Annotated in this window: 226 protein-coding genes, 2 tRNA genes and 1 pseudogene (2 of these 229 only partly in view); 100 read left to right on the forward strand and 129 right to left on the reverse strand. The window is 68.5% G+C overall.

Translation table 11 applies throughout. From position 1 onward, the window contains the following. The 20 genes from flhB to fliE form a co-directional block, all read right to left on the reverse strand. A protein-coding gene (gene flhB, locus AC1RLW_RS18490) for a flagellar biosynthesis protein FlhB (protein WP_159274399.1) crosses the window boundary here: on the reverse strand, positions 1-46 show its beginning. The gene continues 1,097 nt to the left of window position 1, outside the view; 46 of the gene's 1,143 nt are visible here — the first part of the coding sequence; its start codon is at positions 44-46; the stop codon falls past the left edge of the window. Positions 47-180: 134 nt separating this feature from the next. Continuing rightward, positions 181-825: a protein phosphatase CheZ gene (gene cheZ, locus AC1RLW_RS18495; protein WP_493194404.1), complete on the reverse strand. Its 645-nt coding sequence runs from the start codon at positions 823-825 to the stop codon at positions 181-183. After that, on the reverse strand, positions 822-1,214 hold the full coding sequence (gene cheY, locus AC1RLW_RS18500; protein WP_056582361.1) for a chemotaxis response regulator CheY: 393 nt from the start codon (positions 1,212-1,214) through the stop codon (positions 822-824). The genes cheZ and cheY overlap by 4 nt, the downstream gene beginning before the upstream one ends. Positions 1,215-1,251: 37 nt before the next feature. Continuing rightward, positions 1,252-2,343, reverse strand: a complete 1,092-nt coding sequence (locus AC1RLW_RS18505; RefSeq protein WP_354343279.1) for a protein-glutamate methylesterase/protein-glutamine glutaminase — start codon at positions 2,341-2,343, stop codon at positions 1,252-1,254. Positions 2,344-2,345: 2 nt separating this feature from the next. Further along, positions 2,346-2,939 carry a chemoreceptor glutamine deamidase CheD gene (gene cheD, locus AC1RLW_RS18510; protein WP_095946640.1) on the reverse strand — a complete coding sequence of 198 codons (594 nt, stop codon included), beginning with the start codon at positions 2,937-2,939 and terminating at the stop codon, positions 2,346-2,348. Continuing rightward, positions 2,936-3,796, reverse strand: a complete 861-nt coding sequence (locus AC1RLW_RS18515) for a CheR family methyltransferase (protein WP_492728869.1) — start codon at positions 3,794-3,796, stop codon at positions 2,936-2,938. The genes cheD and AC1RLW_RS18515 overlap by 4 nt, the downstream gene beginning before the upstream one ends. Before the next feature lie 58 nt (positions 3,797-3,854). Further along, positions 3,855-5,141 (reverse strand): EAL and HDOD domain-containing protein, encoded by a 1,287-nt coding sequence (locus AC1RLW_RS18520; protein WP_493194407.1) that lies wholly within the window; start codon positions 5,139-5,141, stop codon positions 3,855-3,857. A gap of 22 nt (positions 5,142-5,163) precedes the next feature. Next, positions 5,164-7,185, reverse strand: a complete 2,022-nt coding sequence (cheA, locus tag AC1RLW_RS18525) for a chemotaxis protein CheA (protein WP_493194409.1) — start codon at positions 7,183-7,185, stop codon at positions 5,164-5,166. A 51-nt stretch (positions 7,186-7,236) separates the two neighbouring features. Then, positions 7,237-8,145, reverse strand: coding sequence for a flagellar motor protein MotB (motB, locus tag AC1RLW_RS18530; protein ID WP_493194411.1), 909 nt, complete (start codon positions 8,143-8,145; stop codon positions 7,237-7,239). A gap of 13 nt (positions 8,146-8,158) precedes the next feature. Beyond that, entirely contained in the window at positions 8,159-9,019 is an 861-nt protein-coding gene (gene motA / locus AC1RLW_RS18535) for a flagellar motor stator protein MotA (RefSeq protein ID WP_070061563.1), read from the reverse strand. A gap of 62 nt (positions 9,020-9,081) precedes the next feature. Then, positions 9,082-9,672 carry a flagellar transcriptional regulator FlhC gene (gene flhC / locus AC1RLW_RS18540; protein WP_070061562.1) on the reverse strand — a complete coding sequence of 197 codons (591 nt, stop codon included), beginning with the start codon at positions 9,670-9,672 and terminating at the stop codon, positions 9,082-9,084. Next, positions 9,669-10,031, reverse strand: a complete 363-nt coding sequence (flhD, locus tag AC1RLW_RS18545; protein ID WP_370869944.1) for a flagellar transcriptional regulator FlhD — start codon at positions 10,029-10,031, stop codon at positions 9,669-9,671. Before flhD ends, flhC begins: the two co-directional genes overlap by 4 nt. Before the next feature lie 350 nt (positions 10,032-10,381). Beyond that, positions 10,382-10,666, reverse strand: coding sequence for an EscU/YscU/HrcU family type III secretion system export apparatus switch protein (locus AC1RLW_RS18550; RefSeq protein ID WP_493194413.1), 285 nt, complete (start codon positions 10,664-10,666; stop codon positions 10,382-10,384). Continuing rightward, on the reverse strand, positions 10,663-11,889 hold the full coding sequence (gene fliK, locus AC1RLW_RS18555) for a flagellar hook-length control protein FliK (RefSeq protein WP_493194681.1): 1,227 nt from the start codon (positions 11,887-11,889) through the stop codon (positions 10,663-10,665). The genes AC1RLW_RS18550 and fliK overlap by 4 nt, the downstream gene beginning before the upstream one ends. Before the next feature lie 31 nt (positions 11,890-11,920). After that, positions 11,921-12,286 carry a flagellar protein FliT gene (locus AC1RLW_RS18560; RefSeq protein WP_223301366.1) on the reverse strand — a complete coding sequence of 122 codons (366 nt, stop codon included), beginning with the start codon at positions 12,284-12,286 and terminating at the stop codon, positions 11,921-11,923. Beyond that, positions 12,286-12,705 (reverse strand): flagellar export chaperone FliS, encoded by a 420-nt coding sequence (fliS, locus tag AC1RLW_RS18565; protein WP_070061560.1) that lies wholly within the window; start codon positions 12,703-12,705, stop codon positions 12,286-12,288. Before fliS ends, AC1RLW_RS18560 begins: the two co-directional genes overlap by 1 nt. 14 nt (positions 12,706-12,719) lie before the next feature. Beyond that, positions 12,720-14,168: a flagellar filament capping protein FliD gene (fliD, locus tag AC1RLW_RS18570; protein ID WP_493194414.1), complete on the reverse strand. Its 1,449-nt coding sequence runs from the start codon at positions 14,166-14,168 to the stop codon at positions 12,720-12,722. Positions 14,169-14,222: 54 nt separating this feature from the next. Further along, positions 14,223-14,588 carry a flagellar protein FlaG gene (locus tag AC1RLW_RS18575; protein ID WP_139700351.1) on the reverse strand — a complete coding sequence of 122 codons (366 nt, stop codon included), beginning with the start codon at positions 14,586-14,588 and terminating at the stop codon, positions 14,223-14,225. A gap of 163 nt (positions 14,589-14,751) precedes the next feature. After that, positions 14,752-16,398, reverse strand: coding sequence for a FliC/FljB family flagellin (locus AC1RLW_RS18580; protein ID WP_493194415.1), 1,647 nt, complete (start codon positions 16,396-16,398; stop codon positions 14,752-14,754). Positions 16,399-16,564: 166 nt separating this feature from the next. Next, positions 16,565-16,882 (reverse strand): flagellar hook-basal body complex protein FliE, encoded by a 318-nt coding sequence (gene fliE / locus AC1RLW_RS18585; RefSeq protein ID WP_095946630.1) that lies wholly within the window; start codon positions 16,880-16,882, stop codon positions 16,565-16,567. A 280-nt stretch (positions 16,883-17,162) separates the two neighbouring features. Here fliE and fliF point away from each other — a divergent pair, with 280 nt between their 5' ends. The 14 genes from fliF (at position 17,163) to AC1RLW_RS18655 (ending at position 29,215) form a co-directional block, all read left to right on the forward strand. Beyond that, positions 17,163-18,860 carry a flagellar basal-body MS-ring/collar protein FliF gene (fliF, locus tag AC1RLW_RS18590; RefSeq protein WP_493194416.1) on the forward strand — a complete coding sequence of 566 codons (1,698 nt, stop codon included), beginning with the start codon at positions 17,163-17,165 and terminating at the stop codon, positions 18,858-18,860. Beyond that, a complete protein-coding gene (gene fliG, locus AC1RLW_RS18595) occupies positions 18,853-19,854 on the forward strand; it encodes a flagellar motor switch protein FliG (protein WP_062469343.1) in 1,002 nt (333 codons plus the stop codon). Before fliF ends, fliG begins: the two co-directional genes overlap by 8 nt. Beyond that, positions 19,841-20,614: a flagellar assembly protein FliH gene (fliH, locus tag AC1RLW_RS18600; RefSeq protein ID WP_493194419.1), complete on the forward strand. Its 774-nt coding sequence runs from the start codon at positions 19,841-19,843 to the stop codon at positions 20,612-20,614. The genes fliG and fliH overlap by 14 nt, the downstream gene beginning before the upstream one ends. A gap of 4 nt (positions 20,615-20,618) precedes the next feature. After that, on the forward strand, positions 20,619-22,046 hold the full coding sequence (fliI, locus tag AC1RLW_RS18605) for a flagellar protein export ATPase FliI (RefSeq protein WP_493194420.1): 1,428 nt from the start codon (positions 20,619-20,621) through the stop codon (positions 22,044-22,046). Continuing rightward, positions 22,043-22,501 carry a flagellar export protein FliJ gene (fliJ, locus tag AC1RLW_RS18610; RefSeq protein WP_062469337.1) on the forward strand — a complete coding sequence of 153 codons (459 nt, stop codon included), beginning with the start codon at positions 22,043-22,045 and terminating at the stop codon, positions 22,499-22,501. Before fliI ends, fliJ begins: the two co-directional genes overlap by 4 nt. A 19-nt stretch (positions 22,502-22,520) precedes the next feature. Next, positions 22,521-23,858 (forward strand): flagellar hook-length control protein FliK, encoded by a 1,338-nt coding sequence (locus AC1RLW_RS18615; protein WP_493194423.1) that lies wholly within the window; start codon positions 22,521-22,523, stop codon positions 23,856-23,858. A 117-nt stretch (positions 23,859-23,975) separates the two neighbouring features. Beyond that, positions 23,976-24,491 (forward strand): flagellar basal body-associated protein FliL, encoded by a 516-nt coding sequence (fliL, locus tag AC1RLW_RS18620; RefSeq protein ID WP_493194424.1) that lies wholly within the window; start codon positions 23,976-23,978, stop codon positions 24,489-24,491. A 30-nt stretch (positions 24,492-24,521) separates the two neighbouring features. Then, on the forward strand, positions 24,522-25,523 hold the full coding sequence (gene fliM / locus AC1RLW_RS18625; protein WP_493194425.1) for a flagellar motor switch protein FliM: 1,002 nt from the start codon (positions 24,522-24,524) through the stop codon (positions 25,521-25,523). Next, positions 25,516-25,944, forward strand: a complete 429-nt coding sequence (gene fliN, locus AC1RLW_RS18630) for a flagellar motor switch protein FliN (RefSeq protein WP_062469325.1) — start codon at positions 25,516-25,518, stop codon at positions 25,942-25,944. Before fliM ends, fliN begins: the two co-directional genes overlap by 8 nt. Next, entirely contained in the window at positions 25,941-26,411 is a 471-nt protein-coding gene (gene fliO, locus AC1RLW_RS18635; RefSeq protein WP_493194426.1) for a flagellar biosynthetic protein FliO, read from the forward strand. Before fliN ends, fliO begins: the two co-directional genes overlap by 4 nt. After that, positions 26,408-27,166: a flagellar type III secretion system pore protein FliP gene (gene fliP / locus AC1RLW_RS18640; protein ID WP_062469318.1), complete on the forward strand. Its 759-nt coding sequence runs from the start codon at positions 26,408-26,410 to the stop codon at positions 27,164-27,166. Before fliO ends, fliP begins: the two co-directional genes overlap by 4 nt. Continuing rightward, positions 27,163-27,432 carry a flagellar biosynthesis protein FliQ gene (fliQ, locus tag AC1RLW_RS18645; RefSeq protein WP_099792007.1) on the forward strand — a complete coding sequence of 90 codons (270 nt, stop codon included), beginning with the start codon at positions 27,163-27,165 and terminating at the stop codon, positions 27,430-27,432. The genes fliP and fliQ overlap by 4 nt, the downstream gene beginning before the upstream one ends. Next, positions 27,429-28,226, forward strand: coding sequence for a flagellar biosynthetic protein FliR (gene fliR / locus AC1RLW_RS18650; protein WP_493194428.1), 798 nt, complete (start codon positions 27,429-27,431; stop codon positions 28,224-28,226). The genes fliQ and fliR overlap by 4 nt, the downstream gene beginning before the upstream one ends. A gap of 110 nt (positions 28,227-28,336) precedes the next feature. After that, positions 28,337-29,215, forward strand: a complete 879-nt coding sequence (locus AC1RLW_RS18655) for a hypothetical protein (protein ID WP_493194430.1) — start codon at positions 28,337-28,339, stop codon at positions 29,213-29,215. A gap of 33 nt (positions 29,216-29,248) precedes the next feature. Here AC1RLW_RS18655 and AC1RLW_RS18660 read toward each other — a convergent pair whose 3' ends face one another. Both AC1RLW_RS18660 and AC1RLW_RS18665 read right to left on the reverse strand, forming a co-directional pair. Beyond that, complete coding sequence (locus tag AC1RLW_RS18660) at positions 29,249-30,043, reverse strand: LytR/AlgR family response regulator transcription factor (RefSeq protein WP_493194431.1); 795 nt, start codon at positions 30,041-30,043, stop codon at positions 29,249-29,251. Continuing rightward, a complete protein-coding gene (locus tag AC1RLW_RS18665; RefSeq protein WP_493194433.1) occupies positions 30,040-31,095 on the reverse strand; it encodes a sensor histidine kinase in 1,056 nt (351 codons plus the stop codon). The genes AC1RLW_RS18660 and AC1RLW_RS18665 overlap by 4 nt, the downstream gene beginning before the upstream one ends. A gap of 238 nt (positions 31,096-31,333) precedes the next feature. Between AC1RLW_RS18665 and AC1RLW_RS18670 the strand changes: the two genes are divergently transcribed. Then, entirely contained in the window at positions 31,334-32,521 is a 1,188-nt protein-coding gene (locus AC1RLW_RS18670) for an alpha/beta fold hydrolase (protein WP_493194435.1), read from the forward strand. A gap of 135 nt (positions 32,522-32,656) precedes the next feature. Here AC1RLW_RS18670 and AC1RLW_RS18675 read toward each other — a convergent pair whose 3' ends face one another. After that, the gene (locus tag AC1RLW_RS18675) at positions 32,657-33,034 is read right to left on the reverse strand and encodes a tautomerase family protein (RefSeq protein ID WP_062469294.1); all 378 of its coding nucleotides are present in this window, start codon (positions 33,032-33,034) and stop codon (positions 32,657-32,659) included. A gap of 83 nt (positions 33,035-33,117) precedes the next feature. On the opposite strand from AC1RLW_RS18675, the gene AC1RLW_RS18680 reads away from it, so the two are divergent. Beyond that, positions 33,118-33,975: a LysR family transcriptional regulator gene (locus tag AC1RLW_RS18680; RefSeq protein WP_062469291.1), complete on the forward strand. Its 858-nt coding sequence runs from the start codon at positions 33,118-33,120 to the stop codon at positions 33,973-33,975. A 10-nt stretch (positions 33,976-33,985) separates the two neighbouring features. On the opposite strand, the gene AC1RLW_RS18685 is transcribed toward AC1RLW_RS18680, so the two are convergent. Next, positions 33,986-34,588, reverse strand: coding sequence for an SMI1/KNR4 family protein (locus AC1RLW_RS18685; RefSeq protein ID WP_493194437.1), 603 nt, complete (start codon positions 34,586-34,588; stop codon positions 33,986-33,988). A 65-nt stretch (positions 34,589-34,653) separates the two neighbouring features. Next, positions 34,654-35,208 carry a GNAT family N-acetyltransferase gene (locus tag AC1RLW_RS18690; protein ID WP_493194439.1) on the reverse strand — a complete coding sequence of 185 codons (555 nt, stop codon included), beginning with the start codon at positions 35,206-35,208 and terminating at the stop codon, positions 34,654-34,656. A gap of 85 nt (positions 35,209-35,293) precedes the next feature. On the opposite strand from AC1RLW_RS18690, the gene kdsA reads away from it, so the two are divergent. After that, complete coding sequence (gene kdsA, locus AC1RLW_RS18695; protein ID WP_493194441.1) at positions 35,294-36,145, forward strand: 3-deoxy-8-phosphooctulonate synthase; 852 nt, start codon at positions 35,294-35,296, stop codon at positions 36,143-36,145. Between the two features lie 23 nt (positions 36,146-36,168). Here the strand turns inward: kdsA and AC1RLW_RS18700 are convergent, their stop codons facing one another. From AC1RLW_RS18700 to flgB, 19 genes are all read right to left on the reverse strand, one after another. Then, the gene (locus AC1RLW_RS18700; protein ID WP_492685873.1) at positions 36,169-37,227 is read right to left on the reverse strand and encodes a hypothetical protein; all 1,059 of its coding nucleotides are present in this window, start codon (positions 37,225-37,227) and stop codon (positions 36,169-36,171) included. Positions 37,228-37,411: 184 nt separating this feature from the next. Then, on the reverse strand, positions 37,412-38,035 hold the full coding sequence (locus tag AC1RLW_RS18705; RefSeq protein WP_493194442.1) for a pentapeptide repeat-containing protein: 624 nt from the start codon (positions 38,033-38,035) through the stop codon (positions 37,412-37,414). A 145-nt stretch (positions 38,036-38,180) separates the two neighbouring features. Then, positions 38,181-39,392, reverse strand: coding sequence for a flagellar hook-associated protein FlgL (gene flgL / locus AC1RLW_RS18710; protein WP_493194443.1), 1,212 nt, complete (start codon positions 39,390-39,392; stop codon positions 38,181-38,183). Between the two features lie 34 nt (positions 39,393-39,426). Then, on the reverse strand, positions 39,427-41,391 hold the full coding sequence (flgK, locus tag AC1RLW_RS18715; protein ID WP_307637172.1) for a flagellar hook-associated protein FlgK: 1,965 nt from the start codon (positions 41,389-41,391) through the stop codon (positions 39,427-39,429). Positions 41,392-41,504: 113 nt separating this feature from the next. Continuing rightward, positions 41,505-43,223 (reverse strand): methyl-accepting chemotaxis protein, encoded by a 1,719-nt coding sequence (locus AC1RLW_RS18720; protein ID WP_095946608.1) that lies wholly within the window; start codon positions 43,221-43,223, stop codon positions 41,505-41,507. Between the two features lie 10 nt (positions 43,224-43,233). Beyond that, complete coding sequence (locus AC1RLW_RS18725) at positions 43,234-43,758, reverse strand: chemotaxis protein CheW (protein WP_070061536.1); 525 nt, start codon at positions 43,756-43,758, stop codon at positions 43,234-43,236. 16 nt (positions 43,759-43,774) lie between these two features. Beyond that, complete coding sequence (locus tag AC1RLW_RS18730) at positions 43,775-45,397, reverse strand: methyl-accepting chemotaxis protein (RefSeq protein WP_493194446.1); 1,623 nt, start codon at positions 45,395-45,397, stop codon at positions 43,775-43,777. Between the two features lie 16 nt (positions 45,398-45,413). Further along, entirely contained in the window at positions 45,414-46,994 is a 1,581-nt protein-coding gene (locus tag AC1RLW_RS18735) for a methyl-accepting chemotaxis protein (protein WP_070061534.1), read from the reverse strand. A gap of 190 nt (positions 46,995-47,184) precedes the next feature. Beyond that, a complete protein-coding gene (locus AC1RLW_RS18740; RefSeq protein WP_493194449.1) occupies positions 47,185-47,466 on the reverse strand; it encodes a hypothetical protein in 282 nt (93 codons plus the stop codon). Positions 47,467-47,473: 7 nt separating this feature from the next. Further along, the gene (locus tag AC1RLW_RS18745; RefSeq protein WP_493194450.1) at positions 47,474-49,039 is read right to left on the reverse strand and encodes a methyl-accepting chemotaxis protein; all 1,566 of its coding nucleotides are present in this window, start codon (positions 49,037-49,039) and stop codon (positions 47,474-47,476) included. Between the two features lie 70 nt (positions 49,040-49,109). Then, a complete protein-coding gene (flgJ, locus tag AC1RLW_RS18750) occupies positions 49,110-50,102 on the reverse strand; it encodes a flagellar assembly peptidoglycan hydrolase FlgJ (protein ID WP_493194451.1) in 993 nt (330 codons plus the stop codon). Positions 50,103-50,112: 10 nt separating this feature from the next. Continuing rightward, a complete protein-coding gene (locus AC1RLW_RS18755; RefSeq protein WP_493194453.1) occupies positions 50,113-51,234 on the reverse strand; it encodes a flagellar basal body P-ring protein FlgI in 1,122 nt (373 codons plus the stop codon). Further along, on the reverse strand, positions 51,234-51,929 hold the full coding sequence (locus AC1RLW_RS18760) for a flagellar basal body L-ring protein FlgH (protein WP_493194455.1): 696 nt from the start codon (positions 51,927-51,929) through the stop codon (positions 51,234-51,236). The genes AC1RLW_RS18755 and AC1RLW_RS18760 overlap by 1 nt, the downstream gene beginning before the upstream one ends. Beyond that, positions 51,929-52,711, reverse strand: coding sequence for a flagellar basal-body rod protein FlgG (flgG, locus tag AC1RLW_RS18765; protein WP_062469245.1), 783 nt, complete (start codon positions 52,709-52,711; stop codon positions 51,929-51,931). Before flgG ends, AC1RLW_RS18760 begins: the two co-directional genes overlap by 1 nt. Positions 52,712-52,734: 23 nt before the next feature. Further along, positions 52,735-53,481 carry a flagellar basal body rod protein FlgF gene (locus AC1RLW_RS18770; RefSeq protein ID WP_070061529.1) on the reverse strand — a complete coding sequence of 249 codons (747 nt, stop codon included), beginning with the start codon at positions 53,479-53,481 and terminating at the stop codon, positions 52,735-52,737. 13 nt (positions 53,482-53,494) lie between these two features. Then, complete coding sequence (gene flgE, locus AC1RLW_RS18775; protein WP_070061528.1) at positions 53,495-54,709, reverse strand: flagellar hook protein FlgE; 1,215 nt, start codon at positions 54,707-54,709, stop codon at positions 53,495-53,497. An 82-nt stretch (positions 54,710-54,791) separates the two neighbouring features. Further along, positions 54,792-55,478 carry a flagellar hook assembly protein FlgD gene (locus AC1RLW_RS18780; RefSeq protein ID WP_070061527.1) on the reverse strand — a complete coding sequence of 229 codons (687 nt, stop codon included), beginning with the start codon at positions 55,476-55,478 and terminating at the stop codon, positions 54,792-54,794. Positions 55,479-55,522: 44 nt separating this feature from the next. Next, positions 55,523-55,918, reverse strand: a complete 396-nt coding sequence (flgC, locus tag AC1RLW_RS18785) for a flagellar basal body rod protein FlgC (RefSeq protein ID WP_062469232.1) — start codon at positions 55,916-55,918, stop codon at positions 55,523-55,525. Continuing rightward, entirely contained in the window at positions 55,915-56,322 is a 408-nt protein-coding gene (flgB, locus tag AC1RLW_RS18790; RefSeq protein WP_095946598.1) for a flagellar basal body rod protein FlgB, read from the reverse strand. Before flgB ends, flgC begins: the two co-directional genes overlap by 4 nt. 221 nt (positions 56,323-56,543) lie before the next feature. Between flgB and flgA the strand changes: the two genes are divergently transcribed. The 5 genes from flgA to AC1RLW_RS18815 all read left to right on the forward strand — a co-directional run bounded on the left by flgA (position 56,544) and on the right by AC1RLW_RS18815 (position 59,479). Next, positions 56,544-57,242 carry a flagellar basal body P-ring formation chaperone FlgA gene (flgA, locus tag AC1RLW_RS18795; protein ID WP_493194458.1) on the forward strand — a complete coding sequence of 233 codons (699 nt, stop codon included), beginning with the start codon at positions 56,544-56,546 and terminating at the stop codon, positions 57,240-57,242. Between the two features lie 96 nt (positions 57,243-57,338). Continuing rightward, complete coding sequence (flgM, locus tag AC1RLW_RS18800; RefSeq protein WP_492734225.1) at positions 57,339-57,635, forward strand: flagellar biosynthesis anti-sigma factor FlgM; 297 nt, start codon at positions 57,339-57,341, stop codon at positions 57,633-57,635. Then, the gene (locus tag AC1RLW_RS18805; protein WP_493194460.1) at positions 57,632-58,087 is read left to right on the forward strand and encodes a flagella synthesis protein FlgN; all 456 of its coding nucleotides are present in this window, start codon (positions 57,632-57,634) and stop codon (positions 58,085-58,087) included. Before flgM ends, AC1RLW_RS18805 begins: the two co-directional genes overlap by 4 nt. Before the next feature lie 9 nt (positions 58,088-58,096). Continuing rightward, the gene (locus tag AC1RLW_RS18810; protein WP_493194461.1) at positions 58,097-58,531 is read left to right on the forward strand and encodes a YadA-like family protein; all 435 of its coding nucleotides are present in this window, start codon (positions 58,097-58,099) and stop codon (positions 58,529-58,531) included. Positions 58,532-58,654: 123 nt separating this feature from the next. Continuing rightward, positions 58,655-59,479, forward strand: a complete 825-nt coding sequence (locus AC1RLW_RS18815; protein WP_493194462.1) for a response regulator transcription factor — start codon at positions 58,655-58,657, stop codon at positions 59,477-59,479. 392 nt (positions 59,480-59,871) lie between these two features. Here the strand turns inward: AC1RLW_RS18815 and AC1RLW_RS18820 are convergent, their stop codons facing one another. After that, positions 59,872-61,596 carry an AAA family ATPase gene (locus AC1RLW_RS18820; RefSeq protein ID WP_493194463.1) on the reverse strand — a complete coding sequence of 575 codons (1,725 nt, stop codon included), beginning with the start codon at positions 61,594-61,596 and terminating at the stop codon, positions 59,872-59,874. 509 nt (positions 61,597-62,105) lie between these two features. Here AC1RLW_RS18820 and AC1RLW_RS18825 point away from each other — a divergent pair. Continuing rightward, on the forward strand, positions 62,106-65,123 hold the full coding sequence (locus AC1RLW_RS18825) for a transglycosylase domain-containing protein (protein ID WP_493194464.1): 3,018 nt from the start codon (positions 62,106-62,108) through the stop codon (positions 65,121-65,123). A 61-nt stretch (positions 65,124-65,184) separates the two neighbouring features. On the opposite strand, the gene AC1RLW_RS18830 is transcribed toward AC1RLW_RS18825, so the two are convergent. The 5 genes from AC1RLW_RS18830 to AC1RLW_RS18850 form a co-directional block, all read right to left on the reverse strand. Beyond that, positions 65,185-65,274: transfer RNA gene (locus AC1RLW_RS18830), tRNA-Ser, on the reverse strand. A gap of 57 nt (positions 65,275-65,331) precedes the next feature. Next, complete coding sequence (gene serS, locus AC1RLW_RS18835) at positions 65,332-66,663, reverse strand: serine--tRNA ligase (RefSeq protein ID WP_062469134.1); 1,332 nt, start codon at positions 66,661-66,663, stop codon at positions 65,332-65,334. A gap of 63 nt (positions 66,664-66,726) precedes the next feature. Then, entirely contained in the window at positions 66,727-67,683 is a 957-nt protein-coding gene (locus tag AC1RLW_RS18840; protein ID WP_095743997.1) for a threonine/serine dehydratase, read from the reverse strand. A gap of 5 nt (positions 67,684-67,688) precedes the next feature. After that, positions 67,689-68,657 carry a 4-hydroxy-3-methylbut-2-enyl diphosphate reductase gene (gene ispH / locus AC1RLW_RS18845; protein WP_095743996.1) on the reverse strand — a complete coding sequence of 323 codons (969 nt, stop codon included), beginning with the start codon at positions 68,655-68,657 and terminating at the stop codon, positions 67,689-67,691. Then, positions 68,654-69,097 carry an FKBP-type peptidyl-prolyl cis-trans isomerase gene (locus AC1RLW_RS18850; protein WP_159278109.1) on the reverse strand — a complete coding sequence of 148 codons (444 nt, stop codon included), beginning with the start codon at positions 69,095-69,097 and terminating at the stop codon, positions 68,654-68,656. Before AC1RLW_RS18850 ends, ispH begins: the two co-directional genes overlap by 4 nt. A gap of 107 nt (positions 69,098-69,204) precedes the next feature. Here AC1RLW_RS18850 and radC point away from each other — a divergent pair, with 107 nt between their 5' ends. Continuing rightward, a complete protein-coding gene (gene radC, locus AC1RLW_RS18855) occupies positions 69,205-69,882 on the forward strand; it encodes a RadC family protein (protein WP_062469128.1) in 678 nt (225 codons plus the stop codon). Next, positions 69,882-70,547 carry a Smr/MutS family protein gene (locus AC1RLW_RS18860; RefSeq protein ID WP_070061513.1) on the forward strand — a complete coding sequence of 222 codons (666 nt, stop codon included), beginning with the start codon at positions 69,882-69,884 and terminating at the stop codon, positions 70,545-70,547. The genes radC and AC1RLW_RS18860 overlap by 1 nt, the downstream gene beginning before the upstream one ends. Positions 70,548-70,575: 28 nt before the next feature. Here AC1RLW_RS18860 and AC1RLW_RS18865 read toward each other — a convergent pair whose 3' ends face one another. The 4 genes from AC1RLW_RS18865 to fabV form a co-directional block, all read right to left on the reverse strand. Then, positions 70,576-72,624, reverse strand: a complete 2,049-nt coding sequence (locus tag AC1RLW_RS18865; protein ID WP_493194683.1) for a bifunctional 2',3'-cyclic-nucleotide 2'-phosphodiesterase/3'-nucleotidase — start codon at positions 72,622-72,624, stop codon at positions 70,576-70,578. A 142-nt stretch (positions 72,625-72,766) separates the two neighbouring features. Then, entirely contained in the window at positions 72,767-73,990 is a 1,224-nt protein-coding gene (locus tag AC1RLW_RS18870) for an NAD(P)/FAD-dependent oxidoreductase (protein ID WP_493194468.1), read from the reverse strand. 31 nt (positions 73,991-74,021) lie between these two features. After that, positions 74,022-74,441 (reverse strand): group II truncated hemoglobin, encoded by a 420-nt coding sequence (locus AC1RLW_RS18875; RefSeq protein WP_159274896.1) that lies wholly within the window; start codon positions 74,439-74,441, stop codon positions 74,022-74,024. 27 nt (positions 74,442-74,468) lie between these two features. After that, the gene (fabV, locus tag AC1RLW_RS18880; RefSeq protein ID WP_493194469.1) at positions 74,469-75,665 is read right to left on the reverse strand and encodes an enoyl-ACP reductase FabV; all 1,197 of its coding nucleotides are present in this window, start codon (positions 75,663-75,665) and stop codon (positions 74,469-74,471) included. A 191-nt stretch (positions 75,666-75,856) separates the two neighbouring features. Here fabV and AC1RLW_RS18885 point away from each other — a divergent pair, with 191 nt between their 5' ends. The 5 genes from AC1RLW_RS18885 to AC1RLW_RS18905 all read left to right on the forward strand — a co-directional run bounded on the left by AC1RLW_RS18885 (position 75,857) and on the right by AC1RLW_RS18905 (position 79,963). Further along, entirely contained in the window at positions 75,857-76,684 is an 828-nt protein-coding gene (locus tag AC1RLW_RS18885) for an ABC transporter substrate-binding protein (RefSeq protein ID WP_159274898.1), read from the forward strand. A gap of 121 nt (positions 76,685-76,805) precedes the next feature. Beyond that, entirely contained in the window at positions 76,806-77,501 is a 696-nt protein-coding gene (locus tag AC1RLW_RS18890; RefSeq protein ID WP_056578440.1) for an amino acid ABC transporter permease, read from the forward strand. Positions 77,502-77,514: 13 nt separating this feature from the next. Next, positions 77,515-78,225, forward strand: coding sequence for an amino acid ABC transporter permease (locus tag AC1RLW_RS18895; protein ID WP_070061508.1), 711 nt, complete (start codon positions 77,515-77,517; stop codon positions 78,223-78,225). Continuing rightward, entirely contained in the window at positions 78,222-78,965 is a 744-nt protein-coding gene (locus AC1RLW_RS18900) for an amino acid ABC transporter ATP-binding protein (protein WP_493194472.1), read from the forward strand. The genes AC1RLW_RS18895 and AC1RLW_RS18900 overlap by 4 nt, the downstream gene beginning before the upstream one ends. Then, on the forward strand, positions 78,962-79,963 hold the full coding sequence (locus tag AC1RLW_RS18905) for an isopenicillin N synthase family dioxygenase (protein WP_493194474.1): 1,002 nt from the start codon (positions 78,962-78,964) through the stop codon (positions 79,961-79,963). Before AC1RLW_RS18900 ends, AC1RLW_RS18905 begins: the two co-directional genes overlap by 4 nt. Before the next feature lie 28 nt (positions 79,964-79,991). Here AC1RLW_RS18905 and AC1RLW_RS18910 read toward each other — a convergent pair whose 3' ends face one another. Together AC1RLW_RS18910 and AC1RLW_RS18915 are read right to left on the reverse strand one after the other, a co-directional pair. Next, positions 79,992-80,660, reverse strand: coding sequence for an HAD family hydrolase (locus AC1RLW_RS18910; protein ID WP_095743979.1), 669 nt, complete (start codon positions 80,658-80,660; stop codon positions 79,992-79,994). Positions 80,661-80,739: 79 nt separating this feature from the next. After that, positions 80,740-82,080: an MFS transporter gene (locus tag AC1RLW_RS18915; protein WP_095743978.1), complete on the reverse strand. Its 1,341-nt coding sequence runs from the start codon at positions 82,078-82,080 to the stop codon at positions 80,740-80,742. A gap of 190 nt (positions 82,081-82,270) precedes the next feature. Here AC1RLW_RS18915 and cyoA point away from each other — a divergent pair, with 190 nt between their 5' ends. The 8 genes from cyoA (at position 82,271) to trhA (ending at position 89,893) form a co-directional block, all read left to right on the forward strand. Then, positions 82,271-83,296 carry a ubiquinol oxidase subunit II gene (gene cyoA / locus AC1RLW_RS18920; protein WP_062469097.1) on the forward strand — a complete coding sequence of 342 codons (1,026 nt, stop codon included), beginning with the start codon at positions 82,271-82,273 and terminating at the stop codon, positions 83,294-83,296. A 1-nt stretch (position 83,297) separates the two neighbouring features. Beyond that, positions 83,298-85,304 (forward strand): cytochrome o ubiquinol oxidase subunit I, encoded by a 2,007-nt coding sequence (gene cyoB / locus AC1RLW_RS18925; protein ID WP_369631731.1) that lies wholly within the window; start codon positions 83,298-83,300, stop codon positions 85,302-85,304. Further along, complete coding sequence (cyoC, locus tag AC1RLW_RS18930) at positions 85,297-85,938, forward strand: cytochrome o ubiquinol oxidase subunit III (RefSeq protein ID WP_369644430.1); 642 nt, start codon at positions 85,297-85,299, stop codon at positions 85,936-85,938. The genes cyoB and cyoC overlap by 8 nt, the downstream gene beginning before the upstream one ends. Next, a complete protein-coding gene (gene cyoD, locus AC1RLW_RS18935; RefSeq protein WP_062469089.1) occupies positions 85,935-86,357 on the forward strand; it encodes a cytochrome o ubiquinol oxidase subunit IV in 423 nt (140 codons plus the stop codon). Before cyoC ends, cyoD begins: the two co-directional genes overlap by 4 nt. Next, on the forward strand, positions 86,357-87,181 hold the full coding sequence (locus tag AC1RLW_RS18940) for an SURF1 family protein (protein WP_493194477.1): 825 nt from the start codon (positions 86,357-86,359) through the stop codon (positions 87,179-87,181). The genes cyoD and AC1RLW_RS18940 overlap by 1 nt, the downstream gene beginning before the upstream one ends. Beyond that, positions 87,165-88,562, forward strand: coding sequence for an ATP-binding protein (locus AC1RLW_RS18945; protein ID WP_307637147.1), 1,398 nt, complete (start codon positions 87,165-87,167; stop codon positions 88,560-88,562). Before AC1RLW_RS18940 ends, AC1RLW_RS18945 begins: the two co-directional genes overlap by 17 nt. Further along, positions 88,559-89,122: a response regulator transcription factor gene (locus AC1RLW_RS18950; protein WP_354343088.1), complete on the forward strand. Its 564-nt coding sequence runs from the start codon at positions 88,559-88,561 to the stop codon at positions 89,120-89,122. The genes AC1RLW_RS18945 and AC1RLW_RS18950 overlap by 4 nt, the downstream gene beginning before the upstream one ends. Positions 89,123-89,185: 63 nt before the next feature. After that, the gene (gene trhA, locus AC1RLW_RS18955; protein WP_082817912.1) at positions 89,186-89,893 is read left to right on the forward strand and encodes a PAQR family membrane homeostasis protein TrhA; all 708 of its coding nucleotides are present in this window, start codon (positions 89,186-89,188) and stop codon (positions 89,891-89,893) included. A gap of 10 nt (positions 89,894-89,903) precedes the next feature. Here the strand turns inward: trhA and AC1RLW_RS18960 are convergent, their stop codons facing one another. From AC1RLW_RS18960 to AC1RLW_RS18975, 4 genes are read right to left on the reverse strand one after another with little or no spacing between them, the layout of a single operon-like run. Beyond that, the gene (locus AC1RLW_RS18960; protein WP_062469081.1) at positions 89,904-90,128 is read right to left on the reverse strand and encodes a SlyX family protein; all 225 of its coding nucleotides are present in this window, start codon (positions 90,126-90,128) and stop codon (positions 89,904-89,906) included. A gap of 51 nt (positions 90,129-90,179) precedes the next feature. Beyond that, complete coding sequence (locus AC1RLW_RS18965; protein ID WP_493194480.1) at positions 90,180-91,073, reverse strand: SDR family NAD(P)-dependent oxidoreductase; 894 nt, start codon at positions 91,071-91,073, stop codon at positions 90,180-90,182. 50 nt (positions 91,074-91,123) lie between these two features. Next, positions 91,124-91,624 (reverse strand): DUF1097 domain-containing protein, encoded by a 501-nt coding sequence (locus AC1RLW_RS18970; RefSeq protein WP_493194482.1) that lies wholly within the window; start codon positions 91,622-91,624, stop codon positions 91,124-91,126. 33 nt (positions 91,625-91,657) lie between these two features. Further along, the gene (locus AC1RLW_RS18975) at positions 91,658-92,416 is read right to left on the reverse strand and encodes an SDR family oxidoreductase (protein ID WP_493194484.1); all 759 of its coding nucleotides are present in this window, start codon (positions 92,414-92,416) and stop codon (positions 91,658-91,660) included. A 125-nt stretch (positions 92,417-92,541) separates the two neighbouring features. Between AC1RLW_RS18975 and AC1RLW_RS18980 the strand changes: the two genes are divergently transcribed. After that, positions 92,542-93,441 (forward strand): LysR family transcriptional regulator, encoded by a 900-nt coding sequence (locus AC1RLW_RS18980; protein WP_493194485.1) that lies wholly within the window; start codon positions 92,542-92,544, stop codon positions 93,439-93,441. Positions 93,442-93,448: 7 nt separating this feature from the next. On the opposite strand, the gene AC1RLW_RS18985 is transcribed toward AC1RLW_RS18980, so the two are convergent. Continuing rightward, entirely contained in the window at positions 93,449-95,407 is a 1,959-nt protein-coding gene (locus AC1RLW_RS18985) for a bifunctional metallophosphatase/5'-nucleotidase (protein ID WP_493194486.1), read from the reverse strand. 99 nt (positions 95,408-95,506) lie between these two features. Further along, a complete protein-coding gene (locus AC1RLW_RS18990) occupies positions 95,507-97,030 on the reverse strand; it encodes an MFS transporter (RefSeq protein WP_493194488.1) in 1,524 nt (507 codons plus the stop codon). Positions 97,031-97,155: 125 nt separating this feature from the next. Here AC1RLW_RS18990 and AC1RLW_RS18995 point away from each other — a divergent pair, with 125 nt between their 5' ends. Continuing rightward, entirely contained in the window at positions 97,156-98,076 is a 921-nt protein-coding gene (locus AC1RLW_RS18995; protein ID WP_493194490.1) for a LysR family transcriptional regulator, read from the forward strand. Positions 98,077-98,097: 21 nt separating this feature from the next. Here the strand turns inward: AC1RLW_RS18995 and AC1RLW_RS19000 are convergent, their stop codons facing one another. The 3 genes from AC1RLW_RS19000 to selD form a co-directional block, all read right to left on the reverse strand. After that, entirely contained in the window at positions 98,098-99,582 is a 1,485-nt protein-coding gene (locus AC1RLW_RS19000) for an AAA family ATPase (RefSeq protein ID WP_095949317.1), read from the reverse strand. 106 nt (positions 99,583-99,688) lie between these two features. Beyond that, positions 99,689-102,205 carry an ABC transporter permease gene (locus AC1RLW_RS19005; RefSeq protein WP_139700252.1) on the reverse strand — a complete coding sequence of 839 codons (2,517 nt, stop codon included), beginning with the start codon at positions 102,203-102,205 and terminating at the stop codon, positions 99,689-99,691. A 160-nt stretch (positions 102,206-102,365) separates the two neighbouring features. Further along, positions 102,366-103,445 carry a selenide, water dikinase SelD gene (gene selD, locus AC1RLW_RS19010; protein ID WP_062469051.1) on the reverse strand — a complete coding sequence of 360 codons (1,080 nt, stop codon included), beginning with the start codon at positions 103,443-103,445 and terminating at the stop codon, positions 102,366-102,368. A 111-nt stretch (positions 103,446-103,556) separates the two neighbouring features. On the opposite strand from selD, the gene AC1RLW_RS19015 reads away from it, so the two are divergent. Genes AC1RLW_RS19015 through mnmH form a run of 5 tightly spaced genes read left to right on the forward strand, consistent with a single transcriptional unit; the run spans position 103,557 to position 107,982 of the window. Then, positions 103,557-104,420, forward strand: a complete 864-nt coding sequence (locus AC1RLW_RS19015; protein WP_062469048.1) for a putative selenate ABC transporter substrate-binding protein — start codon at positions 103,557-103,559, stop codon at positions 104,418-104,420. Between the two features lie 13 nt (positions 104,421-104,433). Then, on the forward strand, positions 104,434-105,252 hold the full coding sequence (locus AC1RLW_RS19020) for a phosphonate ABC transporter ATP-binding protein (RefSeq protein ID WP_493194493.1): 819 nt from the start codon (positions 104,434-104,436) through the stop codon (positions 105,250-105,252). After that, positions 105,249-106,085 carry a PhnE/PtxC family ABC transporter permease gene (locus AC1RLW_RS19025; protein WP_493194495.1) on the forward strand — a complete coding sequence of 279 codons (837 nt, stop codon included), beginning with the start codon at positions 105,249-105,251 and terminating at the stop codon, positions 106,083-106,085. The genes AC1RLW_RS19020 and AC1RLW_RS19025 overlap by 4 nt, the downstream gene beginning before the upstream one ends. After that, positions 106,082-106,879: a phosphonate ABC transporter, permease protein PhnE gene (gene phnE / locus AC1RLW_RS19030; RefSeq protein ID WP_493194497.1), complete on the forward strand. Its 798-nt coding sequence runs from the start codon at positions 106,082-106,084 to the stop codon at positions 106,877-106,879. Before AC1RLW_RS19025 ends, phnE begins: the two co-directional genes overlap by 4 nt. Before the next feature lie 35 nt (positions 106,880-106,914). Next, entirely contained in the window at positions 106,915-107,982 is a 1,068-nt protein-coding gene (mnmH, locus tag AC1RLW_RS19035) for a tRNA 2-selenouridine(34) synthase MnmH (RefSeq protein ID WP_493194499.1), read from the forward strand. Here the strand turns inward: mnmH and fdhD are convergent. The 8 genes from fdhD to modB form a co-directional block, all read right to left on the reverse strand. Beyond that, on the reverse strand, positions 107,919-108,824 hold the full coding sequence (gene fdhD, locus AC1RLW_RS19040) for a formate dehydrogenase accessory sulfurtransferase FdhD (RefSeq protein WP_493194500.1): 906 nt from the start codon (positions 108,822-108,824) through the stop codon (positions 107,919-107,921). The two genes, mnmH and fdhD, sit on opposite strands and share 64 nt — an antisense overlap. A 19-nt stretch (positions 108,825-108,843) precedes the next feature. Further along, positions 108,844-109,134 carry a hypothetical protein gene (locus AC1RLW_RS19045; RefSeq protein WP_307696225.1) on the reverse strand — a complete coding sequence of 97 codons (291 nt, stop codon included), beginning with the start codon at positions 109,132-109,134 and terminating at the stop codon, positions 108,844-108,846. Continuing rightward, a complete protein-coding gene (locus AC1RLW_RS19050) occupies positions 109,131-111,473 on the reverse strand; it encodes an FdhF/YdeP family oxidoreductase (protein ID WP_493194502.1) in 2,343 nt (780 codons plus the stop codon). Before AC1RLW_RS19050 ends, AC1RLW_RS19045 begins: the two co-directional genes overlap by 4 nt. Positions 111,474-111,551: 78 nt before the next feature. Then, entirely contained in the window at positions 111,552-111,866 is a 315-nt protein-coding gene (locus tag AC1RLW_RS19055) for a type II toxin-antitoxin system RelE/ParE family toxin (RefSeq protein ID WP_493194504.1), read from the reverse strand. Continuing rightward, positions 111,863-112,144 carry a YlcI/YnfO family protein gene (locus AC1RLW_RS19060; protein WP_493194505.1) on the reverse strand — a complete coding sequence of 94 codons (282 nt, stop codon included), beginning with the start codon at positions 112,142-112,144 and terminating at the stop codon, positions 111,863-111,865. Before AC1RLW_RS19060 ends, AC1RLW_RS19055 begins: the two co-directional genes overlap by 4 nt. A gap of 34 nt (positions 112,145-112,178) precedes the next feature. Further along, complete coding sequence (locus tag AC1RLW_RS19065) at positions 112,179-112,967, reverse strand: ABC transporter ATP-binding protein (RefSeq protein WP_492734194.1); 789 nt, start codon at positions 112,965-112,967, stop codon at positions 112,179-112,181. Then, positions 112,964-113,713: a molybdate ABC transporter substrate-binding protein gene (gene modA, locus AC1RLW_RS19070; RefSeq protein ID WP_493194507.1), complete on the reverse strand. Its 750-nt coding sequence runs from the start codon at positions 113,711-113,713 to the stop codon at positions 112,964-112,966. Before modA ends, AC1RLW_RS19065 begins: the two co-directional genes overlap by 4 nt. A gap of 28 nt (positions 113,714-113,741) precedes the next feature. Beyond that, the gene (gene modB, locus AC1RLW_RS19075) at positions 113,742-114,431 is read right to left on the reverse strand and encodes a molybdate ABC transporter permease subunit (protein ID WP_062479002.1); all 690 of its coding nucleotides are present in this window, start codon (positions 114,429-114,431) and stop codon (positions 113,742-113,744) included. Between the two features lie 115 nt (positions 114,432-114,546). Here modB and AC1RLW_RS19080 point away from each other — a divergent pair, with 115 nt between their 5' ends. After that, positions 114,547-114,786: a hypothetical protein gene (locus tag AC1RLW_RS19080; protein ID WP_062478998.1), complete on the forward strand. Its 240-nt coding sequence runs from the start codon at positions 114,547-114,549 to the stop codon at positions 114,784-114,786. Next, positions 114,783-115,463, forward strand: coding sequence for a nitroreductase family protein (locus AC1RLW_RS19085; RefSeq protein WP_493194508.1), 681 nt, complete (start codon positions 114,783-114,785; stop codon positions 115,461-115,463). The genes AC1RLW_RS19080 and AC1RLW_RS19085 overlap by 4 nt, the downstream gene beginning before the upstream one ends. Here AC1RLW_RS19085 and tsaA read toward each other — a convergent pair. The 4 genes from tsaA to apbC form a co-directional block, all read right to left on the reverse strand. Continuing rightward, complete coding sequence (gene tsaA / locus AC1RLW_RS19090) at positions 115,424-115,921, reverse strand: tRNA (N6-threonylcarbamoyladenosine(37)-N6)-methyltransferase TrmO (RefSeq protein ID WP_493194509.1); 498 nt, start codon at positions 115,919-115,921, stop codon at positions 115,424-115,426. The genes AC1RLW_RS19085 and tsaA overlap by 40 nt on opposite strands. Next, a complete protein-coding gene (locus AC1RLW_RS19095; RefSeq protein WP_062478989.1) occupies positions 115,918-116,265 on the reverse strand; it encodes a winged helix-turn-helix domain-containing protein in 348 nt (115 codons plus the stop codon). The genes tsaA and AC1RLW_RS19095 overlap by 4 nt, the downstream gene beginning before the upstream one ends. 53 nt (positions 116,266-116,318) lie before the next feature. After that, complete coding sequence (locus AC1RLW_RS19100) at positions 116,319-117,269, reverse strand: LysR family transcriptional regulator (protein ID WP_493194510.1); 951 nt, start codon at positions 117,267-117,269, stop codon at positions 116,319-116,321. A 77-nt stretch (positions 117,270-117,346) separates the two neighbouring features. Continuing rightward, on the reverse strand, positions 117,347-118,438 hold the full coding sequence (gene apbC / locus AC1RLW_RS19105) for an iron-sulfur cluster carrier protein ApbC (RefSeq protein WP_062478984.1): 1,092 nt from the start codon (positions 118,436-118,438) through the stop codon (positions 117,347-117,349). 107 nt (positions 118,439-118,545) lie between these two features. On the opposite strand from apbC, the gene AC1RLW_RS19110 reads away from it, so the two are divergent. After that, positions 118,546-119,751, forward strand: coding sequence for a patatin-like phospholipase family protein (locus AC1RLW_RS19110; protein ID WP_139700227.1), 1,206 nt, complete (start codon positions 118,546-118,548; stop codon positions 119,749-119,751). Positions 119,752-119,782: 31 nt separating this feature from the next. Here the strand turns inward: AC1RLW_RS19110 and AC1RLW_RS19115 are convergent, their stop codons facing one another. From AC1RLW_RS19115 to AC1RLW_RS19125, 3 genes and pseudogenes are all read right to left on the reverse strand, one after another. Further along, positions 119,783-120,988: a M20 family metallo-hydrolase gene (locus AC1RLW_RS19115; protein WP_493194685.1), complete on the reverse strand. Its 1,206-nt coding sequence runs from the start codon at positions 120,986-120,988 to the stop codon at positions 119,783-119,785. 66 nt (positions 120,989-121,054) lie between these two features. Then, positions 121,055-122,227: pseudogene (locus tag AC1RLW_RS19120) on the reverse strand (diaminopropionate ammonia-lyase); the annotation flags it as partial. A gap of 28 nt (positions 122,228-122,255) precedes the next feature. After that, positions 122,256-123,437: a M20 aminoacylase family protein gene (locus AC1RLW_RS19125; protein ID WP_493194513.1), complete on the reverse strand. Its 1,182-nt coding sequence runs from the start codon at positions 123,435-123,437 to the stop codon at positions 122,256-122,258. 88 nt (positions 123,438-123,525) lie between these two features. On the opposite strand from AC1RLW_RS19125, the gene AC1RLW_RS19130 reads away from it, so the two are divergent. Further along, a complete protein-coding gene (locus AC1RLW_RS19130; protein WP_493194515.1) occupies positions 123,526-123,999 on the forward strand; it encodes an Lrp/AsnC family transcriptional regulator in 474 nt (157 codons plus the stop codon). A 24-nt stretch (positions 124,000-124,023) separates the two neighbouring features. On the opposite strand, the gene AC1RLW_RS19135 is transcribed toward AC1RLW_RS19130, so the two are convergent. From AC1RLW_RS19135 to AC1RLW_RS19155, 5 genes are all read right to left on the reverse strand, one after another. Continuing rightward, positions 124,024-124,383: a hypothetical protein gene (locus AC1RLW_RS19135; protein WP_493194517.1), complete on the reverse strand. Its 360-nt coding sequence runs from the start codon at positions 124,381-124,383 to the stop codon at positions 124,024-124,026. A gap of 44 nt (positions 124,384-124,427) precedes the next feature. Further along, positions 124,428-124,883: a hypothetical protein gene (locus tag AC1RLW_RS19140; RefSeq protein ID WP_493194519.1), complete on the reverse strand. Its 456-nt coding sequence runs from the start codon at positions 124,881-124,883 to the stop codon at positions 124,428-124,430. A gap of 85 nt (positions 124,884-124,968) precedes the next feature. Then, entirely contained in the window at positions 124,969-125,670 is a 702-nt protein-coding gene (locus AC1RLW_RS19145; protein ID WP_493194521.1) for a YceH family protein, read from the reverse strand. Between the two features lie 41 nt (positions 125,671-125,711). Further along, positions 125,712-126,437 (reverse strand): phosphodiester glycosidase family protein, encoded by a 726-nt coding sequence (locus AC1RLW_RS19150; protein ID WP_390346085.1) that lies wholly within the window; start codon positions 126,435-126,437, stop codon positions 125,712-125,714. A gap of 23 nt (positions 126,438-126,460) precedes the next feature. Then, positions 126,461-127,492 (reverse strand): isocitrate/isopropylmalate dehydrogenase family protein, encoded by a 1,032-nt coding sequence (locus tag AC1RLW_RS19155; protein ID WP_062478955.1) that lies wholly within the window; start codon positions 127,490-127,492, stop codon positions 126,461-126,463. Positions 127,493-127,718: 226 nt separating this feature from the next. Between AC1RLW_RS19155 and metG the strand changes: the two genes are divergently transcribed. Beyond that, positions 127,719-129,815, forward strand: a complete 2,097-nt coding sequence (gene metG / locus AC1RLW_RS19160) for a methionine--tRNA ligase (RefSeq protein WP_159274933.1) — start codon at positions 127,719-127,721, stop codon at positions 129,813-129,815. Between the two features lie 20 nt (positions 129,816-129,835). On the opposite strand, the gene AC1RLW_RS19165 is transcribed toward metG, so the two are convergent. Further along, positions 129,836-130,507, reverse strand: a complete 672-nt coding sequence (locus tag AC1RLW_RS19165) for a GntR family transcriptional regulator (RefSeq protein WP_493194523.1) — start codon at positions 130,505-130,507, stop codon at positions 129,836-129,838. 58 nt (positions 130,508-130,565) lie between these two features. Between AC1RLW_RS19165 and AC1RLW_RS19170 the strand changes: the two genes are divergently transcribed. The 4 genes from AC1RLW_RS19170 to AC1RLW_RS19185 are packed head-to-tail and all read left to right on the forward strand — an operon-like array spanning position 130,566 to position 133,744. After that, positions 130,566-131,321 (forward strand): enoyl-CoA hydratase/isomerase family protein, encoded by a 756-nt coding sequence (locus AC1RLW_RS19170; protein WP_159274934.1) that lies wholly within the window; start codon positions 130,566-130,568, stop codon positions 131,319-131,321. Positions 131,322-131,362: 41 nt separating this feature from the next. Next, positions 131,363-132,337, forward strand: coding sequence for a Bug family tripartite tricarboxylate transporter substrate binding protein (locus AC1RLW_RS19175; RefSeq protein WP_493194524.1), 975 nt, complete (start codon positions 131,363-131,365; stop codon positions 132,335-132,337). Beyond that, a complete protein-coding gene (locus AC1RLW_RS19180; RefSeq protein ID WP_493194526.1) occupies positions 132,334-133,533 on the forward strand; it encodes a CaiB/BaiF CoA transferase family protein in 1,200 nt (399 codons plus the stop codon). The genes AC1RLW_RS19175 and AC1RLW_RS19180 overlap by 4 nt, the downstream gene beginning before the upstream one ends. Beyond that, a complete protein-coding gene (locus tag AC1RLW_RS19185) occupies positions 133,520-133,744 on the forward strand; it encodes a hypothetical protein (RefSeq protein WP_095949340.1) in 225 nt (74 codons plus the stop codon). Before AC1RLW_RS19180 ends, AC1RLW_RS19185 begins: the two co-directional genes overlap by 14 nt. A gap of 7 nt (positions 133,745-133,751) precedes the next feature. Here AC1RLW_RS19185 and AC1RLW_RS19190 read toward each other — a convergent pair whose 3' ends face one another. Beyond that, positions 133,752-135,464: a hydrogenase maturation protein gene (locus AC1RLW_RS19190; protein ID WP_493194528.1), complete on the reverse strand. Its 1,713-nt coding sequence runs from the start codon at positions 135,462-135,464 to the stop codon at positions 133,752-133,754. 134 nt (positions 135,465-135,598) lie between these two features. On the opposite strand from AC1RLW_RS19190, the gene AC1RLW_RS19195 reads away from it, so the two are divergent. Continuing rightward, positions 135,599-137,272 (forward strand): SulP family inorganic anion transporter, encoded by a 1,674-nt coding sequence (locus AC1RLW_RS19195; protein ID WP_493194530.1) that lies wholly within the window; start codon positions 135,599-135,601, stop codon positions 137,270-137,272. Positions 137,273-137,282: 10 nt separating this feature from the next. Here AC1RLW_RS19195 and AC1RLW_RS19200 read toward each other — a convergent pair whose 3' ends face one another. Further along, the gene (locus AC1RLW_RS19200) at positions 137,283-138,041 is read right to left on the reverse strand and encodes a helix-turn-helix transcriptional regulator (protein ID WP_175497081.1); all 759 of its coding nucleotides are present in this window, start codon (positions 138,039-138,041) and stop codon (positions 137,283-137,285) included. 141 nt (positions 138,042-138,182) lie between these two features. On the opposite strand from AC1RLW_RS19200, the gene AC1RLW_RS19205 reads away from it, so the two are divergent. Beyond that, positions 138,183-139,619 (forward strand): amidase, encoded by a 1,437-nt coding sequence (locus AC1RLW_RS19205; protein ID WP_493194532.1) that lies wholly within the window; start codon positions 138,183-138,185, stop codon positions 139,617-139,619. A gap of 9 nt (positions 139,620-139,628) precedes the next feature. Here AC1RLW_RS19205 and AC1RLW_RS19210 read toward each other — a convergent pair whose 3' ends face one another. Continuing rightward, positions 139,629-140,132, reverse strand: coding sequence for an outer membrane protein assembly factor BamE (locus tag AC1RLW_RS19210; RefSeq protein WP_493194533.1), 504 nt, complete (start codon positions 140,130-140,132; stop codon positions 139,629-139,631). Between the two features lie 39 nt (positions 140,133-140,171). Between AC1RLW_RS19210 and AC1RLW_RS19215 the strand changes: the two genes are divergently transcribed. From AC1RLW_RS19215 to AC1RLW_RS19245, 7 genes are all read left to right on the forward strand, one after another. After that, positions 140,172-140,378, forward strand: coding sequence for a DUF3460 family protein (locus tag AC1RLW_RS19215; RefSeq protein ID WP_062477114.1), 207 nt, complete (start codon positions 140,172-140,174; stop codon positions 140,376-140,378). Between the two features lie 68 nt (positions 140,379-140,446). Further along, a complete protein-coding gene (locus AC1RLW_RS19220; protein ID WP_056578351.1) occupies positions 140,447-141,283 on the forward strand; it encodes a segregation and condensation protein A in 837 nt (278 codons plus the stop codon). A gap of 20 nt (positions 141,284-141,303) precedes the next feature. Next, positions 141,304-142,887: an L-aspartate oxidase gene (gene nadB, locus AC1RLW_RS19225; RefSeq protein ID WP_493194535.1), complete on the forward strand. Its 1,584-nt coding sequence runs from the start codon at positions 141,304-141,306 to the stop codon at positions 142,885-142,887. A 72-nt stretch (positions 142,888-142,959) separates the two neighbouring features. Next, complete coding sequence (panB, locus tag AC1RLW_RS19230; RefSeq protein WP_139700187.1) at positions 142,960-143,865, forward strand: 3-methyl-2-oxobutanoate hydroxymethyltransferase; 906 nt, start codon at positions 142,960-142,962, stop codon at positions 143,863-143,865. A gap of 19 nt (positions 143,866-143,884) precedes the next feature. Beyond that, entirely contained in the window at positions 143,885-144,727 is an 843-nt protein-coding gene (panC, locus tag AC1RLW_RS19235; RefSeq protein WP_159274942.1) for a pantoate--beta-alanine ligase, read from the forward strand. Next, the gene (gene queE, locus AC1RLW_RS19240; protein WP_493194536.1) at positions 144,724-145,362 is read left to right on the forward strand and encodes a 7-carboxy-7-deazaguanine synthase; all 639 of its coding nucleotides are present in this window, start codon (positions 144,724-144,726) and stop codon (positions 145,360-145,362) included. The genes panC and queE overlap by 4 nt, the downstream gene beginning before the upstream one ends. Positions 145,363-145,403: 41 nt before the next feature. Next, positions 145,404-145,766, forward strand: coding sequence for a 6-carboxytetrahydropterin synthase (locus AC1RLW_RS19245; RefSeq protein ID WP_493194687.1), 363 nt, complete (start codon positions 145,404-145,406; stop codon positions 145,764-145,766). A gap of 7 nt (positions 145,767-145,773) precedes the next feature. On the opposite strand, the gene nadA is transcribed toward AC1RLW_RS19245, so the two are convergent. The 6 genes from nadA to AC1RLW_RS19275 form a co-directional block, all read right to left on the reverse strand. Next, complete coding sequence (nadA, locus tag AC1RLW_RS19250) at positions 145,774-146,889, reverse strand: quinolinate synthase NadA (RefSeq protein WP_493194538.1); 1,116 nt, start codon at positions 146,887-146,889, stop codon at positions 145,774-145,776. Positions 146,890-146,895: 6 nt separating this feature from the next. Beyond that, a complete protein-coding gene (gene nadC / locus AC1RLW_RS19255; protein ID WP_493194540.1) occupies positions 146,896-147,774 on the reverse strand; it encodes a carboxylating nicotinate-nucleotide diphosphorylase in 879 nt (292 codons plus the stop codon). 23 nt (positions 147,775-147,797) lie between these two features. After that, positions 147,798-148,838, reverse strand: coding sequence for an NAD(P)H-dependent glycerol-3-phosphate dehydrogenase (locus AC1RLW_RS19260; RefSeq protein WP_493194542.1), 1,041 nt, complete (start codon positions 148,836-148,838; stop codon positions 147,798-147,800). A 28-nt stretch (positions 148,839-148,866) separates the two neighbouring features. After that, positions 148,867-149,331 (reverse strand): protein-export chaperone SecB, encoded by a 465-nt coding sequence (gene secB, locus AC1RLW_RS19265; RefSeq protein WP_056578332.1) that lies wholly within the window; start codon positions 149,329-149,331, stop codon positions 148,867-148,869. A 128-nt stretch (positions 149,332-149,459) separates the two neighbouring features. Beyond that, entirely contained in the window at positions 149,460-149,720 is a 261-nt protein-coding gene (grxC, locus tag AC1RLW_RS19270) for a glutaredoxin 3 (RefSeq protein ID WP_062477087.1), read from the reverse strand. Between the two features lie 20 nt (positions 149,721-149,740). Further along, positions 149,741-150,124, reverse strand: a complete 384-nt coding sequence (locus tag AC1RLW_RS19275; protein WP_370681259.1) for a rhodanese-like domain-containing protein — start codon at positions 150,122-150,124, stop codon at positions 149,741-149,743. 105 nt (positions 150,125-150,229) lie between these two features. On the opposite strand from AC1RLW_RS19275, the gene gpmA reads away from it, so the two are divergent. The 3 genes from gpmA to AC1RLW_RS19290 all read left to right on the forward strand — a co-directional run bounded on the left by gpmA (position 150,230) and on the right by AC1RLW_RS19290 (position 153,386). Continuing rightward, positions 150,230-150,973 (forward strand): 2,3-diphosphoglycerate-dependent phosphoglycerate mutase, encoded by a 744-nt coding sequence (gpmA, locus tag AC1RLW_RS19280; RefSeq protein WP_013543140.1) that lies wholly within the window; start codon positions 150,230-150,232, stop codon positions 150,971-150,973. Positions 150,974-151,096: 123 nt separating this feature from the next. After that, positions 151,097-152,539, forward strand: coding sequence for a S41 family peptidase (locus tag AC1RLW_RS19285; protein WP_062477129.1), 1,443 nt, complete (start codon positions 151,097-151,099; stop codon positions 152,537-152,539). Between the two features lie 82 nt (positions 152,540-152,621). Continuing rightward, the gene (locus AC1RLW_RS19290) at positions 152,622-153,386 is read left to right on the forward strand and encodes a HesA/MoeB/ThiF family protein (RefSeq protein WP_493194544.1); all 765 of its coding nucleotides are present in this window, start codon (positions 152,622-152,624) and stop codon (positions 153,384-153,386) included. 28 nt (positions 153,387-153,414) lie between these two features. Here AC1RLW_RS19290 and AC1RLW_RS19295 read toward each other — a convergent pair whose 3' ends face one another. After that, a complete protein-coding gene (locus AC1RLW_RS19295; RefSeq protein ID WP_493194545.1) occupies positions 153,415-155,436 on the reverse strand; it encodes an AsmA family protein in 2,022 nt (673 codons plus the stop codon). A gap of 257 nt (positions 155,437-155,693) precedes the next feature. Between AC1RLW_RS19295 and AC1RLW_RS19300 the strand changes: the two genes are divergently transcribed. Beyond that, positions 155,694-156,098, forward strand: a complete 405-nt coding sequence (locus AC1RLW_RS19300) for a response regulator (RefSeq protein ID WP_062477080.1) — start codon at positions 155,694-155,696, stop codon at positions 156,096-156,098. 7 nt (positions 156,099-156,105) lie between these two features. Here AC1RLW_RS19300 and AC1RLW_RS19305 read toward each other — a convergent pair whose 3' ends face one another. Then, the gene (locus AC1RLW_RS19305) at positions 156,106-156,738 is read right to left on the reverse strand and encodes a response regulator (protein ID WP_007837167.1); all 633 of its coding nucleotides are present in this window, start codon (positions 156,736-156,738) and stop codon (positions 156,106-156,108) included. A gap of 130 nt (positions 156,739-156,868) precedes the next feature. On the opposite strand from AC1RLW_RS19305, the gene AC1RLW_RS19310 reads away from it, so the two are divergent. The 5 genes from AC1RLW_RS19310 to AC1RLW_RS19330 all read left to right on the forward strand — a co-directional run bounded on the left by AC1RLW_RS19310 (position 156,869) and on the right by AC1RLW_RS19330 (position 159,969). After that, the gene (locus AC1RLW_RS19310; protein ID WP_493194547.1) at positions 156,869-158,239 is read left to right on the forward strand and encodes a CHASE3 domain-containing protein; all 1,371 of its coding nucleotides are present in this window, start codon (positions 156,869-156,871) and stop codon (positions 158,237-158,239) included. Between the two features lie 204 nt (positions 158,240-158,443). After that, positions 158,444-158,608 (forward strand): DUF1328 domain-containing protein, encoded by a 165-nt coding sequence (locus tag AC1RLW_RS19315; RefSeq protein WP_493194549.1) that lies wholly within the window; start codon positions 158,444-158,446, stop codon positions 158,606-158,608. A 54-nt stretch (positions 158,609-158,662) separates the two neighbouring features. Continuing rightward, on the forward strand, positions 158,663-159,037 hold the full coding sequence (locus AC1RLW_RS19320; protein ID WP_062477074.1) for a hypothetical protein: 375 nt from the start codon (positions 158,663-158,665) through the stop codon (positions 159,035-159,037). A 49-nt stretch (positions 159,038-159,086) separates the two neighbouring features. Then, on the forward strand, positions 159,087-159,470 hold the full coding sequence (locus AC1RLW_RS19325) for a hypothetical protein (RefSeq protein ID WP_062477071.1): 384 nt from the start codon (positions 159,087-159,089) through the stop codon (positions 159,468-159,470). Beyond that, positions 159,457-159,969, forward strand: coding sequence for a hypothetical protein (locus tag AC1RLW_RS19330; RefSeq protein WP_493194551.1), 513 nt, complete (start codon positions 159,457-159,459; stop codon positions 159,967-159,969). The genes AC1RLW_RS19325 and AC1RLW_RS19330 overlap by 14 nt, the downstream gene beginning before the upstream one ends. Positions 159,970-160,049: 80 nt before the next feature. Here AC1RLW_RS19330 and AC1RLW_RS19335 read toward each other — a convergent pair whose 3' ends face one another. The 16 genes from AC1RLW_RS19335 to AC1RLW_RS19410 form a co-directional block, all read right to left on the reverse strand. After that, a complete protein-coding gene (locus AC1RLW_RS19335) occupies positions 160,050-160,544 on the reverse strand; it encodes a BON domain-containing protein (RefSeq protein ID WP_062477068.1) in 495 nt (164 codons plus the stop codon). Between the two features lie 135 nt (positions 160,545-160,679). Then, positions 160,680-161,504, reverse strand: a complete 825-nt coding sequence (locus AC1RLW_RS19340) for a DUF429 domain-containing protein (RefSeq protein ID WP_493194553.1) — start codon at positions 161,502-161,504, stop codon at positions 160,680-160,682. A gap of 13 nt (positions 161,505-161,517) precedes the next feature. Then, positions 161,518-162,399, reverse strand: coding sequence for a DMT family transporter (locus AC1RLW_RS19345; protein WP_070063589.1), 882 nt, complete (start codon positions 162,397-162,399; stop codon positions 161,518-161,520). 16 nt (positions 162,400-162,415) lie between these two features. After that, positions 162,416-162,838, reverse strand: coding sequence for a BLUF domain-containing protein (locus tag AC1RLW_RS19350; protein ID WP_062477059.1), 423 nt, complete (start codon positions 162,836-162,838; stop codon positions 162,416-162,418). A 3-nt stretch (positions 162,839-162,841) separates the two neighbouring features. Continuing rightward, complete coding sequence (folE, locus tag AC1RLW_RS19355) at positions 162,842-163,573, reverse strand: GTP cyclohydrolase I (protein ID WP_099792275.1); 732 nt, start codon at positions 163,571-163,573, stop codon at positions 162,842-162,844. A gap of 73 nt (positions 163,574-163,646) precedes the next feature. Then, positions 163,647-164,420 carry an endonuclease/exonuclease/phosphatase family protein gene (locus AC1RLW_RS19360; protein WP_070063590.1) on the reverse strand — a complete coding sequence of 258 codons (774 nt, stop codon included), beginning with the start codon at positions 164,418-164,420 and terminating at the stop codon, positions 163,647-163,649. Continuing rightward, positions 164,417-164,893 carry a dihydroneopterin triphosphate diphosphatase gene (gene nudB, locus AC1RLW_RS19365; RefSeq protein WP_493194556.1) on the reverse strand — a complete coding sequence of 159 codons (477 nt, stop codon included), beginning with the start codon at positions 164,891-164,893 and terminating at the stop codon, positions 164,417-164,419. The genes AC1RLW_RS19360 and nudB overlap by 4 nt, the downstream gene beginning before the upstream one ends. 7 nt (positions 164,894-164,900) lie before the next feature. After that, complete coding sequence (aspS, locus tag AC1RLW_RS19370) at positions 164,901-166,706, reverse strand: aspartate--tRNA ligase (RefSeq protein WP_492694067.1); 1,806 nt, start codon at positions 166,704-166,706, stop codon at positions 164,901-164,903. A gap of 37 nt (positions 166,707-166,743) precedes the next feature. Then, complete coding sequence (locus AC1RLW_RS19375) at positions 166,744-167,376, reverse strand: DUF502 domain-containing protein (RefSeq protein ID WP_062477045.1); 633 nt, start codon at positions 167,374-167,376, stop codon at positions 166,744-166,746. Positions 167,377-167,390: 14 nt separating this feature from the next. Beyond that, complete coding sequence (locus AC1RLW_RS19380; RefSeq protein WP_062477042.1) at positions 167,391-167,732, reverse strand: FmdB family zinc ribbon protein; 342 nt, start codon at positions 167,730-167,732, stop codon at positions 167,391-167,393. Between the two features lie 105 nt (positions 167,733-167,837). Next, positions 167,838-169,286, reverse strand: a complete 1,449-nt coding sequence (locus AC1RLW_RS19385; protein ID WP_493194558.1) for a high affinity choline transporter 1 — start codon at positions 169,284-169,286, stop codon at positions 167,838-167,840. A gap of 19 nt (positions 169,287-169,305) precedes the next feature. Next, positions 169,306-170,871 (reverse strand): ubiquinone biosynthesis regulatory protein kinase UbiB, encoded by a 1,566-nt coding sequence (ubiB, locus tag AC1RLW_RS19390; protein WP_062477035.1) that lies wholly within the window; start codon positions 170,869-170,871, stop codon positions 169,306-169,308. Continuing rightward, positions 170,868-171,425 carry a ubiquinone biosynthesis accessory factor UbiJ gene (locus tag AC1RLW_RS19395; protein ID WP_062477123.1) on the reverse strand — a complete coding sequence of 186 codons (558 nt, stop codon included), beginning with the start codon at positions 171,423-171,425 and terminating at the stop codon, positions 170,868-170,870. The genes ubiB and AC1RLW_RS19395 overlap by 4 nt, the downstream gene beginning before the upstream one ends. 57 nt (positions 171,426-171,482) lie before the next feature. Next, positions 171,483-172,487, reverse strand: a complete 1,005-nt coding sequence (locus AC1RLW_RS19400; protein WP_062477032.1) for a Tim44 domain-containing protein — start codon at positions 172,485-172,487, stop codon at positions 171,483-171,485. Between the two features lie 41 nt (positions 172,488-172,528). Beyond that, on the reverse strand, positions 172,529-173,260 hold the full coding sequence (gene ubiE, locus AC1RLW_RS19405) for a bifunctional demethylmenaquinone methyltransferase/2-methoxy-6-polyprenyl-1,4-benzoquinol methylase UbiE (RefSeq protein ID WP_493194560.1): 732 nt from the start codon (positions 173,258-173,260) through the stop codon (positions 172,529-172,531). Positions 173,261-173,432: 172 nt separating this feature from the next. Then, entirely contained in the window at positions 173,433-173,846 is a 414-nt protein-coding gene (locus AC1RLW_RS19410; RefSeq protein WP_062477026.1) for a gamma-butyrobetaine hydroxylase family protein, read from the reverse strand. Positions 173,847-173,952: 106 nt separating this feature from the next. On the opposite strand from AC1RLW_RS19410, the gene AC1RLW_RS19415 reads away from it, so the two are divergent. Next, positions 173,953-174,744 carry a hypothetical protein gene (locus tag AC1RLW_RS19415; RefSeq protein WP_493194562.1) on the forward strand — a complete coding sequence of 264 codons (792 nt, stop codon included), beginning with the start codon at positions 173,953-173,955 and terminating at the stop codon, positions 174,742-174,744. A gap of 15 nt (positions 174,745-174,759) precedes the next feature. On the opposite strand, the gene AC1RLW_RS19420 is transcribed toward AC1RLW_RS19415, so the two are convergent. The 3 genes from AC1RLW_RS19420 to serA all read right to left on the reverse strand — a co-directional run bounded on the left by AC1RLW_RS19420 (position 174,760) and on the right by serA (position 180,445). Next, complete coding sequence (locus AC1RLW_RS19420) at positions 174,760-175,197, reverse strand: HIT family protein (protein WP_159278169.1); 438 nt, start codon at positions 175,195-175,197, stop codon at positions 174,760-174,762. Continuing rightward, positions 175,194-179,072: a DUF3683 domain-containing protein gene (locus AC1RLW_RS19425; protein ID WP_493194564.1), complete on the reverse strand. Its 3,879-nt coding sequence runs from the start codon at positions 179,070-179,072 to the stop codon at positions 175,194-175,196. The genes AC1RLW_RS19420 and AC1RLW_RS19425 overlap by 4 nt, the downstream gene beginning before the upstream one ends. A 140-nt stretch (positions 179,073-179,212) precedes the next feature. Then, positions 179,213-180,445: a phosphoglycerate dehydrogenase gene (gene serA, locus AC1RLW_RS19430; protein ID WP_070063599.1), complete on the reverse strand. Its 1,233-nt coding sequence runs from the start codon at positions 180,443-180,445 to the stop codon at positions 179,213-179,215. 227 nt (positions 180,446-180,672) lie between these two features. Here serA and ugpB point away from each other — a divergent pair, with 227 nt between their 5' ends. The 6 genes from ugpB to AC1RLW_RS19460 all read left to right on the forward strand — a co-directional run bounded on the left by ugpB (position 180,673) and on the right by AC1RLW_RS19460 (position 188,171). After that, positions 180,673-181,983 carry a sn-glycerol-3-phosphate ABC transporter substrate-binding protein UgpB gene (ugpB, locus tag AC1RLW_RS19435; protein ID WP_070063600.1) on the forward strand — a complete coding sequence of 437 codons (1,311 nt, stop codon included), beginning with the start codon at positions 180,673-180,675 and terminating at the stop codon, positions 181,981-181,983. Between the two features lie 98 nt (positions 181,984-182,081). Beyond that, positions 182,082-182,963, forward strand: a complete 882-nt coding sequence (ugpA, locus tag AC1RLW_RS19440) for a sn-glycerol-3-phosphate ABC transporter permease UgpA (protein ID WP_062474481.1) — start codon at positions 182,082-182,084, stop codon at positions 182,961-182,963. 39 nt (positions 182,964-183,002) lie between these two features. Then, positions 183,003-183,854, forward strand: a complete 852-nt coding sequence (gene ugpE / locus AC1RLW_RS19445; protein ID WP_062474482.1) for a sn-glycerol-3-phosphate ABC transporter permease UgpE — start codon at positions 183,003-183,005, stop codon at positions 183,852-183,854. Positions 183,855-183,857: 3 nt separating this feature from the next. Next, complete coding sequence (gene ugpC / locus AC1RLW_RS19450; protein ID WP_062474484.1) at positions 183,858-184,865, forward strand: sn-glycerol-3-phosphate ABC transporter ATP-binding protein UgpC; 1,008 nt, start codon at positions 183,858-183,860, stop codon at positions 184,863-184,865. A gap of 3 nt (positions 184,866-184,868) precedes the next feature. Next, positions 184,869-185,615 carry a glycerophosphodiester phosphodiesterase gene (ugpQ, locus tag AC1RLW_RS19455; RefSeq protein WP_493194566.1) on the forward strand — a complete coding sequence of 249 codons (747 nt, stop codon included), beginning with the start codon at positions 184,869-184,871 and terminating at the stop codon, positions 185,613-185,615. Between the two features lie 51 nt (positions 185,616-185,666). After that, positions 185,667-188,171 (forward strand): DUF3772 domain-containing protein, encoded by a 2,505-nt coding sequence (locus AC1RLW_RS19460; protein WP_493194567.1) that lies wholly within the window; start codon positions 185,667-185,669, stop codon positions 188,169-188,171. A 13-nt stretch (positions 188,172-188,184) separates the two neighbouring features. Here AC1RLW_RS19460 and AC1RLW_RS19465 read toward each other — a convergent pair whose 3' ends face one another. Continuing rightward, complete coding sequence (locus tag AC1RLW_RS19465) at positions 188,185-188,655, reverse strand: Lrp/AsnC family transcriptional regulator (protein WP_056578260.1); 471 nt, start codon at positions 188,653-188,655, stop codon at positions 188,185-188,187. 225 nt (positions 188,656-188,880) lie between these two features. Between AC1RLW_RS19465 and AC1RLW_RS19470 the strand changes: the two genes are divergently transcribed. The 4 genes from AC1RLW_RS19470 (at position 188,881) to AC1RLW_RS19485 (ending at position 192,147) form a co-directional block, all read left to right on the forward strand. Continuing rightward, positions 188,881-189,858, forward strand: a complete 978-nt coding sequence (locus AC1RLW_RS19470; protein WP_172438392.1) for an ABC transporter substrate-binding protein — start codon at positions 188,881-188,883, stop codon at positions 189,856-189,858. 80 nt (positions 189,859-189,938) lie between these two features. Beyond that, entirely contained in the window at positions 189,939-190,835 is an 897-nt protein-coding gene (locus tag AC1RLW_RS19475; RefSeq protein ID WP_062474491.1) for an ABC transporter permease, read from the forward strand. Further along, positions 190,835-191,629 (forward strand): ABC transporter ATP-binding protein, encoded by a 795-nt coding sequence (locus AC1RLW_RS19480; RefSeq protein WP_062474493.1) that lies wholly within the window; start codon positions 190,835-190,837, stop codon positions 191,627-191,629. Before AC1RLW_RS19475 ends, AC1RLW_RS19480 begins: the two co-directional genes overlap by 1 nt. Beyond that, the gene (locus AC1RLW_RS19485) at positions 191,629-192,147 is read left to right on the forward strand and encodes a GNAT family N-acetyltransferase (RefSeq protein WP_493194570.1); all 519 of its coding nucleotides are present in this window, start codon (positions 191,629-191,631) and stop codon (positions 192,145-192,147) included. The genes AC1RLW_RS19480 and AC1RLW_RS19485 overlap by 1 nt, the downstream gene beginning before the upstream one ends. 7 nt (positions 192,148-192,154) lie before the next feature. Here the strand turns inward: AC1RLW_RS19485 and AC1RLW_RS19490 are convergent, their stop codons facing one another. Then, positions 192,155-192,433 carry a hypothetical protein gene (locus AC1RLW_RS19490; protein WP_159274962.1) on the reverse strand — a complete coding sequence of 93 codons (279 nt, stop codon included), beginning with the start codon at positions 192,431-192,433 and terminating at the stop codon, positions 192,155-192,157. 111 nt (positions 192,434-192,544) lie between these two features. On the opposite strand from AC1RLW_RS19490, the gene hemA reads away from it, so the two are divergent. The 5 genes from hemA to paeA all read left to right on the forward strand — a co-directional run bounded on the left by hemA (position 192,545) and on the right by paeA (position 197,645). Next, positions 192,545-193,819, forward strand: coding sequence for a glutamyl-tRNA reductase (gene hemA / locus AC1RLW_RS19495; RefSeq protein ID WP_062474496.1), 1,275 nt, complete (start codon positions 192,545-192,547; stop codon positions 193,817-193,819). Between the two features lie 106 nt (positions 193,820-193,925). Continuing rightward, the gene (gene prfA, locus AC1RLW_RS19500) at positions 193,926-195,014 is read left to right on the forward strand and encodes a peptide chain release factor 1 (protein ID WP_369644492.1); all 1,089 of its coding nucleotides are present in this window, start codon (positions 193,926-193,928) and stop codon (positions 195,012-195,014) included. Next, complete coding sequence (gene prmC, locus AC1RLW_RS19505; RefSeq protein WP_493194573.1) at positions 195,014-195,871, forward strand: peptide chain release factor N(5)-glutamine methyltransferase; 858 nt, start codon at positions 195,014-195,016, stop codon at positions 195,869-195,871. Before prfA ends, prmC begins: the two co-directional genes overlap by 1 nt. A 32-nt stretch (positions 195,872-195,903) precedes the next feature. Continuing rightward, positions 195,904-196,233 (forward strand): Grx4 family monothiol glutaredoxin, encoded by a 330-nt coding sequence (grxD, locus tag AC1RLW_RS19510; RefSeq protein ID WP_062474501.1) that lies wholly within the window; start codon positions 195,904-195,906, stop codon positions 196,231-196,233. Positions 196,234-196,325: 92 nt separating this feature from the next. Next, entirely contained in the window at positions 196,326-197,645 is a 1,320-nt protein-coding gene (paeA, locus tag AC1RLW_RS19515; RefSeq protein ID WP_153285784.1) for a polyamine export protein PaeA, read from the forward strand. A 16-nt stretch (positions 197,646-197,661) separates the two neighbouring features. On the opposite strand, the gene AC1RLW_RS19520 is transcribed toward paeA, so the two are convergent. Together AC1RLW_RS19520 and AC1RLW_RS19525 are read right to left on the reverse strand one after the other, a co-directional pair. Further along, positions 197,662-198,318, reverse strand: a complete 657-nt coding sequence (locus tag AC1RLW_RS19520) for a lytic transglycosylase domain-containing protein (protein ID WP_062474504.1) — start codon at positions 198,316-198,318, stop codon at positions 197,662-197,664. After that, complete coding sequence (locus AC1RLW_RS19525; RefSeq protein WP_493194575.1) at positions 198,315-200,060, reverse strand: proline--tRNA ligase; 1,746 nt, start codon at positions 200,058-200,060, stop codon at positions 198,315-198,317. The genes AC1RLW_RS19520 and AC1RLW_RS19525 overlap by 4 nt, the downstream gene beginning before the upstream one ends. Positions 200,061-200,195: 135 nt before the next feature. Here AC1RLW_RS19525 and AC1RLW_RS19530 point away from each other — a divergent pair, with 135 nt between their 5' ends. After that, a complete protein-coding gene (locus AC1RLW_RS19530) occupies positions 200,196-200,864 on the forward strand; it encodes an RNA pyrophosphohydrolase (protein WP_062474507.1) in 669 nt (222 codons plus the stop codon). Next, positions 200,812-201,405, forward strand: coding sequence for a CNP1-like family protein (locus AC1RLW_RS19535; RefSeq protein ID WP_487847837.1), 594 nt, complete (start codon positions 200,812-200,814; stop codon positions 201,403-201,405). Before AC1RLW_RS19530 ends, AC1RLW_RS19535 begins: the two co-directional genes overlap by 53 nt. Positions 201,406-201,442: 37 nt before the next feature. Here AC1RLW_RS19535 and proB read toward each other — a convergent pair whose 3' ends face one another. The 4 genes from proB to rplU form a co-directional block, all read right to left on the reverse strand. Next, positions 201,443-202,582 carry a glutamate 5-kinase gene (proB, locus tag AC1RLW_RS19540; protein ID WP_095743913.1) on the reverse strand — a complete coding sequence of 380 codons (1,140 nt, stop codon included), beginning with the start codon at positions 202,580-202,582 and terminating at the stop codon, positions 201,443-201,445. 80 nt (positions 202,583-202,662) lie between these two features. Further along, positions 202,663-203,739 carry an Obg family GTPase CgtA gene (cgtA, locus tag AC1RLW_RS19545; protein WP_062474512.1) on the reverse strand — a complete coding sequence of 359 codons (1,077 nt, stop codon included), beginning with the start codon at positions 203,737-203,739 and terminating at the stop codon, positions 202,663-202,665. Between the two features lie 72 nt (positions 203,740-203,811). Continuing rightward, on the reverse strand, positions 203,812-204,072 hold the full coding sequence (rpmA, locus tag AC1RLW_RS19550; protein WP_013543198.1) for a 50S ribosomal protein L27: 261 nt from the start codon (positions 204,070-204,072) through the stop codon (positions 203,812-203,814). Positions 204,073-204,084: 12 nt separating this feature from the next. Further along, complete coding sequence (gene rplU, locus AC1RLW_RS19555) at positions 204,085-204,396, reverse strand: 50S ribosomal protein L21 (protein ID WP_062474515.1); 312 nt, start codon at positions 204,394-204,396, stop codon at positions 204,085-204,087. A gap of 182 nt (positions 204,397-204,578) precedes the next feature. On the opposite strand from rplU, the gene AC1RLW_RS19560 reads away from it, so the two are divergent. The 10 genes from AC1RLW_RS19560 to AC1RLW_RS19605 all read left to right on the forward strand — a co-directional run bounded on the left by AC1RLW_RS19560 (position 204,579) and on the right by AC1RLW_RS19605 (position 214,013). Then, positions 204,579-205,571: a polyprenyl synthetase family protein gene (locus AC1RLW_RS19560; RefSeq protein WP_070063612.1), complete on the forward strand. Its 993-nt coding sequence runs from the start codon at positions 204,579-204,581 to the stop codon at positions 205,569-205,571. A gap of 52 nt (positions 205,572-205,623) precedes the next feature. Then, positions 205,624-205,700, forward strand: a tRNA-Pro gene (locus tag AC1RLW_RS19565). A 115-nt stretch (positions 205,701-205,815) separates the two neighbouring features. Beyond that, the gene (gene pilB, locus AC1RLW_RS19570; RefSeq protein ID WP_493194578.1) at positions 205,816-207,549 is read left to right on the forward strand and encodes a type IV-A pilus assembly ATPase PilB; all 1,734 of its coding nucleotides are present in this window, start codon (positions 205,816-205,818) and stop codon (positions 207,547-207,549) included. Positions 207,550-207,575: 26 nt separating this feature from the next. Next, a complete protein-coding gene (locus tag AC1RLW_RS19575; RefSeq protein WP_493194580.1) occupies positions 207,576-208,805 on the forward strand; it encodes a type II secretion system F family protein in 1,230 nt (409 codons plus the stop codon). Beyond that, on the forward strand, positions 208,805-209,770 hold the full coding sequence (locus tag AC1RLW_RS19580; RefSeq protein ID WP_493194582.1) for a prepilin peptidase: 966 nt from the start codon (positions 208,805-208,807) through the stop codon (positions 209,768-209,770). Before AC1RLW_RS19575 ends, AC1RLW_RS19580 begins: the two co-directional genes overlap by 1 nt. Before the next feature lie 13 nt (positions 209,771-209,783). After that, positions 209,784-210,395, forward strand: coding sequence for a dephospho-CoA kinase (coaE, locus tag AC1RLW_RS19585; protein ID WP_493194583.1), 612 nt, complete (start codon positions 209,784-209,786; stop codon positions 210,393-210,395). Positions 210,396-210,471: 76 nt separating this feature from the next. Continuing rightward, a complete protein-coding gene (locus AC1RLW_RS19590; protein ID WP_095743910.1) occupies positions 210,472-211,965 on the forward strand; it encodes an MBOAT family O-acyltransferase in 1,494 nt (497 codons plus the stop codon). Positions 211,966-211,971: 6 nt separating this feature from the next. Then, the gene (locus AC1RLW_RS19595) at positions 211,972-213,003 is read left to right on the forward strand and encodes an alginate O-acetyltransferase AlgX-related protein (protein ID WP_062474527.1); all 1,032 of its coding nucleotides are present in this window, start codon (positions 211,972-211,974) and stop codon (positions 213,001-213,003) included. Between the two features lie 36 nt (positions 213,004-213,039). Beyond that, entirely contained in the window at positions 213,040-213,795 is a 756-nt protein-coding gene (zapD, locus tag AC1RLW_RS19600) for a cell division protein ZapD (RefSeq protein ID WP_070063618.1), read from the forward strand. 8 nt (positions 213,796-213,803) lie between these two features. Further along, positions 213,804-214,013, forward strand: a complete 210-nt coding sequence (locus AC1RLW_RS19605; RefSeq protein ID WP_062474531.1) for a DNA gyrase inhibitor YacG — start codon at positions 213,804-213,806, stop codon at positions 214,011-214,013. 39 nt (positions 214,014-214,052) lie between these two features. On the opposite strand, the gene AC1RLW_RS19610 is transcribed toward AC1RLW_RS19605, so the two are convergent. The 5 genes in view from AC1RLW_RS19610 to secA are tightly spaced (at most 37 nt apart) and all read right to left on the reverse strand, a layout consistent with a single transcriptional unit that may run on beyond the window. Continuing rightward, complete coding sequence (locus AC1RLW_RS19610; RefSeq protein ID WP_139700128.1) at positions 214,053-216,017, reverse strand: acyltransferase family protein; 1,965 nt, start codon at positions 216,015-216,017, stop codon at positions 214,053-214,055. Between the two features lie 37 nt (positions 216,018-216,054). Continuing rightward, positions 216,055-216,504, reverse strand: a complete 450-nt coding sequence (locus AC1RLW_RS19615) for an NUDIX domain-containing protein (RefSeq protein WP_493194587.1) — start codon at positions 216,502-216,504, stop codon at positions 216,055-216,057. Continuing rightward, entirely contained in the window at positions 216,501-217,376 is an 876-nt protein-coding gene (locus AC1RLW_RS19620; RefSeq protein ID WP_062474537.1) for an ATP-binding protein, read from the reverse strand. The genes AC1RLW_RS19615 and AC1RLW_RS19620 overlap by 4 nt, the downstream gene beginning before the upstream one ends. Beyond that, complete coding sequence (argJ, locus tag AC1RLW_RS19625; RefSeq protein ID WP_447741594.1) at positions 217,373-218,602, reverse strand: bifunctional glutamate N-acetyltransferase/amino-acid acetyltransferase ArgJ; 1,230 nt, start codon at positions 218,600-218,602, stop codon at positions 217,373-217,375. Before argJ ends, AC1RLW_RS19620 begins: the two co-directional genes overlap by 4 nt. Positions 218,603-218,637: 35 nt before the next feature. Then, positions 218,638-219,462, reverse strand: partial view of a preprotein translocase subunit SecA gene (gene secA, locus AC1RLW_RS19630; protein ID WP_493194589.1) — the end only. Its footprint extends 1,962 nt past the window's final position; the window shows 825 of its 2,787 coding nt (coding positions 1,963-2,787); its start codon lies beyond the right edge, outside the window; it ends in the stop codon at positions 218,638-218,640.

A 219,462-nucleotide genomic window follows, 5' to 3' on the forward strand; every position in this document is an offset into this window, starting at 1 on the left:
GCTCGGAGGCGGGTTCCGTTTTCTCGAGATCGCTTTCCTCAGCCATTCATGCTCCGAACCAGCACTGGCGAAGTACGCCTTGCCCAGAACCAAATTATTGGATCCGGTGGTGCGGAACAATCTGCCGATCAGGGCCGGTATCGCCCTGCAATTCGGCCAATCAAGCAGGCTGCAAGCGGCTCAGAAACCGAGGCTTTCGAGCAGGTCGTCGACCTGCGCCTGGTCGGTCACGGCGTCGGGGTTGCCGGGCTTCACCTGCGGCCCGTTCTGCAGGCTCTGCACGGCCTCGTGGCGCTTCTCGGGCGGCGAGTTGTCGATCAGCACCTGCAGCAGCTGCGTCTCGACGTCGTTGACGACTTCCATCATCTTCTTGATGACCTGGCCCGTGAGGTCCTGGAAGTCCTGCGCCATCAGGATCTCCATGAGCTGCGTGTTGATGGCGCTCGCGCGCTGGGGCACGTTGTTCAGGTAGCCGCGCGTGTCCAGCACGAGCTCGCGCGCCTGGTCGAGTTCGATCGGGTTCTCGAACCACTGGTCCCAGCGCTGCGTCAGGGCCTTGGCGTCGGTGGCCAGGGCTTCCTGCAGCGGCTGCGCCACGTCGATGGCGTTGAGTGCGCGGTGCGCCGCGCGCTCGGTGGTGGCCGCCACGTAGTTGAGGCGGTCGCGCGCATCGGGAATGGCCTGCGCGGCCTTGGCCACCTGCTTGTCCAGGCCCAGCTCGCGCAGGCCTTCGCGCAGCTGGCGCGTGAGGTGGCCGATGCGGCCCAGCAGTTCTTCGGTGGTGTTGTTGGTGGCGTCTGCCGCGCCGGCGGTGTCCTGGCTCATGCCTTGGCCAGCTTCTCGAAGATTTTGGTGATCTTCTCTTCCAACGTCGCCGCGGTGAAAGGCTTCACCACGTAGCCGTTGGCGCCGGCCTGTGCGGCCGCGACGATGTTTTCCTTCTTGGCCTCGGCCGTGACCATCAGCACCGGCAGCGTCTTCAGCTCGGGGTCGGCGCGGATGGTCTGCAGCATGGTCAGGCCGTCCATGTTGGGCATGTTCCAGTCGGACACCACGAAGCCGAAGCTGCCGCCGCGCAGCTTCTCCAGGCCGGCCACGCCGTCCTCGGCCTCGTCGACGTTGAGGAACTCCAGCTCCTTCAACAGGTTGCGCACGATGCGCCGCATGGTCGGGAAGTCATCCACCACCAGGATCTTGATGCTCTTGTCGATCACGATTTTTTCCAGCTCCACAGGTCGTTGTTCAAACTCGTCATACCCGGTTCGCACGTTCACCGAACGTGCGAAGGTGCGCCATCACGCGGCGACTGATCTCGTTCAGCGGCGACACCTCGTCCACCGCGCCCAGCGCCACCGCCTCGCGCGGCATGCCGAAGACCACGCAGCTGGCCTCGTCCTGCGCCAGTGTGTGCGCGCCCGCGCGCCGCATGCGCAGCAGGCCCTCGGCGCCGTCCTTGCCCATGCCGGTGAGGATGATCCCGATGGCGTTCTTGCCCGCGTGCTTGGCGGCCGAATCGAACAGCACGTCGATCGACGGCCGGTGGCGGTTCACGGGCGGCTCCTGGTCCAGGTGCGCCACGTAGTTGGCGCCGCTGCGCGCCAGCGACAGGTGAAAGCCGCCCGGCGCGATGTAGGCATGGCCCGGCAGCACGCGCTCGCCCTGCTCCGCCTCCTTCACGCGGATGCGGCACAGGCCGTCCAGGCGCTGTGCGAAGGAGCGCGTGAAGCCGGCCGGCATGTGCTGCGCGATGAGCACGGCGGGCGCATCGGGCGGCAGCGGCTGCAGCACCTCGCGGATGGCCTCGGTGCCGCCGGTGGAGGCGCCGATGATGAGCAGCTTCTCGGTGCTCAGCAGCGGGCTGCGCAGCAGCGCCTCGGGCGCGGCTTCGTGGGCGGGGCGCGCCGCGGTGGCCGCGGGCCGCGCGGGCAGCAGCCGCGCGCTGGCGGCCGTGCGGATCTTGCCGGCGATGAGTTCGGTGTAGTTGAGCAGGCCGTCGCGCACGCCCAGGCGCGGCTTGGTCACGAAGTCGATGGCGCCCAGCTCCAGCGCGCGCAGTGCGATCTCCGAGCCGCGCTCGGTGAGCGAAGACACCATGACCACCGGCATCGGCCGCAGGCGCATGAGCTTCTCGAGAAACTCCAGGCCGTCCATGCGCGGCATTTCCACGTCGAGCGTGAGCACGTCGGGGTTGGTGACCTTGATGAGGTCGCGCGCCACCAGCGGGTCGGCCGCGGTGCCGACCACGGTCATGTCGCTCTGGCTGTTGATGATCTCGGTCATCACGCTGCGGATCAGCGCCGAATCGTCGACGCAGAGCACCTTGATCTTTTTCTTGCTTGGCAGGTTCACCGGCTTCCTTTGGTTCTGTCGATCTCGTGCGGCGCGGCGGGCACCGACAGCCGGCGCAGCAGCTCGCCTTCGTCGCGGCGCACCCGCAGCACCTCGGTCTGCGCGCGCAGGCGGCGCACCACGGCCTTGCCGCTCTCGGGCAGGAAGCACACGCGGCGCGCGTGCGGCCCGCGCAGGTCCTGCGCCGCCACTTCGATGCGTTCCGCCTCCAGGTAGCGCAGCACGAAGTCGGCATTGCGGTCGCCGATGTTGAGCGTGGTCATGCCGGCCAGCACCGCGCCGCCGCCGAACACCTTGGCCTGCAGCCGTTCGCGCCGCGCGCCCGCGCGCACCAGCTCGCGCACCAGCACGTCCATGGCGTAGGCGCCGTAGCGCATCGATCCGCCCCCGGGCTCGCCGTCGTCGGGCAGCATGAAGTGGTTCATGCCGGCCACGCCCGCCTGCGCGTCGTGCAGGCAGGCGGCCACGCAGGAGCCGAGCACGGTGCTCAGCACGGTGTGGTCGGTGGTCACGTAGTACTCGGAGGGCAACAGCTTGACGGCCATGCGCCCGACATCGCGGTCGAAGTAATGGTGGCTCGCCAGACTCATGCGAGGCCCGGCGTGCGCGACAGCTCGTACACCGTCTGCCCCAGCGGGCGGAAGGCCGGGTTGACGAGCGAGGCGTTCTCGGAGTGCCCGGCGAACAGCAGGCCGCCCGGCTTGAGCAGCGGCGCGAAGCGGTCGAGCACCTTCTTCTGCGTCGGCTTGTCGAAATAGATCATCACGTTGCGGCAGAAGATCGCATCCACCGGCTCCTTCACCGACCAGGCACTGTCCAGCAGGTTGACGCGCGAGAACTTCACCAGCGTGGCGACCTCGGGGCGCACGCGCACCTTGCCGGCGTTGGTGCCGGTGCCCTTGTTGAAGAAGCGCCGCAGCCGCTCGGGCGACAGGCGCCGCACCTGCTCGGTGGTGAAGACACCGGTGGCGGCCTTGGCCAGCACCGCCGTGTCGATGTCGCTGGCGATGACGCGGGCCGAGCCCGCGCGCTCGCCCAGCGCTTCCATCAGCGTGATGGCGATCGAGTACGGCTCCTCGCCCGTCGAGGCGGCAGCGCACCAGACGGTGACCGGGCCCGGCCGCTTGCGCACATGGTCGGCCAGCGTGGGAAAGTGGTGCGCCTCGCGAAAGAACGAGGTCAGGTTGGTGGTGAGCGCGTTGATGAACAGCTGCCACTCGTCGCCGTCGTGACGCGCCTCGAGCTGGTCCAGGTACGACGCGAACGCGGGCAGCTGCAGCTCACGCAGGCGCCGCGACAGCCGGCTGTACACCATCTGCCGCTTCTGCTCGCCCAGGGCGATGCCGGCGCGGCGATGGATGAGGGTCCGGATTCTGGAGAAGTCGTGGTCGGTAAAGTGGAACTCGGTCGTCACAGCCAGCCTGGAAGCGTGACTTTCAATGGTCACGGAAACCGCCGTTTCCAATCGGCCGATCAGACGCGCAAAAGCCTTGCATTTCCGGGGGTCAGGCAGGCGGTGCGGTCACGGCCGGGCCGGCGTCGAGCGCCCACACCAGCGCCGACATCTGCGCGGCATTGACCTGCGCGGCGCTCAAGAAGAGCGCCTCCGACAGGCGCGCGGCGCGGCCGTCGTCGGTCTCGCAGCTTTCGGCCAGCGCCACGAAGGGGCCGTAGACGCCGCTGCGCGAAAGAATCGCCTGCTGCACCGCCTCGGTGAGCTGCACCTTGCGCAGCACGCCTTCCATCGGCACGCCCAGCAGCTGGTCGAGCAGCGAGAACATGCCCGCGACGAACAGGTTGTCGGCCTCGCCGGGCGGCAGCATGCCCTGCCCCATCAGCTCGACGAAACGCCCGCGCAGGATGGCCTTCTTCATCATGAAGGGCGAGCTGACCTTGTTGCTGGTGGCCAGCAGCAGCGACAGCCAGCGGTACAGCGGCGAGTAGCCCAGCATCGCGACCGCATGGCGCAGCGAGTGGATCTCCACCGCCAGCCCGACCGAGGGCGAGTTGATGTAGCGCAGCAGCCGGTAGGTGAGCGCTGCGTCGTGCTTGAGCGCGCCCTCGATGGCGCGCACGTCCTCGTTGCGCAGGATCATCTGCATCAGGTGCACGATGAGCTGCGACTCGGGCTGCAGCGCGTCGGCGCTGTCGCGCGCCGGCGGCAGGCGCACGGCGCCGTCGACGAACACTTGCACGCCGCGCGCGGCGCAGGCCTCGAACTCGGCCCAGCTCGCCACGCGCGCGGCGATGGGCGTCGGGCCGGTGGGCGACACGTCCGCCAGGTGGGAAGGCAGCACCTCGCGGTGCGTGACGATGGCGCGCAGCTCGTCGTCGTCCGGCAGCGCGACGCCGCCGCACAACATGAAGCCGAAGCCCTGCTCGCGCAGGAACAGCAGGATGGAGCGCATGTCGGCATCCATCAGCTCGTCGGCCTTCATGCACAGCACGACGTTGCGCGGCGGCAGCGACTGCAGCTCGCTCTGGAACAGCGCATCGACCGTGACGTCGACGAACACCATCTGCCCGCCCAGCAGCCAGCCGTGGCCGCCGGGGTTCAGGTGCAGGCCCAGCGTGTCCATGAGCGCCTTGACGCCGGCGGCGGCACCCGCGTCGGTGCCCTGCCCGGCCGCGCGCCAGGCCATGCGGTAGCCGACCACGCGGCGCTTGCCGTCGAGCAGCATGGCGTAGGCCACGTGGCCGTCGGCGCCTACTGCGGGCGTGATGGCGGGCGTTGCGTCGGCTTGCGCGCCGTTGCCGTCGACGCCGGGGCGCCGGAAGAAATCGAACCTCATGCGGCCGTCCCTCGCGTCGGGATCAGGAAGCCAACGCGTCGGTGCGGCGCGCCGCGCCCGCCAGGGCCGCCGCGCTGGCGGCCTGCGCGCGCTGGATGCGCGGCATCGCGCCCACGTCGACGATGAAGGCCACGCTGCCGTCACCCACGATGGTGGCGGCCGAGATGCCCGGCACCTTGCGGTAGTTGGTCTCCAGGTTCTTCACCACCACCTGGTGCTGGCCGAGCAGCTCGTCGACCAGCAGCGCGAAGCGGCTGTCGTCGGCCTGCACGATCACCAGGATGCCCTGCGTGGGCTGCGTCTGCGCGCCGGCCACGTCGAACACGCGGTGCAGCTCGATGAGCGGCAGGTACTCGCCGCGCACGCGGATCACGTGGCCGTCGGCGGTGATGGAATGCAGATGCTCGGGCAGCGGCTGCAGCGACTCGATCACGTAGCTCAGCGGCAATATGTAGGCCTCGCTGCCCACGCGCACCGACATGCCGTTGAGGATGGCGAGCGTGAGCGGCAGCACGATGCGCGTGGACGTGCCCTGGCCGCCGCGCGAATGAATCTCCACATGGCCGCCCATCTCCTGGATGTTGCGCTTGACCACGTCCATGCCCACGCCGCGCCCCGAGATGTCGGTGACCTGCTCGGCCGTGGAGAAGCCGGGCGCGAAGATCAGCTGCCACACCTCTTCGTCGGGCATGGCGTCGTTCACCGGCAGGCCCTGCTGGCGCGCCTTGTCGAGGATGCGCTCGCGGTTCAGGCCCGCGCCGTCGTCGCTCACCTCGATCACGATGTTGCCGCCGTGGTGCTGCGCCGACAGCAGCAGCTGGCCGGTGGCGTCCTTGCCCTTGGCCAGGCGCACCTCGGGGGCCTCGATGCCGTGGTCCAGGCTGTTGCGCACGAGGTGCGTGAGCGGATCGACGATGCGTTCGATGAGCCCCTTGTCGAGCTCGGTCTCCTTGCCGTAGGTGTCCAAGCGCACCTGCTTGCCCAGCTTGGCGCTCACGTCGCGGATCACGCGCGGGAAGCGGCTGAACACGTAGTCCATCGGCATCATGCGGATCGACATCACCGATTCCTGCAGGTCGCGCGCGTTGCGCTCCAGGTGGCCCAGGCCGCTCAGGAAGCGCTCGTAGGCCACGGGGTCGAGCACGGTCGCGGCCTGCGTGAGCATCGACTGCGTGATGACGAGTTCGCCCACGAGGTTGATGAGCTGGTCGACCTTCTCGACGTCGACGCGGATGGAGCTGGACTCCTTGGCGCTGGCCGGCGCAGACGCGGCGGCGGCCGATGCAGGGGGCGGTGCGGCGGGTGGCGGCACGACGGGTTCTGCCACTGCGACCACGGGTGGGGCGACGTCGGCCACCTCGCGCGTGATGTCGATCTGCGACTCGTCGATGACGAAGCAGCACACGGCGACGATGTCGTCGGGGTCGCAGGTGGTGGCCAGCCGCACGGTCAGCTGGTCGTTGCTGCGCGTGCGCGTCAGCACGGTGCCCAGGTTGGCCAGCTCGCCGGCGAGCAGCTCGCATTCGCTGTCGGACAGGCGCGCGAAGCGCACGACCAGCACGCCGTCGCTGCTGCTGCAGCCTTCATCGGCCGGCGCAGCGGCTTGCACGACAGGCGCCGGTGCGGGCGCGGGTGCCGGCACCGGTGCGGCGGCGGCGTTGTTCTCCATCGCCAGCTGCTGCAGCACGCCGCAGATGTGGGCGACCCTCTCGGCGTCCGGCTCCTTGCCGGCCTGGTAGGCGGTGAGTTGTTCTTGCAAGGCGTCCTTCGTTTCCAGAAAGGCATCGATCATCGGAGCGCTCAGGTGCAGCTGCCCGTGGCGGGCCCTGTCCAGCAGCGTCTCGAGCACGTGCGTGGTGTGGGTCAAGGCGGTGAAACCGAACGTGGCCGCGCCGCCCTTGATGGAGTGCGCCGCGCGGAAGATGGCGTTGAGCTGCTCGCCGTCGGGCGCCTCGACGTCGAGGTCGAGCAAGAGCTGCTCCATCTCCGCCAGCAGCTCGATGGCTTCGACGAAGAAAGCCTGGGTGAATTGACTGAGGTCCATCTGTGGGTGCTCCGGGGCCCGCATTCACGCGAAGCCGCTTCCTTGTTCTTGTTATCCCGCCGTGTGTCCTGCCGCGGTGCGCGCCTGCGCGGCCGGTGGCGGCAGGCCGATGCGCGTGGCGCCGGCGTCGTTGCTGTTCTCGCGCTCGATGCGCTCCTGCGTGCGGTGGTTCAGCAGGATGATGCTGATGCGGCGGTTGATGGGGTTGCGCGGGTCGGCGCGGTCCAGGTGCATGCTGTCGGCGAGGCCGATCACGCGCAGCACCTTGTCCTCGGTCATGCCGCCCGTGACCAGCTCGCGGCGCGAGGCGTTGGCGCGGTCGGCCGAGAGCTCCCAGTTGCCGTACGCGCGGTCGTTGGTGTAGACGATGGCGTCGGTGTGGCCCGACAGCGTGAGCTTGTTGGGCAGGCCGTTGAGCACCGGCGCCAGCTCGCGAAGAATGGCGCGCATGTGCGGCACCACGCGGGCGCTGGCCAGCTCGAACATCGGGCGGTTCTCGCTGTCCACGATCTGCAGGCGCAGGCCTTCGGTGGTGATGTCGATGAGGATCTGCGAGCGGAACTGCTGGAACACCGGGCTCTTCTCGATCAGCTCGTCGAGCTTCTTCTTCATCTCGGCCAGGCGGCTGGCGTCGGCCGCGTCTTCGCTGTCGGCCTCGGTGTGGCGCACCTCGCCCTCGGCGTGCATCACGTCGGCACCGCCGCCGGGGATCATGCTGGTGCTCATGCTGCTCTTGTCGCCGCCGGCCAGCGCCACGCGCAACGGCATGCGAAAGTGCTCGGCAATGCCTTCGCGCTGCTTGGGGCTGGAGATCGACAGCAGCCACATCACGAGGAAGAAGGCCATCATGGCCGTCATGAAGTCGGCGTAGGCGATCTTCCAGCCGCCGCCCGCATGGCCGCCGCCGTGCCCGCCGCCGTGGGCGCGCTTGATGATGATGCGGGGCTTCGTGTCACTCATGGCCGTGGCAGGGTCAGCGTGCCTTGACTTCGCGCACGTGGTCGTCCAGCTCGGTGAACGAGGGGCGCTCGGTCGAGAACAGCACCTTGCGGCCGAACTCCACGGCCAGCTGCGGCGCGTAGCCGTTCAGGCTGGCCAGCAGCGTGACCTTGGCGCACTGGTAGATCTTCATGCCTTCCTCGACCTTCTGCTCGATCAGCGAGGCCAGCGGCGACACGAAGCCGTAGGCCAGCAGCACGCCCAGGAAGGTGCCGACCATGGCGTGCGCGATGAGCGCGCCCATCTCCGACGGCGGCAGGTGGGCCGAGCCCAGCGCATGCACCACGCCCATCACGGCCGCGACGATGCCCAGCGCGGGCAGCGCGTCGCCCACGCGCGAGAGGCTGTGGCCGGGCACGGCCGCTTCGTGGCGGATGGTGTCGATCTCGTGGTCCATGAGGGCCTCGATCTCGTGCGCGTCGGTGTTGCCGCTGATGACCAGGCGCAGGTAGTCGCACAGGAACACGGTGATGCCCTCGTGCGCCAGGATGGTCGGGTAGCGGCCGAAGATCTCGCTTTGCTCCGGCGCTTCCACATCGGACTCGAGCTTCATCATGCCCTCCTTGCGGGCCTTGGCGAGCAGCTCGTACAGCAGCGCCAGCAGGTCCATGTAGAGCTGGCGGTTGTGCTTCGAGGAACGCAGCAGCAGCGGCAACTCCCGGATGGTCGCCTTGATGGTCTTGCCGTTGTTGCCCGCGATGAACGCGCCGAGCGCGGAGCCGCCGATCATGAGCAACTCCACGGGCTGGAACAGCACGCCGAAATGCCCGCCCATGAGGCCGTAGCCGCCGAAGACGGCGCCGATCACCACCAGATATCCCACCAGAACCAGCACGCGCTTCCCCTATGCCCTGAGGCGTCCAAAACAAAAAACCCGCGCCGGGCGCCGGGGCACTTTCACGAGACGGCGCCGCCGATGTCGAGCACCGGGCCGCCGGCAATGAGGCCGCCGCGGCGCACCGGTTCGAGCTTGGGCTTGCGCGCCTTGCCCGCGCGCGAAGGCGGGCGGCACAGCACGCACACATAGCCGTGCTTGTGGTCATGGGCATGCGCCACGAAGTGGCCGCCGCAGCGGCTGCACGGGCTCAGCTGCAGCATGTCGCTGTCGAAGAAACGCACCATGGTCTCGGCGCGCGTGAAGTCGAGCACGACCTCGCTGCCCTGCGATTCGACCTGCTCGGCGTACAGGCGGTAGGCCTTGATGAGCGCGGGCAGCTCGCCCTCGCCGGCCTCGTCGCGCATGAAGCGGTAGATGTTGTAGAACATCGACGAGTGGATGTTGGCCAGCCAGGTCATGTACCAGTCGGTGGAGAACGGCAGCAGGCCCTTGGGCGGCGAGACGCCCTTGAGTTCCTTGTACAGGCGGATCAGGCGCTCGCGGCTGAGCGCGACCACGGCCTCCAGGAACTGCAGGCGCGCACCCAGGCCGATGAGCTCGACCGCGAGCTGCACCTGCCGGACCTCGCCCAGGATGCTCTTGGCGGTCATGCGCTGGCCGAACCTGCTTTGCGCATCTGCGGCTGGGCCTGGGCCTGGCGCGCGCTCATCAGAATCGACATGTGGGCCTGCTGCAGCGCGGGCTCCTTGCCCTCGCCGACCACCGCGAACATGGGCCGGTCGTCCAGGCGGAAGCTGCACAGCAGGAAGTTGGACGCGGCCAGCTTCACGATCTGGCTGAGCGACATGTTCATGAGCAGATCGGCCAGCTCGCGCCCCACGCCGAGGCGGAACATGGCTTCCGCCCGGTCCCGCTTCACGAGCTTCTGCGCGAGCAGCATGTAGGCCAGATTGATCTCGCCGATTTCCTTCGAAATCACGCCGCCTGCGTTGACATTGCAATTTTCCACGTCTACTTCCATTTCCGATTCCATGTCGACTCCGCACGTCCATCCAACATGTATACATTATATACACACTTATTTACACTTCGAAGACAAAGTAGACCAAAAAGTAAAAGGGTTTTGACGCGGTTTCCGATGGAAGGCTTCAGGACTCCCTCTGGGGAAGCGGTTTCATTCTTGGCAACGGCGCGCGGTCGCGGAGCGCAAGCAATTGTTACGAGCGTGCGTATTCCGGCAATTGGCAATCCCTTCGCCAATTGAATTTATAAAGACTATCGAACGCAGCCGAGCGTTAATCGGTGGCTTTATTCAGGGTCTTTCAATAGGTCAATGACTTTCCATAGAACAACCGCCAATCAAGGCGCCGCCGCCTCGGCGCCGCCTTCCAGCCGGTGAATCCAGGCCATCACTTCCGCGACCGCCTGGTACAGCTGCGGCGGGATCTGGCGGTCGAGGTCGACCTGCATCAACAGCTTCACGAGATCGGCCGACGCATGCACATAGAGCCCGTGCGCGCGCGCCTCGCGCAGGATCGATTCGGCCACCACGCCATAGCCCTTGGCGACGACGACGGGGGCCTTGCGCGTGTCCGCATGCGAGAGCACGACGGCGCTGTGGCGGTTGCGAAGCTCATCGGTCATGCCGCCGCCTTCTCCGTGACCTGCAACTGCTGCAGCTGAAGCCCAACCGCCTCGAAGCGTTGCACGAGCCGGCCGGCGTCGCCGCGCAAACGGGCCACGGTGGCGTGCTCGCGCGCCTGCAGTTGCGCCTGCACGGTCGGGCCGTTGAGGCTCAGGCGCAGGTCGACTTCGCCCAGGCGTGGCAGCACGAGCGACACGGTGGTCGACCAGCGGCGCGCGGCTTCTTCCTCGGCGGGTTCGCCTTCGCGCGCGCTTGGGTTGGCGGGGTCTTCCTCGATGGTCCACGCCATCGGCACCTCGGGCCAGGCGTGGCCGCTCCAGCGGAAGGCGGCGCTGGCCAGCAGGTCGAGCTGCTGGTGCACGACGGTGACCGCTTGCGGATGGATCACTTCGGCACTGCGCGGGGTGGGCGGGCTCGCGACGTCGGCTGCAGCGCGTGCGTGCTCTGCGATGCGGGGCGCGGGCATTTCCGGCGCGGCATCGGAGAGGCCGTAGGCCGCCTGCACGCGCGCCGCATCCGGTGCGGGCGCGGCGGCGGTCTCGCTGCGCGCAACCGCACGCGCTGCTTGCGCGATGTCGGCTTCTGGCGCGTCGACCTGCGGGGCCTGAGCCTGCGCATTCGGCGCGGGCGGCGTTGCAGCATCGACCGCAGTCAGCACCGTCGCCGCAGCCACCACGCCCTGCCCTGCTGCCGTCGTTGGTGTCGCCGCCACCATCATCGGACTCGCCCAGCGCGCCTGCGGCTCCCGCGCCATCTGCGCGAGCGTGCGCGTGCCGGCCGCGAATTCGGCCAGGTGCGATTCATAGAAGAGCCCGCTGTCCGCCACCGTCTGCGCCAGCGTGCCCGCGAGTGCCACGGTGTTCGTGCCCTGGCGCGCGACGGGCAGCAGCAACGGCGCCTCGCCCCGCACCGGCCCTGGCGCGGCCTGCAGGTCGGCCAGCACCGCGCCGATCACGCGCGCGGCCAGCGACAGGCGGGTGTCGATCGAAGGTGGCGCGCCGCCGGCGGGCGGCGCAGCCACCTCGCCACCGGACGCACCCGAGGGCACCAGCCGGTCCAGCGCCGCGCGCGACGGCAGGCGCACGTCGTTCGCCGTCTTCGGCACGGCCACCGCCGCACCGGGCGCGCCCACTGTGGTCTCGGGCCGCAGGCCGAGCAGGTCGAGCGGCGGCGTCAGGCGCGCGGCCCTCAGTGCATCGATCAGTCCGGTGAGTCCCAGCATGGCCACGGTGGTGTCGTCCTGTCGGTTCGCGTCAGTGCGCGAGGCCGTAGGCCTTGCCCAGGTTCTTCTGGTGGTTGAGCGAATCCATGCGGCGGATCAGGTCGTCGAGCTGCGGCTTGATGAGCCCCGACAGCTCGGCCTGCTCGGTGCAGATGCGCTCGAGCAGGCGCAGCACCAGGTCGCGCTGCGCGGGCTCCAGCGACGCCAGCGGCTGGATCGCCTTCAGGCGCTCGACCGACGCCGAGCACCGGGCCTCCAGCTCGGGCAGCTGCCCCCATTCCTTGGCACGGGCCAGCGCCAGCATCGTCGAGATGCACGCGGCCAGCTGCTCGTAGCAATGGACGATCTCGCTGCGCACGGCCATCTGTTCCTGCCCCCAGGTCACGCTCTGCATCATCAGTTGGAAGGCCTGTCGTCGATCTCGCGCCAGGCGGACGCCAGGTGATCGAGCAGGCGGTCGGCCTCGTCCAGCGCCTGCACGTCGTTGCGCAGGTTGGCCAGCAGCAGGCGCTGCACCACGTAGTCGTACAGCGACGAGAGGTTGCCGACGATGTCGCCGCCGGCCTCGCCGGCCGCCTCGGCATCGAGGCTGGCCTTCAGGCCGTTGTCGACGATGTTGATCGCCTTCGAAATCGCCTGCCCCTTGGCGCCGATGTCGCCGGCCGTCATGTGCAGGCGCGCCGCGCCGATGGCGGTCTTGGCGCCGTCGAACAGCATGTGGATCAGTTGCAGCGGCGACGCGCTCATGGCGCGCGTCTCCACGCCGACGCGCGCGTAGACGCCGGCACCGGTGCGGGAGTGGTGAGAGCTGTACATGTCGCTTCCTGTCCTCAGCCCTTGTTGGAGTTCATCGCGTCGAACTGCTGCGCGAGGTATTTCAGCGTGCCGTTCATCTTGTTCATCGCCACGTCCAGCTGCACGAACTGCTTGCGATAGCGCTCCACCGTCGCGTCGGCGCGCTCCTTCATCGCGGTGTACTGGGTGTCGAGCTGCTTGAGCGAGCTCGTCACGCCGTCGGTGGCGACCTTGAGCGCGCCCTTGGTGCCGGTGAGGTCGTCGACCAGCGCCGTCAGCTGCTTGCCGTAGCCGGCGGTGCTGCCGGTGCCGCTGGAGAACAGCTTCGCCACGCCCTCCAGGTTGGTGTCGATGGCCTTGTCGAGCTTGTCGTTGTCGATCGCCAGCGTGCCGTCCTTCTGGAACGAGATGCCGATGGACGTGAGCACCTTCAGGTCGTTCGGGCCGCCCACCTGCGGTGCGACCAGCGCCTGGCGGATGCGCGTCTGCAGGTTGCGCAAGGTCGAGTCGCCCACCAGCGGCGCGGCGGCCTTGGCGTCGGTGTCGAAGGCCGTGAGCGACTTCGCGGTGCTCTGCAGCGCGTTGTAGGCCTTCACGAAATCGGTGATGGCCGTCTTCACCGACGTCGTGTTGGCCTTCATCACCAGGCTGAGCTTGCCGGTCTGCACCAGCGTGAGCGTGGTGCCCTGGATGGCGTCGGTCACCGAGTTGCTCGTGCTGGTGACAGCGATGTTGTTGACGGTCAGCTTGGCGTTTTGCGCCGCGGCGGTCTGCTTCAGGTTCTGCGTGCCGGCGGGGTCGTTGCCCAGCAGGTTCTGCAGCGCGGCGTCGCCGTCCACCGAGATGCGCATGGCCGAGGCCTCGCCGGTCTGCGTGGAGGTGAGCACCAGCCGGTTGGGCGTGCCGCTGCCGTCGTTCACGATGGTGGCCGACACGCCCGCGTTGGCCGCGTTGATCGCATCGCGGATGCCGCCCAGCGTGTTGTTGGTCGCATCGATGGTGATCGGCTTGGCGATGCGCGTGGCGTCCTTGTCGAAGGTGGCGCCGGTGTACTGGCCGGTGGCCGGGTCCAGCGTGCCGCCGGACACCTTGCCGAAGTCGATGGTGATCTTGCCGCTGCCGATCGCGGCGGTGGTGCTGGCCTGGCCCTTCGCGATGACCGACTGCGCCTGCGCCAGCTGCGAGATGTCGATGGCATAGGTGCCGACCGACCGCGGGTCGGTGCCGCTCGCCGCCAGGATGCCGCTCACGCTGGGGGTGCCGGTGATGGCCTGGAACAACGCCGGGTCGCCCAGCTTCTTGGCAGCCGCCTGGATGCCGGTGAGCGCGCTTTGCAGGGTGCCGTAGGCCGAGAGCTTGCTGTTGTAGCTGGTCTGCTTGGCCTTCAGGGCCACCAGCGGCTGGTTCTCCGCGGTCTGCAGCTGGGTGAGCAATGCGCCCAGGTCAAGGTTGGCGCCAACGCCGATGCTGCTGATCGATGCCATGTCGGGGGTGTCCTGAAATGCGAATGAAATGAAGAGGTCTGGAGCGGATCGTGATCAGGCTTGCTGGCTCACCAGAAGCCCGGCCTGCCGGTCCATGACCTTGGCGATGCGAACGACCTCTTCGGTCGGAATCTGGCGAATGACTTCGCCGTTGCTGCGGTCGACCACCTTGACGATGAGCTTGTCGGTGTCGCGGTCGACCTCGAACTGCAGGCTGATCGAGCGGCTCTCGAGCGAGGCGTTGACGGACTTCACCGCCATCTCGATCTGCACGGGCGTCGCCTCCTCGACCTCAGCCTCGGCCTTGCGCAGTGCGGTGGCCTCGGCGGCGGCCGCAGCGGCGCCGCCGGTGCGGCCGGCGAGCAGTTGCTGCAGCCAGGGGCTTTCCACGGCGGAGGCGGCGGGTACGGGCTGGGACATGGTCTGCGTTCTTCTTCTGGAGTTCGTTGTCCTGTGCGGCCTCGCCACGAGCGTGGCCGCACAGGACAACGCAGGCGGCTTCGGGTCGCCCCGAAGGCCTGCGAGCAAAAAACCAAGGCACCGGGCGCCACCCTCATGAGGGGCGCCCGGCGGTCTCAGCGAATCAACGCAGCAGCGACAGCACGCCTTGCGTGGTCTGGTTCGCCTGTGCCAGCACCGAGGTACCGGCTTGCTGCAGGATCTGCGCGCGCGTCATGTTCGACACTTCCACGGCGTAGTCCGAGTCTTCGATGCGCGAACGCGACGACGACAGGTTGGTGATGGTGGTGCCGAGGTTGGCGATCACCGAGTCGAAACGGTTCTGCACCGCACCCAGCGAGGAGCGCAGCTTGTCGACCTTCGACAGGGCGGCATCCAGGGCCTTGAGCGGGTCGACCGTCGAGGTCTTGCCGCTGCGGGCGTTCAGCGTGAAGGCGCCAGCCTTGGCCGAATCGGCGTAGACCGCATTGCCAGCGCCGTCGGTCACTGCGCCGTTGCTGTGCACGCTGTAGGTCGACACGGTGGTGAGCGAGTTGCCGAGCGAGCCGTCGGCGCCCACGTAGGCACCGGTCACCGTGCCGTTGGCAGCGATCGTGACACCTGCCACGCCGCCGAGGGTCGCCGCCGTCACGGCGATGCCAGCACCTGCGGCCAGCTTGTCGTTCAGCGCGGCGGCCGAGATTTCGTCGCCGGTCACGTCGAAGTTGGCTGCAGCGGCAGTGGCCGTGTAGGTCGTGCCGCCCACCTTGATGGTGCCGCCCGTGCCGGTGCCCGACGCCATGCTGGTCGTCAGGCTGGTCAGCGTGGCTGCCGTGCCCGTACCGCCCGCATTGTTCTGCGTCAGGTTGCCGGCCGTGTCCACCCACAGCGCGGAGCCGTCGGTTGCCGTGATGGTGCCTGCGCTGTCGATCTTGACGTCCAGCGAGTTGCCGCCGATGGTGACCGTGGCGGTCTTGCTCGCGCCCGCTGCGGGCTGGAGCGAAGCGATCGTGGCGGCGTTCGTGCGGCCCGTTTCACCGAAGGTGAACTTCGACTTGGCGGCGTCGTAGGTGTAGGTGGAACCTGCGGTGACGACCGAGTCGCCCGCCTTGGCGCCCGCCAGCAGCTGGCTGCGCGTGGCCAGCGTGTTGGTGGCCGTGACGTCGTACTTCTGCGTGCCGTTGACCGGTGCACCGTTGGCGACAGCGCCAGCCAGCGTCAGGTCGTCCTTGGTGGCGGCCTTGTTCAGCGTGCCCGTGCCGTTCACGTTGAAGCTTTCCAGACCCAGGGTCTTGGCGCTGATTTCCTGCAGGTCGATGTCGATGGTTTCGCCATCGTTCGCGCCGACTTGCACCGTCAGCTTGCCGGCGTTGGCCGACAGGACCTTCACGCCGTTGAACTGGGTCTGCTCCGACACGCGGTTGATTTCGTCCAGGCGCTGGCCGATTTCCGACTGGATCGAGTCCAGGTCGGTGGCCGAGTTGGTGCCGGTGGCGGCCTGCACCGACAGGTCGCGGATGCGCTGCAGGTTGTTGTTGACTTCGGTCAGCGCGCCTTCGGTGGTCTGCGCGATCGAGATGCCGTCGTTGGCGTTGCGCGCGGCTTGCGTCAGGCCCTTGATGTTGGCGGTGAAGCGGTTGGCGATGGCCTGGCCGGCGGCGTCGTCCTTGGCGCTGTTGATGCGCATGCCGGAAGACAGGCGCTCGATGGCCGTGTTCAGGGCCGATTGCGACTTGTTGAGGTTGTTCTGCGTGAGAAGAGAAAGGCTGTTCGTATTGATGACTTGCGCCATGTTCGACTCCTGATTGACAAAAGGTTGTGGACTCCGGCCATCGGCCGTAACGCTGGACCCGCTTCCACGGTGAGACTCAAGCCATCGTTGAAGGGGATATCGGCGGGTGTCCGCAAACCTTTAGGGCCGCAACGAAAAAAGTTCTACGTTGCCGCCCTCTGCCTCGTCATGCCTGCATGCTCATGATTTCCTGGTAGGCCGTCACCAGCCGGTTGCGCACCTGCAGCCCGGTCTGGAACGCCACGTTGGCCTTCTGCAGGTCGACCATCACGTCGTTGAGCGCCACGCCGGGCTTGCCCAGCTCGAAGGATTCGGCCTGCGCATAGGCCTGCTGCTGCGCGCCGCTGATGTTGGCGAGCGAGCGCTGCAGCTCGGCCGCGAAGCCGCCTGCGCCGGCCGGCGCAGAGGTCGCGGGCCCCATGCCGCTGGCCAGCGCGGTGGCGCGCATCTGCTGCAGGACGGATTCGATGGCATTGATGGACATGGGGAAAAGTTCACTTCCAGCTGACTTGACACGGAGCGCGCGAGCGCTCCAACCGGCAGGCAGCGTATCAAGGGAAGACCCCCATTCAAACGCGCAACTGAGGGCAAAACCCCCGGCTGTTCGACCGATCGAATTCCCCATCGCCTGCTGACAATCGTTCGCGAAACCACAGGCCGCGCACGACGTCGCCGGCCACCGGCATGACATCCCAACACCGAATTCCCTCTCTCACTCCGGCGCCGGCCCTGCAGGGCGCAACGGCCCCGGCGAAGGCGCGCCGATGAGCACGGCCGCGCCCACGGGCGGCCTGGCGGCGGGCGCCAACGGCCTGCCCCCGATGCTGGAGCGCATGCGCGCGCAGCCCCGGCTGCCGCTGATCCTTGGCGCCGCGGCGCTGGCGACGGTGGCGACCGCTTTCTTCCTGTGGAGCCGCGGCCCCGACTACAAGGTGCTCTACACCAACGTGTCGGACCGCGACGGCGGCGCGATCATCGCGTCGCTGCAGCAGATGAACGTGCCCTACAAGTTCGCCGAGGGCGGCGGCGCGATCCTGATCGCGGGCGACAAGGTGGCGGAAACGCGCCTGAAGCTCGCGGCCCAGGGCCTGCCCAAGGCCGGCGGCGTGGGCTTCGAACTGATGGACAACCAGAAGTTCGGCACCAGCCAGTTCGCCGAGCAGGTCAACTACCAGCGCGGGCTCGAAGGCGAGCTGGCGCGTTCCATCGAATCGATCGGCAGCATCGAGGCCGCGCGCGTGCATCTGGCGCTGCCCAAGCCGTCGCTGTTCGTGCGCGACCAGAAGAAGCCCTCGGCCTCGGTGGTGCTCACGCTGATGCGCGGGCGCAGCATCGACGAAGGCCAGGTGAGCGCCATCGTGCACATGGTGTCTAGCAGCGTGCCCGACCTGGACGCCAAGAGCGTCACGGTGGTCGACCAGCGCGGCAACCTGCTGTCGTCGGCGCGCGGCACCAGCCAGGGGCTGGACGTGAGCCAGCTCAAGTACGCGCAGGAGATCGAACAGGGCTACGTGCGCCGCATCGAGGCCATTCTTCAGCCGCTGGTGGGCGCGAGCAATGTGCGCGCGCAGGTCGCGGCCGAGATCGACTTCTCGGTGGTGGAGCACACCGACGAGAAGTACCGGCCCAACCAGGACCCGGCGCAGGCCGCGATCCGCAGCCAGCAGTCCAGCGAATCGGCGCAGCACAACGGCGCGCCGCCCGGCGGCGTGCCGGGCGCGCTGTCGAACCAGCCGCCGGTGAACCCGACGGCGCCGATCACCGCGCCCAAGCCGCCGAATGCTCCGGGCGCACAGAACACGCCCGCCGCACCCGCCGCTGCACCGGCCGGCCCGAGCAACACGCGCAAGGACGTCACGACCAACTACGAGCTCGACCGCACCATCCGCCACGTGCAGCAGGCCGCCGGCGGCGTGAAGCGCCTGTCGGTCGCCGTGGTGGTGAACCACCGCGACACGGTCGATGCGGCCGGCAAGACCAGCGCCCGCGCACTCGCACCGGCCGAGCTGGAGCAGATCCGCAACCTCGCCAAGGAGGCGATGGGCTTCAGCCAGGAGCGCGGCGACTCGCTCAACGTGGTCAACAGCGCCTTCGCCCGCGACGGCGACAGCGACGCCGGCCCCGCGCCCGACGTGCCGTTCTGGCGCGACCGCGACAACCTCGCGTTCGGCAAGACGCTGGTCCCCTACCTGCTCATCGGCCTGCTCGCGCTGTTCGCCTGGTTCGCCGTGGGGCGCCCGCTGATGCGCCGGCACCTGGCTGCGCTGCCACCCGCGCCACCCGTGGCCGATGCGAGCGCCGTGCCCCCCACCGGCACGGCCCCGGCCGAGCCCGAAGAAACATTGCAGCAGCGCGAGTCCGCACGCCAGAAGGCCGACATGGACTACGCCCAGCAGACCGCCGACAAGGACCCCAAGCTCGTGGCCGCCCTGATCCAGCACTGGATGCACACCGATGACTAGCAGCGAAGCAGGCACCCGCAAGAGCGCCATCCTGCTCATGGCGCTGGGCGAAGACCGCGCCGCCGCCGCGCTGCACCTGCTGCCCACCTCCGAGGTGCAGGCGCTGGGCCTGGCCATGTCCAAGCTGAGCGCGGTGTCGCGCGACGAGCTGGCCTCAGTGCTGGCCGAGTTCCGCCAGGAGACCGAGCAGCTGTCGGCGCTGCACCTGGGCTCCACCAGCTACATCCGCGCGGTGCTCAAGAAGGCGCTGGGCGACGACCGCGCGAGCAACTTGCTGGAAGACATCCTGCAGCCCGACGAGCCGCACGGCGGCATCGAGCGCCTGAATGAACTCGAGGCCGGCGAGGTGGCCGAGCTCATCCGCGACGAGCACCCGCAGATCCTCGCAACGCTCCTGGTGCACCTGGACCGCATGAAGGCCTCGGAGGTGCTCGAGAAGCTGCCCGCGCGCCTGCGCCACGACGTGATCATGCGCGTGGCCACCTTCGGCGGCGTGCAGCCGTCGGCGCTGAACGAGCTGACCGAGGTGCTGACCGAGATGCTCGCCGGCCAGGGCCTGCGCCGCAGCCGCCTGGGCGGCGTGCGCACCGCGGCCGAGATCGTCAACCTGATGAGCACCACGGTGGAAGAGGAAGCCATCGCCCATGTGCGCGAGCAGGACGAGGCGCTGGCCCAGCGCATCGTCGACGAGATGTTCGTGTTCGAGAACCTGCTGGGCCTGGAAGACCGCAGCATCCAGCGCCTGCTCAAGGACATCGAGAGCGACTCGCTCATCATCGCGCTCAAGGGCGCGCCGCTGGAACTGCGCGACAAGTTCCTCAGCAACATGTCGCAGCGCGCCGCAGAAACGCTGCGCGAGGACATGGAGCTGCGCGGTCCCGTGCGCGTGTCGCAGGTCGAGACCGAACAGAAGGCCATCCTGCAGGTCGCCCGCCGTCTGGCGGACGCCGGCGAGATCGTGATCGCAGCGCCTGGCACCGATGACTTCGTCTGACCCCGGCGCCTTCGGCGCCTCCAACAGTTCGCGCGAGCGCCTCGCCGCCATCCACGCCGCCGCCCGCCAGGCCGGCGCCGGCACGCCCGCGCTGTCGGCGTGGGAGCGCTGGGAGATGGGCACGCTCGATGGCAAGGCGCCGTCGGGCGCGGCCCTCTCGCGTCAAACCGCGCAGCGCCCTTCCCCGCCTCCTGCGCCTCCCGCACCGAAGGTCGACCTCGCCGAGCTGGCCCGCATCCGCAAGGAAGCGCGCGCCGCAGGCGAAGCCGAGGGCCGCGCCGCCGGGCTGGCCGAAGGCCGCCAGGTCGGCCACACCGAAGGCCTGGCCACCGGCCTCGCCGCCGCCAGCGTGCACGCCGAGCGCCTGCGCGCGCTGGCCCGCTCGCTGCCCGAAGCCTTGCGCGGCGCCGAGGCCGAACTGGCCGAAGCCGTGCTCGCGCTCGCGCTCGACGTGGCGCGCCAGGTGGTGCACCGCACCTACCAGGCCGAGCCCGAATGGGTGCTGCCGCTGGTGCGCGACCTGCTGCACGCCGAACCCGCGCTGCGCGGCGAACCGCGCCTGCTGCTGCACCCCGACGACATCGCGCTGGTGAAGAACAGCCTGGGCAACGAGATCGAGGCGGCCGGCTGGCAGCTGCGCGCCGACGACAGCCTGGCGCGCGGCGGCTGCCGCGTGCAGTCGGCCACCGGCGAGCTGGACGCCAGCCTGGCCACGCGCTGGGAGCGCGTGGGTGCGGCGCTGCGTGGCGACGCTTCCTGAGCCGATGCAGACCGCGCCCACCAACCCTCATCTGAACAGCGTGCGCGCCGCGCTGGAACAGGCGCGCGCCGACGTCGCCCGCAGCACGACCACCACCGCCTCGGGCCGCCTCACGCGCGCCGTCGGCCTCGTGCTCGAAGCCGTCGGCCTGCAGCTGCCCGTGGGCAGCGACTGCCTCATCGAGCTGCCGCCCGGCCATCCGCAGCGCCATGCCGAGGCCGAAGTGGTGGGCTTCGCGGGCGACCGCCTCTTCCTCATGTCACAGACCGAAGTCGCAGGCCTGTTGCCCGGCGCGCGCGTGTTCGCGCGGCCCGGCCTGCGCGAGCCCGGTGCGACCGGCGACGCGCACACCAAGCGCCTGCCCGTGGGCGAAGGCATGCTGGGCCGCGTGGTCGATGCGGCCGGCCGGCCGCTCGACGGCCTGGGCCCGCTCGACGTGGCGCGCCAGGTGCCGCTTGCCGCGCCGCCCATCAACCCGCTGTCGCGCGCGGCCATCGACTCGGTGCTCGACGTGGGCGTGCGCGCCATCAACGCGATGCTCACCGTCGGCCGCGGCCAGCGCATGGGCCTGTTTGCCGGCTCGGGCGTGGGCAAGAGCGTGCTGCTGGGCATGATGGCGCGCTACACCAGCGCCGAGGTGATCGTGGTCGGCCTCATCGGCGAGCGCGGTCGCGAGGTGAAGGACTTCATCGAGAACACGCTGGGCGAGGAAGGCCTGGCACGCGCCGTGGTGGTGGCCGCGCCGGCCGACAACTCGCCGCTGCTGCGCCTGCAGGGCGCGGCCTACGCCACCTGCCTGGCCGAGTACTTTCGCGATCAGGGCAAGGACGTGCTGCTCATCATGGACTCGCTCACGCGCTATGCGATGGCGCAGCGCGAGATCGCGCTGGCCGTGGGCGAGCCGCCCGCCACCAAGGGCTACCCGCCCTCGGTGTTCGCGCGGCTGCCGGCGCTGGTCGAACGCGCCGGCAACGGGGCGCGCGACGCGCAGGGGCGCGGCGGCTCGATCACGGCCTTCTACACCGTGCTCTCGGAGGGCGACGACCAGCAGGACCCGATCGCCGATTCGGCGCGCGCGATCCTGGACGGCCACGTCGTGCTCTCGCGCACGCTGGCCGAGGCCGGGCACTACCCGGCCATCGACATCGAGGCCTCGATCAGCCGCGCGATGACGTCCTTGATTGCACCCGCGCAGTTCGACACCGTGCGCCGCTTCAAGCAGATGCTGTCGCGCTACCAGCGCAACCGCGACCTGATCAGCGTCGGCGCCTACGCGCCGGGGCACGACTTGCAGCTGGACCAGGCGATCGCGATGTACCCGCGCATCGAGGCCTTCTTGCAGCAGTCGATGCACGAGCGCACCGGCTACGAGGAGGCCATCGCCCACATGGACAGCCTGTTCACGAACACACCTTCCCCAGGACGCCCATGAGCAGCAGCAAGCTCCCCCTCGGCATGCTCATCGACCTGGCGCAGAGCCAGACCGACGACGCCGCGCGCCGCCTGGGCGCCTTGCAGAGCGCGCACCTGAGCGCGCAGCAGAAGCTCGAGCTGCTGCTGCAGTACCGCCAGGACTACCACGCGCAGCTCGACACGCTGATGCGCGGCGGCCTGCCGTCGTCGCAGTGGCGCAACTACCGCAACTTTCTCGGCACGCTCGACCACGCGATCGCGCAGCAGCGCGCCATCGCCGAACGGGCCGGCCACCAGCTCGACCGAGGCCGCACCGACTGGCAGCGCGAGAAGCGCCGCCTCAGCTCCTTCGACACACTGGCCGATCGCGTGCGCGCACAGGAGCTGATGGCGCAGGCCAAGCGCGAACAGCGCGACAGCGACGAACGCGCCGCCCGCCAGTTCTTCGACCGCGCCTCGCACCCTACCCACTGAATCTCCTCCAGGAACCGACATGCCTCCCATGATCCCGCCGTCCGTCACGCCTGCCGCCACTTCGCCGGTCGCGCAGGGCGGCGCACGTGGCCGCAGCAACGCCGACGAGGCGCAGGGCCGCGCGTTCGGTGCCGCGCTCGAACGTTCGCGCGCGAGCCAGGCTGAGAAGGCGTCGGATGCCGACACCGTGGTCGCTGATGCCAAGCCGCTGCGCAAGGCGGAACTCGCTGAAGAGATACGGGATGCACAGCCTGCGGAGCCGGATTTCGCTTTTCTTGCAGCAGCCGTCACGCCGCAACAGGCACTGGTGCTTGCGGGAGGTGCGGCCACGCAGGGCAGCGGTGCGCCAGAAGCTTCACTGGCGCCGGTCACGCCTGACGCGCAAGCCGGCCTGCCTGCAGGCACGGTCCGCGTGAGCAGCGAAGCCGCCGCCACACCCGCGCCCGCCATCGCCACCGAAGACGCTTCCGCGCCCACCGCCACTGCCGCCGCACAAAGCGCAACGCCCGAAGCCGACAACGCCGCACCGCCCTCGCTGTACGAGATCGTGCGCACCGCCGTGGCCGCGCAGCCGATGGCTGTCGATGGCAAGAAGCCGGCGGCCGCACCTGCGGGCCCGCCCGTCGGCACCGCCGCACCAGGTCGCGCGGGCGCACCGCGTACCGTGAGCGCCACCACCACCGAACAGCTCGCAGCCGCTGCGCAGGCCCAGCCTGCCGGCGAGGCGAAACCCGCGACGGCGGAAGTCGCCCCCGTCGCCGCAGTGTCGACCGGCTCCACGGGCGACGACGCAGCGGCGCCATCCATCGCGCCGTTCGCGCTGCAACAGCCCACCGCCACGGCCACCGACCGCACAACCGAAAGCCCCGTCGCACGCCCCGCCGTGCACACGCTCGCCCCCGAAGTCGGCAGCGAGAAATGGGCGCCCGCACTCGGCCAGCAGCTCGCGCGCATGAGCCTCGGCGGCACGCACACGGCCGAGCTGAACCTCAACCCCGCCGGCCTCGGCCCGCTGAAGGTCACGCTGTCGGTCGGCGAGCACCAGGCGCAGGCCGCGTTCGTGTCGGCGCACGAGAGCGTGCGCAAGGCCGTCGAGGCTGCGCTGCCGCAGCTGCGCACCAGCCTGTCGGAGCAGGGCATCACGCTGGGCCAGACCTCGGTGGGCGCGGACACGCGCGCGCCGTTCGGGCAGGACGCGGCGTTCGCGCAGCAGCAACAGCAGCAGCAACACCAGCGACAGGGCACATGGCGACCACAGGGCACTTCCGCTGCCGCCGACATCGCCCGCACGGCCACGGCAGCACCCCGCCCCGTTGCCACCCCACGCATGGGCCCGGGCGTCGACACCTTCGCCTGAAACTGCCCCGTCCGCCTCCCGCAATGAACGGATGTGAAGCGCCTTTGTGCGCTTGTTCGGCCGTTCGCCGGCGGGCGACTTCGCAAAGAATAGATCGGACCCGTCCACCGTTTCACCATGGCTACCTCTTCTCCCGCCGCCACCGCGGCTGCGTCGGTCGCGACCGACCCGCCGGCCTCGCGCCGCACCTCGAAACTGCTGATCGGGCTCGTGGCCGCTCTCGGCCTGGCCGCGGCCGGTGCGGCGGCGTACGTCTTCGTGCTGCCCCGCTTCACCGAACACGCTGCCGCCGAGGCGGCCAAGGCGCCGGTGCCCGAGAAACCCATCTTCCTGCTGCTGGAGCCGCTGACCGTCAACCTGCAGTCCGAAGGCCGCTCGCGCTTTTTGCAGATCGGCATGGCGCTGAAGGTGCGGGACGAGCAGGCCAAGGCACAGATCGTGGAGTTCATGCCCGAGCTGCGCAGCCGCCTGCTGGTGCTGCTGTCGAACCGCCCGCCCGAATCGCTGGTCACCTCGGAAGACAAGGCCCGGCTGGCCACGGAGATCCACAGCGCGCTGAACGCGCCTCTGGCCGAGGGCCTGCCCGAGCTGGGCATCGCGAGCGTGTCCTTCAACTCCTTCGTCGTGCAGTGACGACGATGCCCGTTTGCGGACCCGCGATCCATGGCGTATGAACAGGTGCTCTCCCAGGACGAGGTCGATGCGCTGCTGCAGGGCGTCACCGGCGGCGACCTCGACCAGGCCGCCGCGCCCGCGCCGCCGCCCGACGGCCTGCCGGCCTACGACCTCGGTGCGCCCGACCGCGTGGTGCGCAACCGCATGCACACGCTGGAGGTCATCAACGACCGCTTTGCGCGCGGCCTGCGCAGCGCGCTGCTGAACTTCATGCGTCGCAGCCCCGACATCTCGGTGGGGCCGGTGCAGATCCAGCAGTTCGGCGAGTTCGTGCGGCACCTGCCGGTGCCCGCGAACATCAACATGGTCCACATGAAGCCGCTGCGCGGCACCGCCCTCTTCGTGTTCGACCCGAAGCTGGTGTTCCTCGTGGTGGACAACCTGTTCGGCAGCGACGGGCGCTACCACGTGCGCGTGGAAGGGCGCGACTTCACGCGCACCGAGCAGCGCATCATCAAGCGCCTGCTCGACCTGTCGCTGCAGTGCTACGGCGACGCGTGGCAGCCGGTGTATCCGCTGGCCTTCGACTACGTGCGCGCCGAAATGCACGGCAAGCTCGCCAACATCGTGGCGCCCAACGAGGTGGTGATCAACACCACGCTGCAGATCGAGTTCGGCCCCATCGGCGGCTTCCTGCATGTGTGCCTGCCCTACTCGATGATCGAGCCGATCCGCGACCTGCTCTCGAACCCGATCCAGGACGAGGTCGAGGTCGACAAGCGCTGGGTCACGCAGATGTCGCGCCAGATGCAGGCCGCCGACGTCGAGCTCACCGCCGACTTCGTGACCATGCCCTCGACGCTGGGCGAGGTGATGAAGCTGCGCGTGGGCGACGTGATTCCCATCGAGCTGCCGGCGGCGGTGGTCGCCAAGGTCGGCGGCGTGCCCGTGATGGCCTGCGGCTACGGCACCTCCAACGAGCGCTACGCCCTGCGCGTGCAACACATGATCTCCCACCAAGACAGCGATTCGAAGAACGACCATGACTGACAACACCTCTGCCGCCAGCGACGCGGACGACTGGGCCAGCGCACTGGCCGAGCAGACCGCGGCGAGCGCGCCCGCGCCCGACCCGGCCGTGGCTCCCGCAACGGCGCAGGTCTTCCAGCAGATCCAGGATGCACCGGCTGCCTCGTCCGCGACGCCCGTGGACATCGCGCGCGTGCTCGACGTGCCCGTGCAGCTCACCGCCGAGATCGGCCGCACGCGCATCACCATCAAGAACCTGCTGCAGCTGTCGCAGGGCTCGGTGGTGGAGCTCGACGGCCTGGCCGGCCAGCCGCTGGACGTGCTGATCAACGGCTACCTCATTGCGCAGGGCGAGGTCGTGGTGGTGAACGAGAAGTACGGCATCCGCCTGACCGACATCGTCACGCCCTCCGAGCGCATGCAGAAGCTCGCGCGCGCATGAACCTGGCGCGGGTGTCTTCGCTGCTTGCGCTAGGACTGCATGCGGCGCATGCAGTCCACGCCGCCCTGCCCACCGTGCCCACGCCGGTGCGCGAAGCCGCGCCGCCCGTTGCGGTCGGCGGCGCGGGCCTGCTGCAGGCGGGCTTCGGCATGGCGGCGGTCGTCGGCCTGATCTTCCTGTGCGCGTGGCTGGCGCGCCGCTTCGGCCTGCAGCGGCTGGGCGGCGGCCAGGTGGTGAAGGTGGTGTCCACCGCCATGGTCGGCCCGCGCGAGCGCGTGGTCGTGGTGGACGTGGCCGGCCAGTGGCTGGTGCTGGGCGTCACCAGCAGCCAGGTCCGCACGCTGCACACGTTGCCGGCGCAGGCCACGCCTTCCGTTGCAACGCCCTCGCCTGCACAGAACCCGGTGGGCCTGTTCGCCCAGAAGCTGCGCGATTCCCTCGCGGGCAAGGTGCGCACCGCCCCATGACGCGCCCCGCCCTGCACCGCGGCCTGCGCACCGCCCTGCTGCTGCTCGCCGCCACGCTGCCCGCCGCCGCATGGACCCAAGGCCTGCCCGGCCTCACGAGCACGCCGGGCCCCGGCGGCAGCCAGACCTGGTCGCTGAGCGTGCAGACGCTGGTGCTGCTGACCTCGCTCACCTTCCTGCCCGCGCTGCTGCTGTCGATGACCAGCTTCACGCGCATCCTCATCGTGCTGGGCCTGCTGCGCACCGCCATCGGCACGCAGACCTCGCCGCCCAACCAGATCCTGGTGGGGCTGTCGCTGTTCCTCACCTTCTTCGTGATGTCGCCGGTGTTCGACAAGGCCTACACCGAGGCCTACGTGCCCTTCTCGGAAAGCAAGCTCAGCGCCGAGAAGGCCTTGGAGCGCGGCATCGCGCCCTTCAAGACCTTCATGCTCAAGCAGACGCGCGAGACTGACCTGGCGCTGTTCGCGCGGCTCGCCAAGGCACCCGAGATGCAGGGGCCCGAAGACGTGCCGCTGCGCATCCTGCTGCCGGCCTTCGTCATCAGCGAGCTGAAGACGGCGTTCCAGATCGGCTTCACCATCTTCATTCCCTTTCTCATCATCGACCTCGTGGTGGCGAGCGTGCTGATGTCGATGGGCATGATGATGGTGCCGCCCGCGTCCATCGCGCTGCCCTTCAAGCTCATGCTGTTCGTGCTCGCCGACGGCTGGCAGCTGCTGATCGGTGCGCTCTCGCAGAGCTTCTACTTATGACGCCCGAAGCCGTCATGACCATGGGCCACCGGGCCATGGAAATCTCGCTGCTGCTGGGCGCACCGCTCCTGCTGGTGGCGCTGGTGATCGGCCTGGTGGTCAGCATCTTCCAGGCGGCCACGCAGATCAACGAGGCCACTCTGTCCTTCATTCCCAAGCTGCTCGCGGTGTTCGCGACGCTGGTCATCGCCGGGCCGTGGATGCTCGACCGCATGCTCGACTACATGCGCGCCCTGTTCGCCAGCATCCCGCAGATGCTGGCGTGACGCCCTCGGTTTTCTCCGTCACCTCGGGCCAACTCGAGGCCTGGCTGGTGGCCTTCCTCTGGCCCTTCGTTCGCATGCTGGCCATGGTCTCCACCGCGCCGGTGTTCGGCGAGCCCTGGGCCACGCGGCAGGTGAAGGTGGGCATCGCCGCCGTGCTGACGCTGGTGATCTCGCCCACGATCGGGCCGCTGCCGGCGGTGCCCGTGGTATCGGCAGGCGGCTTCTGGATTCTTGTGCAGCAGGTGCTGATCGGCGCCGCCATGGGCTTCTCGATGCGGCTGGTGTTCACGGCCGTGCTGGCCGCGGGCGAATACATCGGCCTGCAGATGGGCCTGTCGTTCGCGTCTTTCTTCGACCCCATGAGCCACGGCAGCACGATGGTGGTGTCGCGGTTGCTGAACATGCTGGCGATGCTGATCTTCATGGCGCTGGACGGCCACCTTCTCATGCTGGAGGCGCTGGCCGCGAGCTTTCACACGCTGCCCATCGCCGATGCACCGCTCGCGGCCGGCGGCTGGATGTTCCTGGTGCTCGCGGGCGGCGACATCTTCGCGAGCGGCCTGCTGCTGGCGCTGCCCCTGATCACCGCGCTGCTCACGCTCAACCTCGCCATGGGCATCCTGAACCGCGCCTCGCCGCAGTTCAGCATCTTCGCGGTGGGCTTTCCGCTGACGCTGCTGGCGGGGCTGGTGATGCTGCAGCTGCTGATGCCGCACCTGGCGGCGTTCCTGGAGCCGCGGTTTGCGGAATCGCTCTCGAACATGCTGCGGTTCACGCAGGGGCTGCGGCGCTGAGGGGTGAAGGGCTGCTTGCGGCCAGTCGGCTGGTTTGAAGGACAGCAGGGTCACGGGATGACGCGCCACTCCCACTAAGATGATTCCGGCCGCAATACGGAAGGTCGCGCATGTCACACCCCATTTATCTGTCCAGCTCCTCCCTGCCCCGGATGCCGGAAGGCAGCCGCAACGAATGGCGCAGCTTCTTCGGCCATGGCGTCGAATTGGAGGCCAACGCGTTCTTCCCACTGTTCTGGCGGGCACTCTGCAGCACCAGCGACATCCGGCATGCGCGCTTCATCGACGAATACGACATCGACGACGAAGCCTCGGCCGTCGACCGCGAGGAATGCATCGAGGATTTCGGCGCCGACGCGACCTACCCCTACCTCGTCATTGACAAGGCCGCGGCGGTTGCGCGGCTGGCGACGCGGCGTGAAGCGATCCTCGGCGCCGTCGGAGAACGCTACCGCCCGATCTACGCGTCCTTCGAAGCACTGATTGCGCAGCACTTCGGGGACTACCTCCTGCTGCGCACCTCTGGCTTGCCAGATGCGGCCGACGCCGAGCCATGGCTGCGCGCCGATCTTGAGGACATCGACGGTCTCCACGACAGCAAGGCGCTCGAAAGCCTGATGTCGGATCTTGCGAGGCACGATGTAGACCCGGTCTGGACCTTGAGCGGCCTCGCGTCATCCAGCGATGGCACCTGGCCCACGCCGGCGTTGCGCGAACACTTCCCCGACCCGCGACAACGGAAGGCCCGCAGACCGCCGACCCCACAGCAGATCGACGAACACGATCGCGCGTTCGCGGAACCCAAGGCGCACGCGGCCAAGAGCTGGCTCGACCCCGCCCTGGAATGGCTGGGCGCCTTCGTGGCGGCGGGTGCGGCCTTGGGCGCCTATTACTTCACCCAATCCACCTGGCTGGCCGTGCTGGCATTCTTGTGCGTCGCCGTGGCCTTGGGCTTCGGCATTGCGAGGCTGCGCGCCCCGAGACGATGACCCCGGCCCTGGCCATCAACAAGCCTGCTCCCGCTACATCGCGCGGAACAGGTGCCCGAACGCCCGGCTGACCTTGAGCGATCGCGCCAAGCCCCGCACCGACAGGCTGTAGCGCCCGTTCTCGTCACGGGTGGCGCTCTCGATGCAGTGGGTGTTGACGAGCACGCCGCGATGCACCTGCGTGAAGTCGGCGGCGTCGATCCGCGACACCAGATCGCGCAGGCTCATGCGCACCAGCGCTTCGCCCTGGGCCGTGACGACATTGACGTACTTCTCGGCGGCTTCCAGGCAGATCACCTCCGAGACCGGAATCATCCGCACGGTGTTGCCGACGCCGGCGCGGATGACCTTGATCTTTTCAGGCACGTCGGCCGGATCGGTGATCGACTGAACGCGCTCCATCAGGGCCGCCATGCCACCGGCCGCCGGTGTCCGCGCGCGCTCGTGCAACCTTTGCTTCAGGCGTTGCACGCAGACCTGCAGGCGTTCGAGCGTCGCCGGCTTGAGCATGTAGTCCATCGCCGCATGCTCGAACGCCGAGATCGCGAAGTTGTCGTACGCGGTGATGAAGACGAAGAGCGGTTCGGCCTGGTCGTCGGGCCACTCGTCAGCGACGGCCTCGGCGACTTCCAGGCCTGTCTTGCCCGGCATCTTGATGTCCAGGAACATCACATCGGGCGCCAGGGTCTGGGCCAGCTCGATCGCCTTCAAGCCGTCGTCGGCGACGCCCACGATCTCCAGCTCGGGCCAGGCTTCGTGCAACAAGCGCTGCAGCGTTCTCGACAGCACCGGTTCATCTTCGGCAATCACACCGCGCCACGCGTTCACGATGGAATCCTCACGACCGCGCGCACGCCGCACGGCGATCGGGCTTGCAGAGACAGGGACGCACGCAAGCCATAGCGGGTCTGGAGGCGGTCACGCACATTTTTCAGCCCGGCCCCGCAGACCTCGTCGCCACCCGAAGCGGGCAGGTGCGGCGACAGGCCCAGACCGGAATCGTCCACAGCGACCTCGATGCCGCCCTCGATCGAACGTGCCAGCACTTCGACGCCCCCTGCGCCCAACTTCGGCTCCAGGCCGTGCCTGATGGCGTTCTCGACCAGCGGCTGCAACAGCATCGGCGGGATGGCGATCCGCTCCAGCTCGGCGGGCAGGTCGAGCCGGTAGGCCAGCCTGGGCCCCATGCGCAAGGACATGATGTCGAGGTACGCCCTCAGCTGGGCGAACTCCGACTGCAGCGTCGTCACTTCGTCGCGTGACGCTGCATGCGTGCTGCGCAGGTAGACGATCAGCTGGTCGATCATGCGCTCGGCCTGTCGCGGGTCTTCGTCGACGAGCGATCGCAGAGTCGCCAGCGTGTTGAACAGCATGTGGGGCTCGAGTTGCGCACGCAGCAGCCGCAATTCCGATTCGGTGGCCAGGCGCTGGGCGTCGGATCGGGCGACCGCCTCCTTGGCAAGCTGGTCACGCGTCGCGGCGACGTAGAGGACGAACATGGCCAGCACCAGGCCGAAGGCGAACGCCACCATGTAGTCGCTGTCATGACCCACGACGCGGCCGATCGGTTCGCCCAATATCAGGAGCGCGACCAGGTGCCCCCCGAAGTACCCCGTCGGGATGGCGATCGCGCCGGTCAGAAGCCAACGGGTCAGCGCCTGCATTCGCCGCAGTCGTCCAAAGCGGCCCAGCACCGCGACGCACGCGATGAACACCATGCCGACACATTCGACGAAGACGAACAGACGCGCCGGCGTTTCGAGTGCAGGAGCGGCCCAGAAGAGCAGCCCGGCCGCGATCGCGCACAGCAGGAACGAACTGGCTGTCAGCCGCGCTGCGCCCAGCCAGCGGGCGGGAATCGGTGAATCAACGCGGATCACGGGGGGCCGTCGGCAGCATGCATCGCGCCACTGTAGAGGTTGGCACGCCATGCCGCCACCGATCGGGGGCCCGTGGGGGCGAGTTTGTCCTCGAGCCGTCGTTTGAGGGGAACGAACGGCGACCGCTCGATACCGCCTCACGACCGTTGATGCCCTCCACCGGGCGTTTGGGCGCCAAACCGGATGCGCGCCTGGCTGCGGCCGCCGACAGTGCGGGCCTCACCACCCGGGAGTCCCCATGCAACGATCTTCTTTTTCTCTTTCGAACACGCTGCTTTGCGCCACGGCCGCCATCTGCGCGGCCATCGTCACCACGAACGCACAGGCCTTCGACGGCATCGTGGAAAAGCAGGTGTTCAACCTGCCCACCTACACGACCGTGAACGGCCAGGTCATCAAGGGCGTGCGCATCGGCTATGAGACCTATGGCCGTCTGAATGCGGCGCGAGACAACGTGATCCTGATCAATCACTTCATCACCGGCACCTCGCACGCCGCCGGTCGGTATGCGGCGAGCGACGCCGCGCCGGGTTACTGGGACACGATCATCGGCGCCGGCCTGCCGATCGACACCGATCGGTTCTTCGTCATCGCGACCGACGCGCTGGCCAACCCCAATCGCGCATCGGCCACCGTCGTCAGCACCGGCCCGGCCAGCATCGACGCCGCCACCGGCAAACCGTATGGTCCGCGCTTCCCAGTGCTGGCGGCGCGGGACACGGTGGAGGTGCAGAAAGCCCTGCTCGATGCGTTGGGCATTCGAACCCTCTACGCCGTGGCGGGCGCGTCGGCCGGCGCCTGGATGTCGGTGGAATGGGCCTCGGCCTACCCGGAGCGCGTGCAGCGCCTGGTGTCCATCGTGGGGCCCGGCGTCGACAGCCCGGCCTACGCCATCGCCAAGATGAGCTCGTGGGGCGCGGCCGTGCGGCTGGACCCGAACTGGGCCCACGGCGACTACCACGGCAAGGCCGAGCCGATGGCCGGCATGACGCAGGCCATGCGGCTGGTCACCCTCGACGCGCTCAGCTTCGCCTGGGCCGACAAGGCCTTCGGCCAGAAGTGGGCCGACCCGGGCAAGAACCCCGGCGAAGCGGCTGCGAACCAGTTTGCGGTCGATGCCACCCTCGAGAAGATCGGCGAAGCGCGTGCCAAGGGCATGGACGCCAACAGCTGGCTGTACACGCTGAAGGCCTTGCAGTTGCCCAGCGCCAAACCAGAACGCATCAAGGCCAGGTCGCTGTTCGTGGGCATCAGCTCGGACCAGATCTTTCCGCCGCTCCTGTCCAAACGCGCCGTGGAGATCCTCAAGGCGCAAGGCACGCCGGCAGAGTATGTCGAGATGAACAGTCCCAACGGCCACGCCGATGCACTGGGTGCCACCATCGGCCTGGCCGGGCCGGCGATTGCATCGCTCCTGGCGAAGTAGGCGCGCGGTCTGTGGCGTTGTCAGCAAGCGTCCGGTCGGAAAGAGGAAGCCGGCCTCTTTCAAATTCCGTCCACCAGTTTTCTGGAATCGCGCGATGGATGCAGGCTTTCTTTTGGAGGCTGAAGGAGCCATTCCTCAGGCAAATTGCGCCAGCCCGTGCCCGACGGACCAGTTCTCCCTGGGTGCATCGGCAAGGGTCACGAACACATCCTCCGGCCGTATCCCCGGACTCTCGGCCAGTAGCTGCGCGATGCGCTGGAACAGCGCCTTCTTCTGCTGCGCGGTGCGCGTGTTGAAAACGGTGATCTGGATGTACAGGAGATCGTCGCTGCGCGCGACGCCGAAGGCGCCTCCATATCGGAAGTTGGCGGCCTCGTGCTCGGTGATCGTCATGAACTGGTCGTCTTGCGGCACGTTCAACGTGTCGCGCAGGGCGCGATAGAGGCTGTCGAAGATCGCCTGCCGGTAGGCCTCTGGCTTTCCCGCGCGCATCGAGATGTGAATGGTGGGCATCGCTGCTCCGGGTCATGGTGGAACAGCAGATGTTATGTATTCAGATTTGCTATTGATACTTATCTCAATAACAATCTTTTGTCATGACTGATCGCCCGCTGGATCTCGATGCCGTTCAGGCCTTCGTTCGCATCACCGAGCTGGGCAGCTTCACGCGCGCCGCGGAAGTCATGCAGACCACGCAGGCAGGGATCAGCCTGAAACTGAAACGCCTGGAAGACAGGTTGGGCTGCCGGCTTCTGGAGCGCACACCGCGGCACGTGGAGCTGTCAGCGCGCGGTGCCGCCTTCCTGGGACATGCCCGGGAACTCCTGGCGGTCCACGATCGCACGCTGGCGGCCTTTGCGAGCGCCCGCCAGCGGCTGACCATCGGCATCAGCGACCACGTGGCAGGCCCGGAGTTGCCCGCGCTGATCGCCCGCATGAACGCGCAAGACGCGCAGCTGCTGATCGATATCCGGATCGGTTCGTCAGGCGATCTGCTCCAGAGCTACGACCGACGCGAACTCGACACGGTCATCGTCCGGCTGCATGCCGGACGCACGGACGGGAAGCTTCTGACGCAGGAGCGCTTCGGCTGGTTCGCTGCCGCAGGCTGGCAACACCGCGTGGGCGAACCCCTGCCGCTGGCCACGATGGCGCAGCCCTGCGGCGTGCGCGCGCTGGCGGAGCAGCTTTTGGACACGGCCGGCATCCCGTGGACCGAGGTGTTTGTGGGGGGCGGCGTCGCGGCCGTGGCGGCGGCGGTGGTGGCCGGACTGGGCGTCGCGGCCTTGGCGCCGCGCATGCTGCCCCTGGGCTGCGTCGACGTGGGCCCCAAGCTGGGTCTGCCCGACCTGCCGCGCCTGCCGGTCCTGCTGCACTCCCGGGTCCGGGAGGCTCGGGCGCGGGAGGCCGTGGACGCCCTGTCTGCGGCGTTCAGGAGCGTGGCGAGAAACTGATCCGACCGCGTCAGGGCGCGCGTTCGTCCACCACGAAGCCCCAGAAATCGTCGTCGCAGTGGATGCAATGGTCCAGGAAGGACTGCATGCCGCTGGCGTGGAACCACACCAGGCCCTGCGCCTCGTCGCACAGCGCATCGGCCTGCGCGTCCAGGCTGAGCGATGGGAGGTGGGCCAGTTCCATGTCGGCCAGGAACTCCTGCGTGTCCAGCTTGCCTGCAAAGAGGTCGTGGTCGAGGCTGGCGATGCGGCCCTTGTGCCGGCCGTGCAGCACCTCCACGAACGGGTTGCCCGCGGGGTCGCTGCCGATGTCCAGGAACCAGGCGGCCAGCAGGCTCTCGGCCTGCAGCGTCTCCAGGTCGCAGTGGGGGTCCGAGGCGCCGAAGCTGTTGAGCACCCGGAAGTTGGCATGCGACGCGCTGCTCGCCGTGCCGTCTGGCTGCACATAGGCAGCGATGTCGCCGGCCTGTTCCATCTCGTACAGCGAGAAGCCGTTCTGGGTTCGCAGGAAGGTGGCGTAGGCGTTGGAGAAACCGAGGCGGCGCTGCAGCGCGTCGACCGCCTGAGCGGAGGCCGGTGCACGGCCGAAGGGATTGGGGAAAAGTACTTTCATGGCGTTCGCTGCAGCCTACCGCGGATCACGGCGCGCCGGCCCCGCGTCGCTTTCGTGCACCGCCCCTATCGGCCAGGCAGGTTCAGGCCGTAGATCAGCATTTCCTCAAAGACGCCCCGGTGGTTCACGTGCTTCACCAGGCGTCCCTCCGGGAGGAACCCGGCTTTCTGCATGACGCGCTCGGAGCCGGTGTTGCGCGGCAGGCAGCTGCACACGATGCGGCTGATGCCGAGCTCGCCGTGCGCGTAGCGGATCACGGCGCCGACCGCTTCGGAGCAGATGCCGCTCGACCAATGCGCGAAGGCGACCCAGTAGCCCAGTTCGGCGCGGCGATGCAGTTCGGACATGTGGGCCAGCTGCACCGCGCCCAGCAGCTCGCCCGTGTCGGCGCTGGTCACGGCATAGATGACGTCGGTTCCCGCGCGGAAGGCGGGAGCGTGCGAGGCGATCCATTCGCTGGCCACGCCATCCGGATACGGATGAGGCACGTGCGCGGTCGGCTCGGCGACGCGCACATCGCCTGCGATGCGCTGCACGTCATCGGCGTCGTCAGGATCGGACGGGCGCAGGACGAGACGGGGGGTTCGGAGCTGAGGTTGCATGGCGGGGTTCAGGTTCAACGTCGCTGCGTGGTCAGGGGCCCATTCTGGGCCAGGAGCCGAACCGCGAGAATGCGGGGCAACAGACACTTCAGAGGAGCTCGCCTTGACCACCGTCGCCATCACCCCCGCCATCCACGTCAGCAACAGCAACGGCTTTGTCCTGTTCGGCGGCGTGAACGTCCTCGAGTCGAAAGACATGGCCCTGCGTGCCGCGGAAGAATACGTCCGGGTGACGCAGAAGCTCGGCATTCCCTATGTCTTCAAGGCGAGCTTCGACAAGGCCAATCGCTCGTCCATTCATTCCTACCGGGGCCCCGGCCTGGAAGAGGGCCTGAAGATCTTCGAGGCCGTCAAGGCGGCGTTCGGCGTGCCCGTTCTCACCGACGTGCACGAGCCCTGGCAGGCGAAACCCGTCGCCGAAGTGGTGGACGTCCTGCAGCTGCCCGCGTTTCTCGCCCGCCAGACCGACCTGGTCGTCGCGCTCGCCCAAACCGGCAAGGTCATCAACGTCAAGAAGCCCCAGTTCCTGAGCCCGACACAGGTACTCAACATCGTCGAGAAGCTCAAGGAAGCGGGGAATTCTTCCGTCATCCTGTGCGACCGCGGCACCTGCTTCGGCTACGACAACCTGGTGGTGGACATGCTCGGCTTCGGCACCATGAAGAAGGTCACCGGGGACCTGCCGGTCATCTTCGACGTGACGCATTCACTCCAGCAACGCGAGGCCAACGCCATCGCCTCCGGCGGACGGCGCGAGCAGGTGGCCGAGCTGGCGCGCGCGGGCCTGGCGGTGGGCCTGGCGGGCCTCTTTCTCGAAGCGCATCCCGACCCGGCACAGGCCAAGTGCGACGGTCCCAGCGCCCTGCCGCTGGACCAGCTGGAGCCCTTCCTCACGCAGCTGAAGGCACTGGACGACCTGGTGAAGTCGTTCGCGCCCTTGCACATCCGCGCCTGAACAGGACGCGCCCGCACGGGCCTCTAGCGGCTGTCGAGGCGGGCCTTCATGTAGCAGGCCCGCAGGAGCGCCTGTTCGCGATGGGGATCGTGCAGGCCATTGCCCATCGGCCGGGTCCGGCTCGCCGCCTCCTGCAGCGCCCCGGCGTGGTACTCGGCCAGCGACTGGGGCGGAACGGCCAGTGCGCCTGCGGCGTATTCGACCCTGGCTTTTTCCGTCATCCAGCCCTGCACCCGCTCGCGAGACCCGGTGTGCGTGCGGCGGTAGTAGCGGTCGGCCTCCACCTCCGATTGATAGAAGGTGTCAATGGCGGTCCGCAGGGCGTCCGAGCAGCGCGACATCAGCATGTCCACGGAGGGTTCGCTGCGCGAGGATGCTCTCGCTGCGGGGACGCTGCCCGCCTGGACCGTCGGACGCTCCGGCGCCGCGGCCTCGTTCGGCATGGCCGCCGAGTCGCAGTTCCTGGCGCCCGAATGCCTGCATTCGGAGACGAGCCGCACGTATTCCTGCTGATAGACCTTGCGCGTGGCCGCGCGATCTTCGGGCGTCAGGTTGCCGCAGCTGCGATCGAGGTACTCGATCATCGTGTAGTTGTGGACCCGGTCCGCGCCGGGGCCCGAGGCCTGCGTGGCGCGTTGCTGCAGCGCCTTGCATTCTTCCGAGGAGGCGCGCGTTCGCTGCGAGGGCGCCGGATTCGCGGCCTTCGCTTCTTTCTCGGAGAAGCAGTACCCCCTGTAGCCTCGTCCTTCCACGTACCGCCAGCGGCCCGTGCCCCGGTGCTTGGTCGAGCAGGCCCACCAGTGCACGGTGCCGTGCAGGAGGTTGCCCTCCTTCTTGCCGGGGCCCAGCGTGCTGAGTCCGCCGTTGGGGCACTGGAAGGCCTCGGAGCTGTCGAAGAAGTGCTTGGTCTGCCGCGGGTTCTCGACACAGAAGCCCACGTCGACGCTGTAGTTGCACTGGTTGAAAAGCGTGCTGTCCTTGCCGATGACGCAATGGCTGTCGGTGCCGTCGTTCGCGGCCAGGGCGGGCAAGGCCGTGCCCAGCAGGAAGACGCTCAAGGCCAGGGTGCGAACGATCGGCATGCTTTTCTCCTCCAGGATGGCGCCTGAATCTAGCCCGACGATTCGCAAACGAAATACCGCTTTTGTGGGAGGCCACGGGAACCGGTGGCCCGCCTCGCAAAACGCAAGCGAAGAAGCAATCCCACGCCAACGGCAGGCAGCTTGCTTCCTGCCTCGTGTTCATCGCACCCGCGCTGTCTCGCTTCTATTCCTCCGGCCTGACGTCCATTCCCAGCGCCTCGGCAATGGTCAACGCTTGCACGGCGGTGATGACTGCGCCCTGGAGCTGCACGTGCTGCGGTTCGAGTGCGCTCAGGTCGCTGCCACGCAGGTCGCACCGCGAGAAGTTGGCGCTGTGCAGCCAGGCCCCCGACAGATCGACATCGCGAAGCACGCCGCCGTCGCACCGTGCGCCCGTGAGGTCGACCTCTCGCATCCGTGTGCCATGGAACGACGCCTTGCGCAGGTCCGCCCCCGGGAGGCCGGCAAACGACCAGTCGCCGCCGACCACTTTCATCACCTCGAACATGCAGCCGTCGAACATGCTGCCGATGAACTTGCAATCGATGAAGCTGGCGTCGAAGAACTTGCAGGCGACAAACGTGCAATTGACGAAGGCCGCCTCCGTGTGGACCGACGCATTGAAGCGCGCGCTCCGGAACGTGCAGTCGGTGAACACCGAGCCGGTGTTCCTGGCCTCCGTGAGGTCGAGATCGCTGAACAGGACGGCGGTGTAGGTTTGCCGGTCGATGTCTTTCCCGTACCAGCGCTCTCCAGCCAGCGTGGTCTGGGTCGCAGGTGCCGGTGCCCCATATGCACGTTCGGCCATGGATCGATTCTCCGAGGAAGGTGGGGGTGGTGCGCGGCTGCCAGGCGGACGACCGACGGCAGCCAGTCGACGCATTCTGCCCGCGTCCATCGCGACGATTGGCTGTCCCCCTCCAGTGGCCGGCACGCAGCCGCCGGCCACCCCCTCAAAGGTAGTTGAAAAGCGAAATGCTGTTCAACTTGGCAAACGTCATCTGCGTCGCCTGCAGCGACGACTGCCGCTGATAGAACTCGGAAATCGCCGTGTACGGATCGAGGTCCTCGATCGACGACAGGTAGCTTTCTTCCTGCAGCTTGTTCATCGCGCCGGCGCTGTCGAGCGCCTGCAGCTCGACCTGGCGCGAGCCCACCGACGACAGCACGGTGAGCACGTTGTCGTGCGCGTTCGTGACCTTCACGTTGGCGGTGCTCAAGGCGTTGCGCAACTGCGCCTGGGCCGCCGCGCCGCCGCCGTTCAGCGGTGCGCGCAACGCCGTCACCAGTTCGCCCAGGGCCGCGAAGATGTCGGTGCCGGCGTTCTGCGCGGTCGACACGTCGAAGCTGTCGCCGTTGGCCGGCGTGCCGCTGATGGCGATCTGCACGCCGCCGAACGAGATCGGGGTGCCGGCGGTGAACGGGCCGCTCGCGGCCACCACGGGCGGCGTGTCCTTGGTCATCACCGTGTAGTCGGTGCCGGTGAAGCGGATCGTGAAGTCCTTGCCGTAGTTCGGTGCGGTGGCGTCGGTGATGCTCACGGCGCCGAACACGCCCGAGCCGGTGTTGGCAGGTGAGCCCGAGGTCACGTAGCCCGCACCGCCCTGCACCGACTGGAAGATGCTGCGGCCGTCGTCCGAGGTCGACATCTGGCGCGCCACGTCGATCTGCATCAGCCGCTCGCCCTGGTCGCCCACGTACTGCACGCCGCCGCCGGCAGCCATCACGAAGGGCGGACTGCCGCTCTTGAAGCCGGCGAACAGGTACTGGCCGCTGCCGTTGTCGCTGTTGGCCACGCCCACGAGCTGCTCCAGGCTGCTCTGGATGGCCGTGGCAAGCGAGCCGCGATCGGCGTCCGACAGGCCGCCGCCGCCGGCCTGCACGACCAGCGTCTTCACGTGCTGCAGGATCGACGTCACCGAGTCGAGCGCGTTCTCTTCGGTCGACAGCGCCAGCGCCGCGCGTTGGCGGCTGGTGGCGAACTGGGCGCCCTCCGCCAGCGTCTGGCTCACGCCGAGCGCGCGCGCCGCGCCCACCGGGTCGTCGCCGGCCGTCAGGAACTTGGAGTTGGTCGCCAGCTGCTGCTGGACCTTGAACAGCTTCTGCTGCTGCAGGCCCATCGACTGCAGGCTCTGTTCGTAGAAGGATTGGGTGCTGATGCGCATCGCGGGTCCTGGAATCTGTGCGGGGGGTGAACGATCAGCTGCGGATGCCGAGGATGGCGTCGAACATCGCCGAGGCGGTCTGGATCACCTTGGCGTTGGCCTGGTACATCTGCTGGAACATCAGCAGGTTGCCGGTTTCTTCGTCCTGCACCACGCCGGAAATCGCGCGCTGGCTGGCCTTGATCTGGCCGGTCACGCTGTCCTGCGTGACAGCGGCCACCTTGATCGACATGGCGCGGTTGCCGACGTCGCTCACCAGCTGCGAGTAGGCACCGTTGAAGGTCGCGGTGCCGTTCGACATCGTGGTCTTGCGCTGCAGCGCGCCCAGCAGCAGCGCGTTGCCGCCGTCGGAGACGCCGCCGGTGTTCTTGCCGATGGTGAAGGTGTCGCCCTGCGCGGGCGCGCCCGTCATGGCCACGGTGATGCCGTCGAAGCTCATCTTCGCGCCGGCCGTGTACGGCACGGGCGTGCCGGCCGGGTAGCTGGTGGCGGTGCCGTCGGCGCGCGTGACGGTCACGGCCGAGCCGGCCGGAAAGCCCGACAGCGTGCCGGTGCCCGCGTTGAAGCTCAGCGTGACGTTGCCGGCCAGCGGCGAGCCCGGGTAGGCGGCATCGACGGTGGCCGCGCCCAGTGCGCCGCTGCCCTTGTTGCCCGCGGTGTTGCCGGTGATCACGGGCGAGGCGGCGGCCACCTTGGCCGGGTCGCGCACCAGCACCTCGAGGTCGCGCGCGCCGGTGCGCGTGGGCTGCACCAGGAACGAATCGCCGGCCTGCGCCGTGCCGCTCGCGGCCGTGAGGCTCACGCCGTCGAAGCTGATCGGGAAGGTGGTGAAGCTGCCCATCGGCGTCTTGTCCGACAGACGCGTGACCGTGTAGGTGAGCGTGCCCGCCACGTCGGTGACGCTCACGTTGTAGTCGCTGGTGGTGAGCTTGGACGCATCGGTCAGCGTGGCGCCGAGCTCGAGGTTGCCGCTGTTGCCGGCATTGGCGATCGTGCCCGGCACGGCCTGCGAGAAGAAGTTCTGGCCCAGTGCGCCGTTCAGGTCCACGCCCAGCTTGTGCTGCGCATTCACCGCGTCGGCCACCGACATGGCCAGCCGGCCGATGGCGTTCTGCGTGGGGATCAGCGTGTCCTTGCGAAAGGCCATGAGGCCGCCGAGCACGCCGCCGGTGAAGGCGCTGTCGTCGAGCTCGACGGTGTTGCCGGCAAAGCCCGACAGCGCCACCACCTGGCGCGTGGGGTCGGCCGACGACGTCACCGCCGCCATCTTGGAGGCGTGGTCGCCCACCACCAGCGACTGGCCGGTGGCGATGAACACGTTGTACTTGCCGTCGTCCTGCTGCAGCACGCGCACGTCGACCACCTGGCTCAGCTCGCTCACGAGCTGGTCGCGCTGGTCGAGCAGGTCGTTGGGCGCCTGGCCGCCGGCCACCGCGCTCATCTGGCTGATCTGCTGGTTCAGGCTGGCGATCTTGGCCGCGTAGGTGTTGATCTGGCTCACGCTGCCCACGATCTGCTCGTTGACCGAGGTGTTCAGGTCCGACAGGTACTGGTCGGTCGCGCGGAACTTGCTGGCCAGCGACTGCGCCGCGCTGATCATCTGCTGGCGCGCGGCCGGGTCGGCCGGCGTGTTGGCCACGCCCTGCACGCTGGTGAAGAAGCTCTGCATCAGCGGCGCGATGCCCGAGGTCTTGTCGGCCAGCAGCTGGTCGATGCGGTTGACCTGAACGCCGTTGGTGGCCAGCGCGGCCGACTGCGACTGCGCGGTGGCCAGCTGCGCCGTGAGGTAGCGGTCGTAGCTGCGCGACACGGTCGTCACGTTGGCGCCCGAGCCGATGAAGCCCGAGCCGCTGGCAATGCCGCCGGCGGAGGCGATCTGCGCGATCTGGCGGCTGTAGCCGGCCGTGTACACGTTGGCGGTGTTGTGGGCCGTGGTCATCAGCGCGGTGCGGGCGACCGCGAGGCCGCTCAGACCTGTGTAGAACATGCTTCCGGACATAAGGCTTTACCTGTCAAAGGGGTGTGGGGGAGCGGCATCGCGCGCGATGCCTCTCGCTGGTTATCGGCAGCGCGCGCCCGAAGTTGAGGGCGCGCGGTGTCATGCCGTCTTTCTCAGAACTCCGACCAGTCGCCCTTGGCGTCGCCGGCCATGGCCAGTTGCGGTGTGCCGGTCGGTTCGCGGCGCGTGGGCAGCGCCTTGGCACGCGGCTTGGGCGTCGGCTTCGGCGGCTTGGGAATCGGCGTGATGCGCGTGAAGCTGGCGCGGGTCGTCGCGACCGCGTTCGCGTCGAGCTTGAAGACGCTCACGGCCTGCACGAGGGCGCCGGCCTGTTCCTGCAGCGACTGCGCGGCGGCTGAAGCCTCTTCGACCAGCGCTGCGTTCTGCTGCGTGACCTGGTCCATCTGCGTGATCGCCTGGTTGATCTGCTCGATGCCGGAGGTCTGTTCCTGGCTCGCGGCCGTGATCTCGCCCATGATGTCCGTCACGCGCTTGACGCTGCCCACGATCTCTTCCATCGTGCGGCCGGCTTCGGCGACCTGCTTGCTGCCTTCTTCGACCTTTTCTACCGAGTCACCGATCAGGGTCTTGATTTCCTTGGCGGCGGCTGCGGAGCGTTGGGCGAGGCTGCGGACTTCAGAAGCCACGACTGCGAATCCGCGACCTTGCTCACCTGCACGAGCCGCTTCAACCGCCGCATTCAACGCCAGGATGTTGGTCTGGAACGCGATGCCATCGATCACGCCGATGATGTCGACGATCTTCTTGGACGATGCATTGATCGAACCCATCGTGTCCACGACCTGCGACACGACCGCGCCGCCCTTGACGGCAACTTCCGAAGCGGAGACCGCCAGCTGGTTTGCCTGCCGCGCGTTGTCCGCGTTCTGCTTCACCGTCGAAGTCAGCTCTTCCATCGAAGCGGCCGTCTGCTCCAGCGAACTGGCCTGCTCTTCCGTGCGCGACGACAGGTCCTGGTTGCCCGAAGCGATCTGCCCCGAGGCCGTGGCGATGGTCTCCGTGCCCGTGCGCACTTCACCCACCACCTTGGCGAGATTCGCGTTCATGTCCTTCAGCGCCTGCATCAGCTGCCCCGTCTCGTCGCGGCTGTCCACGCGGATGTTCGCGCTCAGGTCGCCCGCGGCCACCGTCTCGGCCACGCCCACGGCCTTGGCCAGCGGACGCACGATGCTGCGCGAGATGAAGAAGGCGAACAGGCCGCCCAGCAGCACCGTGAGCGCCGTCAGCAGCAGGCGCAGGTTGAAGCTCTTCGCATTCGCCGCGTCGATGGCGTGGCTCATGTCGTCGATGGCGCGGCGTTCGATGGCCAGCAGCTCGAGCACGCGGTTCTCATAGGCCTTGGCGGCCGGCTGGAACGACAGCTGGTAGGCGCGCACGGTCTCGACCGTGTTGCCGCTGGCCTTGGCGCGGGTCACCTCGTCCTTGGCGGCCTGGTACTTGGCGCGCAGCTCGACGATGGACTTGTAGGTCGCCTTCTCTTCGTCGGTGACCAGCAGCGCCTCGACCTTGGCCATGGTCTCGCTGCCCTTCTTCACGCTCTCGGAGATCACGTCGGCGAACAGCATCGGCAGTGCCTCGTCGGTGGTGCGCGCGATCATCGAGGTGCGCGCGATGGCCGAGTAGGTCAGCACGTACCAGTCGGAAATGAGCCGCTCCTTGGCCAGCGGGCTCTGCATCATGATGCGCGTGGCTTCGGCGTTCTTGTGCGCCGACATCAGCCCCACCGCGCTGGAAATGAGCGTCAGCCCCAGCACGATGGCGAAGGCAAGGGTCAGGCGGGTGCCGATGCGAAGGTTCGAAAAGAATGTCATGGGGTGGTCCTCAAACGGTGGCGGCGGCTTCGATGAGGCCCATTTCTTCGCTGGACATCAGCCGGTCGATGTCCACCAGGATCAGCATGCGTTCGTCCAGCGTGCCCAGGCCGATCAGGTAGTCGGTGTCGAGCACCGAGCCCATCTCGGGCGCCGGCTTGATCTGCTCGGCCGTGAGCGTGATCACGTCGGACACGCTGTCCACCACCATGCCCACCACGCGGCCCGAGATGTTCAGCACGATCACCACCGTGAACTGGTCGTAGGTGGGCGCGCCCAGCTCGAACTTGATGCGCATGTCGATGATCGGCACGATGATGCCGCGCAGATTGACCACACCCTTGATGTAGTCCGGCGCGTTCGCGATGCGCGTCACGGCGTCGTAGCCGCGCAGCTCCTGCACCTTCTGGATGTCGATGCCGTATTCCTCGTCGCCGAGCTTGAAGGTCACGACCTCCAGGCGGTTGGCCACGGTGGACGCGGACGGCGCCGCGCCATTCGATCGCGGTGATGTGTCTCTGGTGTTGTTCAACATGTGTTCTTCTCCTCGTTCAATACGCATCCCGGGCGCCGGCACCCTCGCCCGCCCCGGTCCTGAATACCCCTGCGGCCCGGACCAGGCCCTCGGCCTGTTCCTGCAGCGACTGCGCCGTGGCCGAGGCTTCCTCGACCAGTGCGGCGTTCTGCTGCGTCACCTGGTCCATCTGCGCGATGGCCTGGTTGATCTGCTCGATGCCCGAGGTCTGCTCCTGGCTCGCCGTCGTGATCTCGCCCATGATGTCGGTCACGCGCTTCACGCTGCCGACGATCTCCTGCATGGTGCGGCCGGCCTCGGCCACCTGCTTGCTGCCTGCCTCGACCTTCTCCACCGAGTCGCCGATGAGGGTCTTGATTTCTTTCGCGGCAGCCGCCGAGCGCTGCGCCAGGCTGCGCACCTCCGACGCGACCACGGCAAAGCCTTTGCCCTGCTCGCCCGCGCGGGCCGCTTCCACGGCCGCGTTCAGCGCGAGGATGTTGGTCTGGAACGCGATGCCGTCGATCACGCCGATGATGTCGACGATCTTTTTCGACGAGGCGTTGATCGAGCCCATCGTGTCCACGACCTGCGACACCACGGCGCCGCCCTTCACCGCCACTTCGGAGGCGGAGACGGCCAGCTGGTTCGCCTGCAGGGCGTTGTCCGCGTTCTGCTTCACGGTCGAGGTCAGCTCTTCCATCGACGCCGCCGTCTGCTCCAGCGAGCTGGCCTGCTGCTCGGTGCGTGACGACAAGTCTTCGTTGCCCGAAGCGATCTGGCTCGACGCCGACATCACGCCCGCGACGTTCGCGCCCACGTCGGCGACGATCGCGAAGAGGTTGGCGCTCATCTGGTTCAGCGCGCGCAGCAGCCCCGCGATCTCGTCGCCGGGCCGCACCGTGAAGCGCACGAGGTCGCCACCGGCGATGGTGCGCGCGACCTCGATGGCTTCGTCGAGCGGACGGAACACCGTGCGCCCGAGGAACGCACCGAGGCCCAGCCACGCCAGCGCGGCGCCGAGGCTGCCCGCAGCCACGGCGTTGGGCAACCAGCTGTGCGCGCCCGACGCAGCGGCCAGGCGGGACGCTTCCATCCAGCCCAGCGCGCCCAGGCCCGCGGACAGCGCAGCCGCTACGACGGTCACGCCGAACACGCGGCGCCGCACCGGGATGCGTCGCAGCCGCGCCAGCGGACGCGTCCAGCCGCTGCGCACCACCTCGCCCTGCAGCAGCTCGAGGCCCTTGGCCTCGCCCTCGCGCATGCGGCGGTAGAGCGCATCGGCGGCGGCCACGTCCTCGCGCGCAGGGCGGCTGCGCACGGACATGTAGCCCTCCACGCGGCCCTGGTGGCGGATCGGCGTGACGTTGGCGAGCACCCAGTAGAAGTCGCCGCTCTTGCGCCGGTTCTTGATCAGGCCGGTCCAGGGCAGGCCCTGGTCGAGCGTGCGCCACAGGTCGGCGAAGGCCTCGGGCGGCACGTCGGGGTGGCGCACGATGTTGTGCGCCTTGCCCAGGAGTTCGCCGGCCGTGAAGCCGCTGGCCGCGACGAAGGCCGGGTTGACGTAGGTGATGCGGCCCTTGAGGTCGGTGCGGGACACCAGGGCCTCTTCCTTCGAGAGTTCGTATTCGATGTCGGTGACGGGCAGATTGACACGCATGGCCGGTGCGTCGCCTTCAGGCCAGGGCCAGCGCGTTGCCGTGGCTGCTGCTGCCGCCGAGGCGGAACACGCCGACGACCTGCGACAGGCTACCCGCCTGCTCCTGCAGCGACTGCGCGGCGGCCGACGCTTCTTCGACCAGCGCCGCGTTCTGCTGCGTGACCTGGTCCATCTGCGTGATCGCCTGGTTGATCTGCTCGATGCCGGAGGTCTGCTCCTGGCTCGCGGCGGTGATCTCGCCCATGATGTCCGTCACGCGCTTCACGCTGCCCACGATCTCTTCCATCGTGCGGCCGGCTTCTGCGACTTGCTTGCTGCCTTCCTCGACCTTCTCCACCGAGTCGCCGATCAGGGTCTTGATTTCCTTGGCGGCGGCTGCGGAGCGTTGGGCGAGGCTGCGAACTTCGGAAGCCACGACGGCAAAGCCACGACCTTGCTCACCGGCGCGTGCGGCTTCAACCGCCGCGTTCAGCGCCAGGATGTTGGTCTGGAATGCGATGCCGTCGATCACGCCAATGATGTCGACGATCTTCTTGGACGAGGCGTTGATCGAGCCCATCGTGTCCACGACCTGCGACACGACCGCCCCACCCTTCACTGCCACTTCCGAAGCGGAGACGGCCAGCTGGTTCGCCTGCCGCGCGTTGTCCGCGTTCTGCTTCACCGTCGAAGTCAGCTCTTCCATCGACGCCGCCGTCTGCTCCAGCGAACTCGCCTGCTCTTCCGTGCGCGAGGACAGGTCCTGGTTGCCCGAAGCGATCTGCCCCGAGGCCGTGGCGATCGTCTCCGTGCCCGTGCGCACTTCACCCACCACCTTGGCGAGATTGGCGTTCATGTCCTTCAGCGCCTGCATCAGCTGGCCCGCTTCGTCGCGGCTGTCCACGCGGATGTTCGCGCTCAGGTCGCCGGCGGCCACCGTCTCGGCCACTTCGAGCGCATGGCCCAGCGGGCGCACGATGCCCAGCGTGAGGCGCCAGGCGAACAGCGCGCCCAGCGCCAGCGCGATGGCCGACAGCACGAGCAGCGTAGTGCGGCCCTCGGTGTGGTCGGCCGCGATGCCCTTGGCGGCGGCGTCGATCTTCTCGCGCTGGTGGTTGGCCAGGTTTTCGACGGCGCCGGCGTAGACGGCGAGCGCCGCGCTGAACTTGGTGTCGACCAGCACATTGGCTTCGTCGATCTTCTTCTCGTCCTTGAGCTTGTTGAGCGTGCCCACGGTCTCGAGCACGACGACGCGCGCCGCGACCACCGCGGCATAGAGCGCCTTTTCTTCCGGCGTGGCGAGCATGGCTTCCAGCTGCTTCTGCGCCGGCGTGATGCGCGCCGAACCCGCCGCCTGGAGCTTGGCGAAATAGGCCGCCACCTCGGGGTCGGTGGTCTTGACCATCGCGTAGTTGGCCACCGTGTTCGACTTGAGCAGGCTGAGCCATTCGGCCGCCAGCCGCTCCTTGACCAGCGCGCCCTGCACCATCTCGTCGGTCGCCTGCCCCACGTTCGTCAGGCGCAGCACGCCCGTGCCCGCAATGAACGCCATCAGCAGCAGCAGCACCGCGAAGCCGAGCCCCAGGCGGGTGCCGATTTTCAGATCCTTCAAACTCATTGCGCTTCTCTTCTTTCAATAACGGGGGACGGTGGCCGCATCGCGCGGCGGGCCACCGGCATGACATGACGGCATGGCGGGGCAGCGGCCTGCGCCACCCCGTCTCCCTGTTATCGGCAGCGCGCCGCCAGACTTGAGTCTTTTTTCTAAAGATTGGTGCGAATCGGGATGCGGGCGCATGCGTTCTCTGTCAGGCGTCGGTGGCGTTGACGCGCTGGAACACCCGGTCCAGCCGCTCGGCCACCTTGGCGTCGTGGTGACTTGCACGGGCCCGCGCATGCGCCGCGAAGCCCGCGAGCCCCAGGCCCGTCAGGCAGGCGGCACCCGCGAGTGCCCACACGGCATGGAGCGCCCAGGCGCAACCGGTGCCGACATGGAAGCCGAGGAAGAGCGCCACGGCCAGCAGCAGGAGCAATGCGGCGAAGCCCATGCCGACGCGGCGCAGGGCTTTCGGATGGAAATGCGTGGACACGGGGCGCTCAAGCCGCAACGGCTTCGTCGGCGTCGAGCTTGAAGGTGCTCACGGCCTCGACCAGGGCACCGGCCTGCTCCTGCAGCGACTGCGCGGCGGCCGACGCTTCCTCGACCAGCGCCGCGTTCTGCTGCGTCACCTGGTCCATCTGCGTGATCGCCTGGTTGATCTGTTCGATGCCCGAGGTCTGCTCCTGGCTCGCGGCCGTGATCTCGCCCATGATGTCCGTCACGCGCTTGACGCTGCCCACGATCTCTTCCATCGTGCGGCCGGCTTCGGCGACCTGCTTGCTGCCCTCTTCGACCTTCTCCACCGAGTCGCCGATGAGGGTCTTGATTTCCTTCGCGGCGGCTGCGGAGCGTTGAGCCAAGCTGCGAACTTCGGAAGCGACCACCGCAAAGCCTCGGCCTTGTTCACCGGCGCGGGCAGCTTCAACCGCTGCATTCAGCGCCAGGATGTTGGTCTGGAATGCGATGCCATCGATCACGCCGATGATGTCGACGATCTTCCTGGACGAGGCGTTGATCGAGCCCATCGTGTCCACGACCTGCGACACCACAGCGCCACCTTTGACAGCAACTTCCGAAGCCGACACTGCCAATTGATTGGCTTGCCGCGCGTTGTCCGCGTTCTGCTTCACCGTCGAGGTCAGCTCTTCCATCGACGCCGCCGTCTGCTCCAGCGAACTGGCCTGCTCTTCAGTGCGCGAAGAAAGATCCTGATTGCCCGCCGCAATCTGCCGCGACGCCACCGCGATCGAATCGGTCGAGGCCTTGATGCGCGTCACGAGGTCGGTGAGCGTGTCTTCCATCTCGCCCATGCCGCGCAGCAGGCGGCCGAAGTCGCCGCCGCGCTCGGTCTCGAACTCCTGGCTCAGGTCGCCCGAGGCCACGGTCTCGGCGATCAGCAGCGCCTCGGCCACCGGATCGGCGATGCTGCGCGTGAGCAGCCATGCGAGCACCGCGCCCAGCGCCAGCGCGGCCACGGCCAGCGCGACGATGTAGATGAGGCCCGCACGGTACTGCGCGTCGATGGCGGCGGCGGTGCTGTCGATGTGCTTCTGTTGGTGCGCCACCATGGCGCGGATGCCCGCGTCGTAGCCGTCGAGCATCGGCAGCAGCTGCGTGTCGGTGCGCGTCGCGGCCTCGTCCTTGCGGCCTTCGGTTTTCAGCTGGAGGATCTGCTGGCGCAGCGCGATGTACTCGCCGCGCCGCTTCTGGATGTCGGCGCTCAGCGCCAGCTCTTCCGGCGACACGAGCAGCGCCTCGAGCGCCTTCTGCGTCTCGGAGATGGTGGCGCTGGTGGCGGCGATCTGCTTTTGCAGGTAGGCCTGCACCTGCGCGTCGTCGCTCTTGAGCAGCGAGAAGGTGCGCACGCTGTTGGTGGCCGTGCCCAGCTGCCAGGCCGTGGCCAGGCGCTCCTTCGACAGGGTGCGCGACGCCATGTCCTGCGTGGCCTCGCCCACGCCCTGCAGCCGCAGCACGCCGATGCCCGCCACGGCCACCAGCAGCGCCAGCACCAGCGCAAAGCCGGCGCCCAGCCGCATTCCGATCGTCCAGTTCTTTATCGTCATTCGCTTGTCTCCTCTCGGGGCCTCTCGTGTCGTTGTTCTCGGGTCCGGGCAGTCAGGCTGTGCGAAGGGCTCAGCCGAACTTCTGCATGATGCGAACCAGCTTCTCGCCGTACTTCGGGTCGGTGGCGTAGCCCGCGCGCTGCAGGCCGTGCGCCGCCTCGGCCGGGTCGGCGGTGGCCAGCACGTTCGCGTAGCGCGGGTTGCGCGTGATGAAGCGCGCGTAGTCGGTGAAGGCCTCCTCGTACGAGGCGTAGGCGCGGAACTTCGCGCGCACCTTCTGCGGCTCGCCGTCGATGTATTCGGTGGTGGTGGTCTCGACCGTCGCGCCCTTCCAGCCCTTGTCGGCCTTGATGCCGAAGAGGTTGAAGCTGGGCGTGCCGTCGTCGGCGCGGATCTCGCGCTTGCCCCAGCCCGATTCGAGCGCGGCCTGCGCCAGGATCAGCGGTGCGGGCACGCCGCTGGCGACGCTGGCCGCCTGCGCCGAAGCGCCCATGCGGTCCACGAACGCATCGACCTGGCCTTGCAGCGAGGCGCTCGCGGCCGGCGCGGGGCCGCTCCTGACTTGATAGACACCGAGGTCGGCCGCGGTCGACACGCGCGCCCCAGGCGCCGAGCCGATGGGGATGCCCGCGCGCGGTCCGTACGGCAGGCCGGCGGGCGGCTCCAGCGACATCGGCCGGGTGCCGATGCCATCGTCGGCTTCGGTCGCCGCCGAAGGCAATTGCCGCCGCAGCTGCGCCAGCATCGCCTCGGCCAGCCCCACGCCGCGCCCCGAGAGGTTCTGCGTGAGCTGCTGGTCGAACATCGACAGGTAGACCTTCTGGTCCTGGCTGTCGAGCAGGCCGCTCGAGGGCGTGGCCTCGCGCATGCTCTTGAGCACCATGTTCATGAACAGCGCCTCGAACTGGCGCGAGACCTGCTGCAGGCCCTCTTCGGGCGAGGTGCGCACGGTGCGCCGCAGCGCATCGACGCCCTGCACGTCGAGCGCAAAACGCTGGTCGAGCGCGCCGCTGCGGCTGGCGGCGTCGGTGCCGGTCCACGCGCTGTTGGGGGAGATGGTCATGCCGTCGGCCTCAGATGATCTCGAGCTCGGCGCTCAGGGCGCCGGCCGACTTCATGGCCTGCAGGATCGACACCAGGTCCTGCGGGTTGGCGCCCAGGCTGTTCAGCCCCTTCACCACATCGGCCAGCGAGGCGCCGCCGCGCACCATCTGGATCGCGCCGCCGCCCTGGTTGACGGAAATCTGCGAGGTCTGCGCCACCACCGTGCTGCCGCCCGAGAACGCGCCCGGCTGGCTGATCACCGGCTCGGTGTTGATCACCACCGACAGGTTGCCGTGCGCGATGGCGCAGTCTTTCACGCGCACCGCCTGGTTCATCACGACCGAGCCCGTGCGCGCATTGACCACCACCCGCGCGCCCGCCTGTGTGGGCGTGACCTCGAGCTCTTGCAGCTGCGCGAGAAAGCCCACGCGCCGCTGCGGCTCGGGCGCCTGCACGCGGATCACGCGCGCGTCCATGGCTTCGGCGGTACCGGCGCCGAACTGGCGGTTGATGGCGTCCGTGGCGCGCTGCGCGGTGCCGAAGTCGGAGCGGTTCAGCTCGATGGTGAAGGAGCCTTCCGCGCCCACCGGCGCCTCGACCGTGCGCTCCACCAGTGCCCCGGCGGGAATGCGCCCCGAGCTCAGCTGGTTGACCTGCACCTTGCTGCCGTTGGCCGACGCACCCGCGCCGCCCACCACCATGTTGCCCTGCGCCACCGCGTAGGTCGCGCCGTCCACACCCTTGAGCGGCGTCATCAGCAGCGTGCCGCCGCGCAGGCTCTTGGCATTGCCCATGGACGACACGGTGACGTCGATGTTCTGCCCCGGCCGCGCGAACGACGGCAGCGTGGCCGTCACCATGACGGCCGCCACGTTCTTCAGCTGCATGTTCACGCCCTGCGGGATCGTGATGCCCAGCTGCTGCAGCATGTTGTTCAGGCTCTGCGTGGTGAACGGCGTCTGCATCGTCTGGTCGCCCGTGCCGTCCAGGCCGACCATGAGGCCGTAGCCGATGAGCGGGTTGTCGCGCACGCCCTGGATGCTGGCGAGCTCCTTGAGCCGTTCCGCATGCGCAGGCGCGATGAACAGGAGCGCGCACAACGCCGCGATGCGCCAGCGATTCGAAGGGGGTGAAGCCTGGAGGTGTGTCATCAGAACGGCATCACGTTCAGGAAAATTCTTTGCATCCAGCCCATGTGCTGGGCCTCGTCGATGTAGCCCTTGGCCGAGTACTCGATGCGCGCATCGGCCACCAGCGTCGAGGGCACGGTGTTGTTGCCCGACACGGTGCGCGGGTTCACCACGCCCGAGAAGCGGATGTACTCGGTGCCCTGGTTGATGCCCATCTGCTTCTCGCCGCTCACCAGCAGGTTGCCGTTGGCCATGACGTCGGTCACGGTGACGGTGATCACGCCGTTGAAGGTGTTGTTGGCGTTGGCGCCGCCCTTGGCGTTGAGCGTGTTGGTGCCCGACAGCTTGGTCTCCTGCCCGTCGAGCAGGCCGCCTATGAGCTTGGGAATGGCCGCGAACACACTGGTCGTGTTGCCCGTGCGGCTGGCATTGGCGCCCGAGTTCTTGGTCGCGTTGACCTTCTCGCTGATGAGGATGGTGAGGATGTCGCCGACGTTGCGCGGGCGGCGGTCTTCGAACAGCGCGTTGGCGCCGGGGCCGTCCTGGAAGATCGCACCGGGAGCGCGGCGCGCCTGCACCGCCGCGTACTGGTCGGAACGCGCCGTCATCGGCTGGTGCACCAGCGGCTCGCGCGGCACCTGCGCGCAGCCGGCGGCCAGCGCGGTAGCGAGCAGCAGTGCCGCCGCACGGCGAAGAAGACGCACCCCCGCCCGCATCACAACTGGGCCAGGCGCTGCAGCATCTGGTCCGAGGTCTGGACCGCCTTGCTGTTGATCTCGTACGAGCGCTGGGTGGCGATCATGTTGACCAGCTCTTCCACCACGTTGACGTTGGAGGCCTCCACATAGCCCTGGCTCAGCGTGCCCGCGCCGTCCACGCCGGGGTTCACCTGGTTGGGTGCGCCCGAGGCGTCGGTCTCGGCGTACAGGTTCTCGCCCTGGCTCTGCAGGCCGGTGGGGTTGACGAAGGTCGCAAGCTGCAGCTGGCCGACCTGCACGGTGTTGGTGCCGCCCGCCTGCACCACCGACACGATGCCGTCGCGGCCCACGGTGATGCTGGTGGCGTTGGCCGGGATGGTGATGGCCGGCTGCACCGGGAAGCCGCTGGCGGTGACCAGCTGGCCGTCGCGGTCGGTCTGGAACGAGCCGTCGCGCGTGTACGAGGTGGTGCCATCGGGCATCAGCACCTGGAAGAAGCCGCTGCCGCTGATGGCCACGTCGGTCGGCTTGTCGGTCTTGGTGAGGTTGCCCTGCGAGTGGATGCGCTCGGTGGCGACCACGTGCACGCCGGTGCCGACCTGCAGGCCCGAAGGCAGGCGCGTCTGGTCGGAGCTCTGGCCGCCGACCTGGCGCAGGTTCTGGTAGACCAGGTCTTCGAACACGGCGCGGCTGCGCTTGAAGCCGGTGGTGCCGACGTTGGCCAGGTTGTTGGAGACCACGTCGAGCTGGGTCTGCTGCGCGTCCAGGCCGGTCTTGGCGATGTAGAGGGAGCGGATCATTGAAAGGAGTTCCTGGAAGAGGGTCAGCCGTAGGCCAGCAGCTTGTTGGCGGTCTGCGCGTTGATGTCGGCGGTCTGCAGCGACTTCATCTGCATCTCGAAGCTGCGCGCGTTGGCGATCATGGCCACCATGGCATCGACCGGCTGCACGTTGCTGCCCTCGATGGCGCCGGAGATGAGCGTGACGGCCTCGTCGGCCTCGGCCGGCGGCAGGTCGGCGCGCATGCGAAACAGGCCGTCGTCGCCGCGCACGAGGTCGGTCACGGGCGGGTTGACGAGCTTGAGACGGCCCACCTCGGCGATGCCGGTGAGCGTGGTCGAGGCCGCGTCGCGCGAACCCACGAGGCCGTTCGACGCAATGCTCACGGCCGAACCCGGCGGCACGGTGAGTGCGCCGTTGTCGCCCACCACGGGGCGTCCGCCCATCGTCGTGAGCTGGCCGTCGGCGCCGATCTGCAGGTTGCCGACGCGCGTGTAGGCCTCGCTGCCGTCGGCCGCCTGCACCACCAGCCAGCCTTCACCGCCCACCGCCACGTCGAGCGCGCGGCCGGTCTGCGTGAGCGGGCCGTGCGTGAAGTCGGCGCCGGGCGTGGTCGCGGCCACGAAGGCGCGCGTGGGCGCTTCTTCTCCGACCACGGGCACGGCGCGGAAGGTCGCGATCTGCGCGCGGAAACCCGGCGTCGAGACGTTCGCCATGTTGTTGGCGACCACGGCCTGCTGCTCCATGGCCTGCTTGGCGCCGCTCATGGCGACATACAGCATTCGATCCACGAAGTGCTCCCGATCAGCGGATGTTCATGAGCGTCTGCATGACCTGGTCCTGCGTCTTCACGGTCTGCGCATTGGCCTGGTAGTTGCGCTGCGCGACGATGAGGTTCACCAGCTCGGAGGTCAGGTCGACGTTGGACGACTCCAGCGCGCCCGAGGCCAGCGAGCCGGCCTTGGTGCCTTCGCCCGGCGTGCCGGTGAGCGCATTGCCCGAGGCCTGCGTCTCGGCCCACACGTTGTTGCCCTTGGGCTCCAGGCCGTTCGGGTTGGCGAAGGACGACAGCACGACCTGGCCCAGCAGGCGCGTCTGCTCGTTGGAGAACTTGCCGGTGATGGTGCCGTCGGGGTTGATCGAGAACGCGGTGAGCTCGCCCGACTTGTAGCCGTCCTGGCCCAGCTTGCTCATGCCGTTGGCGCTGCCGAACTGCGTGGTGCCCGTGAGGTCGACCGACGCGGTGAGCGGCGAGGCGCCGTTGGTGAAGGTGAGCGGCCCGATGTTGAACGCGCCCGAGGCCGGTGCGGTCATGACGCCCTTGGCGTCGAAGGTCACGTTGGACAGCGCGGCGCCGCCGTTCAGCGGTGCGCCGTCGGAGGTGCCGTACACGCTCCAGGTGTTGGCCGCGGTCTTCACGAAGTACACGGCCACGTCGTGCGGGTTGCCCAGCGAGTCGTAGATGGGGCCGATGGCGTTCGGGTAGTTGTAGGTGGCGGCGTCGGTCGGGTTGAACGGCGTCTTGGTGGGCACCGTGCTGCGCGCGTCGAGGTTGAACTGCGCGTCGATGTTGGCCGTGGGCTTGGGCGGCATCATGCCGCCCTGCACCTGGATCGGGCCCGGCGTGCCGCCGCTGATGCCGCCGCTGGCGTTGGCGCCGTAGCCGGTGAGCTGCAGGCCCTGCGCGTTGACGATGTAGCCGTCCTTGTCGCGCGTGAACTGGCCGTTGCGCGAGTAGAAGACCTCGCCGCTGGGGCTGGCCAGGCGAAAGAAGCCGTCGCCGTTGAGGATGGCCACGTCCAGCGGGCGCGTGCTCGACTGCGTCACGCCCTGCGTGAAGTTCTGCGTCACGCCCGACACCGAGGCGCCCAGGCCCACGCGCGAGCCGGCGTACACGTCCTGGAAGGTGGCGGCGGCCGACTTGTAGCCCACCGTGCCCGAGTTGGCGATGTTGTTGCCGATGACGTCGAGGTTGGCCGCGGCCACGCCGAGTCCGCTGATGCCTTGGGAGAAACTCATGAGGGGGTCCTTGTTCGGTGCGAGGAAGAAGAGTGCGAAGGGCGCGGCCCGTGCGGGCCACGCCGAAGACGAAGACGAAAGCTCAGAGGAACAGGCGCACGTCGCCCAGCCCGATGCTGGCGCCCGAGGCCAACTCCAGCGTGACGCCGCCGGCGCCCTGCTTCACGGCGGCCACCTGCGAGAAGGTGAGCGCGGTGGCCTTCACCGTCGTGCCGTTGTTGCTGGCATCGACCGTGAAGCGGTAGGCGCCCGGCGGCACGGCCACGCCCAGGTCGTCCTTGCCGTCCCAGGTGACGGCGTTGACGCCTTCCTTCATGGCGCCCGCGTCGAGCGTGCGGATCACCTTGCCGGTGCTGTCGACGATCTTGATCTCGACGTCGGCGGCGGTACCCGGCAGCTGCACGGCGAAGGCCTGCGTGGCGGGGTCCTTGCCGTCTTCGGGCTTCTTGGTGGTGAGCACATCGCCGGGCGACAGCACGTTGTAGCCGATGAGCGAGGTGGCCTGTAGCAGCTGGTTGGCGCCGGTCTGGTTGACCAGGCCGGAGAGCGTGGCGTTGAGCTTCTCGATGCCACTCACGGTGCTCATCTGCGCGAGCTGCGAGGTCAGCTCGGCGTTCTGCATCGGGTTGAGCGGGTCCTGGTTGTTCAGCTGCGTGACGAGCAGCTTGAGAAAGCGCTGCTCGCTGTCGGCACTGGAAACGTTGTTGTTGCTGTTCGCCGCCGTGGGCGCGTTCAGCCCGCTGATGGACGAGGTGTCGGAGAGGGCCATGGGGTCGGTGTTCTTCCTGCGGGAGGCGCGTGGGCGTGCGTGGGTTACTGGCCGATGGTCAGCGTCTTGACCATCAGCGTCTTGGCGGTGTTGAGCACCTCGACGTTGGCCTGGTAGCTGCGCGAGGCCGAGATCATGTTGGTCATCTCCTCGACCACGTTGACGTTGGGCATCGCCACGTAGCCCTCGGCGTTGGCGTGCGGGCTCTTCGGGTCGAACACCAGCTTGGCGGGCGACGGGTCTTCGATGACACCGGCCACCTTGACGCCGCCGATGTCGCGCCGGCCCGAAGCCGCCACCTCGAACACCACCTGCTTGGCGCGGTAGGGCTGGCCGTCGGGGCCGGCCACGCTCTCGGCGTTGGCGAGGTTGCTCGCGGTCACGTTCATGCGCTGCGATTGCGCGGTCATGGCGGAGCCCGCCACGTCGAAGATGTTCATGGCTGTACCGCCGACAGGAGCGACTTGATCTTGGCGTTGATGAGGGTCAGGTTCGACTCGTAGCGCAGCGCGTTGTCGGCGAAGGCCACGCGCTCGACGTCCATCTCGACCGTGTTGCCGTCGAGGCTGGACTGGTGCGGCACGCGGTACAGCAGGTCGTCGGCGGCCGTGGCCTGCGCCTGGCCCGCGAGGTGGCGCGACGAGGTGGTGGCCATCGACACCGACGAGGCGGCGCGGCCGCGCTCGACGGCCTCGCTCAGGCGCGCGCCGAAGTCGAAGTCGCGCGCCTTGTAGTTCGGCGTGTCGGCATGGGCGATGTTGGCCGCGAGCACCTCCTGGCGCTGGGCCCGGAGATGGAGCGCTTCGCGGTGGAAGCGAAACGCCGCATCCAGCTTGTCGATCATCTTTGTTCCATCTGTTGAGGCGTCGCCAGTGCACGGGGCGCAGCGACCGATGGAAAGCAAGTCTATGCATGCGGCGCGTTGGCAATCGTCCGAACAAAGGGGGGTTTCGCCTGCTGCTCGCACCTTCGCCGACAGGGCGAATTCATAAGAATCCAGGGGCGCCGGTTGCGGCTTTCCTGCACCGGCGTCCTCATTTTTCTGGCCCTCTTCTTTCGCTTTCGATGACCCTCTCGCCGCTTCGCCAACGCCTGCTGCGCACTGCCTGCGCAGTAGGGCTGTCGTGCGCGATGTCGACCGGTGCGATCGCAGGCGACACGGTCGCGAAGGCGGTCGAGACCTACCTCCAGGCGCAAAGCGCCGGCCTGCCGGGCAAGGTGACGGTCAGCCTCGAAGGGCGCGGCACCGAGGCCCTGCCCGCGTGCGAAGCCCCCGAGGTGTTCCTGCCGCCGGGCGTCACGCCGTGGGGCCGCATCTCGGTGGGCGTGCGTTGCCATGCCGAGCGGCCGTGGACGCGCTTCGTGCAGGCACGTGTCGCGGTGGAAGGCCGCTACCTGGTGGCGGCGCGCGCCATCGACGCGGGCCGGGCGCTGGGCGCCGGCGACGTGGTCGAGCGCACCGGCGACCTCACGCGGCTGCCGCGCTCGGTGGTCACCAGCGCGGCCGAACTGGTCGGGGTGGTGAGCGCCAACCGCGTCGCGCCCGGCGCGCCGATCCGCAAGGAGCTGCTGCGCGGCGTCGCCGTGATCCAGCAGGGCCAGGCCGTGAAGGTGGTGGCGCAGGGGCCGGGCTTTGTCGTCAGCACCGAAGCCAAGGCTCTGAGCGGCGCCGCGGTGGGCGCCGTGGTGCAGGCGAAGACGCTGGACGGCCGGGTGATCCGCGGCGTGGCCGACGAGGAAGGACAGGTCCGGCTGGTGCAGTAGCGGCCGCCGCGTTTGCGCAGGCTTCACTTCATGCACGCCCTTCCTAAAGTTCTTGCACCGGCTGCCGATATACGGGTCAGCCCCTGAGGAATCACCTTGAAAATCGATCCCACCGCCCCTTCGGCCACGCCCCTGCACCGCACGCCCACACCGGGCGCGCCGGCTCCGTCGACGCCCGCCGAGGCCGTGCAGCGCCCGAAGGAAGCGGCGCCCGTTTCCGCGCTCGTCCATGCGATGCCCGCCGCCGTGGGGGGCAGCGATTTCGACGCCGCGCGCGTGGCCGCGATCCGCGAGGACATCCGCGCCGGCCGCTACGAGATCCGCCCCGAGCGCATCGCCGACGGCCTGCTGGCCAGCGTGCGCGAACTGCTCGCACCGAAGGGCGAGGCATGAGCACCTTGCTGGCGCACCTGCGCGCGGAAGCGGGCTGCATCGGGGAATTTCTCGTGGCGCTGGACCAGGAGGCGCAGGCCATGTCCGCCAGCGACTTCGACGCGCTGAACGCCATCGCCGGCCGCAAGACCGCGCTGCTGGACCGCATGGCCGAACTCGACCGCCAGCGTGAATCGCTGCAGGCGGCGCTGGGCTTCGGGCCCGGCCGCGCGGGTGCGGACGCCGCCGCTGGTGCGGGCGGTGCGCCGACGCGCCAGGCCTGGAGCGAACTGCTCACACTTGCAGAGGATGCGCGCAACCGCAACCTGCACAACGGCACGCTGGTGTACGCGCACCTGGACTTCACGCAGCAGGCGCTGCACTTCCTGCAGGCCCGTGCCCAACCTTTCTACGGCCCCGACGGCGTGCGCAAGACGCAGGCCGGCGCGGGCACCCGGCTGGCCGCCGGCTGAACAGCAGCCGTGAACGCGTTCGCACGTTTCGCCCCCCGACGCACCGCGATCCTGCGGGTGCTGATGCTGTGGCTCGCGTGCGCCGGCGCCCATGCCTTCGAACTGGCGCCTGCCGTGCGCCCGGACGACGCCATCAACCTGGGCCAGCTGCACCCGGTGCGCGCGGCCGTCGGCGAGACGGCGCGCATCGCCTACTCGGGCGCGGCCATGGCCATTGCCATGTCGGCCGCCTACGTGCCGACGTACCGCCCCGGCGAGCAGTCGATCGGCCTGGCCTTCGGCAGCTACCGGGGCTATTCGGCCGCGGCGCTGGGCTTCAAGCGCAGCTCGGGCGACGGCGACATGGCCTGGGGCATGGGCGTGTCCAGCACGGGCCGGGACTGGGGCTTCAACGCGGGCATCGGCTGGAAGCTGCCGCGCAGCACGGCCGCCGTCCGCCCCTGAGCCCACGCCATCGCCCCGGGACGCCCTTCACCACCTTCGCATGGATGCCACCGACATGAAGACCTCTCCTGCCACGCCAACGCCCCGCCACGAGAAGGTCGCACGCCGGGGAGCCCGCGCGTGATGGCCGCGCAGCAGGGCGCGCGCCGCATCGCGATGGTGGGCTGCGACGAGGCGCAGCAGGCCGGCTGGGGCAACCGCCTGCGCCTGATGGGCTGCGATCCCGTGTGCTTCGACGACAGCACGGACTTCCTGCTGGCCATCACCCAGGGCCTGCAGTTCGGCCTGCTGCTGGTGGTGCTGAAGGACGAAGGTGCCTGGCCGATCCTCACGGCGATGTGCCGCGCGCTGCGCATTCCCATCTTCCTGGTGGCGCGCGCCTCGCAGCGCGACCTGCTGGTCGACGTGCTGTCGGCCGCCGGCGGCGAGACGCAGGGCGCGAGCATCGACTTCGCGGTGCTGCCCGTCGACGAGTTCGAGGTGGAGTTGCGCGTGCGCGAATCGCTGCGGCGCAACCGCACGCTGCTGCAGCCGCACGCCACGGCCGCGTGCTTCGGCGACTACCAGTTCCTCGGCGAGCGCCGCGTGGTGGTGTGCCACGGCACCGAGGTGCGCCTGAAGCCGCGCGAGTTCGAACTGGCGCTGCTGCTGTTTCGCAACGCCGGCCGGCTGCTGGAGCGCGACTGGCTGCTGGCCTCGCTGTGGGTGGATGCGCGCATCGAACGCACGAGCCGCACGCTCGACTGCTGCGTGGCCAGCATCCGCCGCAAGCTGTCGCTGCACAAGGGCGGCGAGTTCGTGCTGGTCTCGGTGTATGGACGGGGCTACGAGCTGCGGCACATGGCGCCGGCCGTGTCCGAAGTCGATGAAGCGCCGCTGATCGACACCGCGGACTTCCCGGACACCTCGAACGAGCCGGTGTGGCTCGGCGAAAGCGCGCGGGCCTGAGCATGCGCCCGCGCGACCAAAAAACCGTGACGACCTCCGGCCTCGAGGAACCACCCCGAAGGGCGGGTGCCGAAGCGTCCTCTACCAACGCCAGAAGACCGTCGCCGCCAGTATCCACGCCTTACCTGAAGACAGGCTGAAGCCCCGCACAAAACCCTTCTGCTTCCGCACTCAGCCGCCAGTCAGTGAACGCACGTTCAATGGCGGGCACATCGTGAGGGGGAGATTCATTGCAGGACACCATGAGACTACTCGCAGAGGCATCGCTGATTCTTGCCCTGGCCATCGTCCTCGGCGGGTTGGTGCTGGGCCTTCTGGCCGGGCCGCAGGACCCGGACGATTAGGGCCTCTGTTCCAGCGGACCCTCGCGGGGACGCTCGACAGAGCGTTGCTCAAGGAGTTGATGACTGGATGAGGCCCACAACACTCTCGATGCGCTCCCGAAGATCCAGAACATCTAGGTTTGCGGGCTGACTACACACGGCTAACGCGACAGCGACCTTGTCGATTTTTCCCATCTTGGTTCCATCCGCCTTTTGGAAGGGAAGCACATTCGCATACCGCCCTGTGCCAAGCCGTTTTCCGTAGCGATCTCCATAGACCTCCTTAAGCGCAGCAGTCATTGATTCGCTTTCGACGTAGTTCTCAATTTCCCTACCGTCGGTAACCCATCCAACCCCTCGATCCGTCGCGAGTTCAACCAGCAACCGCTGCTTCGTCGTGTTGATTGAGTCCTCCGCTTTCGTCTTGTCACTGTCCATCACTACGCACAAATTTCGATTCAGCCGACGAACTGCGATCAGAGCCTCAACATCCCTTTGCCCGTCTTCGTCACGTGTCGTCAAGTGACTCAGCAGCTTTCCTCCATAGAACATCACTGAGTAATCAATACCTTCTCGCAAATTTGGCGCTAGAGCTCCGATCCAATGCTTTATGTAGATGCGATCCGAAGGTCCCTCGACCCAAACAATCGCGTTGGATTGAAGCAAATCCGACGCTCGATAACCTAGGTCCTGACATATCTGGAATCGGCTGGATGAAGTCAGTGCGGGGGATACAGTTGTCTGTGAGTCTTGATTCGACACATGAAATACGGCCGCGTCTACTGCATCAATGATGCTGGCGGAATGAGTTGCAATGAAGTATTGGTTCGTAGTGCGATCGGCCAAGTATTGGATCAAGCGTCTCTGGAGCAGAGGGTGCAGATGAATTTCTGGCTCCTCGATGCAAATGATTTGCTCCTCCAAGAAAGTGCACGACGCAGCAAGAAGAACGACTTCGTGAATCCCCGTCCCTAGCGCGCTCAAGGGCAGGAGCTTTTCATCAAGGGACACCAAGATGTGCTTTCGATGATCGGGGATTCGGATGCTTGCAGAGCTGTTCGCCGTCACTGCACGCAAGAAGCTGTTGATCGAATCAAACTTCAGCCGCTTGTGCTGTTCGTTGTAGTCAGGCTCTTGGTGTTTGCCTAGCTCTTCGATGAGGCCTCGACCGGACCAGTCAGAAAAGCTATGGCCTTTTTCCGAGACTGCCCGTATGGCAGGGACCATTGCTACATCTGGTATTGATGTTGGTAAATAGCCCACGAGACGCTCGAGGCTCTCTCGAATCCAAAGGTCAAGTCCGCCCCCGCTCTGATGTGTTAGGCCACTCCACAAGTCACGAAGTGCTATGTGACTGATCTCTCTAGAGATCTTGTCTATGTCCACCTTCGGCGGCCGAATGGCTTCAAGGACTCCGTGGCGACCTGATCCACGCTGCAACCAGATCAACTCATTTTTCTCATAATGAGAAAGTGCAAGCAGTTTGCGGGCTGTATGACGGGCGGCCGTTGCCTCTGGGAAAAGTGCACGAAGACTGCTGTCAACCGTAGACAGAGCTATCCCGATCCCCATGATCATTTCACCAGTCGGATTCGAAATATTTTTGTCCAACTCGTCGATAGGCGCCTGTGCCCCAAGCCCCTCGCTCACATTCGCAACGTGAGGCCGAAGATGCCGCGCGATGTAGTTCAACACCGTTGACTTTCCCACATTGTTTGGTCCGATAAAGAAGTTGAACTTCTGAAATGGAGCTACGTACACCACCTCATCACCAACCCCTCTGTAGTTCGCCAATGCGATTCCATGCAAGTATGTAGATTCGGACAAATCGAGTTCTCCTCAGTTTTTTATGCCTTCATTGCTTGGCTTACGTCAGCATCGGACACACTCAATCGTCGAAAGAATTCGCTCCTGCGCGCACTCTATTCATCATGAATCGCGAGAGGCCGGCCGACGAGCGCCCTCTCCAATGCAAGGTGCTCGCAGTGTGCCAGCCAACGGCTCGATTGAGCCTTGTGCATACCGCCGCCGGCAGTACACACACGCCGCCGCAGCGCGACACGATGAGCGTGCAGGGTCCGCGATGCGCCGCGTTCCCGCGCAAGCCTCGCTCTCGGCACGTGTGTGGCGGTTCCATCCGCGAGCGCCTGCTTTGCCTTTCCACGTTGCGATCGTTGTCCTGCGCTCTCTGCATCCGCCCAGACATACGACCGACGGCCCCGTCGCACGCAAGCCAAATCGCCTCAAAAAGCGCATCATCGTCACTGACGAACCCACGGTGCAGACTGTTCGCGAGGCAGAGCATGACTTGGTTCAAGAAGCTTTTCTGGATCGGCGCGGGACTCGCCGTGGGAGGCGGGTTTGCCCTGTTCGTGCTGGACGAATTGAAGACGTCCCGGCTGCAATCGGCCCTGTGGCGCGACTTGGCCGAGGGCGCCCGCTTCAGCGTCGAAGACGGTGCCAGCGATGCCATCCGCTTTCCCCGGACCGGCCCCTACGACGAGCGGCTGGGCTACCACCAGCTGCCGGGCTACATCGACCGCCTGGCGCCGCAGGGCTATGTCGTCACCCGCCAGGCCCGCATGTCGCCGCGGCTGCTCGAACTGCAGGACTACGGGCTCTTCGCGCCCTACCGTGAGAAAAACCAGGCCGGCCTGACCGTGCGCGACTGCCGGGACACGGCGCTGCTGCACACCCGCGTGCCCCAGCGCGCCTACGAGCGCTTCGAGGAGGTGCCGCCGCTGCTGGTGAGCGCCCTGCTGTTCGTCGAGGACCGCCACCTGCTGGACGCGCAGCCGCTGCAGCGCAACCCCGCGATCGATCCGGAACGCTTCGCCAAGGCGACGCTCGAGCAGGCGCTGCGCGCGGTCGGCCTGGGCCAGACGGCGACGGGCGGCAGCACGCTGGCCACCCAGCTCGAGAAGTACCGCCATTCGCCGCAGGGCCGCACCGGGTCGGTCGGCGACAAGCTGCGCCAGATGGCGTCGGCCTCGCTGCGCGCCTACCAGGACGGCGACGACACGCAGGCGCGGCGCCGCCAGATCGTCGTCGACTACCTCGACACCGTGCCGCTGGCCGCGCGCCCGGGCATGGGCGAGGTGCACGGGCTGGGCGACGGCCTGTGGGCCTGGTACGGGCGCGACTTCGGTGAAATCAACCGCCTGCTCGCCGACCAAGCGGAAGAGGCGGCGGCGCCCTCGGACGAGGCGCTGCGGCAGCAGGCCGAGGCCTTCAAGCAGGCGCTGTCGCTGATGATCGCGCAGCGCCGCCCGTCGCAGCACCTGCTCGGCGACGGTGCTGGCCTGACGCGGCTGACCGACAGCTACCTGCGGCTGATGGCCGAGGCCGGCCTGATCTCGCCCACGCTGCGCGACGCGGCGCTGCCGCTGTCCTTGCACCTGCAGCCACCGCTGCCGCCGACGCCCCGGCCCGACTTCGTGCAGCGCAAGGCCGCGACCGCGCTGCGCACCCACATCGGCACGCTGCTCGACGTGCCACGGGCTTACGACCTGGAGCGCCTGGACCTCGAGGCCGAGACCAGCCTGGACGGCGAAGCGCAGGCGCTGGTGGCGCGCGTGCTGGCCGGCCTGCGCACGCCCGCCGCGACGAAGGCCGCGGGGCTGGTCGGCTCCCACATGCTCGACCCGGGCGCCGACCCCAGCCCGCTGATCTACAGCTTCACGCTGTTCGAGCGCAGCGCCGGGACCAACCTGCTGCGCATCCAGGCCGACAACATCGACCAGCCGTTCGACGTGAACCAGGGCGCGCGGCTGGACCTGGGCTCGACCGCCAAGCTGCGCACCCTGGTGAGCTACCTGGAGCTCGTGGCCGAGCTGCACGCGGGCTGGGTCGACCTGAGCCCGGCCCAGCTGTCGGCGCTGGCGCCGAACCCGCGCGACCCGCTGGGTATGTGGGCACGGCAGTACCTCCTGCGCGCCAAGGATCGGCGTCTTGCGCCGATGCTGGAGGCGGCGATGGAGCGCAAGTACTCGGCGAACCCGGGCGAGGCCTTCTTCACCGGCGGCGGCCTGCACCAGTTCGAGAACTTCGAGCGCTCGCGCAACAGCAGCTCGATGACCGTGCGCGAAGGCTTCAAGCATTCGGTCAACCTGGTGTTCATCCGCCTGATGCGCGACCTGGTGCGCCACCGCATGTTCGGTGGCGCGTCGGGCGCCGAGCGCCTGCTGAAGGATCCTGCCGACCCGGGCCGGCGCGAGCTGCTCGCGCGCTTTGCCGACCGCGAAGGCTCGGCCTTCCTCACCCGCTTCCATCGCAAGTACCAGCACCTGCCGGCCGCGGATGCCGAGGCGCTGCTGCTGCGCGGCCTGAGGCCGTCGGCACCGCGCCTGGCGAGCGTGCTCTTCACCATCGAGCCCGAGGCCGACGACGCACGGCTCGACGCGCTCCTGGTGCAGCGGCTGGGCCGCGGCGCCGGCTCGCCGCGCGCATTGGGCGCGCTGCGCAGCACCTACGCCGGCCTGTCGCTGGCCGATCGCGGCTACGTCGCACGCGTGCATCCGCTGGAGCTCTGGCTGGTCGGCTACCTGCGGCGCCACCCCGGCGCCTCGCTGACCGAGGTGCTGGACGCGAGCGTGCGCGAACGCCAGGAGGTCTACGCCTGGCTCTTCAAGACGCGCCACAAGAGCGCGCAGGACAGGCGCCTGCGCGAGCTGATCGAGCTCGACGCCTTTGCACAGATCCATCGCTCATGGCAGCGCGTGGGTTACCCCTTCGCATCGCTGACGCCGTCTTACGCGAGCGCGATCGGCGCGTCGGGCGACCGGCCGGCCGCCCTGGCGGAGCTGATGGGCATCCTCGCGAATGACGGCGTGCGGCTGCCCACGCAACGGGTCGGCGCCCTGCACTTCGCGCGCGACACGCCCTACGAGACACGGCTGGAGCCGCGCCATGCGAGCGCACAGCAGGTGCTGCCCGCCGAGGTGGCCGCCACGGTGCGCCGTGCCTTGGTCGAGGTGGTGAACGACGGCACCGCACGGCGGCTGAAGGGCGCGCTGGTGGACGAGAGCGGCCGCGCCCTCGAGATCGGCGGCAAGACCGGCACCGGCGACCACCGCTACGAACAGACCGGCCGCGGCGGACGGGTGATTTCGCAGCGCAAGATCGACCGCTCGGCCACCTTCGTGTTCATGATCGGCGACCGCTACTTCGGCACGATCCTGGCCTACGTGCACGAGCCCCACGCCGCCCGCCACCGGTTCACGAGCGCGCTGCCGACCCAGCTGCTGAAGTCGCTGGGGCCGCAGTTGCTGCCGGTGCTGCAGCGCAGGGGGTGTGGGGAGCCGCAGCAGCGGGCGCCATGAGGCGACATGGGCGGCCCAAAGACAAAGCCCCTGTAGCAGGGCTGCTACAGGGGCTTGAATCTGGAGGAGAGGGAGGGATTCGAACCCTCGGTACTATCGCTAGTACGCCTGATTTCGAGTCAGGTACATTCGACCACTCTGCCACCTCTCCGGTGCTGTCGAGCCTCAGATTATAGCCAGAAAAATCTGACTTTTGACGCCCTGCGCTTCAACCGCGCAAAACTTCGAGGCCGCCGAGGTACGGACGCAACGCCGCGGGCACGTTGATCGAGCCGTCTTCGTTCTGGTGGTTCTCCAGCACGGCGACCAGCGCGCGGCCCACGGCCAGGCCGGAGCCGTTGAGGGTGTGCACCAGCTCGTTCTTGCCCTGGGCGTTCTTGAAACGGGCCTGCAGGCGGCGCGCCTGGAAGGCTTCGCAGTTCGACACCGAGCTGATCTCGCGGTACGTGTTCTGCGCGGGCAGCCACACCTCGAGGTCGTAGGTCTTGGTGGAACCGAAACCCATGTCGCCGGTGCACAGCAGCACCACGCGGTACGGCAGCTCCAGCGCCTGCAGCACGGCTTCGGCGTGACCGGTCATCTGCTCCAGCGCGTCGTAGCTCTTCTCGGGGTGCACGATCTGCACCATCTCGACCTTGTCGAACTGGTGCTGGCGGATCATGCCGCGCGTGTCGCGCCCGGCGCTGCCGGCTTCGGAACGGAAACACGGCGTGTGGGCCGTGAGCTTGATGGGCAGTTGCGCCTCGGGCACGACCTCGTCGCGCACGAAGTTGGTCAGCGGCACTTCGCTGGTCGGGATGAGGTACAGCGCCGAATGGTCGGGCGCGGGCTCGCCGTCCTGGCCGCCCTTCTTCGCGGCGAACAGGTCGCCTTCGAACTTGGGCAGCTGGCCGGTGCCGCTGAGCGTGGCGGCGTTAACCACGTAGGGCACGTAGCACTCGGTGTAGCCGTGCTGTTCGGTCTGCAGGTCGACCATGAACTGGGCCAGCGCGCGGTGCAGGCGGGCGATCGGGCCCTTCATGACGGTGAAGCGCGAGCCCGAGAGCTTGGCGCCCATCTCGAAATCGAGGCCCAGCGGGGCGCCGAGGTCGACGTGGTCCTTGGGCGCGAAGGCCAGCGGCGTGGCGTTGGCGCCGGCGCCGCCCTGGGGCGCCCAGCGGCGCATCTCGACGTTGCCGGCCTCGTCTTCACCGAGCGGCACGCTGGCGTGCGGCAGGTTGGGCACGGCCAGCAGCAGCGCGTGCAGCTCGGGCTGGATTTCTTCGAGGCGCTTGGATTGCGATTCCTGCTCGGCCTTGAGCGCGTTGACCTCGGCCATGAGCGCGTCGACCGACTCGCCCTTGGCCTTGAGCGGGCCGATCTGCTTGTTCAGCGTGTTGCGGCGCGCCTGGATTTCCTCGGTGCGGGTCTGCAGCGTCTTGCGCTCGGCCTCGAGCGCGGTGAACGCCGAGACGTCGAGGTAAGGCTGGTTCTTCTTGCGTTTTTCGAGGCCGGCCACAGCGGAGGCCAGGTCTTTGCGGAGCAGGGTGATGTCGAGCATGGGGAGATTTTAGGTGGGCGCCCGGCCCGCGCCCGCCCTCCCCGCTCGCACGCCTCAGACCACTCAGGCGACCGTGGCCGGATCGACGTTCGCCCCGCAGATGATCAGGCACACCTTCTCGCCCTCGCGCGGCACGTAGGCGCCGGTCTGCAGCGCCGCCAGCGGCAGCGCGGCGGCCGGTTCCACGGCGAGCTTCAGTTCCTTCCAGAGCCACTGCTGGGCGGCGCGGATCGCGTCGTCGGACAGCAGCAGCGCGTCGCGCACCTGCTGCTGCGTGATCTCCCAGGCGATGGCGCCGATGCGGCGCGCGCCGAGCGAATCGGCCGCGATGCCGCCGACGTCCACGTCGACCGGCTCGCCGGCCTCGCGGGCGCGGAACAGCGTCGGGGCCTTTTCGGGCTCGAGCGCCACCACGCGGGCGCGTTGCTCGAACCAGCCGGCCAGGCCGCCGATCAGGCCGCCGCCGCCCACGCTCACCAGCACGGCGTCGGGCAGGCCGCCCTGCGCCTCGATCTCGCGGCCGAGCGTGCCGGCGCCGGCCACCACTTCGGGCTGGTCGTAGGCGTGGGTGAGCAAGGCACCCGTTTCCTTCTGGCGCGCCAGGCAGGCGGCCAGCGCGTCGGGGTACAGCTCGCCGACCACGACCACTTCGGCGCCCAGCGCCCGCAGGCGCGCGCGCTTGGCTTCGGGCGAGACGCCCGGCAGGAACACCTGGCAGGGCACGCCCAGCGCCTTGGCGGCGGCCGCCGTGGCAATGCCGGCGTTGCCGCCCGAGGCCACGATCACGCCCGCGGCGGGGATGTCGTTGGCCAGCAGGCGGTTCATCATGCCGCGGGCCTTGAAGCTGCCGCTGACCTGCATGTGTTCCAGCTTGAGCCAGACTTCAGCGCCGGGCGCGGCCACGCCCAGGGCGGCGGCCGGCAGCTTCCACAGTGGCGTTTCACGCAGGAAATGGCCGGCGCGTTCGCCCAGCCTGCGGGAGGCGCTCTCGATGTCGGAGCGCCAATCGGTGTTTGTCATGATGTTCAGGAGATGTGCCCAGGGGGCGGGATGTCGTCGAGCTTGAGGCCCTTGGGAAGCGGGAACTTGATGGTTTCCTCGATGCCGTCCATCTTGCGCACCGACACGGCGCCGAAGGCGCGCACGCGCTCGATCACCTCGTGCACCAGCACCTCGGGCGCCGAGGCGCCGGCGGTGAGGCCGATGCGCGACTTGCCCTCGAACCATTCGGGCTTGAGCTCGTCGGCCGAATCGACCATGTAGCTCTCGGTGCCCAGGCGCTGCGCCAGCTCGCGCAGGCGGTTGCTGTTGGAGCTGGTGGGGCTGCCGACCACGATCACGAGGTCGACCTGCGGGCTCATGATCTTCACCGCGTCCTGGCGGTTCTGGGTGGCGTAGCAAATATCTTGCTGCTTGGGCTCGCGCACGTTCGGAAAGCGCGCGCGCACGGCGGCGGCGATCTCCGCGGCGTCGTCCACGCTGAGCGTGGTCTGCGTGACCACGGCGAGCTTCTCGGTCTGCAGGGGCGACGCATTGGCCACGTCGGCCACGTCTTCCACGAGGTGGATGCCGCTCGACAGCTGCCCCATCGTGCCTTCGACCTCGGGGTGGCCCTTGTGGCCGATCATGATGAATTCGTAGCCCTCTTTCGCGAGCTTGGCCACCTCGACGTGCACCTTGGTCACCAGCGGGCAGGTGGCGTCGAAGATCGAGAAGCCGCGGTCGCGCGCCTCCTGCTCCACGGCCTTGCTCACGCCGTGTGCGCTGAACACCAGCGTGGAGCCGGGCGGCACGTCGGACAGCTCTTCGATGAAGATCGCGCCCTTGGCCTTGAGCTCGTTCACCACGTAGGTGTTGTGCACGATCTCGTGGCGCACGTAGATCGGCGCGCCGAACTTGGCGAGGGCGCGCTCGACGATCTCGATGGCGCGGTCCACGCCGGCGCAGAAGCCGCGCGGCTCGGCCAGAAGGACTTCTTCGATGTTCGGGTTCATAGCACGCCGATCAGCTTCACTTCGAAGGTGACCGGTTGCCCCGCGAGCGGGTGGTTGAAGTCGAAGCGCACGCCGGTCTCGTTCGACTCGACGACCGCGCCCGCGTAGCTGCCCGCGCCGTCGGGCGTGGGGAACTGCACCACGTCGCCGACGGCGTACTGCTCGTCGGGGTCGCCCATCTGGGCCAGCAGCTTGCGCGCCACCCATTGCTGCATGTCGGGGTTGCGCTCGCCGAAAGCCTCGCCGGCGGGCAGCTCGAAGGTGGCGTGCGCGCCCTCTTCCATGCCCATCAGGCGCTGCTCCATGGCCGGCGAGAGCTCGCCGGTGCCCAGCGACAGCGTGGCGGGCTTGTCGGCGAAGGTGTTGATGATGTCGCCCGCCGGACCGGCCAGCCGGTAGTGCAGGGTCAGGAAGGAGCCGGAAGTCACAACTTGGGACATGGGTGCAGCGAAGGTGGGCAAAGACGAGGGAGGTGTCCCGATAAACTGGCCCTCATTTTAAGGATCGGGGCAACATCTCGCCCCGGCCCAGGTTTCTGCAGGGTTTCATGGCATTCAAGGATCTCCCTCTCGACGCCCGGCCGCGCGAAAAGCTCATCGCGCGGGGCGCCGCCGCGCTGGCCGATGCCGAGCTGCTGGCGCTGCTGCTGCGCACCGGCGTGGCCGGCAAGAACGTGCTCCAGCTGGCCCAGCAGCTGCTCGAGCGTTTCGGCGGGCTGTCGGGGCTGCTGCACACGGCGCCCGATGACCTCAAGGCGGTCAAGGGCATGGGCGGCAGCGCCAAGCGCTCCGAACTCACGGCGGTGCTCGAACTGGCGCGCCGCGCCATGGGCGAGCGCCTGAAGGAGCGCACGGTGTTCGACTCGCCCGAGGCGGTCAAGCAGTACCTGCAGATGCACATCGGCTCGCGCCCGCACGAGGTGTTCGCGGTGCTGTTCCTCGACGTGCAGCACCGCCTGCTCACGCTCGAGGAGCTGTTTCGCGGCACGCTCACGCAGACCAGCGTCTACCCGCGCGAGGTCGTCACCCGCGCCCTGCACCACCAGGCCGCGGCCGTGGTGCTGGCCCACAACCACCCCAGCGGCAGCATCGAGCCCTCGCGCGCCGACGAATCGCTCACGCAGACGCTGCGCGCCGCGCTGGCGCTGGTCGACGTGCGTGTGCTCGACCACGTGATCGTGAGCCCGGGCCAGAGCTTCTCGATGGCGGAACGGGGGCTGCTCTGATGGCATCGTCTTCTTCGCGTCCCCCGGCCCTGAAGAACCTGGCCGACCTCAAGCAGGTGCAGCGCGTGCTCGCCGAAACCCGCGAGCGCGAGGCCGCCGAGGCTGCCGCGCGCGCCGCGGCCGAGCGCAAGCGCGCCGCCGAGAAAGACCTGTTCACGCGCGCCATCGGCGCCACCGAACCGCTGCGCCGCAAGGCCGCCGTGGCGCTCGCGCCCGAGCCGCCCGCGCCCATTCCGTTTCAGCACCAGCTCGACGAGCAGCGCGTGCTGCGCGAGTCGCTGTCCGACGAGTTCGACGTGACCACGCTGCTCGATGTCGACGACGCCATGAGCTTTCGCCGCCCCGGCATCGGCACCGACATCACGGCGCGGCTGCGCAAGGGCGACTGGGCGATCCAGGGGCAGGTCGACCTGCACGGCCTGCGCAGCGACGAGGCGCGCGAGGCGCTCGGCGGCTTCATCCGCAACGCCCACAAGCAGGGGCTGCGCTGCGTGCGCGTGGTGCACGGCAAGGGCCTGGGCTCGCCCGGCAAGCAGCCGGTGCTCAAGACCAAGACGCAGCGCTGGCTGATCCAGAAGAACGAGGTGATCGCCTTCGTGCAGGCCAAGCCGGCCGAAGGCGGGGCCGGGGCGCTGGTGGTGCTGCTGGCGCCCGTGCGGCGCTGACAGGGCACCGCACGGTGCCCTGCCCTTCTTACTTGCTCAGGTCGACCTTGTAGACCGAGCGGCCCTTGCCGTTGCCGTCATCCGCGGTCAGCAGCGAGATGTTCGTCAACCCCGCGTCCGTGGCCGCGCTCAATTGCCCCTGGCCCGACGTGATCGTCACGTTGCCCGCGGTCGTCACCTTGGTGAAGCGCCAGCTGCGCGCCGCGCCGTCGGCCGCGCGCGTGATCGTCTTCTTCGCCTTGATGTACGCGATCAGCACGTCGCGGTTCGCATCGGGCGAGGCGTAGATCGTCGCGCGCCCGTCCAGCGCCGGAATGAAGCTCGCACCGCTGGTCGCGCGGTAGTTGTTCGTCGCAATGACGAACTCCTTCGCCGGGTCGATGGGCGCGCCCAGGTACATGAGGTTCTTGATGCGGCTGCCCACGGCCTGCGTCACGTCGATCTCGTACTGCATGTCGGGCGTGGTGAACATGTCGAAGTTGTAGCCCGGGAAGGGGCTGATCAGCGACTGGTCGGTCGTGAGCGCCGGGTCGATCTTGTTGAAGCGCTTGGCCGCGGCCTCGAGCCAGCCCTTGATCTCGGCGCCCGTCACCTTCACCGCGTACACCGTGTTCGGGTACAGGTACAGGTCGGCGGCGCTGAAGATCGCGAGGTTGCCTACGGCCACGTCGGTGTAGTCGCGTCCGCCCTCGAAGCCCGACTTGAAGGGCGCGCTCACCGACAGCACCGGCAGGCCCGCGTACTGCGGCAGGTTGGCCTGAAGGTAGGTCTTCACGTAGTCGGCCTGGGCCTGGTTCACGATCTGGATCGCGCCCGGGTCGCCCACGTCGGCAAAGAAGGTGTTCATGCGGAAGTCGGTGGTGCCGATCGGCGTCTTCACGTAGTCGATCGCGGCCTGGTGCTGGGTGTCGACCATCGGTGCCACGCTCGGGTCGGCATCGACATACACGCCCTTGCCGATCTGGGTCGAACGCGCCTCGACCAGCGTCTTGCTCTTGTCCACGCCCCAGGCCTTGCCGTCCCACACGAGCTCGAGCTTCACGAGGCCCAGTGCCTTGCCCCACGAACTGGGCATCACGGCCGGCACGCCGTTGACGGTGCCGGCGGCGTTGTCCACGCCGGGCTGCGTGTAGCCGGGCTTGGCGCCGCGGTCGGGGAACAGGCCGTGCTGGTGGCCCATCATCAGCACGTCGATGCCGGGCACCTTCGACAGGTACAGGCCCGGGCTTTCCATGGTCGGCGAGTACGGCGAGGCGTCGAGGCCGCCGTGCTGCAGCGCCACGACGATGTCGGCGCCCTTCTCGCGCAGCTCGGGCACGTAGCGCTTGGCCGCTTCGACCGCGCCTTCGGTGCGCAGCTTGCCTTCGAGAAAGCGCTTGTCCCAGTTCATGATGCCGGGCGTGGTGAAGCCGATCACGCCGACCTTCACCGGCACCGTCACGCTCTTGCCATCCGGCGCGGTGGCGGTGAACTGCTTCGTGACGATGGTGTAGGGCGCCACGAGCGGCTTGCCGCTCTTGAGGCTGTGCACGTTGGCCACCACCATCGGGAAGCTCGGGCCCGCGCACTTCTTGCTGCCGTCCACGCCCTCGACATCGAGGCCGCCGCCGAGCACCTGGTTGAGGAAGTCCAGGCCGTAGTTGAACTCGTGGTTGCCCAGCGTGCCGGCGTCGTAGCCGGTGGCGTTCATCACCTTGTACATCGACAGCGGCTGCGTGCACGGGATGCGGTTGACCAGCGCTTCGTAGTCGGCCAGCGCGGTGCCCTGGATGGTGTCGCCGTTGTCGAACAGCATCGTGTTCGCGAACTCCTTGCGCGCGGCGTTGATGAGCGTGGCGGTGCGCTCGTAGCCGTACGACTTGTCTTCGGCGAGCTTGAAGTAGTCGTAGCTGCGCACGTTGAAGTGCAGGTCGGTCGTTTCGAGCAGCGCGACCGTGGTGCGCGTGCCGGCGGCCACGGGGGCCGGAGTCGGTGCGGGTGCCGGGGGCGGAACGATCGGGGGAAACGTGGTGCCGCCTCCGTTGCCACCGCCACAGGCGGTGAGCACGGCGGCCAGGACGGCGGCACAGGTGGACATGGGGGCGAGGCGCGCCAGCGACGCGGCCACTGCGTTGTTCATCGAGAGGTCTCCCTGCGGATATGAGGAAGGACCAGTCTCCGAAAGCCGGGTGACAGACCGGTGAATCCAGGCCTGCCGTGCAGCGCCGTTGCGACAGCAGTTACGCCAGGTGGTTCTTTAGTGGTACCGCCGCGTCCGCCACCGCTTCGGGCGCGGGGCTGCGGCCCGCTTCGAGCAGCTTGCGGCTCATCATGTGATCGACCGGCGCGTTCACCGATTCGACGCACACGAGCTGGCCGTCGACGTAGTGGAACAGCGAGAACGCCTCGGGCTTCGGCCCCGCGCGGCGCACGCTCACCAGGCCCGGCGTGCCTTCGGCCGGCATGAGGCCCGCCATCTGCAAGCGCAGGCCGCCCTGGTCGGACCAGAACCACGCGACCGCGTCGTGATCGCGCGCGGCGCCGGTCAGCGTGGCCACCGCCGTGCGCGCCTGGTCGTTCGCGTTCTGCACCGATTCGAGCCGCAGCGCGCGGCCCGCGCGGCGGTCGGGGAAGCGCGTGCAATCGCCCACCGCGAGCACGTCGGCCGCGCTGGTCTGCATGTGGCCGTCGACCACGATGCCGTCGGCGCACTCGAGGCCCGCGGCCTGCGCGAGCGCGGTCTCGGGCACCGCGCCGATGCCCAGCAGCAGCAGGTCGATCGGCTGCTTCACGCCGTTGACTTCGACCGATACGAGCCGGTCGCCCACGACTTCGAAGGCGCCGGTCTGCGCGCCCAGCACGATGTCGATGCCGGCCGCGCGGTGCGTGGCCAGCACATGCGCCGACAGCTCGGGCGACACGGCGCGGCCCAAGAGGCGCGGCGCGCATTCGATCACCTGCACGCGCTTGCCCAGCGCCTGCGCGGTGGCCGCCACTTCGAGGCCGATGAAGCCGCCGCCCAGCACCGTGACCTGCTGCGCCTCCGCCAGCCGCGTGCGCAGACGATGCGCTTCGTCAGCGGCGCGCAGGCTCGCCACGTTCTCCAGGCCGGCCTGCAGGCCAGGCATCTGGCGTGCGCGCGTGCCGGTGGCCAGCACCAGGCGCTCCCACGGCAGCACCGCACCCGAGCGCAGCGTGACGGTGTGCGCCTCGCGGTCGATGGCCACGGCCGCGTCGCCCAGGTGCAGCGTGATGCCCGCTTCGCGGTACCAGTCGGCGGCCTTGTGCGGCTGCGTGGTTTCTTCGGCGCTCTTGAGGAAGGCCTTCGACAGCGGCGGGCGGTGATAGGGCTCGCAGGCCTCTTCGCAGACCAGGTGCACGCGCGCGCCCTGCCCGGCTTCCGCCAGGCCCGCGCAGAGCTGGGCCGCGGCGTGGCCGCCGCCGATGATGACGATGGAATTCATGGAGAACAGTCTTTCGGGAATCGTTGTCTGGTCACTCGCCGCGGTTGCGCATCCAGTCGGCGGTCTTGAAGAAGGAGTCTCTGAGGCGTGCGCGCAGGTCTTCAGGCACACCGGTCTCGCCCATCGCCTGGTCCATGCAGGCCAGCCACTGGTCGCGTTCCTTGATGCCGATGCTGTGGCCGCCGATGGCCTGCGGCAGATGCCGCGCGCGCAGCATGGGGTGGCCGAAGCGGTCGGTGTAGTGGGCGGGCCCGCCGAGCCAGCCGCAGAGGAACCAGAACAGGCGCTGGCGCGCGTTGTCCAGGTCGGTGCCGTGCACGGCGCGCAGTTGCGCGTAGGCCGGCTCGAGGTCCATCAGGTCGTAGAAGCGCTCGACCAGCGCCTCCACCTTGGGCTCGCCGCCGATCCACTCGAAGGGCGTGCCGGCGGGCGGTTTGTCTTGAATCTGCATGAAAGCGAGTATCCCTTCGGGGGCACTCTAGAGTTGGATCAGATCGGGAATGCCCACATCGGTGCTCACGTCGGCCGCGTAGTCCACACCGTCGACGGAGAAGCCGAACAGGCGCAGGAACTCGGTCTTGTAGCCCGCGAAATCGGTCAGCTCATTGAGGTTGGCGTCGGTGACCTGCGGCCAGAGTTCCTGCACGCGCGCCTGCACCTGCGGCGCCAGTTCCTTGTAGTCGGCGCGCAGGCGGCCTTCGTCGTCCAGGTGCGGCGTGGCGCCGTACAGGCTGTCCGCGTACAGGCCGTGCACCTGCTCGATGCAGCCTTCATGCGTGCCTTCGGCCTTCATCACCTTGAACAGCAGCGACAGGTACAGCGGCATCATCGGGATGGCCGAGCTGGCCTGCGTGACCACCGCCTTCAGCACCGACACGCGCGCGTCGCCGCCCTTGGCGGCCAGTTGCGCGCGGATGTCCAGCACCTTCTCGTCCAGATCCTTCTTGGCGGCGCCGATGGAGCCGTTCCAGTAGATGTCGTGCGTGATCTGCTCGCCCAGGTAGGTGAAGGCCGTGGTCTTGGCGCCGTCGGCCAGCACGCCGGCCTGCTGCAGCGCGTCGATCCACATCTGCCAGTCTTCGCCGCCCATGACGGCGACGGTGTTGTCGATCTCTTCCTGCGTGGCGGGCTCGAGCACCGATTCCTTCACGGTCCCGCTGTCGGTGTCCAGGCCGCGCAGCGTCACGGCCTTGCCGATGGGCTTGAGCACGGAGTTGAAGACCTGGCCGGTCTTGGGGTGCGTGCGGCGCGGCGCGGCCAGGCTGTAGACCACGAGGTCGACCTGGCCGAGGTCGGCGCGGATGGTCTCGATGGCCTGCTGCTTCACCGCGTCCGAAAAGCCGTCGCCGTTGATCGTCTTGGCGTAGCGCCCTTCGGCCGTGGCGGCGCGGTGGAAGGCGGCGGTGTTGTACCAGCCGGGCGAGCCGGGCTTGGTCGCGCTGCCCGCGCGTTCGAAGCACACGCCCAGCGTGTCGGCGCCGCTGCCGAAGGCCGCGGTGATGCGCGCGGCCAGGCCGTAGCCGGTAGACGCGCCGATCACCAGCACGCGCTTGGGGCCGCCCGCGATGGGGGGCCTGGCTTTGACGTACGCGATCTGTTGCCGGACATTGGCTTCGCAGCCCACGGGGTGGGTGGTGACGCAGATGAAGCCGCGCACGCGGGGTTGGATGATCATGAAAAGCTCGCTCGGTAAGACATTCGGGGGACGGCGGCGGGGCACGTCGCGGCGTCGCGAATTTAACCCAGCCGGCAACAGGCCGATTCATCAGCCCCATATGCATATGTCGATTGACGATTTAATAATCTTGGGTTTTATTGATATGGTTCCGGCCTGAATTTCACTCTGGAGAGAGGACGATCCCCACCATGCGCCACACCCTGCTTGCCGCGGCCCTTGCCGCTTCCGCCCTGCTGACCGGCGTTGCCGCCCATGCGGACCAGCTCGCCGACATCAAGAAGAAGGGCGAACTCGTGGTCGGCGTGCTCGGCACCGACGAGCCCGCCACCTTCATCGATCCGAAGACGCGCCAGATCGTCGGCTACGAGGTCGACCTGGTGAACGCCATCGCGAAAAAGATCGGCGTGAAGCCGGTGCTCAAGCAGATCGCCGTGGCCGCGCGCATTCCCGAGCTGCAGCAGGGCCACGTGGACCTGGTGGCCGCCGGCCTCACGCACAACAAGGAGCGCGAGGCGCAGATCGACTTCTCGCTCACCACCTTCGTCACCGGCCAGAAGGCCATCGTGAAGAAGACCAGCGGCATCACCGACGTACCGCAGCTCGGCGGCAAGAAGGTGCTGACCATCCGCGGCGGCACGCAGGAACCCAACATCCGCAAGGCCGTGCCCACCGCCGAGGTCGTGACCTTCGACACCAGCCAGCAGGCCTTCCAGGCGCTGCAGCAGGGCAAGGGCGTGGGCTACGTGGACGACGAGGCCGCGCTGCTGCGCAGCTACGCCAAGCTGGGCCCGCAGAAGGCGCAGTACGTGGTGCTCAAGCAGAACCTGAGCACCGAGTCGCTGGCCATCGGCATCAAGAAGGGCGAGAGCGGCCTGAAGACCGTGGTGGACGATACGCTGCGCGAGCTCGAGAAGTCGGGTGAAGCGCAGAAGATCTTCCTCAAGTGGTACGGCCCGAACACGGCGTCGGGCTTCCAGACGCGCGACTTCAAGCTCGAAACCGACAAGATCGACTGAGCCCGCGCGCTCGGCACACCAGGGGCGGGCCGCCATGCGACCCGCCCTTCGCTTTTGAGCGGCACGGCCCGCATGCGTACCATGTGCGCCCCGGCGCCTTTCGCCGTGCCTCCCGTTTCCCATGCCCCTGTTCGACTATTCGCTGCTGCTGACCGGCCAGTACCACGACATGCTGGTCGCGGGCCTGTGGCTGTCGCTGCAGCTGCTCGCGGTCTCGCTCGTCTTCGCGCTGCCGCTGGCGCTGGTGGTGGCGCTGCTGCGGCTCTCGCCGCTGGCGCCGCTGCGCTGGCTCGGTTTTGCGTACGTGGAATCGATCCGCAACATCCCGCTGCTGGCCCACATGCTGTTCTGGTACTTCGGCGCGCCCGAGCTGCTGCCCGAAGGCCTGAAGACCTGGCTCTATGAAGGCCACATCGAGGCCTACAGCGCGATCGTGGCGCTGTCGCTGTACACGGCGGCCTTCATGGCGGAGGACATCCGCAGCGGCATCCGCTCGATCCCGGCCGTGCAGTTCGAGGCCGGCCGCGCGCTGGGCTTCAGCTTCCTGGCCACGATGCGCCGCGTGGTGCTGCCGCAGGCGCTGCGCGTGACCGTGCCGCCGCTGATCTCGCAGACGCTGAGCCTGTGGAAGAACACCTCGATCGCCACGGTGATCGGCGTGGCCGAGCTGATGTACCAGGCCGGGCAGGTGGAAAGCGCGACCTTCCGCAGCTTCGAGTCGTTCGCGTTCGCGAGTGCGGCGTACCTCACGGTTTCGCTCGCCATCACCGGCCTGGCGACCTGGTACCACCACCGCTTCCCGGTGCGGACCATCTGAAGGCGGCGCGCTGATGCTCGAAATCATCCACGACTACTGGGTCTACTTCCTCATCGGCCAGTACCCGAACGGCCCGCTCGGCGGCCTGGTGCTCACGCTGCTGCTGGCCTCGTGCGGGCTGGTGCTCGCGCTGCCGCTGGGCATCGTGCTCGGCCTGGCGCGCGTGAGCCCGTGGCGCTGCGTGCGCTGGCCCGTCACGGCGCTGGTGTTCGTGGTGCGCGGCCTGCCGCTGTTGATGGTGATCTTCTGGGCCTACTTCTTCCTGCCCAGCGTCACGGGCGTGAAGACCGACCAGTTCACCACCATGCTGATCGCGCTCGTGATCTTCGATGCCGCCTACCTCGCCGAGATCGTGCGCGCCGGCATCCAGGGCCTGCCGCGCGGGCAGATGGAAACCGCGCGCGCGCTCGGCCTGAGCTATTTCGGTGCGATGCGCCTCGTGGTGCTGCCGCAGGCGCTGCGCAGCATGCTGCCCTCGCTGGTGAACCAGTTCGTCTCGACCATCAAGGAGACCTCGCTGGGCTACATCATCGGGCTGGCCGAGGTGTCGTTCATTGCCACGCAGATCAACACGCAGGTGTTCACCAAGCCGGCGCAGATCTACCTGATCCTGGGCCTGACCTACTTCATCCTGTGCTTCGGCCTCTCGCGCTTCGCCTACTGGCTGGAGCGCCGGCTCGCGCGCCGCGGCCTGCCCGCCGCGCCCCTCAAGGTGCCCGCATGATCGAACTCGAAAAAGTCAACAAGTGGTACGGCAGCTACCACGCGCTGGTCGATGTGACCGAGACCATCCACAAGGGCGAGGTGGTCGTGGTGTGCGGGCCCTCGGGCTCGGGCAAGTCGACGCTGATCCGCACCTTCAACCGGCTGGAGCCGATCCAGTCGGGCCGCATCACGCTCGACGGGCAGGACATCCACGCGCCCGGCCTGGACGTGAACGCGTTCCGCTCGCGCATCGGCTTCGTGTTCCAGCAGTTCAACCTGTTCCCGCACCTGAGCGTGCTGCAGAACTGCACCATGGCGCCGATGCAGTTGCACGGCCTGTCGCGCAAGGAGGCCGACACGCGCGCGATGGCGCTGCTGGAGCGCGTGGGCCTCGCGAACAAGGCCAATGCGTGGCCCGGCGAGCTGTCGGGTGGCCAGCAGCAGCGCGTGGCCATTGCGCGCGCGCTCGCCATGAAGCCGCCGCTGATGCTGTTCGACGAGCCCACCAGCGCGCTCGACCCCGAGATGGTCGGCGAGGTGCTGCTGGTGATGCGCGACCTCACGCGCGACGGCATGACCATGGTGTGCGTGACGCACGAGATGGGCTTCGCGCGCGAGGTGGCCGACCGCGTGCTCTTCATGGACCAGGGCCAGGTGCTCGAACGCGCCACGCCCGACGATTTCTTCAACCGCCCGCAGCACCCGCGTGCGCAGCAGTTCCTGTCCGACATCCGTTCGCCTTTTTCGAGAGACGCATGACCGACTCCTCCCTCCCCCTCATCGACGTCGCCCCGCTGGTGGCCGGCACGCCCGAACGCGCACGCGTGGCGGCGCAGATCGGCGACGCCTGCCGCGCGCACGGCTTCTTCTATGTCACGGGCCACGGCGTCGACGCCGCGCTGATCCAGCGGCTCGAAGACCTGAGCCACCAGTTCTTCGACTTGCCTGAGGAAACCAAGATGCGATGGCGCATGGCCCTGGGCGGCCGGGCCTGGCGCGGCTTCTTCCCGCGTGGCGGCGAGCTGACCTCGGGCCGCCCCGACTGGAAGGAAGGCCTGTACCTGGGCACCGAGCTGCCCGCCGACCATCCGCTGGTGCAGGCGAAGACGCCGGTGCACGGGCCGAACCTCTTTCCCGACGTGCCAGGTTTTCGCGAGGCCATCCTCGCGTACATGGACGCCGTCACGCAGCTGGGCCACCGGCTCATGGAAGGCATCGCGCTGAGCCTCGGCCTGCCCGCGAACTACTTCGCTGAACGCTACACGGCCGACCCGCTGATCCTGTTCCGCCTCTTCAACTACCCGACACAAGCCGTGCCCGAGGGGCTGGACGTGCAATGGGGCGTGGGCGAGCACACCGACTACGGCCTGCTCACGATCCTGCACCAGGACACCGTGGGCGGCCTCGCGGTGCACACGCCGGGCGGCTGGATCGATGCGCCGCCGGTGCCCGGCGCCTTCGTCTGCAACATCGGCGACATGCTCGACCGCATGACCGGCGGGCTCTACAAGTCGACGCCGCACCGCGTGAAGCGCAACACCTCGGGCCGCGACCGGCTGTCGTTCCCGTTGTTCTTCGATCCGAACTTCGAGGCCCGCGTGCAGCGCATCGAGGGCCTGGCCGGCGCCGACGCGCTCGACGACAGCGCCGAGCGCTGGGACCGCGCCAACGTGCACGCCTTCAGCGGCCGCTACGGCGACTACCTGCTGGCCAAGGTGTCGAAGGTGTTCCCGCAGTTGCGGGACGAGGTGCTCTGAACTGAACTGAACACGGGCCCTGGCTTCGTCAGGGAAACCAGCGCGGCACGTGCGGCATCGCGTCGTGCAGCGAATCGAGCACCTGGAAGGCCTGCGCGACGATCGCCTCGGGCGGGTGCTTGAGGTCGGGCACCACCACCACGCGCATCCCGGCGGCGAGCGCGGCCTTGGCGCCGTTCTCGCTGTCCTCGAAGGCGACGCAGTCCGCAGGGTCCACGCCCAGGCGCTCGGCCGCGAGCCGGTACAGCGCCGGGTCGGGCTTGGCGCGCGCCACCTCGTCGCCGCCCGCGAAGGCCTCGAAGTGGTGAAGCACGTCGAGGCTGCCCAGGCAGGCCGCGATCTGCCCGCGCGTGGACGACGAGGCCACCGCGCAGCGCGTGCCGCGCCCGCGCAAGGCGGCGAGCAGCTCGGCCGCGCCGGGCTTGATGGGAAAGAGCGGCCGGGCGTCGCCGTCGGCGCGCTCCAGCTGCAGCGCGGCGGTCACCTGCGTCGCCGCGTGCTGGTAGGCGGCGGGGCCGCCGAGCAGCGCGGCAAGGATCTGCTTCGATTCGCTCATGGCCAGCCCCACGCATTGCAGGTACTGGGCGTGCGAAAGCTCGACATCGAGCGTGCGGGCCGCGGCGATCCAGGCGGCCATGATGGGGCGCTCCGAATCGATCAGCAGCCCATCCATGTCAAAAATGGCGGCGGTGAACATCGAGGCGAATCCTAAGCGAGCGACGCAGCGGCCATGAAAAAAGGGGCCATCGGCCCCTTCATTCGAGAAACGCTGCCGGTCAGTCCCGCGCCAGCGCCCGGTTCAGCCCCAGCGCCGCCAGCGTGCCAAGCGCGCCCGACAGCAGGTAGATGCTCACGAAGGCCAGGCCGAAGTGCGCCGACAGGCCCAGGGCGACCAGCGGGGCAAAGGCCGCACCGATCAGCCAGGCCAGGTCGGCCGTGAGGGCCGCGCCCACGTAGCGGTACTTGGGCGCGAAGTTGGAGGTCACGGCGCCGGCCGCCTGGCCGTACGACAGGCCCAGCAGTGCAAAGCCCAGCACGATGAAGATGTCCTGGCCGATGCGTCCGCCGTCGAGCAGCGTGGGCGCGAAGCCGCTGAACACGGCGATCATCGCGGCCAGGCCGCCGAGCGTGAAGCGACGGCCGATGCGGTCGGCGATCAGGCCCGAGGCCACGATGCCGATGGCGCCGAACACCGCGCCGACCATCTGCACGATCAGGAACTCGGTGATCGACTGGTCGGAGTACAGCGAAATCCACGACAGCGGGAACACCGTGATCAGGTGGAACAGCGCGTAGCTGGCCAGCGCGGCGAACGCGCCGATCAGCAGGTTGGCGCCCTGCGAGCGGGTCAGCTCGACCACGCTGGTGGGCTGCAGCTCGCGCTCTTCGAGCAGGCGCGCGTACTCGTCGGTGGCCACCAGGCGCAGGCGCGCGAACAGCGCCACGACGTTGATGGCGAAGGCCACGTAGAAGGTGTAGCGCCAGCCCCAGTCGAGGAAGTCGGCCAGCGGCAGGCTGGAATACAGGTACGCGAACAGCGCGCTGGCCAGGAAGAAGCCCAGCGGTGCGCCCAGCTGGCCCAGCATGGCGTACCAGCCGCGCTTGTTCGGCGGTGCGTTCAGCGCCAGCAGCGACGGCAGGCCGTCCCACGAGCCGCCCAGCGCCAGGCCCTGGGCAAAGCGGAAGATCGACAGCAGCACGATGGCCGTGAAGCCGATGCTCGCGTAGCCCGGCAGGAAGGCGATGCCGGCGGTGGAGGTGCCCAGCAGGAACAGCGCGATCGTCAGCTTGGTCTCGCGCCCGAAGCGCCGCTGGATCGCCATCGAGATCACGGTGCCGAAGGGGCGCGCGATGAAGGCGAACGAGAAGATCACGAAGGCCCAGAGCACGCCTTCCAGGCGCTGCTCGAACGGGAAGAACACCGCCGGGAACACCAGCACCGAGGCGATGCCGTAGACGAAGAAGTCGAAATACTCGGAGGCGCGGCCGATGACCACGCCGACCGCGATCTCGCCCGGGGCGATGTGCGAATGGTCGGCGTCTGCGGCGCGGGCGCCGCCTTCGGTCGGGTGCGACACAGGCTGGGCGCCTGGTGGACTGATGCTGGACGTCGTCATCTTGCTAGCTGGCTGGCTGTAATTCGGGTGTCATGCCGGGGCACGACACAGGGGAAATTCTGGACACCCTGTAGCGTCTCACCGAATTGCGTTTACCGCCATAGGACAAAACGTCCAATAGGCGGAATCCCTTGGGCGGCGTAGATTGCAGGGTCATTTTTGCGCGGCCTTCGCACTTTCCTCTCCCGGCATGCACATCCTCAAGACCCTTCGCCGAGCACTTCTGCTGCTTTCCGCCATTTTCCTGGCGGGCTGCAACACGGTGCTGTTGAACCCCTCCGGCGACATCGCCAACCAGCAGGGACGCCTGATCGTCGTCTCCACGGTGCTGATGCTGATCATCATCATTCCGGTGATCGCCCTGACCATCTTCTTTGCCTGGCGCTATCGCCAGTCGAACAAGGAGGCCACCTACAGCCCCGACTGGGACCACTCCACGCAGCTCGAGCTGGCGATCTGGGCCGCGCCGCTCCTGATCATCATCGCGCTGGGCGCGATCACCTGGATCAGCACCCACACGCTGGACCCGTACCGCCCGCTGAGCCGCCTGGACGCGCAGCGCCCGATTCCCGCCGAAACCAAGCCGCTGGTGGTCGAGGTGGTGGCGCTGGACTGGAAGTGGCTCTTCATCTACCCCGAGCAGGGCATCGCCACGGTGAACGAGCTGGCCGCCCCGGTGGACCGCCCGATCAGCTTCAAGATCACGGCCTCGTCGGTCATGAACTCCTTCTTCATCCCCGCGCTGGCCGGCCAGATCTATGCCATGCCGGGCATGGAGACCAAGCTGCACGCGGTGATCAACAAGCCGGGTGAGTTCGACGGCTTCTCCGCCAACTACAGCGGCGCGGGCTTCTCGGGCATGCGCTTCAAGTTCCACGGCCTGAGCCATGACGGCTTCGACCAGTGGGTGGCCAAGGTCAAGACCGGCAAAGAGGGCGAACTGACCCGCGAGCAGTACAAGAAGCTCGAAGTGCCGAGCGAGCGCGAGCCCGTGCGCCACTACGCCGCCGTGGACCCCGCCCTGTACGACGCCATCCTGAACCTGTGCGTCGACCGCAACAAGATGTGCATGAAGGAAATGATGGCCATCGACGCCGACGGCGGCCTCGGCAAGCCCGGCGCCTTCAACGTCGCCACCAAGCAGGCCTGGCAGGCCGACTCCCTCGACACGCCCAAGCGCAAGTACGTCACCGCGATGTGCACCACCGAAGACTAAGATGTTGCAGAACCTAGACCTGACGAAGCTCGTCTTCGGCCGCCTCTCCTGGGAGGCGATTCCCCTTCACGAGCCCATCCTGCTCGTGACCTTCGCGGCCGTGATCCTGGGCGGCCTGGCGCTGCTGGGCGCCGTGACCTACTTCAAGCTGTGGGGCACCTTGTGGCGCGACTGGATCACCAGCATCGACCACAAGAAGATCGGCATCATGTACATCATCCTGGGCCTGGTGATGCTGCTGCGCGGCTTCGCCGACGCACTGATGATGCGGGCCCAGCAGGCCGTCGCCTTCGGCGACAACGCGGGCTTCCTGCCGCCGCACCACTACGACCAGATCTTCACCGCCCACGGCGTGATCATGATCTTCTTCGTGGCGATGCCGCTGGTCACGGGCCTCATGAACTTCGTGGTGCCGCTGCAGATCGGCGCGCGCGACGTGGCCTTCCCGTTCCTGAACAACTTCAGCTTCTGGATGACCACCTTCGGCGCCGGCCTCGTGATGGCGTCGCTGTTCGTGGGCGAGTTCGCCAAGACCGGCTGGCTGGCGTACCCGCCGCTGTCGGGCATCCTGTTCAGTCCTGACGTGGGGGTCGATTACTACATCTGGTCCTTGCAGATCGCGGGGGTCGGAACACTGCTCTCGGGCGTGAACCTGCTGGCCACCATCGTGAAGATGCGCGCGCCCGGCATGACCATGATGAAGATGCCCGTCTTCACCTGGACCGCCCTGTGCACCAACGTGCTGATCGTGGCCGCCTTCCCGGTGCTCACGGCCGTGCTGGCCCTGCTGTCGCTCGACCGTTACGTCGGCACCAACTTCTTCACGAACGACATGGGCGGCAACGCCATGATGTACGTGAACCTGATCTGGATCTGGGGCCACCCCGAGGTGTACATCCTGATCCTGCCGGCCTTCGGCATCTTCTCGGAAGTGGTCTCCACCTTCTCGGGCAAGCGCCTGTTCGGCTACGCCTCGATGGTGTACGCCACGGTCGTGATCACGATCCTGTCGTACCTCGTGTGGCTGCACCACTTCTTCACCATGGGCTCCGGCGCCAGCGTGAACTCGTTCTTCGGCATCACGACGATGATCATCTCGATCCCCACGGGGGCGAAGATCTTCAACTGGCTGTTCACCATGTACCGCGGCCGCATCCGTTTCGAGCTGCCCATGATGTGGACCATCGGCTTCATGATCACCTTCGTGATCGGCGGCATGACCGGCGTGCTGCTGGCCGTGCCCCCGGCCGACTTCGTGCTGCACAACAGCCTGTTCCTGATTGCCCACTTCCACAACGTGATCATCGGCGGCGTGCTGTTCGGCATGCTGGCGGGCATCACCTACTGGTTCCCGAAGGCCTTCGGCTACAAGCTCGATCCGTTCTGGGGCAAGTGCTCGTTCTGGTTCTGGATCGTCGGCTTCTGGATGGCCTTCATGCCGCTGTACATCCTGGGCCTGATGGGCGTCACCCGCCGCATGAGCCATTTCCAGGACATGTCGCTGCAGATCTGGTTCCAGGTCGCCGCCGTCGGCGCCGTGCTGATCGCCCTGGGCATCGCCTCGTTCCTGATCCAGCTGGTGGTGAGCTTCATCCGCCGCGAGTCGCTGCGCGACACCACGGGCGACCCGTGGAACGGCCGCACGCTGGAGTGGTCGACCTCGTCGCCGCCGCCGGCCTACAACTTCGCGTTCACGCCGCGCGTGCATGACAACGACGCCTGGACCGACATGAAGGCCCGCGGCTACCAGCGTCCGCTGGACGGTTTCAGCCCCGTGCACATGCCCAAGAACACGGCCGCCGGCTTCATCATCGCGGCGCTGAGCGCGGTGTGCGGCTTTGCCCTGATCTGGCAGATGTGGCTCGTGGCCGGCATCGGCTTCGTGGCCATGATGGTCGCGATCATCGCCCACACCTTCAACTACAAGCGCGACTACTACATCCCCGCGGAAGAAGTCGTTCGCACCGAAGAAGCACGCACACGCCTGCTGGCCACCGCCCATGTCTGATACCACCGCCCTCCCCTCCCGGAACGCGAACGCACCGGCGTTCGACCTGTTCCACGTCCGCAACGAGGACCACCACCCCGAGAACGGCACGCTGCTGGGCTTCTGGCTCTACCTGATGAGCGACTGCCTCATCTTCGCCTGCCTGTTCGCGGTGTACGGCGTGCTGGGCCGCAACTACGCGGCCGGCCCCTCGGGCGCCGACCTGTTCGACCTGCCGCTGGTGGCGATGAACACCTCGCTGCTGCTGCTGTCGTCGATCACCTACGGCTTCGCGATGCTCGAGATGCAGCGCAAGCGCATGGGCGGCGTGCTGCTGTGGCTGGGCATCACGGGCCTCCTGGGCCTGGGCTTCATCGGCCTGGAGCTGTACGAGTTCGCGCACCTGCTGCACGAAGGCGCCGGCCCGCAGCGCAGCGCCTTCCTGTCGTCGTTCTTCGCGCTGGTGGGCACGCACGGCCTGCACGTGAGCTTCGGCATCATCTGGCTGGTCGTGCTGATGGTCCAGCTGCCCAAGCACGGCTTCACCGCCGCCAACCGCCGCCGCCTGATGTGCCTGTCGATGTTCTGGCACTTCCTGGACGTCGTGTGGATCGGCGTCTTCACCTTTGTCTACCTCATGGGATCGATGGCATGAGCGCCCCCGCACACACCGCCACCGCCGCACACGGCCACGGCGCACACGACAGCCACGGTCACGGCGACCACCACGACGACGGCCCCGTCAGCCACAGCACCTTCAAGGGCTACATGACCGGCTTCGTGCTGGCCGTGATCCTGACCGCGATCCCGTTCTGGCTCGTGATGGGCAAGGTGATCGCCAACCCGAGCACCACCGCCCTCGTCATCCTCGGCTTCGCCGTGGTGCAGATCGTGGTCCACATGGTGTACTTCCTGCACATGGACGCCAAGTCCGAAGGCGGCTGGAACATGCTGGCGCTGATCTTCACGCTGGTGCTCGTGGTCATCACGCTGGCCGGCTCGCTGTGGGTCATGTATCACATGAACACCAACATGATGCCGGCCATGGTCCACGACATGAAGAACATGCCCTGATGGCCCCGGCCACCCGCCCGCGCTCCGTTGTCACGCGTGCGGCGCTGGCGGTCTGCGCCCTCCTGGCCTTTGCCGGCTTTCTTGCGCTCGGCACCTGGCAGGTCGAGCGCAGGGCCTGGAAGCTCGATCTCATCGCCCGCGTCGACCAGCGCGTGCACGCCCCGGCCGCCGACGCGCCGGCGCGATCCGAATGGCCCACGGTCAACGCGGCCAGCGACGAATACCGGCACGTGCGCCTTCGCGGCACGTTCCTCCATGACAAGGAAGCGCTGGTGCAGGCCAGCACCCGGCTCGGTGCCGGCTTCTGGGTGCTGACCCCGCTGCGCACCGCCGACGGCAGCGTCGTGCTCGTCAACCGCGGCTTCGTGCCGCCCGAGGCGCGCGAGCGCGCGGCGCGCACCGCGCCCGAGCCCCAGGGCGACACCACCGTGGCCGGCCTGCTGCGCCTGACGGAACCCAAGGGCGGCTTCCTGCGCACGAACGACCCCGCGGCCGACCGCTGGTTCTCGCGCGACGTGCAGGCCATTGCCGCCGCGCGCGGCCTGACCGACGTGGCGCCCTACTTCGTCGATGCCGAGGCCGGGCCCTCGCCCGCACAGGCCGCGCCCACGTGGCCGGCGGGCGGCCTCACCGTCATCGCCTTCCCCAACAGCCACCTCGTCTACGCCCTCACCTGGTACGGGCTGGCGCTGATGGTGCTCGGCGCCTATGGGTTCGTGTGGCGCGACGACCGGCGCCGACGGGCATCGCAAGACGGTAGCGGCGAAAATGCACCGCATGCCGACGCCGCACGCCCCGACCCCGCCGATGCCCGCCGCGACTGACAAGCTCGTCGCGGTGGCCGGCGAGCTGCACGCCCCGCGCGCGGGCGTCGCGAGCCTGGACAACGCCATCGGCCACCAGAACATGCAGCAGCTGATCCAGCTGCGCTGGTTCGCCGTGGTCGGGCAGGTGGCCACCATCCTCGTGGTGCACTACGGCTTCGGCATCCGCCTGCCGCTGAACCACATGCTGCAGGTGCTCACCTGCCTCGCGCTGTTCAACATGGTGAGCCTGCTGCGCCTGCGCATCCACGGCCGCGTGACCAACGAAGAGCTGTTCGTCGCGCTGCTGGTCGACGTGGCCACGCTCACGGCCCAGCTGTACCTCAGCGGCGGCGCCACCAACCCCTTCGTCTTCCTGTACCTGCTGCAGGTGATCCTGGGCGCGGTGCTGCTCAAGGCCTGGTCGACCTGGACCATCGTGGTCATCACCGGCCTGTGCTTCGCGGGCCTGGCGCTGTTCTCGCGCCCGCTGCCCTTGCCGCTGGACCACGACCGCGGCCTGTGGAGCCCCTACGTGCAGGGCATGCTGGTGTGCTTCGCGCTCAACGCGGCGCTGCTGGTGGTCTTCATCACCCGCATCAGCCGCAACCTGCGCGTGCGCGACGCGCGGCTGGCCGACCTGCGCCAGCGCGCCTCCGAAGAAGAACACATCGTGCGCATGGGCCTGCTGGCCTCGGGCGCGGCGCACGAGCTGGGCACGCCGCTGGCCACGCTGGCCGTGATCCTGGGCGACTGGCGCCGGCTGCCGCACTTCAGCTCCGACCCCGAGCTGCTGCAGGAAGTGGCCGAGATGGAAGTGCAGATCCAGCGCTGCAAGAGCATCGTGAGCGGCATCCTGCTGTCGGCCGGCGAGACGCGCGGCGAATCGTCCGAAGAGACCACCGTGCGCACCTTCCTGGACGACCTGGTCGAAGAATGGCGCACCACGCGCCCGGTCGAGGAGTTCGACTACGAGAACCTGTTCGGGCAAGACCTGCCGATGGTTTCCGATTCGGCCATCAAGCAGATGGTGTGCAATGTGCTCGACAACGCGCTCGAGGCCTCGCCGCACTGGCTGCGCCTGGAAGCCACGCACGACGCCGACGCGCTCACCATCACCGTCACCGACGCGGGCCCCGGCTTCATGCCGGCCATCCTCGCGGAGTTCGGCAAGCCCTACCAGTCGAGCAAGGGCCGGCCCGGCGGCGGGCTGGGCCTGTTCCTGGTGGTGAACGTGGCGCGCACCCTGGGCGGACGCGTCGCCGTGCGCAACCGCCCCGAGGGCGGCGCCATCGTGACCATCACGCTGCCGCTGGCGGCCATCGTGCTCGAAGAGGACGAAGACGACGCCGCCACCGCCCTCGCGGACACCGCCGCCCCCAAGGCCCCCACCAGCCCATGACACCCACCCCCGACACCGCCGAAGTCCGCCAGCTGCTCATCGTCGAGGACGACGAGGCCTTCGCGCGCACGCTCGCGCGCTCGTTCGAGCGGCGCGGCTACGTCGTGCTGCATGCGCGCAACCTCGAGGAGGTGGAAGCGCTGCTCGAAGAAGGCGACGGCCCCTCGCCCGGCTACGCGGTGGTCGACCTGAAGCTCAACGGCGAGGCCTCGGGCCTGGCCTGCGTGCAGATGCTGCACCGGCACGACGCCGAAATGCTGATCGTGGTGCTCACCGGCTTCGCGAGCATCGCCACCGCCGTCGAGGCCATCAAGCTCGGCGCCTGCCACTACCTGGCCAAGCCCTCGAACACCGACGACATCGAGGCCGCCTTCGGCCGCGCCGCCGGCACCACCGAGGTCGAACTGACCAACCGCTCCACCTCGATCAAGACGCTGGAGTGGGAGCGCATCCACGAAATGCTGGCCGAGACCGGCTTCAACATCTCGGAAACCGCGCGCCGGCTCGGCATGCATCGGCGCACATTGGCACGCAAACTCGGCAAACAGCAGGTCAAGTAACATGATCTGCCGGTTTCGCGAATTCTTGCGGAACCAACACCGATCCCGGAGGCTCTGTTCCTGATGACGAATAGCCCGCCGCTGCAGCTGCAGCCCGCCCGCTCCACCGATCTGCAGAAAAAGCAGGCTTCCGCCGCGCGCGACCAGACCGCGATGGAAGAGCTCTTCAACGCGCTGAGCCACGGCCTGGGCCTGCTGCTGGCGATCGCCTCGCTGCCGATCCTGGTCTACAGCGCCGCCCAGAAGGGCCAGGCCGCGGCCGTGGTGGGCGCCTCGCTCTTCGCGGGCACGGCCATCGTGCTGTACCTGATCTCCACGCTATACCACGCGCTGCCCATCGGCCGCGCCAAGGCCTGGTTCAACCGGCTCGACCACGCGGCCATCTACCTGTTCATTGCGGGCAGCTACATGCCCTTCCTGTTCGGCGTGCTGCGCGGGCCCTGGGGCTGGACGCTGTTCGGCGCCATCACCGCCGCGGCTGTCCTGGGCGTGGGCGCCAAGCTGTTCAACCGCCTGCAGCACCCGCTGTGGTCCACTGGCCTGTACGTGGCGATGGGCTGGATGGCGCTGATGGCGGCGGTGCCACTGTACGAGCGCATGTCATCGGCGGGGCTGGCCTGGCTGGTGGCCGGCGGATTGTTCTACACGGCCGGGGCCGTGGTGTTCCTGTTCGACAACAAGGTGCGCTACGCGCATTCGGTGTGGCACCTCTTCGTGCTCGCGGGCAGCACCTGCCACTTCTTCGCCGTGCTCTGGCACGCGCACGGCTGATCGCCCTTCATCAATAGTGGGGCGGGAGTTCGTCGCGCAGGTTGCGCGCGCCCCCGTCCTGCCCTGCGTTCTGGCTTTGCAGCCTGAGTTGCGCGACCTGCAGGATCAGGCTGTCGATCTGCTGCTGTTGCCGGTAGATCGTCATGTTCAGTTGCTCGAGCAGGTCTTCGGCGTAGCTCGACTTGATCTCGAGGTCGTTCAGGCGCTCTGTCACGTCGTTCGGTGAATGTTCCATGCCGCTATTGGACAGGAAGATCCACCGCTTCTTGTTGACACAGCGACCCGATCAGCGCCGGACCTTCGCCTCGAGCAGGTCGTCCATGCCGATGCGCCGGGCGAAGTCGATGCGCACGCGCTCCGACACCTCGAAGACCTCGGCTGCACCGTCGCCCACGAAGTCGATCAGCGAACGCATCGGCCGCGTGCCGGCCGGCAGGCCCACGATGCGCACGATGTCGTCGGCCACGGCCTGCGGATCGGCGTGCTCGGGCGTGAGGGCGGACAGGCGCTCGCCGATGCGGTCCATCACGCCGTCGTAGCGGCCGTAGGCGGCGGCAATGGCCGCATCGGAGGGCTTGCCCGCGCTCGGAAAATGATCGGTGCCCCGGGTGAACGCGCCCGGCACGACGATCGAGGTCTCGATGCCGAAGCGCGCGATCTCGTAGGCCAGCGTCACCGCCAGCGAATCCATGGCCGCCTTGGCCGCGCCGTACGGGCCCATGAACGGCGGAAAGCCGCCCTTGGTGGTCGTGCTGCTGATCCACAGCATCAGCCCCGACTCCTGCTGGCGCAGGTACGGCAGCACCGCGCGGTTCACGCGCTGGGCACCGAGCACGTTGGTGTCGAACACCCGGGTGATGTCTTCCGGCGTGAAGGCCTCGGTCGGTCCGACCACGAGATGGCCCGCGTTCTGCATCACCACATCGAGGCGGCCCTGCGCCTGGACGATGGTCGCCGCGGCGGCATCGGCGGAGGCCTGCGACAGCACATCGAGTTCGAGCGGATGCAGCTGAAGCCCCTGGGCCGCGGCCAGCGCGCGCAGCTCGGCAGCGCGCGCCTTGTTGCGGCCCGCGATGTCGCGCATGGAGGCATAGACGATGTGGCCCGCTTCGGCGAGCGCCTGCGCGCTGAGCTTGCCGATGCCGGAGCCGGCGCCAGTGACGAGGATGACGGATTGCATGATGAAACCCCTTGAATGAAGGTGAGAGGGAAGAAAGGAAAGTCCGGTGGTCAGTGCACGCGGCGCTGCAGCAGGTGGGCCACCCACGCCGCCATCGACCCGAGTGCCGCCGCGCCGGCCAGCGTGGCGAACAGCGACAGCGAAGGGGGCTGGTGGACCGCGAAGAACGCGATCAGCCCGAGGAAGTAGCACAGCAGGTTGTTCAGTCGCGGCACGCTGCGCATCGACACCACGAGGAGCGCCACGAACAGCACCACCACCGGCAGCGCCGCGGCGCCCGCGATCGGGGCCAGCGCGGCGATGGCCAGGGCCGCGCCCTTGCCGATCAGCAGGCCCAGGCTCACGCAGACGAGGTTGAACACGCCGTCGCGTGCGGTGACGCCGCGGGTGTAGAACGCCACCCAGCCGACGAACATCGCCCACACGGGCAGTTCGAGCACGAGCGCCATCGCCGAGGCGGCGGCGGCCACCACGGCCGCGGCGGCCGTGAACGCCGTGTAGGCGAGGCTGAAGAAGCGCGGGGTGGCCGCGTGAGGTGAAGGCGAGTGCATGGTGCGTGCTCCGTGGAAATCGTGGTGAACCACTCAGGCCACGCCGCCGTTGGCCCGCAGCACCTGCCCGTTGACCCATCCCGCGTCCGACCCCGCCAGGAACGACACCACCGAGGCGATGTCTTCCGGCTGGCCCAGGCGCTGCAGCGGCGGCATCTGGGCGAAGGCCTGGATCTGTTCGTCGGTCTTGCCGTCCAGGAACAGCGAAGTCGCAACCGGCCCTGGCGCGACGGCGTTCACCGTGATACGTCGGCCGCGCAACTCCTTGGCGAAGACGTGCGTGAAGGCCTCGACCGCCGCCTTGGTGGCGTTGTAGATCGCGTAGCCCGGCATGTGCAGCGCGAGCGTGGTGCTCGAGAAGTTGACGATGCGTCCGCCCTCGGCGAGCCGGGTCGCGGCCTCGCGCAGGGTGTTGAAGGTGCCGCGCACGTTGATGTCGAAGGTCTGGTCGTAGAGCACGTCGCTGTGCGCGGCCAGCGGCGCGGTCTGGAGCACGCCGGCGTTGTTGACCAGCACGTCGACCGGGCCGAGCTGCGCTTCGACGGTGTCGAACATCGCGCGCACCGCTTCAGCGTTCGCCACGTCGGCCTGCACCGCGAGGGCACGGGCGCCGGTGGCCTTCAGTTCAGCGACCAGCGCTTCGGCCGGCGCGGCGCCCGCGGCGTAGTTGACGGCGACAGCGAAACCGTCGGCGGCGAGCCGGCGGGCGATGGCGGCGCCGATGCCGCGCGAGGCGCCGGTGACGAGGGCGACGCGGGTGGGCAGCGAAGCAGAAGTGGCGGTGGTGTTCATGGCGCGATTCCTTGGGGTGGTGAGTGGATGAAGCGAATGGTCGGCCATTCCATCCAAAAGATAATCAGCGCCAAATCGTCAATAAAATTCCATTTACTTAAACAATAGGCACAAAAGGCGACCCCATGGACCGCTTCCAGGAAATGCAGGCCTTCGTGCGCATCGCCGAGCGCCAGAGCTTCACGCAGGCCTCGGACGACCTGCAGATTCCGCGCGCCACCCTCACCACGCTGATCCAGCGGCTCGAATCGCGCCTGGGCGCCCGGCTGCTCGAGCGCACCACGCGCACCGTGCGCCTCACGCAGGACGGCGAGGCCCACTACCAGCGCTGCGTGCGGCTGCTGGCGGACGTGGAGGAAGCCGAAGGCGCCTTCACCCACGCCGCGCCCCAGGGCCTGCTGCGCGTGAACCTGCAGGGCACGCTGGCGCGGCACTTCGTGGTGCCGGCGCTGCCCGCCTTCCTCGCCCGCCATCCGGGCCTGCAGCTGCACATCGGCGAGGACGACCGGCTGGTCGACCTGGTGCGCGAAGGCGTCGACTGCGTGCTGCGCGCCGGCCCGCTGCAGGACTCGTCGCTGGTCGCGCAGCGCGTGGCGCTGCTGCCGCAGGTGACGGTGGCGAGCCCCGGCTACCTCACGGCACACGGCGAGCCCGCCGACCTCGCGGCGCTGGCCTCGCACCGCGCAGTGCACTACGTGTCGAGCAGCACGGGCAAGGCGCTGCCGCTCGAGTTCACGGTCGACGGCCAGGTCCGGCCCGTGCAGCTGGCCGCCACCGTCTCGGTGACCGGCGCCGACCTTTACACGGGCGCCGCCGTCGTGGGCCTCGGGCTGGTGCAGGTGCCGCGCTACCGCGTGGCGGCCGAGCTGGCCGATGGGCGCCTGCAGGCGGTGCTGCCGGGCTTTGCGCCGCCGCCGATGCCGGTCTCGGTGCTGTATCCGCAGAACCGGCAGTTGTCGTCGCGGGTACGGGTGTTCACGCAGTGGTTGCGCGGTCTCTTCGCAGAAGACACCGCGCAGGGCTGAGCACGACTCAAGGCGCCTTGTACGACTTGGTGCTGTACAGCTCGACCGGCAGCTTCTGCAGCAGCGACAGGCCCGAGCCGACGTCCTTCGGCTTGGACTCGATGTAGTTGAAGAACACGTCGGCATCGAGCACGCCGATGTCCAGGCGCCGCGCCGCGGGCACGGCGGCCAGCGTCTTGTAGCCGTCGCCGCCGCTGGCGTTGAAGCTCAGCACGAACAGCTTGTAGGTTTTGTCCAGGTCGAGCGGGCCCCACACGCCGGTGCCGGGCGCGCGCACCTCGATGTTGCTGGCGCGCTGGCCGTTGGCCTGCGTGGCGTCGACGTCGAAGCGCAGGCCGCCGGTGTACGGATACGGACCGGTGGAACCGCCCGGGCCGTACACGGCCTGCAGGCCGTCTTCGAGCATGCCCTTGACCTCGCGGCCGGTGACGTCGAGGCGGAACAGCATGTTGCCGAAGGGCAGCACCTGGATCACGCTCGCCGCCGTGACGTTGCCCGGCACCAGCGGAATGCGCGCGCCGCCGCCGCTTTGCAGCGAGATGTCGGCGCCGCCGTACTTGCTGTGGCCGATCTCCAGGTAGGCCTGTGCCGCCATCTGCTGGATGTCGCCGCCGCGCAGGCTCACGCTGCCCAGCGCGTTGCACGAGACGCTGGAGCGCGAGTAGTCGACGGTGCCCGTGCCGCCGGGCACGCGGCGCGAGCACAGCTCTTCGGTCACGGTGGCCACCAGCGTGGTGTTGAACACCGCCACCTTGTCCTTGAAGGGCTGCAGCACGGCGGTGGCCGTGGGGTCGGGCGCGGTCACGCGCAGGAAGCCGCTGGCCGCCACATCGGCCAGGACGGCGCTGCGCTGGTTGGCATCGGCGGGCTTGCCGCCGACGCGGAAGTCGTCGCCGATCAGCACGTGCGGCGTGCCGCTGCAGGCCGTGACGTCGCCCTTCTCGTCGAAGCTCACCTTCAGCTCGCCCACCACCTGGCTGTACTCCCAGGCGTGGACCAGGCAGACCTTCTTGCCGTCCTTGTCGGTCAGGGCCGTGGGGTAGGCGCCGGCCGGCGAGCCCACGCCGTAGCGGGTGAGCGCGTCGGGGCCGATGAGCGTGTGCGAGTCACCGCCCACCACGACGTCGACGCCGCTCAGGCGCGACGCCACCTGCTTGTCGTACTCGTAGCCGATGTGGCTCATGACGACGATCTTGTTCACACCCTGGGCGCGCAACAGGTCGATCTCGCGCTGGGCGGCGACGGTTTCGTCCTCGAAGGTGGTGTCGGGGTCGGGGCTGGACGAGGCCTTGGTCTTGCCCGCGATGGTCAGGCCGACCAGGCCGATCTTCTCGCCACTGCGTTCGAGCACCGTGGAGCGCTTCACGTAGCCGGGTGCCTTCGAGGGGTGCAGCGCCGAGTTGGTGCCGAAGTTCACGTTGGCGCTGAGCACGGGCGTCTGGCACGTGCCCTTGCGCAGCAGGTCGAGAAAGCCCTTCAGGCCGGTGTCGCCCTTGTCGAACTCGTGGTTGCCCAGCGTGAAGGCGTCGAAGCACACGGTGTTCATCAGCGCCGCATCGGCCTCGCCGTCGGCGCCCGCGCGGTTGAAGTACAGGGTGCCGGTGAGCGCGTCGCCGGCGTGCAGCTTCAGCACGTTCGGCGACTGGGCAGCCAGCGCCTGGATCGCCGCGGTGACGCGCGGAAAGCCCGCCGCATTGACCGTGACCGCCACCGGCGCGCCGCCGCCCGTGTTCAGCTGCAGCGTCTTGTCCTTGGCTTCGAGGTTGGAGTGGTGGTCGTCGATGTGCAGGATCGTGAGGTCGATCGCCTTGCCCTGTGGCGCGGGTGCGGGGGCTGGCGCCGGCGGCGGCGCCACGGCGATCGGTGGGAACGCGACACCGCCGCCCCCACCACCGCCGCATGCGGCCATCACGCAGGCTGCAATCACCGTGGCAGCTGCTCCCACGACCCGTCGACTGTTGTTCATCACCATCTCGCACTCCGCTCCTGTTGATCGAGCGGGGATGCTGGCAACGGCGGATGACGTGTCCATGAAAGCACCTCATCGGGTGCGGGGTGAGAGGACTCAGGCGTTCTGGCCGAGTGCTTCAGCGTGGCCTCGCGCGGACGCATCGCCGCGCAGGAATGCAAACACCACCACCGCCGTCAGCACCGTCACCCCGGCCAGCACGCACAGCAGCCTCCCGAACGCGGCGCCATACGCATGCAGCAGCCCCGCGCGGTCCATGCCCGGCAGCAAGGCCAGCGCCTGCGCCAGGTCGCCCGTCGCCACGCGCTGCGCCGCCTGCGACACCGCCACGGACGAAGGCGACGATGACGCCTTCAGCTGCAGCGCCACCAGCGCCGTGAGCCCCGCCCCCACCAGCGCCAGCGCGATGCCCTCCCCCGCGACGCGCACCGTGTTGAAGATGCCCGACGCCATGCCCGCCCGCTCGCGCGGCACCACGCTCACGGCCAGGCCGTCCATCAGCCCCCACGGCAGGCCGATGCCCGCACCGATCAAGAGCAGCGGGCCCACGAGGCCGTGCAAGGGCGTGCCCGGCGCGCAGCGGGCGAGCCACACGAGCCCCGCCGCGCACACCAGCAGCCCCACCGCCGAGATCACGCCCGCAGAGAACCGGTGCGCGAGCCACGCCGCCAGCGTCGGCACGATGAGGATCGGCCCCGACAGCGCGAACATGAAACCGCCCGCCTCCAGCGCGCTGCGTCCTTCGAGCCCGATGAAGCGGATCGGCAGCAGCACCAGCAGCACGACAAAGCCGTAGGCCGGCGCTGCAGCCAGCAGTTGCACGCCGACGAAGCGCGGAAAGCGGAACAGCGACAGGTCGAGCATCGGATGCGCCACGCGCCGCTCGATGGCGATGAAGGCCGCGCCCATCACCAGCGCGCCGGCCAGCGCCGCGAGCACCCACGGACTGCCCCAGCCGCTGTCGGGCGCCTGCAGCACGCCCAGCGTGAGCAGGCTCAGCGCGGCCGTGAAGCTGAGCGTGCCCGGCACGTCCAGCCCCATCGCCTGCGGGTTGCGCGACTCGCGCATGCGCGGCGCGGCCAGGCCCAGCGCGACGAGGCTCACGGCGCCGGGGCTCAGCATCACGGCGTGCCAGCCGACGGTGTCGGCCAGCCAGCCCGAGAGGATCGACCCGCACGATAGCCCCACGCCGAACGAGGTGCCGATGAGGCTGAACGCCCGCAGCCGCGCCGGCCCGTCGAACACCTGCGCCAGCGCCGCCGTGCCCGCCGCGAAGGCCGCCGCCGAGCCCAGCCCCTGCACGGCGCGCGCGAGGTCGAAGGCGACGATGCCGGGCGCCAGCGTCAGCAGCGCGCTGCTCAGCGCCACCACCGCCAGGCCCAGCAGGAAGACGCGCTTGCGCCCGTAGGCATCGGCCAGTGCGCCGGCCGCCATCAGCGTGGCGCCGAAGCTCAGCATGAAGGCGTTGGTGACCCAGTTGAGTTGCACCGGCGTGCCGCCCAGCGCGTCACGGATCGCGGGCAGCACCACGGCCGGGCCGGTGAAGCTCAGCGGCATGCCGAGCGCGGCCAGGCAGACGGCGGCGAGCAGCCAGGCCTTATTGGAATCGGAGGAGGACATCGGGAGGGCTTTCACGCGGGAGAAGGAAAAGGGAAATGCGTGAAGCGAAGATAAAAAGGATTCAATGAAACGAAAATGGGCCCTCAGCTCCTCACACTGCCAACCCCAGGTTGCCAATCAAGCCCATGGACAGCTTCAGCGGACTCGAATCCTTCGTGCGGGCGGCCGACCTGCAGAGCTTTGCGCGGGCGGGCCGCGACCTGGGCATCTCGGCCTCGGCCGTGGGCAAGAACGTCGCACGGCTCGAGACGCAGATGGGCGTGCGCCTGTTCCACCGCACCACGCGGCAGGTGCGGCTCACGGCCGAGGGCGCGATGTTCCATGAGCGCTGCCGCCGCATCCTCGACGAGCTCGGCGATGCGCGCGCCATGCTGCAGGACGCCGTCGCCATGCCGCGCGGCCGCCTGCGCGTGAGCCTGCCGACCATCGGCTACCGCTTTCTGCTGCCGATCCTGCCGGCGTTCAAGGCACGCTTTCCCGAGATCGAACTCGACCTCGACTTCAACGACCGGCTGGTCGACGTGGTGGCCGAGGGTGTCGACGTGGCCATCCGCAGTGGCGAACTGGTCGACTCACAGCTCGTCGCGCGCCGCCTTGGCCCGTTCAGCTTCGTGCTCGCCGCCTCGCCGGCCTACCTGGCGCAACACGGCGTGCCGCAGGTGCCGGCCGACCTCGCCCGTCACAGCTGCCTGCGCTACAAGTTCGTGACCGGCGGAAAGATCGAGGACTGGGACCTGCCCGGCCTGCCGCCCCAGCTGCCGCCGGGCCTGGTCTGCAACAACATGGAAGCCATGCTGGGCGCCGCCGTCGCGGGCCTGGGCATTGCGTACATGCCCGACTTCCTGGCGCGTGATGCACTGCGCCGTGGCGAGCTGCAGCGCGTGCTGGCCGCGCACCTCGTGCGGCAGGGGCAGTTCTCGGCGCTGTGGCCGTCGAGCCGGCAGCTGTCGCCGAAGGTGCGGGCGTTCGTCGACTTCGCGAGTGAACACATGTTCACTGCGACCGCCGACGAGGAAGAGAAAGACAACCGCCCGCCGCACCGCTGAACGGCGGGCGGGGCGGGTGCCTCAGGCCGCGACCGCGAGGGCGGGCGCTTCGACCGGTTGCGGGGCTGGCGCAGCCACCACGGGGGCCGGCTGCGATTGCACCGGCGTGGCCGTGCGGCCCCACAGCGCCGTCAGCGCGTCCAGCGGGAACAGCGTGCGTGCATCTTCCGGCGTCGCCGCGCGCACCGTGGTGCCCGTCACGTCGTCGATGTGGGCCGCGCGCACGGCGTCGGGCCGGTGCGCCGGCACCATGAACGGCGAGTGCGTGGTGTAGAGGATCTGGTGGCCGAAGTCGTTCTCCAGGTGCGCGAGCAGGTCGGCCTGCGAGCGCGCATGCAGGTGCAGCCCGGGCTCGTCGAGCAGCAGCACGACCTCACCGGATGCAACGCCCCGGGTGCCCGCGAAGAACGCGATGTAGAACGAGAAAAACCACTGGAAGCCGCGGCTGCGCTCGTCGAGGTTCACTTCGACTTCGTAGGCGCCGTTCGGGTCCGACACCAGCGTCTCCAGGTGCTGCCCGTCGAGGTTGAAGCGGATCTTGAGCGGGCGGTCCTTCCACAGCCGGCGGATCTCGGCGGTCACGACGGCACCGGCCCGGTTCACCAACTGATTGCGCGTCGCCAGGTCGTTCTTCGCCAGCAGGTCCTGCAGCTGCTGCGGGTCGAGCCCCGCCACCTGGCACAGCTTCTCGAAATTGCGCTCGCCCGCCGTGCGCTCGCCCCAGCCCTTGCGCGTGAGGTACTCGGCGATGTTCTGGCGGCCGGGCAGCGAGGCGTAGTCCTCGACGTAGATGAAGCGCGGCAGTTTCTCCAGCACCCAGGCGCGGGCGCGGGCCAGCGCGGGCTGGTCGTTGTCGATCGTGCGTGCCAGCTCCTCGAGTTCGGTCAGCATCTGCGCCTGCTTGTCGGCGATCTCGGCGCCGGCCGTGGCCAGCGCCTGGCGCAGCGCCTGCAGCGCCAGCAGCGCGCCGGCCGACCACTTGACGAAGTCGGGGCTCGGGATCATGGCGGCGTCGAAGGCGTCGGCTTCCTGCTCGAGCGCGGCCTTCAACTCGTCGGCGACCTTCTCGGCCGCGGCCTTCACGGCGGGCACGATCTTGCGCACCTTGGCCTTGATGTCGCTCACGTCGATCGACAGCGGGCCCAGGCCCTCGAAGCCGGTCGTGCGCGTGGCGCCGTAGCCGCGCCCAGCCGTGACCTGGCGCACGCCGGCCGCGCGCGGCAGGATGGCGGCGAGCGCCAACTGCTCGGAGGCGTCCAGGTCCCAGCGCGTGTGCACCACCGGGGTGTCGTCGGTGCATTCGTCCAGGCGGCGGTGCCGGGGGAAGTCCTTGATGGGGCTGAGTGCCGTGAGCCCGTCGGTCGGGTTCAGGCTGTGCAACGCGCGCAGCAGGTTCGACTTGCCGCTGTCATTTCGGCCGAGGATCGCTGTGATCTGGGAGGAATCGATGGAGCCGCTGTCGTGGATCGAGCGATAGTTGGTGATCTGGAATGACGCCAAGCGCATGCAGGAATTTCTCTTCTGAATTGAATACGGGGCCGGGGAATGTATTGCATCCCCGGCCCCGTCCTGCCGATCGCGGAAGAAAAAAACTGTACGGGCCTGCGCGGCCCTACTCGGCCGCGCGGCGCAGCGTGTCGACCACCGGCCGGCGCAACACATCGCGCAGGCCCCACCACCCCGCTGCCAGCGCGAGCACCGCGCCGGCCAGCGCGCCGGCCACCGGCACGAGCGGCGACGCGGTCCAGGTGAACTCGAACACGTAGCGCGCCAGCCCCCAGCCGATCACCGAGGCCACGATGCTCGCGAGGAAGCCCGCGAGCAGGCCGACGCCCACCAGTTCGGCGCGCTGCACCTGCCGCAGCAGACTGGCGCGTGCGCCCACCGCGCGCATCACGGCGAACTCGCGCGCACGCTCCTCGCGGGTGGCGGTCACGGCCGCGAACAGCACCACCAACCCGGCCGCCAGCGTGAAGCCGAACAGGAACTCGACCGCGCGCACCACCTGGTCGAGCACGCGCTGCACCTGGTTGATGGTGGCGCTCATGTCGACGTTGGTCACGTTGGGAAAGCTGCGCACCAGCGCGTTGTCGAAGCCGCGCGTCTCGGGCGCGCGGAAGGCGCCCATGTAGGTCACGGGCACGTCGGCCAGCGAGGCCACGGTGTACATCACGAAGAAGTTGGCGTGCAGCGAGCCCCAGTCGACCTTGCGCAGCGAGGTGATGCGCGCGTCGTTCTGCATGCCGCCGATGTCGAAGCGCAAGGTGTCGCCCAGCTTCAGGCCCAGCGTCTGGGCCAGGCCTTCTTCCACGCTCACCTCGTTCTTCGCCTCGGGCGTCCAGGCGCCGGCGGTGACGCTGTTGTGCGCGGGCGCCTCGGTGCTGTTGCTCAGGTTGAACTCGCGGTCCACCAGGCGCTTGGCGCGGTCCTCGGTGTAGTCGTCGGGCGTCACGGGCTTGTCGTTGATCGCCACCAGCCGGCCGCGGATCATCGGGTACCAGTCGAACTTGGCGACGCCCGCGTCGCGCAGCGTCTTCTGGAACGCCTCGCTCTGCTCGGGCATCACGTTGATGACGAAGCGGTTGGGCGCGTCGGGCGGCGTGGCCTTGCGCCAGCTCGCCACGAGGTCGGTGCGCAGCAGCACGAGCAGCACCAGCGCCAGCAGGCCCACGGCGAGCGCGCTGACCTGCACCACGGCGTAGGCCGGGCGCGCCGAGATCTGCCGCGTGGCCAGCACCAGCCAGCGCGGCGCGGTGGTCTCGCTGACACTGCGGCGCAGCACCTTCACGGCGAGCCAGCTCAGCAGCGCGAACACGGCCACGGCGCCGGCAAAGCCGCCGACCGCAATGAGGCCCAGCTTGAGGTCGCTGCTGGCCGCCATCAGCAGCGCCGCGAAGCCCGCCACGCCGATGCCGAGCACGGCGAGCGACGCGGGCTTGAGCCCGCCCACGTCGCGCCGGATCACGCGCAGCGGCGGCACGCGCGCCAGCTGCAGCACCGGCGGCAGGCCGAAGGCGAACAGCAGCGTGAGCCCCATGCCCAGGCCGAAGGCCACGGGCCACAGCGTGGCGGCGGGCAAGGCGGTCTCGACCAGCCCGGCCAGCAGCAGCACGAACACGTAGTGGACGGCGAAGCCGATGGCCACGCCGATCGCGCTGGCCACGGTGCCGATCACGGCGAACTCGAAGGCGTAGGCCGCGGCGATGGTGCGCTGGCTCTGGCCCAGCACGCGCAGCATGGCGCAGTCGTCCAGGTGGCTGGCCGCGAAGCCGCGCGCGGCCAGCGCCACGGCCACGGCCGACAGCAGCGCCGCGAGCAGCGCGACCAGGCTCAGGAATTTTTCGGCGCGGTCCAGCGTCTGGCGCATCTCGGGCCGGCCGCCTTCGAAGGAGTCGAGCCGCACGCCGCGCAGCTCGCCCTTCTTGATGGTGGCGTCGGCCCATTCGGTGAAGCGCTTCACGGCGGCATCGTCGCCCGCCACGGCGTAGCGGTAGCCCACGCGGCTGGCCGGCTGCACGAGGCCGGTGCGCGCCACGTCGGCCTGGTTGAGCATCACGCGCGGCGAAAAACTCATGAAGCCCGCGCCCCGGTCGGGCTCCAGCGTGATCACGCGGCCCACGCGCAGGCCGGTGTCGCCCAGCAGCAGCGTGTCGCCGACCTTCAGGCCCAGCGAGTCGAGCAGCGAGGCATCGACCCAGACCTCGCCCGATGCCGGCACGTCGCGCGTCACCGCGCCCGCGCCCTCGGCCGTGGTCGCTGTCTGCAGGTTGCCGCGCAGCGGGTAGCCCGGCGTCACGGCCTTCAGGGCCACGAGCTTGCTGGCGCCGCCCTGGGCGTCCTCGGCCCGCGCCATGGTGGGGAAGCCGAAGGTGCCGGTGCCCGCAAGGCCCAGCGACTTCGCCTGTGCGATGAAAGTTTCGGGCGTCGGGTTGTCGCTCACGACCACCGCATCGCCGCCCAGCAGCTGGCGCGCGTCACGCTGCAGCCCGCCCTGCAATCGGTCGGCGAAGAAGCCGACCGCCGTGAGCGCGGCCACGGCCAGCACCACGGCCACGATCAAGAGGCGCAGCTCGCCGGCGCGCAGGTCGCGCCAGAGCGTGCGCCAGCCAAGGCGAAGGGAAGCGTTCATGGCGCGAACGATAGCCGACGCCTACCGGCACCGGCGGACTCAAGGGTTATTGAATGAAGGGGCCGCCAGGTGTTGCCCGCTGCGCGGACCTGTCGCACGATGCGAAAAAACGAAGGAGCGCGTGTCGATGACGACCCCACCCACCCGGCGGCGCCCCGGCTCAGGGCAACACGACGAGCCCCGGCGCGCCAGCTTCCACGCGGCCGATGACCGCCGCCTGCCCGAAGCCTTCGTTGCGGAAGATCTCCAGCACCGCCTCGACCGCCTCGGGCGCGCAGCTCACGAGCAGGCCGCCCGAGGTCTGCGGATCGGTCATGAGCGCCTGCGCGGTGGCCGGCAGGCCCTCGTGCAGTTGCACGTCGGCGCCGTAGCCCGCCCAGTTGCGGCCCGACGCGCCGGTGACCAGCCCGCCGCCGGCCATGGCGATCACGTTGTCGAGCAGCGGCACGCGCGACCATTCGACCACCGCCGCGAGCCCCGCGCCGCGCGCGAGTTCGAGCGCGTGGCCGGCCAGGCCGAAGCCGGTGACGTCGGTCAGCGCATGCACGCCGTCGAGCGCCGACAGCGCGATGCCGGGCGTGTTGAGCTTGGTCGTGTTCTCGATCAGCTGGCGGTAGCCGGCCTCGGACAGCTGCTGCTTCTTGAGCGCCGCCGACAGCACGCCCACGCCCAGCGGCTTGCCCAGCACCAGCACGTCGCCCGCCTGCGCGTCGGCGTTGCGCCGCACGCGCTTGGGGTGCACCAGCCCCATCGCGACCAGCCCGTAGATCGGCTCGACCGAATCGATGGTGTGGCCGCCCGCAATCGGAATGCCGGCCGCGCGGCACACGTCCTGCCCGCCGCGCACGATCTCGGCGATGACCTCCACCGGCAGCTGGTTGATCGGCATGGCGACCAGCGCCAGCGCCATGATCGGGCGCCCGCCCATCGCGTAGACGTCGCTGATCGCGTTGGTCGCGGCGATGCGGCCGAACTCGTAGGGGTCGTCCACGATGGGCATGAAGAAATCGGTGGTGGCGATCAGCGCCTGCTCGTCGTTGAGCCGGTAGACTGCCGCGTCGTCGGCGGTCTCGATGCCGACCATGAGCTCGGGCGGAATCAGCCCGCCCGCATGGTTCTTGAGGATCTGCGACAGCACGCCCGGCGCGATCTTGCAGCCGCAGCCGCCCCCATGCGAGAAGCTGGTGAGCCGCAGCGGCGCCAACGGATTCAGGAGCTTGGAAGGTGCGGCTTCGATCATGGCGGCAGGTCGGTCGAATGGAACAAGCCGCGATTATCGAAGCCTGCACCGCCGTCTGCCCGAGTGCCCCGACACACCCTTTTCTTTTTCCACTGAACGCGTCATCACACCATGCAAACGAAACAAACCGTGTCCCGGCTCGCCCTCGCGCTGGCCCTGTCCCTCACCGCCGTGGGTGCCTTCGCCCAGGGCGTGCTGCGCGTGTCGGCCATTCCCGACGAGGCGCCCACCGAGCTGCAGCGCAAGTTCACGCCGCTGGGCGACTACCTGAAGAAGGAAACCGGCATGGACGTGCAGTTCACGCCCGTGACCGACTACGCCGCCGTGGTCGAAGGCCTGGCGACCAACAAGATCGACCTGGCCTGGCTGGGCGGCTTCACCTTCGTGCAGGCGCGCATCCGCACCAACGGCGGCGCGGTGCCGATCGTGCAGCGCGCGGAAGACGAGGTGTTCACCAGCAAGTTCATCGTGCCGATCGACAGCCCCGCCAAGACCCTGGCCGACCTGAAGGGCAAGACCTTCGCCTTCGGCGCGCCCTCGTCCACCTCGGGCAGCCTGATGCCGCGCTACTTCCTGCTGCAGGCCGGCATCAATCCCGAGAAGGACTTCAAGACCGTCGCGTTCTCGGGCGCGCACGACGCCACCGTGGCCTTCGTGGCCGCCTCGCGCGCCGAAGCGGGCGTGCTCAACGCCTCGGTGTGGGACAAGCTGGTCGAGGCCAAGAACCCCAACGCCGCCAAGGTGCGCGTGCTGGCCACCACGCCGACCTACTACGACTACAACTGGACCGTGCGCCCGGGCCTGGACGCCGCCGTGACGAAGAAGCTCACCGACGCCTTCCTCAAGCTGGACCCGGCCAACCCCGCGCACAAGGAGATCATGGCGCTGCAGCGCGCGAGCAAGTTCATTCCCACCAAGTCGTCGAACTACGACGGCATCGAGACGGCGGGCAAGTCGGCCGGCCTCATCAAGTGAGCGGAATGCGCGGATGAGTTTTTCGCTCGACAGCGCGGGCGTGGTGCACCCCAACGGCCAGCGCGCGCTGGCCGGCGTGACGCTGGCCGCGCGCGATGGCGAGCGCATCGCCGTCATCGGGCCTTCGGGCGCGGGCAAGACCACGCTGCTGCGCGTGCTCGGCGCGGCGCTGCGGCCCGGTGAAGGCCAGGTGCAGGCGCTGGGCCAGCACCCGTGGCGGCTGCCGGCGCGTGCGCTCAAGCAGCTGCGCGCGCGCATCGGCACCGTGCACCAGGCGCCGCCGATCGCGCCGCGCCTGCGCGTGGTCACGGCCGTGCTCGCGGGCCGGCTCGGCCAGTGGTCGACGGCACGCGCGCTGGGTTCGCTTTTCTATCCATCCGACATCGCGGGCGCGCACGCGGCGCTGGCCCGGCTCGCGCTCGAAGACCGGCTGTTCGACCGCTGCGACCGCCTCTCGGGCGGCCAGCTGCAGCGCGTGGGCATTGCGCGCGTGCTGTACCAGCGCCCCGCACTGCTGCTGGCGGACGAGCCGGTGTCGGCGCTCGACCCCACGCTCGCGCACGCGGCCGTGGGCCAGCTGGTGGCGCAGAGCGAATCGACCGGCGCCACGCTGGTCGCGTCGCTGCACGCGGTCGACCTGGCGCTGCGCTGGTTTCCGCGCATCGTGGGCATGCGCGACGGGCAGGTCGCCTTCGACCTGCCGGCCGCGCAGGTGACGCCGGCGCTGCTCGAGGCGCTCTATGCGAGCGAAGGCGGCGTGGCGACGCAAGGGCCAGTCGCCCTCACGGCAGGCACCGCCGAGCCAGCCTTCCATCGACCGGACTGCCCGTGACGGCGACACTCGCCCGCCCCGCCCTGCGCGATCCGCACGCAGGCCGCCGGCTGGCCGGATGGCTCGCGGCGCTGGCCATCGCGTGGCCGGTGCTCGCGCTCTCCGAATTCAAGCCCTGGGCGCTGTTCGGCAGCGGCAACCTCGCGGTCATCGGCGGCTTTCTTGCGGGCTTCTTCCCGCCCGACAGCTCGCCGACCTTTCTCGCCTTGCTCGCCAAGGCCACGCTCGAGACCCTGGCCATGGCCACGGCCGGCACCGCCATGGCGCTGCTGATCGGCGCGCCGCTGGGCTTCGTGACCACGCGCGCGCTCTCCATCTCGCGCATCGGGCCCGGCCCCGGTCGCGTGCAGGCCGGCATCGTCCGCCAAGCAGCGCGCTGGCTGCTGATGGTGCTGCGCGCCATTCCCGAGATCGTGTGGGCGCTGCTGTTCGTGCGCGCGCTCGGGCTCGGCCCCGCGGCCGGCGTGCTGGCGCTGGCCATCACCTACGGCGGCATGCTGGGCAAGGTCTACGCCGAGATCCTCGAATCGACCGACACGCGCCCCGCGCGCGCGCTGCTCGAAAGCGGCAGCGGCCGGCTCGCGGCGCTGTGCTACGGCCTGCTGCCGCACACGGCGCAGGAGCTGGCCTCGTACACCGTGTACCGCTGGGAATGCGCGGTGCGCGCCTCGGTGGTGATGGGCTTCGTGGGCGCGGGCGGCCTCGGGCAGCTGATGGACCAGTCGATGAAGATGCTCAACGGCGGCGAAGCCAGCAGCATCCTGCTGGTGTTCCTCGCGCTCGTGCTGCTGGCCGACATGCTGAGCAACGCGCTGCGAAAGCTCCTGGCATGACGACGCTGCCGCCACGCCCTCCCCTGTGCCTGCGCTGCTGGCTCGCCTTCGCGCTGATCGCCGCGGCCGTGGTCGCGAGCTTCGTCTACCTGGGCATCGACTACGGCGCGCTGGGCTCGGCCGAATCGCTCAGGCTCATGGGCAAGTTCATCGCCGAGTTCTTCCCGCCCGACGTGTCGCCTGAGTTCCTGGCCAAGGTCGGCCACGGCGCGCTGCAGACGCTCGCGGTGTCGGCGCTGGGCACCGTGCTGGCCGCCGTGGCGGGCGCCGTGCTCGCGCTGCCGGCGTCGGGGCGCATCGGCGGGCCGCTGCGCCATGGCGCGCGCTTCGTGCTCAACTTTTTGCGCAGCGTGCCCGAGCTGGTGTGGGCCGCGCTGATGGTGCTGGCCGCCGGCATCGGGCCCTTCGCGGGCGCGCTGGCACTGGCGCTGCACACCACGGGCGTGCTGGGCCGACTCTTTGCCGAGGCACTGGAGAACGCACCGCGCGAACCCGAGCAGGCGCTGGCGCTCTCGGGCGCCGGCCCGGTCGCCGCCTTCAGCTACGCCAGCCTGCCGATCGTGCTGCCGCAGTGGGTGGCCTACACGCTCTACCGCTGGGAAATGAACATCCGCATGGCGGCCGTGCTGGGCTTCGTGGGCGGCGGCGGGCTGGGCCAGCTGCTGTACTTCCACCTGTCGATCTTCCAGCAGCAGCAGGCGATGACGGTGCTGATCGCGATGTTCGTGCTGGTCACCTTTGTCGACTTGGCGAGTGCTCGCTTGCGAAAAGGCCTAGGTCCCGCCTACGCCTGAGTGGCCGACAATGGCGGCATGAGGTCCCTTCAGCCATGAGTCATCGCCAGCCCGTCCGGGTGGCGGACCGCCACGCCTTCGATTCGATCATCGACGCCCGCTCGCCCGCCGAGTTCGCGCTCGACCACATCCCCGGCGCCATCAACTGCCCCGTGCTCAACGACGAGGAGCGCCACATCGTCGGCACGGTCTACGTGCAGACCGGCGCCTTCGAGGCGCGCCGCATCGGCGGTGCCATGGTGGCGGCCAACATCGCGACGCACCTGCGCGACACGCTGGCCGACCGGCCCGAGAAGTGGAAGCCGCTGGTCTACTGCTGGCGCGGCGGCATGCGCAGCGGCTCGATGGTCACCTGGCTGCGGCTCGTGGGCTGGGACGCGCAGCAGCTCGCGGGCGGCTACAAGAGCTTTCGCCGGCACGTGATCTCGCAGCTCGACGCGCTGACGCCGCAGCTCGACCTGCGCGTGGTCTGCGGCGCCACCGGCAGCGCCAAGACGCGCGTGCTGCACGCACTGGCCGAGCGCGGCGCCCAGGTGCTCGACCTCGAAGACTTCGCCAACCACAAGGGCTCGCTGCTCGGCGCGCTGCCGGGCGTGCCGCAGCCTTCGCAAAAGCACTTCGAGACGCGCATCGCGACCGTGCTCGAAGCCATCGACCTCTCGCGCCCGCTGTATGTCGAGGGCGAGAGCGTGCGCATCGGGCGGCTGTCGCTGCCGCTGTCGCTGGTGGCGCAGATGCGCGCCGCGCCGTGCATCGAGGTGGAGGCCACGCCCGAGGCGCGGCTGGCCTACCTGCTGCGCGACTACGCCTACCTGGGCGACGACCGCGCAGCGCTCGCCGAGAAGATGGGCGTGCTCAAGGAACTGCAGGGCAAGGAAACGGTGACGCGCTGGCAGCAGTGGGCCCACGAGGCCGACCTGCCGCACCTGTTCGCCGAACTCATGTCCTTGCACTACGACCCGCACTACCAGAAGTCGCAGGAGACGCACTTTCGCGCGTGGGCGAATCGCCAGCGCGTGGGGGCGACCGACCTCTCGGATCAGGGTATCGAGGCCGTGGCCGACGCGGTGCTGGCGCTCGGCGCACCGAGCCCGTCGGCGTAAAGCACGCCGCGCGGCGCGCGGCACAGCCCCCAGAAGCGCAGGCCGCTGAGCTCGGCCATGCGCACGCCCATCGCGGTCGGCGCCGAGATGGTCGCCATCGCCGCGATGCCCAGGCGCGCGCACTTGCGCACCAGCTCGTGGCTGCCGCGGCTGGACATCAGCACGAAGCCGGGCTCCTGCAGCCGATTCGCACGGGCCAGCGCGCCGAGCAGCTTGTCGAGCGCGTTGTGGCGGCCCACGTCTTCCATGACGTCGGTGAGTTCGCCGTCGACCGTGGCCCAGGCCGCCGCATGGATCGCACCGGCCTCGGCATTGAGCACCTGGCGCGGCGGCATGGCGGCGAAGGCGCGCAGCACGGTGGCCAGGTCGATGCGTTCGATCCAGTCGCGCGGCGGCACGCGCTGCGGCGACAGGTCGAGCCCCGCGAAACTTTCGACGCCGCACACGCCGCAGCCGGTGCGGCCCGCGAGGCTGCGACGGCGGTCCTTCAGGCGTTCGAAGCTGCGCGTGGACACTTCGAGCTGCACCTCGATGCCCGGCATGCCTTCGGGCAGGCCCGCATCGAGGGCCTCGACCGTTCGCACGTCGATGCCGCGGCAATCGGCGGCGCTGTCGAGGATGCCTTCGCTGAGCGCAAAGCCCAGCGCGAAGGCCTCGAGGTCTTGCGGCGTGGCCATCATCACGGCGTGCGAGACGCCGTTGAACACCAGCGCCACCGGCACCTCGGCGGCCAGCGTGTCGTCACGCACCACGCCCTCGGGCGCGAGGCCGCGCTCGCCGAAGACGTGCACGGCATGGCGTGCGAGGGGCGGCAGGGCGTCGGGTTCGGGGGTATCTGTCATGGCCGCGGCCATTGTCCGCTCAGTCGGATTGTTCGTCAGCCGGCAGGCTGTCGACCACCGCGCGCCCGGCGTCGGTGAGGTGCGCGACCCAGCGATCGTCCAGCTGCACCACGCGCACCCAGCCGGGCCCGCGCACGCCGCCCAATGCGGCATCGCCCATCAGCGTGAGCTGGCGCATGACCACGCTGGCGCCCTGCCCCAGCCGCTTGCCCAGGCGCGGCAGCGACATGCCACCTTCGCCGGGCGCTTCGGCCAGCGCACGCAGGATCGCGATGGAAAAGGCGTCGGCGTCGAACCCGGAATCGCTCATGCCGCCACGGCGTCGGCCTCCGCCGCGACCGGCGCCACATGCAGCGACAGCACCACGGGGATCGACTTGGAGGTCGGCGTGCCCGCGTTCTCGGCCACCGACGACAGCGGCACCAGCGGGTTCGTCTCGGGGTAGTAGGCCGCGAGATTGCCGCGCGGGATGTCGTAGGCCACCAGCTTGAAGCGGTCGGCGCGACGCTCCTGCCCGTCGCTCCACACGGTCTGGATGTCGACCCAGTCGCCGTCCTTCATGCCGAGCTGGCGGATGTCGTCGGTGTGGATGAACACCACGCGGCGCTGGCCGAACACGCCGCGGTAGCGGTCGTCCATGCCGTAGATGGTGGTGTTGTACTGGTCGTGCGAGCGCGTGGTGAGCAGCGTGAACACCAACGTGTCGCGCTGCGACGCAAAGCGTGCGCGGGCGCGGTGCGCGTGCGTGTCCAGCGGCACGGCGTGCGTGAAGAACACGGCCTTGCGCGACGCCGTGTTCCACACCCGCTCGCTCGCCGTGTTGCGCAGGCGGAAGCCGCCGGGGTGCGCCACGCGCGCGTTGAAGTCCTTGAAGTCGTCGAACACGGCTTCGATCTTGTCGCGGATGCGGGCGTAGTCTTCCACCAGCCAGAGCCACGGCGTCTTGCTGCGCGCGCCGATGGTGGCCGCGGCCAGGCGCGCCACGATAGCGGGCTCGGACAGCAGATGCTCCGACGCGGGCGGGTTGATGCCCATCGAGATGTGGACCATGCTCATCGAGTCTTCGACTGTCACGCCCTGCGGGCCGTTCGCCTGCATGTCGATCTCGGTGCGGCCCAGGCACGGCAGGATGAGCGCCTCGCGCCCGTGGATGATGTGGCTGCGGTTGAGCTTGGTGGTCACGTGCACCGTGAGGTCGCACTGCTGCAGCGCCTTCCAGGTCTGGTAGGTGTCGGGCGTGGCGGCCGCGAAGTTGCCGCCCAGCGCGAAGAACACCTTGCCCTTGCCGTCGAGCATGAGCTGGATCGCCTCGACCGTGTCCACGCCGTTCTGGCGCGGCGGCTCGAAGCCGAACACCTGCTGCAGCCGGTCGAGCAGCGCGGCCGGCGGCTTTTCCCAGATGCCCATGGTGCGGTCGCCCTGCACGTTGCTGTGGCCGCGCACCGGGCAGGCGCCCGCGCCTTCGCGGCCCATGTGGCCGCACAGCATGAGCCAGTTGCCGATCATCTGGATCGTGGCCACCGAATGCTGGTGCTGCGTGATGCCCATGCCCCAGCAGGCGATGACGCGCTTGGCGCCCAGGTACACGTCGGCCGCCGCGCGCATCTGCGCTTCGCTCAGGCCCGACTCCTGCGCCAGCAGCGGCCACGATTCGGCGCGCAGGTCGCCGGCCAGCGCCTCGAAACCCTGGGTGTGCTCGGCGATGAATGCGTGGTCGAGCACCGAAGGTTCGCCGCGCGCCACCGCCGCGTCTTCGCGTTCGATGACGTGCTTCATCATCCCCTTCACGGCCGCGAAGTCACCGCCCACGCGCAGCTGGAAGTAATGCGTGCTGATCGGCGTGGAGCCCAGCGTGGCCATCTCCAGCTTGTCCTGCGGATCGGCAAAGCGCTCCAGCCCGCGCTCGCGCAGCGGGTTGAAGCTCACGATGCGCGCGCCGCGCTTGGAGGCCGCGCGCAGCTCGCCGAGCATGCGCGGGTGGTTGGTGCCCGGGTTCTGGCCGAAGATGAAGATCGCGTCGGCCTTCTCGAAGTCTTCCAGCGTGACCGTGCCCTTGCCCACGCCCAGCTGCGGGCGCATGCCGCTGCCGCTGGGCTCGTGGCACATGTTCGAGCAGTCGGGAAAATTGTTGGTGCCGTACTCGCGCACGAACAGCTGGTACAAAAAGGCCGCTTCGTTGCTCGCGCGGCCCGAGGTGTAGAAGATGGCCTGGTTCGGGTCGGGCAGCGCGTTCAGGTGCTGCGCGATGCGCGCGAAGGCGTCGTCCCAGTCGATGGGCACGTACTTGTCGCTGGCCGCGTCGTAGGCCATGGGGTGCGTGAGGCGGCCCTGGTCTTCGAGCCAGAAATCGCTCTGCTGCGCCAGCTCGGCCACGGTGTGCTTCGCGAACAGCTCCGGGCCGGCGCGGCGCGCGGTGGCCTCGGCGGCCACGGCCTTCACGCCGTTCTCGCAGAACTCGAAGGTCGAGGCATGGTTGCGGTCGGGCCAGGCGCAACCGGGGCAGTCGAAACCGTCGGGCTGGTTGGCCGAGAGCAGCGTCTTCGCGCCCTTGACCGGAATGTCCTGCCGCAGCAGCGCATTCGTCACGCTGCGCAACGCGCCCCAGCCACCGGCGGGGCCCTTGTAAAACTCGATCTTCTGCTCGCTCATGGCGGCAGTGTTGGCCTGCGGGGGCGTGGCGTCAAATTGAATCGGCACATGCGGCGATTCAAAATGGAAATGACGGACTCAGTGGTAGTCGTCTTCCCGCTGATGCCGGACCGCGGCGACGACGACCGAGTCGTCCCCTTCGATCTCGAACAGCGCGACATACCCGGTGCCGCCAAAGGGGATCACGAGTTCGCGGATGAAGGGGCTGTCGCCCGCCTTGCGGCAAGTGAACGGCGAGAAGGCCAGCGCAGCAAGCCCGCGCTCGATCGCTTCGAGCGCGCGCGTGGCCAGCGTCAGATCACCTTCCCTCGCGAGTTCGCGCTCGAGCACGAAGTCGTACAAGCGCTCCAGGTCTTGTGCCGCCTGGCGCGTGAACCGGACGGTGTAGCTCACCGGCGCGCGGCGCCGAGCTGCTTCTTCGCCCCGTCGAGCTTCGTGCGAAGCCGGTGGAGCACCTCGTCGGCGTCGACATACGCGCCCATGCGGCGCGCACTGGCCAGCGACTTCATGCCACGCGCCACGAACTCGGACTGGTTCTTGCGCTGCAGGACACTGGCACGCACCGCCGCTTCGACGAACTGGGACAGCGACTCGCCCTCGCCGAGCACCTGCTCGACCTCGTCCCGAAATTCGGGCTCCACACGCACGGAAGGAATGGTGGCGGTTTTCATCGCCAAATTGTATCGCTGATGCGATGCAAACGCGTCAGCTGCGCGCGCCACCCATCAGCAAGCCCCTCAGCTTGCTGCGCAGCGGCGTCTCTTCCACCTCCTGCACCCCGGCAATCTCCCGCAGCGCAAAGTCGCGGCTGTCGGCGTTGTGCAGGTCGATCTCCCGCACCACCTGCCCGTCCTTGTAGACGAAGGCAACGTCGGCCAGGGCGAGCACGTCCTCGATGTCGTGCGTGATCATCAGGACCGGGATGCCCCATTGCTTGCGCACCTGCGCGAGCTCGTTGCGCAGCTCGGCGCGCAGCATGGGGTTGAGCGCGGCAAAGGGTTCGTCGAGCAGCAGCACCTGCGGCTCGCAGGCCAGCGCACGCGCCAGGGCCACGCGCTGCTGCTGGCCGCCCGAGAGTTTCTGAGGCCGGCTGTCGGCCAGCGCGGCGAGGCCGAAGCTGGCCAGCAGCGCCTGCACGCGCTCGGCGTCGCGGGCCGGCAGCGTGCGGCGGTGCCACGCGGTGAGCCCGAAGGCCACGTTCTCGCGCACCGTGAGGTGCGGGAACAGCGCGTAGTTCTGGAACAGATAGCCGATGCGGCGCGCCGGCGCGGGCACGTCGATGCGCTGCGCCGCGTCGTACAGCGTGCGGCCGTCGAGCCGCACATGGCCCGCCGACGGATGCAGCAGGCCGGCGATGGCCTGCAGGGTGAGCGACTTGCCGGCCCCCGAAGGACCGTAGAGCGCGGCAAAGGGAACGTCGGTCTGGAAGCGCACGGCGAGGTCGAAGCGCCGGGCTCCGTCCTTCACCGTGAGCTGCAGATCGACATCGATCATGGCTTGCCGAAACCGTAGCGCGCGAGCACTTCCTGGGCCGCAGGCGTCGACAGGAAGGCGATGAAGTCGCCGGCCAGCGCCTTCTGCTTGCTCTCGGCCACCACGGCGATGGGGTAGGTCACGGGCGTGTGGCCGGTGGGCGTGAAGGCGACCTTGACCTTGTCGCCGGCCACGGCCGCGTCGGTGCGGTACACGAAGCCCGCCTCGACCTCGCCACGGCTCACGTAGTCGAGCACCTGACGCACGCTGTCGGCCTGCACGAACTTGGGTTCGAGCACGGTCCAGAGTTTGGCGTTGTCCAGCACCTGCTTGGTGTAGCGGCCGACCGGCACGGTGGCGGTCTTGCCGACGGCGATCTTCTTCACGTTCGCACCGCTCAGGTCCTGCAGCGACTTCAGTCCGACGGCGCCCTGCGCGGGCTCGACCAGCACGAGGCTGTTGGTGACGAAGTCCTTGCGGGTGGCGGTGTCGATGAGCTTCTGGTCGTTGCCGCGGTTCATGGTTTCCTGGTCGGCGCTGGCGAACACGTCGACCGGCGCGCCCTGCCCGATCTGCTGCAGCAGCACGCCCGAGGCGGCGAAGTTGAAGCGCACGGTGCTGCCGGCCTTGGCGGCTTCGAACTTGGGACCGATTTCCTTGAACGCGTCGGTCAGGCTCGCGGCGGCGGACACGGTGATCTGCTGCGCGGCGGCCGCAAGCGGCAGGGCCAGGGCAAGCACGACGGACAAAAGACGCAACGGACGCATAGGCACAGTCTCCTGGAAAAAGGGGGAATCAACGAAGCGAAAAGAAGCGGTTCGACACGACCAGCACGGCGATCGACAGCACCGACGTGACGACCACCAGCAGCAGCGCCAGGTCGTCATGGCCGGCCTGCACGGCGTCATAGATGGCCATCGACAGGGTCTGGGTCTGCTTGGGAATGGAGCCGGCCACCATCAGCGAGGCGCCGAACTCGCCCATGGCGCGCGCGAACGCGAGCAGCGTGCCGGCCAGGATGCCGGGCCAGGCCAGCGGCAGCGTGACGCGCAGGAACACCGAGAACGGCGACTGGCGCAAGGTGCTCGCGGCGGCTTCGAGCGAGCGGTCGACGTTCGAGAACGCGGCGCTGGCCGACTTGAGCACCAGCGGCAGCGCCACCACGGCCGAGGCCACCACGGCCCCATGCCAGCTGAAGATGATGGTGTAGTCGAAGTGTTCGCGCAGCCAGGCGCCGAGCGGGCTGCGCCGCCCCGCCGCGACCAGGATGGCGTAGCCGATCACCGTGGGCGGCAGCACCAGCGGCAGCATGAACACGGCCTCGAGCACGCCCGAACCAACGAACTGCTTGCGCGCGAACACCCAGCCCAGCGCCACGCCCGCGACCAGCGCCAGCAAGGTCGCGACCGCCGCGACCTGCAGCGACAGGACCAGCGGCGACCAGTCGGTGGTGGCGATGAGCGAAGAGGTGGTCGTCGTGTTCATTGAGATACGGCGTAATTGTTACATGAGTGGCCTTCTGGTTCCCACGGGGATGCACGGATGCGCCGGTCTTCATATACTGACGAATACAGCGTTGGAGACTTTGTCCATCCGCCCCATGCGCCTTTCCCCTCATGACACCGTTGTCCGCTCGACCTCCGGCAGGCCCGAGCTTCGCCATGTGACGCAGGTGCACGAATGGCGCATCGAACGCACGCTGGACGCCGGCGGCTTCGTGCTGTCGATCATCGCGCCGGGCGGCGAGAGCCAGTCGTTCCTGGTGGCGCCGGGCGACGCGCAGGACATCGGCGAGGTGCTGCGCCGCAGCGCCGCGTGGACCGACCGGCGCGGGCCATGACAACGATGTGGCGCCACATGACGGGTGCGGAACGCATCCTCGAAGTCCTGCTGACGCGGCGCTCGGTCTCGCCGCGGCGGCTGCAATCGCCCGGCCCGAACCCCGACGAACTCGACGCCATCATTCAAGCCGGCCTGCGCGCGCCCGACCACGGCGGGCTGCATCCGTGGCGCGTGATCGAGTTCCGCCCGCAGAACCGCGAGGCGCTGGCCTGGTGCTTCGAACAGGAAAAGCTGCGCCGCGATCCGCTCGCCAGCCCGACCGACCTGCGGCGCGCCCGCGAGCACGCCACACGCCCGCCGCTGCTGTTGGGCTTCGTGGTGTCGCCGCGCGAGCGCAGCAAGATCCCCGCGCGCGAGCAGTGGCTGGGCGCCGGCGCGGCGCTGGGCAACCTGCTGGCCGCCGCGCACCAGTTGGGCTACGGCGCCATCGTGCTCAGCGGCGAGCGCTGCTTCGACGAGACGCTGGTGCGCCAGGTCGGCGTGCAGCCGGGCGAGTATCTGGCGGGCTTCATCAGCATGGGCACGATCCGCGAGGCGCCGCCGCAGGCGCGCGAGACGCTGTCGCAGGACGTGTGGTCGTGCTGGCAGGGCGACCTGCTGCCGGGCGCGGCCGGCGAGGCGTCAGGCGACGGCGATCAGTCCATCCGACCGTCGGAACGCGTGCGCGGCAGCTGATCGAGCCGCGCGCCGAACCAGCCCACGCGCTCGGTCTCGCGCACGTCGAAGCGCGGCACGTAGGGCTTGATGTCGAGCACAGGCGTGCCGTCGATCATGTCGTTGCCGCTGAAATGCAGCGTCGTGCCCTCCACCGCCGTGAGCCGCACGATCGACAGGCCCAGCCGGTTGGGCCGCGCGGGCGAACGCGTGGCGAACACGCCGTGCGTGGCGTCGTCGAGAAAGGGCACCACCTCGAGCCGTTCATGCGCGCAGCGGTGCAGGTGCGTCACGAGGATCAGGTAGTCAAAGCCTTCGATGTCGCGCAGCCCCGGCGCGAACTCGGCGAACACCTCCAGGCGCCCCACTTCGTCGGGCGCGCCGGCCGTCTGGATGGGCATGCCCGAGGTTTCGGTGAAGCGGCTGCGCACGACGCCGACCGGGCGGCAGACGACAGGGTCGATGTCGGCGGCGTTCATGGGGCCAGCAGGCGCGTGAGCGCGCGAACGTCGGCAGCCGTCGCGAGGCGCGCAGCGTTCTCGATGGCGCGGTAGCGCTTCACGATGTCCTCGCCCACGGGCGTGAGCGCCGTGCCGCCGCCGCGCGAGCCGCCGGCGGCGGTGTTCACGGCCGGCGAGGCCAGCGTCTGGTTCATCTCGTCGATCAGCATCCACGCGCGGCGGTACGACATGCCGAGCAGGCGGGCCGCCGCCGAGATCGAACCGGTCTCGGCCACGGCTTCGAGCACGGCGATCTTGCCGGGGCCGATGGCGATGGTGTCGTCCCGGTAGATGCGCAGGCGGAACTGGGCTTTGGATTTCATGGTGGCGCGAAGGGTAAACCATCCGGGGTGCCGCCGGCACCCGTGGGCTGGGGCTACGCGGCGTCGAGCGCGCCGCTGTGCTGGCGCGCCTGCGCCTGCCATTCGGGCGTCTGCAAGAAGGCCAGCGCCGCATCGAGCGCCCGCGCGGGCCGCACGCCCTCCTGCGTCATGAAGCCGATGGGCGTGCGCACCTCGGGCGCCACCAGCGGCAGCGCCTCCAGTTCGCGGTGGCTGCGCACGGCCGCCACCATGGCGCCGGGCAGCACGCTGCTGACGGTGCCCGCGCTCACGGCCAGCGCGAGCGTGAGCACCGAGTTGGTCTCGATGGCGGGCGCCACCGCGGCCACGCCGGCCTCGCGCAGCGCCTGGTCGATGATGGCGCGGTTGTGCATGTCGGGCGTGAGCAGGCACAGCGGCAGCGTGCCGGCTTCGGCCCAGGGGATGGGACGGCCGATGCGCAGCCGGTCGGCCGAGGGCTTCTTCGCGCGCCGCAGCAAAAAGTAATGCTCGATGCTCTGCGGCCAGGCCTTGAGCTTGACGCCCGGCAGGTGCATGCGCTCCGTGTAGCCCAGTGCGAGGTCGACCGAAAGGTTTTCCAGGCCCGTTTCCAGCTCCTGCGAGCTCATGGAGAGCACCGCCGGCACGATGCCCGGATGGCGCTGCTGCAGCATCGCGGCAAAGCGCGACAACATCGGGATCGCGGTGGGCACGGCGGCCATGCGCAGCCGCCCGCGCGGGTCGCCGGCCTCGCTGCGCAGCTCCTGCAGCAGCACCTCGTTGTCGCGCAGCATGCGCTGCGCCGTGGCCAGCACGCGCTCGCCTTCGTGCGTGAGGCCCACGTACACGCGGGAGCGCTTGACGATGACGACGCCGAACTCGCCTTCCAGCGCGCGCAGCGCGTTGGACAGGGCCGGCTGCGTGATGTGGCAGGCCTGCGCGGCGCGGCCGAAATGCTTGTGCTCGCTGAGTGCGACGAGGTAGCGCATCGAGGCGAGCAGGTTCATTGCGTGCGTCCTTTTTCTTCTTGCGGGCTCTCGTCCGGGGCGCCTGCCCTGGCCCTCGCCCTGCCCCCGCCTGTGCCTCAGGTGTTCTTGCTGATCGAGATCGTCGGGAACTTCGCGGAAAAGTCCTTCGCCTTCTCTGCGATCCCCACCGCCACGCTGCGCGCCACGGCCTTGTAGAGCCCGGCCACCTCGCCGTCGGGGTCGGACACCACCGTCGGCGCCCCGCTGTCCGCCTGCAGGCGGATGTTGATGTCCAGCGGCAGCGCGCCCAGGTAGGCCATCTGGTACTCGGCCGCCATCTTCTTGCCGCCGTCGGCGCCGAAGATGTGCTCGGCATGGCCGCAGTTGGAGCAGATGTGCACCGCCATGTTCTCCACGATGCCCAGGATCGGCACGCCGACCTTCTCGAACATCTGGATGCCCTTGCGCGCGTCGAGCAGCGCGATGTCCTGCGGCGTGGTGACGATCACCGCGCCCGTCATCGGCACGCGCTGGCTCAGCGTGAGCTGGATGTCGCCGGTGCCCGGCGGCATGTCGACGATCAGGTAGTCCAGGTCTTTCCAGTTGGTCTGGCGCAGCAGCTGCTCGAGCGCCTGCGTGGCCATGGGGCCGCGCCAGATCATGGCCTGGTCAGCGTCGACCAGGAAGCCGATCGACATCACCTGCACGCCATGGCGCTCCTTGGGCTCCATGTTCTTGCCGTCGATGCTCTCGGGGCGCCCGTCCAGGCCCATCATCATGGGCTGGCTCGGGCCGTAGATGTCGGCGTCGAGCAGGCCCACGCTGGCGCCCTCGGCGGCCAGCGCCAGCGCCAGGTTGGCGGCCGTGGTGCTCTTGCCCACGCCGCCCTTGCCCGAGGCCACGGCCACGATGTTGCGCACGTTGGGCATCAGCTGCACGCCGCGCTGCACCGCATGGCTGATGACCTTGGTGACGATGTTGACCGACACGTTCTCCACGCCCGGCACGGCCTTGGCCGCGGCCACGAGCGACTTGCGGATGGCCGCGTGCTGGCTCTTGGCGGGGTAGCCGAGTTCGAGGTCGAACGAGACATCGCCCTCGGCGATCTGCAGGTTTTTGAGCGAGCGGGTCGCTGCGAATTCTTTGCCGGTGTTAGGGTCCGTGACGCTCTTGAGTGCGTCCATGAGCCCGTCGGGGGTGAGTGCCATTGATCAAACTCCTGAATGGCGGGTAGTCTATTCCGCCCGCCAAGCCCGTACCGGGACGCGCTCATTTCCCGTCCGAAAAACGCCGAAGAAGAAAAGACACCGACGCAATGCCCGAGACAAGCCCCGCCACCGGCCTGCTGCTGACAGGCGGCGGCGCCCGCGCCGCCTACCAGGTCGGCGTGCTCGAAGCCATCGCCGAGATCCGGCGCGACGCCGTGGCGGCCGGTGCGGCCATCGGCGGCGGCAACCCTTTCCAGATCATCACCGGCACGTCGGCCGGTGCCATCAACGCCGCGGCGCTGGCCTGCGGCGCCGACGACTTCGACCGCGTGGTCGCGCACATCGCGCAGGTCTGGGGCGAGTTCCGCGCCGAACAGATCTACCGCGCCGACTCGCTCTCGGTGCTCGGCAGCGGCGCGCGCTGGCGCATGCTGCTCGGCCTGGGGCGCTTTGCCGCCAACTGGATGCGCATCAAGCCGAAGTCGCTGCTCGACAACTCCCCGCTGGCCGGCCTGCTGCAGCGCCTGGTGCCGCTGGACCGCCTGCCGCAGCTCATGCAGCAGGGCCACGTGCAGGCGCTGGCGGTCACGGCCTCGAGCTACAGCTCGGGCGAGCACGTGACCTTCTTCGAGGCGGCCGTGCCGATGGAGCCCTGGGTGCGCTCGCAGCGCCTGTCGGTGCGCGACCGCATCACGCACGCGCACCTGATGGCCTCGTCGGCCATTCCCTTCGTGTTCCCGGCCACGGCCCTGCCGATGCCGCCGGGCCACACCGAGTATTTCGGCGACGGCTCGATGCGCCAGTCGGCGCCCATCGCGGCGGCGATCCACCTGGGCGCGCAGCGCATCGTGGTGATCGGCGCGGGCCGCATGCACGAGCCGCGCGACGAGGATGCGCCCAACACCCACAGCGGCTACCCGACCATGGCGCAGATCGCCGGCCATGCGCTGTCGAGCATCTTTCTGGATGCGCTGGCGGTCGACATCGAGCGCCTGCGCCGCATCAACCACACGCTGGGCCTCATTCCCGAAGAGGCGCGCGCCGCGAGTGCGCTGCGCCCGCTCGACCTGCTGGTGATCTCGCCGTCGGAGCGCATCGACATGATCGCGGCGCGCCACGTCGACGCGCTGCCGGGCGCCGTGCGGCACCTGCTGGGCGGCTCGAAGGTCGCGGCCGACGTGAAGGGCGGCGCGCTCGCCAGCTACCTGCTGTTCGAGTCGGCCTACACGCGCGAGCTCATGGCGCTGGGGCGCGCGGACGCGATGCGCCAGCGCGACGAGGTGCTGCGGTTCTTCGGGTGGGTGCCGACGTGACGGCGCACGCGGCCGGCTGAGTTCGCGCCGCTCAGTCCGCCTCGTCCAGCAGCCCCAGCACCACGTCCAGCAGCACGTTCGCGCCCTGCGCCAGGTCGGCGCTCGCCGTGTGCTCCTTCGGGTTGTGGCTGATGCCGCGCACGCTCGGCACGAAGACCATGGCGGCGGGCGCGATGCGCGCCATCATCTGCGCGTCGTGGCCCGCGCCCGAGGTCATGCGGCGGTGGCTCAGGCCGCGGGCGTGCGCGCTGGCCTCGACGAGGCGCACCAGCCGTTCATCGAACTGCACCGGCTCGAAGCGCGCCAGCGTGCGGGCTTCGATGGTCACGCCTTCGGTTGTTTCGAGTTGCCGCAGGTAGTCCGCCAACTCGCCTTCGGCGTCCTTCAGCGTCGCCTCGTCGGTGTTGCGCAGGTCGACCGTGAGCGTGGCGCGCGCCGCGATCACGTTGATGAGGTTCGGGTGCAGGTCGATCGCACCGACGGTCGCGACCTGGCTGCCGCCGTAGCGGCGCGCCAGCTCGCGCACGAACACCGCGACGGCGGCGGCGCAGTAGCCGGCGTCGTGGCGCAGGTGCATGGGCGTGGTGCCCGCGTGGTTCGACTGGCCGGTGACGACGATCTCCTGCCACGAGATACCCTGCAGGTCGGCCACCGCGCCGATGGTGACGCCTTCGGCCTCCAGCACCGGGCCCTGCTCGATGTGCAGTTCGACGAACGCGTGCGGCACCAGCGTGCCGCAGGCCATGTCGCCCGCGTAGCCGATGCGCGCGAGTTCGTCGCCCAGCCGCGCGCCGTCGGTGGCGACGGTGTCGAGCGCCGCGTCGAGCGCCAGGCCGCCCGCGTGCACCAGCGAGCCCATCATGTCGGGCATGAAGCGCACGCCCTCCTCGTTGGTGAAGGCGGCGACCACGAAGGGGCGCAGCGTCTGGCGCTGGCGTTCGTTGAGCCAGCGCACCACCTCCAGGCCGGCCAGCACGCCGTAGTTGCCGTCGTAGCGCCCGCCCGTGGCGACGGTGTCGATGTGCGAGCCGGTCATCACGGGTTGGGCATCCGGCAGTTGGCCGGGGCGGATGCCGAAGATGTTGCCGATGCGGTCGATGCGCACGGTGAGGCCCAGGTCCTGCATCCACTGCACGAGCCGGTCGCGGCCCGCGCGGTCGGCGTCGGTGAGTGCGATGCGGCAGACGCCGCCTTGCGCGGTCGCGCCGATGGCGGCGTGCGCGTCGATGCGCGCCATCAGCGCGGCCTCGGCGATGCCTTCGCGCTGCAACCATTGCGCCTGCGCCGCCACAACTTCTTCGCCCGTGCGGCCGGTCAGCGCGCGGTACACGCCGGGCGCGGTCGCGCCTTCGGTGCTGAACAACAGCACGCGCGAGCTGGCGTCGAGGCCGGCGGCGCGCGCCAGTTCGGGATCGGCCGCGAGCACCTGCAGCGCGGCCAGGCCGGCCGCGCCGGATTCGCCGACCAGCACGGGCACGTCGCCCGCCTCGCCGGTGGCGAAAGTGCGCATGGCGTGCTCGGCGTCGGCATCGGTGACGGTCATGAAGAGGTCGACCGAGGGCTGCAGGAAGCGCCATGCGAGCGGCGAAGTCTCGCCGCAGGCCAGCCCCGCCATCACCGAATCGACGCTGCCGGTGGCGCGGTCGGGCCGGCCGCTGCGCGCGCTCTGCAGCAGGCAGTCGGCCTGCTCGGGCTCGACGACGATCAGCGTCGGCCGCGCGGCGCCGTAGCGCTCCCAGAAATGGCTGGCCACGCCGGCCGCGAGCCCGCCGACGCCGCCCTGCACGATGACGTGCGTGAAGGGGCACGGCGCGCCGGGCGCGGTGTTCTCGAGCAGCTCGTCGACGAGGATGCCGTAGCCCTGCATCACGTCGCGCGGAATCTCTTCGTAGCCTTCGTAGGAGGTGTCGGAGACCACCTCCCAGCCGTTCACCCGGGCCAGGCGCGCGGCCTCCTCGACCGAGGCGTCGTAGTTGCCGGCGATGCGCACGATCTCCGCGTCGAGCGCGGCAATGGGCGCCTCGCGCTCTTCGCTGACCTGCGCGTGCAGCACGATCACGCAGCGGCAGCCCATGCTCTGCGCGGCTGCAGCCAATGCGCGGCCATGGTTGCCATCGGTCGCGCTGATGACGACGAAGTCGCGCAGCGCCTCGGCATGCCGGCCCGCGAACAGGTCGGCGGGCGTCCAGCCCCGCTCGGGCCAGCGGCGCAGCACCAGGCGCAGCAAGGCCACGGGCGCACCGAGCACCTTGAAGCTGCCGAGCGCGGAGCGGCGCGATTCGTCCTTCACGACCACCTGCGCGATGCCCAGCTGCGCCGCGAGCCGGGGCAAGGGCCACGCCGGCGTCGGCTGCGGCGAGAGCCGGTCCCAGGTGGACAGCCACTGGCGGCTCTCGCGGCCGCGTGCGATGTTCATGACGGCCTGCAGGGCCGCGTCGTAGCCGCGCCGTTGCGCGTGAGGGTTGGCAAAGAGCATGGGAAGAAAACCGGAAAAGAAGAATGGATCAGGCCGCGGTGCGCACGGGAAGCCGCTGGCGCACGATTTCCGCGAAGTAGCGCGCGCCCGTGGTCAGCACCGCGTCGTTGAAGTCGTAGCGGCCGTTGTGCAGCGGCGTGCCGCCGGGCTCGCCCTCGGCGCCGTTGCCCAGGAAAACAAAGGCGCCCGGCACGGCGCGCAGGAAGGCGCCGAAGTCTTCCGAGATCATCATCGGCGCCACATTCGCATCGACCTTTTCGGCGCCCACCACGGCCGTCGCGGCGGCCACCGCGGTCGGCACGCATTCGGCCCAGTTCACGGTGGGCGCGAACTCGTGCGTGTAGCTGAACGTGCAGTCCGCGCCGTGCAGGCGGCAGATGCCTTCGCTGATCTCGCGCATGCGCGCCTCGAGCATGCGCTGCACGGCCGGGTCGTAGCTGCGCGTGTCGCCCTTGATGACCACGTTCGACGGAATCGCGTTGCGGATGCCGTCGGTGATGAACTCGGTGCACGACACCACGGCCTGCGCGCCGGGGTCGAGCGTGCGCGACACGATGGTCTGCAGCGCCAGCACGATCTGCGCGCCGATCACGATCGGGTCGATGCCCATGTGCGGCCGCGCGGCGTGCGTGCCCCGGCCGTGGATGTGGATGACGAAGTTGTCCTCGCTCGCCATCAGGCCGCCCGCGCGCGTGGCGAAGGTGCCGGCGGGCAGGCCGGGCATGTTGTGCAGGCCGTAGATCTCGTCGACCGGGAAGCGTTCGAACAGGCCGTCGTCCATCATGGCGCGGGCGCCGCGGCCGTGCTCTTCGGCGGGCTGGAAGATGAAGCGCACGGTGCCGTCGAAATCGCGCCGCTCGCGCAGCAGCTGCGCCGCGCCGAGCACCATCGCCATGTGGCCGTCGTGGCCGCAGGCGTGCATGCGCCCGGGCGTGCCGGAGGCGTAGGGCCGCTCGGTCGCGAGTTCGGTGATGGCCAGCGCGTCCATCTCGGCGCGCAGGCCGATCACGCCGGTACCGCTGCCGACCGTGAGGCTGGCGACCAGCCCGGTGCCGCCGATGCCGGTGTGGACCTCGAGGCCCAGCGCCCGTAGCGCGCTGGCAATGAAGGCCGAGGTCTTCGCCTCCTCGAAGCCGGTTTCGGGCATCGCGTGCAGCTGGTGTCGCCAGCCGGCCAGCTGGTCGTGCAGGGGTGCGTCTGGAAACTTCATGGCGAGATGCTATTGACAACGCAGCGGGACAGGTGCGCAAAATGAGTCGCTGTCACGCAACGTTTTTGCGTGAAGCCTGCCCTTTCTCATGACCCCCCTCGACGCCCTCGACCTGCACCTGCTCGAATTGATCCAGGCCGACAGCCGCCTCTCGCAGGGCGAGCTGGGCGAGCGCATCCACCTGTCGACGGCGGCGGTGAACCGCCGGCTCAAGCGCCTGCGCGACGAGGGCGTGATCCAGCGCCACGGTGCCGTGCTGTCGCCCGCCGCGCTCGGGCACCCACTCACCATCGTGGTCGAGGTCGAGGCCGAAAGCGAGCAGATCGAACGGCTCGACGCCATGAAACAGGGCTTTCGCGACTGCCCGCAGGTGCAGCAGTGCTACTACGTGACGGGCGAGTGGGACTTCATCCTCGTGTGCGTGGTGCGCGACATGGCGCAGTACACCGCACTCACCCGTCAGCTGTTTTTCCAGAGCAACAACGTCAAGCGCTTTCGCACGCTGGTGACGATGGACCCGGTGAAGGTGAGCCTGGATGTGCCGGTGTCGGCGAGGGCCTGAGCGCGCGGGCCCAGGTGGCGCGCGTCATGAGCCCAGGCCGAACAGCGCCAGCAGGCCTGCGACGACCCAGCCGGCCTTCTTGGCGGCGTCGGCACTTTCCTTCGAGATCGGCCACAGCTTGGCGCGGCGCCAGGCCCTGAAGTTGTTGGCCACCGCCAGGCCCACGCCGACCAGCAGCAGCGGCGGCATGTTCCATGCGGCAGCGCCGATGCCCGACAGCACGATGATCAACAGGCCCGCCGTCCAGATGCCGTTCGACGTGCTGGCCAGCACATGCGAGAGCTTGCCGCAGAGCCCGCACGCCGCCGGCGAGCCGCGGCTCGAAAGGCGCTTGGCCATGGCGGCGATGCCCGGCTGGCGGCAATGGGGACAGGCGTAGGTCATGCGGCTCCCGCGAACGACGTGGGAGACAACGATAGCCGATGGGCTCAGCGCGCCGACAACATCGACCGCAGCATCAGCAGCACCGCGCCGACGATCGGCGCCAGCGCCAGCAGCCGGCCGGGTTCGAAGGCCAGCCCGGCGACCGCGCCGAGCAGGCAGCCGGCCTTGACCCACATCGGCACCGCGCCCCAGCCACGCCCATGGGTCACGGCGAGGGCGATCAGCGCGACCCAGCCGAACGCGCCGCCAAGAACCGACAGTGTCCAGCTCAGCAGGTAGAACGCCGAGTCGGCGTCGCGGAACGCGAGCGCGGTGCCCAGGCCGCGCCAGGTGTGCCACCAGCCGTCGAACAGCAGGAAGCCGGTGGCCGAGGCAGCCCACCAGAAGAAGGCGTAGAGGCTGGCAACGCCAGCGAGTGCTGCCAGCCCGCCCAGCAGGCGCCGGGTGATGTCGTCAAAGGGCGTGTGGTCGCGCCAGGCGGCTGTTTGTCCGTGGTCCATGGTCGGAGCTCCATTGGGTTCGCAATGGGTCCGACGGTAGGTGGCGAATGTGCGGGCTGGATGAAGCCTTTGTGAAGCGGGAGGATCAGGCCTCGGGTACGTCTGGCGCGTCAGGAGAAATGCCCAGCTCCGAGCACACGCGCCCCAGCAACGCCTTCAGCGATGCCACCTCGGCCTCCAGCCGCGCCACGTTGGCCTTGAGCGCCGCGACTTCGCCAAGCGAATCGCCGTGCGTGGCGAAGGCGCCGTCGCCCGAGGCGCCCGGCCCCGCCACCTCTTCCGCCGGTGGCCCGCTCAGCAGGTGCGCCCAGCGGCTTTCGCGCGCACCGGGCAGGCGCGCCAGCTTCACCACCAGCGCGCCGGTCGGGCGTTCGGCGAGTTCGTTGAGAAAGCCCTCGACCGACGAGATGTCGGCGAAGTTGTGCATGCGGTCGCAGGCGATGCGCAGCTCGCCTGCTGTTTGCGGGCCGCGCAGCATCAGCACGGTGAGCAGGATCACCGACTGCGATGGCAGGCGCAGCACGCGGTCGATGTTGTGCTCGTAGCGGAAGGCGCGCCCGCCGCTGGTCTCGGCCACGAGGCTGTAGCCCTTCAGGCTGTCGATGGCGGCCTGCACCTGCGACTCGCTGAGTTCGAGCACCGGGTTGCGGCTGGTCTTCTGGTTGCAGCCCGACACCAGCGAGTTGAGCGTGAGCGGGTAGCTGTCGGGCACGGTGCGCTGCTTTTCGGCCAGCACACCGAGCACGCGGGTTTCAAGGAGGGACAGGACGGGCAGCGGTGTGGACATGGCTCTGGGAGAAAGGGCAGAAGTGAAAAGGCAACCGGGCCTCAGGGCGCCACCACGGCCAGCATCGGCCCGAGGTCGCGCACGAAGTCGTTGCGCTGCAGTGTCCTCGAATAGATCGCCGACACGGTGCCGTCGAGGTACAGCGCATCGCGGCAATGCAGCACGTCGCGCAAGTACAGCGCGAAGTCGTAGAAATTCACCGGCGTCTCGGCGAGGACGAAGACCGCGGTGGTGCCCGACACGCACACGCCGTTGCGGGTCTTGCGCGAATCCGAATTCGGAATGAGCGCCGGGTGCACCGCGCCGTGGCGCAGCAGCAGCGGGCCCGACTGGGTCGCCAGCTGCACGCCGCCCTTCGCGGCGATCGCCGGGTACTCCGACGCCTCGACGATGCGCGGCCCCTGGGCCGTCACCAGGAACACGCCGTTGGGCTTGCGAAAGAAATTGCCGACACCGTCGGCCAGATTCAAAGGCGCTTCCTCGCGGCCTTCGCGCACCAGCAGGCCGACGGGTGCGAAGTCGGCGTGGTACATGCCGGCGTTCGCCGCGAACAGCAATTGCTTGTTGCGCGCCTTCAGCCAGGCCTCGAGCCGGTCGAAGCGCTTGAAGGCGGCACCGGTGTCGTCGTTCAGGAACAGCGCGAGCTTCTCGGTGCGCAGGTCGACCTTGACGACGGTGTAGCGCGGCGGCGCGTCCACGGCGCCGGCGGCGGACCACGCCAGGCCGGCGAGCAGGAAGACCAGCGCAGGCAGCAGCAGTTTTTTCATGCGACCTGCACTGTCTGCTTTTCTCAACCGCCGTTGATGCGCGCGACCAGCGCCTTCGTGAAGGCCGCCGTGCCGGCGCTGCCGCCGAGGTCACCGGTGCGCACGTTGTCCAGGTTGAGCGTCTGGTCGATGGCGGTGCGCAGGCGCGTGGCCAGCTCGGGCCGCTTGACGTGGTCGAGCATGAGCGCGGCCGCCAGCAGCAGCGCGGTCGGGTTGGCGATGCCCTTGCCGGCGATGTCGGGGGCCGAGCCGTGCACGGCCTCGAAGATCGCGGCGTTGGTGCCGATGTTGGCGCCGGGCGCCATGCCCAGGCCGCCGACCAGCCCGGCCACGAGGTCCGAGAGGATGTCGCCGAACAGGTTGGTGGTCACCAGCATGTCGAACTGCCAGGGGTTGAGCACCAGCTTCATCGCGCAGGCGTCGATGATCACGGTGTCGAGCTCGAACTGGCCCTTGTACTTCTCTTCGTACAGGTCGAGGCCTGTCTCCAGGAAGATGCCGGTGAGCGCCTTCATGATGTTGGCCTTGTGCACCAGCGTGACCTTCTTGCGGCCGGTGGCCACGGCGGTGTCGAACGCGTATTCGAGGATGCGCCGGCTGCCCTTGCGGGTGTTGACGCCGGTGGCCATGGCCACGGCGTGCGGGTCGCCGTCGATGGGCACGTAGTGCTCGTGACCGATGTACAGGCCCTCGAGGTTCTCGCGCACCACGGTCAGGTCGATGTTGTCGTAGCGACCGCCCGGGATGATGGTGCGCGCGGGGCGCAGGTTGGCGTACAGCTGGAACTCCTCGCGCAGGCGCACGTTCGACGAGCGGTAGCCGCCGCCCGAGGGGGTTTCGAGCGGGCCCTTGAGCGCCAGGCGGGTGCTGCGGATGCTGTCCAGCGTGGCCTTGGGCAACGGGTCGCCCGAGGCCTTGACGCCGCCCAGGCCGGCGATCTGGGTGTCCCACACGAAAGGCGCCTTCAGCGCGTCGAGCGCCGCCAGGGTCGCGTCGACGATCTCGGGGCCGATGCCGTCGCCGGGGATGAGGGTTGCGGGAATCGAGGTGGTCATCGGCGGCGGCTCACTTTCAGTAAAGAGGCTGCGAGCATACGTCGCACGGGCGACACCCCCGCGGCCTTCGGGGTCACTCCGGGTACCCCGCGGCCGAGGTGAGCAGCCCCATGGCGGCGGCCGCGGGACGGGCCGCCTAAAATGCCCGGTTCCCGGACGCGGCCCCTGGCCGCCTCCACGGGCCCCGCGCCCCTTCCGTTCGTCACTCCCGAAAGCGCCCTCCCCGATGTCCGCCCCGCGCAAGCTCTTCGTCACCACCGCCCTGCCGTATGCCAACGGCAAGTTCCACATCGGCCACATGATGGAATACATCCAGGCCGACATCTGGGTGCGGAACCAGCGAATGAATGGCGCTGACGTCAACTTCGTGTGCGCCGACGACGCGCACGGCGCGGCCATCACCATCGCGGCCGACAAGGCCGGCGTGACGCCCCAGGCCTTCGTGGCCGAGATCGCCGCGGGCCGCAAGCCCTACCTGGACGGCTACCACATCGCCTTCGACAACTGGCACTCGACCGACGCGCCCGAGAACCACCAGCTGGCGCAGGACATCTACCGCGACCTGCGCGCCAACGGCCTCATCGAGACCAAGAGCGTCGAGCAGTTCTACGACCCGGCCAAGGGCATGTTCCTGGCCGACCGCTTCATCAAGGGCGAGTGCCCCAACTGCCATTCGAAGGACCAGTACGGCGACAACTGCGAGGTGTGCGGCGCCGTGTACGCGCCCACCGAGCTGATCAACCCGTACTCGGCGCTGTCGGGCGCCAAGCCCGAGCTGCGCAGCTCGGAGCACTTCTTCTTCAAGCTGTCGGACCCGCGCTGCGAGGCCTACCTGAAGGAATGGACCGCCGCCCCCGGCCACGTGCAGCCCGAGGTGCAGAACAAGATCCGCGAGTGGCTCTACAAGGACGACGAAGGCAAAGGCGGCCTGGGCGACTGGGACATCAGCCGCGACGCGCCCTACTTCGGCATCGAGATCCCCGATGCGCCGGGCAAGTACTTCTACGTGTGGCTCGACGCGCCCGTGGGCTACCTGGCCTCGCTGAAGAACCTGCTGGACAAGCGCTGCATCGAACTGGGCGGCGATGGCATCTCGTACACCGAGTACATGGCCGACCCCGAGCTGGAGCAGGTGCACTTCATCGGCAAGGACATCATCACCTTCCATACGCTGTTCTGGCCCGCGATGCTGCATTTCAGCGGCCGCAAGGCGCCCAACGCCGTGTACGTGCACGGCCACCTGACGGTGAGCGGCGAGAAGATGAGCAAGAGCCGCGGCACCGGCATCGACCCGCTCAAGTACCTGTCGATCGGGCTCGATCCCGAATGGCTGCGCTACTACATCGCCGCCAAGCTCAACGGCCGCAACGAGGACATCGACTTCAACCCCGACGACTTCGTGGCACGCGTGAACAGCGACCTCGTGGGCAAGTACATCAACATCGCCAGCCGCGCGGCCGGCTTCATCGGCAAGCGCTTCGGCGGCCAGCTGGGCGCGGTGTCGGCCGACGGCGAAACGCTGCTGTCCACGCTGCGCGCTGCGGCCACGCAGGTGCAGTCGCTGTACGACGGCCGCGACTACGCCCGCGCGCTGCGCGAGGTGATGGCGCTGGCCGACAAGGTGAACGAGTACGTCGACCAGAACAAGCCCTGGGAACTGGCCAAGAAGGAAGGCGCCGAGGCGCGCCTGCACGACGTGTGCACGGTGTGCATCGAGGCCTTCCGCCTGCTCACGCTGTACCTGAAGCCGGTGCTGCCGGCGCTGGCCGTGAACGTCGAGGCCTTCCTGAAGATCGCACCGCTGGTCTGGGCCGACGCGGCGCAGGCTCTGCCGGCCGGCCACGCCATCGGCGACTACAAGCACCTGATGCAGCGCGCCGACCCCAAGCAGGTCGACAAGCTGTTCGACGTGCCCGAAGCCGCGGCTGCCGCACCCGTCGCCACCGAAGCGCAGGAGCTGCCCGGCGGCGAAGCCATCGCGCCGACCATCACCATCGACGACTTCGCGAAGATCGACCTGCGCATCGCGAAGATCGTGGCCTGCGAGAAGGTCGAGGGCTCGACCAAGCTGCTGCGCCTGACGCTCGACGCGGGCGAAGGCAAGACGCGCAACGTGTTCAGCGGCATCGCCTCGGCCTACCAGCCGGAGCAACTGGTGGGCAAGCTCACGGTGCTGGTCGCCAACCTCGCGCCGCGCAAGATGAAGTTCGGCGTCAGCGAAGGCATGGTGCTGGCCGCGAGCCACGGCGACGAAAAGGCCCACCCGGGCATCCACGTGCTCGAGCCCTGGGCGGGCGCGACGCCGGGCATGCGCGTGCGCTGACCCGAAGACGCAAAGAAGAACTAGCCGAACTTGTTGTTCAACACGAGGTCGGCGAACACCTTGCCGCCCACCGAGATGTGGTCGCGCATCGCCTCCGCGGCGTTGTCCGCGTGGCCTTTCAGAATCCACTCGACCACCCGTTCGTGCTCCCGCTGTGAAGCGGCGAGCCGGCCGGGCTTCTCGAACATCCGCCCACGGTAGGCCGAGATGCGCAGCCGCACGGTCTGCGCCTGCTCCACGATGAAGGGGTTGCCGCTGGCGCGGTAGATCACGTCGTGCAGCGCGGCGTTGGCCTGCTGGTAGGCCTCGGCGTCGTCCGCCTGCGCCTGCGCGGCGGTGCCGGCCAGGGCGCGCAGCAGTTCCTCGCGCAGCGCCGGGCCGATGCGCAGCGCGGCCAGCCGCGCCAGCACGCCTTCGAGCTCGCCGAGCGCTTCCATCATCGCCACCAGTTCGTTCGCCCGCAGCTGGCGCACGTAGATGCCGGTGCGCGGAACGATCTCGACCAGCCCGCGCGCACTGAGCAGCAGCAGCGCCTCGCGCACCGGCGTGCGCGAGGTGTTGAAGCTCAGGGCCAGGGCCTTTTCGTCGATGGCCATGCCGGGCGACAGCACGCCGCCCAGGATGTCTTGTTCGAGCCGGGCGCGGATGCGGTCCTGCAGGCTGTGGGTGTCGAGGGTTTTCGCGGGTTGCATGGCGATCTGGATATTAGCTAACCTTACAGATATATCAATTCATCTGTTTGGTACATCAATGTCTCCCACCCTCGCGATCGACGGCCATGTGGCCTACCTGACGCTGCACCGCCCCCAGGCCGCCAACAAGCTCACGCCGGACGATCTTCCTGTGCTGATCCAGCATGTGGACACAGTGAACCGCACGCCGGAGGTGCTGGTGCTGGTCCTGCGCGCCGAGGGCAAGTACTTCTGCAGCGGATTTGATATATCAGAAGTGGCCACCCAGAGCCAGACCGAGGGCCGCAGCTTCGGCGAGATGGTCGATGTGTTCGAAAACTGCCGCGCCGTCACCATCGCGGCGGTGCACGGCGGCGTCTACGGCGGCGCGACCGACCTCGTGCTGGCCTGCGACTTCCGCGTGGGCGCCCGCAGCGCCGAGATGTTCATGCCGGCCGCGCGGCTCGGCCTGCACTACTACCAGAGCGGCATGGAGCGCTACGTGTCGCGGCTGGGGCTGGACACGGCCAAGCGCCTCTTCCTCACGGCCGAGAAGCTCGACGGCGCCGCCATGCGCGACTGCGGCTTTCTCACGCAGCTGGTCGACGACGCCGCCGCGCTCGATGCCGAGGTGCAGCGCCTGCGCACCGTGCTCGCGGGCATGGCGCCGCTGGCGCTGCTGGGCATGAAGAAGCACCTGAACCAGATCGCGCGCGGCACCGCCGACGCGGCCGCGATCTCGCGCGAGGTGCAGCGCACTGTCGCCTCCGAAGACCTCGCCGAGGGCGGCCGGGCCTGGCGCGAGAAGCGCACGCCGGTGTTCCAGGGCCGCTGAGCGCGCCCGCCCTTCCCTACACAAGACCCAGGAGACAAACCATGAAGCAAGAACTGCGAACCCTCTCGTTCGCCGCCGCCGCGCTGCTGGCCTCGGCCGGCGCACTGGCCGACACCTACCCCTCGCGCCCGATCACGCTGCTGGTGGGCTTCCCCGCCGGCGGCGGCGCCGACACCGTGGCGCGCATCGTCGGCGACAAGCTGGGCAAGCTGCTCGGCCAGCCCATCGTCATCGACAACAAGCCGGGCGCCGGCACCACCATCGCATCGGACCAGGTCGCGCGCGCCGCGCCCGACGGCTACACGCTGCTGCTGGGCAGCGCCAACCTCTACGGCAGCGACAAGCTGCTCTACAAGAGCGTGAAGTACGACGGCGCCAGGAGCTTCGTGCCGATCTCGCGCTGGAGCTCCGCGCCGATGCTGCTGGCGGTGAACAAGGACGTGAGCGCCAAGACCGTGCAGGCGCTGATCGCCGAGGCGCGGCAGAACCCCGGCAAGCTGGCGTACTCGTCGTCGGGCGCGGGCGTGGTGACGCACCTGGCGGGCCTGTCGTTCGAGAAGGCGGCCGGCGTGCAGATGCTGCACGTGCCGTACAAGGGCGGCGCGCCGTCGATCCAGGCCGTGGCCGCGGGCGACGTGCAGCTCACCTTCGGCACGCCGCCCTCGGTGCTGCCGATGGCGCAGGGCCAGAAGCTGCGCGTGCTGGCCGTCACCTCGGGCCAGCGCTCGCCACTCTTTCCCGACGTGCCCAGCGTGGCCGAGGCCGGCGTGAAGGGCTACGACTACACCTTCTGGTTCGGCCTCTTCGGCCCGGCCGGCCTGCCGCCGGAGGTGGCGCAAAAGCTGTTCGACGCCAGCGTGGCGGCGCTGAACGATCCCGAGGTCAAGGCGCGGATGGAGAAGTCGGGCAACGAGTCGGCACCGTCGAAGTCGCTGGCCGAATTCCGCGCCTGGGCCCTGGCCGAAGGCGCGAAGTCGAAGGAACTCACCGAGCGCTCGGGCGCGAGCGTCGAATGACCGCGCACGCACCCAAGGCAGGCCCGCTGCAGGGCTTCACCGTCATCGACCTCACGCGCGTGCTCGCGGGCCCGTACTGCACGCTGCTGCTCGCCGACCTGGGCGCACGCGTCATCAAGGTGGAACAACCCGGCCTGGGCGACGACGCGCGGCAGATCGGCCCCTTCGTCGAGGGCGACTCGGCCTACTTCATGTCGGTCAACCGCAACAAGGAGTCGATCGCGCTCGACCTGAAGGCGCCGGCCGACCGCGCGGTCTTCGAGCAGCTGCTGGCCACGGCCGACGTGCTGGTCGAGAACTTCCGGCCCGGCACGATGGAGAAGCTGGGCTACGACTGGCCGACGCTGCACGCGCGCTTTCCGAAACTCGTGTTCACCTCGGTCTCGGGCTTCGGCCAGACCGGCCCGTACAGCAGGCGCCCCGCTTACGACATGGTGGTGCAGGCGATGGGCGGCATCATGAGCCTCACCGGCCACCCGGGCGCGCCGCCGACGCGCGTGGGCGTGTCGATCGGCGACCTGGGCGCCGGGCTGTATGCGGCCATCGGCACGCAGGCCGCGCTGCTGCAGCGCGGGCGCACGGGCCTGGGGGACCGGGTCGACGTGGCGATGCTCGACTGCCAGGTCGCGCTGCTCGAGAACGCGATCTCGCGCATGGAGGCCGAAGGCCGCGCGCCCGGTCCGATCGGTTCGCGGCACCCGTCGATCACGCCCTTCGACGTGTTCCGCGCGGCCGACGGCTGGTTCGTGATCGCGGCGGGCAACGACGCGCTGTTCCAGCGCCTGTGCACCGCGCTCGAGCTGCCCGCGCTCGCCGGGGACGCGCGCTTTGCCACCAACCCGGCGCGCTGCCAGCACCACGAGGCGCTGAAGGGCTTGCTCGAAGAGCGCCTGTCGACCGGGCCCTGCGCGCACTGGCAGGCGCTGCTGATGCAGCACAACATTCCCACCGGCGACTACAACGACGTGGCCGCGGTGGTGAACGACCCCCAGGTGCAGGCGCGCGAGATGCTGGTGCAGGTGCGCACGCAGGGCGGTCAGCCGCTCACGGTGGCGGGCAACCCGGTGCACGTCGGCGGGCTGCGCACGCAGGTGCGGCGGCAACCGCCGCGGCTGGACCAGGACCGCGAGGCGATCCTGGCGTCACTCGCCCGATCCAGCGCTGCGGGTGCAGAATCCGCCCATGCAACGCAGTGACCGCCTCCGCCCCCTCGTCCTTTCCGCGCTCGGCCTCGCGGGTGCGCTGCTGCTGAGCGGCTGCGCGGTGGTCAGCGTCGCGAGCACCGCCGTGAGCGTGGGCGCCGGCGCAGTCGGCCTCGCGGCCGATGCCGCCATCGGCACCGCGCGCATCACCGGCAAGGTGGTGGGCGCGACGGCCGACGCGGTGATTCCCGACAGCAAGGACTGAGGGCCGTTCAGCGCGGCAAGCCGAGCGCCGCGAGGTGCGCAGGCGTGTGCTGCGCTTTTTCCTTGCGCACGAAGGCCGAGCGCAGCGTCGCGTGCGGCTCGGCCGGATCGAAGAAATTGCGCCGCATGTGCGCCAGCTCCTCGTCGCGGTACGCCTGCAGCGGCTTGACCGCTTCGTCGCGCACACGCGCCGCCTGCTTGTCCGCCAGGCGCGCGGCCAGGTCCGGCGATGCCGCCAGTTGCGCGGCCAGCCGGCCGACCTCGTCACCCAGCTCTTCCGGCGCGGCCTGCAGCACGCGCTGCGCCAGGCCCAGCGCCACCGCGCGCTTGGCGCTCACGGGCAGCGCCGACTGCGTCAGCCGCGCGGCCTCGTCGGCGCCCACGCGGCGCGGCAGGCTGTAGGTCCAGTATTCGGAGCCGTGCAGGCCCATGAGCTTGTAGTGCGGGTTGAGCACCACGCCGTCGCGGCACCACACCTCGTCGGCCGCGAGCGCGAGCATCACGCCGCCGGCCGCGGCATTGCCGCCCAGCGCGGCCACAGTGAGGCGGTCGGTGGTGGTGAGCACGGCCTCGACCAGGTCGTTCATCGCGTGGATGTTGGCCCACGACTCTTCGGCCGGATCGGCCGCCGCCTCGATCACGTTTAGGTGGATGCCGTTGGAGAAGAAGTCGCGCAGCCCGCCGAGCACCAGCACCGAGGTCGGGCGGGTGCAGGCGAAGCGGTAGGCCGCCAGCAGACGCCGGCATTGCGCGGTGCTCATGGCCCCGCCCGCGAACGAGAAGTTCAGCACGCCGACCGGCCCGTGCTCGCGGTAGCGGATGTCGGTCCACGTGCGACGGCCGGCCGGCAGCTCGAGCGGCGCGGGCACCTCGGGCAGGCCGGCGGGCAGCCGCGCGCCCAGCGCCTCGACGGCCGGCAGCTTGTAGCTCGGCAGGCCGGAACCCGGCTCGCGCCAGGGCCGCAGCTGGGTGAGCCAGACCGCGCCGTCGACGGTGGCTCGGCAGACGGCGCCGGCGCGGGTGGCGATCAGTTCGCCGGGCGTGCCGCGCAGCTCGTCCTCGGCATGGCCGCCGTGCAGGTACCACGGCGCACCCAGCAACTCGTCGAGCACGCCGGGCTGCGAATCGGCCGCGCGCAGCTGCCGCAGCACCGATCCGGTGGTCTGCGTGGCCCAGTCGATGCGGCGCTCGGCCTGCTTCATGAAGGGCCGCCAGCCGGCGGCGAGGTCGGCCGCCTTCTGCCGCTTCGGCTTGTAGGTGCCCGAGGCGAAGCGCTCGACGGCCAGCAGCACGGCGTCGACGGCGGCATCGGCCACCTCGCCGCGGTACAGGTCGCTCTTGCCGGCCTGCGGCGGCACCTTCAGCGGCGACCAGGCCCAGACATCGCCCGCGTCCATCTCGGCCACGGCCTCGAGCACGGTGACGCCCCAGCTGTCGACGCCGCCCTGCAGCGTCCGGTCGAGCGAAGACGGGCCCCGGTCGCCGGGCGGGCCCGGGTGCACGATGAGGCAGGTGTGGGCGCGCCAGACGTCCTCGGGAATCGCCGTGGTCAGCATCGGCGCGATGACGAGCGCGGGCGCGTGCTGGCGCACCGCGTCGCGCAAGGCCTCGTCGTCGCCGAGCGCCAGCACGATGCCTGCGGTGTGGCCCCGGTCCTGGAGCTCGGCCAGCACCCGCTGCGTGAGGCTGTTGAACGCGCTCGCGACGAGCAGGATGTGCATGGGCGACCTCATTGACGTTTGTTTCAAAACGTCAAAAATGTATCTGCCAGCCTCGCCGCCGATAAGCTGACTGAAAGTACTCACCGCCGGGAAATCGCCGGGCCGCCGCGACGGCCGGGCCACAATGACCGCACATGTCGTCGCCGCTGAACCTCACCCGCTTTCGCCCCCGCCTGCTGGACACGATGGCCGGCTACGACCGGGGGCGGTTCCTGGGGGACCTCGGCGCGGGCGCCACGGTGGGCATCGTGGCACTGCCGCTGGCCATGGCCTTTGCCATCGCCTCGGGGCTCAAGCCCGAAGCCGGCATCTGGACGGCGATCATCGCGGGCTTCCTGATCTCGCTCCTGGGCGGCTCGGCCGTGCAGATCGGCGGCCCGGCGGGCGCCTTCATCGTGATCGTCTACGGCATCGTCGAGCGCTACGGCGTGGCCAACCTGCTGATCGCCACCGCCTGCGCTGGCGTGCTGCTGTTCATGGCGGGGCTGTTCGGGCTCGGGCAGCTGGTGCGCTTCGTGCCGCTGTCGATCGTGGTGGGCTTCACCAACGGCATCGCGGTGCTGATCCTGCTGTCGCAGCTCAAGGACTTGCTCGGCCTCACGGTGGAGCGCATGCCGGCCGACGTGTTCTCGCAGCTGCACGCGATGGCGCTGAGGCTGGACACCTTCAACCCGCACGCCTTCGCGCTCGGCCTGGCCTGCGTGCTCGGGCTGCTGGCGTGGTCGCGGCTGTTTCGCGGCGACTCGGCGCTGGCGCGCGCGGTGCAGCGCGTGGGCGGGCGCTGGGTGCAGACGCGCCCGGTGCAGATCGTCGGGCGCATCCCGGGGCCGATCGTCGCGCTGGTGTCGCTCACGCTGGTGTCGTGGGGCTTCGCGCTGCCGGTGGAGACCATCGGCACGCGCTTCGGCGGCATTCCCGAGGGCGTGCCGGCCTTCGCGCTGCCCGATTTCTCGTGGGAGACCGTCAAGCAGCTGGTGACGCCGACGCTGACCATCGCACTGCTCGGCGCCATCGAGTCGCTGCTGTGCGCGCGCGTGGCCGACCAGGTCAGCGGCCAGCCGCGCCACGACCCCAACCAGGAGCTGATGGCGCAGGGCATCGCCAACCTGGTCACGCCCTTCTTCGGCGGCATGCCGGCCACGGGCACCATCGCGCGCACCGTGACCAACATCCGCTCCGGCGGCAGCTCGCCCATCGCGGGCATCGTGCATGCGGTCACGCTGCTGGTCGTGGTGCTGCTGGCGGCGCCGCTGGCGCGCCATGTGCCGCTCGCGGTGCTGGCGGGCATCCTGGTGTTCGTCGGGCTGAACATGGGCGAATGGCGCGAGTTCACGCCCGGCCAACTGCGCCACTTCAGCCGCCACTACCGCCTGCTGATGCTCGGCACCTTCTTCCTCACGGTGGTGTTCGACCTCACGGTGGCGGTGCAGGTGGGCATCGTGCTGGCATGCGCGCTCTTCATCCGGCGCATGAGCGGGCTGTTCAGCGTCGAGCTGGTGACGCTGCAGCCGCCGGTGCTCACCTACCGGCTGTACGGCGCCATGTTCTTCGGCGCGGCGGCCAAGCTCGACGAAGCAGTGAACGCCGCGGAGCGCGCGCCGCGCGGCATGACGCTGGTGCTCGACGCCACGCACCTGATCTACATCGATGCCACCGGCGTCGATGCGCTGCGGCAGTTGCACCGGGCGGTGCTGGCGCGCGACGGGCTGCTGCGCATCGAGTCGCTGCAGCCGCAGCCGCTCGAGGTGCTGGAGCGCTCGGGCTTTGCCGAGGAGCTGACCTCGGGCCGGCCGGCAACGACCTCCTAGGCGGGGCTCGTCAGGCCTGCGCGGCCTCGCCGCACACCAGCCGCGCCATCTGCACCTTGCTCGTGACGCCGAGCTTGGCGTACACCTGCCGCAGGTGGTGGCGCACCGTCGCCGGGGAACTGTCGAGCCTGCGGGCCACCATCTTGTAGCTGTGCCCCTCGCCGAACAAGCGGGCCACCTCGGCCTCGCGACGGCTCAGCACCGCCAGGGCCGAGACGCCTGGCGCCGGCGTCTCCCGCAGCCGCAGCGCCTGCGCCGAAACCAGGTGAGGCATCAGCAATTCCAGCAGCGCGTGCTCGCGCGCGCCGAAGCTCGCGGCTTCGCGGCCGTACAGCGACAGGTGCGTCCACCACGGCGAATCGGGCGCATGCAGCATCACGCTGAGCACCCGGTCGAGACGATGGTCCGAAGCGAAGGCGCGCAGCGAGCCCACCGGCGGCAGCTCGTGCGACGCCATCGCCATGCCATGGCCCGGTCGTGCCATCACCGCGGCCACCATCGGATCGAGGTGGCGCACACGGCACCAGTCGGCCACGAAATCCGGCGCCAGCCCGCGGGTGTGGCCGTCTCGCGGCTCGAGCCGTCCGGCGGCGAACACCGAGCGGCCGAACCAGGCGGCGTCGAACGCAATGTGGCCGGCCAGCCAGTCCAGCAGCCCGCCGGCGGCCGATGCCTCGGGCGCGGCGGCCCGCGGATACAGATCGAGCAGCAACGCGCCGAGCTGTGCGGCCGGAATGCACGACCCCGAAGAAGAACTGCTGTGCGCCATGCGGCGCGATCTTAGGGGCCGCCCGCTCGCGGGGGGTTGCGGAGATTCCCGCATCGTTCATCTGAACGACTGCCGCGGCCGGACACCCCGCCCTACGCTGCACGGCGTTCCCACCTTACACACGAACAGGACCCCGTTGCCATGAACCTCGCCGACTACAGCCGCCTCGACGCCACCGGGCTGGCCGAATGCATCCGCCGCAAGGACATCAGCGCCGCCGAAGCGCAGCAGTGCGCGCGCCAGGCGGCGACCGCGCTCAACCCGCGCATCAACGCCATGGCCGAGCTTTTCGACGCCCCGCTGTCGCACGACGCGCAGGGTCCGCTGGGCGGCGTGCCCTTCCTCATCAAGGACCTGGTGCTGCAGGCCGAGGGCGTGCGCTGCCAGGCCGGCAGCCGGCTGTTCGGCGACGGGCTGCCGGCTGCCGCAGACAGCGCGTTGATGGCGCGCTTTCGCCGCGCCGGCCTGGCCACGCTGGGGCGCACCTGGACCCCGGAACTCGGCTTCAACGCCACCACCGAGAGCGCCCTCGGCGGCGCGACGCGCAACCCGTGGAACCTGGCGCACAGCGCGGGCGGCTCCAGCGGGGGCTCGGCCGCGGCGGTGGCCGCCGGCATCGTGCCCATGGCGCACGCCAACGACGGCGGCGGTTCGATCCGCGTGCCCGCCGCCGCCTGCGGCCTGATCGGGCTGAAGTCCAGCCGCGGCCGCATCAGCGCCGGCCCGGGCTACGGCCAGCCGCTGATGGGCCTGGGCATGGAGGGCGTGGTCTGCCGCACCGTGCGCGACGCCGCCGCCGCGCTCGACCTCATGCACGGCCCCGAGCTGGGCGATCCGTTCCTGATTCCCGCGCCCGCGCGGCCCTACGCACAGGCCATCCGGTCGGCGCCGCGCCGGCTGCGCATCGCGGTGAGCACGCAGTTCCCGGGCACGCAGCCGGCGGCGCAACCCTGCGTCGACGCGGTGGAGGCGACGGCGCGCACGCTCGCCGGTCTCGGGCATGTCGTGGAATGGGCGACGCCGTCGTATGCGCACGAGGCCTTCTTCTCGGCCACGCGCACCTTCTGGTCCTCGTTGCTGGCGGCCGGCGTGGCGGGCGTGGCGCAGGCGCTGCAGATGCCGCTGGAGAAGGCGCTGGGCCAGGTGCAGGCCTGCACCCGCGCCACCGCCGAGCACGGGCTGCGCCTGAGCGCGCTCGACCTGGAACTGGCGCTCGCGCAGATGAATGCGGTCTCGCGCGAGGTGGCGCCCTTCTTCGCGCAGCACGACATCCTGCTCACGCCGACGATGCGCACCCCGCCCGTGGCGCTGGGCTACCTCGACCAGGACGACCCCGCGCGCGATGCGCAGGGTTTCTTCGACCACCTGTTCGACTACGCGACCTTCACGCCGCTGGCCAACCTCACCGGCCAGCCGGCGATCTCGCTGCCCCTGGGGATGGCCGGCGACCTGCCGATCGGCGTGCAATGCATGGCGCCCATGGGCGACGAGGCCACGCTGCTGCAGCTCGCCGCGCAGCTCGAGCAGGCCATGCCCTGGGCCGCGCGGCGCCCGGCGCTGCACGCGGCGGCGCTGTAGGCAGCGCGCTCAGGGCGCCTCGGTGCCCCGGTCGGGCGACGACCCGCTGCGCACCACGCGCTGGCCGTCGTTCAGCGTGGCGGTGAAGACCATCGACGAATTCGGTGGCTGCACCCAGCGCCATTCCCATTCGGTCTCGCGCTTGAGCGCATAGGGCGTGACCTTGGCCGGCTTGCCCAGCAGCTTGCGCAGGTCTTCCATCATCATGCCGGGCTGAACCTTGGCGAAGTTCTCGGGCGTGAGCACCTGGCGCAGCGCGCTCATCTTGCCGTCGGCGCCGATGGTGATCATGTAGTTCTTCTGGCCCTGCGGCTGGCGGTTGAACTCCAGCACGCGGCCGTTGGGCACGTCCCAGATGTTCTCGGGTTCGCCGAAACGCGCGCGCACGTCGGCCTCGGTCGAGACGCCCTCTTCGAGCTCGCTGATGCGCTGCGGATCGCAGCCCGCGAGCCCGATCAGCGCCGCCAGCAGTCCTGCCACGAGGCCGATCCGGCCCTTCTGAAATCGTTGCATGCCGTCCCCGGTAAAATTCGAGCGATAAAGGTCCAGTCTATGTCCATCTTCCGCCGCCCCCACTACACCTCCGAGATCACGAACTTCATCGAGGAGATGAAGCAAAAGAAGCCGACGCTCGAGGCCGAACAGCGCGCCGGCCGCGCCCTGCTGTGGGACAAGCACCTCGACCGCAGCCTGCTCGAGGAGTACAGCGAAGCGCGCGTGCCGATGCAGCCGTACGTCTACCAGACCCAACCCAAGTGAATGGTGCCCACCCGGCATCCCGCCGCCCAGCCTGCGCGCACAGCTATTAAGTTGATAGCAACTTCCTCATGAGCGCAGACGAGGACAACGGCACGATCGTGGCCAGCATGCCCGAGGTCGTCGACCAGGTCGCCCTGGCCCGGCTCTACGGCGAGCCGCTGTTCGCGATGCCGAAGGACCTGTACATCCCGCCCGAGGCGCTGCAGGTCTTCCTGGAGGCCTTCGAGGGCCCGCTGGACCTGTTGCTGTACCTGATCCGCAAGCAGAACTTCAACATCCTCGACATCCCGATGGCGGGCCTGACGCGGCAGTACCTGAGCTACGTCGACGAGATCCGCCAGACCAACCTCGAGCTCGCGGCCGAGTATTTGCTGATGGCCGCGATGCTGATCGAGATCAAGTCGCGCATGCTGCTGCCGCCCAAGAAGGTGGCCGACGGTGAAGAGGCCGAAGACCCGCGCGCCGAGCTGGTTCGCCGACTCATGGAGTACGAGCAGACCAAGCTGCAGGCCGCCGCCATCAGCGCGCTGCCGACCTACGGGCGCGACTTCTGGAAGGCCCAGGTCTACATCGAGCAGTCGATCAAGCCGCGCTTTCCCGACGTCGACGTGGTCGAACTGCGCGACGCCTGGGCCGACATCATGAAGCGCGCCAAGCTCGTGCAGCACCACAAGATCTCGCGCGAGGAACTCAACGTGCGCGAGCACATGAGCATCGTGCTGCGCCACCTGCAGGGCCAGCGCTTCGTCGAGTTCGAAAAGCTCTTCGACGTCTCGCGCGGCGTGCCGGTGCTGATCGTCACCTTCATCGCGATGCTCGAACTTGCGAAGGAGACGCTGATCGACATCACGCAGGCCGAAGCCTTCGCCCCTATTTACGTCCGACTGGCCTACTCGCCGGCCTGACCCAACCGGTTCCCACGCCTGTGACTTCCGCCGTTCGCGACTTCGACGTCCTCATTGTCGGCAGCGGCCTCGCAGGCCTCTCCGCCGCGCTGCACCTGGCCCCCACGCACCGCGTGGCCGTGCTCACCAAGCGCGCGCTGAACGACGGCTCCAGCGCCTGGGCGCAGGGCGGCATCGCGGCCGTGCTGGCGGCGGGCGACAGCTTCGACGCCCACGTGGAAGACACGCTGGTGGCCGGCGCCGGCCTGTGCGACCCCGAGGCCACGCGCTTCGTGGTCGAGGGCGCGCCACAAGCCATCGGCTGGCTGCGCGAACTGGGCGTGCCCTTCTCGGAAGAAGGTGGCGACCTGCACCTGACGCGCGAAGGCGGCCACAGCCAGCGCCGCATCGTGCACGTGACCGACGCCACCGGCGCGGCCGTGCAGCAGGTGCTCATCGAGCGCGTGCGCCGCACGCCCAACATCACGCTGTTCGAGCACCACACGCTGGTCGACCTGGTCACCGGCACCAAGCTCGGGCTGGCCGATGCGTCGTGCCAGGGCCTGTACGCGCTGGACGACGAGACCGACGAGGTGCTGGCCTTCCGCGCGCCGCACACCATCCTGGCCACGGGCGGCGCGGGCAAGGTGTACCTGTACACCACCAACCCCGACACCGCCACCGGCGACGGCATTGCCGCCGCCTGGCGCGCGGGCTGCCGGGTGTCGAACCTGGAGTTCATCCAGTTCCACCCGACCTGCCTGTACCACCCGCACGCCAAGTCGTTCCTGATCAGCGAGGCGGTGCGCGGCGAAGGCGGGCTGCTCAAGTTGCCCGACGGCACGCGCTTCATGCCCAAGCACGACGAACGCGCCGAACTCGCACCGCGCGACGTGGTGGCCCGCGCCATCGACTTCGAGATGAAGAAGCACGGCCTCGACTGCGTGTACCTCGACATCTCGCACCAGCCGCCCGCGTTCCTGAAGGAACACTTCCCCAACATCCTGGCGCGCTGCCTGGAGCTGGGCATCGACATCACGCGCGAGCCGATTCCCGTGGTGCCCGCCGCCCACTACACCTGCGGCGGCGTGCTCAGCGACCTGGCCGGTCGCACCGACATCCCGGGCCTGTACGCCATCGGCGAAACCGCCTGCACCGGCCTGCACGGCGCCAACCGGCTGGCCAGCAACTCGCTGGTCGAGTGCATGGTGTTCGCGCGCGCCGCAGCCGACGCCATCGCGCAGGCGCCGTCGCGCGAACGCGCCGCGCTGCCCGCCTGGGACGAAAGCCGCGTCACCGACGCCGACGAAGCCGTGGTCATCTCCCACAACTGGGACGAGCTGCGCCGCTTCATGTGGGACTACGTCGGCATCGTGCGCACCAACAAGCGCCTGGAGCGTGCGAGCCACCGCATCGCGCTGTTGCAGGCCGAGATCCAGGAGTTCTACGCGAACTTCCACGTCACGCGCGACCTGCTCGAGCTGCGCAACCTGGTGCAGGTGGCCGAGCTGATCGTGCGTTCCGCGCAGGCCCGCCACGAGAGCCGTGGCCTGCATTTCAGTCGCGATTACCCTTCGCTGGCCGAGCCCACCGCACCCACCGTGCTGGTGCCGCCGGTCGACTGAGCCCACCCTTCGTCACCTTTCGATCACCCTCAGGATGCCCGGCCACCGACGCCCGCAGGGAGAAAGCCAACCATGTCGAACACCCCTACCCCACCCACCCCACCGTCCGAAGCCCCGGCCGCCACGCCCTACGGCACGTTGCCGCCCGCCTCGCCCCTGGCACAGCGCAAGCCCGTGAGCCTGCCGCGGCTGGCCGACATGCATGCGCGCGGCGAGAAGATCGCCATGCTCACCGCCTACGACGCCACCTTCGCGGCCATGGCCGACGCGGCCGGCATCGACTGCCTGCTGGTCGGTGACTCGCTGGGCATGGTCTGCCAGGGCCTGAACAGCACCGTGGGCGTGAGCCTGGAAGCCATGCGCTATCACACCGACAGCGTCTCGCGCGGCCTGCGCCGCGTGCAGGGCACGACCTGGCTCATCGCCGACCTGCCCTTCGGCAGCTACCAGGAGTCACGCGAGCAGGCCCTGGCCAGCGCCACCGTGCTGATGCAGGCCGGCGCGCACATGGTCAAGCTCGAAGGCGGCGGCTGGACCACCGAGACCGTGCGCTTCCTGGTCGAGCGCGGCATTCCCGTGTGCGCCCACCTGGGCCTGACGCCGCAGACCGTGCACGCGCTCGGCGGCTACCGCGTGCAGGGCAAGGGCGACACCGCCGGTGCGCTGCTCAAGCAGCAGGCCCACGCGCTGCAGGACGCGGGCGCCGCCATGCTGGTGCTCGAGATGGTGCCGGCCGCGCTGGCCGCCGAACTCACCACGGAGCTGAAACACTGCGCCACCATCGGCATCGGCGCCGGCAAGGGCACCGCGGGCCAGGTGCTCGTGCTGCACGACATGCTGGGCATCAACCTCGGGAAGATGCCGAAGTTCGTGCGCAACTTCATGGCCGACGCGCCGGGCGTGCTGCCCGCGCTGCAGGCCTACGTGCAGGCCGTGAAGAACGGCAGCTTCCCCGACGACCGCCTCCACGCCTGGTAAGCACAGAAGGACACCGACCATGTACATCGCCAAGACCATCGACGAACTGCGCCAGCACCTGTCTTCCAGCCAGCGCCCCGCCTTCGTGCCCACCATGGGCAACCTGCACGAGGGCCACCTCGCGCTCGTGCGCCAGGCCAAGCCGCTGGGCGACGCCACCGTGGCGAGCATCTTCGTGAACCGCCTGCAGTTTTTGCCGCACGAAGACTTCGACACCTACCCGCGCACCTGGGACAGCGACTGCGAGAAGCTGCGCGCCGCCGGCTGCGACGTGCTGTTCGCGCCCGACGAGAAGGCGCTCTACCCCGAGCCCCAGACCTGCAAGGTGCATCCCGACCCGGCGCTGGCCGACCTGCTCGAAGGGCACTTCCGCCCGGGCTTCTTCATCGGCGTGTGCACGGTGGTGATGAAGCTGTTCCAGTGCGTGCAGCCGCGCGTGGCCGTGTTCGGCAAGAAGGACTACCAGCAGCTCATGATGATCCGCCACATGGTGCGGCAGTTTGCGCTGCCGATCGAGATCGTGGGCGGCGAGACCTTCCGCGCCGACGACGGCCTGGCGCTCTCCTCGCGCAACGGCTACCTGAGCGCCACCGAACGCGCCGAGGCCGTGCAGCTGTCGAAGGCGCTGCGAGACATGGCAGAAGCCGTGCGCGCCGGCGAGCGCGACGTGGCCGCCCTCGAGGCGCGCGCCATGCAGTCGCTCGCGCAGCGCGGCTGGCAGCCCGACTACGTGGTGCTGCGCCGCCGCGCCGACCTGCAGGCGCCGCAACCCGGCGATGCGCTCGTGGCCCTGGCCGCCGCGCGACTGGGCAGCACGCGGCTCATCGACAACCTCGAAATCGACACGCCGCTCGCCACATGACCTACAGCGTCAAGGAAATCTTTTACACGCTGCAGGGCGAAGGCGGACAAGCCGGCATGCCGGCCGTGTTCTGCCGCTTCGCCGGCTGCAACCTCTGGACCGGCCGCGAGGAAGACCGCGACACGGCCGTCTGCCGCTTCTGCGACACCGACTTCGTCGGCACCGACGGCACGCTGGGCGGCAAGTTCAAGAACGCCGACCTGCTCGCCGACACCATCGCCGCGCAATGGCCCGCCGGCGACACCGTGCACCGGCTGGTCGTGCTCACCGGCGGCGAGCCGCTGCTGCAGGTCGACGCGGCGCTGGTCGATGCGCTGCACGCGCGGCACTTCCGCATCGCGGTCGAGAGCAACGGCACGGTCGCCGCGCCCGCCGGCATCGACTGGCTGTGCATCAGCCCCAAGACCGGCGCGCCGTGGGTGCAGCAACGCGGCCAGGAGCTGAAGCTGGTGTGGCCGCAGGCCGGCATCGACCTCGATGCGATGGCGCGCACGGGCGAGTTCACGCACCGCTTCCTGCAGCCGATGGACGGGCCCGACCGGCTCGCCAACACCGAGCTGTGCATCGCCGAATGCATGAAGCAGCCGGTGTGGCGCCTCAGCGTGCAGACCCACAAGATCACGGGCATCCGCTGACGCGGCAGCCCCTTTCAGTTTCGAGTTTCTTTTTCTTGACGATGCGCTTCACCATCAGCCAACGCTTCTTCTTCGACGCCGCCCACACGCTCAAACGCGAGATCGAGGTCGAAGGCAGCCGCCGTATTCACGGCCACACGTACCACGCGGAGGTGTCGCTGGCGGGCGAACGCGACCCGGTGACGGGCATGGTGATCGACCTGGGCCTGCTGCGCCGCCGGCTCGAGGACGTGCGCGAACAGCTCGACCACCACCTGCTGGACGATGTGCCGGGGCTGCATCCGCCGACGCTGGAAAACCTGTGCGTGTTCATCGCCGACGCGCTGCCCGACCTGCGGCCGTCGCTGGCGCGCGTGCGCGTGTGGCGCGAGGCGCTCGGCGACAGCTGTACGGTGGAGTTCTAGCCGCCGGTCAGGCGGCGCCGATGCCAGCGACCAGGCTGCCCGGCGCTTGGCCGTTCTTCAGCCCGGCGGTGAACGCCAGCATGCGGTCGATCGGCACGCGTGCGCGCACGCCCAGTGCCGGATCGACGTGGATCTCGCCCGCGCCGGTTTCGAGTGCGTTCGCCAGTTCGACCAGCCCGTTCATCGCCATCCACGGGCAGTGCGCGCAGCTCTTGCAGGTGCCGCCGTTGCCCGCCGTGGGCGCTTCGATGAAGGTCTTGCCGGGGTTCAGCGTGCGCAGCTTGTGCAGCATGCCGGTGTCGGTCGCGACGATGAACTCGGTCGCGTCGAAGCGCTGCGCCGCATTCAGGATCGCCGAGGTGGAACCCACCGCATGCGCCAGCGCGATCACGTCCGAGGGCGACTCCGGGTGCACCAGCACCTTGGCCTTCGGGTGTTCCTTCATGAGCAGCTCGAGTTCGAGCGCCTTGAATTCGTCGTGCACGATGCAGGCGCCGTTCCAGCTGACCATGTCGGCGCCGGTCTGGCGGCGGATGTAGTCGCCCAGGTGGCGGTCGGGGCCCCAGAGGATCTTCTGGCCGGCCGCATGCAATGCGTTCACCACGTCGAGCGCGCAGCTGGAGGTGACGAGCCAGTCGGCGCGCGCCTTCACGGCCGCGCTGGTGTTGGCGTAGACCACCACGGTGCGGTCGGGATGCGCGTCGCAGAAGGCGCTGAATTCGTCGACCGGGCAGCCCAGGTCGAGCGAGCAGTTGGCGTCCAGGTCGGGCATCAGCACGCGCTTCTCGGGCGAGAGGATCTTCGAGGTCTCGCCCATGAAGCGCACGCCCGACACCACCAGCGTGGTGGCGGCGTGGTCGCGGCCGAAGCGCGCCATCTCGAGCGAATCGCTCACGATGCCGCCGGTTTCCTCGGCCAGGTCCTGCAGGTCGGGGTGCACGTAGAAGTGCGACACCATCACCGCGTTGCGCTCGCGCAGCAGGCGGCGGATGCGGTCCTTCAGCGCAACGCGCTCGTCGGGCGAAGGCTCGGGGGGCACGCGGGCCCAGGCGTGGCGTGTGTCGCAGACCGCGCCTTGCGCGGGCTGTTCGTAGTCGACATCGATGACGGAAGCGGTCGTCATGGCGGTTCAGTGGGTCAGGAAGCGCATCGAGTAGTCGATGGCCTTCACGTCCTTGGTCAACGCGCCAATCGAGATCCGGTCGACACCGGTCTCGGCCAGGGCGCGCAGGCCGTCGAGCGTGACGCCGCCCGAGATCTCGAGCACGGCCTTGCGGCCCTCGCCCACGGCGTCGTTCAGGCGCACGGCCTCGCGCAGCGTGGGCAGGTCCATGTTGTCGAGCAGCACCATGCGGGCGCCGGCGTCCAGCGCTTCCTGCAGCTGGGCCAGGGTCTCGACCTCGACCTCGACAAAGGCGGCCTGCGCGGCCACGGGCGCCACCGCGCGCAGGGCGGCGGCCACGCCACCGGCCGCAGCGATGTGGTTTTCCTTGATGAGCACCGCGTCGTACAGGCCGATGCGGTGGTTCAGCCCGCCGCCGGTGCGCACCGCGTACTTCTGCGCCAGGCGCAGGCCCGGCAGGGTCTTGCGGGTGTCGACGATGCGGGCACGGGTGCCCTTCACGGCGTCGGCGTACAGCGCGGTCTTGGTGGCGACGGCGCTCAGCAGCTGCAGGAAGTTGAGCGCGGTGCGCTCGGCCGTCAGCAGCGCGCGGGCGCCGCCTTCGATTTCGAGCACGGGCTGGTCGGCGGCGCAGCGCCGGCCTTCGCCGCACAGCCAGGTGATGCGCGCCTGTGGATCGAGCCGCCGCACGGTGGCCTCGACCCAGGGCGCGCCGCACACCACGGCGGTTTCGCGCGCGAGCACGCGGGCATGGGCGGTGCGGGAGGCATCGACCAGCGAGGCGGTCAGGTCGCCGTCGGCGACGTCTTCCTGCAGGGCGCGGGCGACGTCGGACTCGGCCAGCGCGGCGACAGCCGACGCCGAGAAATCAAAGCGAGGGCTCATGTCTCTGGAATCTCTAATCTTCTTCAGGAGGAATGGCGCGAAGCCGGGCCGGCGGGCGGCTGCACCGACTCGGGCACCGGGTCGCGCCCGGTCAGCGCCGCGACGGCGTCGCGCGGGCTCACCTGGCCATCGAGCAGCGCGACCACGCCTTCGGCGATGGGCATCTCGATGCCCAGGCCGCGCGCGCGCTGCACCACGGTGCGGGCGCAGTACACGCCCTCGGCCACGTGGCCCAGCGAATCGACGGCCTGCGCGAGCGTGCGGCCCTGGGCCAGCAGCAGCCCGACCTTGCGGTTGCGCGACAGGTCGCCGGTGGCGGTCAGCACGAGGTCGCCCAGGCCCGACAGGCCCATGAAGGTGTCGGCGCGGGCGCCGAGCGCCAGGCCGAAACGGGTCATTTCGGCCAGGCCGCGGGTGATCAGCGCCGCGCGGGCGTTGAGCCCGAGCGCGAGGCCGTCGCACAGCCCGGTGGCGATGGCGAGCACGTTCTTGACGGCACCGCCGACTTCGACGCCGACGATGTCGTCGTTGGCGTACACGCGCAGGGCCGGGCCGTGGAAGGCGTCGACCAGCGCATCGCGCACGCCGGCGTGCGGGCTGGCGGCCACCAGCGCGGTCGGACGCCCTTCGGCGACCTCCTGCGCAAAGCTCGGGCCGCTGAGCACGCCCGCCTTCAATTCAGGGGCGACCTGGGCCCAGATCTCGTGGGCGAGCAGGCCGTAGGTGGTGGGAGAGGCATCGAGCGCGGGCTCGACGCCCTTGCACAACCACGCCACCTGGGCGGTGGTGCCGCGCAGGGCGAGCAGCTGGTCGCGCAGGGCGGCCATGGGCGTGGCCACGATGACGAGGTCGGCCCCGGCCTGCGCCTGGGCGATGTCGCCCGCGCGCACGGTCAGCGAGGCCGGCAGGGCCAGCCCGGGAAGGTAGCGGGTGTTTTCACGCGCGGCCGACATGGCGTCGGCCTGGGCGGCGTCGCGCGCCCACAGCGTGACCTCGTGGCGGGCCGCCGCGTTGACTGCGACGGCCGTGCCCCAGGCACCGGCGCCATGAACGCAGATCTTCATCGTGCGCTGGCGGCGTCGTGCAGCCGGTTTACTGGGCCAGGGTGGGGGCAGCCTGGCCGGCGGCCTGGGCTTGCTGCTGCTCGTACATGGCCTGGAAGTTGATTTCGGCCAGGTGCACGGGCGGGAAGCCGCCGCGCTGGATCACGTCGGCCACGTTGCCGCGCAGGTACGGGTAGACGATCTGCGGGCAGGCGATGCCCAGGATCGGGCCCATCTGGTCTTCCGGCAGGTTGCGGATCTCGAAGATGCCGGCTTGCTTGGCTTCGACCAGGAACACGGTGCGGTCTTCGATCTTGGTCTGCACGGTGGCCGACACGGTGATCTCGAAGATGCCGTCGGCCACGGGCTGGGCGTCCACGCCGAGCTGGATGTCGACGGTGGGCTGCGTCTGCTCCAGCAGGATCGCGGGCGAGTTGGGTTGTTCGAGCGACAGGTCCTTGAGGTAGACGCGCTGGATCTGGAACACGGGATCTTGGGCTTGCTGGTCGGCCATGGCTGAACTTTCGAGGATCAAAACAATGCCCGCCGGGGAGAGGGTCCCGCAGCGGGCTGCAGATGAGGGAACAAACGATTATCGCCCGACGGCCCGCGCACTTTCGTGACGCCCGACCGCGCGGGGCTTCAGGCGCCTTGCAGCAACGGAACGAGGCCGCCGCGGCTGTCCAGGGCCATGAGGTCGTCACAGCCGCCCACGTGGGTGTCGCCGATGAAGATCTGCGGCACCGTGCGGCGCTGGGTGATCTCCATCATGGTGGTGCGGGCTTGCGGGTCGGTGTCGATGCGGATCTCTTCGATCTGCTCGACGCCCTTGGCCTTGAGGATCTGCTTTGCACGCGTGCAGTACGGGCAGACGGCGGTGGTGTACATCTTGACGGCTTGCATGCGCTCTACCTTGGGGGAAATCAGGCTTTTTCAACCGGCAGGTTAGCCTCTTTCCAGGCCTTGAGCCCGCCGGCCACCGCTTGGGCCTGCTCGTAGCCGAGCTTCTTGGCCGTGGCCACGGCGCGTTGGGCGCGGGCGCCGGTGGCGCACACCAGCAGCAGCGGCACGTTCTTGTTCTTGACCGTGCTGGCCAGCTTCTCGTCCAGCAGGTTCAGGGGCACGTTCTTGGCGCCGATCATGTGGCCGGTCGCGAATTCTTCGGGTTCGCGCACGTCGACCAGCACCGCGCGTTCGCGGTTGATGAGCTGCACGGCGCCCTGGGCCGTGAGCGTGCCGCCGCCCGCACCCCGGAGCATCGGCCAGGCCAGCATGCCGCCCGAGGTGAGCGCCATCAGGATCAGCATCCAGTTCGCGGTGACGAATTCGATCAATTTCACGGGGGTTCCTTGGATGGCAAACCCGGGATTTTAGAATGCTGGTTTTCCCACGCGCTGCCAAAGGCCTCCGACATGCACAAACTGGTACTGATCCGCCACGGCGAATCGACCTGGAACCTCGAAAACCGCTTCACCGGCTGGACCGACGTCGACCTGACCGAAACCGGCGTCGAGCAGGCCAAGCAGGCCGGCCGGCTGCTCAAGGCCGAGGGCTACGACTTCGACGTGGCCTACACCAGCGTGCTCAAGCGCGCCACCCGCACCCTCTGGCACACGCTCGACGAACTCGACCGCACCTGGCTGCCCGTGGTGCACTCCTGGCGCCTCAACGAACGCCACTACGGCGGCCTGCAGGGCCTGAACAAGGCCGAAACGGCCAAGAAGTACGGTGACGAGCAGGTGCTGGTCTGGCGCCGCAGCTACAGCACCCCGCCGCCGCCGCTGGAAGCGGACGACCCGCGCAGCGAGCGCTCCGACGTGCGCTACGCCAAGCTGTCGCCCGAGCAGATTCCGCTGACCGAATGCCTGAAGGACACGGTGGCGCGCGTGCTGCCGTTCTGGAACGAGTCGATGGCCCCGGCCATCCGCACCGGCCGCCGCCTGGTCGTGGCCGCGCACGGCAACTCGATCCGCGCGCTGGTGAAGTACCTGGACGGCATCTCGGACGACGCCATCGTCGGCCTGAACATCCCGAACGGCATCCCGCTCGTGTACGAGCTGGACGACGACCTCAAGCCCCTGCGCCACTACTACCTGGGCGATGCCGCGGCCGCCGAAAAGGCCGCCGCCGCGGTGGCTTCGCAGGGCAAGGGCTGAAGACGTAAGCAAAAGAAGAAAACCCCGCCTGCCGGTTCCTCCGTGGAACCCCGGCAGGCAATTTGCTTCCAAGCTGTGTATATTGGTTCGACAGCCGTCGACATACAGGACATTTCACTCATGATGGGCCAGAAACTGAAGATCACCGGCTGGGTCGCCGCCGGCGCCGTTGCTGGCGTCCTGACCACCGTCTCGCTGCAGACGGTCGCGCGGGGTTCGCTCGCGCCGCTCCCGCTCGAGGAGTTGCAGCAGCTCGCGGCCGTCTTCGGGATGGTCAAGAGCGACTATGTCGAGGCGGTCGACGAGAAGAAACTCATCTCGGACGCCATCTCGGGCATGGTCGCCGGGCTCGATCCGCACTCGCAGTACTTCGACAAGAAGTCCTTCAAGGAATTCCGCGAGGGCACCACGGGCCGCTTCGTCGGCGTGGGCATCGAGATCTCGCAGGAAGACGGCCTCATCAAGGTCGTCTCGCCCATCGAGGGCTCGCCGGCCTTCCGCGCCGGCCTGAAGCCGAACGACCTGATCACCAAGATCGACGACACCGCCGTGCGCGGCCTGTCGCTGAACGAAGCCGTCAAGCGCATGCGCGGCGAGGCCAACACCAAGGTGCTGCTGACCATCTTCCGCAAGGACGAGAGCCGCACCTTCCCGGTCACGATCACGCGCGAGGAAATCCGTACCCAGTCGGTGCGCGGCAAGATGATCGAGCCGGGCTACGGCTGGATCCGCCTGTCGCAGTTCCAGGAGCGCACGGTCGACGACTTCGTCAAGAAGATCGAGGAGCTCTATAAGGAAGACCCGAACCTCAAGGGCCTGGTGCTCGACCTGCGCAACGACCCGGGCGGCCTGCTCGACGCGGCGGTGGCGGTGTCGGCGGCCTTCCTGCCCGAGAACGTCACGGTGGTCACCACCGACGGCCAGCTGGCCGAAAGCAAGTCGATCTACAAGGCGGCGCCCGAGTACTACCAGCGCCGTTCGGGCAGCGACCCGCTGCGCAACCTGCCGGCAGCGCTCAAGAACGTGCCGCTGGTGGTGCTGGTGAACGAAGGCTCGGCCTCGGCCAGCGAGATCGTGGCCGGCGCGCTGCAGGACCACAAGCGCGCCACCATCATGGGCAGCCAGACCTTCGGCAAGGGCTCGGTGCAGACCGTACGCCCGCTCGGCCCGGACACCGGCCTGAAGATCACCACCGCGCGCTACTACACGCCCAGCGGCACCTCGATCCAGGCCAAGGGCATCGTGCCCAACGTGCTGGTCGACGAAAGCGCCGAGGGCAGCCCCTTCGCCGCCCTGCGCATGCGCGAGGCCGACCTCGAGAAGCACCTGGCCAGCGGCCAGGGCCCCGAGGTGAAGGACCCCGAACGTGAAAAGGCCCGCGACGAAGCCCGCAAGCGCCTCGAGGAAGAAGCCAAGAAGCCGCCGCAGGACCGCAAGGTGCCCGAGTTCGGCACCGACAAGGACTTCCCGCTGGTGCAGGCGCTCAACCGCCTGAAGGGCCAGCCGGTGCTCGTGAGCAAGACGCAGGTCATCGTCGACAACAAGGACGAGAAGAAGGAAAACTGATCCCGGCGAGCGGGCCGCACGCACCGTGCGGTTCGCGCCACCGGCGTTTTCCTCTCCCCCGCACAGGCCCAGGCAGGCGCGCATGGACGATCACGACCTGCTGCGCTATTCGCGGCACATCCTCCTCGAAGAATTCGGCATCGACGGCCAGGCGCGCGTCAGTGCCGGGCGAGTGCTCGTCATCGGCGCCGGTGGGCTGGGCTCGCCGGTGGCCCTGTACCTCGCGGCAGCGGGGGTCGGCCACATCGTGCTGGTCGACGACGACGAGGTCGATCTCACCAACCTCCAGCGGCAGGTCGTCCACACCCAGGCGCGGGTGGGCCAGCCCAAGGTCGCATCGGCCGCGCAGGCCATGCGCGACATCAACCCCGGCATCGCCATCGAGACCCACGCCGTGCGCGCCGACGAGGCGCTGCTGTCGCGGCTCGTGGCCGAGGCCGACGTGGTGGTCGACTGCTGCGACAACTTCGCCACCCGGCAGGCCGTGAACCGCGCCTGCGTGGCGCATGCCAAGCCGCTGGTGGCGGGCGCGGCGATCCGTTTCGACGGCCAGCTGAGCGTGTACGACACGCGCAACGCCGCCTGCCCCTGCTACGCCTGCCTGTTCCCGCCCGAGGCCAGCTTCGAGGAAACGCGCTGCGCGGTGCTCGGCGTGTTCGGCCCGGTGGTCGGCACCATCGGCACGCTGCAGGCCAGCGAGGCGCTCAAGCTGCTGGCCGGCATCGGTCCGTCGCTGGCGGGCAAACTGCTGATGTTCGACGGGCGCAGCACGGGCTTCGACACCCTGCGCGTCTCGCGCGACCCGCACTGCAGCGTCTGCGCGCAGCGGCCCCAGACCGGCGCCTGAGCGCCCGCCTGCCCTCTTCTTTCTTTCGTTAAGGCTGGCGAGCCCCCTTGGCCCGCGCCGCACCGCGCGCGGCGGCCCCGGCCGTGGGCCGGTTCGCCAGTGCCAGCACGCCCGTGCAGTCGGCGTTCTCGCCGGGGCCGGTCTCGATGGTCGCGGCCAGTGCCAGCAGCGGGTTGATGGCGCCCAGCGCCAGCGCCGCCAAGCCGCGGCCGGCCAACGGCCCGATCTCGACGCCGCCCTTGGGCGCGCCGAAGGTGCCGCTCACGACCAGCGGCGTGCGAAGCGACAGGAAGCTCGCGCTCTTGGGCTCGGGGCGGATCACGAAGTCCAGAGACTCGGTCGCGAGGTTGGCCTGGCCGGTGGCGGTGAAGACGGCGTTGGTGGTGTCCAGCACCAGCGTGCGCCCGTTCATCACGCCCTTGTTCACGTCGAAGGCCAGCGCGGCGCAGCGCAGCTCGACGTCGCGGTCGCCGCGCAGCAGGAACTTGAGGATGTCGCCGCCCACCAGCGTCGCGAACACGGGCATCAGGTTGCCGAACTGGCCGCGGCCCGACAGCACCGCCATGTCGCCCGACGCGCCGCCGAGCCAGCTGGCCACCGAATTGCCGGCGCCCGACAGGTTGATGCGCCCGTCGAGCCGGCCGACGCTGTTGCCCGAGTTCTCCAGCTTGGGAATCAGCCGCGCCAGCCGCAGGCCGCGCACGTCGAGCGAGGCGCGGATGTCGGCCGGCGTCTTCGTGGCGTCGATGCGGATCGCGCCCACGAGCTTGCCGTTGGCCACGCCCAGGTCGAGCGGGTCGAGCGACAGCACGCCGTCGGTCAGCCGGATCTTGACGCTGCCGCGGTCCAGCGGCACCTCGCGCACGTTGCGGATGCGCTCGGCCGTGTAGGCCACGTCGGCGTTCATGGCGTGCAGCCGCGCGAAGTCGAAGGGCGTGGTCGGCAGCACCTTGCCGCCGGGCGGACGCTTGGGCTGGGCCGAGGCGACGGGCGCCACGCCCTCCACCGCGTTGGCGGAACGCGCCGTGGGCGGCAGGCCGATCAGCGGGCCGAGGTCGTCCATGTCCATGACACGCGAGCGCAGCGTGCCCGACAGGCGCGGCACCTTGCCGGCCTGGTCGAAGGCCATGTCGCCGCCGATGTCCGACAGGCCCAGGCGGCCGTTGAGCCCCGCCGCCTCCCAGAGCTTGCCGCGCTTGCGCAGCCCGCCGCTCAGCGCATAGGGCGGGGTCTGCGGCAGCACGATGCCCAGCAGCGGGTACAGCGCGCTCAGCGTCTGGCCCTTGATCTGGAACGTGGCGTCGATGCCGTCGAAGCCCGCGAGCTGGGCCACCGTGCCATTGGCCTTGAGCCGGGTCTGGCCGGCGGCGGCGTTGATCTCCAGCGGGAACGGCGGCGCGCCCGCGGCGTTGATCTGCAGCACGTTGCCGGTGCGCCCGTCGGCCGTGAGCGGCTGGCCCTTGTAGCGGCCCTTGATGCGGTAGTGCAGCGGCAGCTCGCCGCGGTTGCTGTCGTAGTCCAGGTCGGCGTGCACGTCGACGCCCAGGTGCGTGGCCAGGAAGTCGACGGCGCCCTTGTCGACCTGGATCAGGCCGATGGTGGGCACGGTGCCGGTGTCGGAGGTGTCCTTGCCGAAGGCCCAGGTGCGGCGCCCGTCGGGCTCCATCTGCAGGCCGACGGTGGGCGCGGTCAGGGCCAGGCTCGGAATGACCACCCGCTTGTCGATCAGCGGCCACAGGCGGATCTCGAAGCTCGCGCGCTCGGCCTTCACCAGGTAGGGGTCGCGCGCCCAGTCGGGGTTGGCGAATTCGATGCCGTCGAAGTGGATGGTGGCGGCCTTCCAGCCCAGGTCCACGTCGAGCCGGCGGGTGATCTCGAACTTGCGCCCGGTCTTCTCGCTCACGAAACGGTTGAGCGGCTCGCGCAGCGTGTCCCACGGAAAGAAGGCCACGAGGAGCGCGAACGCGGTCAGCAGGACGGCGACCAGCAGCACGAAGACCGCCAGCAGCTTCTGCCAGCGCGGCCGGGTGCGAAGGGATTGGGTTGCCATGGTCGATTCTTACCCGGATGCGCGCCCGAACCGGGTCGGCGGCGGGCCGCAGACCCCGTGCGGCTTGGCCTACGGGCGGGCGCGAGGCGGCGTGGAGACAGCCGCCTGCACATGCGTCAGAACCCGCCTACAACGCGCGGCCCTTGAACCCTGCATGATCCGCTGCGGGAAAGCCTCAATGTCCATGGGCAGGCTCTCTCCTCCGCAGGGCGCTTGGACACGAGCACCTGCCCACCTCAGAGGAAGCGCGGTTCGGCATGGATTCCAGATTGCAGACCTACGTTGTCGAAGACAACCCCACGATCCGTGAAAACCTCATCGGCACTCTGGAAGAGCTCACCTGCACCACGGTCGTGGGCTTTGCGGAGACCGAGCAGCACGCGCGCGACTGGCTGCACGACCATGCCGACGAGTGGCACCTGGCCATCGTCGATCTCTTTCTCAAGCAGGGGAGTGGCCTGGGCATCCTGCAGGCCTGCCAGTCGCGCAAGCCCGGCCAGAAGGTGGTGGTGCTCAGCAACTATGCGACGCCCGACATCCGGCGCCGCTGCGCCGAGTTCGGGGTCGACGCGGTGTTCGACAAGTCGAACGAGATCGACGCACTGGTCGACTTCTGCATCCGCCAGGCCGCCGCGCTGCGGTCCGCACCCGGCGATGCCTAGGCGCAGCTCAATCGATGAGCTTGTTCTTCAGCGCGTAGTAGGTCAGGTCGCTGTTGGAGGACAGGTTCATCTTCTCCATCAGCCGCGTGCGGTAGGTGCTCACGGTCTTCACCGACAGCGACAGCGTCTTGGCGATGTCGCCGGCGGTCTCGCCCTTGGCCAGCTTCAGGAACACCTGGAACTCGCGCTCCGAGAGCTGCTCGTGCGGCGCGGCGTCGTCCTTGCGGTCGAGCTGGCGGGCCAGCAGTTCGGCCACGGCGGGCGTGATGTAGCGCCGGCCCAGCGAAATGGTGCGAATGGCGTTCACGATCTCGATCGGATCGCATTCCTTGTTGAGGTAGCCGCTGGCGCCCTGACGGATCAGGTTCATCGCGTAGTGCTCCTCGGGGTAGCCGCTGAGGATCAGTATCCCCACGTCCGGCGCCTTGGCGCGGATCATGGCGAGTGCATCGATACCGCTTTGTCCCGGCATGGAGAGATCCATCACCAGCACGTCCAGTTCGGTGGTGCGTACCAGCTCGATGGCTTCACGGCCGCTCGCTGCCTCGCCCGCCACGCGCAGGTCCACGTGCTCGGAGAAGAACTGCCGGAGGCCCGATCGCACGATGGCGTGGTCGTCCACAATTCCAATTTTGATCATCTGTTACTTTCGTCGTTGTGCCGCAGCTTTGGAAGCCGCAGCATGCCGGTCCCTGATTGTTATCAATTATTCACGAAGTTGCATTGAATGCGACCCTAAGGGTGTCATGCACTGGTTAGCCCCCCAAAAAATGGCCGTGAGCCTGTTGCTCGCGGCGCTGGCCGCACTGGCCCTCGTGGGCATCAACGAGGCAGGATACCGGCAATCGAGCCGCGCCCTGGCGGACATCGACGAGGCGCAGCAGATCCGCGGCACGCTCAACCAGATCCTGCAGAACATGCTGGACGCCGAAACCGGCCAGCGCGGCTTCCTGCTCACGGGCGAAGCCGCCTACCGCCAGCCCTACGACATCGCAGTCAAGCAGGTGGACGGCAACCTGGCCACGCTGCGCCAGCTGTACGCCGAACGCCCGGCCGAACGCACCCAGCTGTCCGAGCTGTCCAAGCACGTGCTGCGCAAGATCGCCGAGATGGACATGAGCGTGCGGCTGCGCCACGAGGGCAACGAGGACGCCTGGAAGTTCGTCATGACCACCGACGTCGGGCGCGAGGAGATGGAAGCCATCCGCGCCACCGCCAACGAGCTGGTGAAGACCAGCAACGCGACGCTGCAGGCCGGCCAGCTGCAGGTGATGAAGTCGCTGCAGCTGGCACGCGTCGGCACCGGCATCGTGGCGCTCGCGGCGCTGATCGCCTTCTTCCTGTACCTGCGCCAGACGCACGCGCTGCGCTCCGTGGGCGAGCGCCAGCAGGAAGCGCTGCAACGCGAACGCAACGCCCTCGAAGACGAGGTGCGCGAGCGCACCGCCTCGCTGGCCGAGCTCGCCACCCACCTGCAGGACGTGCGCGAGACCGAGCGCGGCTACCTGGCGCGCGAGCTGCATGACGAGCTGGGCTCGCTGCTCACGGCCGCCAAGCTCGACGTGGCGCGGCTGAAGTCGCGGCTGGCCGACTCGCCCGACGCGATCCAGCGGCTGCAGCATCTGACCGAGCTGCTCAACAGCGGCATCGCGCTGAAGCGCCGCATCATCGAGGACCTGCGGCCTTCGTCGCTCTCCAACCTCGGGCTGGTCGCCTCGCTGGAAATCCTGGGGCGCGAGTTCGGAGAGCGCTCGGGCCTGGAGATCGAGATGGCGCTGGAACCGGTGACCATGGACGAGTCGCGCCAGCTCACGATCTACCGCATGGTGCAGGAGAGCCTGACCAACATCGGCAAGTACGCCGAGGCGAGCGAAGCCACCATCGTGCTGAAGAACTACGCCAACCACGTGATCGTGGAAGTGGCCGACAACGGCAAGGGCTTCGACGCGCAGCGCATGCGCCCGTCGACGCACGGCCTGGCGGGCATGCGCCACCGGGTCGAGGCGGCGCGCGGCAAGCTCACCATCACCTCGGCACCCGGCCAGGGCACGCGGCTCACCGCGATGCTGCCGGTGGTGAAGCCGACACCGCAGGCCGGCACGCCGGCGAGCCCCGACACCCCCGCGTCGCGCGGCGCCTGACGCAGGCGCTGGCATTTCTTCACGCCCCGGGCCTGCGGCGACTCGGTCGCCTCCTACGCACCCCCGCCCCGGTCGCTGACAGGGCCGATGCGGCCCTGCCCTTAAGGTGGGTCCTGTGTCATCCGGCACCGGGCCGCGTCTTCAGCGATGCGCCCGGATGCATGGTTTCAAACCACAAAGAGGGAAGCCTCGAAGGAGTTCCGCATGCTGCACTACGCCGTGGTATTTCTGGTCATCGCACTCATCGCTGCCGTGTTCGGCTTCGGTGGCATTGCCGTCAGCGCGGTGGGGATCGCCAAGGTCCTTTTCATCATCTTTGCCGTGCTCGCCATCGCCAGCTTCCTGGCCGGCTTGCTACGACGCAAGTAGCGTAGTTACGATCCACAGGCTCCCGCATTTCATCTTCCCGGAAAGGACTCTCCCATGAACACGACCAAGACCCCTTCGCAACTCGCCGACGACGTGCGCCAGACCGCCCAGGAAGCGGCCGAAACCACCCGCGCCTACGCTCAGAACGCGGTGAATGCGGCGGGCGAAAAGGTCCGCGAACTGCGCCGCGACGCCGAACCGGGTGTCGAGCAGTTGGCCGCACGCGTGCAGCAAGCCGTGCAGCGCGGTCTCGACGCCGCTTCGACCACCAGTGCCCGCGCGCACCGCCGCATCGAACAGGCCGCCGACGTGACCGGCCGCTACATCTCCGACCAGCCCGTGCGCTCGGTGCTGCTGGCCGCCGCGGCCGGCGCCGCCATCACGGCGCTGATCGTGCTGGCCAGCCGCCGCAACCGCGACGACTACTGATCCGTTGCATCGCCACTGACCGACCGACCCCGCCCGACCACCCTCGCACATGCTTCATCCGATCTTCTCGACGGTGCTCGGGCACCCGGAGCTCATTGCCGATCACATCGCCAACTACGCCGCCCTTGTCCGGCAGGAGAGTGCCGTGGCGGGGCGCGGCCTGGTTGCCCGACTGGTCGCGGGCGTCCTGGCCGTGGCCACCGCCGTGCTTGCCCTCGGGCTGATCGGCGTGGCCGTGCTGCTCGGCGTGCTGCACGGCAGCTTCCACTGGGTGCTGGTGGCCGTGCCTGCCGTGGCGGTGGTGATCGCGGCGATCTGCACCTGGATCGCCACCCGCCCGAGTCCGAACTACGGCTTCGACGATCTGCGCGCCCAGCTGGCCGCGGACCTCGACGCGCTGCATGCCGCCGGAGCCCGCCATGAGCAGCCCTGATCCCCGCCGCCCTGGCGCACCGCAGCTGACGCCGCAACAGCGGCTGGCCCTTTCTCGCCGCGCGCTCGTGCGGCAACTGAACGGCGGCGAGCCGGATGCACCGGCGCCCCACCGCACCTTTGCCGCCGGCGACGCCGACGACGATCTCGAATACGCACACACCGACGCGGGTGATGCGCCGCCCGCCTCGCCCGGGCGCCGCCACAACGTCTGGAGCGCGATGGCGCGCGGCGTGGTGCAGCGCTGGTGGCGCCGCCATCCCGCGCACGCGGCGGGCCAGCTGACCCGCCCCCTGCTCGAACACTACGCCCGCACCGAGCCCGTCAAGCTCATGGCCGCCGCGGCCGCCACGGGCTCGCTGCTGGTGCTCGTGCGGCCCTGGCGGCTGCTCTCGGCCACGGCCGTGATCGCGGCGGTGCTCAAGACCTCCGACGTGGCCGACCTGGTCAACACGCTGCTGCAGAAGCCTGCGCGTCCGCCTCGGCAAGACCCGCCCTGACGTCACGCCAACGCGTGGCATGCAGACAAGAAAAAGCCCGGTCGAACCGGGCTTTTTGCTGGGCGCGGCGGAAGGGCCGCTCAGCCCTTCACTTCGAGCTGGTTGTTCACCGACTTCACGCCCTGCACGGCCTTGGCGATCTCCTCGGCGCGCGACTTGGCGGCGGCCGTCGGTGCCGGGCCCTTGAGGCTCACGGCGCCGCCCTTGGTGTCGACGTCGATCTTGATCGCGCTCAGGTCCGGGTCCTTGGCCAGGCCGGCCGAGACCGAGGCGGTGATCGCGGCGTCGTCGACCGTGGCGGTGACGGCGGCGGTGGCGTCCTTGGCGGCTTCCTTCACATCGGCCGTGGCGCCGGCCATGCCGGTCTTGGCGTCGGCCGCGGCCTGTTCGGTCTTGGCCTTGGCATCGGAGGCCGCCTGCTCGGTCTTGGCGACGGCGCTGTCGAGCTTCTCGCCGGCGGTCTGGTTGCCCGGCTTGTCGCAGGCGGCCAGGGTCAGCGCGGCGCCGGCGGCGAGCACGGCGAGCCAGGTGCGCGAGGTGGCAAAGGGAGCGAGGGAACGGTTCGACGTTGTCATGGGAAATCCTCCTGCGGTCGGAATGGGTGCATGGACCGGCTTGGTCCACGCCAGTCAATCTAGTCCCCACCGCCTGCGCCCGGGTGTCGCCGCAGGCCCGAAGCGCTGTAGGACAAGCAAGCGACGGCAGGCGGCTCAGGCGCTGACGATCCAGCCTTCGAGCGGGTCCATGGACCCCGGCAATCCGTAGCCCGGCCCGGGGCTGCCGGCGCGCTGGCGGGCCCAGGCGGCCTGCAGCAGGCACAGCACCGCATCGAGCTCGTCGCCCTTGGCGTCGGCGCACAGCCCGTCGCGCTGCGCGACCGTGAGTTGGAGGCGCAGGCCGAGCCGCGTGCGCCCGGATTCCAGCGCGGCCAGCAGGTCGGTGCGCGCGACCTCGCGTTCGGGCGACTGGCGCGCGAGGTCGTCGCTCTTGTAGCTGCGCCGGCCGATCAGCTCGCGGGCCAGCAGGCCGGGATACGCCTCCAGCGCGATGCGCTCCTTGTGGGTGCCCGTGTGCAGACCCGGCAAGGTGGCGCCGGCGGCGAGCAAGCGCGGTACGCCGGCATGCAGCATGTAGGCGACCGGCGGGTTCACCCACTTCATCGACGGGCTCGATCCGGCCGGCGCATCAGTCGCACGGTGTGCGAACTTGCCGCCGACCGGACGCGCCGCGCAGAAGGCGGCGAAGGTGTCGCGGATTTCGGCGCGGCTCAGGCCGGCGTAGTGGGCGATCAGCGCATCCCATGCGGTGGGCCACTGCAGGTGCCCGACCAGCTCGCGCGGCAGGCCGAAGGGAAAGTCGAAACCGCCGACCCAGGCGGGCGTGCTTCTGTCGAGCCATTGGCCCCAGGCGTCGAGCGTGGCGAAGCGGTGCAGGCCAGTCAGCGCGACGGCGTCCGGGCCGGCCAGTTCGCCTACGGCCACGACGATGGGTTTGCGGGCGGTCGGTGCGCTCGAGAAATCGCAGCCGAAGAGCATCGCCCGCCTTCGGTCAACCCAGTGCGAGCGCGATCACGCCGGCCGCGATGAACAGCGCGCCCAGCAGCCGCAGCATGCGGTCGCCTTCGCGCAGCAGGTGCCCGCCGATCAGCGCGGCGAACAGCATCGACACCTCGCGCGCCGGCGCGACGTGCGAGATGGGCGCCTGCTGCACCGCGTACAGCACGAGCACGTACGAGACGGGGCTGATCGCCGCCACCAGCAGCGCGTACTTCCACTGCTCACGCCACATGCGCGCGGTGGTCGCGCGGTCCTGCAGCGCGGCGGGCAGCAGCAGCACGAGGCGCACGAAGTTGCTCATGTAGTCGAGCAGGATCGGCGACATCGCGAGGAACTTGACGGCGTAGCTGTCGGTGACCGTGTAGGCCGCGATGAAGGCGCCGGTCAGCACGCCGTAGCGCATGCCCTTCTGTACGCGCTCGCGCTGCACCGGGTCATGCTTCTTGTGAAAGAGGCGCGGGCCGCCGGCCACCAGGAACACGCCGAGCACCACGCCGAAGATGCCGGCCACGCCGACGAGGCTGATCTTCTCGCCCAGGAACAGGATCGCGACCAGCGACGACAGCAGCGGCCCCGAGCCGCGCGCCAGCGGGTAGACCACCGTGAGGTCCGACTTGCGGTAGCCGCGCAGCAGCACGACGTAATAGAAGACGTGCAGCACGCCGCTCAGCACGATGAACGCCCACTCCTTCGTGCCCCAGGTCGGCACGACGCTCCAGCCGAGCGTGATGCCCACGGGCGCCCACACCACGGCCATGAACACGCCGCTCTGGAACGCGAAGCGCGAATCGCCGTTCGCCTTCTTGGCGGCGATGTTCCAACTGGCGTGGATGACTCCAGCCAGCAGGATCAGTGCGAAAGCGGAAAGGGGCACCCCGGTCGAACCGGGATCAGTGGCGGCCGACGATGGCGGCGGTGGCCATCAGTTCTTCGAGCAGCGCGAGCGAGACCTTGCCCGAGACCTTGTACGGGTCGAGCTCGGGCTTCTCGGAGTACTTCAGCAGCGTCGAGGCGTTGAGCTTGGAGAGGTTGACCTGCCCCATCGTCCAGCCGCCGAAACGGCGCTCGGAGATTTCTTCATAGTGCAGCAGCACCACATCCTTGTGGCGCGGATCGCGCTGGATGTGGCCATAGAGATCGCTGATGGCGTCGCGCCCGCCCTCGATCGCCTGCAGGAAGGTGCCGGCGCCGTAGCAGAGGATGCCGGTGATGCCGCAGGCTGGGTTGTGCGTGCGCGATTTCGCGAGGATCGCCTCGATCGCCTCGGGGCTGGTATCGACGGCGCGACTGGCATAGAGAAGTCGGACCAGCATGGCTCAGCTCTTTCGTGGCAGGAGGGAGAGGAATTCGCGACGCAGGCTCGGGTCTTTCAGGAACACGCCGCGCATGACGGAGTTGATCATCTTGCTGTCCATTTCCTTCACGCCGCGCCAGGCCATGCAGAAATGCTCGGCCTCCATGACCAGCGCAAGGCCGTCGGGCTGCGTCTTTTCCTGGATCAGGTCGGCCAGCTGCACCACGGCTTCTTCCTGGATCTGCGGACGGCCCATGACCCATTCGGCCAGGCGCGCGTACTTCGACAGGCCGATCACGTTGGTGTGCTCATTGGGCATCACGCCGATCCAGAGCTTGCCGATGATCGGGCAGAAGTGGTGCGAGCAGGCGCTGCGCACGGTGATCGGGCCGACGATCATCAGCTCGTTCAGGTGCTCGGCGTTGGGAAACTCGGTGAGCGGCGGCGGCGGCACGTAGCGGCCGCGGAACACCTCGTTGAGGTACATCTTGGCCACGCGGCGCGCGGTGTTGTCGGTGTTGTGGTCGTTCTCGACGTCGATGACCAGGCTCTCGAGCACGCCCTTCATCTTGACCTCGACCTCGTCGAGCAGCGACTCCAGCTCGCCCGGCTGGATGAACTCGGCGATGTTGTCGTTGGCGTTGAAACGCTTGCGCGCTGCATTCAGTCGCTCGCGGATCTTGACGGAGACGGGGGTGCCCTCGTCATCGTCTTTTCGATCGGGAAGCGGTTCGACGTCGGTTTTCCTCAGCATGGCGGGGATCGTACCAGTGAATGGCCCCAGGGGATTCGGGCTGCAACGCCCGCCCCTTCTCGGAGCAATGCTATCAATTAGGTAGCGCGAAGTCGGCTACCAGCGGAAGGTGGTCGGACATGCGGGCCCAGATGGGACCCCGCGGCACGTTGCAGGCCAGCGGCTCGAGCTGACGGCCGTAGACGAAATCGAGCTGCGTCACGGGCAGGCGCGAGGGGTACGTGAGCGTGCGCGGGCCGCGCAGGTCGCTGGTGTCGCGCAGGCCCATGGCGTTCATGGCGTAGCGCATGCGCGCGCCCCAGTCGTTGAAATCGCCGGCCACCACCACGGCCTCGTCGGCCGGCACCTCGCGCTCGATGAACTCGCGCAGCCGGGCCACCTGCCGCACGCGGCTGCCCTTGATGAGCCCCAGGTGCACCACGATGGCGTGCACCCGGCGCCCTTCGATGTCGATCACGGCATGCAGCAGGCCGCGCTGCTCGAAGCGGTGGTCGGAGATGTCCTGGTGGCCGGTGCGGATCACCGGCCAGCGCGTGAGCAGCGCGTTGCCGTGCTCGCCATGGCGCGTGACGGCGTTGGTCTCGTAGACGGCCGTGTAGCCCTCGGGCGCCAGAAAGTCGGCCTGCGGCAGCTCGGGCCAGCGCGGAAAGCGGGCAGCGGCCTGGCGGTTCATCTTGCGCACTTCCTGCAGGCAGACGATGTCGGCATCGAGCTGCTCGATGGCGTGGCCCAGGTTGTGGATCTCGAGCCGACGCGCCGGCCCGATCCCCTGCACACCCTTGTGGATGTTGTAGGTCGCGACCCGGAGGTTCTGCGTTGCTGCTGCTGCGGCGGCCGGTGGGTTCATCGCGCAAATTCTGGCAGCAACAGAATGGCTTCGGCGTTCGACGGGGAAAAGCAGGCGTCCGCCGCCTCGTGGTACGGCAGCCATTGCCAGTCGGTGTGCTCGCGCGGATCGAGCCGGGGTGTCAGGCCCTCGGGCACGCACAGGCCGAACAGGTGCTCGGTGTTGTGGGTGATGCCGGGTTCGTAGCGCGCGCGCCAACCCGGGTAGATCTCGTAGACGTTGCGCAGCTGCCAGTCGACCAGTTGCGACGCCAGCGGCGTGCCTTCACTGCAATCGATGCCGGTCTCCTCGGCCACTTCGCGTGCGGCGGTGAGCGCGAGCGGCTCGTCGACTGCGTCCTTGCTTCCAGTGACCGACTGCCAGAAGTCGGACTCGGCATCCGCACGCCGGATGAGCAGCACATCGAGTGCCGGCGTGTGGATCACGACCAGCACCGACTCCGGGATCTTCCAGGGCCGGGTGCCGGTCGTCATGGCTGCATCAGGCCGCTTGCGGCGTGTTGCGCAGCTTGATGTGCAGTTCGCGCAGCTGCTTCTCGTCGACCGGGCTCGGCGCCTGCGTCAGCAGGTCTTGCGCGCGCTGGGTCTTGGGGAAGGCGATCACGTCGCGGATCGACTCGGCGCCGGTCATGAGCATGACGAGGCGGTCCAGGCCGATGGCGATGCCGCCGTGCGGCGGGGCGCCGTACTGCAGCGCGTCCAGCAGGAAGCCGAACTTGAGCTGCGCGTCCTCGGCGCTGATCTTCAGCGCGCGGAACACCTTGCTCTGCACTTCCTCGCGGTGGATACGCACCGAGCCGCCGCCCATCTCGATGCCGTTGAGCACCATGTCGTAGGCCTTGGCGATGCACTTCTCGGGTGCGGTGTCCATGAGGTCTTCATGGCCGTCCTTCGGTGCGGTGAACGGGTGGTGCACGGCACTCCAGCGCTGGCCTTCCTCGTCGAACTCGAACATCGGGAAGTCGACCACCCACAGCGGTGCCCAGCGGTCGTCGAACAGGCCCGCCTTCTTGCCGAAGGCGCTGTGGCCGATCTTCACGCGCAGCGCGCCGATGGCGTCGTTGACGACCTTTTCCTTGTCGGCGCCGAAGAACAGGATGTCGCCGTTGCGCGCACCCGTGCGGGCGATGATCTCGGCCAGCGTGGCGTCGTCCAGGTTCTTGACGATCGGGCTTTGCAGGCCTTCGCGGCCGGCGGCTGCGTCGTTGACCTTGATGTAGGCCAGGCCCTTGGCGCCGTAGATCTTCACGAACTCCTGGTACGCGTCGATCTCGCCGCGCGACAGGCCGCCTTCGGCACCGCCGCCGGGCACGCGTAGCGCGACCACGCGACCGCCGGCCATGGTGGCGGCGTTGGAGAACACCTTGAACTCGACGCGCTTCATCAGCTCGGTGAGTTCGGTGAACTCGAGCTTCACGCGCAGGTCGGGCTTGTCCGAGCCGTACTTGAACATCGCGTCGGCGTAGCTCATGGTCGGGAACACCGGCAGGTCGATGTCCGCGGCGTTGCGGAACACGTTGCGGATCATGCCTTCGAACATCTCGCGGATTTCCTCTTCGGCGAGGAACGAGGTCTCGATGTCGATCTGCGTGAATTCAGGCTGGCGGTCGGCGCGCAGGTCTTCGTCGCGGAAGCACTTCACGATCTGGTAGTAGCGGTCGTAGCCGGCCACCATCAGCAGCTGCTTGAACAGCTGGGGCGACTGCGGCAGCGCGAAGAAGCTGCCGTCGTGCACGCGGCTGGGCACGAGGTAGTCGCGCGCGCCTTCGGGCGTGGACTTGCCGAGCATCGGCGTCTCGATGTCGATGAAGCCGTTGGCATCGAGGAACTTGCGCGTTTCCATCGTCACCTTGTAGCGCAGCATCATGTTGCGCTGCATGGCCGGGCGGCGCAGGTCGAGCACGCGGTGCGTGAGGCGGGTGGTTTCCGACAGGTTGTCGTCGTCCAGCAGGAACGGGGGCGTGACCGAGGGGTTCAGCACCTTCAGTTCGTGGCACAGCACTTCGATCTTGCCGCTCTTGAGGCTGTCGTTGGTCGTGCCTTCGGGGCGCGCGCGCACCAGGCCGGTGATCTGCACGCAGAACTCGTTGCGCAGGTTCTCGGCCACGGCGAAGGTCGAGGCGCGGTCGGGGTCGCACACCACCTGCACGTAGCCTTCGCGGTCGCGCACGTCGATGAAGATCACGCCGCCGTGGTCGCGGCGACGGTTGACCCACCCGCACAGGGTGACGGTCTGGCCCAACAGGGCTTCGGTCACAAGACCGCAATAGTGAGTACGCATGGCCATAGAGATGACTTCCGGCGCCGTCGTGGCGCGTTCGTTTTTATGAGTTGGATGGCTTGATCGCCACCGAGGAGGGGCCGCCTGGAACGACCACGCCCATCGAGACGATGTACTTGAGCGCTTCGTCCACGCTCATCTTCAGTTCGACGCAGTCACTGCGCTTGAGCATGACGAAGTAGCCGCCCGTGGGGTTGGGCGTGGTCGGCACGTAGACGCTGAGGAATTCCTCGCTGCCCAGGTACTCGGCCACCTCGTTGCCCGGCGCGCCGGTCACGAAGGCAATGGTCCACACGCTCTCGCGCGGCCACTGGATCAGCACTGCCGTGCGGAATGCGTTGCCGTTCTCGGAGAACAGCGTGTCCGACACCTGCTTGACGCTCGAGTAGATCGAGCGCACGACCGGAATGCGGCGCACCACGGCGTCGCCCCAGCCGAGCAGGCGCTTGCCGACGAAGTTGCTCGCAATGGCACCGACCACCAGCAGGATGGCCAGCGTGAGCAGCACACCGAGCCCGCGGATGTTGTTGTCGTAGAGCCAGCGCTGCCATGCGCCCGGCAGCACCCACAGCGTCTGGTCGAGCGTGTCGATGATCCACTTCAGCACCGCCAGGGTGATGAACAGCGGAACGATCACCAGCAAGCCGGAGAACAACCATTTGCGCAGGGCGGACATGGGAGAGGGTTCCGTCAGTCGCCGCTCTTGGCGGCAGCCGTTGCAGCGGGGGCCGGCGCGGGAGCGGGCGCCGGTGCGGGGCTGGAGGCGGGGGACGAAGAAGAAGCGTCGGCCGACTTGGCACCGTCGCCGGACGCAGCGGGCGCGGTGGCGGCCTCGGACTTCTTGCCGCCGCCCTCGCGGAAGTCGGTCACGTACCAGCCCGAGCCCTTGAGCTGGAAGCCGGCGGCCGTGACCTGCTTTTCAAATGCGCTCGCACCGCATTCCGGGCACACCGAGAGCGGCGTGTCCGACATCTTCTGCAGAACGTCCTTGGCAAAGCCGCAGGAACTGCACTTGTAGGCGTAAATGGGCATGGGAAATCGGGGTGGGAATGAGCGACGCAGCTGCCGCTCGCAAAGCCCTCGATTATAGGGGCGCCCCCGCCCGCAGGGGCCGTGGGGGCGCGGCCCGGCCCGCCGTCAGGCCGGCTCGGTCGCCAGGAGGCGGTGCGGCGTGTGAGTGTTCGCTATCCATTGCGGCAGCAGCGACCCGACAACCATGCCCGCGAACGAGGACAGCACGCCCGCCAGCTGGGCCGGGAAGGCGGTACCCCAAGGCATGGCCATGAACAGCAGCCAGACGCCGATGCCCCCTACGATCGAGGCGATGGCGCCCTGGGTGGTGGCACGGCGCCAGTACAGGCCGCACACCAGCGGCACGAAGGCCCCGACCAGCGGCACCTGGTAGGCGCCCGAGACCAGTTCGTAGATCGGCGTGCCCTGCATGCGGATCGCGTAGGCCAGCACGGCGGCGCTGAACAGCAGCACCGTGATGCGCATGGTCATCAGGTTCTCGCGGTCGGTGCCGGCGGGACGAAACTGGCGCCAGATGTTCTCGGTGAAGGTGACGCTGGGCGCCAGCAGGGTGGCCGAGGCGGTCGACTTGATGGCCGACAGCAGCGCGCCGAAGAACAGCACCTGCATCACGAAGGGCATCTTCTGCAGCACCAGCGTGGGCAGCACCTTCTGCGGATCTTCCTTGAGCAGCACAGCCACCTCCTCCGGCATGATCAGCAGCGCGCTGGCCACGAGGAACATCGGCACGAAGGCGAACAGGATGTAGGCCACGCCGCCGATCACCGGACCGCGGGTCGCGGCCTTGACGCTGTTGGCCGACATCACGCGCTGGAACACGTCCTGCTGCGGAATGGAGCCCAGCATCATCGTGATCGCCGCGGCAAAGAAGAACACCATGTCGTGCCAGTTGGGCTCGGGCCAGAACTTGAAGAGGTCCTTGCTGACCGCGAAGGCCACCACCTTGTCGGCGCCGCCCGCCATGTCGCCCGCGAACATCGCGATGACCGCGAGGCCGACGACCAGGATGATCATCTGGATGAAGTCGGTCACGGCCACCGACCACATGCCGCCGAACAGCGTGTAGGCCAGGATCGAGACCACGCCGATCACCATGCCCAGCGGGATGCTGATGGCGCCGGCCGACAGCACGTTGAACACCAGCCCCAGCGCCGTGACCTGCGCCGACACCCAGCCCAGGTAGCTCAGCATGATGATCAGCGAACAGGCCACTTCCACGCTGCGGCCGTAGCGCTCGCGGTAGTAGTCGCTGATGGTCAGGAGCGTCATGCGGTACAGCTTGCCCGCGAAGAACAGGCCCACCAGGATCAGGCAGGTGCCCGCGCCGAACGGGTCTTCGACCACGCCGCTCAGGCCGCCCTCGATGAACTTGGCCGGGATGCCGAGCACCGTCTCGGACCCGAACCAGGTCGCGAAGGTGGTCGTGATGATCATGAACAGCGGCAGGTGCCGCCCCGCGATCGCGAAGTCGGTGGTGTTCTTCACCCGTTTGGCCGCATACAGGCCGATGGCGATGGTGACCAGCAGATAGACGATGACCAGCGTCAACAACACGGCGAAACTCCTCCAGCCTCTAGAACAAACGCACGCGCACCAGCACTTGCATGGCGAGCAACCCCAGGACGAATCCGATGCCGCCATAGAGGATGGCCTGCAGCAGCCGGTTGGTGCGCTTCTGCGCGGCCAGCAGTTCCTGCAACTCGCGGCGGTGATCGGGCGGCCGATTTTCCAGGAAATCGTGCAGCAAACGCGGCAGTTGCGGCAGCAATTTCGCGTAGCGCGGCGCCTCGGCGCGCAGTTGCTGGAACAGCTTCTTCGGCCCGATCTGGTCGATCATCCACTTCTCGAGGAAGGGCTTGGCCGTGGCCCAGAGGTCGAGCTCAGGGTCAATGCTGCGGCCCAGGCCCTCGATGTTCAGCAGGGTCTTCTGCAGCAGCACCAGCTGCGGCTGGATCTCGACGTGGAAGCGGCGCGAGGTCTGGAACAGGCGCATCAGCACCATGCCCAGCGAGATTTCCTTCAGCGGCCGGTCGAAGTACGGCTCGCACACGGTGCGGATCGCCGCCTCGAGCTCGTCGATGCGCGTACCCTGCGGCACCCAGCCGCTTTCCAGGTGCAGCTCGGCCACGCGCTTGTAGTCGCGCCGGAAGAAGGCCGCGAAGTTCTGCGCGAGGTACTCCTTGTCGGACTCGGTGAGCGTGCCGATGATGCCGAAGTCGAGCGAGATGTAGCGCCCGAAGGTCTCGGGCGCCAGGCTCACCTGGATGTTGCCCGGGTGCATGTCGGCGTGGAAGAAACCGTCGCGAAACACCTGCGTGAAGAAGATCGTCACGCCGTCGCGCGCGAGCTTGGGAATGTCGACGCCGGCCGCGCGCAGCTTGTCGATCTGGGCAATGGGCACGCCGTTCATGCGCTCCATCACGATCACCTCGGGGTGGCAGAAGTCCCAGAACATCTCGGGGATCAGAACCAGGTCGAGCGAGGCCATGTTGCGGCGCAGCTGCGCAGCGTTGGCAGCCTCGCGCACGAGGTCGAGCTCGTCGTGCAGGTACTTGTCGAACTCGCCGACCACCTCGCGCGGCTTCAGGCGCTTGCCGTCGGGCGAGAGCTTCTCGATCCAGCCGGCCATCATGGCCATGAGGGCCAGGTCCTTCTCGATCACGCCGCGCATATTGGGGCGCAGCACCTTCACTGCCACGTCGCGGATCTCGCCCTGGTTGGTGCGGATGGTCGCGAAGTGCACCTGCGCGATCGAGGCGCTGGCGATGGGCGTTTCGTCGAACTGCACGAACACGTCGCTCACCGGGCGGCGGAAGGCGCGCTCGATGGTCGCAACCGCCACTGCCGAGGGGAACGGCGGCACGCGGTCCTGCAGGAAGGCGAGCTCGTCGGCGATGTCGGGCGGCAGCAGGTCGCGCCGCGTGGACAGCACCTGGCCGAACTTCACGAAGATGGGGCCCAGCCGCTCCAGCGCCTCGCGCAGGCGCTGGCCGCGCGGCGCGTCGAGGTTGCGTCCGATCGAGACGATGCGTGCCACCACGCGCAGCCAGGGCTTCTGGAAGCTCGTGAGCACGAGCTCGTCCAGGCCATAGCGCAGTGCGACCCAGACGATGAACAGGCCGCGATAGAAGCGACTCATTCGGCGTGGCCCGCCGCACCGCCGGCACGGGCCGAGCGGTCGCCGACGAACTGGCGCAGCGCGCCCACCACGCGCCGCACGCCGTTGCCCAGCGTGTGCGCGGGCACGTCGCCGATCACGCGGGCCAGGTCGTCCTCGACGTCCCAGCGCACGTGGTCGACCAGCCAGTTGACCTCGGCCGCGAGTTGCACGTCGCCGACGATCTGCACGGAGGGCTTGTCGCCGCGCAGCGTGGCGCGGGCGATGTCGAAGGGGGAGTCATCGATCACGGTGAGCGTGAGTTCGGGCGTGGAGCCGGCAGGTGCCAGATCGAGCAGGCCGGCCGGCGTGGCCACCAGTTCCATCGTCACGAAGCGCCACTGGAAGCGCACCACCCTGCCCTGCTGGCGCAGCAGCCGCTGCTGCGCTTCAGGCTCCTGCTGCAGCACGTGGTTCAGGAACAGCACCGCGCGGTGCTGGATCTCGTGGACGGCCCAGGCCGGCGGTTGCAGGCGTTCGCCGATGCGGTTGAACAGGTCGCCGAGCAAAGAAAAAGGGGACGATGGTGTAGCCATGGTCCCCATTATCCCGTCAGTGCTACAGCCGGGTGACGGCCGTGGCTCAGGTTTTTGTCACTGCAGCGCTTGCACGCCTGCGACGAGCCAGCCGGCGCTGCCGGTCTTGGTCATGTTCCAGACTTCGCGGAACGGGGCCGGGCCCGCCGAGGCGTCTTCGCGGATCATGCCGGAGAACTCCACGCTCGCCATGTAGGCGTCGGGCAGCTCTTCGATGCCCAGCAGCTTGGCGTCGAGCATCACGACCTCGGTCTTGTTGAGCGCACCACCCGTGTGGCTGGCGCGATCGGCCAGTTGCGTGCGGATCTCTTCGACCATGCTGTCGGTCATCATGGAACGCAGCATCGACACGTCGGCGCGGTCCCAGGCGTCTTGCAGGGTCACGAAGTTGCGCTTGGCGGCGGTGAGGAAACCGTCGGCGTCGAAGCCCGCGGGGATGCCCCAGGACTGCGAACCGGCCAGTGCCGAACCGATCATGCTGCCGCCGGCTGCGGCACCCGCGGCCGAGAGGCTGCTGCCGTGCGATGCCGGCGCGGCGTCGAACGCCGCGGCGTTGCGCTCCCACGGCCGTGCCGAGGCGTCGTTGCCGACGTTGGCCGGGCTGTACTGTGCCGGTGCGCGTGCATCGGCGGGACTGCCGGCGCCCTGGAAGGCGAAAGCGCCCTGGCGGTTGGCGTTGCCCGACGACGCGGCCGAGCGCGCCTTGAAGATGCGCCACACCGCGAGCGCGGCAAAAGCCAGCAGCGCGATCAGCAGGATGTTGGCGAAGCCCGCACCCAGGCCCAGCGAATTCGCGAGCCATGCCAGGCCCAGGCCGGCGGCGAGACCGCCGAGCATCGCGCCCCACGGACGCTTCGGTGCAGCGGCGGCGGGCGTTGCGGGCTTGGGCGCCGCATTGGTCGCGTTCTGCTGCGCGGGGGCCGCGGGCTGCGTGGCCTGGCGCTGCGTCACGTTGGACGACTGGCGACCGACGGACTTGCCGCCACCCATGCGAGCAGCTTCCGCCTGAACGCTCACCAGCACCAGTGCTGCTGCCAAGAACAAAGAACCCAAACTCTTCATGCCGTCTCCTCTTGAGCGAAAAATTCGCGTCGTCATCGTGATCAACACTTGATTCCAACATGGAGGGCAGCAATTCCCCCTGTCATGTTGTGATAGTCCACATGTCCGAAACCGCCCTCTTTCATGAGGGTCTTGAGTTCCTCTTGCGAGGGATGCATCCGGATCGATTCGGCCAGGTAGCGGTAGCTCGCATCGTCGCCGGCCACGAGCTTGCCCAGGCGCGGCAGCACGTTGAACGAATACCAGTCGTAGGCCTTCGTGAGCGGCTTGGCGACCTTCGAGAACTCGAGCACCAGCAGCTTGCCGCGCGGCTTGAGCACGCGGTTCATCTCCTTGAGGGCAACGTCCTTGTGCGTCATGTTGCGCAGGCCGAAGGCCACGGTGACCACGTCGAAGTAGTCGTCGGGAAAGGGCAGCTTCTCGGCGTCGCAGACCGTGGTGGGCAGCACCACGCCGGCGTCGAGCAGGCGGTTGCGGCCGGTGCGCAGCATGGCTTCGTTGATGTCGGTATGAACCACCTGGCCCGTGGCGCCGACCTTCTTGGAGAAGGCGAGTGCGAGGTCGCCGGTGCCGCCCGCGATGTCGAGCACGCGCGAGCCTTCGCCCACGTTCGCGACCATCACGGTGTAGGCCTTCCAGGCCCGGTGCAGTCCGGCCGACATCAGGTCGTTCATGATGTCGTAGCGCGAGGCCACCGAGTCGAAGACGCCGCGAACGCGTTGCGCCTTCTCGCTTTCGTCGACTTTCTCGAAGCCGAAGTGGGTTGTACTCATGCGCTGGATGTTAGGCCGGAAGGCATTCCTTCAAGGCGACGACCCCGCGGGCACGGCGGACATTTGTTGCTTTTTCCTCCAACGGAGGGCCGCCGCAACGCGCGTCTTTGCTGTGTGTAAGGCTATCTTTTCAATAGCAACAGGGTATGTTTACCCTCGGTTCCCGCGGCGCTCAGTGGCTGCTGCAGGCATGACCGCCCTTGTCGGCCATCGGGGCGTCGCGGTCCACGCCGGCCGCGGCCAGGCGCCGCTCGTAGTCGGCCCACAGCTCGGCCTGCCGGGCACCCAGGTCATAGAGCAGGCTCCAGGTGTAGATGCCGGAGTTGTGGCCGTCGCTGAAGGCCGGCTGCACGGCGTAGTTGCCCACCGGCTCGAGCCCGACCAGGTCGACGTCGCGCTTGCCGGTCTGCAGCACCTCCTGCCCCGGGCCGTGACCCTGCACTTCGGCCGACGGCGAGTAGATGCGCATCAGCTCGAAGGGGATGCGGAAGGTGGCGCCGTCCGAGAAGCCGACCTCGAGCACGCGCGATTGGCCATGCACGGTGATCGATTGGGGCGTCGGCGCGCCGGCTTGCAAACCTGCCATGGGGAATCCGTTCGGAAGAAGAGAAAAAGAGAAAAGGGGTGGGACTCGCGCAGTATGCCGCGCAGCCCGCGCCAGCGTGCCGACCGCCTGCGCTTAGCATCGCTGCATGCCGTCACGCACACGCTCTCCCCTCCTCCTGTCGCGTCCGAACCGGGCCGCCCTCGTCCTCTGCGCCGCGCTCGCGGGCACCGCCCTCACCCCACCGGCCCATGCCTTCTGGGGCCTGATCGGCAAAGCGGCAGGCAAGGCTGCGACCGCCGGCAAGGCGGCCGGCGTGGCGGGCAAAGGCGCGGCGGTCGGCGCCGGCGCGGTGGCAGCCGAAGGTGCCACCGGCGTGGCCGCCAAGGGCGCGATGGCGCTGGGCGACGACGCCGCGCATGCCGCCCAGGCCGGCTCGCGCGGCTTCGGCGGCGCGCATGAACTGAGCACCGTGAACGCCGCGCTGCCGCCCGAGGTCGCGGCCTACCTCGCCAAGCCGGCGAAGGAGCTCACGCCCAAGGACACGTCGTTCATGATGGACAGCTACCGGCAGATGGTCGAGCGCGCCGGCAAGAGCGGCGACTTCACCGCCGTCGAGCGCATGCCGACCTCGGCGGGCACCGCACGCACGCTGCCTGCGGAGCCGGTCAAGGCTGCAGCAACACCGCAGCCGACGACCACTGCAGCAACCGCGTCACCCGGCAGCTCGGGCGCACTGCCCTTCCACGCGGTGCGCCTGCTGGCCCATGCCGCGCATGCGGGCAACAAGAGCGCGCAGGCCGAACTCGATCGCGTGTGCAGGGACGGCAGCGTGGCCTCGAAGCGCTTCTCGAAGGAAACGCGCGCCACGCCGGAATTCAAACAGGCCTGCGCGGACCGCAAGGCAGGCAGCGCGACGCGCACCGCCGCGGCCAACTAAGAAAAAGCGAAGGCCTCAGGCCAGCGTCGCCAGCCGGCGGACCATGTCGGCCTCCGCCTGCGGCAGCAGCGCCTGCACGGCGGCCAGCCGCTCGGCCGGCGCGGTGCGCTGCACGGCAGCCCAGACCGAACCGGGGAAATGGCTGTCCCAGTCGAAACGCGCGATCACGTGCCAGTGCAGGTGCGCCACCATGTTGCCGAGCGCGGCGATGTTGAGCTTGGTGGGCGCCAGCGCGTCGCGCAGGCACTGCTCCACGCGCACCACGGCCTCCATGCACAGCACGCGGTCGGCCGCATCGAGGTCGGAGAACTCCGCCGCATGGTCGCGCCACACCACGCGGTAGAACGCCGGAAAGCCTTCTTCCTGCGCATGGATGACACGCAGCTTCGCGCCTTCGAACACGACACGCCCGCCGGGCGCATCGCACAGCGGGCAACCGGCCACCGCCGTCATACGAGCACCCGCTCGATGCCGCCCTGGTTGGCGGCCGCCACGTAGTTCGGCATCCAGTCGTCGCCGAGCAGCTTGTTGGCCATCTCGACCACGATGTAGTCGGCTTCGAGCAGGCCGTTGTTCAGGTCGTTGCCGTAGCGCGAGAGGCCTTGCAGGCAGCTCGGGCAGCTGGTGAGGATCTTCACGTTGTCGGTCGCGCCGACATTGCCGCTCTCGCGCAGCGCGGCCTCGCCCTTCTTCAGCTCCTCTTCCTTGCGGAAGCGGATCTGCGTCGAGATGTCGGGCCGCGACACGCCCAGCGTGCCCGACTCGCCGCAGCAGCGGTCGTTCTTGAGCACGTTGTCGCCGACCAGCGCCTTCACGGTCTTCATCGGGTCCTGCTGCTTCATCGGCGAATGGCAGGGGTCGTGGTACAGGTAGCCGCCACCACCCGCATCGGCCAGCGTGATGCCCTTTTCGAGCAGGTACTCGTGGATGTCGATGATCCGGCAGCCCGGGAAGATCTTGTCGAACTGGTAGCCCTGCAGCTGGTCGTAGCAGGTGCCGCAGCTCACCACCACCGTCTTGATGTCCAGGTAGTTCAGCGTGTTGGCCACGCGGTGGAAGAGCACGCGGTTGTCCGTGATCATCTTCTCGGCCTTGTCGAACTGGCCGCTGCCGCGCTGCGGATAGCCGCAGCACAGGTAGCCCGGCGGCAGCACGGTCTGCACGCCCGCGTGCCAGAGCATCGCCTGCGTGGCCAGGCCCACCTGCGAGAACAGCCGCTCCGAGCCGCAGCCCGGGAAGTAGAAGACCGCCTCGGTTTCCGAGCTGGTCGTCTTCGGGTTGCGGATGATCGGCACGTAGTCGGCATCCTCAATGTCGAGCAGCGCGCGTGCCGTCTTCTTCGGCAGGTTGCCCGGCATCTTCTTGTTGATGAAGTGGATCACCTGCTCCTTGATGGGCGCAGGCCCCAGCGTGGCCGGCGGCGCGCCGGTCTGCTTCTTCGCAAGGCCGCGCAGCAGGTCGTTGGCCATGCGCTGCGCCTTGAAGCCGATGCCCACCATGCCGGCGCGCACCGCCTTGATGGTCTGCGGGTTGGTCGCGTTCAGGAAGAACATCGCGGCCGCGTTGCCGGGTCGGAAGCTCTTCTGGCCCATCTTGCGCAGCAGGTTGCGCATGTTCATCGACACGTCGCCGAAGTCGATCTTCACAGGGCACGGCGTGAGGCACTTGTGGCACACGGTGCAGTGGTCGGCCACGTCCTCGAACTCTTCCCAGTGCTTGATGCTGATGCCGCGCCGGGTCTGCTCCTCGTAGAGGAAAGCCTCCACCAGCAGCGAGGTCGCGAGGATCTTGTTGCGCGGGCTGTACAGCAGGTTGGCGCGCGGCACGTGGGTGGCGCACACCGGCTTGCACTTGCCGCAGCGCAGGCAGTCCTTGACGCTGTCGGCGATGGCGCCGATGTCGCTCTGCTGCATGATCAGCGACTCGTGCCCCATGAGGCCGAAGCTCGGCGTGTAGGCATTGGTCAGGTCGGCGTGCAGGGTCTGCGCTTGCCCGGCGGGCGCGCGCAGCAGCTTGCCCTTGTTGAAGCGGCCTTCGGGGTCGACCCGGGCCTTGTATTCGGTGAACGGACGCAGCTCTTCGTCGGTGAGGAACTCGAGCTTGGTGATGCCGATGCCGTGCTCGCCCGAGATCACGCCGTCCAGGCTGCGTGCCAGCGCCATGATGCGCACCACCGCGGCATGCGCGGTCTGCAGCATCTCGTAGTTGTCACTGTTGACGGGCAGGTTGGTGTGCACGTTGCCGTCGCCCGCGTGCATGTGCAGCGCGACCCACACGCGGCCCTTGAGCACCTGCTTGTGGATGGCGGTGCACTCGGCCAGGATCGGCCCGAACTCGGCGCCCGAAAAAATCTCCTGCAGCGGCTGGCGCAGCTGGGTCTTCCAGCTCGCGCGCAACGTGTGGTCCTGCAGTTGCGGGAACAGCGAGTCGACGTTCTCGAGCCAGCCAGCCCACAGCGCGCGCACCTCATGCACCAGCGCCACGGCCTGCGCCACGCGGTCTTCCAGCAGCTCGGCCGCGGGAATCTCGTGCGCGTCGTCGGTCTTGCCCAGCGGCAGGTTGCCGCGTGTGAGGAACGCTTCGAGCGCGTCGGTGAGCGCGAGCTTGTTCTGCAGCGACAGCTCGATGTTGATGCGCTCGATGCCGTCGCTGTACTCGGCCATGCGCGGCAGCGGGATCACCACGTCTTCGTTGATCTTGAAGGCGTTGGTGTGCTTGCTGATGGCGGCCGTGCGCTTGCGGTCGAGCCAGAATTTCTTGCGCGCCTCGGGGCTGATGGCAATGAAGCCTTCGCCGCTGCGCGAGTTGGCGATGCGCACCACTTCCGAGGTGACACGGGCCACCGCATCGGCGTCGTCGCCGGCGATGTCGCCGAACAGCACCATCTTGGGCAGGCCGCCGTGCTTCTTCGATTTCGTCGCATAGCCGACCGCCTTGAGGTAGCGGTCGTCCAGGTGCTCGAGGCCGGCCAGCAGCACGCCCGAGCGCTTCTGCTCGGCGAACATGAAGTCCTTGATCTCGACGATGCTGGGCACTGCGTCCTTGGCGTTGCCGAAGAACTCGAGGCACACGGTGCGCGTGTGCGCCGGCATCTTGTGCACCACCCAGCGACAGCTGGTGATGAGGCCGTCGCAGCCCTCTTTCTGGATGCCCGGCAGGCCCGAGAGGAACTTGTCGGTCACGTCCTTGCCCAGGCCTTCCTTGCGGAAGGTGCGGCCCGGGATGTCGAGGCGCTCGGTGCGCAGTTTCGTCTTGCCGTCGGCGGCGTAGTACTGCAACTCGAACACGGCGCTCTCGGCGTCGTGGATCTTGCCCAGGTTGTGGCCGACGCGGGTCACTTCGAGCCATTCGGCCTGCGGCGTGACCATGCGCCACGACGCGAGGTTGTCCAGCGCCGTGCCCCAGAGCACGGCCTTCTTGCCGCCGGCGTTCATGGCGACGTTGCCGCCGACGCACGAGGCCTCGGCGGAGGTGGGGTCGACCGCGAACACGAAGCCCGCGCGCTCGGCCGCGTCGGCCACACGCTGCGTGACCACGCCGGCCTCGGTCCAGATGGTGGGCACGGGCGCGGCCAAGCCGGGCAGCGCGACGTGCTCGACCTCGGTCATGGCCTCGAGCTTCTCGGTGTTGATGACCACGCTCTTCCAGGTCAGCGGGATCGCGCCGCCGGTGTAGCCGGTGCCGCCCCCGCGCGGAATGATGGTCAGGCCCAGCTCGATGCAGCCCTTGACCAAGAGGGCCATCTCGGCCTCGGTGTCGGGGCACAGCACGACGAAGGGGTACTCGACGCGCCAGTCGGTGGCGTCGGTCACGTGCGACACGCGCGAGAGGCCGTCGAACTTGATGTTGTCCTTGGCCGTGAGCCGGCCCAGCACGCGGGTGGCCTTGCGGCGCAGCGCGGCGACGTCGCGGAAGGTGTCGTCGAAGGCGGCGACGGCCTGGCTGACGAGCCCGGTGAGCTCGCCCACGAGCTGGTCGCGCGGCAGGTCGCTGTCGGGGGTGCGGCGCTTCTGCACCTCGCCCAGGCGGTGGCGCAGGGCGTCGACCAGCTGGCCGCGGCGGCGCGGGTTGTCGAGCAGGTCGTCGACGAGGTAGGGGTTGCGCTGCACCACCCAGATGTCGCCCAGCACCTCGTAGAGCATGCGCGCCGATCGGCCGGTGCGGCGCTCGGCGCGCAGGGTCTGCAGCAGGTCCCAGCCGCGTTCGCCCAGGAGGCGAATCACGATCTCCCGGTCGGAGAAGCTGGTGTAGTTGTAGGGGATCTCGCGCAGTCGTACAGGCTCTGCGGCCTGTGACAACAGCGTATTCAACGCGGTCGGAGCATTCATCGGGTGGGGCCCTTGGCCAGGCGCTGCGCGCCCATGTAGCCGGGGGGTCGATTTTAGGGCAGGCCCCGGGGGCTTTGCCGTGCCCGGCCGCTATTCCCTATCGCGGCCCTATTGCGGGGCCCGCGGGGGCCCCGGCGGGCTCAGAACAGCACGCGGCTGCGGATCGTCCCGCCCACCTTCGCCAGCTTTTCCAGCGCCAGGTCGGACGAGGCGGCGTCGATGTCCATCACGACGTAGCCGATCTTCTCGTTGGTCTGCAGGAACTGGGACGAGATGTTGATGTTGTTGTCCGAGAAGATCTTGTTGATCTCGGACAGCACGCCCGGCACGTTGCGGTGGATGTGCAGCAGGCGGTGCTTGCCCGGGTGCGCCGGCAGCGCCACCTCGGGGAAGTTGACCGACGAGGTCGAGGTGCCGTTGTCGCTGTACTTGACCAGCTTCTCGGCCACTTCGAGCCCGATGTTGGCCTGCGCCTCCATGGTCGAGCCGCCGATGTGCGGCGTGAGGATCACGTTGTCCAGCCCGCGCAGCGGCGACTGGAACTCGTCCTTGTTGGTGCGCGGCTCGACCGGGAACACATCGATGGCGGCGCCCAGCAGCTTCTTGCTCTTGAGGGCCTCGGCCAGCGGCTCGATCTCGACCACGGTGCCGCGCGAGGCGTTCAGCAAAATGGCGCCCGGCTTCATGGCGGCGATCTCGGCCGCGCCGATCATCCATTGCGTGGCCTGGGTCTCGGGCACGTGCAGGGTCACGATGTCGCTCTGGCCCAGCAGCTGGTGCAGCTCGCGCACCTGGCGGGCGTTGCCCAGCGGCAGCTTGGTGACCACGTCGTAGAAGGCCACGTGCATGCCCAGCGCCTCGGCCAGCACCGACAGCTGCGCGCCGATCGAGCCGTAGCCCACGATGCCCAGCGTCTTGCCGCGGATTTCGAAGGCGTTCTCGGCCGACTTGAGCCAGCCGCCGCGGTGCGCCACGGCGCTCTTCTCGGGCACGCCGCGCAGCAGCAGGATGGCTTCGGCCAGCACCAGCTCGGCCACCGAGCGGGTGTTGGAATACGGGGCGTTGAACACGGCCACGCCGTGTTCGCGGGCGGCTTCGAGGTCGACCTGGTTGGTGCCGATGCAGAAGCACCCGGCGGCCACCAGCTTGTGCGCGGCGGCGAACACCTCGGCCGTCAGCTGGGTGCGCGAGCGGATGCCCACGAAGTGCACGTCGGCGATCTTGGCCTTGAGTTCGGCGTCGGGCAGCGCACCCGGCAGCGACTCGATGTTGGTGTAGCCGGCGGCGCGCAGCACCTCCACGGCCGAGGGGTGGATGCCTTCGAGCAAAAGGAACTTGATCCTGCTTTTGTCGAGGGAGGTTTTGCTGCTCATGGCGTACTCAAGGAAGCCCCGGCCATGGCGACAAGCTAGGCCAAAAAAGGGAGGGCGATGCTAGCATGGTGCAGCGCAGCATGAGGCCCGCAACCCGCACCGGGCTTGACGCCAAAGGGGTTTCCCCGATTGGAGGAACCCTTCGGTCCGTGCCCCAATGTGACGCGGCTGTGTCACGCACATGCCCTAGCATTCGCGCTTTCCATTTTTTCCCTTCAGGAGTCTTCATGCGATTCAAGACGCTCGCGTTGGCATCGGCGCTGGCCGCCACGCTGTTCAATGCAGCCCAGGCCCAGACCGAGATCCAGTGGTGGCATTCCATGACCGCCGTCAACAACGAGTGGGTCAACGACCTGGCCAAGCAGTTCAACGAGAGCCAGAAGGAATACAAGATCGTCCCGACCTTCAAGGGCACGTACGACGAATCGATGACGGCCTCCATCGCGGCCTTCCGCTCGGGCAACGCGCCGCACATCCTGCAGGTGTTCGAAGTGGGCACCGCCACCATGATGGCCAGCAAGGGCGCCGTCATTCCGGTCGGCCAGGTCATGAAGGACGCGGGCGAGAAGTTCGACCCGGCCGCCTACATCCCCGCCGTGGCCGGTTACTACACCGCCCCCAACGGCCAGATGCTGAGCTTCCCGTTCAACAGCTCCACCACCATCTTCTATTTCAACAAGGACGCCTTCAAGGCGGCCGGCCTGCCCACCGACAAGGCACCCGCCACCTGGCCCGAAGTGGTGGCCGCCGCCGCCAAGCTCAAGGCCAGCGGCCACAAGTGCCCGTTCACCACGGCCTGGCAGAACTGGACGCAGGTCGAGAGCTTCTCGGCCTGGCACAACGTGGAATTTGCGAGCAAGGCCAACGGCCTGCAGGGCCTGGACGCGCGCCTGAAGGTGAATTCGCCGCTGCACCAGCGCCACATCGAGAACCTGGCCAGCATGTCCAAGCAGGGCCTGTTCATCTACAAGGGCCGCGGCAACGTGCCTGAAGCCTCGTTCGTGTCGGGCGAGTGCGCCATGATCAACACGTCGTCGGGCTTCTACGGCAACGTGGCCAAGAACGCCAAGTTCGCCTACGGCCTGGCACCCCTGCCCTACTACCCGGACGTGCCGGGCGCACCGCAGAACACCGTGATCGGCGGCGCCAGCCTGTGGGTCATGTCGGGCAAGAAGGCCGCCGAGTACAAGGGCGTGGCCAAGTTCTTCAGCTTCATCTCGACGCCTGAAGTGCAGTCCGCCAGCCACAAGCGCACCGGCTACCTGCCGGTGACCACCGCCTCGTACAAGCTCACCGAAGAATCGGGCTTCTACAAGCAGAACCCCGGCACCGACGTGGCCGTGACGCAGATGATCCGCAAGGTCACCGACAAGAGCCGCGGCATCCGCCTGGGCAACTACGTGCAGATCCGCGCCATCGAGGACGAAGAGCTCGAACAGGTCTGGGGCGGCAAGAAGACCGCCAAGGAAGCCCTCGATTCGATCGTGACCCGCGGCAACGAACAGCTCGAACGCTTCCAAAAGGCGAACAAAAGCTAACGATTGAAGATCCGGGCTCCGTGTCCGGCTAATATCGCCCGCCCCCGCACGCCCTTCTTCCAGGGTGCGCCGGGCGGGATTTTTTATGTAGGGGCTTCATGGAAAAACGCGTTTTCTTTCGCTCGGGCTGGTTGCCCTGGCTGCTGCTGACACCGCAGATGGCGGTGATCCTCGTGTTTTTCTTCTGGCCGGCCGGCCAGGCGCTGTTGCAGTCGCTGCAGCAGCAGGACGCGTTCGGCACCTCGGTCGAGTTCGTCGGGTTCGACAACTTCCGCCACCTGTTCGACGACCCGGCCTATGCCGAGTCGTTCAAGACCACCGCGCTGTTCTCGGTGCTGGTGGCCGGCATCGGCATCAGCCTGTCGCTGATGCTGGCCGTGTTCGCCGACCGCATCGTGCGCGGCGGCATGTTCTACAAGACCATGCTGATCCTGCCGTACGCCGTGGCGCCCGCCGTGGCGGCCGTGCTGTGGGTCTTCATGTTCTCGCCTTCGCTGGGCGTGGTGGCCTATGCCCTGGGCAAGATCGGCATCAACTGGAACCACCTGCTCGACTCGGGCCACGCCATGACGCTGATCGTGATGGCCTCGGTGTGGAAGCAGATCTCGTACAACTTCCTGTTCTTCCTGGCCGGGCTGCAGTCCATTCCGAAGTCGCTGATCGAGGCCGCGGCCATCGACGGCGCGCGCCCGTGGCGCCGCTTCTGGACCGTGCAGTTCCCGCTGCTGTCGCCCACCACCTTCTTCCTGCTGGTGATCAACGTGGTGTACGCCTTCTTCGACACCTTCGCGATCGTCGATGCAGCCACGCAGGGCGGTCCGGGCAAGGACACGACCATCCTGGTCTACAAGGTCTACCACGACGGCTTCAAGGGCCTGGACTTGGGCGGCTCGGCCGCGCAGTCGGTGGTGCTGATGGTGATCGTGGTGGCGCTGACCGTCATCCAGTTCCGCTACGTCGAGAAGAAAGTGCAGTACTGATGAAGCAACAAGAACAAATCGAATCCGGCGGAGCGCAGCATGGTTGAGAAACGCGGCACACAGGGCATCCTGGCCCACGTCATCATGATCCTGGGCGTGTTCATCGTCGCCTTCCCGCTCTACCTGGCGTTCGTGGCGTCCACGCACACGGCCCAGGAGATCGTGCAGGCGCCGATGCCCCTGACACCCGGCTCGAACATCGTCGACAGCTACAAGGGCGCGCTGTTCGGGCGCGAGAGCAGCGCGGGCTCCAACGCCCCGGTGGCGCACATGATGTGGGTGAGCTTCGTGACGGCCATGGTCATCGCCATCGGCAAGATCACCATCTCGCTGCTGTCGGCCTTCGCCATCGTGTACTTTCGCTTCCCGTTCAAGAAGATCTGCTTCTGGGCCATTTTCGTGACACTGATGCTGCCGGTGGAGGTGCGTATCCTGCCCACCTACAAGGTGCTGTCCGACTTGAACATGCTGAACACCTACGCGGGCCTGACGGTGCCGCTGATCGCGTCGGCCACGGCCACCTTCCTGTTCCGCCAGTTCTTCCTCACGGTGCCCGACGAGCTCACCGAAGCGTCGCGCATGGATGGCGCGAGCCCCATGCGCTTCTTCTTCGACGTGCTGCTGCCGCTGTCCAAGACCTCGATCGCGGCGCTGTTCGTGATCCAGTTCATCTACGGCTGGAACCAGTACCTGTGGCCGCTGCTGGCGACCACGAGCGAAGACATGTACCCCGTGGTGGTCGGCATCAAGCGAATGATTGCCGGCGGCGACGGACAGAACGAATGGAACGTCGTGATGGCCACCGCCATCCTGGCGATGCTGCCGCCCGCGCTGGTGGTGATCCTGATGCAGAAATGGTTCGTCAAGGGCCTTGTTGATACCGAGAAATAAAAAATGGCAGCTCTTTCCCTACGCAACGTCATCAAGCGCTACGGCCACGGGCCGAAAGCCAACCAGGTCATCCACGGCGTGAGCGCCGAGATCGCCGACCATGAATTCATCGTCATCGTCGGCCCTTCGGGCTGCGGCAAGTCGACGCTGCTGCGCATGGTCGCGGGCCTGGAGGAAATCTCCGCCGGCGAAATCTGCATCGGCGGCAAGGTCGTGAACCAGCTCGAACCCTCCGAGCGCGACATCGCCATGGTGTTCCAGAACTACGCGCTGTACCCGCACATGAGCGTGTTCGCGAACATGGCCTACGGCCTGAAGATCGCCAAGGTGCCGACGGCCGAGATCAAGGTGCGCGTCGACAAGGCGGCCAAGATCCTCGAGCTGGGCCACCTGCTCGAACGCAAGCCGCGCGAACTCTCGGGCGGCCAGCGCCAGCGCGTGGCCATGGGCCGCGCCATCGTGCGCCAGCCGCAGGTGTTCCTGTTCGACGAACCGCTGTCGAACCTGGACGCCAAGCTGCGCGCCCAGACCCGCCTCGAGATCCAGAAGCTGCACCGCGAACTCGGCATCACCTCGCTGTTCGTCACGCACGACCAGGTCGAGGCCATGACGCTGGCGCAGCGCATCATCGTGATGAACGGCGGCGTGATGGACCAGTTCGCCACGCCCGAAGAGGTGTACTCCAGGCCTGCCACCACCTTCGTGGCGAGCTTCATCGGCTCGCCGCCGATGAACCTGCTCAAGCACGCACCGGGCGTGCGCCCGGGCCAGATCCTGGGCATCCGCCCCGAGCACATGAAGCTCGACGAAAGCGGCTGGACCGTGCAGGTCGAGCAGGTCGAACTGCTGGGCGCCGAGCGCCTGGTGTACGGCCGCATCGGCGAAGAACAGATCATCATGCGCACCGACGAAGGCGACCATCCGCCGGTGGCCGGCGACACGGTGAAGATCGCCGCGCGCGAAGACAAGCTGCACTGGTTCGACGCCGGCTCCGGCAAGCGCGCCGACTGAGCGATGGCCGAACGCAGCCCCTGGCCCTACCCCCGCTGGGTCGCGCACCGCGGCGCCGGCAAGCTGGCGCCCGAGAACACGCTTGCGGCCTTCCGCTTCGGCGCCTCGCACGGCTACCGCATGTTCGAGTGCGACGCCAAGCTCAGTGCCGACGGCGTGGTCTTCCTGATGCACGACGCCACGCTCGAGCGCACCACCAACGGCCACGGCATCGGCGGCCAGCAGACATGGGGCGCGCTGTCGCAGCTCGACGCCGGCGGCTGGCATTCGCGCGCCTTTGCGGGCGAGCCGCTGCCCACGCTGGAGAACCTGGCCCGCTTCTGCCGCGCCAACGACCTGCTGCTGAACATCGAGATCAAGCCCACGCCCGGCACCGAACGCGAGACCGGCGAGGTGGTGGCACGCGAAGCCGCGCGCCGCTGGCAGGGTGCGGCCGTGCCGCCGCTGCTCACCTCCTTCCAGGTCGATGCGCTGAAGGGCGCACAGGCCGTGGCGCCCGAACTGCCGCGCGGCCTGCTGCTCGACACGCTCTGGAACGGCTGGCTCGACACCGCGCTGGGCCTGGGTTGCCAGGCCATCGTCTGCAACCACGCGCTGTGGGACGCCACCACCGTGGCGCAGGTGCATGGCGCGGGCCTGCGCTCGCTGAGCTACACGGTGAACGACGATTGGGCGGCGCAGCGGCTCATCGACCTGGGCACCGACGGCATCATCACCGACCGGGTGGACCTGTTCAGCCCCGCGGGCTGACGCTGCATTTCTTACCCGTTCTTACGTCATGGCGGCTTCTATGATGCGGCCATGAATCGGACCTCTCGCCTGGCGGGCCTGTGCCTTCCCGCCCTCCTGGCTCTGTGGGCCCTGCTGACGTGCGGCGGCGCCTTCGCGCAGCCGGACGCCAGCATGAACGCAGGCAACGGCAACCCCAACAACAGCGCCAACACCGCGGCGGCCGCCGCCCCGCCCCCCACCATCGCCGAGCTGCGCGCGCAGTTCGCCCGCATCGCGCCCTCGGGCAAGGCCAACGCCAGTGTCGTTCCGGGCGCCGAAGACGACGCACGCAAGCAGCTCGCGCAGATCAACGAGATCGGCGTGCAGGCCGACAAGTTCGTCGCCGCCCGCGCCAGCGAGCTGGCCGACCTGAACGCGCGCCTCGGCGAACTCGGCAACCCGCCCGCCGCCGGCGCCACCGAAGACCCCAACATCACGCGCCAGCGCGCGCAGCTGACCAAGGAACGCAACGCGCTCGACGCGGACATCCGCCTGGCCAAGCTGCTGGCGATCGACGTGCGCCAGCGCGGCACCGACGTGGTGTCGCAGCGGCGCCAGCAGTTCGAGGCCGAACTCACCAGCCGCGCCGCCTCGCCGCTCAGCGGCGAATTCTGGGACGACCTGCGCGAGGCCTGGCCCGACGACTTCGAACGGCTGCAGGCGATCGGGGCGGCGCTCGGTGACGGCTTCGACCAGGCGCTGCAGCCCGAAAGCCGCACGCCCGTGATCGCCTCGTTCATCGGCGCGCTGCTGCTCGCCTGGCTCGGCGTCTGGGCCGCCGAGCGCGGGCTGGCGCGCCTGGCCACGCGCGTGCTGCCGGCCGGGCGGCTGCGCCGCTCGCTGCTGGTGATCGCCATCGTCGCCACGCACGTGCTGCTGGTCGCCGTGGCCGCGCACGGCGTCGTCGAAGTGCTCAAGGCCCACGCGATGTGGGACGCGCAGGCGCGCAAGGCGCTGCAATCGACGGCGCAGACGCTGACCTTCATGGCCTTCATCATCGGCCTGGGGCGCGGGCTGCTGGCCACGGGGCGGCCGTCGTGGCGCCTGCCGGCCATTCCCGACCTCACGGCGCAGCGCCTGTCGGCGCTGCCGTGGCTGGTGGCGCTGGTGGCCGCGCTGGCGTGGACGCCGGCCGAGATCAACGCGCTCATCGACGCCAGCTTTGCCGCCGTGGTCACCACGCATGTGGCGACGGCGCTGCTGCTCACCGCGCTGGTCGGCACCGTCGTGTACCGCCTGAAGGCGCTGCGCGCCGACGCGCCCGACGCCGGCCTGCCGGAACGGCCGATGTGGGTCGGGGTGCTGGTGGCGCTGATCGTGGTGCTGGTGATCGCGATCTGGGTGCTCGTGGCCTTCGGCTACGTGGCGCTGGCGAGCTTCCTAGCCTCGCAGCTCACCTGGAGCGGCATCGTCGCGGCGGCCTTCTATGTGCTGTTCAAGTTCGCCGACGACCTGTTCATGGCCGTGGTGTCCTCGCGCAGCGCCTCCGGCCAGCGGCTGCAGAAGAGCTTCGGCCTGGCGCCGCAGACGCTCGACCAGGCGGCCACGGTGCTCTCGGGCCTGAGCCGCGTGGCGCTGTTCTTCTACATGCTGGTGGCGCTGGCCGCGCCGCTGGGCACGGGCCCGGGCGAGGTGTTCCAGCGCGGCGGCAAGCTCGGCACCGGCGTGAAGGTGGGCGAATTCCAGCTGGTGCCGGGCGCGATCCTCAGCGCCGTGGCGGTGGCGGTGATCGGCTTCATCGTGCTGCGGGTGTTCAAGCGCTGGCTCTCGCGCAGCTACCTGCCGAGCACGCAGTTCGAACCGGGCATGCAGAGCTCGATCACCACGCTGCTGGGCTACGTGGGCGGCATCCTGGTGGTGGCGTTCTCGCTGTCGGCGCTGGGCATCGGCATCGAGCGCATCGCGTGGGTGGCGAGCGCGCTGTCGGTGGGCATCGGCTTCGGCCTGCAGGCCATCGTGCAGAACTTCATCTCGGGGCTGATCCTGCTGGCCGAGCAGCCGGTGAAGGTGGGCGACTGGGTGGTGCTGGGCACCACCGAGGGCGATGTGCGGCGCATCAACGTGCGCGCCACCGAGATCCAGCTGGGCGACCGCTCGACGCTGATCGTGCCGAACTCGGAGTTCATCACCAAGACCGTGCGCAACATGACGCTGGCCAACGCCGAGGGCCGCGTGCTGATCCGCCTGCCGATGCCGCTGACCACCGACGCGCAGCGCGTGCGCGAGCTGATCCTCGAGGCCTGCCGCGCGCACGAGGGCGTGCTGGAAACGCCGGCGCCCTCGCTCACGCTCGAGGGCATCGAGAACGGGCTGCTGATCTTCCAGGCCATCGCCTACGTGCCGAGCCCCCGGCTGGCGGGCGGCGTGCGCAGCGACCTGCTGTTCACGATCCTCGATGCGCTCAAGCAGGCCGACCTGCCGCTGGCCACGCCCACGACGCTGGTGATGGCGGCGCCCGCGCCGGTGCTGCCCGCCGAGCCGTCGCCGGCGCCGGCCACGCCGGCGTCCCCGCTGCCGGGCACCACCAGCACCTGACGCCGCTGTCGCCCTATTCGAGCGGCAGCGCCCCCGTGCACTTGATCTCGTTCAGGCACACGCTGGAACGCACCGCCGACACGCCCGGCATGTGCATCAGCGTGTGCATGAGGAACTGCGACAGCGCCTCCAGGTCGCGCGCGACCACCTTGAGCACGTAGTCGAAGTCGCCGGTCACCGAGTAGCACTCCAGGATCTGGCGCATGTCGGCGATCAGGTCCTGGAACTTGGGCAGCTCGTCGACGTGACCGCGCGCCATCGTGACGTGGATGAAGGCGATCACGCCCAGCCCGATGTGGCGCGCATTGAGCCGCGCGGCGTAGCCGCTGATCAGCCCCAGTTCCTCGAGCCGCCGGTGGCGCCGCAGGCACTGCGCGGGCGACAACTGGGCCACCTCGGCCAGGTCCAGGTTGGACGCGCGGCCGTGCGCCTGGAGGTGGTCCAGAATCCGCCGATCGGTCCGGTCGAGTTCGATGATCTGCAATTTTGTCTCCCCATACGCATCAATGATGCAATTATGTTTCCTAAAGCGGGGAAAGCCCGAGGCATTCATGCACCTTAATTGTGCAAAGTACGATCTAGACTTCGACGCGCCCGGACGGCGTTGCGCCACGCCGGGCCGCTGAATTGCGCGCCCTGGTGCTTTGCCGGTGCCTTGCCGGCGGCTTCGAACGCACCCACACCCCTTTCCCCACCCGGAGACCCTTACGTGAAAAACGCTTTGCTTCGCACCCCCTTCAGCGCCGTGGCCCTGGCCCTCGGCGTGCTCGCCGCCGCACCGGCCCTGGCCGCCGACAAGTCGGTCGCCGTGACCGCCATCGTCGAGCACCCGGCGCTGGACGCCGTGCGCGATGGCGTGAAGGAAGAGCTGAAGGCCGCCGGCTACGAAGCGGGCAAGAACCTCAAGTTCACCTACCAGAGCGCCCAGGGCAACGTGGGCACCGCCGCCCAGATCGCCCGCAAGTACGTGGGCGATGCGCCCGACGTGATCGTCGCCATCGCCACGCCGTCGGCGCAGGCGACCGTGGCCGCCACCAAGACCATTCCCGTCGTGTACTCGGCCATCACCGACCCGGTGGCCGCCAAGCTGGTGAAGAACTGGGAGCCCTCGGGCACCAACGTGACCGGCGTGTCCGACCTGTCGCCGCTGGAAAAGCACATCGACCTGATCAAGAAGGTCGTGCCCACGGCCAAGCGCGTCGGCGTGATCTACAGCCCCGGCGAAGCCAACTCGGTGGCCATCGTCGAGTCGCTCAAGAAGGCCGCCTCGGCCGCCGGCATGACGGTGGTCGAAGCCGCCGCCGCGCGCACGGTCGACGTGCCCACCGCCGCCCAGAGCCTGGTCGGCAAGGCCGACGTGATCTACACGCCCACCGACAACAACGTGGTCTCGGCCTTCGAGGGCATCGTGAAGGTGGCCCAGCAGGCCAAGCTGCCCGTGGTGGCCGCCGACACCGCCACCGTCGAGCGCGGCGCCGTGGCCGCACTGGGCCTGAACTACACCGACATCGGCCGCCAGACCGGCAAGATCGTGGTGCGCATCCTCAAGGGCGAGAAGCCCGGCACCATCGCCTCGCAGACCAGCACCAACTTCGAGCTGGTGGTGAACCCCGGCGCGGCCAAGCTGCAGGGCGTGACCCTGTCGGACGCGCTGCTGAAGTCGGCGAAGGTCGTCAGCACCAAGTAAACGCCGCCCCGGCGGGCCTTCTGCTTCCGGCGCAGGCCGGGCGCCGGGGCCCGCCGACTGCGCTCCCGCCGGAAGCCCCCATGTCCCTCATTGCTTCGCTGGGCGCCATCGAGATCGGTCTGATTTTTGGACTGGTCGCGCTGGGCGTCTTCATGTCGTTTCGCATCATCAACTTTCCCGACCTCACGGTGGACGGCAGCTTTCCGCTGGGCGCCGCCGTGGCCGCGACGCTGATCGTCGCGGGCTGGAACCCCGCCGCCGCCACGGCCGTGGCCTGCGTGGCCGGTGCCGCCTCGGGCTGGCTCACGGCCTGGCTCAACGTCAAGCTGAAGATCATGCAGCTGCTCGCGAGCATCCTGGTGATGATCGCGCTGTACTCCATCAACCTGCGCGTGATGGGCAAGCCCAATGTGGCGCTCATCACCGAACCCACGGTGTTCAGCATGGTCAGCTTCGGCGGCATGCCCGAGCAGTGGGCCAAGCCGCTCTTGCTGCTGATCATCGTGATCGCCGCGAAGATCGTCGTCGACCTGTTCTTTGCCTCCGAAGCGGGCCTGGCGATGCGCGCCACCGGCGGCAACGCGCGCATGGCGCGGGCCCAGGGCATCTCGACCGACTTCCAGACCATGGCGGGCCTGGCGCTCTCCAATGCGCTGGTGGCGCTGGCCGGCGCGCTGTTCGCGCAGAGCCAGGGCACGGCCGACATCTCGATGGGCGTGGGCACGATCGTGATCGGCCTGGCCGCCGTGATCATCGGCGAGACCCTGCTGCCCGCGCGCAGCATGGTCATCACCACGCTGGCCTGCGTGCTGGGTGCGCTGCTGTACCGCTTCTTCATCGCGATGGCGCTGAACACCGACTTCATGGGCCTGCAGGCGCAGGACCTGAACCTGGTCACCGCCGTGCTCGTGGCGTTCGCGCTGCTGGTGCCCGCCTACAAGCGCAAGCTGGGCGGACTCTTCAAGGGGAAGAACTGATGCTGCGCGCCCAACAACTCGAAATCACCTTCAACCCGGGCACGCCGATCGAGAACCGCGTGCTGCGCGGCCTGAGCCTGGACATTCCCACCGGCCAGTTCGTCACCGTGATCGGCTCCAACGGCGCGGGCAAGTCGACCTTTCTCAACGCGATCAGCGGCGACCTGATGGTCGACAAGGGCCGCATCGACATCGACGGCAAGGACGTGACGCGCCTGAACGCCTGGCAGCGCTCGGGCATGGTGGCGCGCGTGTTCCAGGACCCGATGGCTGGCACCTGCGAGGCGCTGACCATCGAGGAAAACATGGCGCTGGCGTGGAAGCGCGGCGAGCGGCGTGGCTTCGGCTTCTCGCTCAACCGCAACCTGCGCGAGCTGTTCCGCGAGAAGCTGTCGATCCTGAAGCTGGGCCTGGAAAACCGGCTGGCCGACCGCATCGGCCTGCTCTCGGGCGGCCAGCGCCAGGCCGTGAGCCTGCTGATGGCCTCGCTGCGGCCCTCGCGCATCCTGCTGCTGGACGAACACACGGCAGCGCTCGACCCGAAGACCGCCGCCTTCGTGCTGGAGCTGACGGCCAAGATCGTCGAAGGCAGCCAGCTCACGGCGATGATGGTCACGCACAGCATGCGCCAGGCGTTGGACTACGGCACGCGCACCGTGATGCTGCACGAGGGCCAGGTGATCCTCGACGTGGCCGGCGACCAGCGCGCGGGCCTGGACGTGCCCGACCTGCTGCGCATGTTCGAGCAGACGCGCGGCGAGAAGCTGGACGACGACAAGCTGCTGCTGGCCTGATGGACGCGGTGCCTTCCCGTCTCCTCGTGCGCGACATGCGCGCGGACGACCTCGACGCGGTGCTGGCGATCCAGCTCGCCTGCTACGGCGTGGGGTTCGTGGAGGACGGCGTGCTCATCGCGCGGCGGCTGGCGGCCTCGCCGCACACCGGCTGGGTGGCCGAGCACGGCGGCGCCGTGCGGGCCTACCTGGCGGCCTACCCCTCGCAGCGCGGCAAGCTCACGCCGCTGCACGGCGACTTCGAGGTGGCGCCCGACGCCGACGCGCTCTACCTGCACGACCTGGCCGTGCACCCCGAGGCCTCGGGGCTGGGCCTGGGGCCGCGCCTCGTGCGCCACGCCTGGGCCCACGCGCTGCGCGCGGGCTGGCGGCATTCGACGCTGGTGTCGGTGCAGGCCTCGGTCGGGTTCTGGGAGCGCCAGGGTTACGCGGCCACGGCGCCGGCCGACGACCTGCAGCAGGCCCGGCTGGCGACCTACCCCGGGGACTCGGTCTACATGGCCCGCCGGCTGGACTGAGCCCGGCTCAGCGGCCCCAGCCGCGCATCGCGATCCACTGCACCGTGCCGCAGACCACCGCCAGCGCGGCGTAGGTGGCCATCGAGCCGTCGCGGCCCGTGAGGATCAGCCCGGCCAGCGAGGTCAGCAGGCCGGCCCCGAAGGTGATCGCCCATTGCTTCCACCAGCGCGGAATGCCGGTGCGCGGGCCGCCGAGAAAGCGCCCGACCGCCACCAGCACCAGGGCGATGAAGGCCGCCGGTGCCGCAAAATTAAGCAGGTGGTTGAAGAGATCCAGCAGGTCCATGAGGGGCTGTGAGTGAGCGCAAGGCCATGTGGCGGCGCATATGGCTGTCATAGGGAAAGCCATTTGCCCCTCGGCAAACCTCGCCCGGCTGCTGATTTTATAATCGTGGACATGTCAGTCTGGGCTCTCGGCTTGAACCACACGACCGCGCCGCTCGATCTGCGCGGTCGTTTCGCGTTCGCGCTCGACCAGATCGCCCCGACGCTGCACAGCCTGCGCAGCTCTTTCGCCGGCAACAGCAGCCACCCGCAGGTCGAGGCCGCGATCATCTCGACCTGCAACCGCACCGAGATCTATTGCGCCTCCGAGCACATCGCGCTCGACCACACCTTCGGCTGGCTGGCCCAGAGCGGCGGCGTGGCCCCCGCCCTGCTGCGCTCGCACGCCTACACCCTGCACGACGACGAAGCCGCGCGCCACGCCTTCCGCGTGGCCAGCGGGCTCGACTCCATGGTGCTCGGCGAGGCCCAGATCCTCGGCCAGATGAAAGACGCCGTGCGCGCGGCCGAAACCGCCGGCGCGCTCGGCAGCACGCTCAACCAGCTGTTCCAGCGCTCGTTCGCGGTCGCCAAGGAAGTGCGCACCGCCACCGAAATCGGCGCCCATTCGATCAGCATGGCCGCCGCCGCCGTGCGCCTGGCCGGCCAGCTGTTCGAAGACCTGCGCAAGACGCGCGTGCTGTTCGTCGGCGCGGGCGAAATGATCGACCTCGCGGCCACGCACTTCGCGGCCAAGGAACCCAAGGCCATCGCCATCGCCAACCGCACGCTGGAGCGCGGCGAAAAGCTGGCCTCGCGCTTCGGCGGCGAAGCCATGCGGCTGGCCGACCTGCCGGCGCGGCTGGCCGAGTTCGACATCGTCATCAGCTGCACCGCGAGCACGCTGCCGATCATCGGCCTGGGCGCCGTGGAGCGCGCGCTCAAGGCACGCAAGCACCGCCCGATGTTCATGGTCGACCTGGCCGTGCCGCGCGACATCGAGCCCGAGGTGAAGGCCCTCGAAGACATCTACCTGTACACCGTGGACGACCTCGCCCAGGTGGTGCAGCAGGGCCAGGCCAACCGCCAGGCCGCCGTGGCGCAGGCCGAGGTCATCATCGACGCCGGCGTGCAGAGCTTCATGCACTGGCTGGGCCAGCGCGGCACCGTGCCGCTGATCCAGCAGCTCAACGCGCAGGCCGACGAATGGCGCGCCACCGAGATGGCCCGCGCGCGCAAGCTGCTGGCCAAGGGCGAATCGATTGATGCAGTGCTCGAGGCCATGTCGCGCGGCCTCACGCAGAAGATGATGCACGGCGCCATGGCCGAGCTGCACGCGGGCGATGCCGCCTCGCGCGAACAGACGGCGCAGACGCTGTCGCGCCTGTTCCTGCGCAAAGAGCGTTAGCGACGACGCGCGTCGATGGCCCCGCTCGCCGCGCGGGCCGCGGTTTCCATGCGCCCTGCCGCTGCACTGCGGCGTTCCCCTCCCCATTTTTCGAGCCCCTTCCGTCGTGAAATCCTTTCTGCGCCACCAACTCGAACGCTACGTCCAACGCCTGGGCGAGCTCGACTTCCTGCTCTCGCGCGAAGACATCATGAGCGACATGGCGCAGTACCGCACCATCTCGCGCGAGCACGCCGAGGTCACGCAGATTGCCGGCCGCTACGAGCGCTTCAAGCAGCGCGAAGCCGACATCGCGGGCGCGAAGGAGATGCTCGACGACCCCGACATGGCCGAGATGGCCAGGGAAGAAATCGCCGGTGCCGAGGCCGAGCTGGTGCAGCTCGAAGACGAGCTGCAGCGTCTGCTGCTGCCCAAGGACCCCGACGACGCGCGCAACGCCTTCATGGAAATCCGCGCCGGCACGGGCGGCGACGAATCGGCCCTCTTCGCGGGCGACCTGCTGCGCATGTACACGCGCTACTGCGAGCGCGCCGGCTGGCGCTGCGAGGTGGTGAGCGAAAGCGAGAGCGAGCTCGGCGGCTACAAGGAAGTGGTGATCCGCATCGTGGGCGACGACGTCTTCGGCCACCTGCGCTTCGAGTCGGGCGGCCACCGCGTGCAGCGCGTGCCGGCCACCGAGACGCAGGGCCGCATCCACACCAGCGCCTGCACGGTTGCCGTGCTGGCCGAGCCCGACGAGACCGTGGCGGTGCAGATCAACCCGGCCGACCTGCGCATCGACACCTACCGCGCCAGCGGCGCCGGCGGCCAGCACATCAACAAGACCGACTCGGCCGTGCGCATCACGCACATCCCGACCGGCATCGTGGCCGAGTGCCAGGACGACCGCAGCCAGCACCGCAACAAGGCCAAGGCGCTGCAGGTGCTGTCGGCGCGCATCCAGGAAAAGGAGCGCAGCGAGCGCGCCGCCAAGGACGCCGCCATGCGCAAGGGCCTGATCGGCAGCGGCGACCGCTCGGACCGCATCCGCACCTACAACTTTCCGCAGGGCCGGCTCACCGACCACCGCATCAACCTCACGCTCTACAAGCTGCTCGCCATCATGGAAGGCGACCTGGGCGACGTGCTCGAGGCGCTGCGCGCCGCGCGCGAGGCCGAGCAGCTGGCCGAGCTGGAATCGAGCCTGCCCGCGTGATGACCGAAGCCGCCGCACCGTCCACCGTGGCGCAGGCGCTGGCCGCGGCCATGGCCCTGGGCATCGACCGCCTCGACGCCCAGCTGCTCCTGCTGCACGCGCTGGGCCGCCCCGTGAACGACCGCGCCTGGCTGCTCGCGCACGACACCGACCCGTTTCCCGACGACGCATGGCCCGCGTTCGCGCGCCAGCTGTCGCGCCGCACGGCGGGCGAGCCGGTCGCCTATCTGCTGGGCGAGAAGGAATTCCACGGCCTGCAGCTGCAGGTCGATGCCCGCGTGCTGGTGCCGCGCCCCGACACCGAAACGCTGGTCGAGTGGGCCCTGGCCTGCCTTGCATCTCCGGACAGCCGCCCGGCCCCACGCGTGCTCGACCTCGGCACGGGCAGCGGCGCGATCGCGCTGGCGCTGCAGCATGCGCGCCCCGACGCGCAGGTCGACGCGGTCGACGCCAGCGCCGACGCGCTCGCGGTGGCCCGGGCCAACGCGCAGCGCCTGGGCCTGCCGGTGCGCTTCACCGAATCGAGCTGGCTCGACGGCGCCGCCGACGGCTACGCGGTCATCGCCAGCAACCCGCCGTACATCGCCGCCGGCGACCCGCACCTGCCCGCGCTGCGCCACGAGCCCACCCGCGCGCTGGTCGCCGGCGCCGACGGCCTGGACGACATCCGCCAGATCGTGCGCGACGCGCCCAGCCACCTGGCCGACGGCGGCTGGCTGCTGCTGGAGCACGGCCACGACCAGGCCGAGGCCGTGCGCCAGTTGCTGGCCACCCGCGGCTTTGCCGAGGTGCAAAGCCGTGACGACCTCGCCGGCATCGCGCGCTGCTCCGGCGGCATCTGGCGCACGGTGAAATAATCCCCCCAGCCCACTTTTCTTCAGGAGTCCCCATGTCCGACGCTCAACAACGCATCGACGACCTCGTCAAGTCCAACGAACTCGTGCTCTTCATGAAGGGCAACGCCAGCTTCCCGATGTGCGGTTTCTCGGGCCGCGCCATCCAGATCCTCAAGGCCGTGGGCGTCGACACCAAGACGCTCAAGACCGTCAACGTGCTCGAAGACGACGGCATCCGCCAGGGCATCAAGGAATACAGCAACTGGCCCACCATCCCCCAGCTCTACGTGAAGGGCGAATTCGTGGGCGGCTCGGACATCATGATGGAGATGTACGAGTCGGGCGAGCTGCAGCAGGTGATCGGCGGCGGCGCATCCGCCTGAGCCTCCCGCTCCCCGTTTGACGGGCGCCGCGCCCCGCGCGCGCCCGGACCCGGTGCCAGTCATGGCACCATGGCGGTCTACGACGTGCCGCCATGACTCTCACCCAAAGCCTGCTCATCATCGCGCTGCTAATCGCGATGAGCGCCTTCTTCTCCCTCGCCGAAATCTGCCTGGCCGCCTCGCGCCGCCTGCGTCTGCGCCAGATGGCCGACGAGGGCGACCCGCGCGCGGAAAAGGTGCTGCGCGTGCAGGAGCAGCCGGGCCACTACTTCACCGTGGTGCAGATCGGCCTGAACGCCGTGGCGATCCTCGGCGGCGTGGTGGGCGAAGGCTCGCTGAGCCCGTATTTCGCCCGCTTCTTCGAGAACTGGCTGAGCGTGGAGGTGGCGGCCAACATCGCCTTCCTGTGCTCGTTCGTGATCGTGATCGCGGTGTTCCTGGTGTTCGCCGACCTGTTCCCCAAGCGCCTGGGCATGAGCGCGCCCGAACGGCTCGCGGTGCGCATCGTCGGGCCGATGCTGCTGCTGATCACCGCCTTCAAACCGCTGGTGTGGTTCTTCACGCGCGCGACCGACCTCTTGTTCAAGGTGCTGGGCATGCCGATGGCACGCGACGACAAGATCACCTCGGCCGACATCCTGGCCATGACCGAAGCCGGCGCGCAGGCCGGCGTGCTGGCGGCGCGCGAGCAGCAGGTGATCGCCAACGTGTTCGAGCTGGACACGCGCCTCGTCAGCAGCGTGATGACCGCGCGCGAGAGCATCGCCTGGTTCTTGCACGACGACCCCGAGTCGGTGCTGCGCGCGCGCATCGTGGCCGAGCCCTTTTCGGCCTACCCGGTGTGCGACGGCGACATCGACCACGTGCTGGGCTACGTGGACGCCAAGGACATGTTCCAGCGCGTGCTCAGCGGCCAGCCGCTGGCCTTCGACCAGGGCCTGACGCTGCACAAGGCGCTGGTGATTCCCGACCGCCTCTCGCTCACCGAGGTGCTCGAGCAGTTCCAGCAGGCGCGCGAAGACTTCGCGATCATCGTCAACGAGTACAGCCTGGTGGTCGGCGTGATCACGCTCAACGACGTGATGAGCACGGTGATGGGCGACCTGGTGTCGACCTCGACGCCCGAAGAAGAGCAGATCGTGAAGCGCGACGAGAACTCATGGCTCATCGACGGCATCACGCCGATCCAGGACGTGCAGCGCGCGCTGCACATCGACGAGCTGCCGCACGCCGAGGAATATGAAACGCTGGCCGGCTTCCTGATGGTGATGCTGCGCCGCGTGCCCAAGCGCACGGACAGCGTGACCTGGGGCGGCTACACCTTCGAGGTGATGGACGTCGACAGCTACCGCATCGACCAGGTGATGGTGACCAGGGGCTCGGCGACCGCCAAGGCCGTGGTCGCCGACTGAGCAACCGCGGCTGCCTTCAGGCCGCCGAGCGGTCCCTGTCGACGTAAGCCCACAGCCGCTGGTTCGCGAACACCGCGTTCGGGTACGGCGCGCGGCCCCGGCTGCCGTTGTAACGGCCCAGCGTCATGAACAGGTCGCCCTTCTCGCGGTCGAGGTAGTGGCGCAGGATCACGCAGCCGAAGCGCAGGTTGGTCTGCATGTGGAACAGCTTGGCCGAATCGCTGTCGCCGATCACGCGGGTCCAGAACGGCATCACCTGCATGTAGCCGCGCGCACCGGCGCTGGACACCGCGAACTTGCGGAAGTTGCTCTCGACCTGGATCAGGCCCAGCACCAGGCTCACGTCGAGCCCCGAGCGCTTGGCCTCGTACCAGACGGTCTGCAGGAACTCGATGCGCGTGGCCGGGTCGGCGACCTTCTTGCGCAGGCGCTCGCTCATCTCGCCGAGCCACCGCAGGTACGCGAGGCGGGCCTCGGTGTCAGCGAACTGCGGCACCGGCGGCGCCTTGTTGTGGATGGCCGAGCTCAACGCGGTGCGCACCGAGTCGATCAGCGGCTCTTCGATCTGCGCGCCGGCCCAGGCCACCTGGGGCAGTGCCAGTGTCGTCAGGGCGCCTGCCGCAACGCTGCCCAACAGGCAGCTGCGTCGCGAAAGGCCCCCCGCCACGCTCATGCCGCGAGCTTGCCGGCGATGAAGTCGGCGACGCCGGCCACGGGCACCTTGGTGGCGGCGGTGTCGCGCCGGCCCTGGTACTCGAGCTGGCCTTCCTTGAGGCCGCGGTCCGAGATGACCACGCGGTGCGGCACGCCGATCAGTTCCCAGTCGGCGAACATCGCGCCCGGGCGCTCGCCGCGGTCGTCGAGCAGCACGTCGACGCCCTTGGCCAGCAGTTCTTCGTAGAGCGCTTCGGCCGCGACCTTGACCTCGGGGCTGCGGTCCATGCCGATCGGGCAGACCACGACCGTGAACGGTGCCAACGCGTCGGGCCAGATGATGCCGCGCTCGTCGTGGTTCTGTTCGATGGCGGCGGCCGGCAGGCGCGTGATGCCGATGCCGTAGCAACCCATCTCGAGGAACTGCGGCTTGCCGCCTTCGTCGAGGTAGGTGGCGTTCATGTCCTTGCTGTACTTCGTGCCCAGCACGAAGACGTGGCCCACCTCGATGCCGCGCTCGATGGCCAGCACGCCCTTGCCGTCGGGCGAGGCGTCGCCGGCGACCACGTTGCGCAGGTCGGCCACCAGGTCGGGCTCGGGCAGGTCACGGCCCCAGTTGACGCCGGTCATGTGGAAGTCGACTTCGTTAGCGCCGGTGATCCAGTCGGCCAGCACGGCGGCCTCGCGGTCGGCCACGAGCTTGACGGGCTTCTTGAGGTTCAGCGGGCCGAGGTAGCCCGGCTTGCAGCCGAAGTGCTCGTCGATCTCGGCGGTGGTGGCAAAGCGGAAGCCCTTGTCCAGGCCAGGCAGCTTGCTGACCTTGATCTCGTTCATGTCGTGGTCGCCGCGCAGCAGCAGCAGCCAGATCTGCGCGCCCTGGATGTTGCCGGCGTCGTCGAGGATGTCGGTGGCCAGCACCAGCGACTTGACCGTGGTGGCCAGCGGCACGCCGAGCAGCTCGGCCACGTCGGCGCAGGTGCTCTTGCCGGGCGTGGGCGTCTTCTCGAGCGCGTTGGCGGCGGCCGGGCGCGGGCCGGCCGGGGCCAGCGCCTCGGCCTTTTCCATGTTGGCGGCGTAGGTGCTGTCGGGGCAGTAGACGATCGCGTCTTCGCCGGTGGCAGCGATCACCTGGAACTCTTCGCTCAGGTCGCCGCCGATGGCGCCGCTGTCGGCCGCCACGGCGCGGTAGCGCAGACCGAAGCGGTCGAAGATGTTGCGGTAGGCCTGGGCCATCACCTGGTAGCTGGCCTTGGCCGCGTCGAGGTCGCGGTCGAAGCTGTAGGCGTCCTTCATGATGAACTCGCGCCCGCGCATCAGGCCGAAGCGCGGACGGCGCTCGTCGCGGAACTTGGTCTGGATCTGGTAGAAATTCTTCGGCAGCTGCTTGTAGCTGCGAATCTCTTGGCGCGCGATGTCGGTGACCACCTCTTCGCTGGTGGGCTGGATCACGAAGTCGCGGTCGTGGCGGTCCTTGATGCGCAGCAGCTCGGGGCCCATCTTCTCGAAGCGGCCGGTCTCCTGCCAGAACTCGGCCGGCTGGACCACAGGCATCGTGAGCTCGACGGCGCCGGCGCGGTTCATTTCCTCGCGCACGATCGCTTCGACCTTGCGGATCACGCGCAGGCCCATGGGCATGTACGTGTAGATGCCCGTGCCGAGCTTCTTGATCATGCCGGCCCGCATCATGAGGCGGTGGCTCGCGACCTCGGCGTCAGCGGGCGCTTCCTTCAGGGTGGAGACAAAGAATCGGGAAGCTTTCATCGGGATCGCGCAGGTGGGTTCGAAGTGAGGAGGGAGACAGGCACCCCGGAGAGACCCTGAGAGCCCGGAACCGGTCGCTTGCCGAGTGCAACCCGGCATGCATAATCGACTCAGTTCAAAAATTGGGGTTTGATTATGCTCGACCGGGACGGCTTCAGGCCCAACGTCGGCATCATCCTGCTCAACCAGAGAAACCAGGTTTTCTGGGGCAAGCGCATACGCACGCATTCCTGGCAGTTTCCGCAAGGCGGCATCGACCGTGGCGAAAGTCCCGAGCAAGCCATGTTCCGGGAACTGCACGAGGAAGTCGGGCTCCATCCGGAGCATGTGCGCATCGTGGCCCGTACCCGCGACTGGTTGCGCTACGAGGTGCCGGATCGGTTCATCCGCCGTGACGCACGGGGCCACTACAAAGGCCAGAAGCAGATCTGGTATCTGCTGCAACTTGTCGGCCACGACTGGGATCTCAACCTGCGTGCCACCGACCATCCCGAATTCGACGCCTGGCGCTGGCATGACTACTGGGTCCCGCTCGACGTGGTCGTCGAGTTCAAGCGCGGCGTCTACGAGATGGCGCTTACCGAGCTTGCTCGCTACCTGCCCCGGCAGGATTTCCGCAACCGCTTCCTGCGCAGCAACGTGCGCGCCCGAGAATTCGAGCGCCACACGCTGGACCATGGAGCACCTGCGGGCCTCGACCTGCCGCCCGGCGGCAGCTTCGACCCGCATCCCGACATTCCTTCTGCGAGCGATGAACCTCCTCCCAAGAACAGCGCGCCCTCTTCTTTCCCGACGCCACGCTGAGCGTGCGCTCGTCATCGCCTGCGTCGGCCTGCTGGCCGCCTGCGCTTCCCGCGGCTACGACACCGACAACCCCGACTGGGCCCAGGCCGGCATGCCGCCAGCGCCCAAGAGCACCGAGCAGGACAAGGAGTGGGAAGAAACTGCGGTGCCGCCGCCGCCCGCCTTCAGCGAAAGCCGTCTGCTGCCGATCGCGATGCCGCCCTACATGACGCTGAAATTCGGCGTCGACCCGAACACCATCGCCATCACGAAGGACGGCATCGTGCGCTACGTGGTGGTGGCGCAGAACCGGGCCGGTGGCGCCGTCAATGCGTTCTACGAAGGCGTGCGCTGCTCGACGGCGGAGATGAAGAGCTATGCCCGCTACAACAACGGCGCCTGGCAGGAAACGAAGTCGCCCGAGTGGAAGCGCGTGAAGGACATGAACTCCAGCTACGTGCCGGCGCTGGCGTCGCAGGGCCTGTGCCGGGGCAATGCGCCGCGCAGCTCGGTCAACGAGATGGTGCAGAACATCCGCAATCCGCTGCGCGAACTGCCCTGAAGCAGCGGCGGGGCACGGCGCCCCGCCCTGGCGGCGATCAACCGGGCATCAGCACCATGTTGTCGCGGTGCACCATCTCCGGCTCGGCCGCGTAACCCAGCAGCCGCTCGAACTCGGCCGACGGCTTGCGGCACAGCAGCCGGGCCTCCACGCTCGAATAGTTGGCCAGCCCACGGGCCAGTTCGACGCCGTCGACGTCGCGCACCGCGATCACGTCGCCGCGCGAGAACTCGCCCGACACACCCGTCATGCCGATCGGCAACAAGCTCTTGCCTTCGCCGCGCACCTTCGCAGCCGCACCGGCATCGACGATGACGGCACCACGCAGTTGCAGGTGATCGGCCATCCAGCGCTTGCGTGCCTGGTGCTTGGCGGTCTGCGCCACCAGCAGCGTGCCGATGGATTCGCCGCGCGTGAGCCGCAGCAGCGCGTCGGCTTCGCGGCCCCAGGCGATGACCGTGGAAGCACCGGACCCCGCCGCGCGCTTGGCCGCGAGGATCTTGGTGATCATGCCGCCGCGCCCGATGCTCGAGCCGGCGCCGCCGGCCATGGCTTCGAGCGCCGGGTCGCCTGCGGCGGCTTCGTGCACGAACTTGGCGTCGGGGTCCTTGCGTGGGTCGGCCGTGTACAGGCCCTTCTGGTCGGTCAGGATGATCAGCGCATCGGCCTCGACCAGGTTGGCGACCAGCGCGCCGAGCGTGTCGTTGTCGCCGAACTTGATCTCGTCGTTGACCACGGTGTCGTTCTCATTGATCACCGGCACCACGCCCAGGCGCAGCAGCGTGACGAGGGTCGAGCGCGCGTTGAGGTAGCGCTCGCGGTCCGCGAGGTCGGCATGCGTCAGCAGCACTTGCGCGCTGCCGATCTGGTTCTCGCGCAGCTTGGTCTCGTACATCTGGGCCAGGCCCATCTGCCCGACGGCCGCCGCGGCCTGCAGTTCGTGGATTTCGTGCGGCCGGGTCTTCCAGCCCAGGCGCTTCATGCCTTCGGCGATCGCGCCGCTCGACACCATGACCACCTCGCGCCCATCGCGCACCAGCTCGGCCAGTTGCCGGCACCACTCGCCGATGGCACCTTCGTCGAGGCCGCGGCCCTCGTTGGTCACGAGGCTGGAGCCCACCTTGACGACGATACGGCGGGCATCCCGCAAGGCAGTGGAACCGGAATTCGAGGTCATGAAGAAAGAAGGCGTGTTTCAGGAATGCAGCCTGCGCTGCTTGCTATCCATTTTGCAGCACCGAAGGTGCCGCGACGCCCTCAGTTTCCTTCGGGCGGCAGCGGAACGAAGCGCGGATCGACCACGACGGTTTCGTGCTCGGCCACCTGCTGCGCCTTGACCTGCTGGTACACGGCCTTGATCAGGTGCTCGCAGCCTTCGCGCGTGAGCGCCGAGATCTCGAAGACCGGGCCCTTGAAGCGCAGGCGCTTGACGAAGTCCTTGACGCGCGCGGCGCGCTCGTCGTCCGGCACCATGTCCAGCTTGTTCAGCACCAGCCAGCGCGGCTTCTCGTGCAGCGCCGCGTCGTACTTCTTGAGCTCGGCCACGAGGGCCTTGGCCTGGGCGACCGGGTCGACGCTGTCGTCGAACGGTGCCATGTCGACCACATGCAGCAGCAAGCGGGTGCGCTGCAGGTGGCGCAGGAACAGGTGACCAAGGCCTGCGCCTTCCGAGGCACCTTCGATCAGACCGGGCAGGTCGGCCACCACGAAGCTCTGCTCGGGGCCGACGCGCACGACACCGAGGTTCGGGTGCAGCGTGGTGAAGGGGTAGTCGGCAATGCGCGGGCGGGCGTTCGAAACGGCGCTGATCAGCGTCGATTTACCGGCATTCGGCATACCCAGCAGGCCCACATCGGCCAGCACCTTGAGTTCGAGCTTGAGGCTCTTCTTCTCGCCGGGCCAGCCGGGCGTCTTCTGGCGCGGCGCGCGGTTGATCGCGCTCTTGAAGCGCATGTTGCCGAAGCCGCCGTCGCCGCCCTTGGCGATGGTGATGACCTCGCCGTCCTTGAGCAGCTCGTACAACACCTCACCCGTCTCAGCGTCGGTGATGATCGTGCCGACGGGCATCTTGAGGACGATGTCGTCGCCGGCGGCGCCGAACATGTCGGAGCCCATGCCGTGCTCGCCGCGCTTGGCTTCGTGCCGGCGCGAGTAGCGGAAATCGACCAGGGTGTTGAGGTTCGAGTCGGCCACCGCGAACACGTGGCCGCCACGGCCGCCGTCGCCGCCATTGGGGCCGCCGAACTCCTTGTACTTCTCATGACGGAACGACACGCAGCCGTTGCCGCCATCGCCCGCGGCGATGTCGATGAAGGCTTCGTCGACGAACTTCATGGGATGTCCAGTTTACAAATGAAGAAGCCCCGGCAATGCGGGGCCTCGGAAAGATCGAAGTGACTGCGGGGCTTAGGCCGCGGGCGTCACGTTGACCATGTGCTTGTTCAGCGCACCCTTGTGACCGAACGACACGTGGCCGTCGACCAGGGCGAAGAGCGTGTGGTCCTTGCCCACGCCGACGTTCACGCCGGGGTGGAACTGGGTGCCGCGCTGGCGCACGATGATCGAGCCTGCGCTGATCAGTTCGCCGCCGAAGGCCTTCACGCCGAGCATCTTGGGCTTGGAATCGCGCCCGTTTCGCGTGGAGCCGCCGCCTTTTTTCTGTGCCATGGAATCTGCTCCTTAGCCGGCGATCGCGCCGATTTGCAGTTCGGTGAACTGCTGGCGATGGCCTTGACGTTTTTGATAGTGCTTGCGACGGCGCATCTTGAAGATGCGAACCTTGTCGTGCAGGCCGTGCGACAGCACCGTGACTGTCACCGTTGCGCCGGACACCAGGGGCGTGCCAACCTTGATTTCAGCGCCGTTTCCGACAGCCAGAACCTGGTCGATCACGATTTCCTGGCCTACGTCCGCAGCAATCTGTTCTACTTTAATTTTCTCGCCGGAAGCAACGCGATACTGCTTGCCGCCGGTTTTTATGACCGCGTACATGTAAACCTCTTAGAAATGAGTCTCCGCAGCGAATTCCGCAGAGCCCAAGATTATAGCGCGGTTTGCGGACACTCACCACCCCGACGTTGAGACGCTCCAGGGAATCGTGCACGGCTCCCTATAATTCGCGCGTTCCGGCCTCCAGGGCCGCCCTCATCCTCGCAGCGCCCCGCGCCTTCGCTTTGCCAGTTCCCGCCGCCGACACCTCCCCCACCGCCACCGTGCTGGACCTGATTGCCGGCGACATGGTCGAAGTCGACCGTGTGATCGCCCAACGCCTCAATACTGGCGTTCCGCTGGTCAGCCAGGTTTCGCAATACATCATCTCGGCCGGCGGCAAGCGGCTGCGGCCGGCGCTGCTGCTGCTCATGGCAGGCGCGCTCGGCTACACGGGCGAACAGCGCTTCAACCTGGCGGCCGTGGTGGAGTTCATCCACACCGCGACCCTGCTGCACGACGACGTGGTCGACGAATCGACCCTGCGCCGCGGCCGCGCCACCGCCAACGAATCCTTCGGCAACCCAGCCAGCGTGCTGGTGGGCGACTTCCTGTACTCGCGCGCCTTCCAGATGATGTTGGATGCAAACAACATGCGCATCATGCAGATCCTGGCCGAAGCGACCAACGTGATCGCGGAAGGCGAAGTGCTGCAGCTGATGAACATGCACGACGCCTCGCTGGACGAAGCAGCGTACCTGCGCGTGATTCGCTCCAAGACCGCCAAGCTCTTCGAGGCAAGCACCCGACTGGCGGCCGTGCTGGCCGGCACGACGCCCGAAGTCGAAGAGGCCTGCGCCACCTACGGACAAGCGCTGGGCACCGCCTTCCAGGTGATCGACGATGTGCTCGATTACGCAGGCGATGCCCAGGAAACCGGGAAGAACGTCGGCGACGACCTGCGCGAAGGCAAGACCACTTTGCCACTGATTTTCGCCATGCAACGCGGTACCCCCGAGCAGAGCGCACTGGTGCGTGCCGCCATCGAGGCCGGCGACACCGCCCAGCTGGGGAAAATCGTCGAGATCGTTCGCGAAACCGGCGCGCTGGAAGCTTCGCGCGCAGCCGCTGCAGCAGAGGCCGAACGCGCAATTCATGCATTGCGCGACCTTCCGTCGAATTTGCACGCTTCAGGTTTGCTACAATTAGCGGCTCAGTTGCTTGAGCGACGTGCCTGAAACACCTCCACAGAGTTGGCATCTAGGACGAGTTCTTTTTCTTGCAACCAATCGGGGTGTAGCTTAGCCTGGTAGAGCGCTACGTTCGGGACGTAGAGGCCGGAGGTTCGAATCCTCTCACCCCGACCAGTTTTTCTCGACTGGTCCAGTTAATGTCAGCCCCTGTTGCTGTGTAACGATTTACAGCACAGGCGTGTTCAGCGATGATCGTGAAGCACTTTTTCACATCTTTTGCATTCGCTGAATGGCCGCTGCCGAAATTCCCGTTAAAGAAACTACGCAGATCGCCCTTCCCGGCTTGGCGCGCGCCCTTGTGTCGGCCGGCAAGCTCGCGGCGAAGACAGCCGAAGACATCTATCAGAAGTCGCTGAGCGGCCGCACCAGCTTCATCGCCGAACTGACCGGCACCGGCGCCGTTTCGGCTGCGGACCTCGCCCACACCCTGTCGAGCGCCTTCGGCGCCCCGCTGCTCGACCTCGATGCCATCGATCACCAGCGCCTGCCCAAGGACCTGCTCGATCCGAAGCTCTGCCATGCGTACCGCATCGTCGTTCTCAGCAAGCGCAACAACCGCCTGATCGTCGCGACGGCCGACCCGTCGGACCAGCAAGCCGCGGAAAAGATCAAGTTTGCGTCGCAGATGGGCGTGGACTGGGTCATTGCGGAGTACGACAAGCTCTCGCGCATGATCGAAGCCGCTGCAGTCAGCGCGGCCGAAACCATCAACAGCATCGTCGGCACCGAGTTCGAGTTCGACGATGTCACCGCCGATACCTCGGGAGATGCCAACGAGCAGGCCATTGCCGAAGTCGAAGACGCACCCGTGGTGCGCTTCCTGCACAAGATGCTGCTCGATGCCGTGAGCATGCGAGCGTCGGACATCCACTTCGAGCCTTACGAACACCACTACCGGGTGCGCTTCCGGGTCGACGGCGAGCTGCGCGAAATCGCCAGCCCACCCACGGTCATCAAGGACAAGCTGGCCTCGCGCATCAAGGTCATTTCGCGGCTCGACATCTCGGAGAAGCGCGTGCCGCAAGACGGCCGCATGAAGCTCAAGATCGGCCCCGACCGCGTGATCGACTTCCGCGTGAGCACGCTGCCCACGCTGTTCGGCGAGAAGATCGTCGTTCGTATCCTGGACCCGAGCAGCGCACGCATGGGCATCGACGCCCTGGGCTACGACGCCGACGAGAAAGAGCGGCTCCTCCACGCCATCGGCCGCCCCTATGGCATGGTGCTGGTGACCGGCCCCACGGGTTCGGGCAAGACCGTGTCGCTGTACACCTGCCTGAACCTGCTCAACCAGCCCGGCGTCAACATCGCGACGGCGGAAGACCCGTCGGAAATCAACCTGCCCGGCGTCAACCAGGTCAACGTCAACGAGAAGGCCGGCCTCACTTTCGCGGCCGCGCTGCGTGCCTTCCTGCGGCAGGATCCCGACATCATCATGGTCGGCGAAATCCGCGACCTCGAAACCGCCGATATCTCGATCAAGGCCGCGCAAACCGGTCACCTGGTGCTGTCGACGCTGCACACCAACGACGCCCCGACCACGCTCACGCGCATGCGCAACATGGGCATCGCGCCGTTCAACATCGCGTCGAGCGTGATCCTGATCACCGCGCAACGCCTCGCGCGCCGGCTGTGCATGCTGTGCCGCGCGCCGATCGACATCCCACGCGAAGCCCTGCTCGATGCCGGCTTCAAAGAGGAAGACATCAACGGCACCTGGAAGCCCTACCGCCCGGTCGGCTGCGCCGCCTGCAGCGGCGGCTACAAGGGCCGGGTCGGCATCTACCAGGTAATGCCGATTTCTGAAGCCATCCAGGAAATCATCCTGCGCGACGGCAGCGCGCTGGACATCGCGAACCAATCCGAAGCCGAAGGCGTGCGCTCGCTGCGCCAGTCCGGCCTTCGCAAAGTCATGCAGGGTCTCACTTCACTCGAAGAAGTCGTCGCCTGCACCAACCTATAACGAACACACTGAACACCGGAGATCGAATGGCAACAGTGGCATCCTCCCGCTCCCAGGTCACGCACAAGGAATTCGTCTTCGAATGGGAAGGCAAGGACCGCAACGGCAAGCTGGTGCGCGGCGAACTTCGCGCCGCCGGGGAGAACCAGGTGCAGGCGGCCTTGCGTCGCCAGGGCGTGCTGGCGTCCAAGATCAAGAAGCGCCGCATGCGCTCGGGCAAGGCGATCAAGCCCAAGGACATCGCGATCTTCACGCGCCAGCTCGCGACCATGATGAAGGCTGGGGTGCCACTGCTGCAGTCCTTCGACATCGTGGGCCGCGGCAACGCGAACCCGAGCGTCGCCAAGCTGCTGAACGACATCCGCAGCGATGTCGAGACCGGCACCTCGCTTTCGGCCGCTTTTCGCAAGTTTCCGAAGTACTTCGACAACCTCTATTGCAACCTGGTGGAAGCCGGTGAGGCGGCCGGTATTCTGGAGGACCTGCTCGACCGCTTGGCGACCTACATGGAAAAGACCGAAGCGATCAAGTCCAAGATCAAGTCGGCATTGATGTACCCGACCTCGGTGGTCGTCGTGGCCTTCGTGGTGGTGGCGATCATCATGATCTTCGTGATCCCGGCGTTCAAGGAGGTGTTCACCTCGTTCGGCGCCGACCTGCCTGCGCCGACGTTATTCGTCATGGCGATCAGCGAATTTTTTGTTTCCTATTGGTGGCTGATCTTCGGCGTGCTCGGCGGTGGCATTTACTTCTTTCTGCAAGCGTGGAAACGCAATGAGCGCGTCCAGAAAGTCATGGACCGCCTGCTGCTGCGCGTTCCCATCTTCGGCACGCTGATAGAGAAATCCTGCGTGGCCCGCTGGACCCGCACGCTCGCCACCATGTTCGCAGCCGGCGTGCCGCTGGTCGAGGCCCTCGATTCCGTGGGCGGCGCATCGGGCAACTCGGTCTACGGCGACGCCACCGCCAAGATCCAGCAGGAGGTCTCGACCGGCACCAGCCTCACGACGGCCATGACCAACGTCAACCTGTTCCCCTCGATGGTGATCCAGATGACCGCCATCGGTGAAGAATCCGGCTCGATCGACCACATGCTCGGCAAGGCCGCCGACTTCTACGAGTCCGAAGTCGACGACATGGTCGCCGGCCTGTCCAGCCTGATGGAGCCCATCATCATCGTGTTCCTGGGCGTCATCATCGGCGGCATCGTGGTGTCGATGTACCTGCCCATCTTCAAGCTCGGCCAGGTCGTCTGATGCTGGTGTCGCAAGGGTTCGACACCGCGTTGGCCGGTGTGCTGGGGCTATTGATCGGCAGTTTTCTCAACGTGGTGATCTACCGCACCCCGGTCATGATGTACCGGGGCTGGCTGAGCGATGCGGTCGCCAACCTCATGTCGTCGAAGGACATGCCTTCGCTCTGGTCGCTGGTCTTCGGCCCGAAGGCCGTGCCGCCTGCAGGGCTCGAGGCGGCCGCCGACAAGGCCGCCGAAGCGCTCGAGAAACTCCCGCCTTTCGATCTCACGCGCCCCGCCTCGCGCTGCGGCGCGTGCGGCCACAAGATCCGCTGGTACCAGAACATCCCCGTGCTCAGCTACCTCGTACTGCGTGGCCGGTGCGCCAGCTGCAAGACCTCGATCAGCCCCCGTTACCCCCTTGTCGAGCTGATCACGGGCGCGCTGTTCGCCCTGTGCGCGTACCGTTTCGGCATCACCCCCACGGGCGCGCTCTGGGCAGCCTTTGGCGCCGTGCTGATCTGCCAGTTCCTCATCGACTTCGACACCCAGTTCCTGCCCGACGCCCTGAACTACCCGCTGCTCTGGCTCGGCCTGGTCGGTGCCGCCATGGGCTGGACCGGCGTCAGCCTGAACACCGCGGTCTGGGGCGCCGTGTTCGGCTACCTGAGCCTGTGGCTTGTGTACCATGCCTACCGTCTGGCCACAGGCAAGGAAGGCATGGGACATGGGGACTTCAAACTGCTCGCCGCTCTGGGCGCCTGGCTCGGCGCCGACTACCTCATTGCGATCATCCTCGTCTCGTCGGTGGTGGGCGCCGTGATCGGCCTCACGCTGCGCTTCGCCGGCAAGCTGGCCCACAAGGACATTCCCATCGCCTTCGGCCCCTTCCTGGCCGGCGCCGGCCTGATCTGCCTCGTGGCCGGTCCCGCCGTCGTCAAGCAGTGGATTCCCTTCGCCTTCCCTTTCGGGGCCCTGGCCCTTTGAGAACGACAGCGGCATGGCGGTGAAGCGCATCGGCCTGACCGGCGGCATCGGCAGCGGCAAGAGCACGGTCGCGTCGCTGTTGGTGGCCGAAGGGGCGGTGCTGGTCGACACCGACGCCATCGCACGCAGCATCGCGCAGGCCGGCGGCATCGCGATGCCCGCCATCGAAGCCGCGTTCGGCCCCTCCGTCATCGCACCCGATGGCAGCCTCGACCGGGCCGCCATGCGCCAGCTCGTATTCGCCGACGCGGGCGCCAAGGTCCGCCTCGAAGCCATCCTGCATCCGCTGATCGGCACCGAAACGCAACGCCAGGCAGCCGCCGCCGGCGACGACGCCGTCGTCGTGTTCGACGTCCCCCTGCTGGTCGAATCCGGCCGCTGGCGCGCCCTCGTGGACCGCGTGCTGGTGGTCGATGCCCGCGAAGACACGCAACTGCAGCGCGTGGTCGCCCGCTCGGGATGGGAGCCCGAGGCCGTGCGCGCCGTGATCGCCCAGCAGGCGCCGCGCAAGGCGCGCCGGGCCGCCGCCGACGCCGTGATTTACAACGAGTCGTTGACGCTCGCGGAACTGGGCACCGAGGTGCGGGGTCTCTGGAAGCTGTGGGCTGCGGCCACCACGCGATAATCCGAGACCAGCCGCCCCGGCGGCTCTATAACGATTACGACAAAAAGGCGCTCGCCCCTGCAGTGCCCTCCCCGAGATGCTTTTCAACTCGTATCCCTTCATTTTTGTCTATTTCCCGCTGGTCCTGATCGGGTTCTTCCTGATCGGCAAGCGCAACGCCCGCGCCGCCGCCGGCTTCCTCGGACTGGCCTCGCTGTTCTTCTACGGCTGGTGGAGCGTGCAGGCCCTGCCGCTGCTGCTGGGTTCCATCTGCGTCAACTACTGGTTCGGCCTGCAGCTGACGCCCGCGCCGGGGCGCAACGACCGCAAGCGCAAGACGCTGCTGATCGCCTCGCTGGTGATCAACCTGGGCGTGCTGGCCGTCTTCAAGTACGCCAACTTCTTCCTGGAAAACGTCGATGCGGGGCTGGTCGCCGCGGGTCTCACGCCGATCGATCTGGTGCACATCGTGCTGCCGATCGGCATCTCGTTCTACACCTTCACGCAGATCGCCTTCCTGGTCGACTGCTGGCAGGGCAAGGTGCACGAGCGCAGCTTCATCCACTACGTGCTGTTCGTCACCTACTTCCCGCACCTGATCGCGGGCCCGGTGCTGCACCACGCGCAGATGATGCCGCAGTTCGCGAACCCCGCGACCTACCGGATGGACCCGAACAAGGTCGCCATCGGCCTCACGATCTTCGTCTTCGGCCTCGCCAAGAAACTGCTGATCGCCGACCCCATGGGGCAGTACGCCGACCTGATGTTCAACGGCGTTCACAAGGGCATCGAGCCCACGCTGTACACCGCATGGTTCGGCGCGCTGGCCTACACGCTGCAGATCTATTTCGACTTCTCGGGCTACTCGGACATGGCCGTGGGCCTCTCGATGTGCCTGGGCGTGCAGCTGCCGCTCAACTTCCGCTCGCCCTACAAGTCGACCAACATCATCGAGTTCTGGCGCCGCTGGCACATCTCGCTGTCGACCTTCCTGCGCGACTACCTCTACGTGCCGCTGGGCGGCAACCGTAAGGGCCCGGCGCGGCGCTACCTGAACCTGTTCCTCACGATGCTGCTGGGCGGCCTGTGGCACGGCGCGGCCTGGACCTTCGTGGTCTGGGGCGCGATGCACGGCGCGTTCCTGATGGTCAACCACCTCTGGAACGCCAAGGTCCGTCGCAACGCCACCCCGGGGCGCATCGCGCGCGTGTTGGGCTGGCTGCTGACCTTCCTGTGCGTGGTGGTGGCCTGGATCGTCTTCCGCGCCGACGGCATGAACACGGCCATGTCCATCTACAAGGGCATGCTGGGCCTGCACGGCGCACCGGTCTCGGCGTTCAGCGAGTTCGGCAAGGTGCCGTTCCGCAAGCCGGAGTTCTTCCAGCTCATGCTGGTGGCCATCGTCATCTGCCTGACGCTGCCGCCGACCATCACCCTGGAGCGCTGGATTCCTCACCCGAAGTCGATGGCCGGCCGCCCGGTGATGGCCCGCCTGTCGACCGTGGTGCTCGCCATCGGTACCTTCGCACTGTTCGCGTGGTGCGTTTCGAAGCTGGGCGGCTACAGCCCCTTCCTCTATTTCCAATTCTGATTCGACATGACGACGACCACGACGCCCGCGAAAGTCTGGCTGCGGTTCTTCCTCTTCGGCTACTTCGTCCTGATGGCCCTGTGGATCATTTCGCTCACCAGCCCGGTGCCCTACGGCGACCTCACGCGCATCGGACGCCTGTCCGAGCGCGAGTTCGGCTGGCGCGACCCGCCGCCCAAGGTCGACCCGGTCTACCTTGCCAGCACGCCCATCGAACAGGCGGACGTGATGGTCGTCGGCGACAGCTTCTCCATGACGCACCGCTGGCAGTCCGTGCTTGCCAAGGCCGGCTACCGGGTCTCGACCTCCTACTGGGGCCAGTACGGCGAATCGCTGTGCGGCGACTTCAGCCAGTGGGTCCACGACTCCGGCTTCAAGGGCAAGCTGGTCATCATCGAAAGCGTGGAGCGCCTGCTGGACATGCGCATGCGCTACAGCGAGCGCTGCAAGGACGGCAAGACCATCTTCCCCTACAGCGCCAAGGCCGAGCCCCTCATCGAGCCCGACGAGACCGTGCCGGCCTTCGCGCCCAACTGGGAAGTGCAGTACATGACCGGCGTCGTGACCTACTACCACACGTGGAAGGCCAAGAACTCGCCGGTAGACACCTATTTCGATCGTGACACCTGGGTAAGGAAAGTCCCCGACGGTTGCAAATTCTTCTCGCATCGCCAGTGCGACCGGATGCCCTTCTTCCAGGAAGACGAGGACAATGGCCCGTTGACCTCCGACACGCTGGCGCGAATGAAGAACTTCACCGCTGCGCACAGCACCATCCCGCTCCTGTGGATGGTGGTGCCCAACAAGACCACGGTCTACCTCAAGCCCGATTTCTCGAAGGACTTCGAAAGCGGCTTCCGCGACGCGAAGCTGGGCCCCGACCTCTACGCCTTCACCCGCGAAAAGCACACGCAGATCCGCGACTTCTACTTCTCGAACGACACGCACATGTCCATGCACGGACAGCTCGCACTCGGCGAGCGCATGCTGGCCGCGGTGCGTGAAGTGATGCCCACACCCCCTTCCAAATCGCCCTGAAGTTATGATTCCGCGACAGGAAACCGACAAATACGCGTGATCCTCTACGAGTACCCCTTCAACGAGCGCATCCGCACGTACCTGAGGCTGGAGCATCTGTTCCGTCGCCTCGGGGAACTGGTGCCCTCGGAATCGCCGCTTTCGCACCACTACGCCCTGGTCACGATCTTCGAGATCATGGACGTGGCGGCGCGCGCCGACCTCAAGGCCGACGTGCTGCGCGACCTCGACAAGCACAAGAACGTCTTCAACAGCTACCGGGGCAATCCGGCCATCGCCGAGACGGTGCTGAACCAGGTGGTCGACCAGCTCGAACGCAACTTCAGCGCGCTCAACGGCGTGGCCGGCAAGGCGGGACAGGCACTCACCGAGAACGAGTGGCTCATGAGCATCCGCAGCCGCGCCGGCATTCCGGGCGGCACCTGCGAATTCGACCTGCCCGCCTACTACGCGTGGCAGCACCGCACCCCAGCCAGCCGCCGCGCCGACCTGGAACGCTGGTCGAACACGCTGTCGCCGCTGGCCTCGTCGATCTACCTGCTGCTCAAGCTGCTGCGCGACGCCGATGTGCCCTACAAGGTGATCGCCACCCACGGGCAGTTCCAGCAGAACCTGCCGCAGGGACGCAGCTTCCAGCTGCTGCGGCTGCGCATCGATCCCAAGCTGGGCCTGGTCCCCGAAATCAGCGGCAACCGCCTCATGGTCTCGGTGCGGCTCATGCGGCACGAGGCCGACGACCGCCTGCACCCGAGCACGGAAGACACCCCCTTCGAACTGACCCTCTGCGCGTGAGGCCCGGTGTGAGCAAGAAGAAAGAAGACGAACGCATCGTCCGCTGCCCGACCTGCGGCGGCGACAGCATTTATGCGGAGCGCAACCCGTTCCGGCCGTTCTGCAGCGCACGCTGCAAGGGCATCGACTTCGGCGCCTGGGCGACCGAGGAATTCAGGATGCCGGCGGAGACACCGCCCGACGAAGAGCCCTTCGGCGATCCCAAGCTGCAGCAATAGATTGCCTGCACGCCGCCGCAGCCCAGAGCTGCGGGGCCGTCAGTTGGCTGCCGCGGGCTGCACGCCCTCTTCCAGGAACACCTTGTCCAGGTAGGTCGCGAACTGCCGCGTGAACGCAGGCCGCAGGTGGCCGTGGTCCTTGTAGGCCGGCGCACCGTCGGGCATCGTCCGCGGGCACTGGCCGTCCTTGCACAGGGCGCCCAGCACGTCGATCGCCTCCGCACCGCTGGCGGCCGCGATCTGCAGGAGCCGCTGGTTGAGCTTCACCTGGTCGGCGAGCACGGGCGCGGTCGGCGAATTGCCCACCACCGACAACGTGCGCAGCCGGCTGCCCTCGATCATGCGGCGGGGTTCGAAGTCGTCGCCCAGCGCGTTGTCCAGCAGCAGATAGACCTTTTTCTTCTGTTTGACCAGCTCGGTCACCCACGCCTGCAGTGCCACAAGCGAGGGCTCGATGCCGGCGCGGTCGCCGCGGGTCAGGGAGAGCGACGCGCCGTTCGCGCGCAGCACATAGTCCAGCGGGAAGTCGCCCGTGAAGTAGCAGTTCCAGCAGCTGCCGATCAGCACGGTGTCGATCTGCGGGTCGCGTGCCATCGCCATCCACTGGTCGCGGGCCGGGCCGCAGCCGGGGTTCTGCTCGGCGAAGACGTTCGGAATGGCCGGGCACGCGCCGTAGGTGAAGAAGTACGTGGTCGCCATGCGCTCGGGCGCGAGGCGTGCCAGCTCCGCGGCGCGCGGACCGTATTCGATGACGTGGCTGTCGCCAATCAGCAGCACCTTGCGGGCGCCGTTGCCGATGCGATTCACCGCGTAGGGGCCGAAGTTCTCCGAGGAAAAGCCGGCGTAGTAGTCGCCGTCCACCGTCGCGTCGGTCACCTTCTGCAGCAGCTCGCTGTTGTGGCGTGCGGGCAGGCCGTTGAGCACGGCCACGCCGGCCACGGCCACGAAGGCACCGGTGCCCACGAGCGTGCGCAGCATGCCCGCGCCCAGGCGGGCCCGCGTGAACCGCTCGATGAAGCGATAGGTCAGCCAGGCCAGCAGCACGCTCGCTACCACCATCGTCACGCGCGTGCCCACCGACGGCTCCGCGCCCTTGACGATCCGCGCATACACCAGGAGCGGCCAGTGCCACAGGTACAGCGGATAGCTGATCAGGCCGATCCACACCATCGCGCGGTTCGACAGGAAGTACTTGTTCAGCACGCCCGTCGGGCCGGCGGCGATGCAGCTCACCGCGCCCAGCGTCGGCAGCAGTGCCCACCAGCCGGGGAAGGCCTTGTCGCTGCGGATCATCACGAGGCCCAGCACGATCAGGCCCACGCCCAGCACCGACTGCACATGGCTGCGCCAGACGCTCGGTGCCGACGGCTTCATCCGCATGCAGGCCAGGATGCCGCCCACCATGAGTTCCCAGAAGCGCGAGGCCGGCGAATAGAAGGCCGCCGTGCGGAACGGGTGGATCGTCGTCACGTTGATGAGGAACGACACCACCGCCAGCACCCACAGCACGCGCACGATCGGCCAGCGACGGCGCCAGGCCAGCCCGAGCAGCAGCGGCCAGAAAATGTAGAACTGCTCCTCGATGCCCAGCGACCACAGGTGCAGCAGCGGCTTGGTCTCGGCGGCCGTGTCGAAGTAGCCGGCCTCGCTCCAGAAGACGAAGTTGGCCACGAAGCCCACGCCGCCCAGCGCCTGCTTGCCCAGCTCGACGAATTCCTTGTTGAGCAGCACGTACCAGCCGAAGGCCAGCACCCCCGCCAGTACCAGCATCAGCGCCGGGAAGATCCGGCGGATGCGCCGCGCATAGAAATCGCGGTAGCTGAAATCGCCGGCCGCGTGGCTCTGCATGATGATCGTCGTGATCAGGAAGCCCGAGATCACGAAGAAGATGTCGACGCCGATGAAGCCGCCAGGCAGCAGCTTCGGGAACGCATGGAAGATGACGACCGAGGCCACGGCCACGGCGCGCAGGCCGTCGATGTCGGCACGGTACTTGGGATGCATATCTCTTACTTCTGGACCACGGTCGTGCCGTGCGTCGTCAGGCGACGGTCGACACCGCCTCGGCGGCCGACGCGGGCAGGCCGCGCTCCTCGACCAGCCACGCCAGCACCGGCAGCGCGCCCGGCAGCACCGGCGCCACGTCGAGCGGCAGTTGCTGCCAGGCCATGGCCTGGCTTTCGCGCATTTCGAACTCGCCGGTCCAGTCCGTCACCTTGCACCAGTGCAGGCGCACCAGCGCGTGCGGGTAGTCGTGCTCCGTGACCTTCCAGACCTCGGCGCCGCCAATGGTGATGCCCAGTTCTTCCTGCAGCTCGCGGCGCAGGGCTTCCTCGACCGTTTCGCCGGCCTCGATCTTGCCGCCCGGAAACTCCCAGTAGCCCGCATAGGCCTTGCCTTCGGGCCGCGTGGTGAGCAGCAGCGCCTCGTCGGCCAGCCGGATCAGCACGCCGACGGCCACTTCGGTGTGCTTGCGTGCCGTCTCGCTCACGCGCCGGCCCGCCCTGCGTAGTCGCGCGCGAACTGGTAGGCCACGCGGCCGCTGCGCGAACCGCGCTCCAGCGCCCACACGAGCGCCTCAGGCCGCGCCGCCGCAATCGCCGCGTCGTCGACGCCGAACGACGAGAGCCACTGGCCCACGATCGTCAGGTATTCGTTCTGGCTGAAGGGATAGAAGCTCACCCAGAGGCCGAAGCGCTCCGACAGCGAGATCTTCTCTTCGATCACCTCGCCCGGATGCACCTCGCCGTCGTCCGTGTGCTTGTACGTGAGGTTGTCCTTCATGTACTCGGGCAGCAGGTGGCGCCGATTGCTGGTCGCGTAGATCAGCACGTTGGGCGTCGAGGCGGCAATCGATCCGTCCAAGATCGACTTGAGCGCCTTGTAGCCCGGCTCGCCCTCGTCGAAGCTCAAGTCGTCGCTGAAGACGATGAACTTCTCGGGGCGCTGCGACACCACCTCGACGATGTCGGGCAGGTCGGTGAGCTCGGCCTTGTCGACCTCGATCAGGCGCAGACCCTGCGGCGCGTAGGCCTGCAGGCAGGCGCGGATGAGCGACGACTTGCCCGTGCCGCGTGCGCCGGTCAGCAGCACGTTGTTGGCCGGCTTGCCTTCGACGAACTGGCGCGTGTTGCGCTCGATCTTTTCCTTCTGGACGTCGATTTCCCTCAGCGAATCGAGCGCCATCGTGGCCACGTGCTTCACGGGCTCCAGCACGCCATGGCCGGAGCTGCGGCGGCGGTAGCGCCACGCGATGGAGGCGCTCCAGTCGGTCGGTGCGGCCAGCGGCTGGGGCAGGATCGATTCGATGCGGCCGATGAGCTGTTCGGCGCGCTCGATGAGCTTCTGGAACTGCTCGTTCATGACCGGTAGTCGGCGTTGATGGTCACGTATTCGTGGCTGAAGTCGCAGGTCCACACGGTGTCGCTGGCGGTGCCGCGGCCCAGGCCGATGCGCACGGTGATCTCGCTCTGCTTCATCACGCGCTGGCCGTCTTCCTCGCGGTACGACGGGTTGCGCCCGCCCTTCACCGCCACGTGCACGTCGTCCAGGAACAGGTCGATGCCGGTCTGGTCGAGGTCGGCAATGCCGGCATAGCCGACGGCCGCCAGGATGCGGCCCAGGTTCGGGTCGCTGGCGAAGAAAGCGGTCTTGACCAGCGGCGAATGCGCCACGGCATAAGCCACCTGGCGGCACTCGGCCCCGTCCTTGCCGCCGTCGACCTGGATGGTGATGAACTTGGTCGCGCCTTCGCCGTCGCGCACGATGGCCTGTGCCAGCAGGCGGGCCACGTCGCGCATCGCGGCCACGAGCGCCTGGCCGTCGGCCGAGTCGAGCGAGGTGATGGTGGCGTGCGCGGCCTTCTGCGTGGCGATGACCACGAACGAGTCGTTGGTCGAGGTGTCGCCGTCGATGGTCACGCGGTTGAACGAGGCATCGGCCAGCTGCGTGGCCAGCGGCTGGATCAGCGCCGGGTCGATCTTCGCGTCAGTCGCCATGAAGCCGAGCATGGTCGCCATGTTCGGACGGATCATGCCGGCGCCCTTGCTGATGCCGGTGATGGTGACCGTGGCGCCGCCGATCTTCACCTGGCGGCTGAACGCCTTGGGGATCGTGTCGGTGGTCATGATGCCTTCGGCGGCACGGGCCCAGTTGTTTTCCGACGCGTCGGCCAGCGCGGCCGGCAGACCGGCTTCGATGCGGTCCACGGGCAGTGGCTCCATGATCACGCCGGTCGAGAACGGCAGGATCTGCTCGGGCGCGAGTTCCAGGTGACGCGCCAGCGCGATGCAGGTGGAGCGCGTGCGCATCAGGCCGTCTTCGCCGGTGCCGGCGTTGGCGTTGCCGGTGTTGATCACCATCGCGCGGATGCCGTAGTTGGCCTTCAGGTGATCGCGGCAGACCTGCACCGGGGCGGCGCAGAAGCGGTTCTGCGTGAACACGCCGCCGACCGCCGAGCCTTCGTCGATCAGCACGACGGTCAGGTCCTTGCGGTTGGCCTTGCGCACGCCGGCTTCGGCCACGCCGATGCGGACGCCGGGCACCGCGAACAAGGCGGCGGGATCGGGAGCGGACAGGTTCACGGGCATGGGATTTCTCTCAATGAAAGGTGCGGGACTTCAGCTCAGTTCAGCTTGCCGTGGCACGCCTTGTACTTCTTGCCGCTGCCGCAGGGGCAGGGGTCGTTGCGGCCGACGCGCGCAAAGGCGGCGGCTTCGGCGCTCAGGGCACCGGTGCCGACAGCCGCCAGGCGGCGCTGGTTCTCTTCGTCGACGCGCACCTCGACCTCGCCGGTCTCGGTGGGCGCGGTGTAGGTGATGTTCGAGACGTTCTCGCCGCGGCTTTCCATTTCCTCGGCCGCCTGCTCGAGCTGTTCGCCCGACTGCACGCGCACCGTCATGAGCTGGCGCGTGACTTCGTTCTTGACCGAATCAAGCAGCTGGCCGAAGAGCTCGAAGGCCTCGCGCTTGTATTCCTGCTTGGGCTGCTTCTGTGCATAGCCGCGCAGGTGGATGCCCTGGCGCAGGTAGTCGAGCGAGGCCAGGTGTTCGCGCCAGTGGGTGTCGATGCTCTGCAGCAGCACCATGCGCTCGAACTGGGTGAAGTTCTCCTGGCCGATCAGCGTGACCTTGGCGTCGAAGCTCTCGTTGGCGTAGGCCACGATCTTCTCGACCACTTCCTCGTCGGAGATGGCTTCGGAGGCCTCGACCTGCTGCTTGAGCGGCATGTCGATGCCCCACTCGGTGAACAGGCTCTTCTCGAGGGTGTCGAGGTCCCATTGCTCTTCGACCGATTCGCGCGGCACGTACTGGCGCGCGAGGTCGGTGAAGCAGCCTTCGCGCAGCGCGGCGATCTGCGCCGTGAGGTCGGCCGCGTCGAGGATGTCGTTGCGCTGCTGGTAGATCACCTTGCGCTGGTCGTTCGACACGTCGTCGTACTCGAGCAGCTG

Source organism: Variovorax sp. GW822-FHT04A09 (genome assembly GCF_058801005.1).

Bases quoted from the DNA above. Each gene is read 5' to 3' on its own strand.
- cheZ (WP_493194404.1), bottom strand. From the start codon at position 825: ATGAGCCAGGACACCGCCGGCGCGGCAGACGCCACCAACAACACCACC.
- cheD (WP_095946640.1), bottom strand. From the start codon at position 2,939: ATGAGTCTGGCGAGCCACCATTACTTCGACCGCGATGTCGGGCGCATG.
- AC1RLW_RS18520 (WP_493194407.1), bottom strand. From the start codon at position 5,141: ATGAGGTTCGATTTCTTCCGGCGCCCCGGCGTCGACGGCAACGGCGCG.
- cheA (WP_493194409.1), bottom strand. From the start codon at position 7,185: ATGGACCTCAGTCAATTCACCCAGGCTTTCTTCGTCGAAGCCATCGAG.
- motB (WP_493194411.1), bottom strand. From the start codon at position 8,145: ATGAGTGACACGAAGCCCCGCATCATCATCAAGCGCGCCCACGGCGGC.
- flhC (WP_070061562.1), bottom strand. From the start codon at position 9,672: ATGACCGCCAAGAGCATCCTGGGCGAGGTCCGGCAGGTGCAGCTCGCG.
- AC1RLW_RS18550 (WP_493194413.1), bottom strand. From the start codon at position 10,666: ATGACCGATGAGCTTCGCAACCGCCACAGCGCCGTCGTGCTCTCGCAT.
- fliK (WP_493194681.1), bottom strand. From the start codon at position 11,889: ATGCTGGGACTCACCGGACTGATCGATGCACTGAGGGCCGCGCGCCTG.
- AC1RLW_RS18560 (WP_223301366.1), bottom strand. From the start codon at position 12,286: ATGATGCAGAGCGTGACCTGGGGGCAGGAACAGATGGCCGTGCGCAGC.
- fliS (WP_070061560.1), bottom strand. From the start codon at position 12,705: ATGTACAGCTCTCACCACTCCCGCACCGGTGCCGGCGTCTACGCGCGC.
- fliD (WP_493194414.1), bottom strand. From the start codon at position 14,168: ATGGCATCGATCAGCAGCATCGGCGTTGGCGCCAACCTTGACCTGGGC.
- AC1RLW_RS18575 (WP_139700351.1), bottom strand. From the start codon at position 14,588: ATGTCCCAGCCCGTACCCGCCGCCTCCGCCGTGGAAAGCCCCTGGCTG.
- AC1RLW_RS18580 (WP_493194415.1), bottom strand. From the start codon at position 16,398: ATGGCGCAAGTCATCAATACGAACAGCCTTTCTCTTCTCACGCAGAAC.
- fliE (WP_095946630.1), bottom strand. From the start codon at position 16,882: ATGTCCATCAATGCCATCGAATCCGTCCTGCAGCAGATGCGCGCCACC.
- fliF (WP_493194416.1), top strand. From the start codon at position 17,163: ATGAGCACGGCCGCGCCCACGGGCGGCCTGGCGGCGGGCGCCAACGGC.
- fliG (WP_062469343.1), top strand. From the start codon at position 18,853: ATGACTAGCAGCGAAGCAGGCACCCGCAAGAGCGCCATCCTGCTCATG.
- fliH (WP_493194419.1), top strand. From the start codon at position 19,841: ATGACTTCGTCTGACCCCGGCGCCTTCGGCGCCTCCAACAGTTCGCGC.
- fliI (WP_493194420.1), top strand. From the start codon at position 20,619: ATGCAGACCGCGCCCACCAACCCTCATCTGAACAGCGTGCGCGCCGCG.
- fliJ (WP_062469337.1), top strand. From the start codon at position 22,043: ATGAGCAGCAGCAAGCTCCCCCTCGGCATGCTCATCGACCTGGCGCAG.
- AC1RLW_RS18615 (WP_493194423.1), top strand. From the start codon at position 22,521: ATGCCTCCCATGATCCCGCCGTCCGTCACGCCTGCCGCCACTTCGCCG.
- fliL (WP_493194424.1), top strand. From the start codon at position 23,976: ATGGCTACCTCTTCTCCCGCCGCCACCGCGGCTGCGTCGGTCGCGACC.
- fliM (WP_493194425.1), top strand. From the start codon at position 24,522: ATGGCGTATGAACAGGTGCTCTCCCAGGACGAGGTCGATGCGCTGCTG.
- fliN (WP_062469325.1), top strand. From the start codon at position 25,516: ATGACTGACAACACCTCTGCCGCCAGCGACGCGGACGACTGGGCCAGC.
- fliO (WP_493194426.1), top strand. From the start codon at position 25,941: ATGAACCTGGCGCGGGTGTCTTCGCTGCTTGCGCTAGGACTGCATGCG.
- fliP (WP_062469318.1), top strand. From the start codon at position 26,408: ATGACGCGCCCCGCCCTGCACCGCGGCCTGCGCACCGCCCTGCTGCTG.
- fliQ (WP_099792007.1), top strand. From the start codon at position 27,163: ATGACGCCCGAAGCCGTCATGACCATGGGCCACCGGGCCATGGAAATC.
- AC1RLW_RS18655 (WP_493194430.1), top strand. From the start codon at position 28,337: ATGTCACACCCCATTTATCTGTCCAGCTCCTCCCTGCCCCGGATGCCG.
- AC1RLW_RS18670 (WP_493194435.1), top strand. From the start codon at position 31,334: ATGCAACGATCTTCTTTTTCTCTTTCGAACACGCTGCTTTGCGCCACG.
- AC1RLW_RS18675 (WP_062469294.1), bottom strand. From the start codon at position 33,034: ATGCCCACCATTCACATCTCGATGCGCGCGGGAAAGCCAGAGGCCTAC.
- AC1RLW_RS18680 (WP_062469291.1), top strand. From the start codon at position 33,118: ATGACTGATCGCCCGCTGGATCTCGATGCCGTTCAGGCCTTCGTTCGC.
- AC1RLW_RS18685 (WP_493194437.1), bottom strand. From the start codon at position 34,588: ATGAAAGTACTTTTCCCCAATCCCTTCGGCCGTGCACCGGCCTCCGCT.
- AC1RLW_RS18700 (WP_492685873.1), bottom strand. From the start codon at position 37,227: ATGCCGATCGTTCGCACCCTGGCCTTGAGCGTCTTCCTGCTGGGCACG.
- AC1RLW_RS18705 (WP_493194442.1), bottom strand. From the start codon at position 38,035: ATGGCCGAACGTGCATATGGGGCACCGGCACCTGCGACCCAGACCACG.
- flgL (WP_493194443.1), bottom strand. From the start codon at position 39,392: ATGCGCATCAGCACCCAATCCTTCTACGAACAGAGCCTGCAGTCGATG.
- flgK (WP_307637172.1), bottom strand. From the start codon at position 41,391: ATGTCCGGAAGCATGTTCTACACAGGTCTGAGCGGCCTCGCGGTCGCC.
- AC1RLW_RS18720 (WP_095946608.1), bottom strand. From the start codon at position 43,223: ATGACATTCTTTTCGAACCTTCGCATCGGCACCCGCCTGACCCTTGCC.
- AC1RLW_RS18725 (WP_070061536.1), bottom strand. From the start codon at position 43,758: ATGTTGAACAACACCAGAGACACATCACCGCGATCGAATGGCGCGGCG.
- AC1RLW_RS18730 (WP_493194446.1), bottom strand. From the start codon at position 45,397: ATGCGTGTCAATCTGCCCGTCACCGACATCGAATACGAACTCTCGAAG.
- AC1RLW_RS18735 (WP_070061534.1), bottom strand. From the start codon at position 46,994: ATGAGTTTGAAGGATCTGAAAATCGGCACCCGCCTGGGGCTCGGCTTC.
- AC1RLW_RS18745 (WP_493194450.1), bottom strand. From the start codon at position 49,039: ATGACGATAAAGAACTGGACGATCGGAATGCGGCTGGGCGCCGGCTTT.
- flgJ (WP_493194451.1), bottom strand. From the start codon at position 50,102: ATGACCATCTCCCCCAACAGCGCGTGGACCGGCACCGACGCCGCCAGC.
- AC1RLW_RS18755 (WP_493194453.1), bottom strand. From the start codon at position 51,234: ATGACACACCTCCAGGCTTCACCCCCTTCGAATCGCTGGCGCATCGCG.
- AC1RLW_RS18760 (WP_493194455.1), bottom strand. From the start codon at position 51,929: ATGCGGGCGGGGGTGCGTCTTCTTCGCCGTGCGGCGGCACTGCTGCTC.
- flgG (WP_062469245.1), bottom strand. From the start codon at position 52,711: ATGATCCGCTCCCTCTACATCGCCAAGACCGGCCTGGACGCGCAGCAG.
- flgE (WP_070061528.1), bottom strand. From the start codon at position 54,709: ATGAGTTTCTCCCAAGGCATCAGCGGACTCGGCGTGGCCGCGGCCAAC.
- AC1RLW_RS18780 (WP_070061527.1), bottom strand. From the start codon at position 55,478: ATGGCCCTCTCCGACACCTCGTCCATCAGCGGGCTGAACGCGCCCACG.
- flgC (WP_062469232.1), bottom strand. From the start codon at position 55,918: ATGAACATCTTCGACGTGGCGGGCTCCGCCATGACCGCGCAATCGCAG.
- flgB (WP_095946598.1), bottom strand. From the start codon at position 56,322: ATGATCGACAAGCTGGATGCGGCGTTTCGCTTCCACCGCGAAGCGCTC.
- flgA (WP_493194458.1), top strand. From the start codon at position 56,544: ATGACCCTCTCGCCGCTTCGCCAACGCCTGCTGCGCACTGCCTGCGCA.
- AC1RLW_RS18805 (WP_493194460.1), top strand. From the start codon at position 57,632: ATGAGCACCTTGCTGGCGCACCTGCGCGCGGAAGCGGGCTGCATCGGG.
- AC1RLW_RS18815 (WP_493194462.1), top strand. From the start codon at position 58,655: ATGGCCGCGCAGCAGGGCGCGCGCCGCATCGCGATGGTGGGCTGCGAC.
- AC1RLW_RS18825 (WP_493194464.1), top strand. From the start codon at position 62,106: ATGACTTGGTTCAAGAAGCTTTTCTGGATCGGCGCGGGACTCGCCGTG.
- serS (WP_062469134.1), bottom strand. From the start codon at position 66,663: ATGCTCGACATCACCCTGCTCCGCAAAGACCTGGCCTCCGCTGTGGCC.
- AC1RLW_RS18840 (WP_095743997.1), bottom strand. From the start codon at position 67,683: ATGACAAACACCGATTGGCGCTCCGACATCGAGAGCGCCTCCCGCAGG.
- ispH (WP_095743996.1), bottom strand. From the start codon at position 68,657: ATGAACCCGAACATCGAAGAAGTCCTTCTGGCCGAGCCGCGCGGCTTC.
- AC1RLW_RS18850 (WP_159278109.1), bottom strand. From the start codon at position 69,097: ATGTCCCAAGTTGTGACTTCCGGCTCCTTCCTGACCCTGCACTACCGG.
- radC (WP_062469128.1), top strand. From the start codon at position 69,205: ATGGCATTCAAGGATCTCCCTCTCGACGCCCGGCCGCGCGAAAAGCTC.
- AC1RLW_RS18860 (WP_070061513.1), top strand. From the start codon at position 69,882: ATGGCATCGTCTTCTTCGCGTCCCCCGGCCCTGAAGAACCTGGCCGAC.
- AC1RLW_RS18865 (WP_493194683.1), bottom strand. From the start codon at position 72,624: ATGTCCACCTGTGCCGCCGTCCTGGCCGCCGTGCTCACCGCCTGTGGC.
- AC1RLW_RS18870 (WP_493194468.1), bottom strand. From the start codon at position 73,990: ATGAATTCCATCGTCATCATCGGCGGCGGCCACGCCGCGGCCCAGCTC.
- AC1RLW_RS18875 (WP_159274896.1), bottom strand. From the start codon at position 74,441: ATGCAGATTCAAGACAAACCGCCCGCCGGCACGCCCTTCGAGTGGATC.
- fabV (WP_493194469.1), bottom strand. From the start codon at position 75,665: ATGATCATCCAACCCCGCGTGCGCGGCTTCATCTGCGTCACCACCCAC.
- AC1RLW_RS18885 (WP_159274898.1), top strand. From the start codon at position 75,857: ATGCGCCACACCCTGCTTGCCGCGGCCCTTGCCGCTTCCGCCCTGCTG.
- AC1RLW_RS18890 (WP_056578440.1), top strand. From the start codon at position 76,806: ATGCCCCTGTTCGACTATTCGCTGCTGCTGACCGGCCAGTACCACGAC.
- AC1RLW_RS18895 (WP_070061508.1), top strand. From the start codon at position 77,515: ATGCTCGAAATCATCCACGACTACTGGGTCTACTTCCTCATCGGCCAG.
- AC1RLW_RS18900 (WP_493194472.1), top strand. From the start codon at position 78,222: ATGATCGAACTCGAAAAAGTCAACAAGTGGTACGGCAGCTACCACGCG.
- AC1RLW_RS18905 (WP_493194474.1), top strand. From the start codon at position 78,962: ATGACCGACTCCTCCCTCCCCCTCATCGACGTCGCCCCGCTGGTGGCC.
- AC1RLW_RS18910 (WP_095743979.1), bottom strand. From the start codon at position 80,660: ATGTTCACCGCCGCCATTTTTGACATGGATGGGCTGCTGATCGATTCG.
- AC1RLW_RS18915 (WP_095743978.1), bottom strand. From the start codon at position 82,080: ATGACGACGTCCAGCATCAGTCCACCAGGCGCCCAGCCTGTGTCGCAC.
- cyoA (WP_062469097.1), top strand. From the start codon at position 82,271: ATGCACATCCTCAAGACCCTTCGCCGAGCACTTCTGCTGCTTTCCGCC.
- cyoB (WP_369631731.1), top strand. From the start codon at position 83,298: ATGTTGCAGAACCTAGACCTGACGAAGCTCGTCTTCGGCCGCCTCTCC.
- cyoC (WP_369644430.1), top strand. From the start codon at position 85,297: ATGTCTGATACCACCGCCCTCCCCTCCCGGAACGCGAACGCACCGGCG.
- cyoD (WP_062469089.1), top strand. From the start codon at position 85,935: ATGAGCGCCCCCGCACACACCGCCACCGCCGCACACGGCCACGGCGCA.
- AC1RLW_RS18940 (WP_493194477.1), top strand. From the start codon at position 86,357: ATGGCCCCGGCCACCCGCCCGCGCTCCGTTGTCACGCGTGCGGCGCTG.
- AC1RLW_RS18945 (WP_307637147.1), top strand. From the start codon at position 87,165: ATGCCCGCCGCGACTGACAAGCTCGTCGCGGTGGCCGGCGAGCTGCAC.
- AC1RLW_RS18950 (WP_354343088.1), top strand. From the start codon at position 88,559: ATGACACCCACCCCCGACACCGCCGAAGTCCGCCAGCTGCTCATCGTC.
- trhA (WP_082817912.1), top strand. From the start codon at position 89,186: ATGACGAATAGCCCGCCGCTGCAGCTGCAGCCCGCCCGCTCCACCGAT.
- AC1RLW_RS18960 (WP_062469081.1), bottom strand. From the start codon at position 90,128: ATGGAACATTCACCGAACGACGTGACAGAGCGCCTGAACGACCTCGAG.
- AC1RLW_RS18965 (WP_493194480.1), bottom strand. From the start codon at position 91,073: ATGCAATCCGTCATCCTCGTCACTGGCGCCGGCTCCGGCATCGGCAAG.
- AC1RLW_RS18970 (WP_493194482.1), bottom strand. From the start codon at position 91,624: ATGCACTCGCCTTCACCTCACGCGGCCACCCCGCGCTTCTTCAGCCTC.
- AC1RLW_RS18975 (WP_493194484.1), bottom strand. From the start codon at position 92,416: ATGAACACCACCGCCACTTCTGCTTCGCTGCCCACCCGCGTCGCCCTC.
- AC1RLW_RS18980 (WP_493194485.1), top strand. From the start codon at position 92,542: ATGGACCGCTTCCAGGAAATGCAGGCCTTCGTGCGCATCGCCGAGCGC.
- AC1RLW_RS18985 (WP_493194486.1), bottom strand. From the start codon at position 95,407: ATGAACAACAGTCGACGGGTCGTGGGAGCAGCTGCCACGGTGATTGCA.
- AC1RLW_RS18990 (WP_493194488.1), bottom strand. From the start codon at position 97,030: ATGTCCTCCTCCGATTCCAATAAGGCCTGGCTGCTCGCCGCCGTCTGC.
- AC1RLW_RS18995 (WP_493194490.1), top strand. From the start codon at position 97,156: ATGGACAGCTTCAGCGGACTCGAATCCTTCGTGCGGGCGGCCGACCTG.
- AC1RLW_RS19000 (WP_095949317.1), bottom strand. From the start codon at position 99,582: ATGCGCTTGGCGTCATTCCAGATCACCAACTATCGCTCGATCCACGAC.
- AC1RLW_RS19005 (WP_139700252.1), bottom strand. From the start codon at position 102,205: ATGAACGCTTCCCTTCGCCTTGGCTGGCGCACGCTCTGGCGCGACCTG.
- selD (WP_062469051.1), bottom strand. From the start codon at position 103,445: ATGATCGAAGCCGCACCTTCCAAGCTCCTGAATCCGTTGGCGCCGCTG.
- AC1RLW_RS19015 (WP_062469048.1), top strand. From the start codon at position 103,557: ATGCAAACGAAACAAACCGTGTCCCGGCTCGCCCTCGCGCTGGCCCTG.
- AC1RLW_RS19020 (WP_493194493.1), top strand. From the start codon at position 104,434: ATGAGTTTTTCGCTCGACAGCGCGGGCGTGGTGCACCCCAACGGCCAG.
- phnE (WP_493194497.1), top strand. From the start codon at position 106,082: ATGACGACGCTGCCGCCACGCCCTCCCCTGTGCCTGCGCTGCTGGCTC.
- mnmH (WP_493194499.1), top strand. From the start codon at position 106,915: ATGAGTCATCGCCAGCCCGTCCGGGTGGCGGACCGCCACGCCTTCGAT.
- fdhD (WP_493194500.1), bottom strand. From the start codon at position 108,824: ATGACAGATACCCCCGAACCCGACGCCCTGCCGCCCCTCGCACGCCAT.
- AC1RLW_RS19045 (WP_307696225.1), bottom strand. From the start codon at position 109,134: ATGAGCGATTCCGGGTTCGACGCCGACGCCTTTTCCATCGCGATCCTG.
- AC1RLW_RS19050 (WP_493194502.1), bottom strand. From the start codon at position 111,473: ATGAGCGAGCAGAAGATCGAGTTTTACAAGGGCCCCGCCGGTGGCTGG.
- AC1RLW_RS19060 (WP_493194505.1), bottom strand. From the start codon at position 112,144: ATGAAAACCGCCACCATTCCTTCCGTGCGTGTGGAGCCCGAATTTCGG.
- AC1RLW_RS19065 (WP_492734194.1), bottom strand. From the start codon at position 112,967: ATGATCGATGTCGATCTGCAGCTCACGGTGAAGGACGGAGCCCGGCGC.
- modA (WP_493194507.1), bottom strand. From the start codon at position 113,713: ATGCGTCCGTTGCGTCTTTTGTCCGTCGTGCTTGCCCTGGCCCTGCCG.
- modB (WP_062479002.1), bottom strand. From the start codon at position 114,431: ATGAACACGACGACCACCTCTTCGCTCATCGCCACCACCGACTGGTCG.
- AC1RLW_RS19080 (WP_062478998.1), top strand. From the start codon at position 114,547: ATGCGCCTTTCCCCTCATGACACCGTTGTCCGCTCGACCTCCGGCAGG.
- AC1RLW_RS19085 (WP_493194508.1), top strand. From the start codon at position 114,783: ATGACAACGATGTGGCGCCACATGACGGGTGCGGAACGCATCCTCGAA.
- tsaA (WP_493194509.1), bottom strand. From the start codon at position 115,921: ATGAACGCCGCCGACATCGACCCTGTCGTCTGCCGCCCGGTCGGCGTC.
- AC1RLW_RS19095 (WP_062478989.1), bottom strand. From the start codon at position 116,265: ATGAAATCCAAAGCCCAGTTCCGCCTGCGCATCTACCGGGACGACACC.
- AC1RLW_RS19100 (WP_493194510.1), bottom strand. From the start codon at position 117,269: ATGAACCTGCTCGCCTCGATGCGCTACCTCGTCGCACTCAGCGAGCAC.
- apbC (WP_062478984.1), bottom strand. From the start codon at position 118,438: ATGGCACTCACCCCCGACGGGCTCATGGACGCACTCAAGAGCGTCACG.
- AC1RLW_RS19110 (WP_139700227.1), top strand. From the start codon at position 118,546: ATGCCCGAGACAAGCCCCGCCACCGGCCTGCTGCTGACAGGCGGCGGC.
- AC1RLW_RS19115 (WP_493194685.1), bottom strand. From the start codon at position 120,988: ATGGCGCGCATCGACGCGCACGCCGCCATCGGCGCGACCGCGCAAGGC.
- AC1RLW_RS19125 (WP_493194513.1), bottom strand. From the start codon at position 123,437: ATGAAGTTTCCAGACGCACCCCTGCACGACCAGCTGGCCGGCTGGCGA.
- AC1RLW_RS19130 (WP_493194515.1), top strand. From the start codon at position 123,526: ATGACCCCCCTCGACGCCCTCGACCTGCACCTGCTCGAATTGATCCAG.
- AC1RLW_RS19135 (WP_493194517.1), bottom strand. From the start codon at position 124,383: ATGACCTACGCCTGTCCCCATTGCCGCCAGCCGGGCATCGCCGCCATG.
- AC1RLW_RS19140 (WP_493194519.1), bottom strand. From the start codon at position 124,883: ATGGACCACGGACAAACAGCCGCCTGGCGCGACCACACGCCCTTTGAC.
- AC1RLW_RS19145 (WP_493194521.1), bottom strand. From the start codon at position 125,670: ATGTCCACACCGCTGCCCGTCCTGTCCCTCCTTGAAACCCGCGTGCTC.
- AC1RLW_RS19150 (WP_390346085.1), bottom strand. From the start codon at position 126,437: ATGAAAAAACTGCTGCTGCCTGCGCTGGTCTTCCTGCTCGCCGGCCTG.
- AC1RLW_RS19155 (WP_062478955.1), bottom strand. From the start codon at position 127,492: ATGACCACCTCGATTCCCGCAACCCTCATCCCCGGCGACGGCATCGGC.
- metG (WP_159274933.1), top strand. From the start codon at position 127,719: ATGTCCGCCCCGCGCAAGCTCTTCGTCACCACCGCCCTGCCGTATGCC.
- AC1RLW_RS19165 (WP_493194523.1), bottom strand. From the start codon at position 130,507: ATGCAACCCGCGAAAACCCTCGACACCCACAGCCTGCAGGACCGCATC.
- AC1RLW_RS19170 (WP_159274934.1), top strand. From the start codon at position 130,566: ATGTCTCCCACCCTCGCGATCGACGGCCATGTGGCCTACCTGACGCTG.
- AC1RLW_RS19175 (WP_493194524.1), top strand. From the start codon at position 131,363: ATGAAGCAAGAACTGCGAACCCTCTCGTTCGCCGCCGCCGCGCTGCTG.
- AC1RLW_RS19180 (WP_493194526.1), top strand. From the start codon at position 132,334: ATGACCGCGCACGCACCCAAGGCAGGCCCGCTGCAGGGCTTCACCGTC.
- AC1RLW_RS19185 (WP_095949340.1), top strand. From the start codon at position 133,520: ATGCAACGCAGTGACCGCCTCCGCCCCCTCGTCCTTTCCGCGCTCGGC.
- AC1RLW_RS19190 (WP_493194528.1), bottom strand. From the start codon at position 135,464: ATGCACATCCTGCTCGTCGCGAGCGCGTTCAACAGCCTCACGCAGCGG.
- AC1RLW_RS19195 (WP_493194530.1), top strand. From the start codon at position 135,599: ATGTCGTCGCCGCTGAACCTCACCCGCTTTCGCCCCCGCCTGCTGGAC.
- AC1RLW_RS19200 (WP_175497081.1), bottom strand. From the start codon at position 138,041: ATGGCGCACAGCAGTTCTTCTTCGGGGTCGTGCATTCCGGCCGCACAG.
- AC1RLW_RS19205 (WP_493194532.1), top strand. From the start codon at position 138,183: ATGAACCTCGCCGACTACAGCCGCCTCGACGCCACCGGGCTGGCCGAA.
- AC1RLW_RS19210 (WP_493194533.1), bottom strand. From the start codon at position 140,132: ATGCAACGATTTCAGAAGGGCCGGATCGGCCTCGTGGCAGGACTGCTG.
- AC1RLW_RS19215 (WP_062477114.1), top strand. From the start codon at position 140,172: ATGTCCATCTTCCGCCGCCCCCACTACACCTCCGAGATCACGAACTTC.
- AC1RLW_RS19220 (WP_056578351.1), top strand. From the start codon at position 140,447: ATGAGCGCAGACGAGGACAACGGCACGATCGTGGCCAGCATGCCCGAG.
- panB (WP_139700187.1), top strand. From the start codon at position 142,960: ATGTCGAACACCCCTACCCCACCCACCCCACCGTCCGAAGCCCCGGCC.
- panC (WP_159274942.1), top strand. From the start codon at position 143,885: ATGTACATCGCCAAGACCATCGACGAACTGCGCCAGCACCTGTCTTCC.
- queE (WP_493194536.1), top strand. From the start codon at position 144,724: ATGACCTACAGCGTCAAGGAAATCTTTTACACGCTGCAGGGCGAAGGC.
- AC1RLW_RS19245 (WP_493194687.1), top strand. From the start codon at position 145,404: ATGCGCTTCACCATCAGCCAACGCTTCTTCTTCGACGCCGCCCACACG.
- nadA (WP_493194538.1), bottom strand. From the start codon at position 146,889: ATGACGACCGCTTCCGTCATCGATGTCGACTACGAACAGCCCGCGCAA.
- nadC (WP_493194540.1), bottom strand. From the start codon at position 147,774: ATGAGCCCTCGCTTTGATTTCTCGGCGTCGGCTGTCGCCGCGCTGGCC.
- AC1RLW_RS19260 (WP_493194542.1), bottom strand. From the start codon at position 148,838: ATGAAGATCTGCGTTCATGGCGCCGGTGCCTGGGGCACGGCCGTCGCA.
- secB (WP_056578332.1), bottom strand. From the start codon at position 149,331: ATGGCCGACCAGCAAGCCCAAGATCCCGTGTTCCAGATCCAGCGCGTC.
- grxC (WP_062477087.1), bottom strand. From the start codon at position 149,720: ATGCAAGCCGTCAAGATGTACACCACCGCCGTCTGCCCGTACTGCACG.
- AC1RLW_RS19275 (WP_370681259.1), bottom strand. From the start codon at position 150,124: ATGCTGATCCTGATGGCGCTCACCTCGGGCGGCATGCTGGCCTGGCCG.
- gpmA (WP_013543140.1), top strand. From the start codon at position 150,230: ATGCACAAACTGGTACTGATCCGCCACGGCGAATCGACCTGGAACCTC.
- AC1RLW_RS19285 (WP_062477129.1), top strand. From the start codon at position 151,097: ATGGGCCAGAAACTGAAGATCACCGGCTGGGTCGCCGCCGGCGCCGTT.
- AC1RLW_RS19290 (WP_493194544.1), top strand. From the start codon at position 152,622: ATGGACGATCACGACCTGCTGCGCTATTCGCGGCACATCCTCCTCGAA.
- AC1RLW_RS19295 (WP_493194545.1), bottom strand. From the start codon at position 155,436: ATGGCAACCCAATCCCTTCGCACCCGGCCGCGCTGGCAGAAGCTGCTG.
- AC1RLW_RS19300 (WP_062477080.1), top strand. From the start codon at position 155,694: ATGGATTCCAGATTGCAGACCTACGTTGTCGAAGACAACCCCACGATC.
- AC1RLW_RS19305 (WP_007837167.1), bottom strand. From the start codon at position 156,738: ATGATCAAAATTGGAATTGTGGACGACCACGCCATCGTGCGATCGGGC.
- AC1RLW_RS19310 (WP_493194547.1), top strand. From the start codon at position 156,869: ATGGCCGTGAGCCTGTTGCTCGCGGCGCTGGCCGCACTGGCCCTCGTG.
- AC1RLW_RS19315 (WP_493194549.1), top strand. From the start codon at position 158,444: ATGCTGCACTACGCCGTGGTATTTCTGGTCATCGCACTCATCGCTGCC.
- AC1RLW_RS19320 (WP_062477074.1), top strand. From the start codon at position 158,663: ATGAACACGACCAAGACCCCTTCGCAACTCGCCGACGACGTGCGCCAG.
- AC1RLW_RS19325 (WP_062477071.1), top strand. From the start codon at position 159,087: ATGCTTCATCCGATCTTCTCGACGGTGCTCGGGCACCCGGAGCTCATT.
- AC1RLW_RS19330 (WP_493194551.1), top strand. From the start codon at position 159,457: ATGAGCAGCCCTGATCCCCGCCGCCCTGGCGCACCGCAGCTGACGCCG.
- AC1RLW_RS19335 (WP_062477068.1), bottom strand. From the start codon at position 160,544: ATGACAACGTCGAACCGTTCCCTCGCTCCCTTTGCCACCTCGCGCACC.
- AC1RLW_RS19340 (WP_493194553.1), bottom strand. From the start codon at position 161,504: ATGCTCTTCGGCTGCGATTTCTCGAGCGCACCGACCGCCCGCAAACCC.
- AC1RLW_RS19350 (WP_062477059.1), bottom strand. From the start codon at position 162,838: ATGCTGGTCCGACTTCTCTATGCCAGTCGCGCCGTCGATACCAGCCCC.
- folE (WP_099792275.1), bottom strand. From the start codon at position 163,573: ATGCTGAGGAAAACCGACGTCGAACCGCTTCCCGATCGAAAAGACGAT.
- AC1RLW_RS19360 (WP_070063590.1), bottom strand. From the start codon at position 164,420: ATGAACCCACCGGCCGCCGCAGCAGCAGCAACGCAGAACCTCCGGGTC.
- nudB (WP_493194556.1), bottom strand. From the start codon at position 164,893: ATGACGACCGGCACCCGGCCCTGGAAGATCCCGGAGTCGGTGCTGGTC.
- aspS (WP_492694067.1), bottom strand. From the start codon at position 166,706: ATGGCCATGCGTACTCACTATTGCGGTCTTGTGACCGAAGCCCTGTTG.
- AC1RLW_RS19375 (WP_062477045.1), bottom strand. From the start codon at position 167,376: ATGTCCGCCCTGCGCAAATGGTTGTTCTCCGGCTTGCTGGTGATCGTT.
- AC1RLW_RS19380 (WP_062477042.1), bottom strand. From the start codon at position 167,732: ATGCCCATTTACGCCTACAAGTGCAGTTCCTGCGGCTTTGCCAAGGAC.
- ubiB (WP_062477035.1), bottom strand. From the start codon at position 170,871: ATGAGTCGCTTCTATCGCGGCCTGTTCATCGTCTGGGTCGCACTGCGC.
- AC1RLW_RS19395 (WP_062477123.1), bottom strand. From the start codon at position 171,425: ATGGCTACACCATCGTCCCCTTTTTCTTTGCTCGGCGACCTGTTCAAC.
- AC1RLW_RS19400 (WP_062477032.1), bottom strand. From the start codon at position 172,487: ATGAAGAGTTTGGGTTCTTTGTTCTTGGCAGCAGCACTGGTGCTGGTG.
- ubiE (WP_493194560.1), bottom strand. From the start codon at position 173,260: ATGAGTACAACCCACTTCGGCTTCGAGAAAGTCGACGAAAGCGAGAAG.
- AC1RLW_RS19410 (WP_062477026.1), bottom strand. From the start codon at position 173,846: ATGGCAGGTTTGCAAGCCGGCGCGCCGACGCCCCAATCGATCACCGTG.
- AC1RLW_RS19415 (WP_493194562.1), top strand. From the start codon at position 173,953: ATGCCGTCACGCACACGCTCTCCCCTCCTCCTGTCGCGTCCGAACCGG.
- AC1RLW_RS19420 (WP_159278169.1), bottom strand. From the start codon at position 175,197: ATGACGGCGGTGGCCGGTTGCCCGCTGTGCGATGCGCCCGGCGGGCGT.
- AC1RLW_RS19425 (WP_493194564.1), bottom strand. From the start codon at position 179,072: ATGAATGCTCCGACCGCGTTGAATACGCTGTTGTCACAGGCCGCAGAG.
- serA (WP_070063599.1), bottom strand. From the start codon at position 180,445: ATGAGCAGCAAAACCTCCCTCGACAAAAGCAGGATCAAGTTCCTTTTG.
- ugpB (WP_070063600.1), top strand. From the start codon at position 180,673: ATGCGATTCAAGACGCTCGCGTTGGCATCGGCGCTGGCCGCCACGCTG.
- ugpA (WP_062474481.1), top strand. From the start codon at position 182,082: ATGGAAAAACGCGTTTTCTTTCGCTCGGGCTGGTTGCCCTGGCTGCTG.
- ugpE (WP_062474482.1), top strand. From the start codon at position 183,003: ATGGTTGAGAAACGCGGCACACAGGGCATCCTGGCCCACGTCATCATG.
- ugpC (WP_062474484.1), top strand. From the start codon at position 183,858: ATGGCAGCTCTTTCCCTACGCAACGTCATCAAGCGCTACGGCCACGGG.
- ugpQ (WP_493194566.1), top strand. From the start codon at position 184,869: ATGGCCGAACGCAGCCCCTGGCCCTACCCCCGCTGGGTCGCGCACCGC.
- AC1RLW_RS19460 (WP_493194567.1), top strand. From the start codon at position 185,667: ATGAATCGGACCTCTCGCCTGGCGGGCCTGTGCCTTCCCGCCCTCCTG.
- AC1RLW_RS19475 (WP_062474491.1), top strand. From the start codon at position 189,939: ATGTCCCTCATTGCTTCGCTGGGCGCCATCGAGATCGGTCTGATTTTT.
- AC1RLW_RS19480 (WP_062474493.1), top strand. From the start codon at position 190,835: ATGCTGCGCGCCCAACAACTCGAAATCACCTTCAACCCGGGCACGCCG.
- AC1RLW_RS19485 (WP_493194570.1), top strand. From the start codon at position 191,629: ATGGACGCGGTGCCTTCCCGTCTCCTCGTGCGCGACATGCGCGCGGAC.
- AC1RLW_RS19490 (WP_159274962.1), bottom strand. From the start codon at position 192,433: ATGGACCTGCTGGATCTCTTCAACCACCTGCTTAATTTTGCGGCACCG.
- hemA (WP_062474496.1), top strand. From the start codon at position 192,545: ATGTCAGTCTGGGCTCTCGGCTTGAACCACACGACCGCGCCGCTCGAT.
- prmC (WP_493194573.1), top strand. From the start codon at position 195,014: ATGACCGAAGCCGCCGCACCGTCCACCGTGGCGCAGGCGCTGGCCGCG.
- grxD (WP_062474501.1), top strand. From the start codon at position 195,904: ATGTCCGACGCTCAACAACGCATCGACGACCTCGTCAAGTCCAACGAA.
- paeA (WP_153285784.1), top strand. From the start codon at position 196,326: ATGACTCTCACCCAAAGCCTGCTCATCATCGCGCTGCTAATCGCGATG.
- AC1RLW_RS19520 (WP_062474504.1), bottom strand. From the start codon at position 198,318: ATGAGCGTGGCGGGGGGCCTTTCGCGACGCAGCTGCCTGTTGGGCAGC.
- AC1RLW_RS19525 (WP_493194575.1), bottom strand. From the start codon at position 200,060: ATGAAAGCTTCCCGATTCTTTGTCTCCACCCTGAAGGAAGCGCCCGCT.
- AC1RLW_RS19530 (WP_062474507.1), top strand. From the start codon at position 200,196: ATGCTCGACCGGGACGGCTTCAGGCCCAACGTCGGCATCATCCTGCTC.
- AC1RLW_RS19535 (WP_487847837.1), top strand. From the start codon at position 200,812: ATGAACCTCCTCCCAAGAACAGCGCGCCCTCTTCTTTCCCGACGCCAC.
- proB (WP_095743913.1), bottom strand. From the start codon at position 202,582: ATGACCTCGAATTCCGGTTCCACTGCCTTGCGGGATGCCCGCCGTATC.
- cgtA (WP_062474512.1), bottom strand. From the start codon at position 203,739: ATGAAGTTCGTCGACGAAGCCTTCATCGACATCGCCGCGGGCGATGGC.
- rpmA (WP_013543198.1), bottom strand. From the start codon at position 204,072: ATGGCACAGAAAAAAGGCGGCGGCTCCACGCGAAACGGGCGCGATTCC.
- rplU (WP_062474515.1), bottom strand. From the start codon at position 204,396: ATGTACGCGGTCATAAAAACCGGCGGCAAGCAGTATCGCGTTGCTTCC.
- pilB (WP_493194578.1), top strand. From the start codon at position 205,816: ATGGCCGCTGCCGAAATTCCCGTTAAAGAAACTACGCAGATCGCCCTT.
- AC1RLW_RS19575 (WP_493194580.1), top strand. From the start codon at position 207,576: ATGGCAACAGTGGCATCCTCCCGCTCCCAGGTCACGCACAAGGAATTC.
- AC1RLW_RS19580 (WP_493194582.1), top strand. From the start codon at position 208,805: ATGCTGGTGTCGCAAGGGTTCGACACCGCGTTGGCCGGTGTGCTGGGG.
- coaE (WP_493194583.1), top strand. From the start codon at position 209,784: ATGGCGGTGAAGCGCATCGGCCTGACCGGCGGCATCGGCAGCGGCAAG.
- AC1RLW_RS19590 (WP_095743910.1), top strand. From the start codon at position 210,472: ATGCTTTTCAACTCGTATCCCTTCATTTTTGTCTATTTCCCGCTGGTC.
- AC1RLW_RS19595 (WP_062474527.1), top strand. From the start codon at position 211,972: ATGACGACGACCACGACGCCCGCGAAAGTCTGGCTGCGGTTCTTCCTC.
- AC1RLW_RS19610 (WP_139700128.1), bottom strand. From the start codon at position 216,017: ATGCATCCCAAGTACCGTGCCGACATCGACGGCCTGCGCGCCGTGGCC.
- AC1RLW_RS19620 (WP_062474537.1), bottom strand. From the start codon at position 217,376: ATGAACGAGCAGTTCCAGAAGCTCATCGAGCGCGCCGAACAGCTCATC.
- argJ (WP_447741594.1), bottom strand. From the start codon at position 218,602: ATGCCCGTGAACCTGTCCGCTCCCGATCCCGCCGCCTTGTTCGCGGTG.